The organism is Grimontia celer (assembly GCF_900055185.1).
Taxonomy (GTDB): domain Bacteria; phylum Pseudomonadota; class Gammaproteobacteria; order Enterobacterales; family Vibrionaceae; genus Enterovibrio; species Enterovibrio celer.
Window position 1 is genome coordinate 1,211,101 of the sequence record NZ_FIZX01000001.1, and the last position, 230,686, is coordinate 1,441,786.

At 47.1% G+C, this 230,686-nt stretch carries 194 protein-coding genes, 4 tRNA genes, 3 pseudogenes and 1 riboswitch (2 of these 202 running past the window's edge); of the genes and pseudogenes, 102 read left to right on the forward strand and 99 right to left on the reverse strand.

Features of this window, described 5'->3' with window-relative positions:
• The 20 genes from GCE9029_RS05380 to tkt form a co-directional block, all read right to left on the reverse strand.
• Nucleotides 1–941, reverse strand: partial view of an NADH-quinone oxidoreductase subunit B family protein gene (locus GCE9029_RS05380; protein ID WP_062661487.1) — the 5' portion only. 13 nt of this gene lie to the left of the window's left edge; the window shows 941 of its 954 coding nt (coding positions 1–941); its start codon is at nt 939–941; the stop codon falls past the left edge of the window.
• A gap of 37 nt (nt 942–978) precedes the next feature.
• Nucleotides 979–3,354, reverse strand: coding sequence for a carbamoyltransferase HypF (hypF, locus tag GCE9029_RS05385; protein WP_062661489.1), 2,376 nt, complete (start codon nt 3,352–3,354; stop codon nt 979–981).
• 6 nt (nt 3,355–3,360) lie between these two features.
• Complete coding sequence (locus GCE9029_RS05390; RefSeq protein WP_062661492.1) at nt 3,361–3,972, reverse strand: HupE/UreJ family protein; 612 nt, start codon at nt 3,970–3,972, stop codon at nt 3,361–3,363.
• Nucleotides 3,973–4,010: 38 nt separating this feature from the next.
• Nucleotides 4,011–5,078 (reverse strand): hydrogenase expression/formation protein HypE, encoded by a 1,068-nt coding sequence (hypE, locus tag GCE9029_RS05395; protein WP_062661493.1) that lies wholly within the window; start codon nt 5,076–5,078, stop codon nt 4,011–4,013.
• A gap of 22 nt (nt 5,079–5,100) precedes the next feature.
• Nucleotides 5,101–6,273, reverse strand: coding sequence for a hydrogenase formation protein HypD (hypD, locus tag GCE9029_RS05400; RefSeq protein ID WP_062663135.1), 1,173 nt, complete (start codon nt 6,271–6,273; stop codon nt 5,101–5,103).
• The gene (locus tag GCE9029_RS05405) at nt 6,260–6,571 is read right to left on the reverse strand and encodes a HypC/HybG/HupF family hydrogenase formation chaperone (RefSeq protein WP_062661495.1); all 312 of its coding nucleotides are present in this window, start codon (nt 6,569–6,571) and stop codon (nt 6,260–6,262) included. The genes hypD and GCE9029_RS05405 overlap by 14 nt, the downstream gene beginning before the upstream one ends.
• Nucleotides 6,572–6,602: 31 nt before the next feature.
• The gene (locus tag GCE9029_RS05410; RefSeq protein ID WP_062661497.1) at nt 6,603–8,075 is read right to left on the reverse strand and encodes a sigma-54-dependent transcriptional regulator; all 1,473 of its coding nucleotides are present in this window, start codon (nt 8,073–8,075) and stop codon (nt 6,603–6,605) included.
• Nucleotides 8,076–8,093: 18 nt separating this feature from the next.
• A complete protein-coding gene (gene hypB, locus GCE9029_RS05415) occupies nt 8,094–8,951 on the reverse strand; it encodes a hydrogenase nickel incorporation protein HypB (protein WP_062661499.1) in 858 nt (285 codons plus the stop codon).
• The gene (hypA, locus tag GCE9029_RS05420; RefSeq protein WP_062661502.1) at nt 8,951–9,292 is read right to left on the reverse strand and encodes a hydrogenase maturation nickel metallochaperone HypA; all 342 of its coding nucleotides are present in this window, start codon (nt 9,290–9,292) and stop codon (nt 8,951–8,953) included. The genes hypB and hypA overlap by 1 nt, the downstream gene beginning before the upstream one ends.
• 354 nt (nt 9,293–9,646) lie before the next feature.
• Nucleotides 9,647–10,150, reverse strand: coding sequence for a Crp/Fnr family transcriptional regulator (locus tag GCE9029_RS05425; RefSeq protein ID WP_062661504.1), 504 nt, complete (start codon nt 10,148–10,150; stop codon nt 9,647–9,649).
• On the reverse strand, nt 10,147–10,716 hold the full coding sequence (locus tag GCE9029_RS05430) for a hydrogenase maturation protease (protein WP_062661506.1): 570 nt from the start codon (nt 10,714–10,716) through the stop codon (nt 10,147–10,149). Before GCE9029_RS05430 ends, GCE9029_RS05425 begins: the two co-directional genes overlap by 4 nt.
• Nucleotides 10,700–12,166 carry a Ni/Fe hydrogenase subunit alpha gene (locus tag GCE9029_RS05435; protein ID WP_062661508.1) on the reverse strand — a complete coding sequence of 489 codons (1,467 nt, stop codon included), beginning with the start codon at nt 12,164–12,166 and terminating at the stop codon, nt 10,700–10,702. The genes GCE9029_RS05430 and GCE9029_RS05435 overlap by 17 nt, the downstream gene beginning before the upstream one ends.
• Nucleotides 12,167–12,179: 13 nt before the next feature.
• Nucleotides 12,180–12,812 carry an NADH-quinone oxidoreductase subunit B family protein gene (locus tag GCE9029_RS05440; protein WP_062661510.1) on the reverse strand — a complete coding sequence of 211 codons (633 nt, stop codon included), beginning with the start codon at nt 12,810–12,812 and terminating at the stop codon, nt 12,180–12,182.
• On the reverse strand, nt 12,809–13,513 hold the full coding sequence (locus GCE9029_RS05445; protein WP_062661512.1) for a 2Fe-2S iron-sulfur cluster-binding protein: 705 nt from the start codon (nt 13,511–13,513) through the stop codon (nt 12,809–12,811). The genes GCE9029_RS05440 and GCE9029_RS05445 overlap by 4 nt, the downstream gene beginning before the upstream one ends.
• Nucleotides 13,510–15,342 carry an NAD(P)H-dependent oxidoreductase subunit E gene (locus GCE9029_RS05450; protein ID WP_062661514.1) on the reverse strand — a complete coding sequence of 611 codons (1,833 nt, stop codon included), beginning with the start codon at nt 15,340–15,342 and terminating at the stop codon, nt 13,510–13,512. The genes GCE9029_RS05445 and GCE9029_RS05450 overlap by 4 nt, the downstream gene beginning before the upstream one ends.
• A gap of 147 nt (nt 15,343–15,489) precedes the next feature.
• Complete coding sequence (locus GCE9029_RS05455; protein ID WP_063856845.1) at nt 15,490–16,419, reverse strand: inositol monophosphatase family protein; 930 nt, start codon at nt 16,417–16,419, stop codon at nt 15,490–15,492.
• Nucleotides 16,420–16,637: 218 nt separating this feature from the next.
• Nucleotides 16,638–17,684 (reverse strand): class 1 fructose-bisphosphatase, encoded by a 1,047-nt coding sequence (locus GCE9029_RS05460; RefSeq protein ID WP_062661516.1) that lies wholly within the window; start codon nt 17,682–17,684, stop codon nt 16,638–16,640.
• A gap of 12 nt (nt 17,685–17,696) precedes the next feature.
• Nucleotides 17,697–18,623, reverse strand: a complete 927-nt coding sequence (locus GCE9029_RS05465) for a phosphoribulokinase (RefSeq protein WP_062661518.1) — start codon at nt 18,621–18,623, stop codon at nt 17,697–17,699.
• 45 nt (nt 18,624–18,668) lie between these two features.
• Complete coding sequence (gene fba / locus GCE9029_RS05470; protein WP_062661520.1) at nt 18,669–19,733, reverse strand: class II fructose-bisphosphate aldolase; 1,065 nt, start codon at nt 19,731–19,733, stop codon at nt 18,669–18,671.
• 42 nt (nt 19,734–19,775) lie between these two features.
• Nucleotides 19,776–21,878 (reverse strand): transketolase, encoded by a 2,103-nt coding sequence (gene tkt, locus GCE9029_RS05475; protein WP_082804284.1) that lies wholly within the window; start codon nt 21,876–21,878, stop codon nt 19,776–19,778.
• 497 nt (nt 21,879–22,375) lie between these two features.
• Here tkt and GCE9029_RS05480 point away from each other — a divergent pair, with 497 nt between their 5' ends.
• From GCE9029_RS05480 to GCE9029_RS05500, 5 genes are all read left to right on the forward strand, one after another.
• Nucleotides 22,376–23,794: a form I ribulose bisphosphate carboxylase large subunit gene (locus GCE9029_RS05480; RefSeq protein ID WP_046302652.1), complete on the forward strand. Its 1,419-nt coding sequence runs from the start codon at nt 22,376–22,378 to the stop codon at nt 23,792–23,794.
• 29 nt (nt 23,795–23,823) lie between these two features.
• The gene (locus GCE9029_RS05485; RefSeq protein WP_046302651.1) at nt 23,824–24,183 is read left to right on the forward strand and encodes a ribulose bisphosphate carboxylase small subunit; all 360 of its coding nucleotides are present in this window, start codon (nt 23,824–23,826) and stop codon (nt 24,181–24,183) included.
• A gap of 132 nt (nt 24,184–24,315) precedes the next feature.
• Nucleotides 24,316–25,137 carry a CbbQ/NirQ/NorQ/GpvN family protein gene (locus GCE9029_RS05490; protein ID WP_082804285.1) on the forward strand — a complete coding sequence of 274 codons (822 nt, stop codon included), beginning with the start codon at nt 24,316–24,318 and terminating at the stop codon, nt 25,135–25,137.
• Nucleotides 25,138–25,157: 20 nt separating this feature from the next.
• The gene (locus GCE9029_RS05495) at nt 25,158–27,518 is read left to right on the forward strand and encodes a nitric oxide reductase activation protein NorD (protein WP_062661522.1); all 2,361 of its coding nucleotides are present in this window, start codon (nt 25,158–25,160) and stop codon (nt 27,516–27,518) included.
• Nucleotides 27,519–27,573: 55 nt separating this feature from the next.
• Nucleotides 27,574–28,491, forward strand: a complete 918-nt coding sequence (locus GCE9029_RS05500) for a LysR family transcriptional regulator (RefSeq protein ID WP_062661524.1) — start codon at nt 27,574–27,576, stop codon at nt 28,489–28,491.
• Nucleotides 28,492–28,546: 55 nt separating this feature from the next.
• On the opposite strand, the gene GCE9029_RS05505 is transcribed toward GCE9029_RS05500, so the two are convergent.
• Together GCE9029_RS05505 and GCE9029_RS05510 are read right to left on the reverse strand one after the other, a co-directional pair.
• A complete protein-coding gene (locus tag GCE9029_RS05505; RefSeq protein WP_062661526.1) occupies nt 28,547–30,628 on the reverse strand; it encodes an ATP-binding protein in 2,082 nt (693 codons plus the stop codon).
• Nucleotides 30,625–31,818 carry an FIST signal transduction protein gene (locus tag GCE9029_RS05510; protein ID WP_062661533.1) on the reverse strand — a complete coding sequence of 398 codons (1,194 nt, stop codon included), beginning with the start codon at nt 31,816–31,818 and terminating at the stop codon, nt 30,625–30,627. Before GCE9029_RS05510 ends, GCE9029_RS05505 begins: the two co-directional genes overlap by 4 nt.
• 155 nt (nt 31,819–31,973) lie before the next feature.
• Here GCE9029_RS05510 and GCE9029_RS05515 point away from each other — a divergent pair, with 155 nt between their 5' ends.
• Nucleotides 31,974–32,594, forward strand: coding sequence for a hypothetical protein (locus tag GCE9029_RS05515; RefSeq protein WP_062661535.1), 621 nt, complete (start codon nt 31,974–31,976; stop codon nt 32,592–32,594).
• Nucleotides 32,595–32,709: 115 nt separating this feature from the next.
• Here the strand turns inward: GCE9029_RS05515 and GCE9029_RS05520 are convergent, their stop codons facing one another.
• Complete coding sequence (locus tag GCE9029_RS05520) at nt 32,710–33,120, reverse strand: hypothetical protein (protein WP_062661536.1); 411 nt, start codon at nt 33,118–33,120, stop codon at nt 32,710–32,712.
• A 276-nt stretch (nt 33,121–33,396) separates the two neighbouring features.
• On the opposite strand from GCE9029_RS05520, the gene ccoN reads away from it, so the two are divergent.
• From ccoN to ttcA, 11 genes are all read left to right on the forward strand, one after another.
• On the forward strand, nt 33,397–34,824 hold the full coding sequence (gene ccoN / locus GCE9029_RS05525) for a cytochrome-c oxidase, cbb3-type subunit I (protein ID WP_062661538.1): 1,428 nt from the start codon (nt 33,397–33,399) through the stop codon (nt 34,822–34,824).
• Between the two features lie 12 nt (nt 34,825–34,836).
• Nucleotides 34,837–35,448 (forward strand): cytochrome-c oxidase, cbb3-type subunit II, encoded by a 612-nt coding sequence (gene ccoO, locus GCE9029_RS05530; protein WP_002537146.1) that lies wholly within the window; start codon nt 34,837–34,839, stop codon nt 35,446–35,448.
• A gap of 9 nt (nt 35,449–35,457) precedes the next feature.
• A complete protein-coding gene (locus tag GCE9029_RS05535) occupies nt 35,458–35,625 on the forward strand; it encodes a CcoQ/FixQ family Cbb3-type cytochrome c oxidase assembly chaperone (RefSeq protein ID WP_002537147.1) in 168 nt (55 codons plus the stop codon).
• A complete protein-coding gene (gene ccoP, locus GCE9029_RS05540; RefSeq protein ID WP_062661540.1) occupies nt 35,622–36,593 on the forward strand; it encodes a cytochrome-c oxidase, cbb3-type subunit III in 972 nt (323 codons plus the stop codon). Before GCE9029_RS05535 ends, ccoP begins: the two co-directional genes overlap by 4 nt.
• Before the next feature lie 77 nt (nt 36,594–36,670).
• Nucleotides 36,671–37,162 carry a FixH family protein gene (locus GCE9029_RS05545; protein ID WP_062661542.1) on the forward strand — a complete coding sequence of 164 codons (492 nt, stop codon included), beginning with the start codon at nt 36,671–36,673 and terminating at the stop codon, nt 37,160–37,162.
• The gene (locus GCE9029_RS05550; protein ID WP_062661544.1) at nt 37,159–39,552 is read left to right on the forward strand and encodes a heavy metal translocating P-type ATPase; all 2,394 of its coding nucleotides are present in this window, start codon (nt 37,159–37,161) and stop codon (nt 39,550–39,552) included. Before GCE9029_RS05545 ends, GCE9029_RS05550 begins: the two co-directional genes overlap by 4 nt.
• A 4-nt stretch (nt 39,553–39,556) precedes the next feature.
• Complete coding sequence (ccoS, locus tag GCE9029_RS05555; protein ID WP_062661546.1) at nt 39,557–39,748, forward strand: cbb3-type cytochrome oxidase assembly protein CcoS; 192 nt, start codon at nt 39,557–39,559, stop codon at nt 39,746–39,748.
• The gene (locus GCE9029_RS05560) at nt 39,748–40,419 is read left to right on the forward strand and encodes a sulfite exporter TauE/SafE family protein (RefSeq protein WP_062661548.1); all 672 of its coding nucleotides are present in this window, start codon (nt 39,748–39,750) and stop codon (nt 40,417–40,419) included. Before ccoS ends, GCE9029_RS05560 begins: the two co-directional genes overlap by 1 nt.
• A gap of 66 nt (nt 40,420–40,485) precedes the next feature.
• Entirely contained in the window at nt 40,486–41,229 is a 744-nt protein-coding gene (gene fnr, locus GCE9029_RS05565) for a fumarate/nitrate reduction transcriptional regulator Fnr (protein WP_062661551.1), read from the forward strand.
• Between the two features lie 141 nt (nt 41,230–41,370).
• Complete coding sequence (gene uspE / locus GCE9029_RS05570) at nt 41,371–42,321, forward strand: universal stress protein UspE (RefSeq protein ID WP_062661553.1); 951 nt, start codon at nt 41,371–41,373, stop codon at nt 42,319–42,321.
• Nucleotides 42,322–42,511: 190 nt separating this feature from the next.
• Complete coding sequence (gene ttcA / locus GCE9029_RS05575; RefSeq protein WP_062661555.1) at nt 42,512–43,438, forward strand: tRNA 2-thiocytidine(32) synthetase TtcA; 927 nt, start codon at nt 42,512–42,514, stop codon at nt 43,436–43,438.
• 62 nt (nt 43,439–43,500) lie between these two features.
• On the opposite strand, the gene GCE9029_RS05580 is transcribed toward ttcA, so the two are convergent.
• From GCE9029_RS05580 to GCE9029_RS05590, 3 genes are read right to left on the reverse strand one after another with little or no spacing between them, the layout of a single operon-like run.
• Complete coding sequence (locus tag GCE9029_RS05580) at nt 43,501–44,145, reverse strand: DUF2987 domain-containing protein (RefSeq protein WP_062661557.1); 645 nt, start codon at nt 44,143–44,145, stop codon at nt 43,501–43,503.
• Nucleotides 44,142–44,915 (reverse strand): glucosaminidase domain-containing protein, encoded by a 774-nt coding sequence (locus GCE9029_RS05585; protein WP_062661559.1) that lies wholly within the window; start codon nt 44,913–44,915, stop codon nt 44,142–44,144. Before GCE9029_RS05585 ends, GCE9029_RS05580 begins: the two co-directional genes overlap by 4 nt.
• Nucleotides 44,916–45,725: a DUF2189 domain-containing protein gene (locus tag GCE9029_RS05590; RefSeq protein WP_062661561.1), complete on the reverse strand. Its 810-nt coding sequence runs from the start codon at nt 45,723–45,725 to the stop codon at nt 44,916–44,918.
• Between the two features lie 342 nt (nt 45,726–46,067).
• Between GCE9029_RS05590 and potA the strand changes: the two genes are divergently transcribed.
• The 4 genes from potA to GCE9029_RS05610 all read left to right on the forward strand — a co-directional run bounded on the left by potA (nt 46,068) and on the right by GCE9029_RS05610 (nt 49,954).
• On the forward strand, nt 46,068–47,183 hold the full coding sequence (potA, locus tag GCE9029_RS05595; RefSeq protein WP_062661563.1) for a spermidine/putrescine ABC transporter ATP-binding protein PotA: 1,116 nt from the start codon (nt 46,068–46,070) through the stop codon (nt 47,181–47,183).
• Nucleotides 47,167–48,024, forward strand: coding sequence for a spermidine/putrescine ABC transporter permease PotB (gene potB, locus GCE9029_RS05600; RefSeq protein WP_192815496.1), 858 nt, complete (start codon nt 47,167–47,169; stop codon nt 48,022–48,024). The genes potA and potB overlap by 17 nt, the downstream gene beginning before the upstream one ends.
• On the forward strand, nt 48,021–48,791 hold the full coding sequence (gene potC / locus GCE9029_RS05605; protein WP_002537168.1) for a spermidine/putrescine ABC transporter permease PotC: 771 nt from the start codon (nt 48,021–48,023) through the stop codon (nt 48,789–48,791). Before potB ends, potC begins: the two co-directional genes overlap by 4 nt.
• A gap of 122 nt (nt 48,792–48,913) precedes the next feature.
• Nucleotides 48,914–49,954 (forward strand): extracellular solute-binding protein, encoded by a 1,041-nt coding sequence (locus tag GCE9029_RS05610; protein ID WP_062661566.1) that lies wholly within the window; start codon nt 48,914–48,916, stop codon nt 49,952–49,954.
• A 50-nt stretch (nt 49,955–50,004) separates the two neighbouring features.
• Here GCE9029_RS05610 and cobB read toward each other — a convergent pair whose 3' ends face one another.
• The gene (gene cobB / locus GCE9029_RS05615; RefSeq protein ID WP_062661568.1) at nt 50,005–50,721 is read right to left on the reverse strand and encodes a Sir2 family NAD+-dependent deacetylase; all 717 of its coding nucleotides are present in this window, start codon (nt 50,719–50,721) and stop codon (nt 50,005–50,007) included.
• Between the two features lie 212 nt (nt 50,722–50,933).
• Here cobB and GCE9029_RS05620 point away from each other — a divergent pair, with 212 nt between their 5' ends.
• From GCE9029_RS05620 to GCE9029_RS05670, 11 genes are all read left to right on the forward strand, one after another.
• Complete coding sequence (locus GCE9029_RS05620) at nt 50,934–52,187, forward strand: hypothetical protein (protein WP_197475324.1); 1,254 nt, start codon at nt 50,934–50,936, stop codon at nt 52,185–52,187.
• Between the two features lies 1 nt (nt 52,188).
• Nucleotides 52,189–52,623: a type 2 periplasmic-binding domain-containing protein gene (locus GCE9029_RS05625; protein ID WP_082804286.1), complete on the forward strand. Its 435-nt coding sequence runs from the start codon at nt 52,189–52,191 to the stop codon at nt 52,621–52,623.
• On the forward strand, nt 52,607–54,235 hold the full coding sequence (locus GCE9029_RS05630; protein ID WP_062661570.1) for a sensor domain-containing diguanylate cyclase: 1,629 nt from the start codon (nt 52,607–52,609) through the stop codon (nt 54,233–54,235). Before GCE9029_RS05625 ends, GCE9029_RS05630 begins: the two co-directional genes overlap by 17 nt.
• Before the next feature lie 81 nt (nt 54,236–54,316).
• On the forward strand, nt 54,317–54,766 hold the full coding sequence (locus tag GCE9029_RS05635) for an NUDIX domain-containing protein (protein ID WP_062661572.1): 450 nt from the start codon (nt 54,317–54,319) through the stop codon (nt 54,764–54,766).
• A gap of 78 nt (nt 54,767–54,844) precedes the next feature.
• On the forward strand, nt 54,845–55,564 hold the full coding sequence (locus GCE9029_RS05640; RefSeq protein WP_062661574.1) for a DUF3581 family protein: 720 nt from the start codon (nt 54,845–54,847) through the stop codon (nt 55,562–55,564).
• A gap of 135 nt (nt 55,565–55,699) precedes the next feature.
• Nucleotides 55,700–56,524, forward strand: a complete 825-nt coding sequence (locus GCE9029_RS05645; protein WP_062661576.1) for an HDOD domain-containing protein — start codon at nt 55,700–55,702, stop codon at nt 56,522–56,524.
• Between the two features lie 264 nt (nt 56,525–56,788).
• On the forward strand, nt 56,789–57,562 hold the full coding sequence (locus GCE9029_RS05650) for a (Fe-S)-binding protein (protein WP_062661578.1): 774 nt from the start codon (nt 56,789–56,791) through the stop codon (nt 57,560–57,562).
• Nucleotides 57,559–58,989 (forward strand): LutB/LldF family L-lactate oxidation iron-sulfur protein, encoded by a 1,431-nt coding sequence (locus GCE9029_RS05655; RefSeq protein WP_062661580.1) that lies wholly within the window; start codon nt 57,559–57,561, stop codon nt 58,987–58,989. The genes GCE9029_RS05650 and GCE9029_RS05655 overlap by 4 nt, the downstream gene beginning before the upstream one ends.
• Entirely contained in the window at nt 58,986–59,660 is a 675-nt protein-coding gene (locus GCE9029_RS05660) for a LutC/YkgG family protein (protein WP_062661582.1), read from the forward strand. The genes GCE9029_RS05655 and GCE9029_RS05660 overlap by 4 nt, the downstream gene beginning before the upstream one ends.
• Nucleotides 59,661–59,662: 2 nt before the next feature.
• Nucleotides 59,663–62,494 (forward strand): FAD-binding and (Fe-S)-binding domain-containing protein, encoded by a 2,832-nt coding sequence (locus GCE9029_RS05665; protein WP_062661585.1) that lies wholly within the window; start codon nt 59,663–59,665, stop codon nt 62,492–62,494.
• A gap of 282 nt (nt 62,495–62,776) precedes the next feature.
• A complete protein-coding gene (locus GCE9029_RS05670; protein WP_231870043.1) occupies nt 62,777–63,841 on the forward strand; it encodes a hypothetical protein in 1,065 nt (354 codons plus the stop codon).
• A 76-nt stretch (nt 63,842–63,917) separates the two neighbouring features.
• Here GCE9029_RS05670 and GCE9029_RS05675 read toward each other — a convergent pair whose 3' ends face one another.
• From GCE9029_RS05675 to hrpA, 4 genes are all read right to left on the reverse strand, one after another.
• A complete protein-coding gene (locus tag GCE9029_RS05675; RefSeq protein ID WP_062661588.1) occupies nt 63,918–64,934 on the reverse strand; it encodes a substrate-binding domain-containing protein in 1,017 nt (338 codons plus the stop codon).
• A 114-nt stretch (nt 64,935–65,048) separates the two neighbouring features.
• Nucleotides 65,049–65,906 (reverse strand): DNA ligase, encoded by an 858-nt coding sequence (locus tag GCE9029_RS05680; RefSeq protein WP_062661590.1) that lies wholly within the window; start codon nt 65,904–65,906, stop codon nt 65,049–65,051.
• 176 nt (nt 65,907–66,082) lie between these two features.
• Nucleotides 66,083–66,694 carry a murein L,D-transpeptidase catalytic domain family protein gene (locus tag GCE9029_RS05685; protein ID WP_062661592.1) on the reverse strand — a complete coding sequence of 204 codons (612 nt, stop codon included), beginning with the start codon at nt 66,692–66,694 and terminating at the stop codon, nt 66,083–66,085.
• A gap of 339 nt (nt 66,695–67,033) precedes the next feature.
• Nucleotides 67,034–70,936, reverse strand: a complete 3,903-nt coding sequence (gene hrpA, locus GCE9029_RS05690) for an ATP-dependent RNA helicase HrpA (RefSeq protein WP_062663140.1) — start codon at nt 70,934–70,936, stop codon at nt 67,034–67,036.
• A gap of 442 nt (nt 70,937–71,378) precedes the next feature.
• Here hrpA and GCE9029_RS05695 point away from each other — a divergent pair, with 442 nt between their 5' ends.
• Nucleotides 71,379–73,055: a GMC oxidoreductase gene (locus GCE9029_RS05695; RefSeq protein ID WP_062661594.1), complete on the forward strand. Its 1,677-nt coding sequence runs from the start codon at nt 71,379–71,381 to the stop codon at nt 73,053–73,055.
• Between the two features lie 142 nt (nt 73,056–73,197).
• Nucleotides 73,198–73,554, forward strand: a complete 357-nt coding sequence (locus tag GCE9029_RS05700; RefSeq protein WP_002537231.1) for a YibL family ribosome-associated protein — start codon at nt 73,198–73,200, stop codon at nt 73,552–73,554.
• A gap of 75 nt (nt 73,555–73,629) precedes the next feature.
• Here GCE9029_RS05700 and GCE9029_RS05705 read toward each other — a convergent pair whose 3' ends face one another.
• On the reverse strand, nt 73,630–74,973 hold the full coding sequence (locus tag GCE9029_RS05705) for an endonuclease/exonuclease/phosphatase family protein (protein ID WP_062661596.1): 1,344 nt from the start codon (nt 74,971–74,973) through the stop codon (nt 73,630–73,632).
• 443 nt (nt 74,974–75,416) lie between these two features.
• On the opposite strand from GCE9029_RS05705, the gene GCE9029_RS05710 reads away from it, so the two are divergent.
• Nucleotides 75,417–76,253, forward strand: a complete 837-nt coding sequence (locus GCE9029_RS05710; protein ID WP_062661598.1) for a calcium-binding protein — start codon at nt 75,417–75,419, stop codon at nt 76,251–76,253.
• Nucleotides 76,254–76,657: 404 nt separating this feature from the next.
• A complete protein-coding gene (locus tag GCE9029_RS05715; protein WP_062661601.1) occupies nt 76,658–77,110 on the forward strand; it encodes a tellurite resistance TerB family protein in 453 nt (150 codons plus the stop codon).
• A gap of 13 nt (nt 77,111–77,123) precedes the next feature.
• Here GCE9029_RS05715 and GCE9029_RS05720 read toward each other — a convergent pair whose 3' ends face one another.
• From GCE9029_RS05720 to pheS, 7 genes are all read right to left on the reverse strand, one after another.
• On the reverse strand, nt 77,124–77,996 hold the full coding sequence (locus tag GCE9029_RS05720) for an adhesion domain-containing protein (RefSeq protein ID WP_062661603.1): 873 nt from the start codon (nt 77,994–77,996) through the stop codon (nt 77,124–77,126).
• An 84-nt stretch (nt 77,997–78,080) separates the two neighbouring features.
• The gene (btuD, locus tag GCE9029_RS05725) at nt 78,081–78,836 is read right to left on the reverse strand and encodes a vitamin B12 ABC transporter ATP-binding protein BtuD (protein WP_062661605.1); all 756 of its coding nucleotides are present in this window, start codon (nt 78,834–78,836) and stop codon (nt 78,081–78,083) included.
• Nucleotides 78,833–79,819 (reverse strand): vitamin B12 ABC transporter permease BtuC, encoded by a 987-nt coding sequence (gene btuC / locus GCE9029_RS05730; RefSeq protein WP_062661607.1) that lies wholly within the window; start codon nt 79,817–79,819, stop codon nt 78,833–78,835. Before btuC ends, btuD begins: the two co-directional genes overlap by 4 nt.
• Before the next feature lie 63 nt (nt 79,820–79,882).
• Nucleotides 79,883–80,932, reverse strand: a complete 1,050-nt coding sequence (locus GCE9029_RS05735; RefSeq protein WP_062661609.1) for a succinylglutamate desuccinylase — start codon at nt 80,930–80,932, stop codon at nt 79,883–79,885.
• 188 nt (nt 80,933–81,120) lie between these two features.
• A complete protein-coding gene (locus GCE9029_RS05740; RefSeq protein WP_062661611.1) occupies nt 81,121–81,417 on the reverse strand; it encodes an integration host factor subunit alpha in 297 nt (98 codons plus the stop codon).
• A 410-nt stretch (nt 81,418–81,827) separates the two neighbouring features.
• On the reverse strand, nt 81,828–84,218 hold the full coding sequence (gene pheT, locus GCE9029_RS05745) for a phenylalanine--tRNA ligase subunit beta (RefSeq protein WP_062661613.1): 2,391 nt from the start codon (nt 84,216–84,218) through the stop codon (nt 81,828–81,830).
• A 19-nt stretch (nt 84,219–84,237) separates the two neighbouring features.
• Nucleotides 84,238–85,221 (reverse strand): phenylalanine--tRNA ligase subunit alpha, encoded by a 984-nt coding sequence (gene pheS / locus GCE9029_RS05750; RefSeq protein ID WP_062661615.1) that lies wholly within the window; start codon nt 85,219–85,221, stop codon nt 84,238–84,240.
• A 496-nt stretch (nt 85,222–85,717) separates the two neighbouring features.
• Between pheS and GCE9029_RS05755 the strand changes: the two genes are divergently transcribed.
• Nucleotides 85,718–87,058 carry a polysaccharide deacetylase family protein gene (locus GCE9029_RS05755; RefSeq protein WP_062661617.1) on the forward strand — a complete coding sequence of 447 codons (1,341 nt, stop codon included), beginning with the start codon at nt 85,718–85,720 and terminating at the stop codon, nt 87,056–87,058.
• A 69-nt stretch (nt 87,059–87,127) separates the two neighbouring features.
• On the opposite strand, the gene rplT is transcribed toward GCE9029_RS05755, so the two are convergent.
• The 4 genes from rplT to thrS form a co-directional block, all read right to left on the reverse strand.
• A complete protein-coding gene (gene rplT / locus GCE9029_RS05760; protein WP_002540099.1) occupies nt 87,128–87,481 on the reverse strand; it encodes a 50S ribosomal protein L20 in 354 nt (117 codons plus the stop codon).
• Between the two features lie 42 nt (nt 87,482–87,523).
• Nucleotides 87,524–87,718, reverse strand: coding sequence for a 50S ribosomal protein L35 (gene rpmI, locus GCE9029_RS05765; RefSeq protein ID WP_062661619.1), 195 nt, complete (start codon nt 87,716–87,718; stop codon nt 87,524–87,526).
• 99 nt (nt 87,719–87,817) lie between these two features.
• Nucleotides 87,818–88,363: a translation initiation factor IF-3 gene (gene infC, locus GCE9029_RS05770; RefSeq protein WP_082804287.1), complete on the reverse strand. Its 546-nt coding sequence runs from the start codon at nt 88,361–88,363 to the stop codon at nt 87,818–87,820.
• 3 nt (nt 88,364–88,366) lie between these two features.
• A complete protein-coding gene (gene thrS, locus GCE9029_RS05775; protein ID WP_062661623.1) occupies nt 88,367–90,295 on the reverse strand; it encodes a threonine--tRNA ligase in 1,929 nt (642 codons plus the stop codon).
• A 350-nt stretch (nt 90,296–90,645) separates the two neighbouring features.
• Here thrS and GCE9029_RS05780 point away from each other — a divergent pair, with 350 nt between their 5' ends.
• The 3 genes from GCE9029_RS05780 to GCE9029_RS05790 all read left to right on the forward strand — a co-directional run bounded on the left by GCE9029_RS05780 (nt 90,646) and on the right by GCE9029_RS05790 (nt 93,551).
• Complete coding sequence (locus GCE9029_RS05780) at nt 90,646–91,911, forward strand: peptidoglycan DD-metalloendopeptidase family protein (protein WP_062661625.1); 1,266 nt, start codon at nt 90,646–90,648, stop codon at nt 91,909–91,911.
• A 235-nt stretch (nt 91,912–92,146) separates the two neighbouring features.
• Entirely contained in the window at nt 92,147–92,917 is a 771-nt protein-coding gene (locus GCE9029_RS05785; protein WP_062661627.1) for a nuclear transport factor 2 family protein, read from the forward strand.
• Nucleotides 92,918–93,113: 196 nt separating this feature from the next.
• On the forward strand, nt 93,114–93,551 hold the full coding sequence (locus tag GCE9029_RS05790; protein WP_062661629.1) for a hypothetical protein: 438 nt from the start codon (nt 93,114–93,116) through the stop codon (nt 93,549–93,551).
• Between the two features lie 86 nt (nt 93,552–93,637).
• On the opposite strand, the gene GCE9029_RS05795 is transcribed toward GCE9029_RS05790, so the two are convergent.
• Nucleotides 93,638–94,846: a glycerophosphodiester phosphodiesterase family protein gene (locus GCE9029_RS05795; RefSeq protein WP_062661631.1), complete on the reverse strand. Its 1,209-nt coding sequence runs from the start codon at nt 94,844–94,846 to the stop codon at nt 93,638–93,640.
• Nucleotides 94,847–95,248: 402 nt separating this feature from the next.
• Here GCE9029_RS05795 and hutC point away from each other — a divergent pair, with 402 nt between their 5' ends.
• The 5 genes and pseudogenes from hutC (at nt 95,249) to GCE9029_RS05820 (ending at nt 100,394) form a co-directional block, all read left to right on the forward strand.
• Nucleotides 95,249–95,953, forward strand: a complete 705-nt coding sequence (gene hutC, locus GCE9029_RS05800) for a histidine utilization transcriptional repressor HutC (protein ID WP_062661633.1) — start codon at nt 95,249–95,251, stop codon at nt 95,951–95,953.
• A 148-nt stretch (nt 95,954–96,101) separates the two neighbouring features.
• On the forward strand, nt 96,102–97,313 hold the full coding sequence (hutI, locus tag GCE9029_RS05805) for an imidazolonepropionase (protein ID WP_062661635.1): 1,212 nt from the start codon (nt 96,102–96,104) through the stop codon (nt 97,311–97,313).
• Complete coding sequence (gene hutG, locus GCE9029_RS05810; protein ID WP_062661637.1) at nt 97,303–98,304, forward strand: formimidoylglutamase; 1,002 nt, start codon at nt 97,303–97,305, stop codon at nt 98,302–98,304. The genes hutI and hutG overlap by 11 nt, the downstream gene beginning before the upstream one ends.
• Nucleotides 98,301–98,699, forward strand: a pseudogene (locus GCE9029_RS05815) (urocanate hydratase); the annotation flags it as partial. The gene hutG and the pseudogene GCE9029_RS05815, both read left to right, overlap by 4 nt.
• A 66-nt stretch (nt 98,700–98,765) precedes the next feature.
• Entirely contained in the window at nt 98,766–100,394 is a 1,629-nt protein-coding gene (locus GCE9029_RS05820) for a recombinase family protein (protein WP_062661641.1), read from the forward strand.
• 101 nt (nt 100,395–100,495) lie between these two features.
• Here the strand turns inward: GCE9029_RS05820 and GCE9029_RS05825 are convergent, their stop codons facing one another.
• The 7 genes from GCE9029_RS05825 to GCE9029_RS05850 all read right to left on the reverse strand — a co-directional run bounded on the left by GCE9029_RS05825 (nt 100,496) and on the right by GCE9029_RS05850 (nt 106,916).
• Nucleotides 100,496–102,319, reverse strand: a complete 1,824-nt coding sequence (locus GCE9029_RS05825) for a coiled-coil domain-containing protein (protein WP_062661643.1) — start codon at nt 102,317–102,319, stop codon at nt 100,496–100,498.
• 108 nt (nt 102,320–102,427) lie between these two features.
• The gene (locus tag GCE9029_RS05830) at nt 102,428–103,297 is read right to left on the reverse strand and encodes a phage major capsid protein (protein WP_062661645.1); all 870 of its coding nucleotides are present in this window, start codon (nt 103,295–103,297) and stop codon (nt 102,428–102,430) included.
• Between the two features lie 11 nt (nt 103,298–103,308).
• Complete coding sequence (locus tag GCE9029_RS05835) at nt 103,309–104,481, reverse strand: phage major capsid protein (RefSeq protein ID WP_062661647.1); 1,173 nt, start codon at nt 104,479–104,481, stop codon at nt 103,309–103,311.
• A gap of 943 nt (nt 104,482–105,424) precedes the next feature.
• Nucleotides 105,425–105,586, reverse strand: a complete 162-nt coding sequence (locus tag GCE9029_RS26295; protein ID WP_157487774.1) for a hypothetical protein — start codon at nt 105,584–105,586, stop codon at nt 105,425–105,427.
• Nucleotides 105,586–105,918, reverse strand: a complete 333-nt coding sequence (locus GCE9029_RS05840; RefSeq protein ID WP_062661649.1) for a hypothetical protein — start codon at nt 105,916–105,918, stop codon at nt 105,586–105,588. The genes GCE9029_RS26295 and GCE9029_RS05840 overlap by 1 nt, the downstream gene beginning before the upstream one ends.
• Before the next feature lie 398 nt (nt 105,919–106,316).
• Entirely contained in the window at nt 106,317–106,628 is a 312-nt protein-coding gene (locus GCE9029_RS05845) for a hypothetical protein (RefSeq protein WP_062661651.1), read from the reverse strand.
• A 51-nt stretch (nt 106,629–106,679) separates the two neighbouring features.
• The gene (locus GCE9029_RS05850) at nt 106,680–106,916 is read right to left on the reverse strand and encodes a hypothetical protein (RefSeq protein ID WP_062661653.1); all 237 of its coding nucleotides are present in this window, start codon (nt 106,914–106,916) and stop codon (nt 106,680–106,682) included.
• An 853-nt stretch (nt 106,917–107,769) separates the two neighbouring features.
• Between GCE9029_RS05850 and GCE9029_RS05860 the strand changes: the two genes are divergently transcribed.
• Nucleotides 107,770–108,423, forward strand: a complete 654-nt coding sequence (locus tag GCE9029_RS05860; RefSeq protein ID WP_062661657.1) for a hypothetical protein — start codon at nt 107,770–107,772, stop codon at nt 108,421–108,423.
• 310 nt (nt 108,424–108,733) lie between these two features.
• Here GCE9029_RS05860 and GCE9029_RS05870 read toward each other — a convergent pair whose 3' ends face one another.
• From GCE9029_RS05870 to GCE9029_RS05885, 4 genes are all read right to left on the reverse strand, one after another.
• Complete coding sequence (locus tag GCE9029_RS05870; protein WP_062661661.1) at nt 108,734–109,105, reverse strand: hypothetical protein; 372 nt, start codon at nt 109,103–109,105, stop codon at nt 108,734–108,736.
• 77 nt (nt 109,106–109,182) lie between these two features.
• Nucleotides 109,183–109,557: a superinfection immunity protein gene (locus GCE9029_RS05875; protein ID WP_062661663.1), complete on the reverse strand. Its 375-nt coding sequence runs from the start codon at nt 109,555–109,557 to the stop codon at nt 109,183–109,185.
• 306 nt (nt 109,558–109,863) lie between these two features.
• Complete coding sequence (locus GCE9029_RS05880; protein WP_062661665.1) at nt 109,864–110,115, reverse strand: hypothetical protein; 252 nt, start codon at nt 110,113–110,115, stop codon at nt 109,864–109,866.
• A 9-nt stretch (nt 110,116–110,124) separates the two neighbouring features.
• A complete protein-coding gene (locus GCE9029_RS05885) occupies nt 110,125–110,658 on the reverse strand; it encodes a hypothetical protein (protein WP_062661667.1) in 534 nt (177 codons plus the stop codon).
• Between the two features lie 38 nt (nt 110,659–110,696).
• Between GCE9029_RS05885 and hutU the strand changes: the two are divergent.
• The 5 genes and pseudogenes from hutU to GCE9029_RS05910 form a co-directional block, all read left to right on the forward strand.
• Nucleotides 110,697–111,995, forward strand: a pseudogene (gene hutU / locus GCE9029_RS05890) (urocanate hydratase); the annotation flags it as partial.
• A gap of 13 nt (nt 111,996–112,008) precedes the next feature.
• Nucleotides 112,009–113,541, forward strand: coding sequence for a histidine ammonia-lyase (hutH, locus tag GCE9029_RS05895; protein ID WP_062661669.1), 1,533 nt, complete (start codon nt 112,009–112,011; stop codon nt 113,539–113,541).
• A gap of 167 nt (nt 113,542–113,708) precedes the next feature.
• Nucleotides 113,709–114,572 (forward strand): fructosamine kinase family protein, encoded by an 864-nt coding sequence (locus GCE9029_RS05900; protein ID WP_062661671.1) that lies wholly within the window; start codon nt 113,709–113,711, stop codon nt 114,570–114,572.
• A 69-nt stretch (nt 114,573–114,641) separates the two neighbouring features.
• Entirely contained in the window at nt 114,642–115,292 is a 651-nt protein-coding gene (gene hxpB, locus GCE9029_RS05905) for a hexitol phosphatase HxpB (RefSeq protein WP_062661673.1), read from the forward strand.
• 318 nt (nt 115,293–115,610) lie between these two features.
• Entirely contained in the window at nt 115,611–115,814 is a 204-nt protein-coding gene (locus GCE9029_RS05910; protein ID WP_062661675.1) for a CPXCG motif-containing cysteine-rich protein, read from the forward strand.
• 75 nt (nt 115,815–115,889) lie between these two features.
• On the opposite strand, the gene GCE9029_RS05915 is transcribed toward GCE9029_RS05910, so the two are convergent.
• Nucleotides 115,890–116,501 (reverse strand): riboflavin synthase, encoded by a 612-nt coding sequence (locus GCE9029_RS05915; RefSeq protein WP_062661678.1) that lies wholly within the window; start codon nt 116,499–116,501, stop codon nt 115,890–115,892.
• A 154-nt stretch (nt 116,502–116,655) separates the two neighbouring features.
• On the opposite strand from GCE9029_RS05915, the gene GCE9029_RS05920 reads away from it, so the two are divergent.
• Nucleotides 116,656–118,026: an MATE family efflux transporter gene (locus GCE9029_RS05920; RefSeq protein WP_062661680.1), complete on the forward strand. Its 1,371-nt coding sequence runs from the start codon at nt 116,656–116,658 to the stop codon at nt 118,024–118,026.
• 110 nt (nt 118,027–118,136) lie between these two features.
• Nucleotides 118,137–119,129 (forward strand): DUF3080 family protein, encoded by a 993-nt coding sequence (locus GCE9029_RS05925; protein WP_062661682.1) that lies wholly within the window; start codon nt 118,137–118,139, stop codon nt 119,127–119,129.
• Here the strand turns inward: GCE9029_RS05925 and GCE9029_RS05930 are convergent.
• The 5 genes from GCE9029_RS05930 to GCE9029_RS05950 all read right to left on the reverse strand — a co-directional run bounded on the left by GCE9029_RS05930 (nt 119,124) and on the right by GCE9029_RS05950 (nt 124,806).
• Nucleotides 119,124–121,229, reverse strand: a complete 2,106-nt coding sequence (locus tag GCE9029_RS05930) for a peptidase domain-containing ABC transporter (RefSeq protein ID WP_082804288.1) — start codon at nt 121,227–121,229, stop codon at nt 119,124–119,126. The genes GCE9029_RS05925 and GCE9029_RS05930 overlap by 6 nt on opposite strands.
• A 1-nt stretch (nt 121,230) precedes the next feature.
• Nucleotides 121,231–122,469, reverse strand: a complete 1,239-nt coding sequence (locus tag GCE9029_RS05935; RefSeq protein WP_062661684.1) for a beta-barrel domain-containing protein — start codon at nt 122,467–122,469, stop codon at nt 121,231–121,233.
• A gap of 4 nt (nt 122,470–122,473) precedes the next feature.
• Nucleotides 122,474–123,469 carry an MvdC/MvdD family ATP grasp protein gene (locus GCE9029_RS05940; protein WP_062661686.1) on the reverse strand — a complete coding sequence of 332 codons (996 nt, stop codon included), beginning with the start codon at nt 123,467–123,469 and terminating at the stop codon, nt 122,474–122,476.
• A 21-nt stretch (nt 123,470–123,490) separates the two neighbouring features.
• Nucleotides 123,491–124,468: an MvdC/MvdD family ATP grasp protein gene (locus GCE9029_RS05945; protein ID WP_157487775.1), complete on the reverse strand. Its 978-nt coding sequence runs from the start codon at nt 124,466–124,468 to the stop codon at nt 123,491–123,493.
• A 128-nt stretch (nt 124,469–124,596) separates the two neighbouring features.
• Nucleotides 124,597–124,806 (reverse strand): microviridin/marinostatin family tricyclic proteinase inhibitor, encoded by a 210-nt coding sequence (locus tag GCE9029_RS05950; protein WP_062661690.1) that lies wholly within the window; start codon nt 124,804–124,806, stop codon nt 124,597–124,599.
• 697 nt (nt 124,807–125,503) lie between these two features.
• Here GCE9029_RS05950 and GCE9029_RS05955 point away from each other — a divergent pair.
• The 6 genes from GCE9029_RS05955 (at nt 125,504) to GCE9029_RS26990 (ending at nt 127,475) form a co-directional block, all read left to right on the forward strand.
• A tRNA-Val gene (locus GCE9029_RS05955) sits at nt 125,504–125,580 on the forward strand.
• A gap of 26 nt (nt 125,581–125,606) precedes the next feature.
• Nucleotides 125,607–125,683, forward strand: a tRNA-Val gene (locus tag GCE9029_RS05960).
• A gap of 31 nt (nt 125,684–125,714) precedes the next feature.
• Nucleotides 125,715–125,791 (forward strand) — tRNA-Val (locus GCE9029_RS05965).
• Nucleotides 125,792–125,840: 49 nt separating this feature from the next.
• Nucleotides 125,841–125,916: transfer RNA gene (locus GCE9029_RS05970), tRNA-Val, on the forward strand.
• A gap of 381 nt (nt 125,917–126,297) precedes the next feature.
• Complete coding sequence (locus tag GCE9029_RS05975; RefSeq protein WP_062661692.1) at nt 126,298–126,861, forward strand: hypothetical protein; 564 nt, start codon at nt 126,298–126,300, stop codon at nt 126,859–126,861.
• A gap of 257 nt (nt 126,862–127,118) precedes the next feature.
• Nucleotides 127,119–127,475 carry a DUF2750 domain-containing protein gene (locus tag GCE9029_RS26990; protein WP_062661694.1) on the forward strand — a complete coding sequence of 119 codons (357 nt, stop codon included), beginning with the start codon at nt 127,119–127,121 and terminating at the stop codon, nt 127,473–127,475.
• A gap of 1,010 nt (nt 127,476–128,485) precedes the next feature.
• Here the strand turns inward: GCE9029_RS26990 and GCE9029_RS05990 are convergent.
• Nucleotides 128,486–128,674 (reverse strand): hypothetical protein, encoded by a 189-nt coding sequence (locus tag GCE9029_RS05990; protein ID WP_062661698.1) that lies wholly within the window; start codon nt 128,672–128,674, stop codon nt 128,486–128,488.
• A 549-nt stretch (nt 128,675–129,223) separates the two neighbouring features.
• Between GCE9029_RS05990 and GCE9029_RS05995 the strand changes: the two genes are divergently transcribed.
• The gene (locus tag GCE9029_RS05995) at nt 129,224–130,591 is read left to right on the forward strand and encodes an MATE family efflux transporter (protein ID WP_062661700.1); all 1,368 of its coding nucleotides are present in this window, start codon (nt 129,224–129,226) and stop codon (nt 130,589–130,591) included.
• Nucleotides 130,592–130,694: 103 nt separating this feature from the next.
• Here GCE9029_RS05995 and GCE9029_RS06000 read toward each other — a convergent pair whose 3' ends face one another.
• Complete coding sequence (locus tag GCE9029_RS06000) at nt 130,695–132,230, reverse strand: phospholipase D family protein (RefSeq protein ID WP_197475325.1); 1,536 nt, start codon at nt 132,228–132,230, stop codon at nt 130,695–130,697.
• Nucleotides 132,231–132,494: 264 nt separating this feature from the next.
• On the opposite strand from GCE9029_RS06000, the gene GCE9029_RS06005 reads away from it, so the two are divergent.
• The gene (locus tag GCE9029_RS06005) at nt 132,495–134,375 is read left to right on the forward strand and encodes a methyl-accepting chemotaxis protein (protein ID WP_062661701.1); all 1,881 of its coding nucleotides are present in this window, start codon (nt 132,495–132,497) and stop codon (nt 134,373–134,375) included.
• Here the strand turns inward: GCE9029_RS06005 and GCE9029_RS06010 are convergent.
• Complete coding sequence (locus GCE9029_RS06010) at nt 134,372–134,935, reverse strand: dioxygenase family protein (RefSeq protein ID WP_062661703.1); 564 nt, start codon at nt 134,933–134,935, stop codon at nt 134,372–134,374. The two genes, GCE9029_RS06005 and GCE9029_RS06010, sit on opposite strands and share 4 nt — an antisense overlap.
• A 300-nt stretch (nt 134,936–135,235) precedes the next feature.
• On the opposite strand from GCE9029_RS06010, the gene GCE9029_RS06015 reads away from it, so the two are divergent.
• Nucleotides 135,236–136,198 (forward strand): TerC/Alx family metal homeostasis membrane protein, encoded by a 963-nt coding sequence (locus GCE9029_RS06015; RefSeq protein ID WP_062661705.1) that lies wholly within the window; start codon nt 135,236–135,238, stop codon nt 136,196–136,198.
• 63 nt (nt 136,199–136,261) lie between these two features.
• Here the strand turns inward: GCE9029_RS06015 and GCE9029_RS06020 are convergent, their stop codons facing one another.
• The 4 genes from GCE9029_RS06020 to GCE9029_RS06035 all read right to left on the reverse strand — a co-directional run bounded on the left by GCE9029_RS06020 (nt 136,262) and on the right by GCE9029_RS06035 (nt 139,182).
• Nucleotides 136,262–136,987, reverse strand: coding sequence for a DUF3307 domain-containing protein (locus tag GCE9029_RS06020; RefSeq protein WP_082804290.1), 726 nt, complete (start codon nt 136,985–136,987; stop codon nt 136,262–136,264).
• A 5-nt stretch (nt 136,988–136,992) separates the two neighbouring features.
• Nucleotides 136,993–137,622, reverse strand: a complete 630-nt coding sequence (locus tag GCE9029_RS06025; protein WP_062661709.1) for a hypothetical protein — start codon at nt 137,620–137,622, stop codon at nt 136,993–136,995.
• A 68-nt stretch (nt 137,623–137,690) separates the two neighbouring features.
• Entirely contained in the window at nt 137,691–138,491 is an 801-nt protein-coding gene (locus GCE9029_RS06030) for a ParA family protein (protein ID WP_062661711.1), read from the reverse strand.
• Between the two features lie 157 nt (nt 138,492–138,648).
• Entirely contained in the window at nt 138,649–139,182 is a 534-nt protein-coding gene (locus GCE9029_RS06035; RefSeq protein WP_062661713.1) for a cytochrome b, read from the reverse strand.
• A gap of 371 nt (nt 139,183–139,553) precedes the next feature.
• On the opposite strand from GCE9029_RS06035, the gene GCE9029_RS06040 reads away from it, so the two are divergent.
• The 3 genes from GCE9029_RS06040 (at nt 139,554) to GCE9029_RS06050 (ending at nt 143,586) form a co-directional block, all read left to right on the forward strand.
• Nucleotides 139,554–141,254: a mechanosensitive ion channel family protein gene (locus GCE9029_RS06040; RefSeq protein WP_062661715.1), complete on the forward strand. Its 1,701-nt coding sequence runs from the start codon at nt 139,554–139,556 to the stop codon at nt 141,252–141,254.
• Between the two features lie 296 nt (nt 141,255–141,550).
• A complete protein-coding gene (locus tag GCE9029_RS06045; RefSeq protein WP_062661717.1) occupies nt 141,551–142,780 on the forward strand; it encodes a hypothetical protein in 1,230 nt (409 codons plus the stop codon).
• Between the two features lie 2 nt (nt 142,781–142,782).
• Nucleotides 142,783–143,586: a hypothetical protein gene (locus GCE9029_RS06050; RefSeq protein WP_062661719.1), complete on the forward strand. Its 804-nt coding sequence runs from the start codon at nt 142,783–142,785 to the stop codon at nt 143,584–143,586.
• Nucleotides 143,587–143,635: 49 nt separating this feature from the next.
• On the opposite strand, the gene GCE9029_RS06055 is transcribed toward GCE9029_RS06050, so the two are convergent.
• From GCE9029_RS06055 to GCE9029_RS06075, 5 genes are all read right to left on the reverse strand, one after another.
• Nucleotides 143,636–143,923 carry a hypothetical protein gene (locus tag GCE9029_RS06055; protein WP_062661721.1) on the reverse strand — a complete coding sequence of 96 codons (288 nt, stop codon included), beginning with the start codon at nt 143,921–143,923 and terminating at the stop codon, nt 143,636–143,638.
• Between the two features lie 43 nt (nt 143,924–143,966).
• The gene (locus GCE9029_RS06060; protein ID WP_062661723.1) at nt 143,967–144,713 is read right to left on the reverse strand and encodes a metallophosphoesterase family protein; all 747 of its coding nucleotides are present in this window, start codon (nt 144,711–144,713) and stop codon (nt 143,967–143,969) included.
• A 16-nt stretch (nt 144,714–144,729) separates the two neighbouring features.
• Nucleotides 144,730–145,125, reverse strand: coding sequence for a GFA family protein (locus GCE9029_RS06065; protein ID WP_062661725.1), 396 nt, complete (start codon nt 145,123–145,125; stop codon nt 144,730–144,732).
• Nucleotides 145,126–145,258: 133 nt separating this feature from the next.
• Nucleotides 145,259–145,810 (reverse strand): RNA polymerase sigma factor SigZ, encoded by a 552-nt coding sequence (gene sigZ, locus GCE9029_RS06070; protein ID WP_062661726.1) that lies wholly within the window; start codon nt 145,808–145,810, stop codon nt 145,259–145,261.
• 82 nt (nt 145,811–145,892) lie between these two features.
• Nucleotides 145,893–146,588: a glutathione S-transferase family protein gene (locus GCE9029_RS06075; protein WP_062661728.1), complete on the reverse strand. Its 696-nt coding sequence runs from the start codon at nt 146,586–146,588 to the stop codon at nt 145,893–145,895.
• A gap of 196 nt (nt 146,589–146,784) precedes the next feature.
• On the opposite strand from GCE9029_RS06075, the gene GCE9029_RS06080 reads away from it, so the two are divergent.
• Nucleotides 146,785–146,976: a hypothetical protein gene (locus GCE9029_RS06080; protein ID WP_062661730.1), complete on the forward strand. Its 192-nt coding sequence runs from the start codon at nt 146,785–146,787 to the stop codon at nt 146,974–146,976.
• Between the two features lie 41 nt (nt 146,977–147,017).
• Here the strand turns inward: GCE9029_RS06080 and GCE9029_RS06085 are convergent, their stop codons facing one another.
• The 6 genes from GCE9029_RS06085 to GCE9029_RS06110 all read right to left on the reverse strand — a co-directional run bounded on the left by GCE9029_RS06085 (nt 147,018) and on the right by GCE9029_RS06110 (nt 152,853).
• On the reverse strand, nt 147,018–147,410 hold the full coding sequence (locus GCE9029_RS06085) for a hypothetical protein (protein WP_231870044.1): 393 nt from the start codon (nt 147,408–147,410) through the stop codon (nt 147,018–147,020).
• 240 nt (nt 147,411–147,650) lie between these two features.
• Nucleotides 147,651–148,496, reverse strand: a complete 846-nt coding sequence (locus tag GCE9029_RS06090) for a citryl-CoA lyase (RefSeq protein WP_062661733.1) — start codon at nt 148,494–148,496, stop codon at nt 147,651–147,653.
• Nucleotides 148,493–149,695: a CaiB/BaiF CoA transferase family protein gene (locus GCE9029_RS06095; RefSeq protein WP_062661735.1), complete on the reverse strand. Its 1,203-nt coding sequence runs from the start codon at nt 149,693–149,695 to the stop codon at nt 148,493–148,495. Before GCE9029_RS06095 ends, GCE9029_RS06090 begins: the two co-directional genes overlap by 4 nt.
• 11 nt (nt 149,696–149,706) lie before the next feature.
• Nucleotides 149,707–151,260 (reverse strand): tripartite tricarboxylate transporter permease, encoded by a 1,554-nt coding sequence (locus GCE9029_RS06100; RefSeq protein ID WP_062661737.1) that lies wholly within the window; start codon nt 151,258–151,260, stop codon nt 149,707–149,709.
• A 4-nt stretch (nt 151,261–151,264) separates the two neighbouring features.
• Nucleotides 151,265–151,738 carry a tripartite tricarboxylate transporter TctB family protein gene (locus GCE9029_RS06105; RefSeq protein WP_062661739.1) on the reverse strand — a complete coding sequence of 158 codons (474 nt, stop codon included), beginning with the start codon at nt 151,736–151,738 and terminating at the stop codon, nt 151,265–151,267.
• A gap of 131 nt (nt 151,739–151,869) precedes the next feature.
• Nucleotides 151,870–152,853 carry a tripartite tricarboxylate transporter substrate binding protein gene (locus tag GCE9029_RS06110; protein WP_062661741.1) on the reverse strand — a complete coding sequence of 328 codons (984 nt, stop codon included), beginning with the start codon at nt 152,851–152,853 and terminating at the stop codon, nt 151,870–151,872.
• 598 nt (nt 152,854–153,451) lie between these two features.
• On the opposite strand from GCE9029_RS06110, the gene GCE9029_RS06115 reads away from it, so the two are divergent.
• The 4 genes from GCE9029_RS06115 (at nt 153,452) to GCE9029_RS06130 (ending at nt 158,040) form a co-directional block, all read left to right on the forward strand.
• Entirely contained in the window at nt 153,452–155,065 is a 1,614-nt protein-coding gene (locus GCE9029_RS06115) for an ATP-binding protein (protein WP_197475346.1), read from the forward strand.
• 38 nt (nt 155,066–155,103) lie between these two features.
• Complete coding sequence (locus GCE9029_RS06120; RefSeq protein ID WP_062661745.1) at nt 155,104–155,811, forward strand: response regulator; 708 nt, start codon at nt 155,104–155,106, stop codon at nt 155,809–155,811.
• A gap of 184 nt (nt 155,812–155,995) precedes the next feature.
• Nucleotides 155,996–156,892, forward strand: coding sequence for a DNA-3-methyladenine glycosylase family protein (locus GCE9029_RS06125; protein WP_062661747.1), 897 nt, complete (start codon nt 155,996–155,998; stop codon nt 156,890–156,892).
• 128 nt (nt 156,893–157,020) lie between these two features.
• Nucleotides 157,021–158,040: a hypothetical protein gene (locus GCE9029_RS06130; RefSeq protein WP_062661749.1), complete on the forward strand. Its 1,020-nt coding sequence runs from the start codon at nt 157,021–157,023 to the stop codon at nt 158,038–158,040.
• Between the two features lie 62 nt (nt 158,041–158,102).
• On the opposite strand, the gene GCE9029_RS06135 is transcribed toward GCE9029_RS06130, so the two are convergent.
• Nucleotides 158,103–159,350 (reverse strand): hypothetical protein, encoded by a 1,248-nt coding sequence (locus tag GCE9029_RS06135; RefSeq protein ID WP_062661752.1) that lies wholly within the window; start codon nt 159,348–159,350, stop codon nt 158,103–158,105.
• 624 nt (nt 159,351–159,974) lie between these two features.
• Between GCE9029_RS06135 and GCE9029_RS06140 the strand changes: the two genes are divergently transcribed.
• The 4 genes from GCE9029_RS06140 (at nt 159,975) to GCE9029_RS06155 (ending at nt 165,264) form a co-directional block, all read left to right on the forward strand.
• The gene (locus GCE9029_RS06140; RefSeq protein ID WP_062661755.1) at nt 159,975–161,375 is read left to right on the forward strand and encodes an L-cystine transporter; all 1,401 of its coding nucleotides are present in this window, start codon (nt 159,975–159,977) and stop codon (nt 161,373–161,375) included.
• 66 nt (nt 161,376–161,441) lie between these two features.
• Complete coding sequence (locus tag GCE9029_RS06145) at nt 161,442–162,779, forward strand: CoA-disulfide reductase (protein WP_062661757.1); 1,338 nt, start codon at nt 161,442–161,444, stop codon at nt 162,777–162,779.
• A 254-nt stretch (nt 162,780–163,033) separates the two neighbouring features.
• On the forward strand, nt 163,034–164,461 hold the full coding sequence (locus GCE9029_RS06150; protein ID WP_062661759.1) for an NAD-dependent succinate-semialdehyde dehydrogenase: 1,428 nt from the start codon (nt 163,034–163,036) through the stop codon (nt 164,459–164,461).
• A gap of 314 nt (nt 164,462–164,775) precedes the next feature.
• The gene (locus GCE9029_RS06155; RefSeq protein ID WP_062661761.1) at nt 164,776–165,264 is read left to right on the forward strand and encodes a hypothetical protein; all 489 of its coding nucleotides are present in this window, start codon (nt 164,776–164,778) and stop codon (nt 165,262–165,264) included.
• Nucleotides 165,265–165,328: 64 nt separating this feature from the next.
• Here the strand turns inward: GCE9029_RS06155 and GCE9029_RS06160 are convergent, their stop codons facing one another.
• Nucleotides 165,329–165,580: a hypothetical protein gene (locus GCE9029_RS06160; RefSeq protein WP_062661764.1), complete on the reverse strand. Its 252-nt coding sequence runs from the start codon at nt 165,578–165,580 to the stop codon at nt 165,329–165,331.
• A gap of 189 nt (nt 165,581–165,769) precedes the next feature.
• Between GCE9029_RS06160 and GCE9029_RS06165 the strand changes: the two genes are divergently transcribed.
• Together GCE9029_RS06165 and GCE9029_RS06170 are read left to right on the forward strand one after the other, a co-directional pair.
• Nucleotides 165,770–166,783, forward strand: a complete 1,014-nt coding sequence (locus GCE9029_RS06165) for a TAXI family TRAP transporter solute-binding subunit (protein ID WP_062661766.1) — start codon at nt 165,770–165,772, stop codon at nt 166,781–166,783.
• A 92-nt stretch (nt 166,784–166,875) separates the two neighbouring features.
• Nucleotides 166,876–169,011, forward strand: a complete 2,136-nt coding sequence (locus GCE9029_RS06170; RefSeq protein WP_062661768.1) for a TRAP transporter permease — start codon at nt 166,876–166,878, stop codon at nt 169,009–169,011.
• Nucleotides 169,012–169,072: 61 nt separating this feature from the next.
• Here GCE9029_RS06170 and GCE9029_RS06175 read toward each other — a convergent pair whose 3' ends face one another.
• Together GCE9029_RS06175 and GCE9029_RS06180 are read right to left on the reverse strand one after the other, a co-directional pair.
• Nucleotides 169,073–170,059 (reverse strand): chemotaxis protein CheV, encoded by a 987-nt coding sequence (locus GCE9029_RS06175; protein ID WP_062661770.1) that lies wholly within the window; start codon nt 170,057–170,059, stop codon nt 169,073–169,075.
• Nucleotides 170,060–170,212: 153 nt separating this feature from the next.
• Nucleotides 170,213–183,385 carry a retention module-containing protein gene (locus GCE9029_RS06180; RefSeq protein ID WP_062661772.1) on the reverse strand — a complete coding sequence of 4,391 codons (13,173 nt, stop codon included), beginning with the start codon at nt 183,383–183,385 and terminating at the stop codon, nt 170,213–170,215.
• A 456-nt stretch (nt 183,386–183,841) separates the two neighbouring features.
• Between GCE9029_RS06180 and GCE9029_RS06185 the strand changes: the two genes are divergently transcribed.
• Together GCE9029_RS06185 and GCE9029_RS06190 are read left to right on the forward strand one after the other, a co-directional pair.
• Entirely contained in the window at nt 183,842–185,248 is a 1,407-nt protein-coding gene (locus GCE9029_RS06185; RefSeq protein WP_082804291.1) for a TolC family outer membrane protein, read from the forward strand.
• Nucleotides 185,245–185,886 carry an OmpA family protein gene (locus tag GCE9029_RS06190; RefSeq protein ID WP_062661774.1) on the forward strand — a complete coding sequence of 214 codons (642 nt, stop codon included), beginning with the start codon at nt 185,245–185,247 and terminating at the stop codon, nt 185,884–185,886. The genes GCE9029_RS06185 and GCE9029_RS06190 overlap by 4 nt, the downstream gene beginning before the upstream one ends.
• 98 nt (nt 185,887–185,984) lie before the next feature.
• On the opposite strand, the gene GCE9029_RS06195 is transcribed toward GCE9029_RS06190, so the two are convergent.
• The gene (locus GCE9029_RS06195) at nt 185,985–186,326 is read right to left on the reverse strand and encodes a hypothetical protein (protein WP_157487776.1); all 342 of its coding nucleotides are present in this window, start codon (nt 186,324–186,326) and stop codon (nt 185,985–185,987) included.
• A gap of 459 nt (nt 186,327–186,785) precedes the next feature.
• On the opposite strand from GCE9029_RS06195, the gene GCE9029_RS06200 reads away from it, so the two are divergent.
• On the forward strand, nt 186,786–188,069 hold the full coding sequence (locus tag GCE9029_RS06200) for a DASH family cryptochrome (RefSeq protein WP_062661777.1): 1,284 nt from the start codon (nt 186,786–186,788) through the stop codon (nt 188,067–188,069).
• A 167-nt stretch (nt 188,070–188,236) separates the two neighbouring features.
• On the opposite strand, the pseudogene GCE9029_RS06205 reads toward GCE9029_RS06200, so the two are convergent.
• Nucleotides 188,237–188,902 (reverse strand): annotated as a pseudogene (locus tag GCE9029_RS06205) (esterase/lipase family protein); the annotation flags it as partial.
• A 214-nt stretch (nt 188,903–189,116) separates the two neighbouring features.
• On the opposite strand from GCE9029_RS06205, the gene GCE9029_RS06215 reads away from it, so the two are divergent.
• Nucleotides 189,117–189,380: a hypothetical protein gene (locus GCE9029_RS06215; RefSeq protein ID WP_062661782.1), complete on the forward strand. Its 264-nt coding sequence runs from the start codon at nt 189,117–189,119 to the stop codon at nt 189,378–189,380.
• 199 nt (nt 189,381–189,579) lie between these two features.
• On the opposite strand, the gene GCE9029_RS06220 is transcribed toward GCE9029_RS06215, so the two are convergent.
• Entirely contained in the window at nt 189,580–190,896 is a 1,317-nt protein-coding gene (locus GCE9029_RS06220) for a YjiH family protein (protein ID WP_062663145.1), read from the reverse strand.
• A gap of 339 nt (nt 190,897–191,235) precedes the next feature.
• Complete coding sequence (locus tag GCE9029_RS06225; RefSeq protein ID WP_062663146.1) at nt 191,236–192,027, reverse strand: hypothetical protein; 792 nt, start codon at nt 192,025–192,027, stop codon at nt 191,236–191,238.
• Between the two features lie 292 nt (nt 192,028–192,319).
• On the opposite strand from GCE9029_RS06225, the gene GCE9029_RS06230 reads away from it, so the two are divergent.
• A complete protein-coding gene (locus tag GCE9029_RS06230) occupies nt 192,320–192,640 on the forward strand; it encodes an HI1450 family dsDNA-mimic protein (protein ID WP_062661784.1) in 321 nt (106 codons plus the stop codon).
• Between the two features lie 312 nt (nt 192,641–192,952).
• Here GCE9029_RS06230 and napC read toward each other — a convergent pair whose 3' ends face one another.
• The 5 genes from napC to napF form a co-directional block, all read right to left on the reverse strand.
• Entirely contained in the window at nt 192,953–193,549 is a 597-nt protein-coding gene (gene napC, locus GCE9029_RS06235; protein ID WP_062661786.1) for a cytochrome c-type protein NapC, read from the reverse strand.
• Between the two features lie 9 nt (nt 193,550–193,558).
• On the reverse strand, nt 193,559–193,993 hold the full coding sequence (locus GCE9029_RS06240; RefSeq protein WP_062661787.1) for a nitrate reductase cytochrome c-type subunit: 435 nt from the start codon (nt 193,991–193,993) through the stop codon (nt 193,559–193,561).
• Nucleotides 193,994–194,070: 77 nt separating this feature from the next.
• Nucleotides 194,071–196,557, reverse strand: coding sequence for a nitrate reductase catalytic subunit NapA (gene napA / locus GCE9029_RS06245; protein ID WP_062661789.1), 2,487 nt, complete (start codon nt 196,555–196,557; stop codon nt 194,071–194,073).
• Complete coding sequence (locus tag GCE9029_RS06250) at nt 196,554–196,829, reverse strand: chaperone NapD (RefSeq protein WP_062661791.1); 276 nt, start codon at nt 196,827–196,829, stop codon at nt 196,554–196,556. The genes napA and GCE9029_RS06250 overlap by 4 nt, the downstream gene beginning before the upstream one ends.
• Nucleotides 196,822–197,307, reverse strand: a complete 486-nt coding sequence (gene napF, locus GCE9029_RS06255; RefSeq protein ID WP_062661793.1) for a ferredoxin-type protein NapF — start codon at nt 197,305–197,307, stop codon at nt 196,822–196,824. Before napF ends, GCE9029_RS06250 begins: the two co-directional genes overlap by 8 nt.
• Before the next feature lie 186 nt (nt 197,308–197,493).
• Between napF and narQ the strand changes: the two genes are divergently transcribed.
• Nucleotides 197,494–199,197, forward strand: coding sequence for a nitrate/nitrite two-component system sensor histidine kinase NarQ (narQ, locus tag GCE9029_RS06260; protein WP_062661795.1), 1,704 nt, complete (start codon nt 197,494–197,496; stop codon nt 199,195–199,197).
• 17 nt (nt 199,198–199,214) lie between these two features.
• Nucleotides 199,215–199,844 (forward strand): response regulator, encoded by a 630-nt coding sequence (locus GCE9029_RS06265; RefSeq protein WP_062661796.1) that lies wholly within the window; start codon nt 199,215–199,217, stop codon nt 199,842–199,844.
• 90 nt (nt 199,845–199,934) lie between these two features.
• Here GCE9029_RS06265 and GCE9029_RS06270 read toward each other — a convergent pair whose 3' ends face one another.
• From GCE9029_RS06270 to cydH, 7 genes are all read right to left on the reverse strand, one after another.
• Entirely contained in the window at nt 199,935–202,610 is a 2,676-nt protein-coding gene (locus GCE9029_RS06270; protein WP_062661798.1) for a calcium-binding protein, read from the reverse strand.
• 30 nt (nt 202,611–202,640) lie between these two features.
• Nucleotides 202,641–202,730: riboswitch (cyclic di-GMP riboswitch) on the reverse strand.
• A gap of 347 nt (nt 202,731–203,077) precedes the next feature.
• A complete protein-coding gene (locus GCE9029_RS06275; protein ID WP_062661800.1) occupies nt 203,078–204,475 on the reverse strand; it encodes a peptide MFS transporter in 1,398 nt (465 codons plus the stop codon).
• A 247-nt stretch (nt 204,476–204,722) separates the two neighbouring features.
• A complete protein-coding gene (gene emrD / locus GCE9029_RS06280) occupies nt 204,723–205,925 on the reverse strand; it encodes a multidrug efflux MFS transporter EmrD (protein WP_062661802.1) in 1,203 nt (400 codons plus the stop codon).
• Nucleotides 205,926–206,240: 315 nt separating this feature from the next.
• Complete coding sequence (locus GCE9029_RS06285) at nt 206,241–206,840, reverse strand: GTP cyclohydrolase II (protein WP_062661804.1); 600 nt, start codon at nt 206,838–206,840, stop codon at nt 206,241–206,243.
• Between the two features lie 184 nt (nt 206,841–207,024).
• Complete coding sequence (locus GCE9029_RS06290) at nt 207,025–207,582, reverse strand: sugar O-acetyltransferase (RefSeq protein ID WP_062661806.1); 558 nt, start codon at nt 207,580–207,582, stop codon at nt 207,025–207,027.
• A 35-nt stretch (nt 207,583–207,617) separates the two neighbouring features.
• Nucleotides 207,618–208,832, reverse strand: a complete 1,215-nt coding sequence (locus GCE9029_RS06295; protein WP_062661808.1) for a patatin-like phospholipase family protein — start codon at nt 208,830–208,832, stop codon at nt 207,618–207,620.
• 85 nt (nt 208,833–208,917) lie between these two features.
• A complete protein-coding gene (cydH, locus tag GCE9029_RS26300; RefSeq protein ID WP_157487777.1) occupies nt 208,918–209,010 on the reverse strand; it encodes a cytochrome bd-I oxidase subunit CydH in 93 nt (30 codons plus the stop codon).
• A gap of 926 nt (nt 209,011–209,936) precedes the next feature.
• Here cydH and GCE9029_RS06300 point away from each other — a divergent pair.
• From GCE9029_RS06300 to GCE9029_RS06385, 19 genes are all read left to right on the forward strand, one after another.
• Nucleotides 209,937–211,442: a sodium-dependent transporter gene (locus tag GCE9029_RS06300; RefSeq protein ID WP_062661811.1), complete on the forward strand. Its 1,506-nt coding sequence runs from the start codon at nt 209,937–209,939 to the stop codon at nt 211,440–211,442.
• Nucleotides 211,439–211,537: a MetS family NSS transporter small subunit gene (locus tag GCE9029_RS26305; RefSeq protein WP_152442386.1), complete on the forward strand. Its 99-nt coding sequence runs from the start codon at nt 211,439–211,441 to the stop codon at nt 211,535–211,537. The genes GCE9029_RS06300 and GCE9029_RS26305 overlap by 4 nt, the downstream gene beginning before the upstream one ends.
• A 177-nt stretch (nt 211,538–211,714) precedes the next feature.
• On the forward strand, nt 211,715–212,437 hold the full coding sequence (locus tag GCE9029_RS06305; protein WP_062661813.1) for a response regulator: 723 nt from the start codon (nt 211,715–211,717) through the stop codon (nt 212,435–212,437).
• Nucleotides 212,427–213,869 (forward strand): ATP-binding protein, encoded by a 1,443-nt coding sequence (locus tag GCE9029_RS06310; RefSeq protein ID WP_062661815.1) that lies wholly within the window; start codon nt 212,427–212,429, stop codon nt 213,867–213,869. The genes GCE9029_RS06305 and GCE9029_RS06310 overlap by 11 nt, the downstream gene beginning before the upstream one ends.
• A gap of 3 nt (nt 213,870–213,872) precedes the next feature.
• Entirely contained in the window at nt 213,873–215,126 is a 1,254-nt protein-coding gene (locus GCE9029_RS06315; RefSeq protein ID WP_062661823.1) for an ABC transporter substrate-binding protein, read from the forward strand.
• A 336-nt stretch (nt 215,127–215,462) separates the two neighbouring features.
• The gene (gene ugpB / locus GCE9029_RS06320; protein ID WP_062661825.1) at nt 215,463–216,767 is read left to right on the forward strand and encodes a sn-glycerol-3-phosphate ABC transporter substrate-binding protein UgpB; all 1,305 of its coding nucleotides are present in this window, start codon (nt 215,463–215,465) and stop codon (nt 216,765–216,767) included.
• A 69-nt stretch (nt 216,768–216,836) separates the two neighbouring features.
• Entirely contained in the window at nt 216,837–217,718 is an 882-nt protein-coding gene (ugpA, locus tag GCE9029_RS06325; protein ID WP_062661827.1) for a sn-glycerol-3-phosphate ABC transporter permease UgpA, read from the forward strand.
• On the forward strand, nt 217,718–218,566 hold the full coding sequence (gene ugpE, locus GCE9029_RS06330; RefSeq protein ID WP_062661829.1) for a sn-glycerol-3-phosphate ABC transporter permease UgpE: 849 nt from the start codon (nt 217,718–217,720) through the stop codon (nt 218,564–218,566). Before ugpA ends, ugpE begins: the two co-directional genes overlap by 1 nt.
• 33 nt (nt 218,567–218,599) lie before the next feature.
• Nucleotides 218,600–219,667 carry a sn-glycerol-3-phosphate ABC transporter ATP-binding protein UgpC gene (gene ugpC, locus GCE9029_RS06335; protein WP_062661831.1) on the forward strand — a complete coding sequence of 356 codons (1,068 nt, stop codon included), beginning with the start codon at nt 218,600–218,602 and terminating at the stop codon, nt 219,665–219,667.
• A gap of 197 nt (nt 219,668–219,864) precedes the next feature.
• Nucleotides 219,865–220,398 carry a hypothetical protein gene (locus tag GCE9029_RS06340; protein WP_062661833.1) on the forward strand — a complete coding sequence of 178 codons (534 nt, stop codon included), beginning with the start codon at nt 219,865–219,867 and terminating at the stop codon, nt 220,396–220,398.
• 163 nt (nt 220,399–220,561) lie between these two features.
• Nucleotides 220,562–222,205, forward strand: a complete 1,644-nt coding sequence (gene panP, locus GCE9029_RS06345) for a pyridoxal-dependent aspartate 1-decarboxylase PanP (protein WP_062661835.1) — start codon at nt 220,562–220,564, stop codon at nt 222,203–222,205.
• A 126-nt stretch (nt 222,206–222,331) separates the two neighbouring features.
• Nucleotides 222,332–223,309: a LysR family transcriptional regulator gene (locus GCE9029_RS06350; RefSeq protein WP_062661837.1), complete on the forward strand. Its 978-nt coding sequence runs from the start codon at nt 222,332–222,334 to the stop codon at nt 223,307–223,309.
• 260 nt (nt 223,310–223,569) lie between these two features.
• Complete coding sequence (locus GCE9029_RS06355; protein WP_062661845.1) at nt 223,570–224,940, forward strand: glutamine synthetase family protein; 1,371 nt, start codon at nt 223,570–223,572, stop codon at nt 224,938–224,940.
• An 8-nt stretch (nt 224,941–224,948) separates the two neighbouring features.
• The gene (locus tag GCE9029_RS06360) at nt 224,949–226,334 is read left to right on the forward strand and encodes an aldehyde dehydrogenase family protein (RefSeq protein ID WP_062661847.1); all 1,386 of its coding nucleotides are present in this window, start codon (nt 224,949–224,951) and stop codon (nt 226,332–226,334) included.
• A 9-nt stretch (nt 226,335–226,343) separates the two neighbouring features.
• Nucleotides 226,344–227,504, forward strand: a complete 1,161-nt coding sequence (locus GCE9029_RS06365) for an iron-containing alcohol dehydrogenase (RefSeq protein WP_062661849.1) — start codon at nt 226,344–226,346, stop codon at nt 227,502–227,504.
• Nucleotides 227,505–227,512: 8 nt separating this feature from the next.
• Nucleotides 227,513–228,259, forward strand: a complete 747-nt coding sequence (locus GCE9029_RS06370; RefSeq protein WP_062661851.1) for a glutamine amidotransferase-related protein — start codon at nt 227,513–227,515, stop codon at nt 228,257–228,259.
• 28 nt (nt 228,260–228,287) lie between these two features.
• Nucleotides 228,288–228,866: a TRAP transporter small permease subunit gene (locus tag GCE9029_RS06375; RefSeq protein WP_062661853.1), complete on the forward strand. Its 579-nt coding sequence runs from the start codon at nt 228,288–228,290 to the stop codon at nt 228,864–228,866.
• Nucleotides 228,863–230,185 carry a TRAP transporter large permease gene (locus GCE9029_RS06380; RefSeq protein ID WP_062661855.1) on the forward strand — a complete coding sequence of 441 codons (1,323 nt, stop codon included), beginning with the start codon at nt 228,863–228,865 and terminating at the stop codon, nt 230,183–230,185. The genes GCE9029_RS06375 and GCE9029_RS06380 overlap by 4 nt, the downstream gene beginning before the upstream one ends.
• A gap of 98 nt (nt 230,186–230,283) precedes the next feature.
• Nucleotides 230,284–230,686: the start of a TRAP transporter substrate-binding protein gene (locus GCE9029_RS06385; RefSeq protein WP_062661857.1), read on the forward strand. Its footprint extends 653 nt past the window's final position; only the first 403 of its 1,056 coding nucleotides appear in the window; it begins with the start codon at nt 230,284–230,286; its stop codon lies beyond the right edge, outside the window.

The window sequence follows — 230,686 nt, forward strand, 5'->3', positions numbered from 1 at the left end:
TTGCGCTTTTTCACACGCTCAGGCGCTGCCGCTTTGGCGAGATTTTTGTAGGCAATGTAGTTAGCCCGCTCAACGCCAACAGGTAGTTTGGATGGAATTGGCCCCAGCTTTTCAGTATTGAACAGGCTTTCATCTTCGGGAAAGCTCGGCGAGGTACAGCCAAAACAGGGAACACCAACACGGGTTTTACTGCTTCTACCGTTCCAAAGATCGGTGTTACAGGTCGCTTGGGTAAATGGCCCTTTGCAGCCCAGGTTGAAGAACATGCAGCCATTGGTGCCGAATTCGGATTCTTCGACATCGTATTCGTGGTACTCGTTTCTGGTACAACCTTGGTGTACTAACGAGCTGAAAAACTCCTTCGGACGATTCAATTCGTCTAATTGCAAAATGAATCCACTGGCGATCATTGCCAGCGTTTTTGTCATGGTATTGGGATGAACTGGACATCCGCCAAGGTTGATAACCGGGTAACCCGCCCCGCTTCGCCATTCTTGCGGTAACAACCCTCCCGGCGTGTCTTTTTCCATTTGCAATCCGAGGCAATCTGAAGGGTTCGGAGGCGCAGCATGCACGCCTCCGTAAGCTGCACAGGTTCCTATCGCCACCACATACCGCGCTTTGTCCGCCAGTTTTAATACCCAATCTTTCTTGGCCGTTTTACGGAACACATCAAACATGCCCGTACCATTGGGTGCCGTGATTATGCTGCCTTCAATACAGAGGATGTCGAGCTTCAAGGAACCTTCGATGATTTGATTCATCATATCGAGAAGATTGCCCGAGCTCTCAACAGATAATGATGGCTGCCAGAGTAGCTCGATGGGATAGTCGTTGAGGAGGTCTGAAAACGAAGGACGATCTGCGCTTAGCAGCGCCATGGTGTCACCACCGCAACTGCCCGTTTGAAACCACAACAATTTCATCTTGTCTTTTGCCATGACTGCTTCCTTGCAAAAAACCTTTAATGATTATGGTCTAAGCTCTCTGCTCAACGGTGTTTCCAGAAAGAGACACTGCCGCTGCTATTAAAGCCTGACCGAATGCCAGTCCACCATCATTCGCGGGAACCTGTTGGTGAATCAATACCTCGACGCCTTGCTGTTTGAGGCGAATAACGGTTTGTTCAAGCAACAATTTGTTTTGGAAAACACCCCCACTGAGCGCCACTTTTGCGGGGAAGTCGAGTGATTGACTCAAACGGACAACCATCTTAGAAATTGCCTCTGCAAGGCCGAGGTGAAACTTCATTGCAATCGTGCTTAGCGCGGCACCTGATAATAGATCCTCAAGTAAAATCGCCCACATCGGTGACGGGTCCATTTGCGTTGATGAGCCACATAGGATGTTGAATGGGTACCCAGCCTGTTCACTCAATGTGCTTTGATTCGCCAGAGCTTCAAGCTCTATCGCTGCTTGTCCTTCATAGCTTTGCTGATGAATACAAACTGACAGCGCAGCAGATACTGCATCGAACAAGCGCCCAGTTGAAGTTGAACGTGGCGAATTTAGCCCATTGTCGATCATGGCCGTGAGGGTGTTTATGTCTTTGCCATCGATGTTTAGCTGAGCGAACAAGGCGCTTTTCTGTTCCTCATCGACGTTTGATTTGTTTAACCAGGCAACCAGATTTCTCCAGGGCTGGATAATCGCTTGGTTGCCGCCGGGAAGTGAGACTGGGAGAAGATGGCCAATGCGCTCGAAACCAAGGTAGTCAGCAAGAAGAAACTCACCACCCCAGAACGTCCCGTCGCTGCCAAAGCCCAACCCATCTAACACCACCCCAAGCACCTTTTCATGATCTATTGGTAGATTGTTCTCTCCCATGCAGGCGGCGATATGGGCATGGTGATGCTGAACCTCGACAAGTGCTTTTGTATCAAAGGTGGATTTGGCGAATTTCGTGGCAATGTATTCGGGGTGGCAATCGACCGCGATACGTTCAGGTTTAAATCGATACAATGACTGGTAATGAGCTAACGTATATTGAAAGTCATCCCACACCTTCAGACTTTCTAAATCCCCGATGTATTGGCTGAGAATGGCGCCATGCCCTGATAGCAGGCAAAAGGCGTTTTTCACTTCACCGCCAAGGGCAAGCACTTGGGGCGCTTGATCAAACCCCTTTGGTAAAGGAATGGGACTGGGTGCCAACCCTCTTGCACGGCGAATTACCTGAAGTCCTAATTCGGTTTGCCTTAACACAGAATCATCAGCGCGGATGACGATATCTCGATTGTGGACCAACCAGAAATCGGCAATACCTTCGAGCTCCGAAAACGCTTCATCATTACCTGTGCACTGCGGATTACCGCTCAAGTTAGCAGACGTCATGACCAATGGGATATCAGCATCCCGGCAGAGCAAAAGATGCAAAGGCGTTGATGGCAACATGACGCCCAATTCCGCCAAATCAGGGGCAACATAAGGTGATATTTCAGGGCCAATACTTTCATGGTGTGACGTTGTCACATTACGTAAGGGCATGATAACTACTGGGCTGGCGGCACTCCTCAGCGATTGCGCTCCCTCTTCCGATGCAAGGCAATGCGTCATGACTTGTTCCATGTCCCTCATCATCACCGCAAAGGGTTTTGCCGGTCTTTTCTTACGGCGTCTAAGCTCAGACACGGCATCATTGTTTGTGGCATCACACGCCAAATGAAAACCGCCCAACCCTTTTACCGCAATAATCTTTCCTTGCTTGAGCAAACTGGCTGCCACTTCAATGGCATCGGTAGCCCCAATTGAATCCGGTTCTATCTTTCGTTGGTTTTCATCAAATAACCGAAGCGTAGGACCGCAATCGGCACAGGCAACAGGCTGGGCATGAAAACGTCGATTGGCTGGGTTTTGATATTCCTGCTCACAAGCATCACAAAGTGGGAATGTCGCCATGCTTGTTTTTGGGCGATCGTAAGGCAGTGCTTTGGTAATGGTCAGTCTGGGGCCGCAATGAGTGCAATTAGTAAAGGGGTAACGGTATCGACGGCTGCTTGGATCCAGTGTCTCTTCGATACATTGCGGACAAACTGCAGCATCAACCGGAATGCCGGCGCTTATCTGAGCAGATTCATGGCTTTCGACAATTTCAAAGCTATCTGGAGGCGGGGATGTTAGCGAGGCTGAATCAATATCTACTGACGTGATGGTCGCAAGCGGTGGGCACTCAAGCTCTAAGGCGCGAACAAACTTTATGGCGAGCGTTTCGTCACACCATAGTTCGACAATCACGCCTTCGCCATCATTGAGTACATGCCCCTGTAGCGATAAACCGCGTGCTACCCGCCAGACGGTAGGCCTGAAGCCTACCCCCTGAACAACGCCGCGGATCCTGATCCGAAACCCAGTCATAAATTCCTATGACATAAGTAACTGATACACGCCGCTAAGCGTAACCAAACCGCCTGAAACCGGCATCACAAGCTTATTCGCGAATGATCGACTCTCCGCTCCAGCAATCAGCAGGTTTGCAACTGTATATCCGACAAAAATCAGTGAAGCGGACGCAAACAGGAAGCCGGCAAAGTAAGATGCTACATCCGCTGAATATGGCATTTCAACACCGTGCGCAGCACCATGAAAGAGAGCAAAACTCGCTGTCATTGGCAGCGTGATACCCAAAGGCAGACGTTTTCCAGCCACCAGCAGAATGCCGAGAAGAATGACGGAAATGGCGATCCCCATTTCCACCAGCGGTAAAGCAAAATTAGAAAAAGCCAGTGCAGCGCCAAAGGCCATCATGGCGAGAAAAACGGAAGGGATCATTGAACCGCTGTGTTTTATTCCTTCGCTTTTAAGCATAAAAGCCCAAATACCAATAGCAGCCATGGCAATAACATGGTCAGCGCCCATCAGCGGATGGCCGAAGCCAGCAAGAAAACCACTAACGTCATGGCCGGTATGGGCAAACGTGGTTAGCGGTGCAGATCCAATCAGAATTGTGGCGAGTTTGAGTCCATTACGTTTCATCTTCATCCTTCCTATTTCGTTTGAAATGATTTTCACAGTCAGCAAATACGTGGCAGTTGGTCTCCTGTCAGCATGTCTATCATTCGCTCACTGCCAAAAGAGGTTCTCATTGATACGCCAGCGCGTGGCCTGATATCCGTCAGTGGTGCAACGCGACCAATGATCGCCGAACGCTCGGCACCGGGAAGTTTCCTCAGTGCTTCAACGGCTTGCTCTGCGTGGTTATCAGGAACAATGGCCAGAAACTTACCTTCATTGGCGAGATAAAGCGGATCGAGCCCCAACAATTCACAGACACCACGAACTTCATCTCTTACAGGTATGGCGGATTGATCCAGTATGATCCTGACACCACTGCTTTCGGCGAATTCATTCAATACCGTCGCTATACCGCCTCTAGTTGCATCACGCAGGCAGTGAACCTCATTGGCTTCCATCAAGGTGCAAACCTCTTTGTAAAGGGAGCGACAATCTGATTGAACGCGGGCTTCCAATCCCAAATCACCGCGGCTTGCCATCACAGTCGCACCATGGTCACCAACCCACCCATTTACGATAACCACGTCACCAGGTTGAGCCTGTGAAACACGAAAATCTGTCCCTTGGGGAATCACTCCGACACCTGCCGTGTTGATAAACAGTTTGTCAGCTGCGCCTTTGTGAACCACTTTGGTGTCACCGGAAACAATCGCAATACCCGCCTCGTCCGCCGCTTTTTTCATGCTGGCGAGAATGCGCCGTAAAGTGTCGAGCGGAAGTCCTTCTTCAATAATTAAACCGCAGGTTAGATACAGAGGTTTTGCGCCACTCATGGCGAGATCATTGACTGTGCCATTCACCGCCAAAGAGCCAATATCTCCGCCCGGAAATTCCAGCGGGTCAACGACGAAGGAGTCAGTCGTCATGGCCAACCGGTCTCCCAATTGGGTTAGCACATTAAGGTCTAGGCGCGCCTGATCTTCCAGCGGCGCAAGATGAAGGTTCGAAAAAGCCGCAACGATTTCTTTTTCAACCAATTCCCGCATCGCTATCCCGCCGCTACCGTGAGCAAGCGTGATGCGTTCAATATGTTCTTGTTGTTGGCTTTGCTGCTGTTGTAAGGCCATCACTTCTCTCCTTATAAGACAATCAAGCCATAGGCGTGGTATCAACAACAGCGATACGTCCCTGACCTTTATCAGGCGCGCGGAAACCGTGGTTGTAATACGCTGAGCAAGCACCTTCTGTCGATACCATCAGAGCTCCGAGCGGCGATTGCGGCGTACAGGACTTGCCATACATTTGGCACTGCCAAGGACGAATCAAACCTTTAAGCACTTCGCCACATTGGCATGTGTCGGGGTCGTTAGAAGATTGACGTGATACCACAAACTTTTGCTCGGCATCCCATGCTGCGTATTCGGGACGGAGACGTACACCTGCATCACCAATTTCTCCAAAACCACGTAGTTCGGTAACAGGATGCGTGTCGTAGACCCTTTGAATGGCAGCCAAACCGGGATCGTTGCCTTTGTTTTCCACAACGCGACGATATTGGTTTTCTACTTCGCAGCGTTGTTCGGCAATTTGGGTTACCAACATCAGGATGGACTGAAGAATATCAAGTGGCTCAAAGCCAGTTATCACAATAGGCTTCTGATATTGGTCGACGACAAAGTCAAAAGGATCTTTCCCGATCACCATGCTCACGTGACCCGGCGCGAGGAAACCATCCAGATTCAGATCCGGCTCATTTAAAATCGCATCTATCGTAGGTGCGGTCGTAATGTGATTGCAGAACAGGGAGAAATTCGTCAGCCCTTCTTTTTCCGCCTGAAGGACGGTCAAGGCCGTGCTAGGCATAGTGGTTTCAAAACCTAGCGCAAAGAAAACCACTTCCTTGTCGGGATATTGTCTGGCCAGTTCCAGAGCGTCCAAAGGCGAATACACCATTCGGATATCACTGCCACAGGCTTTGGCATCTAGTAGACTGCCATTGAGTCCAGGCACACGCATTGCGTCACCAAAGGTGGTGAATATGACATCTGGATTAGCTGCAATCTCTATACAGTCATCGACACGTCCCATAGGAAGAACACACACCGGACAACCCGGTCCATGAACCATTTCAATGCGATCTGACAGCAGGTTCTCAATGCCGTACTTAAACAGTGTGTGAGTGTGTCCGCCACAGAACTCCATTAATTGAAGTGGACGCATTGGTTTACCGCGTTGTTGCTCAATCACGTCCAATTGCACATTGATCGTATCAACGATGCCTTTAACCACATCAGGGTTACGAAACTCATCAACGTACTTCATGACCATTTTCCCCCTGTTCTTCCTGAGCCGTTGATTGCGCTATGGCATCCAACTCTTCCTGAAGTTCTCCAATCTCTGCGAGCAGCGTGAGGGTTTTCTCTGCTTCTTCACTGTCGATTTTGCTCATGGCAAAACCCACGTGAACCAAGACCCACTCGCCAATCGTTTCGTGTGGATTTTCGCCGCTCAGCACGCAGGCAATGTTCACAGGCCTTCGTACGCCGGAAATTTCTACAGTCGCAATACAATTGGCTTCATCTTGAATACCAATAATTTGTCCAGGAATTCCAAGGCACATCTGCCCTCTCCTTGTGGTTGGGTCAAGTCAGCTATGAATGGTTAAGCTTGTCTTGGTCGAGCCCATAACGTTCTAGCTTGGCGCGAAGTCCGACCCGGGAAAGCCCAAGCTCCAGTGCCGCTTTACTTTTGTTCCAACGGTGTCTTATGAGGGTCTCTTTTAGGATCCGCGCTTCGAGTATCTCTACTCTCTGTTTCAGACTGCCGTCATCCAGTTCATCGAACATCTCAGGCAATGTGTCATCAAAATTTTCCATACAAGCGCCTTTCAGCACCTTGGGAGACAGCAAATCAGCACCGAGCTGGGCGGAATCTGCCATCACCAACATTCGTCTCACTTCGTTTTCGAGCTCTCTGACATTCCCTGGCCAGTGATAAGCTGACATGCAATTCAGCGCTTCCTGAGTAAAACCTTCGACGGTCTTGCCATAGGCAACCATATGGCTTTGCAGAATGCTTTTGGCGATAACAGCAATATCCATACTCCGGTCACGAAGTGGAGGAATGTGCAAAGGCACTGCGGCAAGCCGATAGAAAAGATCTTCACGAAAGCGTCCTTCCCGGACTTCTTCTTCAAGATTGCGGTTGGTTGCTGAAATAACACGGACATTCACTTTGCGGCTCCGGTTACTGCCAAGCGGCCTCATCTCGCCTTCTTGTAAGAACCTGAGTAACTTGACTTGAAACTCCAGCGAAGTATCTCCAATTTCATCGAGAAATACGGTGCCACCGTCTGCTTGCTCTAAAAGGCCAATCCGCTCTGACGTTGCGCCGGTAAACGCGCCCCGTGTATGCCCGAACAGTTCGCTCTCCAAAAGCTGAACAGGCATCGCGCCACAATTTTCGGTCACAAAAGGCTTATCCGCCCGATGGCTTGAATAGTGGATCGCGCGTGTGATTAATTCTTTACCCGTTCCGGACTCACCCGTCACTAACACAGGAATATCAAAAGGCGCAATACGGGCGACATGCTCACAAATTCCTTTCATTGGGCTTTGTTCAGCACACACAATATTGTCGAAATGATGACGGTTTTTCAGTTCTGCGCGTTTACGTTTGAGTTGGTCATCCACTTGGGGAGCTGTCACTTTAAGCTCTACATTCAGAAGCTCATTTTCTCGTTGCAGTGCATGAAGCCTGACCGCGTTTTGTAGTGTGAGAATCAGGTGCTCGGGCTGCCACGGCTTGGGAATGAAGTTATATATGCCTGCTTCATTAATGCCTTTGATAAGGTCTTGTGGGTCGGTATAGGCAGAAATAATGATGCGGATTACATCAGGCCATTGCTGGCGGACTTTGGTAAGAAACTCTGTACCCGTGATGTCCGGCATCCGTTGATCGGAAACCACGACTTGTACCGGGATCTCCGAAAGGACTCTCTCTGCATCCGCGACATTCTCTGCGGTCAGAACAGTGAAGTCTTCTTCAAGTATCCTTCGCATGGCCTGCAATGACATTGGCTCATCATCGACCACTAGAACGATGGGTAATCTGGAACTTTGCATGACGACTACACCAAACCCTTAGTTACCGCTAGCCGAACCAAGCTGCTTTTCCAGCGCTTCAATTTGGTGTAGAAGCTTTGTTTTCTGCTTATTTAATACTTCTGCTTTTTGTTCTTTCAGCCAATCAAACCAAAGCTCAATGCCTTCGTTTGACGTCGCAGAGAGTTCGATGATTGTGGCATTAGGGTTGACTTGAAGAATGTATTCCCGGCAACGGTCCAGATTAAATTGCACGTAAGGCAATAAGTCGATTTTGTTTAAGATAACCAGTTCCGCTGCGGCGAACATATCGGGATACTTAAGGGGTTTATCTTCCCCTTCGGTTACGGAAAGAATCGCGACCTTACAATGCTCACCGAGATCAAACGCTGCCGGACAAACTAAGTTGCCGACATTTTCAATAAACAGAAGGGTTTGCGGTTCCAGTTTTAAGTCATGAGCGGCGTGTCCCACCATGTGTGCGTCAAGATGACATCCCTTACCAGTATTCACCTGAATCGCTGGGACGGAGGTTTCACGAATACGCTCTGCATCATTGGTGGTTTGCTGGTCGCCTTCAATCACGGCTAACGGCATTAACGCTTTCAATTGATTGAGTGTGTTGACCAATAATGTCGTTTTACCAGAGCCAGGACTGGACACTAAATTCAGTACTAACTGTCCGTTTGCGAAAAATTGAGCGCGATTTTCGTCAGCATAGTGATCGTTTTGGGCCAGAACATTTTGTTCAATGCTCACCAAACGAGTCTGACTCATGCCCGGTACGTGTGCACCGGCTGGCCCATCTCCATAGTGATGATCATGCTGTGCCACGTGATCGTGTTCATGGTGATGATTTTCAATACTGCTGTCTCCACAGCCACAGACCGTACACATTACTCGACCTCCACATTGGCTATACGCATTTCATCACCTGCAGACAGTGTGAGACCATGACGTCCACATTGCTGACAAGGGGAATAGCGCTCCTGCATTTCTGATGCGCTTTGGCATGATTCACACCATCCTTGTCCTGAGACCAAGGTGACTTCCATATCGGCGTCTTCCGCTAACGTTCCAAGCGCGACAATTGGAAAACAAAAACGAAGTGCTTCAACTTCCACTCCCGAAAACAGACCTATTTCTAAACGCAAGATTTTCACGCGTGAAAAGTCATGAAGCTCAGCTTGGGATTTCAACGTCGTGACGATGCTTTCGCAGATGGATAGTTCGTGCATGTCGCGGTTCCTTCGCTAAATTCGTTATAGGGTGTGGGTATATGAGGTAACAGAGCACGGACCGTGCCAAACAACGGGAGTATGAGGAAATCTACCTCTGAGGCCAGTGCTGGCGCGCCTCAAAATTAACCACAATGAAACTAGGTATAAACGAAGATTTAACCAAATGCGTAATCAGTGAAAGGTTACTTTCCGTTATTCTCAATAGCTGGAAACTTTCTAATCAGTACGCGGTTCTGTTAAATGGACAGTCCAAAAGAAAGTGATAAGCAAAAAAATCCCCTCTTCGACAAAGCTTGGAGGGGAAAATAGACCGTAAAAGTAAAAGTAAAAGTAAAATAAGCCTATCGTTGTTTAGAAACGACCTTTTCCTCCTGTTGCAATGTAATCTGCTAATTCAGCCTGCTGCTGACCAATCGCTGTTACGGTATGATGAACACGCTTCACCACCGCTCGCATAAAATCAAACACCAACTTGGGATGCGTCGTAATAAGCGGATCAATATCTTCACGGTTGAAGCAGAGCACACTGGCTGCGCCTAACGCCTGGACTGAGATACTTCTTGGCTCGCCATCAATAAAACTCAGCTCTCCAATCAAATCGCCTTGATGCAGTGTATGGAGCAAGCTCGTCTTTCCCGTGCTTTTATTCTCACGACAGAATGCCAATCGCCCTGACGTCACAATGTAAAAGCTATTTGCGACATCTCCGGTGCGATAGAGAAAATCACCATCATCCAGCGTTATTTCCGTGGCAGCTTGTTGGGCAAGAATGCCAGCGCCAGATTCACCGATGTATTGCCCAATCGGCGCCTCCAGTATCAAGCGAGCGACGTTTTCTTCTTTGGGTATGTTCATGTTGGTATCCTTGTGCATTCGACAGTTGGGGTGATCGTCGATTCGAAAGATTTTTGCGGTACGGCGTTATCATCCGCGCTTACAACACCATCAAGGCACTCAAAAATGCCTTGAGAAACGACAGCGGCGAATGCACTCTTTAGATTGTCACTAGCCTCAGGGGTTAACCCTAACGAAAGCTCCCAACGGCTACCTTTGACTGTTAGCAACCAGACATCAGGAAAGACCTGATAACACTGATGGCACATAGCCACGATGGATTGCACAGAGATGGCGTGGGAAGTGAAAGTATCATCCAACTGAGGCTTCACACGCTTCATCTCATAGTGTGACGTTGTCACCTCTTTAGTGGCATCCACAAATAAAATGCGCTTATGGCGACGCAATAAATCCACATCTTCAAAGAAGAGTTGATAGTGGCGAACCAACTTGGCACTGGTCTCCCCCAAGGACTCGATTGCGTCGATGAATGCCCAGCCTAGGCCGTCGTCTTGCCTGCCCACATTGCCAATACCGTAGATCAGATCAAAATCGCTCAAGTGAATCGGGTTATCTGAATTTTTCATCGATCAGTCGTCCTTTCGCATCTAGCAAAGAGATTTGTAGCGGCATCTGTCCCATCGCATGCGTGGCACAACTCAGGCATGGGTCATACGCGCGGATCCCGACTTCTATGGCGTTCATCATCCCTTCAGTGATTTCTGCCTTACCTGAAATCCAGTCCTGTGCCACAGACTGCACTGTGCGGTTAATCACTTTGTTGTTCTGGGTGGTAGAAACAATCAGGTTGGCGAAGGTCATGTTGCCTGCTTCATCTGCCCGATAATGGTGGAGTAATGTTCCACGTGGTGCTTCGACAACGCCCACTCCCTCTCCGGTCCACGCACCTTTAGTTGGTGTAATGATGAGGCTTTCACCTTGAAGATCTGGATCATTCAGTAGCTCTTTAATCAGTTCTGCAGAATGCAGAATCTCAATTGCACGCGCCCAGTTGGTATGAAGTGTCATGTTGTTCGCTTTGCCTTTGGTGTAGTCATGGAAGCGTTCCAAGGCTTCCTGGGCCAGTGGCGTGTTATAGCGTCGCGTGACATTAAGACGAGCCAATGGCCCAACGCGGACAGAGCCCGCTTCCCTACCCAGCGCTTTAAGGTAAGGAAACTTCATATAACTCCAGGACTCAGTCGCTTCGGAAAAGTGGTCGAGGTAGTCGTGGTAATCAGTTTCTAACACTACTTCCTTATTTTCGTTAACGACGCGCATCTTACCGTGGTAGTAATCAACATCGCCGTTTTCATCGACCAGACACATGTCCAGTGCGTTAACGACACCGAAGTTATCTATCTCATCGCGGTGCTTTTCGTGGTAGCCGTAGAACAATCTGAGGGCATCCTGCGCGTAGTCGATCACCTCATCTATCGACAGAAGATCTTCATTACCTTTCAGGAATTTGTCTCGCTCAGCAATGCTTAAGTTATTGTTAACACCACCCGGAATGGAGCTGATACCGTGCATGCGTTTGCCGAGGACAGAAACAATCAGTTCTTGCCCCCATTTACGCAGTTGGATCACGCGCTTTACCAGCTCGGGATTCGCTTCAGCGAGGCCAATCGCGTTACGTTTTTCCGGTGCAGACTCGATACCAAACACCATTTCCGGGGCGATCAGATAAAAATAGGCAGTGACGTGAGACTGAAGCTGTTGTGCATAGTGACCTAGGCGGCGGATTTTCTCAGGCGTAGGCAGCATCTGTATGCCGTCTTTCAGTCCAACGCCAACCATGTCATCCAACGCTTTTGCGCCACATAGATGATGGCTGACAAAGCAAATCCCGCAGATACGTTGCAACAGCATTGGCGCTTCCCAGTATGGGTGCCCTTGGATAAAGCGCTCAAAACCGCGGAACTCGATAACTTGTAATCTGGCGTCGGTGACCTTGTTGTTATCATCTAACTGCAAGGTGACTTTGCCGTGACCTTCTATCCGTGTAACCGGATCAATGACCAGTGTCTTGCTCATTATCCTTTCTCCCTTAATCGTATCGGTTAACCGAGGTTGGCAAATCCACCTCGCGCCCATTCACCAAATCGTCCAGCACTTTGAAGATCGCGTCGCCATCCGGCGGACAACCTGGAATGAAGTAGTCCATCTTGACCACCTCATGGGCGGGGTACACTTTGGTGGTGATTTTGGGGACATCAACATGGGGAATGACGTTGTCAGAATCAGCAGGTCGTGTCGTTGAAGAGATGTAGGCTTCATCAAGACACTCTGTGAGAGACACCTGATTACGCATAGCGGGCACACCGCCCCAAACGGCACAAGCACCCACTGAAATCAGGATGTCGCAGTTTTCGCGAAAGTGTTCAAGGGTTTCAATGTTTTCTTCATTGGCAACACCACCTTCGATAAAACCAATGGTGCAACGCTCAGTAATGCGCTTCACATCTGTAATAGATGAGCGCGTAATAGCGACTTTATCCAGCAGGCCTAGGAGTCGCTCATCCATGTCCAGAAACGACAAGGTGCACCCCCAACATCCACATAGTCCAATCATCGCGACTTTGATTTTCCCTTCACGCAATGTTTCGGTTTCTTTATCCAAAGGCGTGCAAGGCAATTCATGAGAAAAGATAAGCTTGCAGTCTGTTGAACTCGTACTCATTTGTTTTCACTCCCTGTTGCACGCTCACGTACCGAGGCAATGTCGAATTTGCGCCGACCGATTGGGTCATCGAATCCTACTGCTTTTTTCAAAATGCAGCCCACAGGGCAAAGCTCCATTGCTCGTGTGACCTGCTCATCACTCATTTTGTCGGCCAGTAGCACGTCAATTTCGATGCGGGCTTCGGCACCGCGTCCATTGATGTTGAAGATCTTTTTACCGGTTTCTTCATCTCTGACAAACTCAACGCATCGTTGGCAGAAAATGCATCTGTCGCGCTCTAACCAGATTTTTTCTGAGCGAAAGTCGGTTTCAGTAACAGGGAATCGATAAGGAAAGCGGGAAACCATCATGCCTGTTTCATAACCCACCGCCTGCAGGTCACAACGTCCACTTTTCTCGCAACTTGGGCAGTTATGTTTACCTTCGACAAACAGCATTTCAATCAAGGCTTTGCGGATATCTTTGGTTTCCGGTTCGTTAACTTCCACTACCATGCCGTCCGAAACGGGCACTGTGCATGAGGCGGCGTTATTACCATTGACCTTACAGGTACAAACCCGGCAGGTACCCAGGCAAGGCTTTCCCCTCTGGTAACACAGGGTCGGGATGTAAACACCATTATCTGAGGCGACATCCACTAGCATCTGGTTTTCTTCTGCGGTGACTTCCTTTCCATCGATTGTCAATGTAATGCTCATTTCGATACCTCCGCGGTCTGAATACCGTCTGAACCCTGAAGTGATTCGGTCGCTACCGTGAACTCATGCAGTGCAGCATTCAGGTCAAATGAAGCCAACAGTGGACCGTTTTGTTCCACCAGTTTCTGTTTGTATTCCTCAGGAAATGCCTGCAAAGACGTGATGATGGGTTTTGGAGATGTTGTGCCTAGTCCGCAGCGGCTGGAACCCCGAATAATCTTGGCCCATTCAAAGATCTCATCAAGATCCTGTTCGACCGCCCGCCCTTCGATGATCAGTGAAACTTTGTTGTAGAGCTCTACATTACCTGCACGACAAGGCGTACAGATACCGCATGACTCTTCGACAAAAAAGTGCATAAAGTGTCTGACGATTTCGAGAAGGTTCCGCTCATAACTAAACACCATCAAGGAGCCGTTACAGGAAAGGTCTTTGTAAGAAAATGTCCTGTTGCCATCACGAGCGGCTGATACACATTCACCGGAAGGACCGCTGATTTGTGCAACACGGGGATTTTGTGCCCCGACGAGATCCATAACATCCTGGAGCGAAATTCCCCATTCAATCTCGTAGATACCCGGCTTTCCGACATCACCGGACACGCTTATCAGTCTGGTACCTGCGGACTCTGAAGTCCCCATGGCTTCATACCAACGCGCACCCTGTTCAAAAATGCGGGATACATTAGCCAGCGTTTCCACATTATTGACCGCGGTTGGACATCCCAAAAATCCCTGATGTACTGGGAATGGAGGTTTCACGCGTGGCGTTCCGCGCTTGCCTTCACATGACTCAATCAATGCGGATTCGTCACCACAGATGTAAGCGCCAGCGCCTAACTGGATACGAATATCAAAGTGGAAATTCGGATTACCCCCAATACCCGTTCCCAACAAGCCTCGTTGTCTCAGGGAGCTGAGCGTCGCCTCTAGGTAGTCGACCATATAGCGGTATTCATAACGCAGATAGAGAATTCCTTCATGGGCGCCAATAGCATGGCCTGCGATGATCATTCCCGCAAAAACCTGCTCTGGGGACTCAGTCAAGATGACTCTGTCTTTGAAAGTACCGGGCTCACCTTCATCAGCGTTACAGATTACATATTTAGTCTCACCCGGCGCGTCGTGACATAAACGCCATTTGAGACCCGCAGAGAACCCGGCGCCACCGCGGCCCCGCAGCTTAGACGTGCTGGTTGCATCAATCACTTCCAGTGGTACCATTGTGACAGCGTCACGTATAACGCTGTCGATATCTATCGGGTCACCAAAGAAAATGGGGCCTGGCTGTCGGATGTTAGAGTCAATCAATGCGTGTATATACGCTTTTGAATTTGTCGCGTGACCATCGGGATTACCCAATACTGATGGAGAAACTCCCGCTTTAAGTGCTGCAATCACCATCCGAACTTTGTCGGGTGTTAGGTGAGTAAAGGGAATTCCATTAACCAACATCGCTGGTTCTTGGTCTGAAAGGCCGATACATTGAGTATCAAACAGTCCAAAAGCACCATCTTCAGTGACTTCTCCAAAATCACACCCCACTGCGTTTTGCAATGAGGCTTTCACTTCCTCGTAGCCATTTAATCGTGAGATAACGGTGTCGGACAGGTATATGGTGTGCCGGCCTGACGGATTGTCATGCAGGAAGTGATAAAACGAGAGTGTTTCTCGGACATCTAACGGGGACAGATTGAGCCCCGATGCCAGGATGTTGACGGATGAATCAGAGATATAGCCCTCTGATTCCTGCAGCGCTATCAACATATCTAACAGTCGCTCCCGGCGATGAAGATACCGCGATAGTATCGCCTCTACATTATTGCTCATTGCTTACTCCTTTATGCTTCTTTCTGATGTTGCGTATGGTTTGCAACATCAGCGCGAGCGGATTTTGGGCAAAGTGGTCCTATCCCCTTTCATTAGGGGTCTTCCAGTGGTTGCTTTATTGTGATGATTTATAGAGAGTTTCCGGCATTAGCCGGGGTCAAAATAGCGTACAGCGCTGTCATGCTCGTTGACGGTGAAATTAGGAAGAAATGGGTCCAGGCATTCACACCATTTCTTAAACAAAGCGGGATGCGTGGCTGCGATAACAGTTTTTGAATTCATGGTGTTATCGAAGATATCTAAACCATGAAAAGTGGAAGACATACCCCCTGCTTCCTGGAGGATCAGGCTGCCTGCCGTGTAGTCCCAGAGTTTCTGGTCTCCATGAAGATAGAGCTGACAGCGATTGGCTGCAATCCAGCACCAATCCAAAGCACTGGCGCCGAAACTTCGCTGCGAGCGATAAGGCGGTTCTGCCGCCAGGTTAGAGGCCATGTCATTGGGTAAACGCTTAAAATCGACTAATGCCATAGAGCTTTTTAAGTTAGCCGGAGCTTTTAATTCCGTGCAGTCCAAAGCAACGCCATTCAGCGTTGCGCCGCTACCTGATGCGGCATAAAAGCACTCGTCCCTCACAGGATCGTACACAAGGCCCAGCCATACTTTTCCTTCGTAAATCAGCGCCAGAGAGGTGCAAAAGTAAGGGATGCCAAAAGCAAAGTTACTGGTTCCATCTATAGGATCTAAAACCCAAAAAGGCTGATTGCTGGCGTTAAATATCGATAACTGCATGCCTCGGGATTGCTCTTCGCCCAAAACTGGGACATTCGGCCAGTAAGTCTGTAGTGCTTCAATGATGCGCTGCTGCATGTCGGTGTCAGCGGCGGTGACTATGTCGCTGTTGGGTTTGTAGTTGATGTCGCTATCTCCCATTCCACCCTTGAATCTGGGCAGAACGGCTTTTATTGCTGTGCTTCTGACAATGTCGAAAAGCAAAGACTTGAGGTCTTCATCTGGCATTTTTAGCAAGGTGTACAACTCCAACTTTGCAGCCATGTCTGAGGATACTCCATTCATCTTTCTCTCCCTCTCCCTCTATTGCTGTATAGCAATCGCGATGCCAATTGTTGATATCTTGTTAAAACGCATTAATTCAATAAGTTATAACTTGCATGCTAATCGTCTGTTGTTTGGTTAATACAATCACTAACCAGTTTGTTGACGAAGTGGACAGAAGGTTTCCAGTAAAGAAATGGCCCACATTTGCGGGCCATCTGGTGATAGTGTTTTTGGGTTTATTGCACCACAGTCTTAGGTGAACCGCTTTGTTCCTTGTCCATAGTCAGGTGGTAACGTTCCACCCGCTCAACCTCTTCCCGTGCACCGATAATGACCGGGATGCGTTGGTGTAAACGGTGAGGTTTTACAGACAGGATTCGTTCTCTTCCCGTTGATGCTGCTCCGCCTGCTTGTTCAATAATGAAGCTCATCGGATTTGCTTCGTAGAGAAGGCGTAAGCGCCCTTCTTTGACGTTTTCGCGCTCATCTTTGGGATACAGAAAAATCCCCCCACGCATTAATATGCGATGAACTTCTGCCACCATGGATGCTACCCAACGGGTATTGAAGTCACGCCCCCTCGGGCCGTCTTTTCCGGCCACCACTTCGTCGATGTAACGCTTCACTGCAGGCTCCCAGTGACGCTGATTCGACATATTGATGGCAAACTCGTGGGTTTTTTCCGGGATGGTGAGTTTTGGATGTGTCAGGATAAATTCGCCGATGTCTCTATCCAGGGTAAATCCATTCACACCCTGACCCGTCGTCAGCACTAGATTGGTAGCAGGGCCATAAAGAACATATCCCGCACAGACTTGTTTTGCCCCGGGTTGAAGGAAGTCTTCTTCCGTGGGTTCACTGACACCGGGCGGGCAGCGAAGAATGGAAAAAATTGTCCCTATCGATACGTTCACTTCGGTATTGGATGAGCCGTCGAGCGGGTCAAAAACCAGCAGGTATTTTCCTTTCGGGAACTTGGCAGGAATTGGGTAAGCCTCTTCTAACTCTTCCGATGCCATTCCACCCAAATGTCCTGACCATTCGAGAGCACGGATCAAAATATCATTGGAAATCACATCCAACTTCTTTTGGGTTTCCCCCTGAATATTTTCGGTTTCCGCAGAACCCAGCACGTTAATAAGTTGACCTCGGCTGACATCATCAGCAATTTCCTTACAGGCTGTGACGATGGCACTAAGCAGCAAGGTAAAATCGCCCGTGGCTTCAGGCAGCTTCCGAAGATCTTCAATAATAAATCGTGTAAATGTCGTTCCTTTTCTCATGATTTTCTCTCCTTAAAGCGCAGGTACACGCTTCGAAAAGCGATCATGAGTGGTTTCAACACTCACACGGTTTGAGCCATGCAACACCAGCTCTTCAATCAAAGGCTGCATGATGAGTTCCATGGCGAAACCCATTTTTCCGCCCGGCACGACAATATTATTGCGGCGTGACATGAACGAGCCATCAATCATGTTAAGTAGATACTGGAAATCGACACCGGTTTTCTTTGGATCGCGGAAACGGATAACCACCATGCTTTCATCTAACGTGGGAATATCCCTTGAGATAAACGGGTTAGAGGTATCTACCATGGGAACTCGCTGGAAGTTGATATCTGTCAGCGAGAACTGCGGTGTAATGTAATGAACGTAATCGTGCATACGGCGTAATATGGTGTCAGTCACTGCTTCACGGCTATAGCCACGCACATTGGTATCGCGGTGGATTTTCTGAATCCATTCGAGATTAACAATCGGCACAACACCAATTAGCAAATCAACGTATTGCGCGACATTGTTATTGGACGTTACAACGCCGCCGTGCAGTCCTTCGTAGAACAGTAGATCCGAGCCCTCAGGAATTGACGACCATTGAGTGAAGGTGCCAGGTTTCGAATTATGAAGCATCGCTTCTTCTTCGTTGTGTATGTAATAACGTCGTAGACCAGAACCCGTTTCTGCATACGCACGGAATGTCTTTTCCAGCTCGCTGAAATCATTCCCCTCAGGACCAAAGTGACTCAGGTTCTTACCCTTCTCCTGTGCACGTTTAAGACGCTCACGCATGTCGACACGATCGTATTTGTGGTAACTGTCTCCTTCTATCACAGCGGCTTGGAACTGGTTGCGACGGAAAATTTGCTCCATCGCATTTTTTACTGTGGACGTCCCTGCTCCAGATGAGCCAGTTACCGCCACAATGGGATGTTTTACAGACATAGTTTTTCTCCTTCAGATGGAATGCGGTTAACAGTCAGGTAGTGCTCATCTGACGGAGGGGTCTAACTCGCCTGAGGCATATCGTACCGACATGTCTTCAAGGTTTATTGGTTTGATACGCGATGCCATTCCCGCACAGCCAAAGGCTTCGTAGCGCTCTTTACAGAGTGCCTCCATGGCTTTCGTTGCGGCTTGAAGGAACTTGCGTGGATCAAAGTTACTTGGATTCTGAGCGAGGAAACGCCGTACTGCTCCGGTACTCGCCATACGGAGGTCTGTATCGATATTCACTTTTCGTACCCCGTGGCGTATGCCTTCAACAATTTCGTCTACTGGCACACCGTAGGTCTCCCCCATATCGCCGCCAAACTCATTAATGACTTGCAGCCAGTCCTGAGGGACAGACGATGAGCCGTGCATCACAAGGTGGGTATCCGGGATCCGTTCATGAATCGCTTTCACACGCTCAATGGCCAGAATGTCGCCGGTAGGTGGTCGGGTAAATTTGTAAGCCCCATGGCTGGTACCGATGGCAATAGCCAGTGCATCTACCCCGGTTTGTCTAACAAACATCGCGGCTTCTTCAGGGTCGGTCAGCAGTTGATCATGGCTCAACACACCTTCAGCGCCTGAGCCATCTTCTTCTCCCGCCGTACCGGTCTCTAATGACCCAAGACATCCAAGCTCACCTTCTACCGACACGCCGCATGCGTGGGACATTTCCACAACACGTGCGGTGACATCGCAGTTGTATTCGTAGCTTGCTGGCGTTTTCATGTCTTCATGTAGCGAACCATCCATCATGACTGAGGTAAAACCTTGTTGGATGGATTGCAAACATACGGCAGGTGAAGCCCCGTGATCCTGATGAACCACAACAGGAATTGAAGGCCACTGCTCCACTGAAGCCTGCATTAAATGGCGCAGAAAACTGGCACCGGCATAAGTACGAGCCCCTGCCGAAGCCTGTAAGATAACGGGAGCGTCACAGGAAGCCGCTGCTCCCATAATTGCATGAACCTGCTCCATGTTGTTTACGTTAAATGCAGGAACGCCGTATCCGTGCTCTGCTGCGTGATCTAGCATTTGTCTCAAACTGACGAGTGCCATAACTTTCTCCTTGCATATCAATGATTCAGATGTCGGCCAGCGCTATGATTTAGACGGGCGTGATTGCTTGACCACGCGTTCTGCTTGTCGGACGATTCTTTCTACCGTCAGGCCAAAGTGTTCAAAGAGCGCAGCGGCAGGTGCGGATTCCCCAAAGGTATCGATACCTAAAGCCAGCCCGTCACTTCCCACGTATTTGTGCCAGCCCAAGGTAGAACCCGCTTCGATGGATACCCGGCATTTGAGGGATGGTGGAAGCACGCTTTTTCGATAGTGTTCTGGCTGCTGGTCAAACACGTCAGGGCAAGGCATTGAAACGACTCGGGCATGAATCGACTTTCGATTCAGTAAAATGGCTGCTTCAACAGCGAGTTCGATTTCTGACCCTGTTGCAATCAGGATGAGATCAGGGTCGTCACCCAAGTGCCCTTCATGTTCCTTGAGGATGTAACCGCCCCGCTCAATTAGAGGAAGTTGGTCAGCGCGGCGTAGCTGGTATGGCAGGCTTTGGCGTGAAAACACCAAAATATGAGGTCCAGATTGATCTTCAATCGCTTTCTTCCACGCCACCGCCGTTTCAACCGCATCACAGGGCCTCCAGACGTTGACGTTTGGCATTGCCCTGAAGCTGGTAAGGTGTTCAATCGGTTGGTGTGTTGGACCATCTTCACCCAGTCCAATGGAATCATGGGTGAAGACATAAATGGCGTGTACTTTGGAGAGCGCCGCTACGCGAATGGCATTTCTTGCATAGTCAGAAAATACTAAAAACGTTGCACAGTAAGGAATGAATCCTCCATGCAAGGCTAGGCCGTTTGCTATTGCGCTCATCCCAAACTCACGCACGCCAAAGCGTATGTAGTTTCCATCTGGCGATTCAGGATTATTGTCTAAAGCACCTTTCCAAAAGGTGTTGTTTGAAGGGCTTAGATCTGCAGAGCCACCAATCAGTTCTGGAAGCAATGGACCAAATGCATTCAGGGATTGTTGAGACGCTTGTCTACTTGCAATACTTTGCGCCTGCAAAGCGGCTTTCTTCACGAATTGTTCAGATTCCTCTCCCCAGTTTTTAGGCAGTTGCCCTTCCATCCGACGGAAATATTCCGCTGCTAGCTCAGGGTATTCATCTGCGTAAGCTGAAAAGGTTGCATCCCACAGGTTCTCCCTTAAGGCACCTTGTGTTTTGTCGTTCCAATACGTCTGGATTTTGGTTGGGATCTCGAAAGGATCATGGATCCAGGACATAGATTTTCGGGTGTTGGCAACCTCATCACTTCCCAGTGGCGCACCATGTACATCATGTGATCCGGCTTTGTTTGGGGAACCTTTTCCGATGACAGTTTTACAGCAAATCAAAACCGGTTTGTCTTCAACTGCGCGGGCATCCATGATGGCTTCACGAATCGAGTAATGGTCATGCCCATCTATATCTTCGATTACATGCCACCCATAGGCGCGAAACCTTTGCGGAGTATCGTCGGTTAGCCAGCCATCTACATCACCATCAATGGAAATGCCATTGTCGTCATAAAAAGCAATGAGCTTTGACAGCTTCATTGTGCCTGCCAAGGAGCACACTTCGTGGGAAATGCCTTCCATCAAACAGCCGTCACCGAAAAAGACATAGGTGTAGTGATCAACGATATCGAAACCTGGCCTATTGAATTGCGCCGCGAGGGTTTTCTCTGCGAGCGCCATCCCCACTGCATTTGCCAGTCCTTGCCCAAGTGGACCCGTTGTCGTCTCTACGCCTGGCGTGACACCAATCTCTGGATGTCCCGGTGTTATACTTCCTAATTGTCTGAACTGCTTTAGATCTTCAGTTGTGACGTTATATCCCGTGAGGTGTAGCAGGCTATAAATCAAACATGAAGCATGACCATTGGAAAGCACAAAGCGGTCCCTGTTAGACCAGTTTGGATTTTTAGGATTGTGCTTAAGAAACTCGCGCCAAAGGACGGTAGCGATATCCGCCATCCCCATGGGAGCGCCTGGATGTCCAGAATTGGCGTTTTGAACCATGTCTACAGCTAAAACACGTAACGCGCTTGCACAATCTTCATGAATTTCGTTAGAAGTGGGAGAAAAATGTATCTCGGCTTCAGCCGTTTTATACTCCTCAGAGAACTGACTTACCTTGCTCATTGAAATATTCCCTATCTTTATTTCCTGAAAATGAGTGCCAATCCAAATGGATTGATACTTTTATTCCGTCTCTTTCCAATGTGTTAGCGTGATAAGTCAATCTTGTGTTTTAAATTAACCACGCAAAACCTTACATATAAAAGGTGAATGATTTTGAAATTAAACAGATTGGGTTAAAGTCTCCAATCAGGAATATTTTTGAAAAAGATAAGAAAAACTTATTTCTTTTTATTTCATGAAACTCAGGGAGTCACACCAAGATAAGGATCGTTCTATTTCTTTGTTTTAATTGAATTATCCAATGAGCTCTCAGAGTTGAATATTTTTCTTAGCATGCTAAATACCTTTCAAAAACAGCATGCTAAGTAATAGTTATCTTTGTCATAAAAACTTCCAATTTCACTTTGAATTAAAAATAACAACACTAAGTACAAGGCAAACGCAATTCACATTGCGGATAGCAATTAATTCAACGGCAATAAATAAGGAAATTGGTTATGGCAAAAAGTTATCAGGCAGGAGTAAAGGAATACCGGGAAACCTATTGGATGCCCGAATATGTCCCTGCCGACACCGACCTTCTGGCTTGCTTTAAAATAGAACCTCAAGCTGGGGTTCCAAGAGAAGAAGCGGCAGCTGCAGTGGCGGCGGAATCCTCTACCGGAACCTGGACAACAGTATGGACAGATTTACTGACCGACTTGGATTACTACAAGGGTCGCGCCTATGCGATTGAGGATGTACCAGGTGACGATACCTCCTTCTATGCGTTTGTCGCTTATCCTATCGATCTGTTTGAAGAAGGCTCTGTGGTAAACGTATTGACCTCACTGGTGGGTAACGTATTCGGCTTTAAAGCGATCCGCGCTTTACGCCTTGAAGATGTCCGTTTTCCGATTGCCTATGTGAAAACCTGCGGTGGTCCGCCAAATGGTATTCAGGTTGAACGCGATAAGCTCAATAAATATGGCCGTGCCCTCTTGGGCTGTACTATCAAACCGAAATTGGGTTTGTCTGCAAAGAACTACGGCCGAGCCTGTTATGAAGGTCTTCGTGGTGGACTCGACTTCACTAAAGATGATGAAAACGTTAACTCTCAACCTTTTATGCGATGGCGTGATCGATTTGAGTATGTAGCTGAAGCCGTTCATCGTGCTGAACGAGAAACCGGTGAGCGTAAGGGTCATTATCTGAATGTGACTGCACCAACCCCTGAAGAGATGTATCGCCGCGCAGAGTTCGCGAAGGAACTCGACATGCCAATCATCATGCATGATTACCTCACTGCAGGCTTTACCGCCAATACCGGTCTCGCCAATTGGTGTCGTGAGAATGGAATGTTGCTACACATTCACCGAGCGATGCATGCCGTTCTTGATAGAAATCCCCGCCACGGTATTCACTTCCGAGTGCTGTCGAAATGCCTGCGCCTTTCAGGTGGTGACCATCTTCATTCTGGTACCGTTGTGGGCAAACTCGAGGGCGACCGCGAAGCGACGTTGGGTTGGATCGATATCATGCGTGATCGCTTCATTAAAGAAGATCGTTCACGCGGGATCTTCTTTGACCAAGACTTTGGCTCTATGCCAGGCGTACTTCCCGTTGCATCTGGTGGTATCCACGTATGGCACATGCCTGCTTTGGTCTCTATTTTCGGTGATGACGCAGTCTTCCAATTTGGCGGCGGTACTTTAGGTCACCCGTGGGGTAATGCAGCTGGTGCAGCAGCTAACCGCGTGGCGTTGGAAGCGTGTACACAAGCTCGTAACGAAGGTCGTTCACTTGAGCGAGAAGGCAAAGACATTCTCACCGCTGCCGCGAAACACAGTCCAGAGCTTAAAGCGGCGATGGAGACCTGGAAGGAAATTAAGTTTGAATTCGACACTGTAGACAAGCTGGATGTGGTTCACGCTTAGTCACTTGCGACAACCCAAAGGAGATTCTTATGAGTGAAGTTATGGATTATTCGTCGCGACTGACGGACCCGCACAGCCGCAAGTTCGAAACCTTTTCGTACTTGCCAAGAATGACTGCTGATCAAATTCGGCGCCAGGTTGAGTTTATCGTGAGTAAAGGCTGGAACCCAGCAATTGAACATACCGAGCCGGAAGAGGCGACGGGTTCATTTTGGTACATGTGGAAACTGCCCATGTTTGGTGAAACCAATGTCGATCAGATCCTGAATGAGGCGCAGCTTTGTCATAACCTGAACCCGAACCACCATGTTCGTTTGATTGGTTATGACAATTATCGCCAAAGTCAGGGAGCGTCGATGGTTATCTACCGTGCCCCAGGATTTGAGTAACCCCGAAACTACCCAAGCTCTCTATCCGGTGTAGCTTGGGTACCCCTCTCGATAGGGCCTTGGCTGGGAACGTTTAGTCCTGTGCATCCCAGCCCTTTTTCCTCTCTGCTTTGCAAAAACATGGAGTTAGTTATGAGTCAGGCAATTCCAACCATGCCCCGGGATAACCAATATTTGATTATCTCTGAGCCGTATTATCAAGAATCCGGTGATGAGATGTCCCTTTATCAGGCGGCATATGATTCGCGGATCCCCATGATGTTAAAAGGACCAACAGGCTGCGGTAAAACCCGTTTTATTGAACACATGGCGTGGCGTTTAGGTAAACCGCTTATCACTATTTCCTGTCACGAAGACATGACAGCGTCTGATTTGATTGGTCGCTATCTCCTCAATGCTGATGGCACATATTGGCAAGATGGTCCTCTTACAACCGCGGCAAGAATTGGTGCAATCTGCTATCTCGATGAAGTGGTAGAAGCGCGCCAAGATACGACTGTCGCTATACATTCTCTAACAGACTATCGCCGAACACTCTCGCTGGAAAAGAAAGGTGAACTGCTGCAGGCGCATGAGGATTTTCAATTAGTGATCTCTTATAACCCGGGATACCAGACACTGATGAAAGACCTTAAGACGTCAACTAAACAGCGCTTTGCTGCACTGGAGTTTGAATATCCGGATGAAGAAACCGAAATTTCTATCGTTTGCCATGAAACCGGGATTGATGAAGGAACGGCAGGCCGACTTATTCAAATAGCAAAACATGCCAGAAATCTGGTTGGCCATGGACTCAACGAAGGCATTTCAACCCGACTACTGGTTTATACCGCACAGCTCATCAAAAAAGGAATCCCTCCTGTCGCTGCTTGTCACATGGCTTTAGTTCGCCCTTTGAGTGATGACGCTGATATTCGGGAAACGCTGGAAGCGACGGTTCAAGGTTGTTTTTGACCGATATTTGAGGGCTGATTATGGACGATAAAATGCGTGCGAATAAACGAAGAGTTGAAGCGCAGCTACTAAAAAAAACGGATGGATTAAAGCTCGCTTTTGAGACTGGTTTTCACGAAGCCGAAGCACTGATGAGTACCATTGATTTGAATGAGTACCTGACAGCAGCTTTGTCTTTATTCGATAAAAATCAGTCAGATGAATCAATATCTGCGTTTCTGCTATCCGTTCCAAATACCCATAAATTCGTGAGTGACAGTGTCACTAAAGATATCAAAAATACTATTGTGACTCTGTCTGAATGGTTAGGTTCGGAGCGCCTTTGCCAATATCTGAATACTTTACCTCCAGTTGCAGAAAGGCTCTGTTCAAAGGAAGGCTTGAACATTTACCAAAAGCTGGTTGAGGAATTGGCTCGTACTGCGCCAAGGTGCCTTAAAGTATTTTTGACGCGATCCCCTAGTTTTCTTACATCGTTACCCATTTTAGGCTTGCGTCACTGGGCACTCATTGGCGCTAAATCACATGCAAACCAGATAGACTCCCTAAATAGTTACTTCACACTGACGTCGCCGGAAAGTCAGAATATTTTTCAAAGGCAGCGCCGCGGTACACTTTTTATAGATGCCCAGCGCCAACTTAATTTTTACCTTCGCGCAATCTGGGGCCGCGATTTTTTTCTTCGTCCCAGAATCATCGAGGTCAATAACGCCGAGAATGAACAAAATTCTTCGCCACTATGTGCTATTCAAAGCGGCACCATTTTGTTGCCGGATGCCATGGAAGCTCGGGATCCCAGCAACCCAACACTTTCGGCGAAAAATCTATACCGATCGTCGGTTACTCATGCTGCAGCGCACTTGATGTTTTCTCGACCAGTACAACACGGCGATTACTCTGACATTCAACGCTACTGTTACGGACTCATAGAAGATGCCCGCGTCGAAGCGTTAGCAATCAAAGATTTTCCTGGATTGCGCCAACTATGGATGCCCTTCCATCTTGATCAAGTCAAAAAAAGCAACGGCGAACCCTACCAACTATCACTGGCGTTGCTATCAGGTAATGCTGAAGATGCTCCAGCTCATCTCACTTACGTAGTCAATGCGTTCAATACATTGTTGAGCATGGAAAACTCTTATGAACAGGAAGTCCATAAAGACACGTTAGCCAGACGTTTAGCTTCTGATATAGAGATCAGTGATGGAGACAATTTGCATAATCAGCTTTGTTATCGTGACGATAATACTTACCTCTGGTTTGAAAACGGTGATGAGTTTTACCAATGGTCGCTTCTTTCCGAACCTCAGGTTAAGAGAACCGTCAATGTGATGGAAATGGTCAATGAAATAGACAACGAACTGGCTGATGATAACGCGCAGGAAGTATGGATTCTGGAGTCTGAATTTTTTCGGGATGGCGATCCTGAAAACGTCAGCATGAATGAGCTGGAAGGCAAACAACAAATATCCTCACCCTTTTACTATCCCGAATGGGATTACACCGCAAACCAAAACCGTCCAGCTTGGGTGACGCTTACTGAGCGTTCTGTAAAGAAAGGTGCATCAACAGACATTGATAAACTCATCGAAAACCGACAATCCCAACTCAGGAAAATTAAAGCCATTGTTGAAGCCCTTCAACCAAAAGGACTGCAGCGGTTAAGGAAACAGTTTGAAGGTGATGAGTTGGATCTGGATGCTGCAATCGATGCCATGAAAGAAATTCGTCGTGGCGCGCTGCCGGATATGAACATTGACCAAAGACTCATTCGGCGAGAGCGTGATTTGGCCGTGTTGGTTTTACTGGATCTCTCTCAATCAACTATGGATTCACTACCTGGCAGTCATAGTGATATCAGAGTGCTGGATGTTGCCCAAGAAGCGACAGTGATGTTAGCAAATGCGATTGATGGCATTGGGGATCCGTTTGCCATTCATGGTTTTAACTCTAACGGCAGAAGTGATGTTCGCTATCAACGCTTTAAAGATTTTGACGAAGCCTACGATGACACAACAAAGTCACGGCTAGCTGTTATGGAAGGCGGATTATCAACGCGAATGGGTGCAGCATTGCGACATGCCAAAACATATTTGGCACAGCAACCTCAGCGAAAAAAACTACTGTTAATGATCAGCGATGGCGAACCTGCTGACATAGACAGTCGTGACCCGCTTTATCTTCAGGCTGATACCAAACATGCTATCGATGATGTGTTGATGCAAGGTATCACCCCTTTCTGTCTGACGATAGATCCTGACGCGGACAGTTATGTCGCTCAAATTTTCGGTGAAGGCCATTATTCAATTTTGGATAACGCTAGCCGACTCCCGGATGTATTGCCGAATTTGTTCGCGAGCATTACACGCACGTCTTCATAGGATCTCTAGTAAATCGCTGAAAACACTCTCTGCATAAGAAACAAGGAAAGTTGTTATGCATTTGACGTTAAGACAGCTCAATATTTTTCAGGCGGTGGCAATGCACTTAAGTTTCACACGTGCTGCCGCTGAACTGCACCTCACCCAACCTGCCGTTTCAATGCAGATCAAACAGCTCGAAGACAATATTGGATTGCCGTTGTTTGAGCATTTAGGGAAGTCCCTATTTCTCACTCACGCTGGTGAAGAGCTTCTGGGTTACTGTGAACGCATTTCCGAGCAGTTACGCGATGCCGAAGATGCGTTCGAGAAAATGAAATCACTAACTTGCGGCAAACTTAAAGTGACTGTGGCCAGCACGGCAAACTATTTTGCAGCCAAACTTCTGGCTGAGTTTTCTCAGCAACACCCAGAGATAAAAATCAGCTTGAAAGTCACGAACCGCGAACAATTACTGAAAGACATTAAAAGTAATGATTGTGACTTGGTGATCATGGGTAAACCGCCGGCGGAGTTTGATGTAGAGGCGACAGTATTTATGGAGAACCCATTGGTTGTCATTGCCCCTGTTAATCATCCACTCTGCCAACAAAGGCAAATTCCATTATCTGTGATAGCCAAAGAGCCAATGGTTGTGAGAGAGAAAGGTTCTGGCACGCGGTTTTCTATTGAACGCTTTTTTCTTCAACACGGATACGAACTGAATGTCTCGGCGGAAATGAGTGCCAGTGAAGCAATTAAACAGGCGGTGTCTGCCGGTTTAAGTTTGGGAATAGTCTCCAGTCACACTATTTCTCTTGAACTGGAAGCAGAAAAACTGAAAGTATTGGATGTGGTAGATATGCCAATAATACGGCATTGGTATTTGGTTCGTCGAAGCGATAAAGCGCTATCACCTATCGCACAAGCGTTTAGTAACTATTTGTTAAGTGAAAATAATTTTGAGAGAAAGTCCGTTGAACATCATTTTTAAAAAGTGTGACAGTGTCACCCACCAGATAAAAATGAACAAATCCCAACCGCTTTGTTTAAGCGTCAATCTTTGCGTGACGCTGTAACGCTTGTTTTAGAACCACTGCACGTATTGGCTTTGTCACGAAGTCATCCATGCCTGCTTCCATACAACGCTCTTTGTCTTCATTCATCGCGTTTGCTGTTAAAGCGATAATTGGCAAGATACACCCTTCAGCACGTAGCTGTTTGGTTGCTTCTACGCCACATAACACTGGCATCGACATGTCCATTAAAATCATATCGAATTGAACACGAGCATCGTGAACCAAGTCGACAGCTTCTTTGCCGTTATTAGCGACAACAACGTGGTGCCCTGCTTTTTCCAGCATCAGCTTCACAACCATCTGGTTAGCTTTGCTGTCTTCCGCCACCAAAATATTCAACGAATGCAGGTCATTGTCGTCTGTGTTGTCTTTCTTTACGTGTTCAGTTGGCGAAGGCTCTATCAATGGAATATCAATGTAGAACGTAGTACCAACGCCCAGTTCGCTTTCAAAATCAATACTGCCATTCATCATAGAGACGAGTTTTTTACAGATAGAAAGGCCGAGTCCTGTACCACCGTACTGTCGGGTAATACTGCCATCTGCTTGAGTAAATGGTTGGAACACATCTTTCTTGCGCTCGGCATTGATACCAATTCCTGTATCTTGCACCGAGAGTTTCAATCTCCCGTTCAGCACGCGCATCGATACTTTCACTTTACCGTGTTCAGTAAACTTCACGGCATTACCGACGAGATTCAATAAAATCTGCGTGAAACGGTTTCCATCCTGATAGATGTTGTCTGGCACGTCATCAGCGATATCCATTTCCATTTGAATGTCTTTTCTGGATGACACTTCATGCAACTGGGAGAATACAACAGTGACACTGTCACGCGGATTCATGCTTTCTGGGTGTAGAGAGAATCTTTCTGACTCAATTCTTGATAAATCAAGGACATCATTGATGATGGTCAGCAGCAACTGCGCAGATTTATCCATTTGGGAAACCCAGACGCCTTGCTCATTATCAAGTGGTGATTGCTGCAGTGTGTCTAACAAGCCCATAACCGCATTTAGTGGCGTGCGTATTTCGTGACTCATCATCGCCAAAAATTGGGATTTCGCAGCGTTAGCAGATTCAGCCTGTTGCCTCGCCTGTTGCAGCTCATGTACGCGTTGCTTACGAACAGTAATGTCTTTCGCAGTGCCGCGGAAACCCATGCAATTTCCGCGCTTATCATAATAAGGACGGCCAGAAAGGCTGATCCACTGTTCCTTCCCTTCGTGATAAACCTTCCACTCTACTTCAGAAAAAGGCTGCTCGAGTTGGATGAGGTCTAACAGTTTATGCTTCACATCGGGCTGGCGATTGAGTTGGTTCATAATCGCCTGAGGTTCAGCAGAAAACGATTCATTGGAAGGTGAAGACAGATACGTAAACTGCAGGTTGTTATTTATTTCCCAGAACCAGTCGCCAGCCGTTTTTGCAAAATCACGGAATCGCTGTCGACTAGCTGTGAGCTCCTGAGTTTTTACCGATACCAGGCACTGAAGGCGTTCCCGGTAATCGATATCAATAATGGTTCGTTCAATAAGTGGTCTGAAGCGTTCAATAACTTGCTGGGCTTTAGTATCAAAACGCCCTTTTTCCGATGCGAACAGGATCAAAATGGATTCGCTGGCATTGACTGTCATACCAGTGATGATGGCAGAACGGCATGAATCAAAATCCTCGTTATGTAGCAGCGAAAATTCTTTTACACGATCAGGTGCGTAAAGCACGACAGTTTGGCCATTTACACAACGGGAAAATGTCCCCCCGTCCTTCCAAAGGAAATTTTCGACGTTATGTGATGTTGAAACTAAACAGGAATAGGAATCTTCGGTTTCTTTATTGCGGGTAAGTACCAGCGCATTATCGAAAGAAACATAGCGCTCTATCACTTTGAGTAGAGTGTTAAAAACCTCGATTTTGTTGCTGGCGCCAGACATGGCAGATATTGCCGACAGGATCGCTCGGTTTTCTTCCTTGAATTTCTGCTCTCTCTCCTCAACACGGTTCAGTTCGAACAGTGTCTCCTGCAACTTCTCTGAGACTGCGCCTGTCATAGCTCTTCCTTGTGGAACAATACGGCGGATATCATCAAATTACCATGGGCAATTTCCCCGCCGAGAAATTGTCCTTGCTCGCCAAATGTGAACGGGCAAATAAAAGGAGCATGATGCATAGAAAGACGCATGTTCGCTGCGACGCTGTGCAGAGAATCGCCAACATGTAACATACATCCTGCGCAATAGATCGCTAATCCACCGATGGGATCACGAGTGTTCTTGTCATGGTCGTTGGCAGAGTCCACTACGCGCCCTGCTCGCGACACCAACATTTCTGTCGTACCTGACATGAAATGAACAGTCTCGCCTTCCTGTATATTACAGAACATTTGTATACCGTCTTCTGACGACACTGTTGCAGGGTGGGAAAGCGTGTAATAAGGCATGCCGTGTATTTCACCGGTTTGCCGACCAAGAGGAAAGAGTGTGGACTTTGCAAACAAAGCATCAGGGTCAATTTCACTGCCAGTGGCTTCGAAATACCATTTGGAATAGACGTTGAAAGCTGGCTTACCATCCAACTCAACCAGCGTCCTTCCATCGACTTTGGTGGCAACCGCACTTAACCCCATTGCCGCATAGCCATTGTGAAAAGAGTAACTAACACGCGCTGATGGAAAGAAGACAGCCATGGAAATGCCATTCGACGTAACGCGTTCGTTATCTAACAGTGACCATTTCCCACTGACACCATCATCGGCGGCTGACCCCCCAATAATTGGTATATTTACACCAAGTTCGTCACGTATTGCACTTAAGATAGTTTCTTCGTGACCCGGTGTTGCATGAAGCGTGATAAGTGCAGGTAACTCTCCAGGTCGGCCGCTGCTTTCTATCGCTCTGCTAAGCACAGTTTTAGCTGATTCCGCGATGTCATCACCCTGCCTTAATTCGCACAGCGCTGAGCCATATGCGCCTTCAGGATCTTCAACTGCCCAAACAGCAAGCGTGTGCCCGCCCACATAGCCTTTATCAGTCATAGTGCCTTGGCAAGATGAACAGCCAACAACATAAGTGTTGGGAAAACGGCGATTGAGTTCGCGCTTGATACCTTCGGCATCTTGCGTCTCGGTGTAATAAACAAGCATCAAAGAAGGTGTCGAGATTTTCCTCGATATCTCCTCTGCAATCGCTTGGATGGCCTCACTGGCATTGGGGGCGGTCGATGATGATGTCGCAATTCTCATTTAGATCTACACAGCTGTTTGCGGCAATACTTTAATAATAGCTCTCTCACTTCTGCAAACACCAGTTTTTACCGTGATTCTTTTCGCTTAATCACTGAATTCTCTATTAATAGACGATAGAATCGTCAACATCGACTCAAAAAACTGCGCGCGCAATGGACAGCCAGCTTTATATCGTAATTAATGCGAATCTTCCGTTAGGACAAATAATTAGCAAACGTCTTGCCCAAAAAGGCAATACCGTTGTTTATTTGGCGGATAATGAGCAAGACGGCTATGCCATTGCCGCTGATGAACCTCGTGTCCGTTACCGGCATTGTTTGACCTATGACCATGGAATGATTGCTGGTGAATTTGACTGGGCGACACGTTATGTTGGCCCCGTTAATGGTGTCGTTGTGGTTGTTACCGAAGGCTCGATTCGTCAATTGTCTATACCAATCGAAGAAAGCTTCTTCGCGTCGTTACATGAAGGGCTCTCTCAGGAAACTGATGAACTCTCTCTCACCTACGTTATTGTCCCAGATGATGATAAAACATGTGGCCAGTCGCTGAAGGACCTTCACCTTAAGCTTTGCGAACTTTCCCATCAGAGCAACTCCTCAAAGACAGGCATAAAGGTCAACCACGTTGTTATTGGAGCCCATCAATACACCCAAGGGCCTAAGTGTGCCGTTGTTGCAACGGATGCTTCAGATCTCATCCATTACCTATCCTCAAAAAACGCAAAAGCGGTGCGTCATCAAGCTTTTTATTTTGGTAATTCACCAGACTAATATGCAGTAAAAAAGCAGCATATAGCTGCTTTAATATGAAATTTGAGGCGTTCAGTTGATTTGAACAATCAAACGGAAAATTGTTAATCCAATTCGCATAAATATTAATTCGATGTTAAAAGTTAATTTCTAATTGATCTTGATCAATGAACAACATCCATTTTTGCGCTGACCCATAATTAACATCAGTAGGTAAAGCATAAATATAGGCACGTTTTTCTCCTTCATTTGCCAAAACTTTGTGAGAAGTTATGACAATTACAGGTTCTGCTAACAGACGTAGTTCACCAGGCTCAAACACCGATCTCACCCGCATAATCTGCGATTTATCGTCTTGATTTTCAAAATTAATTTCAACCGTTTCGCCGCGCAGTGAAACACTGCAACTTCCCGCCACAACTGAACATTTCTGCAAAGAAGTAGATTCAGAATGTTCTAGCGTTCGCCAAATAAAAGCCGCTATAAGCACGGTCATAACGACTAATATTTGTACTAAACGACCTGTGGTTAATTTTTCTGCTGCCATGTGATTTATGCTTTTCCCGTGTTACAGAGCTCAAAGTTTTAGTAGAAATGTTACCCGAGCGTAAACCGAGTGTGGGTTCGACCCTGTATTTAACTGAATAACTGAAGTATTATTATCGATGAAAATGCCACTTTTACAATGAAATAGCAATGGAATGCATCAAGTGGGTATAAATCAATCACTATTCGCATTGCATTGCTTCTGGGGTGGCATTGTGACGTTTAAGTCACTTTGTAATACGTGAGTGTAGTAATTAAAAAAGTGGAAGCATGCAATATGAGCCAAGAAAAGCAGCTTGAACTGGAATACAACTACCGCGTTGTCCGTCAATTCACCCTGGTAACTATCCTGTGGGGAATCGTGGGCATGGGTGTTGGTGTTCTAATAGCCGCTCAGCTGGTATGGCCTGCGCTGAACTTCGACATTCCTTATCTGACTTATAGCCGTTTACGCCCACTGCATACTAATGCGGTGATTTTTGCGTTCGGTACCAGCGCCCTGTTTGCGACGTCTTATTACGTCGTGCAGCGCACCTGTCAGACAAGGCTGTTCGGAGGTAAGCTGGCTGAATTTACCTTCTGGGGATGGCAAGCAATCATTCTGTCTGCAGCAATAACATTACCTATGGGTTTCACCAGTGGTAAAGAATATGCTGAGCTGGAGTGGCCAATCGATATCGCTATTGCGGTTGTATGGGTGTCATACGCCGTCGTGTTCTTCGGAACCATGATCAAACGAAAGACCTCGCACATTTATGTTGCTAACTGGTTTTTCGGTGGGTTCATCATCACCGTCGCTGTTCTGCACATCGTAAATAGCATGGCTATTCCAGTGTCTGGAATGAAGTCATATTCGATATATGCAGGCGCAATCGATGCCATGATCCAATGGTGGTACGGTCACAATGCTGTAGGCTTCCTTTTGACTGCAGGTTTCTTGGGTATGATGTACTACTTCGTCCCGAAACAAGCAGGTCGTCCGGTTTACTCCTATCGCCTTTCTATCGTTCATTTCTGGGCACTGGTATCTCTGTACATCTGGGCGGGTCCTCACCACCTGCATTACACTGCCCTGCCTGACTGGACTCAGTCATTGGGTATGGTGATGTCTGTTATCCTGTTTGCTCCATCTTGGGGTGGCATGATCAACGGTATCATGACGCTGTCAGGTGCTTGGCACAAACTGCGTTATGACCCAATCCTCCGATTCCTGATTGTTTCTCTGTCTTTCTACGGTATGTCTACCTTCGAAGGTCCGATGATGGCAATCAAGACAGTTAACGCACTGTCACACTACACCGACTGGACAATCGGCCACGTTCACTCCGGCGCCTTGGGCTGGGTAGCGATGGTATCTATCGGTGCGGTTTACCACCTAATTCCAAAATTGTTCGGGCAAGAGCGTATGTACTCTATCAACCTGATCAATGTCCATTTCTGGCTAGCAACTGTAGGTACCGTGCTGTACATCGTTGCAATGTGGATTTCCGGCGTAATGCAGGGTCTGATGTGGCGTGCAGTTAACACTGACGGCACACTGACTTACAGCTTTGTAGAATCTTTGGAAGCATCTTATCCGTTCTACTTTGTACGTTTCGTTGGTGGCGCAATCTTCTGGTCAGGCATGCTCTTGATGGCTTACAACACCTACAAGACTATTGCCGCACCAAAAGCAAGCCTCAAATCCATTGAGCAAGCAGCATAAGGAGACCAACGAATGAGTTCTAGTCGTCATGAAATTGTAGAAAAGAACGTTGGTCTTTTCGCTATCCTCACGGTCATTGCTATCAGCTTAGGTGCGCTTGTTGAAATCACGCCGCTGCTGTTCCAAAAGCAAACGACCGAACCTGTCGATAACCTGCGCCCTTACACTGCGCTAGAGATGGAAGGCCGAGACATTTACATCCGTGAAGGCTGTAATGTTTGTCACAGCCAAATGATCCGTCCATTCCGTGCAGAAACTGAGCGCTATGGCCACTACTCTGTGGCGGGTGAAAGTGTTTGGGAACACCCATTCCTATGGGGCTCCAAGCGTACAGGTCCAGATTTGGCGCGCGTTGGTGACCGTTACTCTGATGAGTGGCACCGCGTTCACCTTATCGACCCTCGTGCGGTTGTGCCTGAGTCAAACATGCCTGGCTTCCCTTGGTTGGAAGAGAATGTTCTGACTGGCGATAACACAGCTAAAAAACTGACTGTTTTCCGCGATATGTTCGGTGTTCCTTACACTGATGAGCAAATCGCAAATGCGAAAACAGACGTTGAAGGTAAGACGGAGATGGATGCCATCATCGCTTACCTACAGTCACTCGGCCACGCGATGAAGTAAGGAGCTCTTATGGCATCTTTTCATGCCCTATGGACGCTAGCGATTTTCGTATGCTTCATTGTAATTGTGCTTTGGGCCTACAGCAGTCGCCGTAAAAAGGAATTCGACGAAGCTGCTAACCTTGTCTTCGCTGACGAGGAAAAAGGCGATAAAAAGACAGGAGAAGATAACAAATGACTACATTTTGGAGTCTATTTATCACTGTCATTACCCTTGGTACGTTGGTAGGTTGTGCCGCACTGATCATTTGGTGTAGCAAAGACCTTGATGGCGTGGCTGATGGTGAAGATATGGGCCACGAATACGATGGTATTCGTGAGCTGAACAACCCACTGCCTAAGTGGTGGTCGTACATGTTTTGGGCGACCATCGTATTCGGTGCGGTTTACTTCGTACTGTATCCTGGTTTGGGTAACTGGAAAGGCGTTTTCAATTGGCAGAGCTCTGCTCAGGACGTTGCAAATATTGAAGAGTCACGTCAGTTACTGGCTAACAGCGACGGTATCGATCAGTATGCGCGTGAGCTAGCATCTGCGAATGCGATTTTCGGCGAAACCTTCCGTAAACTCGCATACAAGCCGGGTTCGGATGAACTGCAAGACATCAATGAAATTGCTAAGAACCCTGAAGCAATTAAAGTGGGTCAGCGCCTGTTCATTCAAAACTGTGCTCAGTGCCATGGTTCTGATGCTCGTGGTCAGTCAGGCTTCCCTAACCTAACCGACGACGCTTGGTTGTATGGTGGTGAGCCAGAAACCATTAAAGCGACTCTGGTCAATGGCCGAGTAGGTAACATGCCAGCATGGCTTGATGCTCTTGGCGATGATGGTGTTCGCGAAGTGGCCTCTTACACACTGAGTCTATCTGGTCGTAAAGTTAATGCTCAGGAAGCAGCGAAAGGTAAAACACGTTTCGTTGTTTGTGCAGCTTGTCACGGCACGGATGGTAAAGGTAACCCAGCATTTGGTGCACCCGACCTGACTGACAACGTGTGGCTGTTTGGTGGCTCTCGTAAAGCGGTTGAAGACACTATCCGCTACGGTCGTCAGGGCGTAATGCCTGCGTGGAAAGATATACTGGACGAAGACAAGATCCAGCTCCTTTCTGCTTATGTTTGGCAGCTCAGCACACCACAAAATCAATAAAATCAATTATTAGTTAGTTAAGCCCCTGCTTGCAGGGGCTTTTTTCCCCAAGAATTCAGTTCACACAGGAAAGCGATATGATTAAGCCATGGTATAAGCAGTTCTGGCCCTGGTTCCTGATAGCCCTCCCAGGTAGCGTTGTCGTTGCAAGCCTCTTTACTTTTGCTCTTTTCAGTAAAAATCAGGTGTCCCTCGTCGCGGAAGACTACTACAAAGAAGGTAAAGGAATTAACGTCGATATATCCCGCTTGAAAAAAGCCGATGAGCTAGCCATCTCCGCTTTCCTGTCTGCACAGAATGACACTGCAATTTTTACTTTGGATAAAGGTGAACTTGCGCAATACCCTACTTTAAAGATCACATTCCAACACCGTACGCTTGCTGATAGAGATATCGAACAAATGGTCAATGCTGACGCTTCAGGCCGTTATCGACTGGCTTTGAACGAACCGCTCACTGGCCCTTGGTATGTTGAAGTAAACGCATTTGATGGAACGTGGGCATTAAACGGCCGCGCGAATTTCCCATCTGAAGACCCAGTAGAGTTGTATGGTCAGAGCAAGGAATGACGAAAGATTGTTATCACTGTGGAGAGCCGGTTCTCACCGGTGACTCTTATAAAGTCGAAATCCAGGGCGTTTACCGTATTATGTGTTGCCCTGGATGCGAAGCAGTTGCCACCACTATCGTGGCAAGCGGCCTCACCTCTTATTACGAATATCGTACCGCTCCGGCAGAAAAAGCTAACCTCGTCCCCGAAGAGCTCCAGTCGCTATCTCTATACGACAATGAAGATGTCCAACAAGAATTTGTACGTCATGAAAATGGTATCGATGAGGTTGTGCTCTCGGTAGATGGTGTGTCTTGTGCCGCATGTGCTTGGTTGATTGAGAAGCAGCTTAACAACCAAGAAGGTGTTTCACGTATTCGCGTGAATACCACAACTAACCGAGCGACACTTCGTTGGGATCCATCTAAAACTAAGCTGAGTACGCTGCTCAACAAGATCCATGCATTGGGTTACAAGGCTGCGCCTTTTGAGGCAGACAATCAGGAGGCTCAATATCACCATACCATGAAGCAATACCTATACAAATTGGGTATTGCTGGTTTGGCAACCATGCAGGTCATGATGTTGGCTGTGGCGATGTACTTCGAAGTGTTTGGAGACATGGATGAATCTTTCCGGGATTACTTCCGCTGGGTCAGCCTGATTTTCGCCACTCCAGTGCTTCTTTATTCAGCGATGCCGTTTTATATCAACGCTTGGCGGAACTTAAAGGCAAAAACGCTTGGGATGGACGTTCCCGTTTCTATCGCGCTTTTGTTTGCGTACTTCGCCAGCTTGTATGCCACCGTCACTGGGAAAGGCGAAGTATTCTTTGAATCTATCGCCATGTTTACCTTCTTCTTGTTGGTAGGCAGGTTCCTTGAAATGCGAGCCCGAAGAACGGCTGCTGCAGCCAGTGCAAACCTCCTCAAACTAATACCGCGTTTGGCGACGCTTTCATCGGGCGAGCAGATCCCCGCAAAATCGTTGTCGATTGGCCATGTAGTGCGAGTTCTCCCCGGTGAGCCCTTCCCTGCTGATGGTATGGTTGTTGAGGGAGTGACCACTGTCGACGAGTCGATGCTTACGGGTGAGTCTATGCCCGAATCACGCAAGACCGGTGACAATGTCTATGCAGGCACCATGAATATCGATGGAAATGTTGATATTGAAGTCTCTGCTGAGAAAAAGGACTCGCTCATCGCGCATATCGTTCAACTTCAGGATGCCGCCCAGCTTGCCAAGCCGAGAGTCGCCGAGATAGCAGATATCGTTGCGCGATACTTTGTCGCGGCAATCCTTATCATCTCAGCATGTACTTGGTGGTATTGGCAGAGCCATCGTCCAGAGGATGCTTTCTGGATCATGCTTTCCGTTCTTGTTGCTACCTGCCCTTGCGCATTATCTTTGGCAACACCCACCGCGCTTACCTGTTCAACATCTACGTTCGGCAAGTTAGGAATTTTGCTCCGCCGCGGTCACGTCTTTGAAACGCTCACACAAATCAATCGTGTGGTTATAGATAAAACGGGCACGCTCACAGAAGGTAACATCTCTATCTCGGACACTCAGCTATACGCTGATCTCGATATAGAGCAAGCAAAAGCGATCGCCGCTTCTCTTGAGTCCTATGCGAACCATCCAATTGCTGAGGCTTTTAGTAATTTTTCAAAGCAAGACGGCGTCGAAAACGTAGAAAACGTCATTGGCGAAGGTTTGAAAGGTCAGTTCGGGAACAGTGAGTGGAAAATCGGTAAACCTGAGTTTTCACTGAACAATACTGATATTGCAGAGAATAGCGCTCATCAAATCTGGTTATCACGAGATGGCGAAGCAATTGCATCTTTCCTCTTGGTCGACCCTATCCGTGAATCCAGTCAAACGCTTATCGACAAATTCCACGAAGCTGGTATCAAAGTCACCATGCTGACAGGAGACAACTCTGCGACGGCACAAACAGTTGCTGACAAACTTGGTATCGATGAATTGGTAGCGGGTGTTTCGCCTCAAGGTAAGCTCGAATACTTAAATTCCTTACCTAGTGATCAAATCACCATGATGATTGGTGACGGTGTGAATGATGCACCAGTATTGGCCGGCGCTCATCTATCTGTTGCGATGGGGGGCGGTACAGATGTCGCTAAAGCTTCTGCTGATATGGTCTTGCTTGGCGATGATCTAACCAAACTGTTAGATGCACGAAAACTGGCAAGTTTTACGCAAAAAATCATTCGTCAGAATCTAGCATGGGCATTAGGATACAACCTTGTGATCTTGCCATTGGCTGTGATGGGATTTGTCGCGCCTTATGTGGCCGTAGCAGGTATGTCCGGCAGTTCGGTAATCGTCGTTACAAACTCGCTTCGTTTGTTTAAGAAAGATTTGGTCGAAACGCTGAAGGGAGTGTAACGATTTGGAAAGTCTCTATATTCTCATCCCCATCGCTATTGTTCTTGTCTGTGTCGCCGTTGGTATTTTTATCTGGGCGGTAAAATCTGAGCAATTTGAAGATTTGGAAAGACAAGGTATGAATATTCTTCTTGATGAGGATGAGTCAACACCCCCATCAAAGAAGCCGAGCGACACCTCGTCGGAACAAAAATAATGCCCTTCAGTGATCTCATTGCTGCTTTTACGGTTGGCCTGCTTGGTGCAGGCCATTGTTTAGGTATGTGTGGCGGTGTCGCTGCTGCTGTTTCCATGGGTACTCCCCAGAATCAACATAAGCTCCCTTTCCTTCTTTTCTACAATGGTGGCCGCCTGCTTTCTTATGGCTTGATTGGTGCGATTGCCGGTGGATTGGTAGCAGGTGTTGTTGGTGTAACTCAAATCACTCAACAACTGCTTTGGCTAAGGTTAGCTGCAGCTATCATGATGATTTTGCTCGCTTTGTATATTGGTCGGTTCTGGAATGGCCTTGCTTATGTGGAGAAAGTGGGCCAACTGCTTTGGAAGCGCCTTTCACCACTTTCCACTAAGTTACTTCCATTGCGCTCCCCCTTCGCGGCCCTGCCGTTTGGTATGTTGTGGGGCTGGTTGCCGTGCGGGCTGGTTTATTCTGCTCTGAGCTGGGCAGCAGTGGCCGGAAATGCACTAGATGGATTGTTGATAATGGTCGCATTTGGTTTAGGAACCCTTCCTGCAATGCTTTTGGTCGGTACTGCTGCAGAGGCAACAAAGAATCTTCTTAACAATCTGATATTTCGGAGGTTCTCATCTTTGATACTTCTAATGTACGGAATTATTACCGCTTATTCTGTATACAATCAGTTGTAGTAAGTCTCGCTTTCTCTTCCGGAAATGGTAAAATATTGACTCAAATCAATTTGGCTAAGCAGGCTCATGATTCAAGACAAAATTCCTACTAAACGTGTTCAATCTGGTGGTTGCGCAATCCATTGTCAGGACTGCAGCATCAGTCAGCTTTGTATTCCATTTACGTTAAGCGAGAGTGAGCTGAATCAGCTTGACCAAATTATCGAGCGTAAAAAGCCGATTCAAAAAGGTCAGCCATTGTTCCAAGCAGGTGATCAACTTCGTTCTCTGTATGCTATTCGCTCTGGCACTATCAAGAGCTACACCATTACAGAGCAAGGTGACGAACAAATTACGGCTTTCCACCTAGCCGGTGACCTTGTTGGTTTTGATGCCATTAACCATATGTCCCACCCTAGCTTTGCTCAGGCGTTGGAAACATCAATGGTTTGTGAAATCCCATTCGAAATTCTGGATGACCTTTCTGGCAAAATGCCTAAACTGCGTCAGCAAATCATGCGTTTGATGAGTAGTGAAATTAAAGGCGACCAGGAAATGATCCTGCTTCTTTCCAAGAAGAATGCCGAAGAGCGCCTCGCTGCATTCCTTCACAGCCTGTCTACCCGCTTCTCAGCACGTGGTTTCTCAGCTAAAGAGTTCCGCCTGACCATGACACGCGGTGATATCGGTAACTACCTTGGTTTGACCGTTGAAACTATCAGCCGTCTGTTGGGCCGTTTCCAGAAAAGCGGCATGCTGAGCGTAAAAGGCAAGTACATCACGATTCTTGATCACGAAGAACTGAGCCGTTTAGCAGGCGTATCCAAGTAATTACCTGCCCTAAACCTAAATATCGAAATGGCGCTATACGCGCCATTTCTCTTTTTTTGGTTTTATCTATCTGAATTTATCGCAACATCCTGCCACAATAGGTTAAATTAAAGTATCGGCATCACTAAGCTGGAGGTTGTTATGAACAGATATACCAACTTGCTCGTCGCTATCGATCCCGACCACGAAGAACAACCTGCTCTCTCCCGTGCGATGGACATCGCTAGGAAATCCTCTGCGCCTGTAAAAATCACTCTGTTCCTTGCTATCTATGACTTTTCGTATGAGATGACTTCAATGTTGTCAGCAGAAGAACGTCAGGCAATGCGTGCAGGTGTGCTTAAACAGCGTGAAGAGTGGATAGATTCAGTTGTTGAGCAAAATGCGTCTGAAGGACTCGACATCGTTAAACACGTTGTCTGGCATAATCGCCCTTATGAAAGCATGATCGCCAAGGTGTTTGATGGCGACCATGACCTATTGATCAAAGCGACCCACCAACACGATAAACTAGGCTCATTAATCTTTACCCCAACCGACTGGCATTTGCTGCGTAAGTGTCCTTGTCCGGTGCTTTTAGTCAAAGAGCATAGCTGGCCTGAAAACGGCAAAATACTTACAGCAGTGAATGTTTCGTCTGAGAATGAAACCCATGAACCGCTCAACGACAAACTCATCGATGAAGCGAAAGCCATGAGCAAACTTCTCACTGCAGAAGTCAATCTGGTCAATGCTTATCCCGCTACACCGGTGAATGTCACTATAGAACTTCCAGAGTTTGATCCAGCATCCTACACCGATGCAGTCAGAGGCCATCACCTTCTCCAAATGAAAGCGCTGCGCCAAAAACACAGCATTGATGAAGAACAAACCTTCTGTATGGAAGGCTTGCCGGAGGATGTTATTCCGGCCGTTGCCAAAGAATTGGACGCCGAACTCGTGATTCTAGGGACAACAGGTCGTGTTGGTTTGTCAGCGATCTTTATTGGTAATACTGCCGAGCACACTATCGATCAGCTCAATTGCGATGTATTAGCGATAAAACCTGATGGCTATGTCAGCCCGCTGGCACCCAATGTTGGCTTGGGCTAAGAGGATAATTTTGAAAAGCGCCGAAAGGCGCTTTTTCTTTGTCCATGACTTTAAGTCTATTTCCCTTCGACACTGGCATCCTGCCACGAAATCCGTATCATACGCGCCTAACCTTCGCATCGAGGAGCGATGTGCCATCACCATATGCCATTGGCTGGCTTGATCGCGTAGAGAAAATTTAGAGGCACAAATGTCGAATCAAGAAATCACGAAAGCACAAAAGTACAACCAGAATAAGTTGCAAAAGCGTATTCGCCGTAACGTCGGCCAAGCCATTGCTGACTTCAACATGATTGAAGATGGCGACCGTATCATGGTTTGTCTGAGTGGCGGTAAAGACAGCTACACCATGCTTGAAATCCTGCAAAGCCTGCAGAAAAGCGCACCGATTTCTTTTGAACTTATTGCAGTAAACCTGGATCAAAAGCAACCAGGTTTCCCTGAGCACGTGCTGCCTGAGTATCTTGACGATCTTGGCGTTGAGTACAAGATTGTAGAAGAAGACACCTACTCGATTGTTAAAGACAAAGTACCAGAGGGTAAAACCACCTGTTCGCTATGTTCTCGCCTGCGTCGCGGTATTCTTTACCGCACGGCTAAAGAACTGGGCGCAACCAAGATTGCACTCGGTCACCACCGTGACGACATACTGGAAACGCTATTCCTGAACATGTTCTACGGCGGCAAGATGAAAGGCATGCCACCTAAACTGGTTTCTGACAACGGTGAACACGTGGTTATTCGTCCGCTGGCATATTGCCGTGAGAAAGATATCGAGCGATATGCCGAAGCAGCCGAGTTCCCGATTATTCCTTGTAACCTTTGTGGTTCGCAGCCAAACCTGCAACGTCAGGTGATCAAAGAAATGCTTCGCGACTGGGACCGCCGTTTCCCTGGCCGCATCGAAACCATGTTCCGTGCCATGCAAAATGTGGTGCCATCACATTTGGCAGACTTCGAACTGTTTGACTTTAAGAGCATCGACAAAGACTCTGGCGTGATCAACGGTGGTGATACTGCTTTCGATAAAGAGCAGTTCAGTGATACACAGCCCTCAGAAGATGACGTGGTTGAATTTGACCCATCAATGAAGCTGGACGTTGTTCAGGTCAACTAAGCGTAGCAATAGATACAAAAAAGCCCGCGATTGCGGGCTTTTTGATTTTTGGTATTCCGCCATTAACTTTGCGGAATCCATGGTGTGACTTTCAATGGAGCTTCAGGAAAGAAGACACGCTCTCCACTTTTCAATTCATCAGCGCGGATAACAGCAACTTTACCTTCCACGTTGATTATACGACCCTCAGACGTTTTCAGCTCAGGTAGGGTATCAGCAAAATGAACAGTTACCCCTTCCACTTCGGGCATAAACCATGAAGCAAACATGCCGCCTAAATCCTGCATCATAGTCGTCATTTGAGGAACAAGATTACTGACCTCTTCTTCTGTCACCTCAGTACCAAAACTGTTCTTTGCCAGGACCTGGAATGAAATATCACAAGCCTGATCACCCGCCGTTTCAATAAACACATCCGGATTCACTTTACGCAGGTGGTTATCAATGGGTAGAGGCAGTTCTTGCGAAGCCGGGATATCAAACTCTTCGTAATGCTCTTTCTTGGTCATCCAGGCTTTGGTGATTTGGCAAGTCGCTCCTGTTGAGGGAGAGACCATAAAATATCCAATCTTCACGTCTGGATGGTTTTCACCATAGTTATGTTTTAGCTGGGTATACAGCTTGCTATAACTGAACTTCACCTGCGCCGCAGCAACCGGTGATGAAATTACAGCTGCCAGCAAGACAGCCGTAAGTCCTTTAATCATCCTTGGCTCCAATACTTTTCGTTGTATCGAATCATGCTTTGCACTTCATCGACATAAGCTTGACCGCGCTCAGAATAGCTTTTCAATCCGTTAGCCAAAGCAACGCCGGAAATCGGTTCACCTGATTTTCTCAGGTCAGCACGGATATTACGTAACTCAGCATATGCTTTGTTGCGGTTGACGTTCAGAAAATACGCGCGGATTGAATGATAAGTGTCTTTGAACACGGCGACTTCGTGGGTTTTACCCTGCGAGCGTGCACTTGGCACCATGCCGCAGCCAGAAGTGTAACACCACTGTCCAAAGTAGTTATTTCCTTCGCGGGCAAAGCGTGATGTGCCCCACCCAGATTCTTTAGCTGCCTGAGTTAAAACAAGATCTGCAGGTATCACATCCACACGCTTGAGGGCTTCTTGATACCATTTTTTGTCCGCGCCTGCTTCTGGAAGTGGCAGATTAAACAACTCGGCTACACGGGCAAGGAATGCCTCGTCTTCATCCGTTAGCGTTTTGCCATTTTCCAGTCCAATGAGCCGCGTGCGTGCGTTCTCGATCAGTCCGTTGATATAGCTGATGCCAGGTTTCATAAAAGCCACAAACGCTTTCTTTTTCTCATCAACAATTTTGTAGGAAGCAAAATCAGGCTTCTCGACCATTGAAGGTGGTGGAGAAGCCGGTTGTAGTTTGTCTACAGTGAGAGGAGTTTGTGGTGCGTCGCTACACGCTGAAAGAAATAGAGCCGAAGCCAATACAGCATAGGAAAGCTTCATTTAAGCGTTGAACACCTCTTTATTGCCATCATCAGAAGAAGAGTCATCATCCCCTTCTTGTGACACGGTCACTTCAATACCAACACCGAACATTTCGCGGTAAAGCACGCCCTTCACATTGAACATAAATGGCAACGCCCAAACCAACGCCAAACCTGCCGTTGCATAAGAAAAGACGAACAGGATAGCAATGACGATGTAAACCAGCGTCAATGGTATCAGTTTTTTGATAATCGCCCTAAATGAAACGATCATCGCCTCTACCGGCCGAAGGCGCTTTTCACAGATCAACAAAATGGTCATAGAAAAGGTGATACCGAGGAAAATACCCAACAGCGGTATCAACTGACTGCTGAAGCTTTGCAGAGCATTGATAAAGCTCATGGCCAGCGTTACAGCGAGTGCATAAGCCAGACCTTTGATGATATGCCTTGGCTTGGTTCTAAACCCAATAGCATGACTCAGCCCCATCAAGCTTGCCCCTGCATAAAGGGGCGCTGACAGAACTGTCGCTGCAAAAACAGCAATCCGCGCTGATGCCATAAGATCAGGCGTCATCTGCTGTTTACCTATGAAGGCTTCCATCACCGAATAAGGCGTGCCATTCATAATGGTCAGCGCCACCAGAAAAATCAGAATGTGCGCAATGGTCAAAACGACGGTAGCTGGCAAGAACTGCCAAAAATGCTTCTGTGTCAGCTTCACGGCTTCCTGAACCACACTGGAAGCACTTAAGTTGTAGTTACCGCTCAGCGCATTTTCTAAGGTGCCGCCAACGTGAAGTGCGTTGCTCAACTGTTGTTTATTCATAGCAAAGTAACTTTTGTCTTTAGCCTAAGAAATTTCCCCACTCTTAAAGTTATAGGTGATATTTTTTGAACACGTCTCAAGGTGTCGCATTTTTAGGCCTCACATTAACGGTCTATACTACCGAACGCCTCCGTCTCCAATTTATCGACGCAGGTCACAAGAATCGTATTTGCTCGCGGTTTCTACAATTTCCGATACCGCGTCAATTTCTGGGCGAAAAATTGCCGATAAAACATAAAAAAACGCTTTAACTTCATGGTTCGCACGTCTATCATGCGCCGTCTATTTTTAGGGGAATTTTTACTTAGCTAATCGCCCGCGGTGTAAGGAGTGAGAGTAGAATTGAACGCAACACAACCAATTAAAAAACCCGTTGTCCAGCTGAAAGGACTGCGTAAGAGCTTCGATGGCAAAGAGATCATCTCAAACTTCGATCTTGAAATTAACAACGGTGAGTTTTTAACCATTCTAGGTCCGTCAGGTTGTGGCAAGACCACAGTACTTCGTTTGATTGCTGGTCTTGAAGATGCAGACGATGGCCAAATTATCATCGATGAGCAGGACGTTACTGCTATCCCCGCAGAACAACGTCATGTAAATACCGTATTCCAGAGCTATGCGCTGTTCCCACACATGACTGTGTTCGACAACGTTGCTTTCGGCCTGCGCATGCAGAAAGTCGCTGAAAGTGAAATCGAACCTCGTGTGATGGAAGCACTTCGCATGGTTCAACTCGAGCAATTCGCCCCTCGCAAACCTCACCAGCTTTCTGGTGGCCAGCAACAGCGTGTTGCTATCGCGCGTGCTGTGGTGAACAAACCTAAAGTATTGCTGTTGGACGAATCGCTCTCTGCGCTGGATTACAAACTGCGTAAACAAATGCAGATGGAACTGAAACAGCTCCAGCGTAAACTTGGTATTACTTTCATCTTCGTTACTCACGATCAGGAAGAAGCCCTGTCGATGTCTGACCGCATCATCGTGATGAAGTCAGGTGAAGTGGTCCAAGATGGCACCCCTCGTGAAATCTACGAAGAGCCTGCAAACCTGTTCGTTGCGCGCTTCATTGGCGAAATCAACGTGTTCGATGCAGATGTCATCTCGCGCATCGATGAGCTGCGTATTACCGCGACCATCGAAGGCCGTGAGTGTCAGGTTTACTGTAAGTTAGACGTCAAAGCGGGTGACCGCGTGAAAGTTCTGCTTCGCCCTGAAGATCTGCGCATCGAAGAAATCGAAGCTGCAGACACAGGCAACGGTATCGTTGGTTATGTTCGCGAACGCAACTACAAGGGCATGACGCTGGATTCAGTGCTTGAGCTGGAATCTGGCATGTCAGTCATGGTCAGCGAGTTCTTCAATGAAGACGATCCAGATGTAGACCACTCATTGGATCAGAAAGTCGCGATTACCTGGGTTGAAAGCTGGGAAGTGGTACTGCCTGATGAAGAAGCTTAATCTCCAAAACGCCATCATTGGCGTGATTGTAGGTTGGTTGCTGCTGTTCGTGTTTATCCCGAACCTGATGATTATTGTCACCAGCTTCCTGACCCGCGATGACGCAAACCTGATTGAGATGACCTTCACCTTGAGCAACTACGCCAAGTTGATGGACCCGCTCTACGCAAAGGTGGTTTGGCATTCATTCTATATGGCAGCCATTGCTACCCTGCTCTGTTTGCTGATTGGTTACCCGTTTGCGTACATTATTGCGCGCATGCCAGTGAAATGGCGTCCTGTGATGCTGTTTATGGTGATTATTCCTTTCTGGACTAACTCGCTGATCCGTACGTACGGCCTGAAAATTTTCCTGGGTACCCGTGGTTTGCTTAACGAAGGCCTGCTGACGCTGGGCATTATCGACAAGCCATTACGCATTATGTACACCGAGTATGCGGTGATGATTGGCCTGGTTTATATCCTGCTGCCATTTATGATTCTGCCGCTTTACTCAAGCATCGAGAAGCTGGACAACAGCTACCTCGAGGCCGCGAAAGACTTAGGCGCAAGTAAGCTTCAGGCATTTATCAAAGTTATTTTGCCTTTGACCATGCCGGGCATCATTGCTGGCTGTCTTCTAGTTCTGCTTCCAGCACTGGGTATGTTCTACGTATCTGACCTGTTGGGCGGCGCGAAGAACCTGTTGATTGGTAACGTCATCAAGAGTCAGATCCTCAATGTTCGTGACTGGCCGTTTGGTTCAGCAGCGAGTATTTCCCTGACTGTATTGATGGGTCTCATGCTGTTCGCCTACTGGCGTGTTGGCAAACTGATTAACAAGAAGGTAGAGCTGGAATGAGTAAGTTTTTCCGTACCAGCTTTATGTCGCTGGTCTATGCGTTCTTATACATCCCTATCGTCATTCTTATCGTTAACTCGTTTAACGAAAGTAAATTCGGTATGGAGTGGAAAGGTTTTACCACTAAGTGGTACACCCTGCTTTTGAATAACGACAGCCTGGTGCAGGCGGCGTGGAACTCACTGACCATTGCCGTGTTTTCTGCAACCGCAGCGGCGGTTATCGGCAGTCTGACTGCCGTTGCTCTGTTCCGCTATCGCTTCCGCGGTAAAGGCTTCGTGAATGGCATGCTGTTCGTGGTAATGATGTCTCCTGACATCGTGATGGCAATCTCTCTGTTAGCGCTGTTCGTGCTGATGGGCGCACAACTGGGTTTCCTGACCCTGTTGCTGTCACACATCACTTTCTGTCTGCCGTTTGTTGTTGTGACGGTTTACAGCCGACTGAATGGTTTTGATGCACGTATGCTTGAAGCAGCGAAAGACTTAGCTGCGAGTGAGTGGACGATTCTGACGAAAATCATTCTGCCTCTGGCTGCACCTGCCGTTGCTGCAGGCTGGTTGTTAAGCTTTACCCTGTCTTTGGACGACGTCATTGTTAGTTCGTTCGTGACGGGTCCAAGCTATGAAATCTTGCCACTGAAAATCTACTCAATGGTTAAGGTTGGCGTTTCTCCGGAAGTGAATGCTCTGGCGACGCTGATGCTTATCGTCTCTCTCGTGCTGGTCATTTGCTCTCAAATGCTGGCACGCGACAAAGTGCGATAATGATACGAAGGGAGCAATCTTGAAGGTTGCTCCCCTCTGTTGTTTTCGCATTTTTCAGTCACGGATGGCTTGAACCACCCGTTATTCTCAATAATACCAATGAAAAACTACAGGAGTTGTCGATGAAACCCTGGTCTAAGTTTGTGCTGGGAAGCGCGTTGTCCTTCTCTCTTTTCTCTCACGCTGCGATTGCAGAAGAAGAGCTCTACTTCTACAACTGGTCTGAATACATTCCTACCGAAGTGCTTGAGCAGTTCACAGAGGAAACTGGCATCAAAGTCATTTACTCAACCTACGAGTCAAATGAAAGCATGTACGCCAAATTGAAAACACACCCTGAAGGTTACGACTTGGTTGTGCCATCGACTTACTATGTGAAGAAGATGCGCGACGAAGGCATGCTGCAAAAAATCGATAAAAGCAAACTCAGCCACTTCGACGGCCTTGATCCAAACAACCTGAACAAGCCGTTTGACCCAGATAACCAATACTCTATCCCGTATATCTGGGGTGCAACCGGTATCGGTGTAAACACGGACTTCGTTGAAAAAGACTCAGTACATGCTTGGGCAGACCTTTGGAACCCAGAGTATGAAGGCCAATTGCTGATGATGGATGATGCCCGTGAGTTCTTCCACATCGCGCTGACCAAACTCGGCTACTCGGCTAACACCACCAACCCGGAAGAAATCAAAGCGGCTTACGAAGAGCTGAAGAAGATTATGCCAAACGTGCTGGTGTTCAACTCAGACTTCCCAGCAAACCCTTACATGGCTGGCGAAGTGGCACTGGGTATGCTTTGGAACGGTTCTGCTTACATCGCTCGTAGCGAAGGCGCACCCGTCGACATCGTATGGCCAGAAGAAGGCGCGATTTTCTGGATGGATAGCCTTGCGATCCCAGCGACAGCGAAAAACGTGGACGCTGCACACAAGATGATCGACTTCCTGCTACTTCCTGAGAATGCAGCGAAACTGGCTATCGAAATCGGTTACCCAACACCGGTTAAAGCAGCGTACCCTCTCCTGCCGAAAGCATTCAAAGATGATCCAAGCATCTACCCACCACAAGATGTGATGGAGAAAGGTGAGTGGCAAAGCTCAGTTGGCGAAGCGAATGTGCTTTATGAAGAATACTTCCAGAAGCTGAAAGCGGGTCAATAACACACAAAAAGCGGCCACTGGCCGCTTTTTGTCACTCATTTGAAACCAGCTCAATCTTGCAGTGCAAGAATCTCTTCAACCAGCTCCGGAACCAAAACGCTCGCCTTTCCATAGCGCTTTTCATCAAATTCACTTTCTACCGCACTCGGTTCCAGGTTGACTTCAATCGTTCTCGCGCCATTAATCGCCGCTTCGTGTACAAACCCGGCAGCAGGATAAACAGAGCCCGACGTTCCAATCGAAATAAACAGGTCTGCTTCTACCAAGGCGGTATGGATCTTGTCCATATCAAGTGGCATTTCACCAAACCAGACGACATGTGGCCTCATGGACGATGGCATTTGGCAGCAATGGCATAAATCATCGACCATAATGTCGTCCTTCCAATCCAATACTTGGTTTGAGCCACTGCAACGGGCTTTCAGCAGTTCCCCGTGCATATGAATGATATTTTGACTGCCAGCTCTCTCGTGCAGGTTGTCGATGTTTTGCGTAACCACAGTGACTGAGCCTTCCAAATCCTGCTCTAGCTTTGCCAGCGCTTCGTGAGCTGCGTTCGGCGCAACGCCTGACTGCAATTGTCTTCTGCGTTGGTTGTAGAAGGTTTGAACTAATGCTGGGTTTCTTGCGAAACCTTCAGGCGTCGCAACATCCTCGATGTGATGCTCTTCCCATAACCCGTCTTGAGCCCTGAAGGTCCGGATCCCCGACTCTGCCGAGATACCTGCCCCCGTTAGTATGACGATGTTTTTATAGGGGAATTGCATATTGAGCTTCCTTTCTGGCAGTGATTCCTACGCGCTTTTACTGTGTTGGATTTATATGCGCTTTAAACCTTTATATCACTGTTGGTATTGGCAAAACAGCTCAGCGGGACTAGACCATGGTCGAAATCCTACATAAAACAGCATTTAACGAGAGAAATCCGAAATATGTCTTATATTTAATAAGTGTCCCAAACATGAATCGGAACTGACACTTGCAACGACTCAAACTCTCTTTACTTGCTGCCTCGATCACGGCGCTGGTTTCAGTAAACACTGAAGCTGGGGAGCTCGTGCAGCTTAGCGGGTTTGGTAATATTTCTGCTATTCATTCGGGAACCGAAAAGTTTGGTTTCGTTTATGACCTAACCAAAGAAGGCGTTTTTGATGAATGGAGCCTAGAAGCAGGCTCATCTGTAGGTTTACAGCTCAACGCCAGCCTCTCCGACGATTGGGACTTTGTGATTCAAGGAGTCGTTCAGGATCGTATCGAAAACGATCTTAACAAGAGCATCACCTGGGCCTTTCTTCGCTACAAAGTATCTCCTGATGTGACCGTCAGAGTTGGACGCATCGCTACTCCGATTTACATGCTGTCAGAATACCGCGATGTGGGTTTTGCTTATCTGTGGACAAAGCCCATCACAGACTTTTACGCCAACATCCCTGTTACTAGCCTTAATGGTGGCGATATTGCTTACACCACACCACTCGGGAATGGTGTGATTGAAGCAAAAGTCTTCGGCGGTCAGTCAGATGTATCGATAAATACGATTTATGAATCCTATGAGGTGACACTGTCACCACTCATAGGAACAAAGCTGAGTTACTTTACCGACCAATGGATACTTTCGGGTTCTGCAGCGACCGCAAAGGTCGATGAGGGCAACCCAGCGACAACACTGATCACTAATTCATCATCAAATCCATCCATTTTCCAGGCTTGGCCATCTCTTCAAAGCTCGCTACAAGACTTTGAATTCGAAAACACCCGGTTCTATTACTATTCGCTGGGTGCTCAATACGAAACTGGAGATTGGAACATCCAGACTGAATTGAGTTATACCGATGCAGATTGGCCATTCTTCCCCGACCTTGCTGCTGGCTATACCAGCGTGGGAAGAACAATTAACGACCTCACTGTTTATGGGTTTGCGTCAAAGGCTAAATCCGTTGGCGAAATCTATGAGTTAGAGGCGCCACCAACAGCCTTACTCTCCAATCCGCAAATAGGCGGCGCATATGCACTGATTAAAGGAAACCTCGATGCAAGGGTTATCGATCAAGAAACCATCGGTATCGGGGCGCGTTATGACATCAATTCACAACTGTCACTGAAAGGACAATTTGAAAGAACCTGGTTGAACAACAACCGAATCGGCGGTTGGTCAGTTGACGAACAGGGCCTCACAGCGCCTGTTCCTGACCATATCGATACCATCTCCATTAGCCTGAGTTTCGTGTTCTGATATGAAAAGATTTGTATTAGCACTACTCACATTAACATGGCTAGCATGGTCTTCCGGAGCCCGTGCAGAATTGGTAGTGGTTGTAAATGCAGAAAACCCACTCAGTGCCCTCTCTTCACGCCAGTTGGTGGACTTATACATGGGCCGCTACAACTCCTATCCAAACGGAGAATCAGCGGACACGACAGATTTACCTGAGCGCAGCCAAGAGCGAGAGCTGTTCTATCGTATGTTGGTGGGCAAGTCAGCAGCACAGGTCAATGCCTATTGGGCAAGATTACTCTTCACTGGAAAGTCTGAGCCTCCACAAACTGTACGTTCGCCTGATGACGTCATTGCCTTGGTGAAAGACAACAAGAATGCAATTGCGTATATCAACGAAGCCGACTTGGTTGATGGTTTAAAAGTGGTATATAGATTTGAAGATTCTCAATAAACGCATTCACATTCGGGTTGCAACGGGTGTTGCCACCGGCGCATTCCTTTTCTCGATCTTCGCTTCTATCACTTGGTTCTACATTTCTTACCATCAGGAAGTCGACCGCTCACGTAGTCAAATCAAGCAAGTCATCACAACTATTGAACAAACCGCTTCTATTGCTATGTATTTGGGCAATAAAGAACTGGCGGAAGAAGTGCTACGAGGGCTAGAAGCGAATGATATTATCTCGGCTGCGCGCCTGACGAGTCAGGACGGCCTTTCTGCTTCTTTTTCGGGTAACAGCGATTTAGACCAAGCCGACACTGCCATTATCTTCCCTATTGTCTCGCCTTTCGATGAGAATGAATTTGTCGGCGATCTGCTGGTTTACCCAAATCAAAGGTACATCGAAAATAATGCGATATCATTGGCGAAAATTCAGGTCATTGTATTGGTTTTCTATTCCGTGATTATCGCGTTGCTGACACTCATTATCGTCAACCGAATCCTGACGGAACCGATGAAAAACATCGCTAACCGCTTCCACATCATCACGCCTGGTGACACTACCCGAATCGAAGTTCCTGTCGGTCATAAAGAAAATGAAATCGGAGCTTTAGTCAGCGACATTAATGGCTTGCTCGATGCAGTAAACAACCAAATAGATAACGAGCGGGATCTGCGTTCTGAAACCGAAAATCTATCCAAAAAGTTCCGTTTTATCTTTGAGAGAGCGAGCGCAGGTATTGGTCTGATTGACTCTGGAAACCAACTTATTGTTGCGAACCCCGCGCTGCTGAGATTGCTCGGCCAGACTTTTATTGTCGATACCGACCGATTCTCAAAAACAGACTTCACGGGTTACTTCAATGATCCTGCCGAAATCAAAGAATTCATTGAAGAGTTCTGGCTTAAGCCTGGCAACCAGTTCAGCGCCATGGATATTCAGCTCAAACATAAGGTCCGTGCTGCAGACCGTTGGGTACACTGCCTGTTCTCGAAAGTCGAAGACATTAACAATCCAGATGACAGCTTGCTTGAAGTTGTTCTCTATGACATCACAGAACGTGCCGAGCGTGAGCAGAACATTATTTATGAGGCGGAACACGACCCTATCACTCAGCTTCTGAACCGTCGTGCTGGTATGGCTAAGTTGGAAGTATCGCTTCAAGAAGCTGATAAGAAACAACGTAAGTTTGCTGTGCTTATGATCGATCTTGATGGCTTCAAGCACGTAAACGACACTTACGGCCATGATGCCGGAGACAAGGTGATCATTGAGGTCGCCAATCGAATCAAGCAATTCTTCCGCGGTTCTGATGTGGTAGCTCGCTGGGGCGGTGATGAGTTCTTGATTGGCTTCTCATATAACCCAAATTACGAAACAGCGGTGTCAGATATTGCCTCAGATCTTCAATTCCAAATCGCCCTACCCGTTGAAATCGGCCACGAGCAAACTGCATGCGTGGGTTCAAGTATCGGTATCAGCGTATACCCTGACAACGACGAAGCCATCAGTGCGCTTATCGAGCAGGCTGATGAAGCGATGTATTACGTGAAAAACAATGGCAAAAACTTCTTCCGCTTTTATCAGGCAGAAGAAGCGACAGCATCAGCAAATCGATAGTCTCGCATTATCAAACATTGAATCCGTCCGTAGCCTCTCTGTATGCTGTGTTTTCACTTCGTAAGCAAAGGACTTCCATTGATGCACCCTCTCAGAGTTTCAGTCCGTGCTGTTTGTTACCGAGACAATACCATTCTGCTCGCTGAACATCGCGACGATCGTGGCCTTTGGTACATTATTCCTGGTGGTGGCATACAGCACAATGAAACGCTCGACCTTGCGTTTAAACGAGAGCTTCTTGAAGAAACGGGCGGTGAAGCAGATATGGGCGACATTCTTTTTGTCCGTGAAGTGATTGCGGATGAATTGGAAACCACTTATCTACCCAAACACCTCCATCAAATAGAACTCTTTGTTGAAGCAACTAATTTCCGACAGATCACCGAAGCATCAGAACCGGATAAAGACCAAATAGGTATGGTTTGGATGCCACTCGATAAACTGCCGGATTTGCTTTTCTTTCCAAAAGCCATGGTGGGAGCGCTTCAAACCAAATCCTTCGACAAGATCTATCAAGGTCACATTATGTAACTGGCTAGACCATTTGTTGTTAGTCACTCAGTTACAATGCCCAACAAGATTAACAGTGGACATCCACCAAAAGAGATCATGCAGTTAGATAACTACTTCAGTCAGAAAGACGGTCAATTCGTTTTCACTCGCCAACAGGCAAGTCACTTCGCCAAACTCGTTGCCGGCGATTTCAACCCGATTCACGACGAGGATTCCAAACGATTCTGCGTACCAGGTGATCTTCTTTTCTCTGTTCTTCTTGCGAAGGCTGGTATTAGCCAGAATATGCGAGTCAGCTTTTCAGGCATGATTTCTGATAATCTTGGCCTCGCGATTCGCGAGGATGAAAACGGTCACCTGGATGTGATCGATGCAAACGACAAATGTTATCTAACCATGCACCGCGAAGGCGATAATTTGGTCAATGAGAAGCTTGCGGCTAATGTTGCCGAAAACTACGTGAAATTCTCTGGCATGAACTTCCCCCACATCATGGTTCCTTTGATGGAAGAAAGCGGCATGATGATCAATCCAGATCGCCCGCTGGTGATGTACGAGAGCATGGAGCTCAACTTCAAACACCTTAACTTTTCAAACCCGACAGTTGAGCTAACTAACTCCACCATGGAAGTATCCGGTAAGCGTGGCGCTGTTATTCTTGCCTTTGCGTTCAGAGAAAACGGCGAAGTTATTGGTGAAGGAAAGAAAAAAATGGTGTGTAGCGGCCTTCGCGAATACGAAACCTCAGCGGTAGATGCTTTGGTTGATAGGTTCAACAGCCGAAAATCAGAATTCTTATCTGCACAGCCTGCATAACCTGTACGACATACCATATGAACCCCGATTCATTCGGGGTTTTTTATTTGCGTCAATGTCTTATGTTCAATATTTAGTCACACTTTTCACACACTGTTCTATATTTAACTTATCAATAGCGCGCTGGAGTTAAATATGGCAACTGCGAATCTACTCTCTCATATCGATAAGCTCCCAAAGATTCCAAAGGTCGTTCAGGAACTGATGGATTTGGTGAACAGTGAAGGTTCAGACATGAACCAAATCTCGGAAAAAATCGCGATGGATCAAGTGATCAGTGCTCGCGTTTTGCGTCTGTCAAACTCAGCCCACTTTGGTCGAGGCAGAAGCGTCTCTTCTGTTGATGAAGCGGTTATTCGACTGGGTCTGGGTCCTATCCGTACGCTCGTAACGGCTTCGGCGCTGATGAGTACTTTTCCAAAGATTGAAGGATTGGATCTCAACGAGTTTTGGGGAACCACCTTCGAAGTAGCAACCTTATGTAAAAGTGTTGCGAAGGAGCTCAAAGCAGATCAAAACGAAGCTTTTACCGCGGGCATGCTGCACAACATCGGTGACTTGTTGATTTATACCGTTTACCCGGACAAGGCTCAAAAAGTCGAACTCCACATGGAAGCTGGCAAAACCAAGCCTGAAGCACAGCAAATTGTTTTAAACACAGACAATGCACAACTGGGCGGTGAGCTAGCCAAGAGCTGGAAGTTTGCAGATACACTGGTCGACGCCATCGCTCACCAATATGGTGCCGTTCAAGGCGATAACTTCTCTCAACTTGCCGCTATCATCAATTTTTGTGCAAAAGTTGACGGAAACTGGGACAGCCTTGTCGATGGAGAAGCCAAAATCACCTGGCTTAACCATCAACTCGAATACAGCATGCTTGGACTCAATGAAAATGTTGTTGAGTCGATTGACGATATTCGTGGTGCTGGTCGCGAGATGGCTAAGTCTCTGCTCTAAGCACAACCAATGTCCTTTCGAAAAGCGCCGAAAAGGCGCTTTTCTTTTGTTCAAAGCAAGTCAAGCCCCTTCCTATTGCGTCGTTTTTGGAAACAATAAATTCATTTAATGCTATTTATCGCAAGATAACAGAGGCATAAGCTGGCTTTCTAATAAAAATACAAAACCCAATACATGGGTTAATTACACTGTATCCAGCAACAGTATGTTTCAGAATTTCAACGTTGTTTGGGTATTCAGAAAGCAATGTCGCGAGGACAGCACATGCAACAACCTCGAATCTACCCTGCTAAGCCGCAGAAGGTTTATCTCTACGCTACCTGCCTGGTCGACGCCTTTGACCCGGAGACAGGCCTAGACGCCATTTCCCTGTTAGAACAACAAGGCATTGATGTCGAGTTTATTCCTAAACAAACCTGCTGTGGACAGCCCGCTTACAGCTCTGGCTATACAGAAGAAGCAAGAACCGTCGCTGAGCATCAAATGGCTCTGTTTCCTGAAAATATCCCTGTCGTCATTCTTTCTGGTTCTTGCGGCGGCATGATGGTTCACCACTACCCCAGATTGTTTGAAGGTCATGCGCTGGCTGACGCCGCCAAGTCTTTTTCGGCGCGCGTATTCGAGCTCACTGAGTTTCTCACCAATGTATGTCGCGCCAAGTTCGAAGACCAAGGCGAAGAAACCACGGTCGCCGTTCACACTTCTTGCGCAGCAAGACGCGAAATGAACGTTCACATCTACACCGCTCACTTACTCAGCCAACTCGATAATGTCGAAGTCAAACATCCCGACTACGAGGAAGAATGCTGCGGCTTCGGCGGTACTTTCTCTGTCCGCCATCCAAACATCAGTGAAGCCATGGTAGACGACAAGTCCAATAACCTGAAAAACACCGGCGGCGTGCAGTTCGTCAGTGCGGATTGGGGATGCATGTTGAATATCAATGGCGCACTGGAATACAAAGGCGAGACATTCAGAGGCAAACATATTGCCCGATTTTTGGCGGAACGAGTTGCTGTGGCCGGAGGTGATCAATGAATCGCAATACGCCTGAGCATTTTCACCCTCAAGCAAAAGACGCGCTGGGAGATAAAAAGTTACGTCAGAATTTTCGAGGGGCTATGGATTACCTTCGCGGTAAACGCCGTGATGCCTTTCCTGAAGCGGCCGAAGAAAAAGCTGTACGTGATCTCGCAGAAGCGATCCGCCAACGCTGCTTAAGTAAACTGCCAGAACTTCTCGAAAAACTTGAAAAACAGCTCACCCGAAATGGTATCCACGTTCATTGGGCACTGAATGCAGATGAAGCGAATGCCATCTTCAGTGATATTGCGAAGAAACATCAAGCCACCTTGATGGTGAAAGGAAAATCCATGGTTAGCGAGGAAATCGGCCTCAATCATCACATGGAAAAGCAAGGGGTGCGCTGCCTGGAAAGTGATATGGGCGAATACATTGTACAGTTGGATGGAGACACGCCATCGCACATCATCATGCCCGCTATTCACAAGAACAAACAGCAAGTCTCAGATACCTTCGAACACAATCTGGATGACTTCAAACCGACAATAGACGTCGACATTCTTATCCGAACTGGACGTAATGCTTTACGCCAAGCCTATCAGGAAGCAGAGATAGGTGTTTCGGGCGTGAATTTCGCCGTTGCTGAAACAGGCACCCTTTGCCTGGTTGAAAATGAAGGCAACGGGCGTATGTGTACCACCATTCCGAAAGTACACATTGCGATAACCGGTATAGAAAAAGTGGTCGAGTACCTGTCAGATGTGCCTCCGCTCTATAGTGCACTGACCCGCTCAGCCACCGGACAAAACATCACTACCTACTTCAATATGATCAGCAGTCCGCGCAAAGAAGACGAGCTAGATGGTCCCGAAGAAGTACACCTAATCTTGTTGGACAACGGGCGCACTCAGGCTTATCACGACGAAGAACTGCGTAAAACACTCCAATGTATTCGCTGTGGAGCTTGCATGAACCACTGTCCGGTTTATACCCGCATTGGTGGCCACGCGTACGGCACAGTTTATCCGGGGCCAATTGGGAAGATTATCTCCCCACACCTGATGGGCATCGACAGTACGAAAGAATTGATCACAGCATCCAGTTTGTGCGGTGCCTGTGAGGAAGTCTGCCCAGTTCGTATTCCCATTCCTTCATTGCTTCAGCGCTTGCGTCAGGAATCCAAGAACAAATCCGAGCCAAACCACGAGGTACTTGATGGCCAGAATACGGCGAGTAATGCCTTGGAGAAAGCGGCGATGAAAGGCTTCGCTTATGCCGCCACGCATCCATCGCTCTACCACACAGGCTTAAATGCAGCGAGAAAGATGAATGGGCTTATTCCGAATCATCTCGGCAACTGGACGCAATGCCGCGTTAAACCCAAACTCGCCAAAACATCTCTCAAAGCCAAAATCGCGCAGCGCAATGGAGATAAGAAATGAAAACACAAAGCCAAAACGCGCGCGCTGTGATCTTCGGCAAATTGAACGCAGCACCACGCACACAAAAAAATGATGAATTGCCAGAATGGTATGCCTGGAGTTCAGACGATGCACAAATGCGTGTCGATCGATTGGCTAAATGCATGAATGCAAGCCATACGGAAATTATCCGTACAGATAAAGGGAGCATTGAGACTGCGTTAGCGGAATGTATTCAAAGCAATGGTTTCGAAAAAGTACTGTTCTCGAAAAACAGCCCGTTGGCGGAAGTTATCGCAAACCAATGTCCTGAGACAACGGCGCTCAAATATAACCAAACCATGGAATCTTTAAAATCCACGTTGTTTCAGGAAGTAGATGCCAGCGTTAATGTGATTAAAGCCGCCATTGCGGATACTGGTACATTGGCTATCGTAACAGGCGAAGACGAACCGCGAGCCCTGTCACTGGTTCCTCCTGTACACATTGCTATCCTTCGTGAATCTGACATTGTGTCTAATTTCAGCGAGTTAATGACATCGCCGTTCTGGAAAGATGCAGGATGGGATACTGAGCCTCCGACAAATCTTGTGTTGATTTCCGGCCCATCAAAGACCGCAGATATCCAACAGACTCTTGCATATGGCGCGCACGGACCGAAGCGCCTCGTCCTGATTTTGGTTAAGGAGTGACCATGAGCCAGACATTGGCCGATTCAATCTATCAAACTTTGCAGGAAGCGCTGTTGCAAAGGATACCTGAGCAGCGTCTAATCACAGATGAAACCAGACGTTTAGCTTATGGCACCGATGCCAGCTTTTACCGGCTTATTCCAAAAATCGTCGTTCAGGCGGATAACTTAGATGATGTGGTGTTCATCATTCAAACCTGCGGCGAGTTAAACGTCCCTTTCACCTTCCGCGCTGCAGGCACCAGTCTGTCCGGTCAAGCAGTATCAGATTCAGTCTTGATTACACTGACAGACAACTGGCGTAACCACACCATTCTAGAAGACGGTGAAAAAATCCGACTTCAACCAGGTGTGATTGGTGCTGATGCCAATCGCTACCTTGCCCCTTTTGAACGTAAGATTGGGCCGGATCCTGCTTCGATCAATAGTTGTAAGATCGGTGGTATCGCGGCGAACAACGCTAGTGGCATGTGCTGCGGTACCGCGCAGAACACCTATAAAACCGTTGAGTCAATGAAGATTGTTTTCCATGACGGTACGCTACTCGACACCAGTGACTCCCAATCAGTCAATCAATTCAAACAAAGCCACCAGCATCTTATCGAAGGGATTCAATCGCTTTGTAATGAGGTGAATGAGAATAAAGAACTAAAGTCGCGCATTGCCCATAAATATCGCTTAAAGAACACCACTGGTTACGCGCTTAATGCACTGATTGATTTCACTGATCCCATCGATGTGCTGACACACCTCATGGTTGGCTCTGAAGGTACATTGGGCTTTATTGCCGAGATCACTTACCACACCGTAGTCGAGCACCCAAACAAAGCCTCATCACTGTTGGTATTTAGCGATATCGAAACTGCATCGAATGCCGTCACCGCGCTTTCTAAAACACCGGTGTCATCAGTAGAAATGATGGATGGTCGCGCATTAAGATCAGTCGCCGACAAGCCCGGCATGCCCGATTTCCTGCCACAACTCACACTCGAACATTGTGCCCTGCTGGTGGAGTCCCGAGCTGCGGATCAAGACACACTCGACCAACAGTGCAAAACCATTCTTTCTTCCATCGCAGAATATGACGTTCCACATCAAGTCGCTTTTACGTCTAACGCAAACACAGTCGCAACATTATGGGGGATTCGTAAAGGCATGTTCCCTGCCGTTGGCGCTGTTCGAGAAGCGGGTACAACAGTGATTATCGAAGATGTCGCCTTCCCCGTTGAGCGTCTGGCATCAGGCGTACGTGAACTTCAGGCACTGTTTACCCAATACGATTACAACGAGGCCATTATCTTCGGACATGCGTTAGAAGGTAACTTGCACTTCGTCTTCACTCAAGGGTTTGATAGCTCAGAAGAAGTTGAACGCTATGGCAAATTTATGGATGACGTCGCGCAGCTCGTTGCCGTGAAATATGGCGGCTCTTTAAAAGCAGAGCATGGTACCGGTCGTAACATGGCGCCCTACGTTGAGTTGGAATGGGGAACTGATGCCTACTCACTGATGCAACGCATCAAAACCTTGTTTGACCCGAGAGGACTACTCAATCCGGGCGTGATTATCAATGACGACCCGCATGCGCACGTTAAGAACCTGAAACCGATGCCAAAAGCAGATGATCTCGTCGATCGCTGTATCGAATGTGGTTTCTGTGAGGCTGTGTGCCCATCAAGAACACTTTCACTGTCACCAAGACAGCGGATCGTCATGTATCGTGAACTTAGCCGTTTAGAGCGAGACGGTTCTACTGAGCGATATGCAGAGCTTCAGAAGGCTTTTGATTACCTTGGTGTAGATACCTGTGCCGCAACTGGACTATGTGCTGACCGCTGTCCTGTGGGTATCAATACCGGTGATCTCATCAAGAAGGTACGTACAGAGAAATACAAACGCTTTACGCCGATTGCGACCTGGACGGCAGATCATTTCTCAACTGTCACTGCTATGACGCGATTCGGTCTGACCACCAATAAAGTGATGCAGACAACGCTAGGCCAAAAAGCGCTCAGCTCGACCTTCAATGGACTTCGTAAACTGACCAAGGGTAGAACCCCAAGCTGGCATGAGAACTTTCCTGTTTCGAATAGCACTCAGGTCGAGCCATCTGCTGTCGCTAAAGAGAAAAAAGTCGTTTACTTCCCTTCTTGTGCCTCTCGCAATATGGGCAATGCAGTGACCAGTGATGACAAACACTCACTGACCGAGGTGACATTGTCACTTCTTGAGCGGGCGGGATATCAAGTTATTACACCAAACTCACTCAAATCACTCTGTTGCGGTATGCCTTACGACAGTAAAGGCATGAATTCTATTGCCAAGAACAAAAGCGAGGAACTTCAGGCCGCGCTTTGGCATGCAAGCCAACACGGAAAAATCCCGGTGCTGATGGATACCAGCCCTTGCACCAAACTCAGTAAGGAACAATTTTCCCAGACCATGAATATCATGGAGCCTGCAGGCTTTATCATGGAACACCTCATTGATGCGCTGGATATCAAGCCACTGGATGAAACCGTGATGCTTCATATCACCTGCAGTTCGAGACGTATGGGATTAGCAGATACATTGCTGAAAGCCACTAAAGCGTGTGCAAAGGAAGTGATTGTACCGGAACATATTGAGTGTTGTGGTTTTGCAGGGGATAAAGGCTTTTTCACGCCAGAACTCAATGAGTCTGCCCTTTCTCCGCTAAAAACTCAGATTCCAGATGGATGTACGCGGGGATTCAGTAACAGTAGGACTTGTGAGATTGGATTAACCCATCACAGCGGCATTCCTTACCGAAGCATTCTTTACCTGTTGGATGAAGCTTCACGACCTCGCGGTTAACGCTAATTGCTTCACCCTGTCCATTCTCATGCCCTTTACGTTGCCACGTTAAAGGGCTTTTTATTTCTCAAACGCTCGCCCGATCATGAACCCTACGAGACTCAGCAAACAAAAATTCCCAATAATGACTAGCCTGGTCACTTGACCCTCACGCTTGAGATTTCTCAGCAATTCATCGTCGCGTTTCGACTTTATGGAGTTATTAGGGTATTGGGGATTTTCCCTCTCAAGTAACATAGAACCCCATATTCAAAAGCAATTTAAGGGCTGTTAATCGTGCATATGAAAATTGTTTTGTTTTTAATTGGGCTTTCAACATGGGGAAGCCAAAGTATGGCTATGGATACAAGTATTGAATCTCAAATTGAGTTAGGACAGCGCAGTCTAACCCTAGTGCGTCATTGTGCAGGCCGTTTTGAACTTGAGTTACCCAAAGATATGACATTGCTTGAGGCAGGATATGGCCAACCTGAGTTTTCAATCGATATGTATGCGGAGGGCGATAAGACGGAGGGAGGCTTATACCGAGGGGAGCAAAGACTGGAACAGTGGTTAAGTTATATAGATAAAAAACGGCAAAAAGATTCAGAGTTTTCTCCTACAGAATATGTCATACAGGAATTGAAACCTCATTTGAAAACGGTCAGCTTCCATGCGGATATTCGAGGCCTAATGGACGATGATAACGCCCCTTACTCATTCACCACTTATTTTTTCCAGGACTTTCCAGAGCAACAGATGGGCCTTTCAATTCAAGGGTTGGCCATCGGCCATATTCCCCGTAATGTTGAAAATGTGCAGGAAACGTTTAACAGCCGAGTCACTTGGATGAAAGAAGCCATATCGGAAACGGTGATTCACCAGCCATGGCCTCATAATCAGTTTGGCATCTGCATGCCAAACGGTATTTTGATAAACAACAGCAGCCCTGTGCAAACCCAGCAAGGATACTTCCAGGAAAATTATGCCTTTGAGTTTTTCAATGGTAAAAAATCAATTTTTAGACTGTTAGTGGTAGTTTACAGTGATGAAACAGCACTTAAACAAGAAATTAGTCAAGTATCAGGCCTCTTATCCTTTATAGCGAGCAGTAAAACTAAGGTTGCAGGCCGCAACGGACGTTTGTTTATAAATGATGGTAAATACTCAGATACTGAGCGAGAGTTCAAATGGGTGAGTACGGATTCAAAGGTAAACAGTGTGCGATTTGCTCATATTGAAATTGAAGGCAAAATTGAAATTGACGATTACCCTGAGTTAAAGCCCCTCAATGCAACAGACATGGTCGTGGCCTTGATAAACGGTGTTCGAGTAAGAGAAAACGGTATGGAAGGCGTAAAACGCTAATTGTTTTTAGAACAGTCCGCTCAAAAGATGCTGAGTTGACTGAATTTATGAATTAACGAGGGCAGAAAATGTGTTATCAGTAATTAGACTCACCTTCTCTGACCAAACTGTCCCCTTCATCAATCTCAAACTCTAAAGGCTCTGACTGCCATTCTGTGCCGTTAATCATACTAAGTAAGGTCAGTGCCGCCCTTTCCCCCGTTTCTCTATCAGGCGTCACGACACTGGCCAGTTTCGGCATCATAGATTGCCCTATGTCCAGCGCATGAATTCCGGCGATGCCAATCTGCTCAGGAACTGACAGCCCTTGATTTTGGCACTCAATCAACACGCCAGCCGCAAGCTCATCATCTGTGCAGAAGAAAGCATCGGTATCCGGGTAGCGATCTAATACCTTGGTCGTCATTTTGCGAGCCAGTGACACGGACGATTCCGCCTTTGCGGTAATACTTCTTGGCGTGATTCCCGCATCTTCCATGGCATCGACGTAACCTTGAAGCTTGCTTGAGGTTCGGATCCCCTTTTTCACATTCAGGCATACAATGTGCTCGAAACCGCGCTCAATCATCAGTGTCACCATGGAAAAGGCGGCAAGCTCGTTATCAATACCAACACCTTGAGTGGTTTCTGTGGCGGTTGAATCCATGACTTCTACGTAAGGAATACCGGCTGTCTGGATCATTTTCAGCGATTTTGCTGTATGTTCATTGTCAGCAAGGATAAGCCCATCAACATTAAAAGAGAGCAATGATTCAATACGCTGTTGTTCGATCTCTGCCTCATAGCCGCCATGAGCCAGCATGACTTGGTAGCCATTTTCTTCAGTGACAGCTTCTATTCCCGCAATTACTTGTTGGAACACGGGATGGCGCAAAGAAGGAAGGATAACACCGAGCGTTTTGCTACTGCGGTTGGAAAGAATGTCGGGAACCCGATTAGGAATATACCCTAGCTCATCCAGTGCTATTTGGATTTTCTCTCCTGTTTGTTTAGCGACTTTATGAGGATGTTTGAGGTAGCGACTGACAGTCATTTTGGTGACACCAACACGTTCAGCCACATCATTCATAGTGGGACGGCGACTTTTTTCCATATCACTCTCCTCAAAAGACCCTTGATATAAGTTTTTGAGCAGATTCAGTTATTCGCCAATAGGAATATGCAAAGTGTGACCCATAACATTAACTCTCAGATCGCACAGCTATGATTATTGTTTGCTGGCATCCACCCGCATAAAACGCGCGAACTTCGGAATACCATTTTTAGTAAATCCGTTGTGACGGTATGTCACCAGCTCACCAAGCTCTGGTGGGTTTTCCCTTTGAAAGTCTGAAAAGCCTGTACCGATTTTAAATTCCTTTCCATCAGGCATTCTTACCACCAATGCCCCCATCCGGCCTTCATGTTTTCCTTTGCCGTCTACATACCCAATCACCTCGGCTTCGGCATCATCAGCCACTTTCATCTTTATGACGTTTGCCGAGCGCCCTGCCTGATAAATGCCGCTTAGCTTTCTAAGCATCAAACCCTCGCCGCCAGCCTCATTGATCGCCTCAAGTAAAGCCAACAGTGATACTTTGTTTTCTACGGGTTTGTGTTCAACAAAGCCAAGATGAGGAATATTCAGCCCTTGCGCCATGCTCCTAAACTGCTTGTAGCGAATATCAAAGCTATCAAGGCTTGCTGGTAGGTCGAAGACCATAAACTTCACCTTCCCCCACTCTTTGTCATCAGGTTTGCCATCCATCACCGCCGCCATGGTTTCCTCGAAACGGTTACGACCAATCCAAAGCTCACCTTCCAGTGGTATTTCCGGTAACGCATCAATAAACCATTTTGGCGCATAGATCAGTTTGCCTTGGCGGGTAAAAAGGTACTGTCCGCTCCAGTAAGCTCGAATACCATCGAGTTTTTCACTGAACACATAATTTTCCCAGTGACTGATTTCAGACTCTTCAAATGGGATCGCGAGCTGAGGCTTATAGTGCAAGCAAGTGGTGGCATAGACATGCTGACTGGTTGCCAGACCTAAACTGATGGCTAAAAGCAATGGAGCAGGTTTCATGGCATCGACACAATAATTTCAAGAGGTTGAATCCATTTTTCCTCCCGCTCTCTCGAATACCAGTTCGAATAAGCGATTTGAGATGTCTCGTCAAAATCTCATTCTGTTGTTGCAGGCACAAACAAAAAAACGGCGCATTCGTCTGAATGCGCCGTTCTTAAATTCGTATTTAAACATCAAGCAAAGGCGTAAATATAAGTGCCGTTCTTGATGGTATTAATCACTTTCTTCGACAAGTAATTCGGCAGCGCCGGGCAACCCCAACTGCGACCCAGCTGACCTGTTTTCGCAATCACGTTCGGATGAGCATACGCCGCGCCATGGATCACAATAGCTCTGCGACGCGCGTTATCATTCACGCCTTTAGACAAACCATCGAGGCGCAATGAGTAACCGTGTTTCCCATAGTAGGTCTCAGCAGCGCGGAACACGCCAATAGAAGTCTGGCGAGAGTTCACCACGTTGGAAAATTTCTTCGCATAAAGTGAGCCGCTGTTTTTGCCATGGGAGACATAAGAAGCAAACAGTACTTTACGCTTCGCCGCATCAATGACCCAAAAACGTTTTTCTGAAGAGGGTTTGCCGTAGTCAATGAGGGTGAAAACAGATTTTCCTGTTCTGTGTGTGCGGAAGTGGTTGTAGGCTTTCTGGAATTTGTCGAAAGATACCTCATCAGAGAGGCTAAGTTGCCGATACATAGACTGCGCATCTGGCAGAATGGCTGCGAACACGTTCGCAGAAAACAGTAATAAAATGAGCGCAAAAGTCGCTTTCAACGCCTTAAACATAACATTCCCCGTAAATGGTATGTGATTAAAAAATGCGTGCCGAGCAATGCAAATCGGCTAATCCCATTTATGTCATACCAAAATTCGTGCCAGAGCCTTATCTGAAACGATTAATTATTATTTTTCAGTAAGTTAGCTTTTAGTTAAACAAGTTAAGTTCTCTTCCCAACCCACATCACTTGCTCGTTTACGCGGATAAAGGCATATGATTGCCGTTTGTTATCCTTGTCTTTAGGGAATGTTGCCATAGCGGCAAAAGGTGAGAAAGCCAGCGACAACGCTGGCTTTCTATTTTTATAGATAAGTGCTTCTAAGATGAAGCATGACTGTAAAGCAGAACTAGATTGCGTCGATGGCGTTCTTGATGCGCTTATCTGAAATCGGATAAGGCGTGCCAAGTTGCTGGGCGAAATAGCTGACACGAAGCTCTTCAATCATCCAGCGGATTTCCTTCACCGCCGCAGGAACACGCTGCCCTTTCGGGATTTTATTCAGCAGCTCTTTATAGTCGTTAGTGACAGATTCAATCTTGAGGATGTGCAGACGATCCTTGTTAGGATCAATCGGCAGTTTCTCCAAACGACGCTCTACCGCATTCAGATAACGTTGAATGTCCGGCAGACGTTTCCATCCGCATTCTGTCGCAAACCCTTTGAAGATCAAGCTTTCTACCTGAGCTTTAATATCCGACAGGGCGAACGCCATGGTGAAATCGATTTTACCTTTCAGCTTCTTATTAATGCTGAATGCCGTCGTCAGGATCTGCTCTACCTGTTTGGCGATTTCCACCACTGTGTCACCCAGTTCTGCACGAACATACTCCTTCAGCGCTTCAAACTCTTCAGGTTGCCACTTCAAACCGCCCTGCGACTCAATCAACTTATCGACACCACAGGCAATGCAGTCATCAATTAAATCCAGCACGCGGCCGTAAGGGTTGAAGTACAAACCGAGTTTGGACTTGTTCGGCAAGTTGTCGTGCAGGTACTTGATTGGCGATGGTACGTTAAGAAGGATCAGTCGACGCTGACCCTGTTGCATGGCCTGTCGCTGCTCTTCTTCAGTTTCGTAAAGCTTAATACCCACCGAATCTTTGTTATCAACAATCGCAGGGAAAGCTTTTACTTCAAAGCCACCGCGTTTTTGCTGATACATTTTCGGCAGCGTACCAAAGCTCCAAGTGGTCAGCCCTTGTTGCTCGATATCGTCATCCGCAACCTGAGACAAGGTTTCCTGAACCTTCTCTTTCAAGCCATCTTTCAGCTCATACAAATCGTAGCTTTCGTTCAGCTTGCGATTCTTATGGTCCACCGCGCGATAAGTAATCTTCAAATGCTCAGGCAACTGATCTAGCTGCCAGCTTTCACGAAGCACAGTCACGCCTGTCATACGTTTGAGCTCTTTCTCCAACGCATCTAACAACGGCATTTCCATTGGCGTAACACGCTGCAGGAATGCAGACGCATAGTTTGGTGCCGGCACAAAGTTACGTCGTAACGTTTTAGGTAGCGATTTAATAAGTGCAACAATCAGCTCGTGGCGTAATCCCGGGATTTGCCAATCAAACCCTTCAGGTTCAATCTGGTTCAACACTGGCAACGGAATGTGAACCGTCACACCATCGTGATCTTCACCTGGCTCAAACTGATAGCTTAACTTGAGCTTCAGATTGCCTTGATGCCAAAAGTTCGGGTAATCAAGTTCAGTGACATGGCTGGCGTCACCTGCCAGCAGCATGGCTTTCTCGAAGTTCAGCTTTTCCGGTTCATCACGGCTGACTTTCTTCCACCAGCTGTCGAAATGACGACCGGAAACTACGGTATGTTCGATACGCTGATCGTAGAACTCGTAGAGCGTGTCATCATCAACCAGAATATCGCGGCGACGTGATTTCTTCTCAAGCTCTTCGACTTCCGCCAGCATTTTACGGTTCTGATGGAAGAACTTGTGTTTGGTATCCCAATCCCCTTCCACCAGCGCAGACCGGATAAAGATTTCTCGGCTGATAACCGAATCGATGCTGCCGTAATTGACCTTACGCTTCGGAACGATAGGAATGCCATAAAGCATGACTTTCTCGAACGCGAATACCGCAGCCTGCTTTTTCTCCCAGTGCGGCTCGGAGTAGCTGCGCTTGATAAGATGTTTTGCCAGCGGCTCTACCCATTCAGGCTGGATCTTGGCGGCAACACGCCCCCAAAGCTTCGAGGTTTCGACCAGCTCTGCCACCATCACCCACTTCGGCTGCTTCTTGAGGATCCCTGATCCTGGGAAGATATTGAAACGGGCATTACGCGCGCCCTGATATTCGTTCTTCTCCTGATCTTTCAGGCCAATATGAGAGAGCAAACCCGCCAGCAGCGACATATGAATGGACTGATAATCAGACGGTTCCTGATTAATCTTGAAGCCCAACTCATTCACCACCTGACGAATTTGGTAATGGACATCCTGCCACTCACGAACACGAAGGTAGTTCAGATAGTCTTTCTTACACTGCTTGCGGAATTGGTTACCTGAAAGCTCTTTTTGCTGCTCTTTGATGTATTCCCAAAGATTCACATAAACGAGGAAATCTGACTCTTTGTCGTTAAAACGGCGATGCTTCTCATCAGACTGCTGCTGTTTGTCGGATGGACGCTCACGCGGATCCTGAATTGACAGCGCAGACGCAATTACCATGACTTCATGCAATGAGCCATGACGGGCTGATTCCAGCACCATACGTGCCAAACGTGGGTCGATTGGCAAGCGCGCCAGATTGCGACCAGTTTCGGTCAAGCGCTTATGATCGTCATCTTTCTTGCCCTCTTTCAGCGCGCCAAGCTCTTCAAGCAGGCGTACACCGTCTGAAATGTTGCGGCTATCAGGCGGCTGAACAAATGGGAAGGCTGAAATGTCGCCAAGACCAATCGCCGTCATTTGAAGAATAACGGACGCTAAATTGGTACGCAGAATTTCCGGGTCGGTAAACTCAGGACGCGACAGGAAATCTTCTTCTGAGTACAGGCGAATACAGATACCGTCAGACACACGACCACAGCGACCTTTACGCTGGTTCGCGCTCGCCTGAGAAACGGGTTCGATTGGCAGGCGCTGAACCTTGGTACGGTAGCTGTAACGCGAAATACGCGCCGTACCTGGGTCAATCACATACTTGATGCCAGGAACCGTCAGCGAGGTTTCCGCTACGTTAGTTGCCAGAACAATGCGTCGACCAGAGTGGGACTGGAACACACGATTTTGCTCTGCCGATGACAGACGTGCATAGAGCGGTAAAATCTCGCAATCACGCAAATTGCGTTTATTCAGCGCATCGGCCGTATCACGAATTTCACGCTCACCGTTCATGAAGATCAGAATATCGCCCGGCCCTTCGTCATGCAGTTCATCGACTGCATCGAAAATAGCCTGAAGCTGGTCACGATCCGTATCTTCGCTATCTTCGACTAGAGGGCGATAGCGCACTTCCACAGGATAGGTACGGCCAGAGACTTCGATAATCGGCGCGCCACGGAAGTGGTTAGAAAAGCGCTCAGGGTCGATGGTTGCCGATGTGATGATCAGTTTGAGATCTGGGCGCTTTGGTAGAAGCTGCTTCAGGTAACCGAGGATGAAGTCGATATTAAGGCTGCGTTCGTGCGCTTCATCGATGATGATGCAGTCATACTGATTCAGGAAACGGTCATGCTGGATTTCCGCCAGCAGAATACCGTCCGTCATGAGTTTCACACGTGACTCTTCAGATACCTGATCGTTGAATCGAACTTTGTAACCGACAGTTTTACCCAGTTCGGTTTCCAGTTCTTCTGCAATACGGGTAGCGACTGAGCGCGCAGCCAGGCGGCGGGGTTGGGTGTGGCCAATGACGCCTGATACACCAAGTCCCAGCTCCATACAGATTTTAGGCAACTGCGTGGTTTTACCTGAACCGGTTTCACCGGCAACAATGACTACCTGATTGTTGGCAATCGCCTCTGCAATGTCGTCTTTTTTCTGACTGACTGGCAGTTGCTCGGGGAAAGTAATGTTTGGCTTATTGGCCAAGCGTTGCATACGCACTTGCATCGACTTAGCGATGTCCAGCGCGATCTCATCGAAGACAGCCTGACGGGCTTCGTCTTTCTTAATGCGTTGTGCTCCCTTGATGCGTTTGCTGAGACGAAACTTGTCTTTCAGCATGCAATCATCAAGCGCAGCGAAAAGCGTTTTAGCGTTGTTTTGATGGATTGAAGCGGTCAAATCGATATCCAAAGAAATGCTGTTTTGAAGAAAATCCACTCACGATACGAGCGTAAGACTCAATAAAGCTCAGTACCGTTTGAAAAATTGCGAAGATTCTACCACATCACGCTGCAAGCTCGATCTTCAATCTTACTTCCAGATTCTAAAGAACATTGAGCCGTTCGTTATTGACTTTTTGTGGTCAAAGAAAAACTACTTGCATATTCGAGCCGGCATTCGCTGGCTCTTTCTATTTATCCCGGACCTTCTTTCTTAAACATGAAAAACCACAATATAAATGTGCATGTTATTTTGGACATGAAATATATCGTGAGCTTCTTAGACAACGTCATTATTTCATTTAGTTAACAGGACGCTTCTCATTTGTGCATCGTCCAATCACCAACAAGTTGCACAAGCAATCAGGCAGTCGCCAGATTGTGCATTAAGGAGACACCAAATGAATAACCCTGCAAGAAGAAAGTTCGTCAAATCTGCATTGGGTGTATCTGTAGCCGCGGCCGTTGCGCCATACGCCAGTGAATCTCAAGCATCAATCGTTCCCCTGCTATTTAGTTACGAAACTTTATTGCCAGAGCTGTTCAATTCACCACCCCGCCTTTCTTATCACTACCCTGTTATCATCATCGGCAGTGGCTTTGGTGGTGCAGTGAGCGCACTCCGCCTTGGGCAAGCAGGCATTAAAACCGCCGTTCTGGAGCGTGGAAACCGTTGGCCTCTCAGTGACTCCCGAAAAATCTTTGCTCACGATATGATTGCCGATGGAAGAATGTTCTGGCATCGCACATCAACTACCTTCCCTGCGTTGACCTACCGCCTGCCATTTTTCAATGCCATCGATTCAAAAACCATTGATAACTTCTGTGGCGTGTTGGATATCATCGACAGACCGGGAGAGAATTATACTGGCGGTTCTGACCTTCTGCTTGGCACTGCAGTCGGTGGCGGTTCTGTCATATACACTGGCGTGAAAGCGGTTCCAAAGCAATCATACTTTGAGCAACTTTTCCCTTCCGATATTTCTTACAGCGAAATGGTAAATACCTATTACCCGCGCGTGAAGTCTGTACTCAACTTCTCACAAATGCCGGACGACATATACAACAGCATCCCATTCAAGCACTGTCGGGACTGGGACCGTGAAGCCGCCAAGGCGGGATACGACTCCTATAAGATTGACGGTAACTGGAATTGGGGAACGGTGAGAGAAGAGTTAACAGGTCAATCACTTCCATCCTGCACCATTGGCTTAACCAATTTCGGTAACAGCAATGGTTGTAAAAACAGCCTCGACCAAAACTACATTCCAATGGCAGAAGCAACAGGCAACGTCACTGTTCACCATAACCACGAGGTAAGGGATATAAGGCCGAATGGCGATATCTATGAACTGGATGTGGTTGAGCTAAACCCATACGGTGAGGAGATCAGCGCTAAGACCGTCACCTGTGACAAACTCATTATGGCGGCTGGCGCTTATCACACGCCAAGAATGTTGGTTCGCGCAAAAGCCAAAGGCACCTTATCTGGGCTTAATGATTTCGTTGGCAAGAACTGGGGAGACAACGGTAACAGAATGGCATTCCGTCAATCATGGTTCGGCATTCCACAAGGCGGGCCGCAAGCATCTCCTTCCCCTTCCGCTATCTATGTTACTGGTTCAGGTCAAAGCCCGGTGATCGCCGAAAATTGGGCAAACGCCGCCATTGCCGAAGTCGGTGTGTCGATGACGCTTGCGGTTACCGCTGACTTCAACAACCGAGGTTACTTCTACTTTGATGCAGCAAAAGATGATGCCGTTCTTCATTATCCTAAATCCCATGAAGCAGACGCCACAAATGCCGTTCGTGCTGTGAACAACAAGATGGCTTGGGCGAATTGGCAGAAACTGGGAGCCCCTGGATTTGATGACGTTATCTTTACCGGCGCGCACCCTGTTGGCGGCATGGAAATAGGTAAAGCTACAGATATGTTTGGCCGCGTCAAAAATCATCCAGGGCTCTACGTCATGGATGGTTCACTGATTCCCGGAAACACAGGCGGTGCAAACCCATCACTTACCATTGCCGCGCTGGCTGAGCGCAATATTGAAAAAGTGATTCAGGAAGATTTTTAAATGTCCGCTTAAGCAAAAAAACGGCATCAATCGATGCCGTTTTTTGTTTCCGCAAAGACGGGCGCATTAGAAGCTTGGCTATACCATCTTTCTTTGCGTGTGATACACTCCGCGCCCAAGTCAATCTGAGTGGTCGATTACCATGAGCATTAAACAAGAACTACAACAACTGAAAAACCGTCTGAACAAAAGCCAAGTAAAACTTGATGCCGCTAAGTCTCGTGGTGACGACGTGATGGTGACCAAATTCACTAACGACATCGAAGATTTGAACAAAAAAATCAGCCAATTGACTCATAAGCAAAGCTTCACGTTGAATAAAGAACGTAAGGCGCTGCTTGATATGCCTTTTTCTCGCGAAATTACTAAGCAAGAGCAAGCTGACATGGGCAAACTGAAGAAATCTGTGCGTGGCCTGGTTGTCGTTCACCCACTGACAAAGCTGGGTAAAGAATTGAAATTGGAAGTCGTTACAGGTTTTGCACCTAAGCAATTCTGATTTAGATACCCAGAAAAATCATACCGTTTTCTTGAAAAGCCGGGCTCTTGCCCGGCTTTTCAATATCAATTGCCGTTAGTATAAATCCAGCGTATACCAAACCATTCGATGGTCTGAGGAAACGTCTTTTCCGTTACCAAACCGGCCAATGCGCTCATCATTCATCAGCAACCTTCCTGGTTCACCTGTCGCGGGCCAGTAAACCCCAGAGTCTTCAACTTTCAAACTGGACGATGGGAAGGCATAGTCTACCCGAAGACCGAATGTACTGGTAACGCGCTCCGGATACAGAACATCATTAGCTTCTTCGGCAGCACCCGTGCTTGTTGGCACGAACTCTCCCACTGTTGCGTCTTGGTTTACTCTAGGGTGTTCAATCAGGCCTGCTATCGTTTCACGAAACCCATCGCCCGCTTTCGGGTCTGCATTCAAATCACCCATCACAACGAAGTGAGCATTCTTCTTCAGGCCGCCCTTTTTTCCTCTATCGTCATAAATAAACTTCTCGCCGTTGATGTAATCAATCCAGAACTGGATTTCATCTCGATTACGCAGTTTGTTATTTTGCGTCACTGTGTCGAACACTGGTGGTGTTGGGTGCGACAGTAATAGGTGCACGACCTCTTTGCCATAAGGTGTTGGGATGACAATAGGCAGATCAACGTGATTCTTAGAAGACAATCTAACTTGCTCCCACTCTTCGTCGCTATACCAGTTATCGCCACATGCAAATCCGTCGGGAATTGGGTTGTTCTCATCATCACAATTAGTAATAACCGGATTTGACGCTGTAGGGAGATGGCTCCATTTAAACGTTTGGAAGGTTCTGACCTTGTTCTTTTTGATTTCAAACTTAGACATCACTGCGAATGCATACTGGCCATGATAAAAACCGAAGCCCCAAGCATCACCAGGGAGTCGTCCAACTGTCCCGTTGTTATCTAGATCTAACCCACTGTTCAGACCCGTGTTCGTCGAAAAACTCTTAACAACAGGAAAGTAGATCGGCTTGAGCTCATCACCGCCATCAATGCTATTCAAGCTTTGACTATACGATAGATAGTTTTCCTGAAACCCATGTAGAGCACTCAGATCATCACCAGTGCCATGGTTATTGAACTCTCCTGTCATCAGTACATCTGGGCGATTTTGCTGGATAATGGCAGCGACATTGCGGATCTGGATGATTTTCTCTGCCTTTGTTTTGTCTTCATCATTCATTGCGTCCTTGTCTTCCAAATAAGCCTCAACCAGTACATCCTGATCACTGCGGCTCGTCGCCATCTCATTCTGCAGTTGTTTAAATGTCGCTCTATCAAATGAGAGGTTAAACGCCGCTACTGTGATTTTCTCATTCAAACACCCCGTGAGTCCGACACTGCTTAACATGAACAACAGCACTATTTGTAGTTCCTTCATCACTTTTCCTCCACTCTTCTGATCCTGGCAAGGTTATTATTCAACTGGTTTCCACTTTGGATACTGATCGTTAACCAATAAAATGCCTAAGTTCTTCTCTTTAATGAGAAGAATTCAAGACAGTGACATCCGGATGCTAATCGAAAGTGTTGAAAAGAGGATTAATGATTCGTGAATTATTCAAGAATCAAATCAGATGTTATTAATTTGATTGTTACCTATTGATATTCGGCAATTAAATATCTTTGAAATTACAAATATTTTATACTAAGAGAATCTCACAAATGAAAAATATCGTCTTATATTTAACCCACTCGCTTCAAGCTCATATTTACAGGGCGAAATAAACCAATTGAAACCAATTAATCTTTAATGACGCATAGAATTAATTTCGTACCTGCCCGTTCATCTAATAAAGAACATGGAATATTCAGGAGATAAAGATGACAACCGTATATGGAATTGAGTTCGACTATGTGAAGTTTGGTACAGAAGATGATGACACCCTAAACGGTGACAATGGCAATGGATTTATTAATGGCTTCGATGGCGCCGATACCATCATTGGCTTTGGTGGTGGCGATCTGATCTTGGGTGATGATATCCCTCTTGAAGACTATGTTGATATCGACAGCCAGGCATTTGAAGACACTGTGTCGATGCTTTATCAGTCTATTCAGGAAGAAGACTTTTCTTGGACCGCGCCTTCAGACGTAAAGTACGCATTAGCAGGAATTCAAGATTTTCTTGTTGAGAATCAAGACTTCCTTACCCTGCTTGCAACGCAGGGAGACGACGACACTCTTATTGGTGGTGCTGGTAACGACATTCTCTATGGCGGTGCTGGCGATGATGTCGTTCGGGGTGGAACAGGCCAAGATATTTTAATTGGTTTAGCTGGGGATAATGCGCTTCTTGGCGGTGATGGTGATGATGTTATTGTAGGTGGTATTGGAAATGACCGTTTGTTTGGTAATACCGGCAATGACTACTTGATTGGTACCAGTGGTTCAGATTTTTATTTTGGCGGAGATGGTGCGGATTACTTTGTCTTCACTACTTTACTCGACGGGGAGGTCAGTGAAGACCGTATCGTAGACTTCGAGCAAGGTATTGATAAAGTGGTGCTGTTTAATGTCGCCAGTAGTTTTGAAGATTTGACGATAACTCAACGCGGCCCAACTGTTGAGCTTCAAATCGGTGAAGATCACTCCATAGTTTTCAACAACTCTCGTCTAGATGAGTTTTCAAGTGATGATTTTATGTTCTACAACGTTTAAATAACGTTAAACAGGCAAACTCCTGCGTCTACGACTTTAGGATAATGTCTTTATAGTGAGAACATAAGTCCCTAGGAATTATGGCGAAATAGATCGCACTGAGTCCGAAATCAGTTTTGTAGTGCGGTCGTCTGCCAATACTACCTTGCGCGCCCGATGGCGCGCTTTTTTTATTCTATCTACACACTCATTCTTTCTGCGAAGATCCTTTTATTTAGAGCGCAACATAAAATACGGTTACGTAACAGTACGTTCCGGTTGCTAGGACAAATTTTTTCCCGTTGTTTGTTTTTTGAATGTCTGCTTGAAGTACCTTTTCCTTCAGCTTTTGTAAATACGGTTTACATCACGTTTCTTTGTCGCGTACTCTTTGATAAGACAAGAGATCAGAGGATATGACATCTATGTTTTCAAAACTGTCTTCGATTCTAAAAGAAGTTTTTTCCGAAGAAGGTGGCAGTGCCACATCAAATGAAATGCGCTACCAGCGCGCAATGGCAGGCTTGCTCTGTGAAGTTGCGGGCGCTGATCATCAACTCGATCCCCGAGAAGAAACAGCCAAAATCAGCCTACTCTGCTCATTGCTGGATGTTGATGAAAAGGAAGCCAGTCTCTTGGTAGAGGAAGCCCGAGGAGATAGCGAACACTCAGTTTCTCTTTATGACTACACGGACAAGTTGCGTCAATTAGAACAAAGCCAACGCTACGACTTGGTCAAGGCGATGTGGGAAGTGGCGTATGCAGATGGTGAACTGGATCCACTGGAGGACTCAGTGATCCGCAAAACCGCTGAACTGCTATATCTGGACCATGCATTGTTTATTAAAGCAAAGTTAGAAGCGTCAGGGCAAAGTTAATCTGCCCCTGTCATTATGTGCTCGTAGAAATACATGATGAATATGATGTTGCAACAGGACCGTTTGGAGCCGAAGAGCCGTCCAGCAATGATATTGAATCGTAATTCGAACCACTTGCAGTGGCGCTCCAATATGAGTAATTCCCTACTGGCCAACCATACCCTGTGTACATGTTGCCGAGGGCTGTAAACAGGCCGCTCAATTGAGTGTTGGTTGCTACAGCCCAATCCGTTCGGCCAGCAAAAGAAATGGATGCAAGCTTCTCACACCATTCTCTCGAGTCGAACCAGTTGAAAAGCATAAATCGCCCTCCACTTGGGCCGCTAACACCATCCCCAATTTCGCTTTCACTTAGGAAAGTAATATCAAGTGCATCCACTGCGGCCAAACTGGGTGCTGAAGTAAACCAGTTATTGCTGCTGTCTTGGGCAATTTTCAAACAGGCCCCACTAGCTATCGTGTTATCCGAGTTATTGACCGATGAAGAATAAGCCGAGCCAAAAGTATGCCCACAAACTACTGAAGCAACGACAGTCAATGAAGACGCAGAGCTAGTGACACCAGATAGTGACGCGGTAATGTTAACAGTCCCTGCGTTTGAAAACGTTGCCAAACCATTGCTATCCAAATCGGCAACAGCGCTGTTCGATGACGACCAGCTAACATCATTGGTAATATCCGCCTCTGTACCGTCGCTATAGCGACCGACAGCCTTAAAGCTCTGATTTGTGAAAGCTGTAACTGAAGAAGGCGTGACATCGATATGTGCGAGCGTTGAACTGGATGATGTCCCAGTCCCTGAGCCTGATGTATAAGTGATATTGTCGTCTTTGCATGCAGTGAAGAGAGGTAATAGAACTGCTGGTACAACAAGGTTAAAACGCATAACAACCCCATCCAATAATACTGTTCGTCTCCATAATGAGACTAATAAAAGTATTAGTAGAAGCAATAATATGCGTCAACGTGCTTATTCGGACACAATTAATATTCGACCATCAACCTCTACACGACGAAGTTGAGCGCCGAATGTTTCCTCGAGCGTTTCCACATTCATTACGTCACTGGGTTTGCCTTGTGTAACGATATGGCCGTTTTTTAGCAATACGACTCGGTCAGCATCGGATAAGGTTCGGTTGATATCATGATTAGACATCACCACCGCAATCCCCTTATCTGCAATCTTTCGGACGATTTTGTACATTACGCTTTGCTGCGCAATGTCCAATGCCGTGGCGGGCTCATCAAGTATCAGTAGTTTTCCTTCGGGGTTGATATTCGGCCAAATCTGCAAACACACACCAGCTAGACGGACACGCTGCCATTCACCACCGGAGAGCTGCTCCGTACTGCGGTTTAGTTTGTCTGATATCCCCAGTAATTCGCAAACCTCAATCACTGCGCGCTCCGCTGATGATGGAGCGAGCTGTGGGATGGCTGACAAACTCAGGTTTAGGTATTGATAAACACCAATAGCAAAAGCGGGTTTCTGTTGCTGGCTGAGGTATGCACGCTGACGGGCAAGAGACATGCTGTCGATTTCGGATAAATCTTCTCTATCCAACTCAATACTTCCCTGCCCTTCAATCAGGCCCGAAAGGAGCTCTAGCAGAGTACTTTTTCCACTCCCATTGGGCCCCAACAGATGAACGATCTCACCTTTATCGACGTTGAAATTCAGTGGTAAAAGGCGCGTGCCTAGCGCAATGTTTTTTGCATTGATCATACGCGTCTCATCAACATCCAAATAAACAGAGGTGCACCTATAGAGGTCGTCACAGCGCCGACTGGTAACTCAGCCTCTGCAATTGCCATACGTCCAATCGTATCTGCAACCAGCATCAAAGCTGCCCCAGAAACTGCTGACAGGGGTAAAAGAAACTTGTTTTCAGTTCCCAACCATAGGCGAAGAAAATGAGGCACGACCAAACCGACAAAACCAATGACGCCAGCCATCGCGACAGAAGCACCAACTAATAAGCTGACGAGTAGAATCAAGCGCCATCTTAATGAATCTGTATCCAACCCAAGTTGTTTGGCTTGCATTTCTCCAAGCATCATCAGATCGAGCTTCTTGCCTTGAAAGCAAAGCCAAGCAAGAGCAGGAACGACGATAATGGTCAGCGTTAACTGAGCCCAATGCACACCAGACAAGCTTCCCATCAACCAATACATCAGTTGACGCAAATTCAGGTCAGAACTGAAATAGAACGCCCAGGTGACAATAGCACCAGAGAGAATCCCCAGTGCAACACCAATCAATAATAGCCTTGCTGTAGACATGGCCCGTCTTCTTGCCAACATGACAAGAATCGCGGTAAACACCAGCGCACCGGCCATCGCTGCGCTCATTAGTCCATAAGGCGTGGCAAGTGCCGGGAACAGAAACATGACAACAACCAGGGCAAGGCTCGCACCGCCAGAGATACCCAGTACGCCAGGCTCCGCCAAGGGGTTACCCAGTAAAACCTGTAATACACCGCCAGATACTGCCAATGATGCGCCAATCACAATTGCAGCGATGACGCGAGGCACACGTAGCTCGATCAACAATTGTTGCTCCAAAGGAGAACTTAAAGAGAATGGTGATATCCAGATTTCGCCAGCAGACAATGAAAGCAGCACACTAACAGTGAGAAGACATAGTGAGATGATAAGTGCAGCATGCCAGCGCCTTTCCCGACGCTGGACAAGTTGAAGTAAATGCATGGTTTTCGGGTTTTAATCGCGATTGCCGCCAACCATACATAGAACAGATGGAAATGAAAAGCGCTAACTGAAGGCGACAGGCCCCGGATCGCGTTCTACGTTGACGTAGAGCGGTTCTGATAGATTTGGCTCGAACGGCTGAACCAACAACGCAGCGCGTTGCCCTATCGCGACTTTTGAATTTGGAAACACTACTGCTTCACCGCCCGCGATAGCTGAATATACGGTCCCGTTTTCCTCCGCTAACTGTTCACCTTCAGCAAAGTATGTAAAGTTTGCCGCATCATCACTAAAAGCAAGATTAAAGGCATCACTTGTTTTGGTGATGGTTCGCGTCACTTTATAGTTGGAGAACCCTTTTTCTGTAGGAGGTGCCGGAAGGGTCTCTCCGCACAGCAACGCAACCAATGCATCACGCAATGGTTTAAACTCTTCCATATTATTCTCATACAAACGGGCAACACGGCCCATTTCAAAGGTCGCTGCCAACGCGCCGAACTTTTCGGCACTGTACCAACTGAACGTTGATGAAGGCGTTCGGCTCAGCATAACAGCATCCATGTGCGACGCTTTCAGAAAGCTTACAAGCGGCCTGATATCCGTAGCTTGGGTTGATGCAGGTACAACACCAAACATATAGTGCTCAGACGCCCTGATGGCACTGTGCAAATCAAAGTGCCATGGCTCTTCGGTACCCTTCTTAAAGAAAACCTGCACTTGTTCCTGTAGATTGTTTGCAAGCTCGCACTCTTTGTTTCTCAAAGGATTTGTGTCAGCAAACAAACGGTTCAGATTTTCCTCAATAAAGCGTGTGTGAGCGTGAATGGCATCTGGATGGGCAATGATAAGAAGTAAACGAGATGTAGGCTGAAATGCTTCATCGAGAATACTGGAAACCAAGTCGTCTACAAGCTCGATAGGTGCTGTTTCGTCACCGTGAATACCCGACGATATCACAATGGCTTTATCAGACTCTGGTGGTGTTATTTCAACAACGCCAATCGCGTTGTGACTGACAATGACACCGTTAGAAAGCGTTATGCTGTTGGGAGTAAATATTTTGGGTGGAAATAGCGTGTGCTTTAGAAAGCCCCCGGAGAGTTGACTATCCATTTCAAGCTGTCCTTTTTGTTTTATATATTCTTCGTATCTCACCTCCAATATACAAATTAAACACACTGATAACAAACGCAATTGGACGCCCATACCGCAATCCGACGAGGTCGACAGACCCTATCCTACAGACAATAAAAAACCGCGGTTAAATAACCACGGTTCTTTGGAAAACTCTCGTACGACGATTAGTTATCTACTTTGGCTTTTTCGACACGTGCCTTCAGTTTTTGGCCCGGACGGAAAGTAACAACGCGACGCGCCGTGATAGGAATATCTTCGCCCGTCTTTGGGTTACGGCCAGGACGTTCGTTCTTTTCACGAAGATCAAAATTTCCGAAGCCAGACAACTTGACTTGTTCGCCACTTTCTAACGCCTTACGAACTTCTTCGAAAAACGCTTCGACAGTTTCCTTGGCGTCCCGCTTGCTCATCCCGACGTTCTCAAACAGGTTCTCAGCCAAATCGGCCTTGGTGAGCGCCATAGGTCATTCCCTCAAGAAATGTTGAACACAAATGTGATACGTCGTATCTACACCACGATTGCACTGCAAAAGAATTATTCACTTGCTCCTTCGTCGGGCAGCATAATCTCTAGCAGCAACTTACGAACAGTGTAAGCCAACTGGCTGATTTGCGCCAACTTTTTTCCATATCATTATTTGGAACAGTGCTCTGTTTATGAGCTTTTCATTCTTAAGGCATGCATAAAAACTGAGACACGTTATTGTGAATATAGTCATTAAGTGATGTTTTTACAGAGGTTTTAATCGTTTGCTTGGTGCAACTTGTTAAGATTCTGATAAAACATAGATTTATCAAAACGATACGTGTTAGAACTTTTAGACATAAAAAAAGCAGCCATCAGGCTGCTTTTTTATTAACATTTTTGTAATTAGTCGCGAAGATGCGCGCCAAATTTGTCGCCGAGCAATGCAACAACCGATGCAACCGCCTCAGAAATATCACTTTCTTCAAGTGTGCGTTCGGTTGATTGAAGGCTCAATGCAATCGCCAAACTCTTCTTACCGTCTTCAACACCCTTACCTTTGTAAAGGTCAAACAGCTTAGAACCCGTGATCAATGCATTATCGGTCTCCAGACATGCGCGTACGACAGCTTCAGACTCAACGTCGTCAGCAACAATAACTGCGATGTCACGACGGTTCGCTGGGAACTTGGAGATAACAACTGCTTCTGGAATCACACGCTTATTGATCGCAGACCATTCGATTTCGAAAACGATGGTACGGCCGTTCAAGCCAAACTTTCGCTCAAGTTCCGGGTGAACAGTACCGATGTAACCCACCACTTCGCCACCAACTTCAATCGCTGCAGATTGACCCGGGTGCAGCGCAGGGTGTTTCGCCGCTTTGAAGCTGTAGTTCAGCTCGTTTGCGGTCAACTCCAGAATCGCTTCCAGATCACCTTTCAGGTCAAAGAAATCAACAGTGTTGGTAGCAATATCCCAATGCTCTTCAGAACGAGGACCTGCAATAACACCTGCCAGCATCATTTCTTGCAGCATGCCGTTCTCAGCACCTTCTGCAGGAATAAAACGCAGACCTGCTTCAAACAGACGAACGCGTGGCTGCTGACGTTTTTGGTTGTAAGCAACCGTGTTCAACAAGCCAGTCCAAAGGCTCAGGCGCATTGCTGACATATCTGCAGAAATTGGGTTCGGCAGAACCAAAGGCTCTACGTCTGGCACAATCAGTTTTTGTTGGTTTGGCTCTACGAAGCTATAAGTGATCGCTTCATGATAACCACGGTCAACCAGCAGATCACGAACGCGCTTCAGAGGCTGATTAGCTTCTTTGTGTTCGTTCATGTTCAGAGATGCAACTGGCGCTTGGTTTGGAATGTTGTCGTAACCGTAGATACGGCCAACTTCTTCAATCAAGTCTTGCTCAATCGCCATGTCGAAACGCCAAGATGGTGCTTTCGCTGACCAACCTTGCTCAGTGGTTTCAACTACGCAGCCCAGACGGCTCAGGATTTCCACTACATCTTCAGAAGAAATGTGGTGGCCCAGCAGGTTGTCCAGTTTGGTTCGACGCAGTGCAATGGTGTTCGCTTTAGGCAGGTGTTCTTCAGACTCCTGACCAACGATCTCTCCTGCTTTACCGCCACAGATGTCGATAAGCAGTTGCGTCGCACGCTCCATTGCGTAGTTTTGCAGTGTTGAATCAACACCACGCTCAAAGCGGTGTGAAGAATCAGTGTGCAGCCCATAGCTGCGCGCGCGGCCGCGGATCGCGTCTGGTGCAAAGAATGCTGCTTCCAGAAGAACGTCAGTCGTGGTTTCAGCGTCTACGCCTGAATCCTGACCACCAAAGATACCGGCAATTGCCAGCGCTTTATTGTGGTCTGCGATAACCAGCGTATTTTCGTTAAGCTCCGCTTCATTACCATCTAGCAGAACCAGTTTCTCGCCTGGTTTAGCCATACGCGCAACGATACCGCCTTCGATCTTTGCCAGATCGAATGCGTGCATTGGCTGACCTTGCTCCAACATTACATAGTTAGTGATGTCGACGATTGGGTCGATAGAACGGATACCGCTACGACGCAGTTTTTCCTGCATCCATAGTGGCGAAGCCGCTTTAACATTTACGTTGCGAACGACACGGCCAAGGTAACGTGGACATGCTGATGGTGCTTCGATAGCAACCGAAACTTTGTCGTCGATTGCCGGAGCCACTTTCTCAAACGCTGGCTGGCAAACTTCAGCACGGTTCAGAACGCCTACTTCACGTGCCAGACCTTTGATGCTCAGACAGTCTGCACGGTTCGCAGTCAGGTCAACATCAATAGTCACATCGTTCAGTTTCAGGAATTCACGGAAGTCGGTACCAATCACTGCATCCGCTGGCAGCTCCATGATGCCGTTAGACTCGACATCGATACCCAGCTCTGAGAACGAACACAGCATGCCGTGGGATGGCTGACCGCGTAATTTCGCCTTCTTAATTTTAAAGTCGCCAGGCAGCACAGCACCAACAGTCGCTACTGCTACTTTCAGGCCTAAACGACAGTTAGGTGCACCACAAACGATGTCCAGCAGTTCTTCACCGCCAACGTTGACTTTGGTAACACGCAGTTTGTCTGCATCAGGGTGCTGGCCACACTCAACCACTTCACCAACAACAACGCCGGTAAATTCACCAGCGACGGCTTCGATGTCGTCTACTTCCAGACCTGCCATGGTGATTTGGTGTGCCAGTTCTTCGCTGTTAACTGCAGGGTTAACCCACTCGCGAAGCCAGGATTCACTGAATTTCATTTATCAATTACCCCAATGCTTACTTGAATTGTTTCAGGAAACGCAGATCGTTCTCGAAGAACGCACGCAGGTCGTTTACGCCGTAGCGCAGCATGGTCAGACGTTCTACGCCCATACCGAATGCAAAACCTGAGTATTTTTCTGGGTCAATACCAACCGCACGCAGTACATTCGGGTGAACCATACCGCAACCCAGTACTTCCAGCCATTTGCCGTTTTTGCCTTTAACGTCAACTTCTGCTGAAGGCTCTGTGAATGGGAAGTATGAAGGACGGAAACGTACTTCCAGATCTTCTTCGAAGAAGTTACACAGGAAGTCGTGCAAAATGCCTTTCAGCTGCGCAAAGTTCACGTTCTCGTCAACCAGCATGCCTTCTACCTGATGGAACATTGGTGTATGGGTCTGATCGTAGTCGTTACGGTAAACACGGCCTGGTGCGATGAAGCGCAACGGTGGCTGATTGTTTTCCATCGTACGGATTTGGACACCTGAGGTGTGCGTACGCAGCATCAGATCAGGATTAAAGAAGAAAGTGTCGTGGTCAGTACGCGCTGGGTGATCTTCTGCAATGTTCAATGCATCGAAGTTGTGGAATGCGTCTTCGATTTCTGGACCAGTTTGAACACTAAAGCCAAGCTCGCCAAAGAAGCTTTCGATACGTTCGATAGTGCGGGTCACTGGGTGAATACCACCGTTCTCGATACGACGACCAGGCAGAGTCACGTCAATGGTCTCAGCTGCCAGCTTCGCTTCAAGCTCTGCACTCTCCAGTGCAACTTTACGCTCGGTCAGCGCTTGTTGAACAGCTTGCTTTGCTTTGTTGATGCTTGCACCCGCTTCACGGCGCTCTTCCGGCGGAAGTTTACCCAACTGCTGAAGCTGTAGGGTCAGCTCACCTTTTTTACCCAGGTACTTAACACGTACCTCATCCAGAGCCGCAACTGAATCAACCGCTTCGATAGCAGCCGTTGCGTTGGATAGAATCTCTTCTAGTTGTTGCATCGTTTCCTCATCTGCCTGTCCAGGCAGTGTCCTACGGGGGAGTAAAAGATATACCAATTCTCGTAGCAGAATCCGTCTTCCCAGTGCGAATTCGCATTGGCAGATCACGCTCTGAGAATTGGTATAAGACGTAACGGTACATAGTAAATAAACCGCGCCTCAAATCCAATCTGAAATAGCCGTTTAATAGCGGTCATGACTAAATCGTCGGCGATTTTATCACCTGAAATTTTCCAACGACGTGAAATTATCCAGATTCCAATCAATAGCGACGCAATTAACTCAGAAAATTGCTTATTGATTCATCACTTAGTGCGATCAATTACCAATATCTGTTCAGTACTGAATGCAACTTACAGCCTCCGCTATCGTCACAGTCAAATTTTGATAACAGCACGTACAAGATGTCGTAGAAATCAGGCCCGAGTATGTATTTTCTAGTTGATGAGCTCTTGCTCACATCCAATAACGTCGAAGCTAAAAATAGGACAATACAATGGCAAAATTCAGTTGGCACATTACGGGTAAAAAAACCAGTTACTCGCTTTTTCTTCCAATAGTCATGTCAGCACAAGTAATCGCAATGGAAAATACTTACCCACCATCTCAATCATCACCGATTGATACTGCAAAAACGCCTATGTTTGTCTCGCTAGGCTTTGATGATAACAACGACTTAGAAGGTCTTAAGTGGGTTCTCGATACCCTTGCCTCTCATAAAAATCCAAATGGTATGGACAAACATGCTAATCGTAATCTTACCGCGTCATTTTTTATGCTTTGCGGCCAATCAAAGGAAAACGAAGACGTTTTGAACTTGTGGCGACGCGCTCATCAAGCGGGTCATGATATTGGAAATCACACCGAAACACACCCGGATGACAAGGTGAACTGGAATCCCTTGGACAGTTGGATGGCTCCAGAAGCCTGGCAGCAAGAAGTGACGCTCTGTAATCAATTTCTCACCTCCGCTGTCGAAGAAGGCGGTATAGGTATTGAAAAAGCACATGGCTTTCGAGCGCCTTTTCTTACGTACAATGACAATACGTTAAAGGCGGTTATTCAAAACGGCATAGCTTACGACGTCAGTTTTCCCGCGGGCATAACACCCTCTCATGACGGAACCAACAATTACTGGCCATACACTCTTGAGAACGGAAGCCCAGAACATGATCTTGCCGTTAATGGTGGTTGGAAACCGCAGATAGCCAACTATCCAGGTTTGTGGGAAGTTCCTGCACATACTCTGATCGTGCCACCCGATAATCTGACGTCGGAATATGGCATTGATTATTCTTTGAGGGACAAGATCGCCAAGCGCGTACCCTGGTTTGACCCTGAATCGGGAAAAGGTGATAACTTCGACTGGAATCTATACTCCGAGCCAGCCTGGGGCGCCGCTGGACTCTCCGGAGACGAGGTATTTGCAATTTATGCCTATAACCTGGATTTACGTTTAAAAGGAAACAGAGCACCTTTGGTTTTGGGGTTACATTCTGGTTTCTATGGGCTGGTGAATGGACAAGAACAGTTTGGAATGCCGGGTTCAGATACCCAAAGTCGCCAAGCTGCCCTCTCCAAATTCATCAAGTACGCATTATCAAAATCTGAAGTGCGTTTTGTCAGCCATATTGAAATCATTGATTGGATGAACAAACCTGAGCCACTGACCTTATGCCCTAAAGAAGATTGGAATGTATATACAACATATGCCGAAGGCAGTGTTGTTGCGTATCGGGGAGATAACTACATAGCTAAATGGTGGACTACCCAGCAAATACCGGGGCTCTACGAAAACTCGCCTTGGGAGCTGATTCTTTCTTGCACAGCGAATTGATTGTTGAATTTAGAATAGAAAAAGGGGAGCCGAGGCTCCCCTTTCTCACAAAGTCTATTCTGTAATAAATTACAGAGCAGCTTTCGCTTTCTCTACCAGAACAGAGAATGCAGCTTTGTCGAATACAGCGATATCAGCCAGGATCTTACGATCGATTTCGATAGACGCTTTCTTCAGACCGTTGATGAAACGGCTGTAAGACATACCGTTTTGACGAGCCGCAGCGTTGATACGTGCAATCCACAGTTGACGGAATTGACGTTTCTTCTGACGACGGTCACGGTAAGCGTATTGACCAGCTTTGGTTACTGCTTGGAAAGCTACGCGGTAAACACGTGAACGTGCACCGTAGTAACCTTTAGCTTGTTTCAGAACTTTCTTATGACGTGCACGAGCTTGTACACCACGTTTTACGCGAGGCATTATGTCTCTCCTAAACTAAATCGTTAAAAATACTAAGAAAAATTATGCGTATGGAAGCATACGAGCAACTACACCCATTTCGCACTTAGGCAAAATTGAGTTAGGACGCAGTTGACGTTTGTTCTTAGTAGTACGCTTAGTCAGGATGTGACGCTTAGTTGCGTGCTTGAACTTGAAACCGCCACCAGTTTTCTTGAAACGCTTAGCAGCACCTTTGTTTGCTTTCATCTTAGGCATGATGAATAACTCCGCATTGTATGCATTAATAACAGTGTAATTTGGCGAACAAAGAGGCTATGCCCGAAGGCATAGCCTCTCGTTACTTGTATGCCGAAATTACTTCTTCTTAGGGGCAAGAACCATGATCATTTGACGACCTTCAATCTTAGAAGGGAAGCTTTCTACTGAAGCGATTTCAGCAGTGTCTTCCTTCAGACGATTCAGAACGTCAACACCGATATCCTGGTGCGCCATTTCGCGACCGCGGAAACGGATTGTAACCTTGACCTTGTTACCCTCTTCAATAAAGCGAACCAGGTTGCGTAGTTTTACCTGATAGTCGCCAATATCGGTACCAGGACGGAATTTAACTTCCTTGACCTGAATAACCTTTTGCTTTTTCTTCTGCTCTTTTTGAGCCTTACTCTTCTCGTAGAGGAATTTGCCGTAGTCCATCACTCGACAAACTGGCGGCTCGGCATTAGGGCTGATTTCTACCAGATCGACTCCCGCTTCTTCAGCGACTTTAAGAGCTTCGTCGTAAGAAACGATACCTAGTTGTTCACCGTCGAGGCCTGTTAGGCGTACTTCGCGCAGACCACGAAGTTCTTCGTTCATACGGTGAGCATTTTGTTTAGCCGGGGCTTTTCTTGCGCCTTTAATACCTTATTCCTCCAAAATATTAAGAGTTCGGGCACGAACTTCGTTCTCGAGCAGAGAAATGAATTCGTCAATTTTGTATTTACCCAAGTCTTTACCTTTGCGTGTACGTACCGCGATTTCACCAGCTTCCATCTCTTGGTCGCCGCAAACCAGCATATAAGGTACGCGCTTCAAAGTGTGTTCGCGGATTTTAAAGCCAATCTTCTCGTTTCTCAAGTCTGCAGACGCTCTAAATCCTGCTTTTTGCAGTTTTTTCGCTACTTCCTGAACATATTCCGCTTGGTTATCGGTAATGTTCATCACTACAGCTTGCTGAGGAGCCAACCAGCTTGGGAAATGACCCGCATATTCTTCAATCAGAATACCAATGAAACGTTCCAGTGAGCCCAGAATCGCGCGGTGAATCATAACTGGGGTGTGACGTTCGTTGTCTTCGCCAACGTACGTAGCGCCCAAACGCTCGGGCAGAGCGAAATCGAGCTGCACAGTACCACACTGCCACGCACGATCCAAACAGTCATGCAAAGTAAATTCAATCTTAGGACCATAGAACGCACCCTCGCCTTCCAGAATCTCGAACTTAATGTCCATAGATTCCAGCGCTTCAGCCAGTGCTTTTTCAGCGCGATCCCACATTTCATCAGAACCTACGCGCATTTCAGGACGAGTAGACAGCTTCACCACGATTTCGTCAAAGCCGAAAGTCTGGTAAGTGTCGTAAACCATCTTGATACAAGAAGTCACTTCTTGTTGAACTTGTTCTGGGGTACAGAAGATGTGTGCATCATCTTGGGTGAAGCCACGAACACGCATCAGACCGTGCAACGCGCCTGATGGCTCGTTACGGTGACAGCTGCCAAACTCTGCCATACGCAGCGGCAAGTCACGGTAAGATTTCAGACCCTGATTAAAGATCTGCACGTGGCCAGGACAGTTCATCGGCTTCAGTGCGTAATCACGGCTCTCAGATTGTGTGGTGAACATGTACTCAGAGTACTTATCCCAGTGACCTGAACGTTCCCAAAGAACACGGTCCATGATCAATGGGCCTTTCACTTCCTGGTAATCATATTCGTTCAGTTTTGCACGAACGAAGGTTTCCAGCTCACGGAAGATAACCCAACCATTGTGATGCCAGAACACCATACCCGGCGCTTCTTGCTGCATGTGGTACAGGTCAAGTTGTTTACCCAGTTTACGGTGGTCACGCTTCGCTGCTTCTTCCAAACGCTGCAGGTGCGCTTTCAGCTCTTTCTTGTCGTTGAAAGCCGTACCATAGATACGTTGCAGCATCTTGTTATCGCTGTTACCACGCCAGTAAGCACCAGCGACGTTCAAGATTTTGAAGTTTTGGCAGAAGCCCATGTGCGGGACGTGAGGGCCACGACACATGTCGATATATTCTTCGTGATGGTAAAGACCAGGGCGATCATCGCGAGATACGTTCTCGTCCAGAATCTCCATCTTGTAAGATTCGCCACGTGACTCAAAAGTGTCACGCGCTTCCTGCCAGCTCACGTTCTTCTTGATGACCTGGTATTTGGTTTTCGCCAAATCCTTCATGCGCTTTTCAATCGCGTCCAGGTCTTCTTGAGTCAGAGAACGGTCAAGGTCAATGTCATAATAGAAACCGCTGTCGATGGTTGGACCGATCGCCATTTTCACATCAGGGAATAGCTGCTTAATCGCATGACCCAGCAAGTGAGCACAAGAGTGGCGAATGATCTCAAGACCGTCTTCGTCTTTTGCAGTGATGATTTCCAGGTTTGCGTCGTTTTCAATCAGGTCGCAAGCGTCTACACGTTGACCATTAACACGACCCGCGATACAGGCTTTCGCAAGACCAGGACCGATGTCAGCTGCGACGTCGTAAGTGGAAACTGGGTTATCAAATGAACGTTGACTACCGTCAGGAAGAGTAATTACAGGCATTATATTGTCCTATTTACAGTGGTGTTACACACGAAGTAACACTTGTTTGGATTTTTTGCATTCAGCTGAGAGAGCGATAAATGCAAGAGAATGAAAGATTCTTGTGAGTCCAATTTTGTTACAAATCAAAATGTCTGAACCCGAATCGAAAGAGGATTGTAACGATGTGGTGGAATAACGCAACCAATGAAGTGCCCTGCGATTGCTACTTCCCTTTCACCATTCAATGGTGACAGTGTAACAGAATATCAAATATACAACTGATCAAAGGGCGCTCTATTTACTCTCGAATCAGATAACTAGAAATGTTATGTTATAACATCACAACAAATAGACCTTTAGCTTTGATAATGAAACACTTTAAACCTATCGCCCTTCTCACAGCAGTTTTTGCCTTCACGCTTGCCTTTTTCATCCCAGATGCTGACAAAAAATCTATAGAGGCGACAGAACCAACACCAGATAAAATAGAGCTACCACTAACCGTTCAAACAGACGGTGTCGAAAGTAAAGCTGGATCAACTGAGACTCCTAAAGCACAAAAGATCGATTACATCGTTAAAGTTGGCGATACGCTCAGCGAGATATTCTCATCCCTACAATTACCTTACAGCGCATTGCTTGAAATCCTGGCGGCGGATGAGCCGCACCTTCAACTCGACACTATTAAACCGGGCGACCACCTAAGTTTCACTGTGCTAAGAGAAACGATGACTCTCCAGAAACTGAGCTATCACATTAGCCTTGTAGAACAAGCTACCTTTACCCTGGAGGATGAAGGAGGGTTTATCTATGAATTTGTCGAGATGCCAAGCGAGTGGAGAGAAGTTCTTTATTCAGGGACAGTAGAAGGTAGTTTTTCGCTATCCGCACACAAAGTAGGCCTTAGTTCAAACCAAATAGCGAACATCACGAATGTGTTGAAGGATAAACTGGATTTCACCCGCTCACTCCGTGCCGGAGACCGTTTTAATATTCTCGTCAATAAGCAGTTCCTTGGCGATCATCCTACGGGAAACAATCAAATCCAAGCCATCTCATTCAACCTCAGCAACCGAGAAGTAGCAGCATTCCTCGCTGATGATGGCCGATTTTACGATAGAAGTGGAAACAGCCTTGAACGCGCTTTCAATCGCTATCCTATCGACAAAAAGTATCGCCGGATTACCTCTGCCTTTAATCCGAAACGGAAACACCCAGTGACCGGACGGGTTACACCACACAACGGTACTGACTTTGCTACACCAGTTGGTGCACCTGTTTACTCAACAGGTGATGGCAAGGTAGTTAGTGTGCGTAATCACCCTTATGCCGGGAAGTATTTGGTTATTGAGCACAACAGCGTATACAAAACTCGCTATCTACATTTGCATAAAATATTGGTGAAACGAGGACAGCGCATAGAACGCGGCCAGAAAATTGCCCTTTCAGGGGCAACAGGCCGACTGACGGGCCCTCACCTTCACTATGAAGTGTTGGTAAGAAACCGGGCAGTCGATCCTATGAAGGCGAATCTTCCAATCGCAAGTTCAATCTCTCAAGAAAACCTGGCTTCCTTTCAAGCAAGAATATCTGAGTTCGATTTAGCGACAGGAAACCAAAACCTGAGTTCCTAAGCATTGATGCCAACTGATACTGGCCAGTCCCTTTACCATCATGTGAAAAAGGTTTTTGCCCTTGTCGCAAAGGCGGACAACTCGCTGATTCTAAGTTCGTTTACAGTCACTCTTACACAATATTAGAAATGTGTGTTGTACGCAGTCAGACGATATAGCGCTCTCGGTGGGAAACAAAATGCCCACTGCTATGCTGACAAAGAGATCGATTAAGCCAAAACGAAGGATACGAACAATGAGCCAAAAGCTTCAAAACGCTCAAAACCTATACCTGGAAGGTATTCGAGACGGCAATATTGAAGTCGTTAAGAAATATACAGGTGAAAGATACACGCAGCACAGTACAGGTGTTGAAGATGGTCCAGAAGGCTTTATGGCGTTTTTCAAAGGCTTCTTGGAGCGTACTAACTCCCGTGACATTCAGGTTATTCGCGCTATCGAGGACGGTCGCTACGTTTTTGTTCATGTCTACCAAGATATCGACAATGGAACAGCTAAATGGGTAACAACTGATCTTTTTGACACAGATTCTGATGATAAAATTGTTGAACACTGGGATGTCATTGCTGCCTATCAAGAGCCTGAAGACACTGCTTCAGGTAATGATATGATTCTGGGTAATTTCGAATTAAAAGACCTCGACAAGACCGAAGAAAACAAAGCGCTTATTCGGAACCTTCTCGTAGAAGTTTTCCAAAACGGTCACTTAGATGCGTTGGATAAGTATGTGTCTTCCGAAAAGTATATCCAGCACAACCCTCACCTTCCTGACGGTATAGAAGCTCTGCGCGAATTCTTGAGCTCCCATGATTTGAGCTATGACTTTGTTTTCAACGTTATCGGTCAGGGTGATCATGTCGTGAGCTATTCAAAAGCCACCTACGAGGGTCAGGAGATGGCAGTGTTCGATATTTTCAGGATAGAAAACGGTAAGATTGTCGAGCAATGGGACAATATGGAGCCTATTCCACCTAGAACTGAATGGGCAAACACCGGTAAATTCTAGTTATTTCATTGCTGTATAATGCGACAGAATTCGCGTTGTATGGCAATGACTTTTCTTAAGTGAAGAGATCTTCAGTCCAAAGTTCATTCCTTCAAACAATTTGAAACTAAATTCCCTCCCAAAGTGATGGTCATTCGCTCTCAAAACAGGATGATGAACACACCAATGCAATCCAATAAAGAAAAAATCACTTCGCATGCCAATCGTTTTATTTTTTGCTGCCTCCTTTGCCCTGTTGACCACCCAGATCGTTCACGCCGACATTCCTGAACAAGTGTCAGATAACCACAAACAATATTATGGGCAATTGCTCGAAGAACATTGCAAGCCTGCCGTCACAGACATTGAGAACCAGAGTTTGGATAAAGTGGCAGCTGCTCTCACGCACGCTGAGAAAATGGACCAAACCATTGATCTCGAACCAGGGCTTTTAAGTCAGATGCAAAAGCTGCTGCCAAGATACCTGGAATGCGACGCAAACGCTCAAGACCCTTTGGAGCCCATCATCGACAGTTTCATTGCTTTTCTCGCTGTCAACAGGCACCTCACGCAAGAAGAACGAAGGGCTTATGTACAATTCGCTATGAAGTTGGCAGAACTCTCAAAAGAAAATGAAAAACTGGAAGTGAACTGAACAGAAAAACATCACGTAATGAGTTAGTGATGTTGCAATGCTGTAGCTTAGGCCTCAGAGACTCCCGTCTTTGAGGCCTCTTTTTATCATAGGCCCACGCAGTTTGCGTAGAAAGTAGTTGTAGCCGGCCAGTCAGAGAAGACACCAACAACACCAACATCCTGCGCGAGAACGTCCAGCAGATTAAAGATATCACCGTCATTATTGGTCGCGTCTTTGACGGATTGATAATACCAACCTCCACCATTACCCAGAGGACCAGAACGTTCTAGCGTCCATGCAATCATGTCTAAATCTGCCTCTTTGGCCATTTTCGCATATTCAGAAGGAACAATTTCACCTTCACTGCTCAACGTTACCAAAGCAAACAATGGTGGTGCGATAAACTCAACACCCGCTCTCTTCAGCGCTTTCATGTCTGCTAGAGTCGGCTCCCACAACTTGTTTTTATACATACGGGCGTCTAAGAAAACTGCTTGCTCACCGAACTTTGGCTCAGCGGAAATCCAGTACTTCACGTCATCAAGATTGAAAGATTGGACAAAAACGTGTGAAGGTTTAACTCCCGCCTCTTTGTACTCTTCTATCATCTTTTGAGCATAGTCTTGCTGTGTTAATCCATCATATGGCATCTCGACAGCCGCGCTTTTCAACTCAGGTGTCATTTTCACATCAAGTGCTTTAAATAGTTCAATACTTTCAGCGTGCGTCATCAATGTACCGCGACTCGCGTAGAGATCGGTACGCCAACCTGGCGTACCAGCCATGTACGCTTCCGGTGTGGTCGCCATCGGGTTTGCGCCATCCATTTTGCCTTTGAGGCGTTTAAATTCCGCGAGTGTGAAGTCCGTGGTGCGACATTCAACTCTCGCCTTTTCGCCCTTTTCAGGATTTGCTGGTGTAAACGGCACGCTGCATTTCGCGGCGAGATCTGGATGCGATAACACATCAGTCGTGGTGTGCAGATCGTTCTGGGAATGCCGACAAACTAGCTCCTTGTCCTTAGTGAAAGTTACATCACATTCCAATACACCTGCGCCCATTTTGGCCGCAGCCATATAGGACTCTTTTGTGTGCTCTGGGAACATCAAGGCTGCACCGCGGTGGCCAATTGAGAAATCACTTTTCTTTGGCTTGTCATCCAGACATTTTTCTAGTTTTGATTTCAGTTCACCTTCATCCATGTCCGCAACGAGAAATAATGGGCGTGGACCCAATGTATAGTCATTCGAAGCGACAGCGGAACCTGCTGCCAACACAGAAAAAACCAAACCCAACTTAACGATGTTCTTCATGTACCACTTCCTTCAGGTTGTTTGGGTATAAAATTAGGGTTGTTGACCTTAGGGGCTGTTGACCTTTGGTGATGGTTTTTGCAGCAGTTTGTCGGGAATTTCTGCCGCGTTATCGGCTTCTCATGTAGGCTCGCTACATGTCAAAGCCTCTGCCTTGCATAAAATTCCCACAAACGTTGCCAGAAGGGTTCTGCCCCTAGTAACCGAGCCGCATTCTGTATTAACCAGATGAATGAATTGAGACAGAAATCTTACCGTTCAGTGTTAAATCAAAGCCATAACAAAAGATAAGACAAATAGCCTGATTTATGCGCACCATCCGACTCCCAAACTACCATCCTTGATTTTCAGTCAGACTTCATTAATGATTAATTGTATATACTAATATAAGTCTGAGTACCTATGCCGAAATCTCCCCGCTTCCAGCAGATTAAAGACTTCCTGATTGAGAAAATTGAATCACAGGAATGGCCAGTTGGCGCAAAAGTGCCAACAGAAGCAGAGCTTTGTGAGCAGTTTTCGGTCAGTAGAATGACGGTAAACAAAGCGGTAAGAGATTTAGTCAATGAGGGTTGGCTGGAACGGACCCCTCGTTTAGGCACGTTTGTATGCCAGCGCAAAGCGGAAAGTCCGCTGATGGATATCCGCAATATCGCAGAAGAAATATCAGGGCGCGGTCAAGCACATCACAGTGAAATCATATCCTTAAGAAGGATACGCGCTCCGGAAGATGTGGCAATGCGCCTCGGTATCATGCTAGGTAGCGATGTTTTCAAAAGTGAAATCGTGCATTTCGCCGATGAAGTTCCGATTCAAGTTGAACTGAGATGGGTAAATCCCGCATTTGCCCCTGACTATTTAAAACAGGACTTTTCGGCTATCACACCCAACCAATATCTCGTATCAAACTGCCCATTGGGAACTATTGAACATACCGTAGAGGCCATTCTTCCCCCCGCACATATCGCAAAGCTTCTTCAAATAGAAACGACCCAGCCGTGCCTTTTACTTCATCGCCGCACCTGGAGCGAGAACCAATTGGTCAGCGCAGCCCTTCTCTACCACCCTGGTAACCGCTACAAACTCAGCGCTCGCGCAGAACTTTAACCGAAGAATACCCTCTTACTTTCAGCGGCTTCCACCAAGCTGGCCGCTGAGCTTTACACCCGCCATCACAATTTCATAACAACAGATCTTGTCATCGTCTTTTTAATTGTCTATACATTTATATATACAAATAATGAGCGCAGTAAAAATGAAGAAGATGTTCACGGATTGTCGTCTTGTTTCAATGGATACAGACGTCAGCCACAGTGAAGGGTACCAAGTACGCGATAACCAAATGATTGCGGTAGAAAATGGCCGCATCGTCGCTATTGGTGAAAACCTGTCAACAGATGGATATGACAAGGTTTCAGTAGAAAACCGTCTGATTACACCAGGTTTTATCGACGCGCATACCCACATCATTTTTGCCGGCGACCGCTCTGGTGAATTTGAACAACGCTTGCAAGGTGTTCCCTACGAACAAATCGCTAAAAACGGTGGTGGCATTCTCTCAAGTGTCAAAGCCACCCGCGAAGCTTCCATGGAAGAACTGGTATCTTTGGCGCTTCCACGAGCTAAGGCTTTGATGCGTGACGGCGTAACAACTATTGAAGTAAAAAGTGGATACGGCCTGACGGTTGAGCATGAGCTCAAGATGCTGAAAGCGGCGAAAACCCTTGAGCAAGACATCGATGTGAACATCTCAACCACTCTGCTCGGTGCACACGCTCTGCCACCAGAGTTTAAAGACAACAGCGACGGTTATATCTCATTGGTGTGCGAGGAAATGATACCAGCAGCAGCAGAGTTAAAACTTGCTGACGCGGTCGATGTGTTCTGCGAAGGCATTGGCTTCTCCCCCGCGCAAATGGCAAAAGTTTTCGACGCCGCACGAACTCATGGGTTGGAAGTTAAAGGCCATACCGAGCAGCTCACTGATCTCGGGGGCAGTGCGCTAGCTGCCGAGATGGGCGCACTCTCTGTCGACCACATCGAGTACTTAAACGAAGAAGGGGTTAAAACTCTGGCGGAGAATGGCACCGTCGCAACTCTCCTTCCTGGCGCTTTCTATTTTCTGCGTGAAACTCAGAAACCACCGATCGAGTGGCTCCGCCAGCACAAGGTTCCCATGGCGATTGCCACCGATTTCAACCCCGGCACATCACCGTTCGCCAGCCTAACACTGATGATGAACATGGCCTCTACCCTGTTTGGGCTGACACCAAAAGAAAATCTTTATGGTGTAACCCGTCATGCTGCACAAGCATTAGGACTGCGTGCCAAAGGTCAAATAGCTGCTGGGTTTGATGCTGACTTTGCAGTTTGGGATTTAACGTCTCCAGCACAGCTCAGTTACCAAATAGGTCTTGCACCGCTGTATGCACGTTACCTGAAAGGAGTCGAAGCCAATGACGATTGATATGAGCGTCTGGGATGGCCGGACAGATTCTGAAGACGGCGAGAGCGGATATCGCTTTCACCAGAAAGTGCAAAGCGCTGATAAAGCGAAAGAGCCCGGCTGCATGATAATAGGTTTTGCCAGCGACGAAGGTGTGTCCCGCAATAAAGGACGCGTTGGCGCGTACTCTGCGCCGACCGAAATCCGAAAAATGTTGGCTAACTTACCTTGGCACCATGAATCTCTCTGTTTCTTCGATAACGGCGATGTGTGTTGCGACGACCACGACTTGTCCAAAGCGCAAAAACAACTGGCAGACAATATCAGTGAGGCCATGCGACAAAAACACTTCCCCTTGATTTTGGGCGGCGGACATGAAGTTGCTTGGGGCACGTTTCAGGGCTTAGCGAACCACTTCATACAGAAAAATCCTGCTGAGGCACCCAAGATCGGCATCATTAATTTTGATGCACATTTCGATCTCCGAACGCCTGTAGGCAATGCACAGAACGGCAGTTCTGGCACCCCATTTTCACAAATCGCCGACTTCTGCCACAACCGCAATTGGCCATTCCACTATGCCTGTCTTGGCGTAAGCCGTGCCAGTAACACTCAGGCATTGTTTAACAAGGCCCGAGAGCTCAACGTATTGGTGGTTGAAGATTCAGACTTCACCACATCCTCTTATGCATACATCGAAGACCAATTAAACACCTTTATCGCAGGAATGGATGCCGTCTACCTGACTATCGACTTAGATGTTTTCCCAGCAGCGACAGCGCCGGGTGTTAGCGCACCTGCCGTCCATGGCGTTGAATTTCCGCTGGTGGAGCGTCTCATTCGAACCATTGCTGAAGCAATGAATAAAGATGGCCACCCCAAGCTCAAGATTGCTGATATCGCAGAGCTAAATCCGCGTTATGACATTGATAACCATACATCTCGACTTGCTGCCCGTCTGGTTTGGACGATTTCCCGCAGCCTTGCTAATACACAAGGAGTGAAACAATGAGCGACCCACGTCTCGATCTGTCACGCACGATCAAAGCGCCGACAGGAACCAAACTAACTGCAAAGTCTTGGCTGACTGAAGCGCCGCTTCGAATGCTGATGAACAACCTGCATCCTGACGTGGCCGAACACCCTCACGCCCTCGTGGTTTATGGCGGTATTGGGCGCGCAGCGAGAAACTGGCAGTGCTATGACAAAATCGTAGAGGTACTCAGCCGCCTGGAGGACGATCAAACCCTTTTGGTGCAATCCGGCAAACCTGTTGGTGTCTTCCCCACTCATAAAGATGCGCCACGAGTATTGATTGCCAACTCCAATCTGGTACCCCACTGGGCAAACTGGGAACATTTCAATGAGCTCGATAAACAAGGTCTAGCCATGTACGGTCAAATGACTACCTGATTTACTAAACACCTACTTTACAGTATAGTCGCTCCAAGTCAACACTTTGAGGCGATTAAAATGGATTTGAAAGGACGTAAGGCACTTGGTTTTATTCGATGGTCTAGTGATAAGCAAACTGATAGAGACTCACTACCACGACAAACGAAAAGTATCGAAAGCGCGGTAAAAGATACGGGTGCTGAACTAGTAAAGACATTCATTGCGCAAGGTGAATCGGCTTTCGATGGTTCACACATTAAGGTTATTGACGAACTGATTGCTTACGCGAGAAAGAATCCAACGCAACGCTATGTTGTGTTCATTGAGAAGGTGAACCGCCTATCGCGTGAACAGATTAACGACGCTGAAAACCTCTGGAAACGTCTACTAGTTGACTGTGATATCTATTTCACTGAAACAAAGGACTATCACGACGCCTCAACACTGAATGACATTATCACGCGTATTACGATGCTTATTCGTGCAGAAGAGGCGAACAAGCATAGTGAACAGATATCAAAGCAAGTACAGCAACACCACCGTAGAAAGATTAAGAACGCCATTGAAACGGGTAAAGCCTGCAATCTGGGTAGCAAACCTCACTGGTTAGATGTTGTTAAGGATGAATACGTCGAGAACCAATACGCGCAAGTAGTCAGGTTAATCTATAAACTGTATTTGGAGGGCAAGGGTTCAACGCAAATCAGTAACTATCTGAACATTAATGAATACAAACGTTGGGACGGCAAGCCATACCACGAAACAACCATTCTAGACGTATTGAAGAATGAAGCCGTTAACGGATGGATAACGAGCAAAAAGATAGATGATGATTTCAACTCGCTACCAAAGGGAAACACCAAGCGCATAGGATTACGCCGCCGTAGTTACCCCGTTATTATCAGTGATGAAGACTACGAACGCGCCGCCGTGCTACGTGCTGCTAACAACAGGAACGCGAAAGGAAAGAATAGTAATTTCGGTCGTCGTACTGGTTCATTCGTATTATCAGGTAAAACCAAGTGCGGTGCGTGTGGTGCTGCTTATTGCGTATCAGGCAAGCAAGTAAGATGTAGTAACGCAACGGGCGCTAGTTCACAGTGCAACGCTAGAAGTGTATCTAAGTTCCTATTTGAACAAGTGATAGTTAATGCCCTATTCAGCCAGATAAGCGAATCTGAACTATTCAGAAACAAGGAAGGCGAAGACGAAAAGATAGAAGTGCTTAAAGGACGTATGGCAACGCTAGAAGCTGAATACTTGATGTATCAAGAGCGATACAATCAAATGAAGGATAAAGGAAGAAAGCCGCCCGTTGAATTCGTATTCGAAATGACTGACAAGAATGACGAACTAGCAGAAGTTAAGGAACAGCTATCAAAGGAACAAGCAACGGAAAAACCTATAGACTTTGATGAAGTGAAATTACAGATTAGTGAGATATTCAAACCTGAGAATGTAGACCTAAGATTAAAAGTTCAGATGGTCGTATCAGTTATAGTCGATAGTATCAAAGTAAAGAGAAGCGATAAGGTAATCTTTCTTGAACTGGTATTAAAGAACGGTGAAAAGTATCTAGTAACACCAACAACACGAAAGAAAGAAGGTGATAGGTTCGTTTACTATTCTAACGTAAACAACTTAACTCACCGAATGCCACTGATAAGCAAGGGTGACGGCAAGCAATCTATTATCAGTTACGAATAGACGCAACTGGCGTTAGCGAATGCTACGCACGCAAAAAAGCCCTGATTCATAGAGTCAGGGCTTTGCGTTAGCTACAAAACAGATAAAAGCCAACGATATATTTAGCGCGTTCTTCCGCCGCTGCTGCGTGTTGGTCTGAACTGCTGACCTTTCGATACAATCGCTGCTGTTTGCTTTGGTTGCTCTGATAGCGTTTTCATGACCATTCCGGCAAAGTCCTTTCCGCCGTTGTTAAAGGTGTTATTCGTAACGACCTGAACAGATTCACCCGCTTTACCTGATTTCTGTTTCTCTAGGAATTCAGATAGGTCTTTGTTTGCTTCTGGTTGAATGACTCGCTCACCCGCTTTCAATAGGAAAGATTGGTTATTCATTGAATCAGGTACATAGTCAGTACCGCCATGATATTGACCAGTTGCAACGCTCGCAATAGTAGTACCAGCAATAACACCAGCCGATATATAACCAGCCGTTCGAGCCGCTGCTGCAACCGCAACGTTATATGGTGCTGGAACGTTCGCTAGTGCGTTCGTGCTTGCCAATTCAGCGTTAATAATAGCATTACCAAACGCAGCCGCTTGTTGTGCTAAAAATGCCACTGTTGCAAAAGCTGAACTCTCTTCACTTAGTTGTGAAAAGGTTGAACCGATAGAGCTAGCTAAATCAGAATATACTTTTAATTCAGCCGCTTTTACTTGTTCAGTTAGTTGTATTTGCTTCTGTGCGTATTTCTTCTGTATCTCTTCTTTCGCCAGTTGGAAATCTTCTTCTGAAATAAGCAATTGCTCTTTCTGATTTCTATAGCTCTCTATTTCAGCTTCCTGTTGCGCTGCTAGCTTATCATTAGCATTTGATATGTTATTGATTTGAAGTTGTTCAATTTGCTTATCAAATGCTGCCTGTGCTTTGATTTGGTCTTGTCTGAATTTCTCTTCGTTAGCTAGTTGCTGTTCAAAATACTGTAACTGTGCATCAGCTTTCTTATCTGCTTCTGCTAGTTCGTATTTCTTATCAATAAGTGAATCAATCGCGTCTATCTGTTCTTGCGTTGCTCCCGCGCCTAGCTTCAATCGTGCGTTGAATTTCTCAACCGCTATATCAGTTAGCCCGTAAGTATCAATAGAGTTAGTTAGAGACAGTGTTAATGACTCATAAGCTGTTACGCTATCAGCTATTAACATAGCCTGTTCTTTTTGCTTGGGGTCTAGATTATCAAGTAGTTTAGCTGTATCAGATAAAGCCTTGTTACTTTCGTCTATTTCAGCACGTAACTTAATTTCTGTTTCTGTGTGTTTTTGTTGCAGTGCATCATATTTCGCCAATCCATTCTCAGTAAACGTATAAGCCTTTGCTACGTTCTTATATGTTTGGAGTGTTTCATTCTGTGATGCTAGTTCTTTTTCCAACGCTTCAACGTTCTTTGCGTGTGCGTCCGATTGTTCAATTAGTCTCTTAGTTAGTTCTATTTTAACTAGTTCGCGTTGTGCTGTTGTTAGGTTCTCTGTGTCTTTCGCCATTTGGTCTATTTGTTCAGCCGTCTTTTCAACAGTACCGCCCAAATCGAAAAACTGAATAGCTAACGTTGCCGCTGTAGTACCCAACACGACGAATAAACCCGCCAATGGATGAAGAACACTAGCTAACTGTGAACCCTGTTGACCGATAGCTAACAGTGCGTTTTGACCGCCTTGTATCTGAACTATCAAATCCTGTGCTTGATAACCGAACTGACCAGCGAACCCGTTAAAGTTCTTATTTGCTTTGTTAAGTGATGCGCCTGTTTTCTTCTCGAATAAATCAAAGTCTTTCTGTGCTTGTTGTAGCTTCTGCTTGGTAATCTTTTCAATACCAACCATACCTTTAATATACTCGTAATCACTTACTGCCATCGTAACGTATACATTCGCGAGATTTTGAGTCGCCATAATATTTCCTTATATAAAAAAAGCCGCGCTATTTCTAGCACGGCTTTAATAGCTATTTCCTGTAATACCAAGCGCGTCTGTTACGCTTGGCTATTTTGCTTTTACGCATTAAACAATAATCACTTCTGCTTTCATTGCGATTAATGCGCCTGTGTCTTTAGCTACGTTTGCGAACTTATTAGTTTCGGTAATCTTCAAAACGTCAGGTTTGGTAATAGGGTCGACGGTTTGGTTGCCTTCCATAGCTACCAAATCAAAAGCAGCACCAAGAGAACCAAACAACATAGTGTCATCGTCCAATTGGTCACAGATAACGCATTCATAACGACCTAGTAATAGACCGCCCTGAATAAGCCATACCTGTTCACCCTCCGCTGTAACTGTACTAGCGAAATCAACAAAGTTATTCTTATTAAGGAATAGCTTAGAATCTCGGTCATATACGTCAGGAATAGATTTCAATGCGTCAGATAGGAACTGAAACACGCCTTGAATATCACCACCCCACTCACCAGCAATACCACTTTTTAATAGTCGCACTTGTTCTTGCGCTTCCGCTGGTGGATTAACTCCGTCAGGTGTACGCTCTAGAATATCCGCGATAACAATCTCAGATACTTTACTAGCAAGTACGTTACCAACTAGCATTGCAGTATTTGATTCAATATCAAATTTACTCATATCTAATACTTCGTTCGTTAGTTCGATAGACGAACTAGTTTTAGAGAAGTCTGCGCCAGTTGTAGTATATGTCTGTACTGTAGATGGTGGAATAACCGCCCCCTCCATTGCATCTTCAATAGTTGGATGCGTAACGTATACATTTCGATAGGTAGGGTTATTCGTGTACTCTTTACCAATCTCTTGAAGCAACGAGCTAGTATTATAAGCCGCTTCTGTAATAGCGCGGCTTAGTTCTGGCTTAGATAAAGTAGGCGTATAACTGTACGCCTTAATTAAATGTGTTTGGAGGTTCATATATTACCCCCTTACGCTTGACATACTAGAACGGCGACAGCTTCATGGTCTGCAACTGTACTTCCGAAAATAGCGTCTTGATAGAAGCCGACAGTATCTGGAATTGTGTACGGGTCTTGAATCATATTAGTTGCGCCTTGATTTGGCATTAGCAATTCATAACCCGCTTTCAAATCACCAAAGATAATAGGAGCGTTACCCGTTCCAATTTCATCCATAGTTTCATTAAGGATTACGTTTGCGCCAAATAGCGAAATACGACGAACCCATACGCCATTCTGTAGAATAGTTTCAATATCAAATAATGAACGGCCTTGCGTGTCTTTAAGCGTCTGCATCAAATACGATAGAGTTGATTGGTGCATAACAAAACTTGCTGTTGCTTGGCTGCGTTCTGGAACTGTAAGCATCAGTGCGTATAGATTCGCCTGAATAGCTTCTGAATCAGCACCAATATCATTAGCTGAACCGCTGGCAAGTGCTGCGAAGGTTTCACGGTCGCGTGTAGCTGCTGGCATTAGAGCCGCTGCGTAGCTGTTAGCGCGGTCAATACATGCGTTAACAATACCGCGTAGCTGATTTGGGTCTGCCTTAGTGCCTGCGCCTGTGCCGTCGCCGTGTAATACTTGGTCTTGCATAGTGATACTGAATTGTTCGCTCAATAGCTTTAGCAAGTTCGCTTGAACTGCTACGTCAGCTTGTGCCAATACTTCGTTAGTTAGGCGTGGGAATGCGAACATCTTGGTGAAGCGTCCCGCAATCGTTGCGTAGTCAGCCGCGTCTGTTTCAGCGATAGGTGTAAAGCTAACGTTCTCAGCCGTTAATAGGGCTTCTGGGCGTTGGGTTAGAGTAGTACGGCGATAATCTAGGTTATCTGTACCACGTGAGCCAATAGCAGAAAGTACCGCGTTGTTTACGATAGATTGCTCTAGAACGGTTACGTTTAATTCAGCTTCAAATAGTGCCGCGTTGCCGTCTAGTGGTAGACCTTTAACGAATGAACCGTAATCTTTCTGACCTGATTCAATCCAATCTTTAATTTTGAATTCTGTTGGTTTCTCTGCTTTGCCGCCTTCAATATTAGCTAGCTTGCTTGCACCAGTATCTTTTGCTTGCGCTTGTACTTGACTTTCTAGGTCTGTAATTTTTGCATCCATTGCAATAATAAGTTGTTCTGTGTTCATTTGATTAATCCTTTTATATTTGAACGTTTTTGTTAGTCGTTCTTATTTCGTCTCGAAATATAAAACTAGAATGAGATTAACTAGCAACATCACGTTGATAGTGTTCTTTTCATACTTTTATTTATTGATTTACTACAGGCGTAAAAAAGCCCTCGAATTCATTCTAGAAAATTCAAGGGCTTCTTATTTTTACTAGTTATCCCATTAATGGGGTGATGTATAACCAGTCGTGAGCTACTTCAATAAGGAATAATCAGTAGCTCTAATGTACTAATAAAGACAAATCTAGATAGTATTGCATCCCGCAATTGCTTACTCAAAAGCGTTACTATTCTTAATTTTTGTTAACTATTATCTTTTACATGCCAAAGCATTATATGCTTTCTGTAAGTGGTTCTAACTATGGGGTTCAAGTCCATAAGTTAAAGTACAACTATTCTTACGAATTAGTTGTTAGCGCGTATAAAACGCAATCAAGGTTTGTATTCAAGCAACTGACACACCTGCCTAATCACCCTACAGGTAAATTAATTTACCTGTTAGGCTAGTAGCTCTGCCTAATACCACAAGGAGGTAAGAAAGGTTCATAGTACCCGAAGGTACTAGGAAACGATGTTCGACTTATTAGGTGTGCGGATACCTTTTTTAGTCTTGTCAGTTTTCATAAGTTTTTAACCTTATAAATTGAATCACGCTTGCGCGTGCGTTTCACAGTATTGTGAATCGGTCACACCGCATTGATTTAACAATAACGATGTGATGGTATTAACACCTAAAGTTCCGCACTTGGCAATAATACCTCAAAGTCATCTCTACCCTTAAATACTGACATCTAAATCAGTTCATAAAGGGTATCTCTACCCTAGACAATCTAATCTGTTCAGTTGAAAAGTTAAAATAAAACTACCGTAAGGAACACTAGTGAACCTTACATAGTTATTTATCATTTCAATAGTGGCATGAATTTATCAATAGTGTCTTGGTCACAGAATTTATTCATGTAATCAATCACCTTCTGTCTGTCAGCTTTATTATCTGCTTCATGCTTGCGTTTACTTGAGCCGTGGGCTTTTGCTAGTTTGTCCATCTCTTCTTTAGTAAACATTAATCAAGTCCCAGTTCTGCGCGTTTCATTGCCATTTTTAGATATGTAGTTCGTTTATTATCTTGGCGTGTCGCTAGGTTAACCATTACGGCGCGTAGCGTTGCGTTGTTCTGTGCCAGTGTTTTAATAAGTGGGTTAGCAATAGTTCGCTGTTGTCCCTTATCACCAATAACTGAAAGCATTACGCCTTGAGTTGCGATAGTTGATTCGAATTCTTCATTCATTGCCATAATCTTAGCGGCTTGTTCGCATAGTGCTTTATCGAAAGCATCAGTATTAAACGTGTCTTTGATTAGCTTGTTATATATTTTACGTTCTTCTTTCGTTAACATTTGATTTCCTATTATTTCTTATTATATTCACCTTTTAGTCACTTAGTGCATATCTGGGGAATGTTTGTTTGGGCTGAATACTAAATGCCCTTTTTCACGAGTAACACGGGGCACTGACCAGTAGCACACGTTATGCCCTACTCTCCCCCGCTGCGTCCGTAAGTGATTGATTCATAACGACATTAATCATCATAGGCATAGGTAGCATAGGTGGCATACTCACTATCATATAAGCATGTTCTATTCAGTTATCAGTTCGAAAGTGCATAACTAATCAGAACATACTATGTAGTATAGGTGTTATATAGTTGTTATAGTGCTCTATAGGTGGGTATAGGTAAGGGCGTACTGATAGGCAAGAAAAGGAAGAGGCCATATCAGCAACCCTGTATTAGATACTAACGCCCTTTCAATACGAAATATAAAGCGTCCCATTGCTTACCACTAATCAACGTTTCATAGTTCATCAATCGTTGGTCATTAATAGCATTAAGCTCTAGTGCATCCTTTAGTTGTTGGTCTCTATTCTCTATATACTCAGCCTGTGTATCAATAACACTATGTGCATGGTCTAATAGGTCTTTATATGCCTGATTGCACTCTAATACCTGTGCTAGTTTAGATACCAACATTTCAGGATCTAACTCATCAATATTTTCAAGTGGTGGTTTTGGGGCTTTTTCGTACTTAATTCGGTTAAAATGCTTCATATTTTGCTCTGTTTTGCGTTATTTCGGTCTAATATTTAGCGTATTGGATTTTCATCGAATAATGCCCATATTTCTCAATTCGTCTAGATTCTCAGCGAATACCTTTTCTAGCTCTGGTATTTCTTCCTGAATGTGTTTGTGCTTTGAATACGTCTTTCGTTGTCCAGCGTCCTTGTGTGAGTCCTTGTAATACTCCGCTTTTGAATGCCAGTAATCACGAATAATATCTAGTGCTTCTTCTTCCGTTAGTGCTTCATCTGGGTTAAATGCGTTGTTTCTTTCGTTCATACTGTATCGCTTTCCTTACTTACTCGTTCGAATTCATAGCAGAATCTATTAAACTGTGAATTATTCATGTTTTTGACTGCTAGCTCTAAATCTTGGTAATTACCCAATAATCTAAGCCGTTTCATTATTTCATCTTCTGAATAAAAGCTAGTTGGTGCATTATCCAGAAAAAACATTATCTTCTTATACATAGTTGTTAGTTAGTTAGTTGATTATAGGAATATTTAGGCGGGCTTATTACACTTTGAATTCAGGCGTGTTATTACACTTTGGTTATCACCTTTCCTAATACGAATAATAGCAATAATAGTGAGCCGTAAGCGAACGCCCTAGCTCTTAGCGCGACAAGGCGCAACCGGAGGGATTCAGCAAAGGGAGCGATAGCGATTTATCAAGAGGTAATAGAAACACCAGTTCTATTGCTTTTCATTTGTATTGATTCATTTCAATGAAAGGGATTAGTGAGCCGATAGGCGCAATAATAGACGCTGATAGCGCCTGTTTTGTCGAAGACGAAAGAGGTGCTGTGAGTTGTCTCGTTAGAGCAAGGAACACCGTGATATTTTGCAAGCGAGAGACGAAAGGAACGAGCGCAGCGAAATACTATTATTAGTGTCGGTTTTGGGCGATGTAGGGCTAAAAACCACTACATATAGTGCCTATATCCCTATATATAGTGCCTATTTCGCTTGAAAAATAGCCCTTCATATCTCATTGATTTATAAGGGATTTTTACCAGTAAATTTATTTTGAAATATTTCACCTAATCGCTCAAATTCGGGCTATTTTTTAGGGCTAAAATGTTATAATAAAGAGTAGATAAGTACATTTTTAGACTTAAAAAGGATAGCGTATGAAAGCAAAAGTATACGTTAACGAATCAGTACGTGGCAAAGACCATGTGAACGGATACGTTAATATGACACCCCAGTATGAAATTGATATTAGTGTAGTTCAAGACCTTAAACTAACGTTCAAAAGCACAATTCAAAGTAAACTATCAGTTGATAAGCTAGGCAAGTGGAAGCAACGCTATCTAGTATCGATTGACGCGTGGAAACTACACGTTGTAGAGAACTTCGAAGGGTGTACAGTTACGTGCGGTAATATCGTACATAAGAACCCATTAGCTGAATCACTGGATTTTACTATTGGTTGCTTTATTGCTGTACATGATGAAAAACTAGTTCGATTTGAAGCGCATTTCGATAGCCCTGATATATTCACCGCAAAGGGCGCAGCCATCCAGCAAGCGCAAACCAAGCAAACTGACATGATGAACATGGACAAACAAAAGGGTGCTGTATTAGGCGCTATGAGCAAGCCTAAGACCATTCACGGGCATAGCAAGCTAACAGCACCCCAACGTGACCAGATTGTGAAGCAATTGAATACAGGGCTTAAAATGGCGCAGGTAGCGCGTAACATGCAACAGCAAGGATTCGAGCACGTAACCTATAAGGTTGTACAGGGCATCAATAACAAGATTAAGAAAGGTGAACTGTGATAGGAAAGATGAAACTACGGCGTGAACTAGTAGCGCAGGCTAAGGTTATTGAGGAAATGCGCAAAGAGTCAGTATGGAACAATAAGGACGATGACCGAGAGCGAACAAGAAAGGACTATCTAAGAGCTAAAGCTGATTGGTTAGTATACGAACTGATTGACTCTGTAGAAGCTCATTGCGATAAGGGTGATGATTTGGCTAAGTGCTGGAACTATATTCATCGACGCGTTGATATTTGATACTAAAAAGCCCAGATTCGATAAGAGTCTGGGCTTTTTAGTATCTCATACTTCATTATAACATTTTATTACTAGAAGAATCGTAACCTATGCTTTTTATCTAAATCCCTAGCGCAATGAATACATAAGTCATGCCAGTTGTCATCCTCTTGATACTTTATAATCATTCGCTTGTGTCTCGCTGTCTTATCTTTCCCACAACAAGTACAAGCAAACTCAGAACGCCAGTGTCCTTCCGTCAGATACGGGTATCTGTATTCAACCTTCCTTGGTTCTGCTCTTTCAATAACAACGTGTGCGAATCTATCTGGGTTCACTGGTTCTTTGAAATCAAAGTGATTGTAAGACAATGGAATATCATTATTTCCATCAGTTGTTTTTGCTGCCTTTACCCAAGCATATAAGCCAATAGCAACAAGGATAATAATAATGATAGTTTCCATTTAACTCACTCCAAATAAGGGCTGAATCTATTATCTCAAATACAGCCCGTTAGTTATAGACTACGAAAAGTATGGTATTACTTCATTACTTGAACGGCGGTTTTAAGTTTCTCTAAATCAACCTTCTTACCCGCTGTGATGTTTAAGAACATCTGTTTTAATAGCTCGTTGTTGTCGTGCTTCTCTTCGTTCTGTAGATATAGCTCGATGAACTGTTCATTATATAAAGTGCGTTCAAATGAATTCTGGCTTACTTTCGCGCTTTGCTTTGCTGTCTGGTTGCCCTCAGTTGCACAAGCCATTACCAGTGCAACAACCCAACCAACTAATGACCATCCTAGAAATAGGTTCACCACGAACACCATGAACGTTTTACCACTGTCACGCATTGAAGCAGTAAGTGTAGGAATGAAGTAAATGAATAGAGCTAGAATAATTATAATAAATTCCATTAGTTGAACCCCTTTAAGTTATTAATATTACCTGAACGTTTTGGACGACCTACATTAATAGGCTTGTATAACCTTAAAAATACTTCTATCTTGAAGGTCATCAATTGACCTTATGAATAATTGTTGCGCCTAAACCTAGAATGTATGAGATACAAACCAATATTGAATGAGGTACTACAGCGAATGCGACAATACCTGCTAGTTGTTCCCATGAATACACGTTCTCATACATAGAGAACCATATAGAGAAAGCAGGACACGCCAATAAAAGAACAGCCATTACATTAAGAAAGCGTTTTGCAATATTCATCCTTTCACCTCACAAAGTTGGTTGAATACGATTTCAAAGTTATGTGTTCTTAAATCCTTAATACCCCTTCTTACAGCAACTAAAACACCCTTTGCGCTATTCATTTGCGCGAAATAGGTAATAGAACCGATTTGAGCCTTTACGCCTATAACGCGCTTAGTTTTGCTTCCTACTGTTACCTGTTCGGTTTTCAGTTCTACGCCACTTGCCTTTTGTATTGCTTGCTCTAGAGTTTCAATAATCAACATACCAGCCCCCTATAAGCACACGGTTTCAAGTTCTAACTGATACAAGCAACTTGCTTTAGCTAGGTTCTGTTCGTTCAATGGCTGCTCGTATACTTTGCGTGAGTGCTGACCAATGCCAACCGATACATATACGCGCTTCTCTTCGCCCTTGAATTGGGTGATAGCAATCTGGCACTTTCGGTTATCAATACGTGTTGATAGGTACAGATAGATAGAAGCCGTTCCAGCTTGGCAAGCTCCGCCAACTTTTACCGCGTTCTTGCTGCTGTTGCGTGATAGGTCGTTGTGTAGGGCTGATTCGTGCAATACGTCTATCAATAGGTCGTGTTCTACTACGCCCGTTTTATCTGTTTGAACTGACTTGTTGAGACGCGCAAGCAATACGCCTTCAATCATATTTCTTTCGAGAATACAGCTTTTAGCAGTGCGGCAATTCTTCAACATGTTTTGGAGTTGACGCTCTGTTGTTGTCTTGTCCTGAATCTTTAGCAATAGCTTATCTAGTTGCGTTTGTGGTTTCTGTTCGTTAGTTAATGCTTTCATTCTGTGTTTCTCCAACTGGGTGTTAACTAATTTCTGACACGGCTGGAAGCTGGATCTACATTGGCTCACAAGGCATCGTTCAAGGTACCTATGAAACCTTTGTGGCCGTTGCCAAGAAACACTTTGGTGGTGAAGCGAAAGGTCGTTGGGTACTGACCGGTGGTCTTGGTGGCATGGGTGGTGCGCAGCCTTTGGCTGCAACCATGGCAGGTTTCTCTATGATTGCGGTTGAATGTGATGAAAGCCGAATCGATTACCGACTTCGTACCGGATACGTTGACAGAAAAGCCACAGATTTGGATGAAGCGCTCTCCATCCTTCAACAATCAATCGATGACAACAAGCCACTCTCCATTGGTCTGCTTGGTAATGCGGCTGATATCTTCGCGCAACTCGTCGAGCGCGGTATTACACCCGATGTAGTGACCGACCAAACTTCAGCGCACGATCCGCTAAATGGTTACTTACCGTTAGGCTGGACCATGGAAGATGCGGCAGAAAAGCGCAAAGCCGACGAGGCTGCGGTGATTGATGCCGCCAAAGCGTCTATGGCAGAACAGGTCAAAGCTATGCTCACTCTGCAATCACGCGGTGCAGCGACGTTGGATTACGGCAACAACATCCGCCAAATGGCTCTCGAAAAAGGCGTCGAAAACGCATTCGATTTTCCGGGTTTTGTTCCGGCGTACATACGTCCTCTTTTCTGTCAGGGCATCGGTCCTTTCCGCTGGGCTGCCTTGTCTGGCGATCCGGAAGATATCTATAAAACAGACCAGAAAGTCAAAGAACTGATCCCAGATAACCCTCACCTTCATAACTGGCTGGATATGGCGCGCGAACGCATCCAATTCCAAGGCTTACCTGCACGTATTTGTTGGGTTGGCTTAAAGGATCGCGCTCGCCTTGGCCTAGCCTTTAACGAAATGGTGAAAAATGGCGAACTGAAAGCGCCGGTCGTCATCGGCCGAGACCACTTGGACTCTGGTTCAGTCGCAAGTCCAAATAGAGAAACAGAAGGCATGATGGACGGCTCTGATGCTGTATCAGATTGGCCCCTGCTCAATGCGCTGCTTAATACTGCTTCGGGAGCAACTTGGGTGTCACTGCACCATGGCGGTGGCGTTGGCATGGGCTTCTCGCAACACTCTGGCGTGGTGATCGTGTGTGACGGTACCGACGATGCAGCAAAACGTGTTGGGCGCGTCTTGCACAACGACCCTGCCACCGGTGTGATGCGCCATGCAGATGCCGGATACGGTATCGCGATAAACTGCGCGAAAGAACAACAACTTGACTTACCTTTGCTAGACCTTCCAAACGTTCCGGTTAAGCAGTAAGGGGCCAATAAAAATGAATAAACTAACGCTCATTCCGGGTGCGCTAACACTCAAAGATCTTCGCCTTATCAGTCGTGAACCTACGCAGGTTCAGTTTGCCGAAGGTGTAGCTGAAACCATGCAAGAAAGCGTCGATACCGTTGCCAGCGTACTCGATAAAGGCCGTGTCGTTTATGGCATCAACACGGGTTTTGGCCTTCTTGCCAATACTCGTATTGAATTGGAAGACCTTGAAACTCTGCAACGTTCGATAGTGCTTTCTCATGCCGCAGGTATTGGCGATTTCATGGATGATGCCACTGTTCGCTTGATGATGGTTTTGAAAATCTCAAGCCTCGCCCGTGGTTATTCCGGTATTCGCTATTCGGTTGTTGAAGCTCTGGCAAAGCTCATTAATGCGGAAGTTTTCCCCTGCATTCCCAAGAAAGGCTCTGTCGGCGCATCAGGTGATTTGGCTCCCCTCGCCCACATGAGTACGGTTCTGTTGGGCGAAGGCCAAGCAAGACACAAAGGCGAAGTCATCTCCGGCGCGATGGCACTGAAAATTGCCGGTTTAGAGCCGATCACACTCGGTCCCAAAGAAGGTTTGGCACTGTTGAATGGCACACAAGCCTCAACCGCGTTTGCTTTGGAAGGACTCTTTGCCGCAGAGGATCTGTTTGCCTCGGCAACGGCTTGTGGCGCCCTTTCCGTTGAAGCGGCATTAGGCAGCCGCCGTCCGTTTGATCCTCGCATTCACCGCGTACGCGGTCACCGAGCTCAAATGGATGCAGCAGATGCTTACCGTCACCTGTTGGACACCAGCAGTGAAGTTGGCGACAGCCACCAAGGCTGTGAAAAAGTGCAGGATCCCTACTCTCTGCGCTGCCAACCTCAGGTGATGGGCGCATGCCTTCAGCAAATCCGACATGCCGCAGATGTCCTCGAAATTGAAGCAAACTCAGTGTCAGACAACCCACTGGTGTTCTGCGATGACGGTGACATCATTTCAGGTGGTAACTTCCACGCCGAGCCCGTTGCCATGGCAGCCGACAATCTTGCATTGGCAATTGCTGAAATCGGCAGTTTGTCTGAAAGACGTATGGCATTACTTATCGATAGCGGCTTAAGCAAGCTTCCTCCGTTTCTTGTCGATAATGGCGGTGTCAACAGCGGTTTTATGATCGCACAGGTGACCTCTGCGGCGTTAGCCAGTGAAAACAAAACACTGGCACACCCTGCTTCTGTAGATAGCCTGCCAACATCAGCCAATCAGGAAGACCACGTGTCGATGGCAACATTCGCAGGACGTCGTCTTGCAGAGATGGCAGATAACACTCGCGGCATTCTGGCGGTAGAGTTGCTCGCCGCATGTCAGGGCTTGGATTTCCGAGCACCGCTGAAAACCTCTCAACGCCTAGAACAAATCAAGGCAGAACTAAGAAGTCACGTCATCTTCTACGACAAAGACAGATACTTCGCGCCAGATATAGAGAAAGCAAACGCCCATCTTCTGGAAGCCAGCCACAACAAATACATGCCGAACAAGTTGTTGCCCAGCTTCTAAGGCCGTATTTCGTTCTCTAACGCCCCGTTTTTACGGGGCTTTGTCTTATTTCCACCAAAATTCAAAAAACCGACACAGATTGTGGGATTAGACACATATCACTCTCACTGAATTGCGCTACTATTTTGTTATCACACCAAATTTCATCGTCATGAAGAGGTGCACTTATGTGGCATTCGCTCTCAGTTCAGCTTTCGCTCGCTCTGGGTCAGCAATTTGAAGTCGAAGAAAAGACCCCTATCGATGGTGGTGACATCAACGAGTGCTACGCCATTGCCAGCGGGAATATGCGCTTCTTTGTGAAAGTGAATTCACGAGACAACTTGCCCGTTTTCGAAGCCGAAGCAGAAAGCCTTCGCCATCTTGCCAACAGTAGCGAAGTATCTATTCCTCAAGTGATTTACCTTGGCATCATCAAAGAGAAATCAGTGTTAGTGCTTGATTACATTCCCATGAAACAACTCGACGCTGAAAACGCCTACCTTTTGGGTAAAGATCTCGCCCGTCTTCACCAATGGGGCGAGCAGTTGGAATATGGCTTTGATATAGATAACTTTATTGGCACCACAGAGCAACGAAATAGCTGGCACCGCAAATGGGCAAACTTTTTTGCTGACCACCGTATCGGCTTGCAACTTCAATTAGCAGAAGAAAAAGGCATGTCATTTGGGGATGTGGAAAGTATTGTTGAAGCAGTGAAAGAACGCCTCAATGGCCATCAGCCAAAGGCAAGCTTAGTGCACGGCGATCTATGGAAAGGAAATGCCTCATCAACCATGAATGGTCCAATCGTATACGACCCTGCCTGTTATTGGGGAGATCGTGAAGTAGACATTGCCATGACCCATCTCTTTGGCGGATTCCCTGAAGAGTTTTACAAGGGATATGAAGAAGTTTGGCCTCTTGATGGAGGATTTGAAGAACGTAAAGACCTCTACAATCTCTACCACATGCTCAATCATTGCTTACTGTTTGGTGGTCCTTATTTGGCAGAAACCGAGGCACTGATCAACAAACTCGAGCTGAATTGATTTTCCTGTAACGAAATCATCAGTCAAAATAAGGCGCTTTGGCGCCTTTTTTCGTTTTAGGGAACCTTTATGATCCAAGCAGCTATTTTCGATATGGACGGCCTTTTGGTCGATTCAGAACCCTTTTGGCAAGATGCAGAGCTTGCTGTTTTTCAAAGTCTGGGGGTAAAAATCACCCGCCAGGACACCATCGATACCACGGGCATTCGCATTGATCAGATTGTTAAGCACTATTACAACACTCAAGGCTGGAAAGGCCCTTCTTGTGATGAAGTGTGCGATATGATCCTCGACAAAGTGATTGAGCTGGTTTCGATTCATAAACCCATGAAACCTGGTGTGATGCACGCACTAACGCTCTGTAGAGAGGCGAATCTACGCATTGCATTGGCATCCTCTTCCCCCATGAAACTCATCAATGCCTCTTTGGAAGCGTTGGGTATCGCTTCGTGGTTTGAGCAATGCCACTCTGCTGAACACCTTAAATATGGCAAGCCGCACCCAGAAGTGTATTTAAATGCTGCGGAAAGCTTAGGGATCGACCCTCAAAACTGTATTGCATTAGAAGATTCTTTCACTGGCCTATTGGCAGCAAAAGCAGCTCAGATGCGTACAGTTGTCGTGCCAGAACATGAGGTTGCTGCACAGGAGCGTTGGGTGATCAGCGACGTAAAACTTAACTCGCTAGACGAATTAAGCACGGAAATGCTAGGGGCTTAATCTCTAATATAAGGGCAAAATGTCGAGTTTTGCCCTGTCGTTTCATTCCCTTCTTGAACGTTATTCACAGTTCGCAACCCACACTCACACTCTGTAATACTTTCTTACGTATCCCATTCAGAACACCGGATACATCTGTTACAAATCATTTCTTAACCTAATAATTAAAAGCGATTTTCGGTGCTCGGTCATACTTTGTTCTTATTTCACTGAGCAAACATTCTTGGGTTCTTAGAATGGAAACACATGGACGGTTCAAGAAACAGCTATCTTTGCATCGTCATGTAATAGGCTCGCAGTTCAGATAGGGAGTTGAACATGCAAAACTTTACTGAAAGAGGGATCGATTGTCCGCACTGTGGACACAGGATTCGCATTACTTTGGATACCAGCGGCGGTGATCAGGAATTTTATGACGATTGCCCGGCATGCTGTAACGCTATTCATTTGAATCTCATCATCGATTCTCAGCACAAAACCATCAACTTATTCGTAGATGCTGACGACGAGCAGATTTTCTAAAATTTTCAGGCAGTCGATATAAGAAAAGCCAGCTGTAGCTGGCTTTTTCATTTTTAGGCAATCACTGAACAAGACTTAGGCTTGTTTCGCAGCAAGTACCCTTTCAACGGTATCAACCACCGCCTGTGTTTGTGGGTCGACCTCAATGTTCACCCAGTCACCCTTCTCTCGCCAGCCCATATTGGTTCGCTGCAGTGTTTCTGGGATTAGATTGACGCAGAATCGGTTACCTTCAACAGCGCCAATAGTCAGGCTGATACCGTCAATACCAATATAGCCTTTATCAAAAACATACTTGGAGATGTTTGCAGGCACCTCGAACCATACCTGGCGATTGTTCTCTGACTCAATAACATCAACCACTTCGGCGGTACACATAATGTGTCCAGACATAGAGTGACCACCAATTTCATCACCGAATTTAGCTGCACGTTCAAGATTCACTTTATCGCCTTCTTGAACCTTTCCAAGATTGGTCAGTGCCAATGTTGCCTGCATCAAATCAAACCACACCAGATCACCGTCGATTTTGGTCACGGTCAAACAACAGCCGTTATGCGCTACTGACGCGCCAATTTCCAACCCTTTACGCATCTCTTCATCAAATCTGAGTGCATGGCTCTGAAAATCTTTCTTTTTTTCTACCTGAATGATTTCTGAGGTGGTTTGAACAATACCTGTAAACATAACAATTCCTGATAACAGCATCTGGCTGTATTAACTATGATGCAAACAAAACACTAAATCTTAGCGAATTCCCAAAAGTATCCATTGTCGCTTTACAATGCAAACGTATAATACAACTCCTTTTTCAGCCTCACTTTTCTTTCCGGAGTCATAGGTGCAAAACTACCGCCTGGAAGCCAAATCCATCATTAAACTGGGGATCCCTGTCTTCATTGCGCAGCTCGCGCAAACTTCCATGGGCTTTGTCGATACCGTTATGGCCGGTGGCGTCAGCGCAACCGACATGGCAGCTGTTGCCGTGGCAACCAGTGTTTGGCTACCTTCTATCCTCTTTGGTATTGGTATCCTCTTAGCAATGGTTCCGATCATTGCCCAGTTAAACGGTTCTGGCCGTCAGGCAAAAATACCTTTCCAGGTGCAGCAAGGCGTTTACATGGCATTGATGCTATCCGTGCCTATCGCTCTGGTGCTTTACAATGCGGGTCACATCGTTAACTACATGGAAGTTGAAGCAGCACTTGCAGAGAAAACGATCGGTTATCTTTATGCTGTGATTCTGGCTGTGCCTGCTTTTCTACTGTTTCAGGTACTTCGCAACCTTGCTGAAGGTATGTCACTGACCGTACCGGCAATGGTCATTGGCTTTATCGGTTTGGCTGCCAACGTACCACTGAACTGGATTTTCGTTTACGGCAAATTCGGGGCACCTGAACTCGGCGCCGTTGGCTGTGGTGTTGCAACCACCATTGTTTATTGGCTGATGCTGATTTCCATGTTTATCTACATCAAGCTGAACAAACGTCTTCAGCGCGTAAACGCTTTTGCAGACTTTTCAAAACCTGATTTTCCAGCACTATGGCGAATTTTCAAAATGGGGCTGCCAGTCGCTGCCGCTATATTCTTTGAAGTAACGCTGTTTGCTGTGATTGCCCTATTAATTGCGCCATTGGGTTCGACTGTTGTCGCCGCGCACCAAATCGCGATTAACTTCTCGTCGATGATTTTCATGCTGCCAATGAGCCTTGGTACGGCGGTCAGTATTCGAGTGAGCCATCAGTTGGGTGAAAAATCAACCGAGGGTGCCGCCCGCGCGGCCAAACTGGGTATTTTGATCGGCTTGAGCACAGCTGTTGTGACCGCAACACTGACGGTTATTTTCCGAGAGCCAATCATCCACCTCTACAACAGCAATCCTGAAGTGGTTGCTATTGCTGCTAATCTGATGCTTTTGGCAGCGGTCTATCAATGTACCGATTCCATTCAGGTAGTCGCAGCAGGTGCGTTGCGTGGCTACAAAGACATGCGCGCCATCTTCGAGCGTACTTTTGTTGCTTACTGGATTCTGGGCGTGCCAATTGGCTACATCCTGGGTATGACGGATTGGATAGTAGAACCTATGGGCGCATACGGTTTCTGGGTAGGTATTATTATTGGCCTCACTTCCGCCGCAATTCTGCTGGGTATTCGCCTACGCTGGATTCGCAAACAATCGGATGAATTCCAACTGGCAATGGCAGAGAAATAATCCTCTCTAACTTTCTTCAAAATCCCGGTACTGATGCCGGGATTTTCTTTTTGGATCCCGCATCTTTTATACTTCGTACCATGACTATGATTTCTTCTAAATGCTAGAAAATGGTTATACGAATTGTTGTCTTCATCACTGCCCTGTTCATGCTTTCAGGTTGTCTGGAATCAGACAAGGCACGTGCGCAATTTGAAAACTATCAAAGCCGTCTCGCCAATGTTGTAAATACCGAACCTCTGCCTCTGGAAAAAAGCGCCTACATTGAACTCCCGAGAAAACGCGACTTAAAACTGCCCGTTGATGATGTCCGTATGGGTTTGCTGGATGCCTACGAACTAAGAGAATGCGGACTGTTTCAGTTAATCGCTGACAGAAACTCTATTCTCGGCAAGGTTCAGGACGCCTTCAGGCAGCTTAACTACGAAGTATCGCTATTAAACACACTTGAACTTTGTCTAGCAGACGTCGAAAGCGATGCCCTTCGCGAACAATTACTCAACGCACAAAAACAGAAGCAACGGCAACTTAGTACCGTTTACTGGAACACACTGGTCAGCAGTGACGCATGGCGTCAGCAACTCACACCTGCAAGTGTTAGCCTGATTGCGCCTGATAAACCCTTCCCTCACAGTGAAGCGCTTCTGGCCATCAACGCATACGCCAATCTTTCCGAGCGGGACGCCGACATTGTTTCGCTACAGGAGCCTATTGAGAAGCAGCGTTATCTTGGCTCTGTTTTTCACTCAATGGATGAAAGTACCCGCTGGCTTAACACCATCACCAAACAGCTTTATCGCGATGACCTCTTGGTCATCTGCGGCGCAAACCGCGACCCAACCCGCCTAAATTATCTGAGAAACGTGTTCGACAAGTTTTTCATAGGCGAAGTACAACCGTACCTATCGAAGATTAACGGGCTTTACCTCGATGCTCAGCCTGCGCTGGAAACCCTTCACAGGCAATTACCAGAAAATGAAATTTTCTTGAGCTATAACGACGCCTATTTTGCCGGTAACCACTATCAGAATTTCCAACAAGCAGTAAAAGATCATGTTGGGTACTGGCAACAGTTGTTTAAACGCTGCAATGTGAAGCTATAGCGCAGCCATATCAATAATTCTATCAGCGCTTTGAATCGTCTCTGGACGGTGGGCAATCATGACCCTGGTGAGAGGCAAAGAAGTAATATTCCGTGTTACATTCCGCTCTCGTTCAACATCCAAACTACTGGTTGCTTCATCAAGGTAAAGTATCGCGGGTTGTCTATACAAAGCCCTAGCCAACAAAAGGCGCTGCATCTGCCCACCAGAAAGGTTGGATCCCATGTCAGCAATTAAGCTTTGGTAACCCATGGGTAGGCGAGTGATGTCCTGATGAATATCAGCAAAATAAGCACACTGGTAAATCAATTCTTGATTGGGTTCGGGTGAAAAGAAAGCAATGTTATCTTCAATGCTCCCGCTAAGGAGAACATCATCCTGCATAACAGAAGCAATCAATTTCCGGTAGTTCACCAAACCAATGTCCTTGATATCCTCACCACCCACTCGTACCTGGCCGGATGTAGGCTGCAGCAGGCCCAGCATAATTTTTATCAAGGTCGACTTACCGCAACCCGAAGGACCGACAATAGCCACACACTCGCCCGGTGCTATGCGTAGGTTAATATTTTTGAAGAGATAATCTGACTGTTCAGAATAGCGGAAGGAAACGTTCACCAACTCAATTTCCCCGCCTAACCGTTCGATTTCCCGACCATTGTCTCTGTGCGCTTCCTGTTCGTGCATAGCGATATCAGCAATACGGTCAAGGTGTAGGCGCATCATCTTGAACAAGATCAATTGCTCGATTAAGGCGGTAAAACGCGTGGTTAATTGCGCTTTATAAGCCAAAAACGCGAATACCATACCCACAGTCAGAGAGCCGTTCATCACGCCCGTCGCCGCCAGATAGATCACGATGATATGTTCCAATCCGAAAAGGAACTGCCTGGCCGCCTCAAAACCAATATTCAGTCTGCCAAGACGGATATCCGAATTGATCACTGACCCATACAGATTCTGCCAGTGACTCTGACGCGTGGATTCTGCGTTAAAGAGCCTGACAGTTTGCATTCCCCGAACGGTTTCAAGAAACTGACTTTGCTCTTTGGCTTTGGCTTCGATTGAGGCTTCAGTGACCTGTTTCAGCCTTCTGAACATCATCAAACGCAAAGCTAGATATATGAGCACAACCGAGATGACAACCGCAGTTAATGTGGGGCTGTAAATCAGCATTACAATCAAAACCGTCGTCGACATCACGCCATCAACAACAGTTTCGACCAGGCCCGTCGTCATTCTCTCGCGAATATCAGAAAGAGAACCAAAGCGGGAAACGATATCACCCACATGGCGCGTTTCGAAAAAGCTCATCGGTAAACGCAGTAAATGGCGAAGTAGATTTGCCCCCATTTGCAGGTTCAGTTGACTCGATAATCGTAAGATCAGCCAGCTCCGAATCGCGGTCGTGATCGTGCTGAACAGAAGCACCAAACTGAAACCCAGAGCGAGCACAATGAGCAAAACATCGTCGTAGCGAACGATGACCTCATCAAGCACAAGCTGGATATAATAGGGATTCGCCAACACAAAGATTTGAAGCAAGATAGACAATACAATCAGACTAGTTAGCGCACCGGTAAAGCCCGAAATCTTTGTCCACAGTTGCGTTAAAGACATCTTCTGCCGTTCATCGGCTTTCTTGAAGTCGGATGTTGGCATAAGCTCCACAGCAATGCCTGTGTACTTCTCGCTAAATGATGCAACGGATAGCACCTTCGGCCCTGTTGCAGGATCATTGATGAAGATCTGGTTTTTCTTTACTCCGGTTAATACCACAAAGTGGTTTAAATCCCAGTGGAGAATACAGGGCAAGCTTAGCTTCCCCACACTTTCGAGCGGGCATTTGATGGCTCTGGCAGCAAGATTCAGTTTGTCGGCCGCCTGAATAAGATGATGAACGGTCATCCCACTTAGGCCTGCAGAAAAACGTTTCCGCACTGAAGGCATATCCAGCTTGTGACCATGATAGCTTGAGACCATAGCAAGACAGGCAAGGCCGCACTCTGCTGCTTCAGTTTGCAAGATAGGCTTGACCGACTTCTTACCGGAGTACTCGATCAATGAAGTGATATGAGGATCCTGGTCGACGACCTGCATACTAAATTTTCCCTAATAAGCCGTAGAGTGGCTCAAGAATCCAACCCAAAATACTGCGGCTTTCCAGCACAATGTCAGCTTCCAGCCTGAGGCCATTTTTTAAAGGGTATTCATGGCTGCCCTGCTCTATCACAGCTTGTTTCAGGGTCACCCGAATCCGATAAGAAGGTTCCGAAATCGGAAAAACAGCATTCTCTTGTTGAATCAGTACGCTATCAATCAAAGACACTGTGCCTTCTACGTAACCAAAACGCTGATAAGGAAATGCATCGAGACGGATCTTTACCAAGTCTCCCGTTTGAACAAATCCCGCCGAACGCGTTGGTAGCATGAGCTCAGCGACCAAGGTCGCCTCCTCCGGGATGATGCTGATTAACCGCTCACCTTCCCTGACAGCTTCACCATTTGTGGCAAAAATACCGGAGACATAACCATCCTGATTCGCCGTCAGAACATGACGATGGTTAGCCAGCGCCATACTGTACCGTTGTCTGAGTGAAGACTGCTCTTTCTGGCGTTCAAGTAAATTCAATTGATACTCTTCCGGCAGCATAGCGAGATCTGAAATAGCAGTATTACGGTTTTTCCTCAGGGCAAGCTCCTCTGCCAGAATCCGCTGTTGCTGAGTTTGAAGGTCAAGCAACTCGCCCAGTTCAACCCGCATCGTTTGTGCGGAGATGTGACCATCATCGAACAGACGTTGATGCAGCGAATGTTCCTCTTTCGCCAATATCATCTTTCGCTCTATCAGATTTTTTCGCCCTTCGATGGCCGTAAGTTCTGCATTCAAATCTGAAAGCCACTGCCGTTGTTTATGCATGACTTTTTCGTGAAGCGCCTGTTGGTGGGCTATTTCCTGAGAGATCGCTGCAATCTGGGTTTGAAGTTCTTCTAACGTGCTCGCGTTGACATCGACACCACTTTCAAGCTCGCTTTTCGAGCGAATGGTCACCAATGGCTTTCCATGTTTTACATGCTCGCCATCCGTCACATGGACACGCTCGATGATGCCTTCATTCAGAGAAACAGACTGGATAACGCCGAGGTCAGGGACGAGATATCCCTGAACCGTCTCTTTACGGCTGTACTCAGCAAAAGCAAGAAAGAGTGCAATCAGGGTCGTGGCGCCAACCAAGAGGAAAATAGTGAGGGTCAAAGACATGGGTTGCAGCAGCAACACTTCACCCTGAAGGCGTTGCTTTCGGGCATCTAAGACGGCTTGACGATATAACTGGCTCAAACAATCAGACCTTACGGCGACCGCCAGCAAGCAGGTTTTCGGCAATCGCTTCGCAGATACCCAGTTGCTGGAAAGCATCCATCCAATAGAATTCACCACAAGGGTTAATTTCCAGGAATTTGTACTCACCTTTTGGCGTCACAATGATGTCCGCCGCCCCGTAGTTAAGACCGAGAGCCACAGTTAATTGAACCAGCTTGTCACTGATGTCTTGCGGCAACTCATAAGGCATCCACTTATCTAGAGTATGTTGCCCTCGCTTACGCCAATCCAACTCCATGCCTGAGATTTCATTGGGATTGATCGCCGCGCAAAAGACATTATTACCAACGATGGTCGCACGCAGTTCGACTTCTTTTTCAATGTGCGCCTGAAACACCATAGGGCACAGATTGAGACTCTCTAATTGCTCCAGGTGTGGCTCTTCAATCTTGTTGGTAAACACCACTTGCTCTTGCCCGTCTTCCCAAACAGAAAAAGACGTCTGCATCTTGGTGATAATGTTCCCTTGGTTCGCGTGATAAAACTCTCGCACCGCTTTTGGGGAGTTGGTTGTCAGCGTGTTGGGAAGATCGAGACCGACTTTACGCGCCAACATCAATTGAAATTCTTTGTTTGAAGCGTGGCGAATAGACCAGTAGTCATCCAACTTGAAACAATCAAGGCTGTCCATGTAGCCGAGCAGAGTCCTTTTACTCTCCTCAGCGGAAGGTCCTTTAAATGACGCTTCCATGTCCTTGGGTAATCCTTTGGCAGGCTGAAAACGGCGATACCACAGCGCGAATACATCACCGCTTTCTACTTCAATACCCTCTTCGGTAATAAGACGATTATTGGAGCCTTCGTTAGTTTGGTGGTTCTCTATCGTTACTTGGGTCGGGAATAAGTCGGAATTAAGCCGAACGGCTTGTACGCCCCTTTCTTTGAGGTATTCAGAGACAACATCAATGGATGGGTTATCGTTTGAATGTGTCACGATAACGACTTTATTCTTTTTCACACTACTTCCTTAAACCTCAGTTCACGCACTATGTCTCAACAGGCACTTAGCAATACTTTCCGAAATCGGCATCCCTGTGTCTTTCTCCAACATTCCCCATTCTCCTGCTGGGTTCACTTCCAGAAACTGGTAGTTGCCTTCAGTGTCCAAAATGAAGTCAATCGCACCAAACTTCAGGTTCATGCTGCCCATAAAGCGGGAGATATTTTCTTTTACATCACAGGGCAAGCTGACTTGCTCCCACTGCCTTATCGGGTCAGCTTTTCTCCAATCCAATTGCGCTTTACTCTGTTCACTCACATCGATGCTGGCTGCAAAACAATCTCCATCGACATACGCCACTCGTATTTCAGTTTCTTTATGCACTTCAACCTGGAAAATCATCGGCGAGTACTTCAGGCCATCGAGTTGGCTTAAATGCGCTTCAGTGATTTTGGATGTATAAACAAAGGCCTCAGGCCGTCCCATAGACACACTGAATGGTGTGTGCATCTTGGCGACCACCTGACGATTTTGGGCAAAATAGAATTGGGTCACCTTCTCAGGATCATTTGAAAACAGAGATGGAGGAACTGATAACCCCGCACGCTTTGCCGTCATCAATTGGCGCCATTTATTTTCCGCATGGAATTGAATGTCAGGATGATCCAGCCAAAACGCATCAAGACTATGAAGCAGCCCCACCTTTATGGTTTCTGATTCGCGGATAGACTGTTCTAATAACGCTTCGTCAACATGGTCCTTCAAATCACAATGGCGGTTCTTCCGATGCCATATTGCGGACACACGGCTCGCTTCTATGTTTCCGATACTGGTTTCGATATGTACTTCAGTATTTTCTTGATCAAGACATCCGCTCATTTTGAACCCGAGAGGATAAGCATCAGAATTAATCCTTAGACTAATCGCACCTTGACTATTTAAATGCTCAATTACCCAGTCAACAGGATAAGAATCATCAGAATGCGTGACACATAATACGATTTTTTTATTTTTCATTGTGTATCTCGCAAAACCAAATTGATGTGCAAACAGACAGCTTGTTCATCGAAAGAATTAAACATTAGAGAGAATGAATTATATTCACTTAAAAATAGTGGCTCTTCCGAGCCACTATTCAATCGCTTTTAGCGCAGGAATGCTGGCGCGTCGAAGCCTTCATCATCATCTGATGGGTGTTTCATTGTGACGTAAATTGGCTCTTTAGATGGGTCAAAACCACCTGGAAGATCACCTGGCTTAACAAAATCAAGACCGCCAGTCGCTTGCTTAGTCTCTTCTTTAGTCAGAGTTTGCGCTTCCATAAAGTTACTGAAAAATGGTGTATTTTTGCTCATGGTAAGAGTCCTTTTACTTTTACAATCATTTGTATGAAAGACTGCCAATCAGGCCAGCCTACATTTCGTCGTTCTGTGTTAGCACTCTGAATTACCCCTATAAAACAAAAGGTAACGCCTCAGGCGTGCCACATTAGACAATACAAACTTACAATATCTGAATAATCATTCTCTCAATTGTAAAATCTGATTTAGAACCAAACCTTATTTGCCATAAAAAAACCAACCTGAATTTCATTTTTTTTGCGTAGCAATCAATAAGTTTCAACATAGTTAATACACTTGAATAAATATTAACCGCCCATAAAGTGGTTAATATCAAACCAATTGAATTCAACTAAACCTGAAAGAAAAAATTACCCCTTAACGTTGTTATTTGTATTTAGCGTGTTTGTTTATATTTTTATTATTATCCTTACAAAGATATAAGGAATGACCTAAATGAAGCAATTGGCAATATATTATTTTGAATTTTTCTCGCATTCACATCTTCTTACTATGCAAGAGCCCTCATATCACCCCGAGTCACACTCTTTTGTTCCTTCTCTACCGCATGTAAATCAGCCAAGTTGTGCAGCAAACCACCAAACAGACGCCAAACCGAAAAAAAGTCAGGTTTTACGCTTGCGCGCAAAGTCCCTACTCGCTAATATTCATCCCGCTTTCAGGGAAAGCAGGCTGATTATCAGTAAGATATGCGTCTGTAGCTCAGTTGGTTAGAGTACTACCTTGACATGGTAGGGGTCGGCAGTTCGAGTCTGCCCAGACGCACCACGCTCTCTCTGGAAAGAAAATACTTTGCGTCCGTAGCTCAGTTGGTTAGAGTACTACCTTGACATGGTAGGGGTCGGCAGTTCGAGTCTGCCCGGACGCACCATTCCTCCCTGACCAGGATGGAATCAGAATTTGGGTCTATAGCTCAGTTGGTTAGAGTACTACCTTGACATGGTAGGGGTCGGCAGTTCGAGTCTGCCTAGACCCACCAAATTCCAATAAACGCACTACCCTTTCGAGGGCATCCCAAGCGTTTATTCGGGCGATTAGCTCAGTTGGGAGAGCACCTCCCTTACAAGGAGGGGGTCACTGGTTCGAGCCCGGTATCGCCCACCACTTCAAAAAGCCTGCTTTCGAGCAGGCTTTTTTCGTTTTTATGCGTTCCGCTTTAAAGCGACTGTCTCAACATCTCTGCACACTGACACAAGCGCACTGAGTCATCATCTTTGTATGTTTTCAAGTCACAGAGAATTGAATGCTCAGCGTAAATGCACAAATCGAATCTATCAGCCCGCTCCTGTCTAATTGCTTCTAAGAGCCCTTCCCCCATTTCCTGTGTTGAGAAAACGTTTCGTGAATGGGTTCTTTATCTTATCCTCCGGCCCAGCGCACGTTATCTTTTTTCCTCACTTTGCCCACGCTCTCCTGTCGCTTAAGCTATCTAGCCAGGAAGGTAAGGAAGTGCCTATTTTCACCATGTGGTCTAACAGAGGATGTATGAAGCTAATTTTAAGCATTCTGGGAAAGTTGTGGGGCGCTGCAGTTTTCGCGTTTATTGCTCTGCAGTTCTATAAATCATCAGGCAATGAAATTCCTGATATTATCAGAGGCTACGTCGAATCCATCGAACAACTGTTATTTTCTTTCGTCAATTCAGAGTGGTTCTTTGCTGTATTTGTCGTGGGTTGGTTCGTTGCCGGCTACTACCTTTCAAGAACAAGTGGCTGGAGTGTGCTTGCTGATAGATATCACTTGGTTTCCAAATCCGAACCAGACTTGAGTTTTACGACCCATAGCGGCGTTATCGGAGGAATACGTCATAAGGGAACGTTGAGGATATCGACAAGCCCAAAAGGGTTATACGCAAAGATGTTACTCCCTTTTAAATTTGGCCATAAAAATTTATTTATACCTTGGTCTGACATCGAATCAGCTCACTTGGACCAAAAATCAAATCTGCTCAAGTTCAACTTCCGACACTTCAAAGACCTGAACTTTGAAATATACAACTCGAACAGCTTAAACGAGAAGTTACCCAACCGCTTATTCAAAGGCATGTAATATATTTGGCTGCCCCTAGCAGCCAATTCCCCCTTCCCCACTTTCTTTTTTTGAACAAAACCTTCGCAGTTGACTCCATGCGATCGGGTTCAAGCGTCGTTTTAAGCAATATATGTTAATTTTTCGGGTCACTGAGACAGTAGTGACCATCGGCTGGGGCTGCCACTTAGCTACTTATCACAGTTTTGTGAATACACAGGATCAAAGCTGTTTTGGTTAGGTCGATAAGCGCCCGTTATTCAAACGTTAGGAGTGTCATGAGTATCTCATCAGTACATGCTGCAGCTTTCTACCGCGAGGTTGCAGCCTCAGGTGTCGTTTGGGGTATAGAAGATACTGGTGGCTTTCCTGCCCCGCGAGGTAGTGGAGGCTCGCGAGCAATGCCGTTTTGGTCTTCTCAGTCTAGGGCGCTATCCGTTGTAAGTAATGTACCGGCATATTATGGTTTTGAACCTGTTGCAATCGAATGGGAGGTCTTCTGTGAAAGGTGGATTCCTGGCCTATCTCGTGATGGTCTATTGGTCGGAGTGAATTGGTCTGGTAAGACTGCAAAAGGCTTTGACATTACCCCTGCTCAAGTGAAGCTTAATATTGAGGCTTTATCCCGAACCTAACAAGATAGACTATGACCGTTTGTAATATCCATTCTTCGTATTTCATGGTCCACCTAGCGTTAGCTTAAAGGGCGTTCACCTGCTAAAACTGATTGAACGGCCAAATCACCGTCTTTTAAAAAATGTACCACGAGTAAACGTCCGTTAATGCTCTTGTTATAATTGGCTAATCCACATACCGAAGAAACTTGTACTCCAGCCCACCAGTGTCGTCATAAACGATCTTTTGCAACATTGCTTCTGAGCCAACTTTAATAGGATACCCTTTTGGTAGTCTGACCTTTATCAGTTCTAGTTGTGGAGGAACCGATACTACTAACCAGTGTTTATTACCTACCTCAGTCAGCATTGTGACGCGATTTTTCACCACCCCTCGAATCAATTCTACACTCTGTTGATTCGTTCGATCTGTATAGATCGCATATGCTATCGAAATGAACACTGTTAGCAATAACGCGACCAAGAGCCGCCTTTTCGCTTGAAGTATTGCGATATTTCTGGCTAATTTATCCTTCGATTTCATCCTTTAAACCCGAGCCAAATATAAACGTTGCAATAACGGGCGCTTACCAAACCACCCAAAACTGCTTTAATCCTTTGTATTCAGGCCACTTTGAAAAGCTGCCGCATTGACAAAGCGTCCCGTTCATAGCCTTGTTATACAAATGGTTAATTGGATTCTACCATCTCTTTAAAAACCAGATTTAGCGACTTGGCTAGAGAGTAAATCCACAAACCAAAAGCAACGATGCACCAAATAAATAATGCTAGGGAAAAACTAAATACTGGCCACATTGCCAAGGCTGTTAGCAGACCTGATATGCCCGTCACTGGTGTTTCTTCCCAATTTACAGCCTCCGCGCCAAAAAAAGATGCGATGCCACACATTAAAAGAACACAAACATGCTCAGGCTAAAGCCGATAAAGAGAATTTTGAAAAGAGACATTTTCGAGATTTTCTTAACTGTAATTTCTATTTCCATCCATGTTTTTGGCCAACGAGTTAGAATTTAAACAGCTTCAATAACCAGCTCTGCGTTAGTTTTACTTGAAGGAGAGGATATGATCACTTTAGTGTTCGGGCTCGGAGCTTCAATTGTAAACTCAGCACCAGCAGCAACATTGAATCCAACTTTAACACCATCAATATCTAAGATGATGTCACCTGCATGTTCACTTTTGTTTCTGAAGGTTTTCATAAAATCTCCACTGTGTGGCTGATGTTGTATAACAACTTATTAGCGGGCATAAAGCCCGTTTAGTCAAAAACCGAGACGCACGTTTAGTCCGCATAGATTTGTGAAACATTACCATATAGCTTCTTAGAATGAGTGGGTTAAATTTTTTGCTTTTCGCCTAAAAAAGAGAAATCGGGCACCCCGTTTAAAAACGTGCACATTTTTGCTATGTACATACCGCTGTGTTTTTATACATAGGAAAAGCATAAGAAAAATTGGGTCATTTTGCGGCGATTCAAGTTCTCAATTGTTCGAAAAGCTGACTCACTTTGGGGCAAAGCTAAGCTAGGATCTCATGTTCTTACCAATCACAGTCTCCCAAGCGTTGAGGCCCGTCCAAAAACATCGAAACAAGCTCTCCTCCTCCAGACTTTGCGTTTTATTCCAGAATACTTTCAGATCCCCAAATCGACCGAAATCTACATCAGGTTGACTGATATGTATCAATATCATCATGAATTTAAAGTAAAAATATCCATCCCTGAAAGATAAGAAAAACCAAGGATGGTTATGAAACCCTATAAGGATATTTTGTTCCTTGCCGTTCCCATTGCTTTGCACAGTGTGTTGTTTGCAAGTCTCGGCTTTATTGACACTTTTATGCTCTCTGCGTTGGGTGGTGATACTGTTGCGGCGGCTGGTATTGGCTCGCGGGTGCTGTGGTTTGTGTCTAACGTGATTGTCGGCATTGCTGGTGCTACTACCATTTTTTGTGCACAGCATTGGGGAGCAAAAGATAACAAAAGTCTTAGCGTTACTGTTCATATCGGAATGATTCACGCGGCGATCGCTTCTGTGCTGTTAGTCAGCGCTGCGCTTGTTTTCAAAGATCAGATTGCGGGTTTGATGACAAATGATGTTGCGATTGCAGCGATGGCCAGCAGTTACATTGAAATCTCTATTCTCTGTGTTTTGGTCACGAGCTTTTCCGCGATTTGGGGGGCTGGCCTAAGAGCGATTCAAAAACCAAAGATTATTCTGTATCTGTTTGTCTTTGAGCTCATCCTTAATGTTGCTCTCAACTACCTGCTTATTTTTGGTCACTTTGGTTTCCCTGCACTTGGTCTTGAAGGCGCTGCTTGGGGAACGTTAGTAGCGAGAACAGCTTCCACATTGATCCTGTTTTTCTATGTTAACGCCTTCGAGAAAATACTTAGCTTTACGGCATCTTCCTTTGTTGCAGCGAAAGAGAGAACCAAGAATGTAGCCTTCGTTAACATTGCGCTACCGATTATTGGCGGTGAAATCATCTGGAGTGGTGGCATGACGGCCTATCACACCATTTACGGCAATATTGATGGCACCGCTCTGGCGGCTATGTCGATCCTCGCGCCTCTGGAAATACTACTGGGTTCATTTAGCTGGGGTTGTGCTGCAGCGGTTGGTGTGCTGGTCGGTCAGAAGATAGGTTCCAACAATCATCAAGAGCTCAATGCCTATATTCGTGCGGGTTTGGTTGCTTCTGTCACGGTAGGGGGAACGATTGTTGCCCTACTTTGGATAGGGCGCGATTTGCTCATTGGGTTGTTCCATGGCATTGAACCCGAAGTGCTGGATGCCGTGTATTTGCTCTTCCCTTTCATTCTGGCTTCGATATTCCTACGTTCAGTCACCATGACATCTATGTCGGGCATCCTGAAAAGTGGCGGCGACACCAAGTTCACTATGTATCTGGATATGGTGGCGCAATGGTTTGGGGCCATTCCTTTGATGCTGGTTCTGGCGTTTTGGTTTGAGCTGCCCGTGCAATATGTCTATGCCGCTGTCTTACTGGAGGAAACACTCAAACTAATCCCAGTAATGCTGCGAATCAAAAACAAAAAGTGGATTAAAACGCTCTCCCAGAAAAGCACGTCGGCGGAGCCTGTTCCAGGCTAAACAATTTTGTTCGTCTCATTCGTTGACTTAACAAAAAAGCACCTCATTTTCTGAGGTGCTTTTTTGTGTTGAGTGTAATTCTTACCCCATAAGGGAAACTGAATTAAAGAATGTTTTTGGGCACAATTCTTCGCAGTTTCACCTTCAGCTGTTTGGAGGTAGACACGGTATCGTCTGGGTTGAAATCTTCAGTGATTCGCCATGCATTCTCTGGCTCTAACTCTACTTCCATTGCACGGCGAACATCTTTGGTTATCGACTCAGACCTTACAAAGGTAATGCTTTCGGTATTTAGGTTCGCACTTCTTGGGTCGAGGTTGTAGGTGCCAATCACTGTCGTGTGGTTATCAATGGTCATGGTTTTGGCGTGAAGTCCAAAGATCGGCTGGGTCGGCAAACGCTTAACCATGTGCTCTGTCATCACCCGCTGTCTTACCTTGGCGTCAGGTTTAAATTCATATATCTCAACACCAGTATCAAGCAGTGCTTTGCGGTCTCTTTGATAACCGCTGAATGCTTCAAGGTTGTCATTAGAAGCAAGGCTGTTGGTGAGGATTTTTATCGATATGCCGCGATCGACAAGTTCTTTTAAAAATACCCTATCACGCGCTGTTGTCACCAGGTAAGGGGTTTGAATCAAAATGCTTTCTTTTGCACTGTCGGCAAGCTCAACCAGCTTATCTTGCGTGATACTGCCTCCACCCAAGAATTCACTCTTATCGTTTTTGCCTGGCTTATCATAGATGTACTCGACATCTTCAATGAACCTGAACTTACCCTGCTCTTCCAAATGGCGAAATGTTTCAGGCACTTTCTCAATTTCAGCGCGAATTTCTGGGTGAAAGTTTTCCGGGTTACATGCATAAGCGTGTAAGCGAGAGAAGTCAGGATCTTCTTGGAAGGTATCTTCAGGGAAAAGCTTTTCAACACTGATACTTAAATCATGCTGCCAATATTCTTCAAAAGAGGTTGTCAGCACCTCAACTTCTTTACCCGCTAAGAATACATCTCTGTCCCTGAAGTTATAATCGTGATCGAACCCGAAATACTCGTCAGCAATATTACGCCCGCCAGTAATAGCCACCTGATTATCAACCACAAAGATTTTGTTGTGCATCCTTTGATTAAGGCCATGGAAATCGGTGACCAGCACTTTAATTTTCTGGGCAAGATTCTTCCCAATATTCACATTGGGATTGTAGATTTTGATTTCGATGTTTTCATGACCGGCCAACATCAACAGTTCGTCGCCGCGGGCTTCTATCATCAGGTCGTCAACAAGGACGCGGACTTTGACACCTCTTTCAGCCGCCTGTACCAGCATGTCACTGGCAATTAACCCGATGTTGTCCACAGAGAAAATGAAGTATTGGATATCGATGGATTTCTCTGCGCTTTCAGTCAACCATGCCCGGGACATCATGGCCTCTGCGCCCTGTTCTAGCACATAAACGCCAGTTTTAGCGCTCAGTTGGTCTTTGTAAGGGGCTAAGTAGGATGAAAGAGATTGGCGCTCTATCGCGGGTTTTCCATCACAGTGATTTTGTTGAGAGAGCGGCACGCTGTCTGGCGGGGAATCACAGCCAAACAGCAGGAAAGATAACGAAAGCACACTGATTTTAATCGAGGGAATAGCCAACTGATTCTATATCCATATAGTCTGATTCTTAACCAGTTGTTGAACATACACAAAGGGCCGGATGTTGTCACTTTTTGCTGCACCAATAGCGCGCTGGCCCTTAACCGCTTTTGCAAAGCATTCTGGCGTTCGCTTTTTTGGATGCCAAGTGATGACTTCATATATCGTTAACTAATTGAGTTTCCAGTTAGGTATGATCTCCTGCCCTGTCCTATGCTGACTGTTAAGCCTTATTAACACCAATCACAAAAAAGAGACAGCGCTATGCCACGTTCTATCAAGAGCAAGCTCTCCCTCGCGATTGCCTTCATCATCATCATTGTTGCAGCGGTGCAGTTTACACGCCAAGACCAACAGCTGATGAACTATACCCAGAACTCAGTCGCCCAATATATCGACTCTGTAAACATTGCCACTGCAAAAGGAATTCAAAATTGGATTCAACCGCGCATCGGTATTATCCAAAGCGCTCAGAGGAGCGACCTTAACGCTGGAGGCCAGCCCATCTACGCGTATTTGGATCAAGCCCGCGCATCCGGTAACTTTCAGTCTGTTTATGTGGGCACCGCAAGCGGAGAGATGATTCGTTATAACGCGAAGCCATCTAAAGCAGGATACGACCCAAGACAGCGCCCTTGGTATATTCAGGCATCGGGTGCGGAAGGTCCTATCATCACCAAACCTTATAAAGACTCTTCAAGTGGCCAACCTGTTGTCACTATTGCTGAGAAATATACACGTGCTTCCGGTGAACAAGGCGTCGTTGCAGGTGATATCAACATTACCCAGCTTATTGAGTACATCAAAAGCATCAGTAGCGAGAGCACTCAGGCAATCTTGTTTGATAACAACGCTACTATTATTGCCAGTGTGGATGACGGCATGACACTGCAACCAGCAAGCGAGCTTACACAGCAGATAAGCGCTGAAACCTTGCCAACTATCGCTCAGTCTTTCGAAGTGAGCGAAATGTCCATCGGTAACACCCCATACCTTTTCAACATTCAGGCGGTTGAAGGAACACCTTGGTACGTCGCTGTCGCCGTTGATAAAGACTTTGCTTTTCAGACGGTGACTGCAGCAAGAACAGACTCACTTGTCTTTGCAGCAGTTCAAGTACTGCTGGTTTCAGCACTGGTGATATTTCTGGTTAACAAGCTCCTCAAACCACTGTCTCCGATCATGCGAGCCATGAAAAAGCTCGCACAGGGCGATTTAACGGCCCAGGTTCCAGTCACCACCAGAGACGAAATTAGTGTAATTGCGCGCGGTATCAATGAGGTCTCCCAAAACCTTCGCGATATCGTTGGCGGTATCTCCCAGGCAACAACCAACATATCGAGTGAAGTAGGCCAGGTGAAAAGCCAAACCGACAGCAATCATCATACTCTCACCCATCACAGCGAAGTGACTGAACAGGTTGTTGGCCGCATAGAAAATATGAATTCCACGGTGGATTCTGTGGCTGAAAGTGCGTCAGAAGCACTGGCCTGCACTCAACGGACCAATCAACAGACGTCCGATTCGAAGCATCAGGTTAAAGAGTCTGTAAACAGCGTAAATTCCCTGCTTCAGGAAATTTCAGATATGGAAGCAGATATTCAGGCCATGAGCGCGAATTCGGAGAAAATAGCCTCAGTACTGGGTGTGATTGGTGATATAGCGGAACAAACCAACCTACTCGCATTGAATGCAGCCATTGAGGCAGCACGCGCCGGTGAACAAGGACGCGGGTTTGCAGTGGTTGCTGATGAAGTCCGTGCTCTGGCGAGTCGCACGCAGGAAAGCACCTCTGAAATTAATGACATGCTTTCAAAGCTTAATGAAGGCACGGAAAACGCGGTTCGTGCGATAGAAAACACCAAGAAGAGCTGCATGCTTGCCGTTGAGAAAGCCGACGTTGTAGATTCGAACCTCGACGTAATGGCAGCCTCAGTCAATGAAATCAACACGCTCAACAGCACCATTACTGATATCACCAAGTCTCAAAGCCAATCTTCGAACGAGATAAGCCAGAGCATTGCCAGCATCAGAGATATGGTGGAGAAACTTAATCAAAGCGGTGAAGCAACGCTGTCGAACGTTCAGCAATTGGCAGCTTCTAACCAACAGTTATCGACTGCCATCGCCAAGTTCAATATTTAAACCACAAAGTTGAAGCTGGCGAGCTTTGTGTCACCGGAAGGCTGCGGAGAAATCTGCAGCCTTTCTCTTTCGCGACTGAACCAGCCACCACCTGTTTGACCTTCCAAGTAGAGCTGTGTTGTCAGTAGCTCCTTGTTTCCATTCCAAAGTTTGACATGTATGTGTGGTGGCCTTCCCGTATAAGGCACGGGATAAAGTGTTTGAAACTGGTAGTTACCTTCCGCATCTGTGATTGCTGCGCCAAAACCGCCAAATGCCGGGTCAAATTTCTCAGTATCATTTTGACGGGGATGATCATAGAGCCCCACACCATCACATTGCCAAATTTCCACTTTGATACCTGCAAGTGCCTTACCATTGGTGTCGAATACTTTTCCTTGCAAATTCATTGATTCGCCTACTAACGAATCTGCGTTCAGAATCAGCGACTCCCGTACCGGTATTTCTTTAACTGGGTAGAAAGGCCCCTCTTGTTGGCTAGGTGTTTTTCTATTTTCGGCCCAGGCAGGAAAGGTGATGGCAGCAATTCCTATCCCTTGTATGAAAGTGCGTCTTTTCATTTATCTTCCCTTTTATTGTTTGGTCACTGCAAACTGTTATGACTACTAAACACACAAAGAAAGTTCCCAAAAATTTTTGTTTTTTATTTGGAGGAAAAGCACTACTATGGCGGCGTTTTGGGGAGTAGTCACTTTGTCGCGCTGTCGTCATCCCGTAGCTTAACGCTTCCGGCACGCGAGAACATTCACACAGAGTGTTTTGACAAGACCAACGCACACACTTGCTTTAACTTTCGTTTTTAGCTGTGCGGTTGGTCAGGCGATCCCCCTCTCCTGAGACCTCCGCATGCTGGAGGTATCATGTTCCTAAGCGAACTTTTCTCAGGTTATGAAGGCCTGTTAGTTCTCACACTTCTGATGCTTGGCATCGACTTGTTGCTCACCCGCGGAAAAATCAGTTTCCGTAGTGCTGCTGTCTGGAGTGTTTTCTGGTTTGCGCTGGCATTTGCCTTTGCTGCCGCGATCTATTTCTTCTGGCCACACATGGCACCTAATAGCGGCTTAACCAATGGTGAAGCGGCAACGTCATTTGTTACTGGTTATCTGCTAGAGAAATCGCTCAGTGTCGACAACCTGTTCGTTTTCGCACTGATTTTTGCCCAATTCAAAGTACCTGAAAGAAATGTTCCCCGCATTCTAATGCTGGGTATTGTGGGGGCGCTGATCCTTCGCGGCATTATGATTTCTCTTGGCGCACCGTTGATTGCCAAGTTCCACGTCATTCTGTATCTGTTCGGTTTCTTCCTGATTTGGACCGGCGTACAAATGTGGCGTCAACATGGCGAAGAAAACGAGTCGTTCTCAGACAGCTTTGCTGTGCGTTTGGTAAAACGCTTCTTGCGTGTGAGCCCGGATTACCACGGTAATAAGATGTTCATCCGCGATGCGGTAGGCATTCTTGCTACCCCAATGCTGGTGGTGGTGATGGTCATTGCCATGACAGACGTCATGTTCGCACTGGACTCAATCCCTGCGATTTTCGCGGTCACTCAAGAACCGTATCTGGTTCTGGCGGCTAACGTCTTCGCGCTGCTCGGCCTCCGATCCCTGTATTTTGTGCTGGGCGGTATGTTGAACAAGTTCGCTTACCTACACCATACACTGGCTTTCATGCTGTGCTTTATTGGTGTGAAGATGCTGCTTATCGACACACCATTTGCTATCGCGACGCCTGTGTCGCTGGGTGTCATCGTGAGTTCGCTGGCGATAGGTATCGGCGCTTCCATTTGGAAACAACGTCAGGTAGAAAAACTGGCGCATTAATAGCGACAACTAAAACTGAAAAAGGCACCTTCGCGGTGCCTTTTTTACATCAATATCGGATTCTCACAGTTTTCCGAGATAATCTCCGAGCAAACCACAGCCTATACCAAACATGGCGCTTGCAAAGGTTCCCAGCATCACGTACTCCGTGAACATTCTGCTGCCGTGATCTTTAAGATCCCCAAATCTGAAAACGGATTTGGCTGCCAAGACCAGAGCGACGCCAGGCAATTGCCCCCAAAGAACAAAGGTCACAATCAGTGTGCGCTCAAAGTAGCCAATGAAGGTTCCAGCCTCTTTTAAGGGGCGATTGGTTGCGGCATCTTCAGTCGCAGTTAACTCCTGCGTCCAATTCTGCAAAATAAGCGCAATCGCTGAAGAGGAGGGTTTGAGCGCAAGCAGATAAGCCAGCCCCCAACAGAGCAAGGTTTGCCATTTGGCAGATACAACCGCTTCCCATGCAGCATGGCGCTGATCAATTGTCACTGCAAAAGCCGTAATAAGTGCGATGAGAACAATGTGCAAAGTGAGCTTGAGTAGCATACCGCGAAGCCTCTCGGAAGGCATGGTCATACAGTGGCTCAACACAGCATATTGTGCAGATAGTGCCAGTGTCGCGATAAATGCAGTTAGCAGAGGCGTTCCAACAATAGTGAAAGCGATAAACGCTAAGCCTGCTTGCAAAGCCGCTACCAGAATCAATCCCTGCCGTTTACTGCTCATCAGCGGGAAAAGATAAAATTCAGAGAATATGTGGATGACCACCAGCACCAGTAACAAGGTCAGCAAAACACTCAATTCCTTTGATATCTAACCAGCCTGTCAGCATACCATCTGAGTGTTTCTTCAATGCGTCCATAATTGGCACGGTTGATGATTCTTGTGAACGCGCTTCGACTTATCCCGAATTTATCTGCTAATTCAGCATGCTGCCTTGATGGGTTATCAAGCCAAAGTAACAGAGCTTGCGCCATCTTAGACGTCAATTGGCTTAAGTGATCATCAAGAAATGAGACGACGATTCTCACATCACTACTGAAAGGTTCACTGTCCGAAGAAAAGGCTAATCTGGCACTTTTCATCGCATCCAGGTTTCTACCGGATAACGTAAAGGCTTCAGAATTGTTCGCCATGCGCACTGGCAGTTGCCGCTCCGTCGCCCCTGCCACAGACAGTGATAATCTGGCATCTTGTCCCAAGGCGATGAGAGAAAGTCTAAGCCTGATTGCTATCTCCATCAGCGAAGCGGGTTCGACGGTATATATCTGAAACGCATCGCCCCGGTAGATTTCACCTTGAGCGGTTTCTCCAAAGTGGGAAAAGCACTGCTCTATCGCCTCAATGCATTGGCGACGCAGTGCTTCTTCCATTTCTGTAGAGCCAACCAAATCCCCAGTGATCACACCGGCTGTGCTGATGCTCATGCAACCTCCAAGTTACGCAAATAAGTAACATGGTTAAATGTTACGCCTTTATGTAACTTTGTCAAAGGTTACGCTGTTTTGTCACGCACTGGTTCTTCAACTGGACTCTCAAGTTGTTCGTAAAGCGCCTGAAAACTCTCGGAGAGTTTGTGTTTTGGCGCAAAGTGAACAAGCGGCTTTTGGTGGTAATGCGACTCTTTCATTTTCACCGACTGCGGAATGAAGGGTTCCAAGAGTGGCAAACCCAGCTCTCTGACATTTTCGATAATCTGCCCCGGGAACTTCGCCTGCGCGTTGAACATATTGACCACGACCCCTTCCAACATCAGTTTACGGTTGTGGTCGTCACGGAGCTCGGCCAAGTTATCCATCAGGGTCAACAATGCCTGATGAGAAAAACTGTCGCAATCAAATGGGATCAACAGTTTGTGTGCCGCAATCAGACCGGCTTTGCTGTAGAAGTTAAGATTAGGAGGCGTGTCGATGTAAATGCGCTCATATTCATTTTCCAGCTCATCTAATGCATCACGTAACTTGTATATCTTGTAGCGTCGCTCTAGCTCAGGCTCCAATGCTGCAAGCCTTGGACTTGAAGGAATGATGTCGAGGTTTTCATAAGCGGTCGCTTGGGGGAAGTTTTTGATTGGGGTAGAAACAGAGAACCAAGAAACGGTTTGATCCAGAAGGTCGGCAACCGTTCTATCGTTCTTGGCATTAATATCCACACCCAGATAATGACTGCTATTCCCTTGAATATCGAGGTCAATAAGCAGTGTTTTCTTGCCACTTGCCGCACTCAGCGCCGCAAGGTTAACCGTTATACTGGATTTACCTACACCACCCTTTTGGTTGAAGATGATTCTTCGCATCGTTTTCCCTTCCAATGTTTTGAAAAAGCACGACTGCGAACTGTGCATACTCAATCAGTAGCTTACCAACACCAGAGAAAGAAAAAGTGAAGATGTGTCTCGATTATCAGTAGAAATACTCAGCGCCAGCCATACAAATGACTGGCGCGTGAAACAGTTAGGATTTACCCAGCATGCGTTTCAGGGTCTCATCCTTATCGATGATGTGGTGTTTGAGCGCACCAGCGATATGCAGAACCAGCGTGGCAATCACAATGTTCGCCAGCACTTCATGGGTAACATGACCAACCTGACCAAGCCATTCGACTTTGTCGCCCGCAGGAATTACCGGGATACCAAACACAGCTAAACCACGACCACCACCTACTGACATCGCAATACCAGAGATTGGCATCAAGAGTGTCGCAAGTAGCAAAATGTGATGAACCGCTTTGGCGGCTTTTTCTTGCCAACTTGGTGAGCCAGGAATGACGGGAATTGGCCCTTCCTTAAAACGCCAGACAATACGTGCAGAAGCCAGCAGTAAAACGATAAAACCAAAAGATTTATGCAGGCCAATCATCTGTCCTTTGTCTGGGCCGTTAGGTAGGTCTTCAACATACAAACCAAACGCCAGAACCGCGATGAACAATACTGCGACGCCCCAATGAAACATTCTGGTCGGCTTAGACAAAGACGACGAAGTACTCATTTTACAACTCTCCATATCCATAATTAATTTGGGTATATATTGCGCTCAACCTGAGCACTAAACAATCAGCCCAGTGTAAAGTTAGGTAAAATTAGTACTTTATATTCAACGTATTTCAGCGAAGTCTTAACCTCAAAATAGCTCCTAGCTTCCAGCCAAAATTTAATCATTCAAATTCCGGATATTCGGACCTCCTTTCATCAGATTTGTCTCTTTCTAAACAGAGCGATGACAAAGAAAGGTTCTAATTTCCATAAGGTTTTTGGATATCTAGGAAAATCTTCAAATGTGAGATCGACATACAGTGCTTGCAGCAATGCTAAGTGCCATACTAGGTTCTGTTAACTAATTATTATGCTGGAGAGACGTTCATGATCCCCCGTTGGTGTGCCGGATTTACTCTGCCTTTTATACTCCTTCTTTCTTCCGTTTTCTTTGTCAGCTTTGCAAACGCCGAAACGGCGTCACCGCAGGCAGAAATACCGAACGCTTCAAGCCAGTGGCAAACCCAAGTCGGCAACCTGAATAGAGAGCTTGGTGAGCTCGTCGCTCTTCAAAACAAGGCCAGCGGTGAAGATAAACTGGCTTTGCAACTGCAAATGTTCCAGAAAAACGAAGAGTTGCGGGCATTAGTTGCCAGCGGTGTGAAAAACGATAGCTTCGATCGGGCTTTTCTGATCAAGCAAATCAAACAGCAACAGAAATATGCAGACCAAGGTATTAAGTATCTGGCTGAACGCTCTTCCAAGCTTTCTGAACAGTTGAGCGAAGCAAAAAGTGAAGACAAATTCGCGATACTTTCTGATTACGAAGAATCCCGTAAATACCTCGACAGCATGTATGAAGAGCAATCTCAGAACATCGATTGGCTGAAAAGACTTAACGCTATTGACGAGAAAGCGGAAGAAGCATTCAAACTTGAAATCAATCGCCGGACAGAACAGATAGCTGCCAATGTAGAGTATATACGCCAACAACTGAGTGCTGATGACGCACAACTTAAAGTCGCACCGGAATCTGAAAAAGCGACGATTCAGCTGAGGCAGCTTATTACCCAACGTCGCATGGCTATTACCACACGCAGTCTTTCTGTGATGATTGAACTCTCTGATAAGGTTGGGATTGAAACAGCTGAGTACAAACGCCTTTACTTCGAAGCAACTGGGAGTGTGACGCAAGATTTGTTGAGTGGTGATGTCCTGCTTTCCATCATCAAAACCTGGTCGAGCAAGTTCTGGAACTGGTTCGTTGAAAACGCACCACAACATATCTTCCAGCTTATTGTCTTTTTGATAATCCTACTGATTGCCCGACAAATCGCTAACCTAACACGTAAGGTCGTCAAAAAAGCGGTGGCTGCGAAGAATCTTAAGTTCTCGGTGCTGATGCAAGACTTCTTTATTTCCATGTCCGGTAAAGCGGTTTGGTTTATCGGTATTCTAATTGCCCTTTCCCAGATTGGTCTTAATCTGACCCCCATCCTCACAGGTTTCGGTATTGCCGGTGTTATCGTCGGTTTCGCGTTACAGGATACGCTCTCTAACTTCGCAGCAGGCATGATGCTTTTGATATACCGTCCATTTGATGTGGGAGATTTTGTTCAGGCAGGTGGCGTTGAAGGTAAGGTAAGCCATATGAGCTTGGTGAACACCACCATCAAAACCTTCGATAACCAAATCATCATCGTTCCAAACAGCAAGATCTGGGGCGATGTGATTAAAAATGTCACTCATGAGCGGGTTCGACGTGTCGATATGGTCTTTGGTGTTAGTTATAGCGACGATATTGAGTTTGTAGAAAAAGTACTGACTGACATTATCACCAGCCACCCTGCCGTGTTGCGCGCGCCAGAACCCATGATCAAAGTGCATGTGTTGAACAGCTCTTCGGTTGATTTCATTGTTCGCCCTTGGGTGAAAACCGATGACTATTGGGATGTTTACTGGGATGTGACAAGAGAAGTGAAAATCCGATTCGACAAAGAAGGCATTTCTATCCCGTTCCCACAACAGGATGTGCACCTCCACATGGCGTCAGGACAACTTCCTCCTTCATCTGACAAACCAGCCTGATCTAAAAATCTTAATAATTTTCAGAGAGCTCCCATTTTGGGGGCTTTCTTATTTTCTAAGGGTATCTCTCTCCCCAAAGCACGACTCTTTTGGCAAGGCCACAAGTTGTTGACTAGGGTTATTTTGTCATATGCATGATTATTAATAACTGAATAATAAACCGTATCGCATATGGCTAGTTAACTGATCTTGTTGAAATTAAAAACTCTTAGTCCCGTTTTCGAGAAGAAAGCATTTCATTATTTTCGGTTAAGCTAATACACCTTGCTCTCATATAAAAACTAAGGGATATAGTGATGCTCAATAACAAAATCAAAGCTTTTGCTTTGGTTGGGGGAATGGCAATTAGTCTCTCTCAACCTGCACTGGCAAAAGATAAAGTCATGCAATCAGCGGGCGCATTGGCGTTCGACAGCAAAAATGTTCTTTTCGTTGGTGACAGTAAAGCGGGCGTTGTCCATGCCTTTGACCTGCCAGAAAAGTCTTTTGAAGACCATAGTGGCTACCAATGGGGTCGAGCTCAGAGCTTTGAAGGTAGAACTGTCGTCGAAAACATAGACCAGAAGATCGCAAAACTACTTGGCGCGTCACCAGAAGATATTTCTATTAACGACATGGTTGTGCACCAACCATCTGGTGAAATCTATCTTTCTGTCCACAAAGGACACGGTCCTAAACCAAAGCCTGTCATTCTGAAAGTAGATAACGGCAAGTTAGAGAAGGTGAACCTGAAATCAGCTAAACACACTTCTATCAGTGTCGGTCCAGTACCTACCAAGGAAACGCTGGAATTCGGTCAACCACTGAACTCACTGGCTATTACGGACATTGACTATTACGACGGTGAAATCTTCGTAGCTGGTGTTTCTAATGAAGTGTTTTCTTCGAAACTGCGTCGTATTCCTTTCCCATTCAAGGGTGAAGTCAACACAACATCGATCGAAATCTGGCACGCTGTTCATGCTCAGTATGAGACCCGTGCGCCGATTATCACACAGACTATTCGTGAACTGGATGGCAAGCCTACCCTCATCGCTATTTATGCCTGTACGCCAATCGTGAAGATCCCTCTGGATGAGCTGAAAGACGGCGCGCAAGTGCGTGGAACCATGATTGGTGAAATGGGCTACGGCAACACCCCTATTGATATCGTCTCGTTCACTAGTGGCATGGACAACAACGACTATGTGGTTGTGACGAACACAAACCGCAGTGCTGCGCAAATTCCGTTGCAAGCGATTGCGACAGCGGAAGCGATGCCATCCGGTGAAGGCGTAAAACCTGTTTTCCAGGTTGCAGGTGTCTATCAGTTCCCACTGCCAATGAGTGGAACACTGCATCTTGATCTCATCAACGATCAGTGGGCTGCTACCATCCGTCGTAACCCTGAAGAAGTTGGCCGCATTGATTTGCACACCCTGCCACTGCCGTTCTTCTTCGACCGCGCTGACCACGTTGTTGAAATGAACTGGGCTGATGGCCCTGATCCATTTGGCTATAAGTCATTGCCACCTGTTAAATACTAAGCATGACTTTCCTAAACGCAGCAGCACGACAAATATTTTTTGTCGTGCTCTTTTTCTCTTTGGCAGTAAGCACTGCTCAAGCAGCTTTGCTTAGCTATACCCCCTCTCAATCCACTATTCCTGCCAACACCCTTCGCTTCTATCTTTATTTCTCGGAGCCTATGGCTCGGGGACAAGTCAAAAGTCATATTCGGCTAGAGCGCGAGGACGGAAGTGAAGTTATCAACCCTTTTCTCAATCTCTATACCGAGCTTTGGGATAGCGAACAACGCAGAGTCACGCTTTTGTTTGACCCTGGCCGGGTTAAACAGTCGGTAGGACCAAACGTCCAAGCTGGTGCTCCATTAGTAGAGGGTAACCAATATAGACTGGTTGTATCTGGCTCTATGAAAAACGCGGTAGGAAAAGCAATCGGGGAAGACAAAACCATCGAGTTTGATGTGATCGCACCTGAGCGACGCGCCATCGTACCCGCCGATTGGGAATTGACCACGCCACCAGTAAACGGATTGCAACCACTTGTGGTGACATTCGACAGAATCATGGACAGGTACGCGGCACAGCGGCTCATTCGATTGAAAGGTCCTGATGGAGAAACCCTTCGAGGAAAGCTGGTCAGCGAAGATCGCATGTGGACACTGACCCCGGAAACGGAGTGGCAGAGTGGGAACTATAAACTTATCGTCAGTCCCGAATTGGAAGATATATCCGGCAACACGATTCGCTCTCCGTTTGATGCCAAATCAGGGACAATGGGCGAAGCCACTAACATCATCGAGCGTGAATTCGTAATAGGTACGCCATGATCAGAAAAGGAGGCAATATGCCTCCTTGCTGCTTTACTTTCTTTCGTTCTTATTTGGCTTTTACAAACAGACCTTTAAGCCATTTGTATATAAGAATCAAGCTATAGAACGGGTTGCTTGACGTGTTGTATTCCTCTAGCGCATAGATGTAATTCGATTTGTACTTCTCTACCGCTTCTTGTGCTGAATCTGCATATATCGAGTCATCTTCTACTTCATAACCCTGTGCCAGCAGAGCATCCTTTTCTTCCAGGAAGGTGTTTGAAGCCATGTCCAAATAAGTAAATTTCTGTCTCTTCGAATTTGGAATGGTGAAGAACTGATATTTGTTAGCCATTAACGTCCCCTAATTTGTTTAATAGGCGGCGAAATCGCGTTGCTTAGTTAACTGCACGTCCTGTGCTTAGGAACGAAACCCAGTCATCACGATTTCTGCTTTTTGCAGCTTCAACGGCTTTGCGAACATCGTAATCGATTCGCTTGTGGTTCACGCTCCAACTTTTACCCTCACCTTCTACAATTGCGTATGAGGCATGATGGCTAAAGCTTTCCATCGCATGAACCCAAGGTTCGTCGTCCTTGTAGGCGGGAAGCCCCACACTACCAGGGTTAACGATGAGTTGATTGCTGCGCGTCGAAACTGATCTTGCTAAATGGGTATGACCGCAACAAATTAGGTGGCTTGGGTTGCCCGCCAATAACGCAACAATGTCATCGTTACCTCTCAATACAGGGCTTCCGCTTGACGCATCTTCCAGCAGGTAAACCAAATCGTTATCCGGTGTACCGTGACAGAAAAATACATCCTCATTGAATTGCATGGTAGGTGGCAGTGACTTCATCCAGTCGAGGGGCGCTGCGCCAAGATTATCCAGAATAAACTGCATCGTCGGGTTTGAAGCAATTTCCGCTTCCTGCGCCTCATAAATCTGCCTGTCCTGATTGCCACGAATAGTAACAATCTCATGCTGCATCAATAGATTAAACGTATCACGTGGAGCGATAGGTCCGTACAAAATATCGCCGAGATTAACGATAACATCGACATTTTCTCGACGAATGTCACTCAGCACTGCTTCCAATGCAAAAACGTTACTGTGAATGTCTGAAATCAGGGCTAAACGCATTGGAAAGTCCTTGTATTTAGCGGTCAGCGGGATGGTTTATGCCGTCATTAGTGACAACGTCACCCAAATCAAAAGGATTAACACCTTCCAGGCAACCCACGTTGTAACCATATTCTGAAGGATCTGAGCGACGCTGGTGGTGTGTGTAAATACCGCACTCTGAACAAAAATAGTGTTTTGCAGTGTGTGTGTTGAAAGTATATAGCTTAAGGAGCTCTTTCCCTTTGACGATCTTGATGCCATCCAATTTAACAGAAGCCACCACGGCCCCTTTTCTGCGGCAAATTGAACAGTCGCAACGACGGGGTTTATCAATACCATTTGGCAAGGAGAGTTCTAACTCCACCCCACCACAATGACAGGTAAACTTATGTTTCTCTTTTATTTCTGTAGCGCCAACTATACGAATCATACACGCCTCATCATCCATGATATTAAGGTTTATTGACTTGACGTATTTTATTGAACTGCATTAAACGCAAAAACAACAGGAGGTTAAACGTTAAACGCCACTCAACTCCCAAATCAGTTATTTCTCCGAGGCGCTAACACTTTGAACAATTACCATCCCGACGTTCGTACTCCAGCAGATTGCCTTGGCTGTCCAACGAGAACTTGCAGCACTGATTAAATAGACCCATCAAATTTTGTCTACTTTTCTTCAGCCGCGACTTTAAAGTCGAGTAATTAACATCGTGAGTTTCTGCGTAATCTTTCTGGCTGATACCGTCTATCTCAATCGCCTTTACCAGTTCGGCCTCGCTCTCAGACAGGCCACGTAAAAATGGGAGAATACATTTGGAAAGCTCTTGGACAACAGAAGGCGATTCTTCGTCCAACCAGAGCTCATTAACAACATCACCGTTATCATTTCTATCGAATTTTTTCCTCCGGTAGAAATCGATGATTGCATTGTTGGCTACCTGAAACAGCCAAGGTTTTAACTTACTGCGCTCATGCAATGAAGGCAGACTGGTATATGTCTTCACCAGTATGTCCTGCAGCAAATCTTCCGCATCATCCGGGTTGCTGACTTTGCTACGAATAAAGTTTTTAAGACTTGTCTGATACTCAGACCAAATGGCTTCTATTGTCATTGTCCACTCTTGCATAAACCGAAAATTGGTTGATGGGATTCCTCCCACCAGCCAAGTGTGTTTCTTTTTAAAGTTAAATCGCTTAACCGCAGCAGCTTGACGAACCGCACTGACTAGTTGCCACATCTTTACCTTCACCAAGATAGGTGTTTTTAAGGTAGAAATCGCTAAATCGTTCAACAAAGTCCGATGACACTGATTTCAATGCATAACCTGTCTCTAAAACAGCGTGCTGCCAAGCCTGCAGCTTTGGCAGACCACATAGGAAGTCAAACCCGCTCTTTTCTTTAATAATCGCAGCGCGATGCAAGAGCGGTAACCAAGCAACATCAACTTTACCTAACTCGTTTGAATCAAAGAATCGCGTGTCTCCCGTCAGTTGTTTCTCTGCTTTCTGGAACACCAATTGTAACTTACCTGCCCTTTCATCAAAGGTGGCTTTATCTTTGCTGCTCATCGTACCGCACTGCATCAAATAGTGTTTGGTACCCAGATAGCTCCAAGCGCGCTGTACTGCTTTTTCTTCATTACTCAACTTGTCTTGCAAAGGTCCAAATTCATCTTCGATGTATTCGACAATGGCATCAGACTCGAACAAAGCCACACCACTATCGGTGATAAGCAAAGGAACCTGTCCATTTGGGGAGATTTCTAAAAACCAGCCAGGTTTATCCTTTAGACTGATATATTCAATCTCATAGGGGATTTCCTTAGCTTCCAGCAACGCAGTGACACGTTGAACGAAAGGACAAATTTTAAAACTAACAACTTTAATCATGAGAATGCTTCTTCTATTAGGGACTTTACTTATAAGACGAAGTAACAAAGAAAAAGACGAAGGATTGGTGACAATTTTTTCTAACTTTTTAAATTCCCCAATAACCAGCATTATCACGAAGCAGCTTATGCTCCTCTCTTTTAGTAAACTTTGCTAAAATGCTCTTATTACAAAACCAAAATATGAACGGAGTTTCATGTCTCAAACCTTGCCTAAAAACCGTACCGAATGGCTGATTTTCTTTCGTCGTGCAAAATCTATCGACACATTGGATTTGATGCTGGATGGTGCGTTAAAAAAACTAAAAACGCCTGCAGAACAGGCTGATGCGATCCTTGGCCATGAGGCCAGACTGGATGAACTAGAAGGGATTCGTAAAGCGATTTAAGAAAGAAGGCACAATGGTTTTCATTATGCCTTTTAATTTATTCAGGCTGATTGATTAAATTTCTCAGACTCTTCTGGCTCTAAAGGTTTGACTGGCGCAGGTTCAGTTTGTTCAGGTTCAAGCATTTCTTCGGCTTTCTTTTCTGCTTCCTCGACCAGTTCGCTGCCTTTCTCTTTGCCTTTATTCCACAGCTCAGAGCTTTTTTCTTTCGCGCTGTCCCAGAGGTCACTGCTTCCTTCTTCAGCACCGTTCAGTAATTCTTCGCTTTTTTCCTTGGTGGCGTCCCAAGCGCTTTTACCTGCTTCTTTGGCTGAGCCCCAAGCTTCACTTGCCGATTCTTTTGCTTTATCCCAGCTGCTTTCTTCTTCAGCACTTGCCGCGAAAGGCAATACAAGCAATAACGACAGCACCAGCGTTTTTAATGGATTCATCATGATCTCCCTTGATGATTGCTTAGCATTTCAGTCTATACCCGCTGCTAAGCCAGTATATTAAAGACAACCTGAATCGAGTTACAAGTCACCCTAACAAAAATATAAAACAGTGTTCAATATTTAGAGAAAGAAAAACCGCCTTTAAATGTGCGTAAAGGCGGTGAAGGTTTGACAAGGAGAATGTCAAATTATCAGATTCTGTTGACCTTTGGTGGTTGAAATTTGTTCTTGCCATTAGGGTTAGTCTTTATTCTTCATGTCCCGTTTGGGGTGGCCATCATATGTCCAAAGAAGATCACGTGGAATCGGGCCTTTGTTGCGGCCACCTTGCTGAGTTTGTTCCCAGGCATGTGCCAAAATTCCAACTGATCGGGAAAGACAAAATAACCCTCTGGCCAACTCGGCGGGTATACCTAATTCGCCATAGATAACCGCTGTCGCACCATCTATGTTCATTGGTATCGCTTTGCCTTTTTCGTTCAGAAGTTGTTTTTCCACCTGTAAAGCGATGGAATGAAAACGCCCTTCAACGATGCCATCAGCTTTAGCTTCAGCAATCAGCTCCATCAATCTCGGCGCTCTGGGGTCGACAGGATGGAAGCGATGCCCAAAGCCGGGAATGAACTTGCCATGCAATTCACGTTGTTTGGCCAAGCCTTCGATCACGGCTTCTTCTATCGACGAATTTTTAGACGCAGCAATTTCATTCACCATCTGGTAGAAGGTCACAGCTTGTTCACCCGCTCCGCCATGAACATCACCCAGTACATTTACCGCAGATGCCATTGCATTATTCAGCCCAACACCACAGGTTGAAGCCATGCGGGCAATAGCGATACTTGGCGCTTGAGGTCCATGATCTACCGCTGACATCAAGGCTGCATCCAACAACTTGGCCTTTTCCGGTGAAGGTAGTTCACCTTGCGTCATCAACCAGATCATTTGTGTGAAGCTGACGTTACCAATCAAGGATTCAATCGGATAACCGTAGTAGCTGATTTCACCCGGTTTCATGTCAATGATGTCTGTTCGCCACCAGTCTGCCACCGCTTTCTCTGGCCCGGATTCAGGGCGTCGAATACTCATACCACGCCCTTCTCTTTCAGTTGTTCAATATCACTGGCTTTATAACCAAGTTCAGAAAGGATCATGTCGCTATGTTCACTCAGAACAGGTGGTGGCATACTGACTTCGGGTCGCTTTCCATCAACAAGGAAACCTGGGCGAGCGATATGAACATCGCCTTTTGTTCCTTCAACATCCTCAAATACTGCTTCAAATTCGCGTAACTTCACTTGCGGAAGATCCAGCGCTTCAGGCACCGTCATCACCCGGCCGGCAGGCACTCCCAATTTGTTCAGCGTATCTTCCCAAAACTCGGCGGGATGCGCCGAAAACGCAGCTTCTAGAATCTCGGTGAGTGCCGCACGGTTCTGTAACCTAGCCTGACGTTCGGAGAATCTCGGGTCAGTTTTAAGTTCGGGTTGATTAACCGCATCGCAGACAGACTCAAACTGCTCCTGTTTGTTGGCCGCAATATTGATAAGGCCCGTGGCTGTTTTAAATGCACCTGAAGGACTGGCGGTAAAATTGTCGTTCCCCATAGGTTTGGGGTCTTTGTTAGCAACTAAGTAATTCGAGACAACCCAGCCCATGGTCGCCATGGTAGATTCCAGCATGGAGACATCGATGAAACAGCCTTCGCCACTTTGTGCACGTCCTGCCAAGGCAGAAGAAATCGCAAAAGCAGCGGTCAGGCCACCAATGGTGTCGGCAATCGGGTAACCGACTCGGTAAGGTGCATTTTCCGGCGCGCCGGTAATCGACATCACGCCCGACATCCCCTGTATGATTTGGTCATAAGCGGGAAGGTGCCTCATGGGACCTTCTGCACCGTAGCCTGATATTGCACAGTAGATAAGGTTTGGGTTGACCCCTTTCAGCACTTCATAATCCAAACCCAAGCGTTTCATGACTCCGGGGCGAAAGTTTTCCACCAACACATCTGCGGTTTCTACCAGCGATTTCAAAATCGTTTTTCCTTCAGGGTCTTTGAGGTTAAGCGTAATGGAGCGTTTACCCGTATTCTGCGCCAGAAACGACACACCCATTTTATTGGCATTGAGGTCAGGGTCTGCACCCAATTGTCGGGCGAGATCCCCACTCCCGGGGACCTCGACCTTGATAACATCTGCGCCCATATGTGCCAACTGGTGACAGGCAAAAGGGCCTGCCAACACGTTGGTCAAATCAAGCACACGGAAGCTGGATAAGGTTGTACTCATTTGCTTGTTCCTTATCCGTCACCACGATCAACCTGTACATTCGGGCGTTGGTTTTTCGACGCGCCTATCCCTGCCTTTTCCAGTCCTGTGCGGATCACTGGGAGTAAGAGCACAAATACTGAAATACACATAATGGTGAGTGTCAGCGGACGTTCCCATAAGAAGCTCAGGCTGCCATCAGAGATGATCAGTGAGCGACTAAGGTTGTTTTCCATGATGCCACCCAGAATAAAACCGAGAAGCATCGGTGCCATCGGGAAGTCCAACAGGCGTAGGAATATCGCCGTAATAGTGATAACGACCATCATATTGATATCGAAGGTGTTAAAGCTGACCAGATACACACCTGTGATCGAGAAGAACAGAATGAGTGGGATCAGTATTGGCCTTGGGATCACCAACAAACGTGAGATATATGGGATCAGCGGCAAGTTCAGGATAAGCAGTACAATGTTGCCAAAGTACATCGAAATGATAACCGACCAGAACACGTCTGGATTATCGACGAACAGACGCGGTCCTGGCTGAATGCCGTAAGCAATCAAAGCGCCGAGCATGATTGCCGTGGTACCTGAACCCGGAATACCCAAGGTAAGCAGCGGAACAAATGAACCCGTCGATGCAGCATTGTTTGCTGATTCTGGTGCTGCAAGGCCACGCAATGCACCTTTACCAAACTTCTCTTTCAGGCGTTTCGGTGCCAGGTTGCGCTCCAGACCATAAGAGAGGAACGAAGCGATAGTCGCTCCAGCGCCCGGAAGCACACCAACGATGAAGCCGAAGATAGAAGAACGGGCAACCGTTGGCGCGACCTCTTTAACTTCTTCTTTTGACAGCTTCATGCTGCCTAGCGCAGCCATATCCATGTCTGGCTCTTCTTCTTTGTGCTGGCCTTTCAACACCGTCATCACCACTTCCGCAAGCGCAAAAGTTGCCATAGCCAGCAGCAAGAAGCTGATACCATCAATCAGGTCGATATTGTTGAACGTAAAGCGCGGCGCACCGGTGATAACATCCGTACCCACGGTCGCAATCATCAGACCGAATACCGTCATTGCCATAGCCTTCAACACCTGACCTTTACCGGCAAATGCGGCGACTGCGGTCAAGCCTAAGATCATCAGCGCAAAATAGTCGGCAGACTGGAAACTCAGCGAGACCTTGGCGAGTGCGGGCGCGGCAAACAGCAGAATAATTGCGCCAATCGTACCACCAGTGAAAGAAGAGTAAGCCGCCAACGCCAGCGCTTTACCAGCCTGACGTTGTTGCGCCAGCGGATAACCATCGAATGCTGTCACCACTGTACTTGCACAACCTGGTGCATTAATCAGAATTGAAGATGTAGAGCCGCCAAATACAGCACCATAATAAACGCCAGCCATCAGGATGATGCCAGACGCTGGATCCAGACCATACGTAATCGGGATCATGAGTGCTACTGCCGAAATAGGCCCAAGTCCCGGCAGCATGCCGATGAAGGTACCGGCAAAACAACCGACAACCACCATCATAATGTTAAAAGGCATTGTTGCGGTGCTTAAGCCCGTCGCGATTCCTTCCCACATAGCCTTAACCTCCGAACAACTGGGTAAACGCGCGTCCAGGCGCGAGATAGATATCTAGTAGCTTTGCCAGCACAAACCAGATACCGACGGCAAAAGGTACCGACGCAATGAACAATGTTTTCGGTCGGCGCTCTCCGAGAATCCAGTAACCGACAACCAAAAAGAAAATGGTAGAAAGCAGGAATCCAACCCACTCAAGCGCAAAAGCAAACGCCACAATCAACGCTAACAGCTTTGCCACCAGCACGAAGTCCAACCCTGCCAATTGCACTTTGCTGCCAGCATCACGACGACCTGTTACCAACATTAAAATGCCGAGAATGCCACCCATATAGGAAAGTGCGATAGGTAAGGTTTGTGCGTGAAAAGGTTCGTATTCATCGCCTGGGAACATGGGGATTTGGCGGGCGTAGTACCCGTATGCCACTGAAAGACAGAGAAATACGAGACCACCGATATGGTCTTTAGTGACAACCATCTGACACTCCTTGAACTGCAAAGTAAGACGGTAATGTCCGTCTTGAAAAGCGATAAGGCCTCATCCGTAGGCCTTAGGTCATTCGACCAATTGAATCAGGGCTCGGAGAACCGAGCCCTTTTCGTTGAGGCTTAGCGAAGGAAGCCAAGCTCTTTCATCAGTGCACCCACTTCTTGCTCCTGACCCTCAAGGAAAGTCACGAACTCAGCGCGAGGTTTGAAGATTTCAGTCCAGCCATTGCGGTCGCGAACTTCTACCCAAGCATCTGTGGTGTACATTTTTTCCAGTGTTGCTGCATACTCGTCAGCTTGTGCGTCAGACAAGCCTGGCGCACCAAAGAATCCACGCCAGTTAGTGAATTCCGCGTCATAACCCAACTCTTTCAGAGTTGGTACATCATTCGCTGCTGGTGAACGCTCTGGACCAGTCATCGCCAGAATACGAACTTCACCTGCATTCTTCAGAGCCAGTGCTTCAGAGAAACCGGTGGACAGTACTTGAGTTTCACCTGACAGCATGCCCGCCATCGCTTTACCACCGGCATCATAAGCCACATATTTCACACGTTTTGGATCACCACCAGCGGCCTTGAATGCCATAGCTGCAACTAAGTGGTCCATACCGCCACGTGAAGAACCGCCCGCAACGGAAACTGAACGCGGGTTCTCTTTGTAGTCTTTCATCAATTGCTCAAAACTCTGATATTTAGAGCTTGTTGGAACAACAAACGCCGCATAGTCACCAATGGTTGCAGCGATTGGGGTCAGGTCGCGGAAAGACTGAGGGAAAACTTTAGAAAGAGAACGGATAACGATAGGTGTCGAGTTAACCATCAAGGTGTTGTCTGCTTGCGCGGCGGTTTCAATCAGGTGTGCGATTGCTTTACCACCACCACCGCCGGACATGTTTTCATAAGAAACAGTTTCAACCAGTCCTGCTTTTGACAATGCTTCACCGGTACCACGCGCAGTGCCATCCCAGCCACCACCTGCACCACCAGGGATCAGGAAGTGAACTTCATCTACGGCAGCGCTTGCCATACCTGCACTGAGTGCAGACGTGAGCGCCAATGCTGCAACGAATGAACGTTTTTTGGCGAACAGTTTTGAAATCATAGGTTTTTCCTCGTGTCGTTCCGTCCTTTGGACGAGATAGATTTTTACCGAAACTCCGCTTAAGAATAGCGTCTAATGCACAATGCGCCGTTTCGGGATCTTTGCCCTACTCTTTCAACCTATTTCCCTGCCTGAAATCTGAAAAGCTTATGGTTTTAATGTTTTTTTAAACTTTAAAAAACATTTTGTTCATATTGTTCACTTGCGTGATAAGGGACAAAGAATCATCATTTCAAGTAGATATACCCAAACAACCTGAAGATGCTCGCATTCAGAGGTCATCAATGCGTTCAATTCGAGGCAAATTTTACGAGGAATAGTCATTCTATTTCCGTGGAATTTAACGAAGAAGTGGGCGCATTGAGGGCCTCCCTTCGGGCGAGTTGACTGACGCCGTGCTCTTTGTTGTTCCTTTTTGATGGAGGTGACTGCACCTACAAAGGAACGCCGCGATCACAACGCCAGTCAATCTCGCTGAATCCTGCATCTTCAGGTTGTTTGGGTATACATAATAAGAACTATGTTTAATGCAGTTGCATCTGCATAATTTCGAACACGAGCCGTTACTGAGTTGTAAACATAAGGCGTGCATCCATTGATAGTTTCCCTTCGTTCCTTCAAGCTCAAAACCCGCATGATGCTGATCCTCGGCATGATGGCGCTGCTACAAACCGGATTTATCGGTTTCTTTGCCTTAACCTATCTCACTCATTCTTTGGATGAACAAATAGGCCAACGCGCGCTGCATGTAGCCAAAACTATCGCTGGAATCCCGGAAGTGATTGAAGCCGTAGAAAGCCGCGACAGCGAACTGTTACAGCCTTTGACTCTGGATTTAGCTTCTATTAACGATGCACGGTTTGTAGTGATTGGCGACAGAAACGGCATTCGCCTTGCGCACCCTTCATGGGAGCGCGTTGGCAAGCCAATGTATGATGATGATGGCGATTACAACGAGCCCGCATTGCTATACGGCAAGCCATACATTCAAAAAGCAGTGGGAAGTTTGGGCGCTTCCGTTCGTGGTAAAGCCCCCATCTTTGACAGAAACAACGAGAATGTAGTCGGGATTGTTTCTGTTGGCTTTATGCTCACTTCCGTAGAAGACATCATTAACCGATACCGCACCACCCTCTACATCGTTATTGTGCTCAGTTTCGGCTTGAGTGTTCTGACGGGTCTTTGGTTTGCCAACCATTTTAAAAAAGCCATTTTCGGTTTGGAGCCAGAGCAAATCGGTCGACTTTTCCAGGAAAGGAATGCAACACTAGAGTCAGTCAGGGAAGGAATTATTGCAGTTAACAGTGAAGGCAGGATCACCACCTTCAACCGTGCCGCCGTTGAAACACTGGGATTGGATGCCAATACCAAACTCACCGATCGTCCTATTGAAGATGTGTTACCAGACAGCCGCTTAATGGACGTACTCAAATCCGGTAAACCCCATTTCGATAAAGAGATTTGGCTACAGGATAGAAACCTCATAGTGAACCGTCTTCCCCTGCTTCAAGACAATGAAATCACTGGCGTGGTGTCCAGTTTTAGGCGTAAAGACGAACTGGATGCAGTGAGCAAGCAGCTTACCCAAATCCAACAATATGCAGACACACTTCGCAGTCAATCTCACGAGTATTCAAATAAACTCCATACGATCGCTGGGCTCATTCAAATCGGCGCTACCGATGAAGCATTGGCACTTATTGGACAGGAAACCCAAAGCCATCAAGCATTGATCCACTTAATGGTGGAAGCAGTGCCAGACCCAATTCTGGCCGGCTGCTTGTTAGGGAAATACAACCGCGCCAAAGAACTGGGGCTGCGCCTTGAGATTGACCCAGAGAGTTCAATGAAAGAGATCCCAGATCATATACCCCGTGAAGAGTTGGTGAGTATCATCGGTAACTTGATCGACAATGCCCTAGAAGCCACGCTGAGCAACAAACGATTGGAAGTCAGACTCTCCATGACTGATCTCGGCAATGACCTCATATTCGAAATTGAGGACGAAGGACAAGGCATTCACGAAAAAGACCATTCGCGTATCTTCCTTAAAGGTGTCACCAGCAAGAAAGGCGAAGGTCACGGCTATGGTCTTCATTTGGTGCAAAAGCTTCTCCAAAAGCTTGGAGGCACAATTTTGCTCGAACCTGGCGATACCATGGGCAGCCGTTTTACCGTGTATATCCCGAAATCCTTTGAAAATCAGAACTAAACTATAAAAAGAGACTAAGCAAGGAGTCAGCAGTACCTATGGCACAAAACATCCGCGTCGTTATCGCAGAAGATGACGTTCAAATCGCAGAGATTCAAAAACGCTTTCTTGAACGTATCGAGGGCGTCGAACTTGTCGGCATCGCGCATACGCTTGAAGATGCGGAAGACTTGGTGGATGTATTCAAACCCGAACTCTTGCTTCTCGATAACCATTTCCCTAATGGAACAGGCCTGGAACTTCTCCGTAAATTACGCGCAAACAATAGCGAAACTGATGTGATTCTTATCACCGCCGCTAAAGAAGTAGATACATTGCGTGAAGCCTTACGCAGCGGCGTGTTCCACTACATACTAAAACCCTTGGTATTTGAACGCCTGCAGGATGCCATTCACCAATATGCCGCACATTTGGAAAAGCTCCATGCAATGGAAGATCTGGTACAAACGGACGTGGATACCCTATTGCCACAACGTGCAGTCGCCAGCACTTCAGTACCGCAAGAAACTACCACCATCAATCAACGTCTACCAAAAGGTATCGATGGCATTACGCTAGATAAAATCCGCACTGTATTTTCTGATTCGGAAGAATCTCTCAATGCAGAAGAAGTCGGCGCGATGATCGGCGCCAGCCGGACCACAGCGAGACGCTATCTTGAATACATGGTAAGCACTCAAGAGCTTGAGGCACAGGTTAACTACGGCAGCGTCGGCCGACCTGAGCGCAGATACATTTCCGCATAACCCTATTGCAGACTAAGAGAACAGTCACGCGGCTGTGATCCGAATTGAATAAATGGAAGTGAACATATTCAGTTATAGTGCATTAAGGCGTTATTTGTCGCGTTCCATCGAATGAACGCTTAGTCTTGATTGTCAGCGCTTTTCGTCGGTTTCCAGGCCCTTCTTCAACGTGGAGTTAGAAAACATGAGCCACCCCCCTACCTCAGTGACAACGTCACTTCCTGAGAATTTTCGTCATCACGACTTTCTGACTTTCCATAGAAGAGACAAAACTGAGCTTGCCGAAAGAGTCGAAGGCAATGAAGTGATAAAAGGCATCATCTTAGAAGGCGTTCCTACCCTACTTCATCTTTCTCTCTCTGAAGATTCAGCCAGACTGGATATTCAATCGGACGCCGAAAAGTGCCTAATGACAGAGGACGAGCTAAGTCGACTTCTTCAACATATGCTCGGACTAAAGCAAGCCACTGAAGATTTTGAATCAGAATACAGAGCTCACTGTGATATTTCCCGCCTGTTGAATCACTCGTCAGGTCTCAGAATTCCTCAAACCGTCACACCCTTCGAAGCCATTACATGGGCAATCACGGGGCAGCTCATCAGCGTTGAAGCCGCAGTTTCCATTCGACGCAGACTGATTCAGGCAACCGGAAAACAGCACAGCAGCGGCATGTGGTGTTTACCCGACGAGACGATTCTCGCTGGAACAGCCATTGAAACCTACCGAAGCTGTGGGTACTCCAACAGTAAGGCCGCAACCATTCAGCGCATCGCCAAAGCGCTAATTAATGGTTCATTATCTCTTTCATTGAAGGAACAACCTGAGCTCATTGGTAGAGAGCTTCTTGCTGTAAAAGGTGTGGGGCCTTGGACAGTAAGCTACACCTTACTTCGGGGATTCGGTTGGCTGGACGGTTCACTTCATGGAGACGTCGCTGTACGCAGAAGTCTGCAGCAACTATTAGGTTTGGATGAAAAGCCCACCGAGAAAGAAACACAGCAGTGGCTTGCCGCATTTTCACCTTATCGCGCTTTGGTGGCAGCGCATTTATGGGCGATGGATTCAGCCAAGAGTTACTAAGTCGCTCACTTCTCTACCAATTTGATGCAATAGCAGGCACTTGAACGTCTTGACGTGCCACAGTTGCGGAACCCTCATGATCATTGCGGTATGCTCCCCGCCCTCGTACCGTGATCAATGACACATTTATGCATTACAAAAACATGTTGGGGTATCGCTACCCTAAAGGGCCTTTCGCCATGTTCAGCGTGTATACCTTTACTGGTGCCGCCGTGGTGACTTCTACGGTCTTTTCGCTGCTGCTATTCCTCTCCATTGATGACAACACCATGATGAAAGTGTTGTTTGGTACTTTGGCTATCATTTTTGAAGCCGGTAAGTTCTACGCTTGGTATGAGTTTGGTGAGCGCCGTGCACACAAAAACTACACAGGCGCAATGACAGCACTGGTCTTCTATCTTGTGCTTGCGGCTATCTCTATCGGCGGCAGTATTGGCGGCATCAACAGCGCCACCAACAAAGCACAGGGTGTTATCTCGATTCAGGAAGCTAAAGTTGCTGCTTATGACAGACAAATCGCCGCCATCGAAAAACAAATTGAGCTCAATAACCTCGCCGCAGAGAAGTACATCGAAATGGAACGCATCGCAACCGGCGTGACGCGAATCCAACAGCAAAACAACAAGCTTCGCGAAGAACAAATCAAGCTGGCAACTGAACGCGACTCACTACCCCCTGTCACGCAAGGCTCCGCCATTGGGTTAATCGATAGCCTGGCAGATGCATTTAGTGTTTCACAGCAGGCCGCACAATTTGGTCTTGTAGTTTTCCTTTCTATTCTGCTTGATCTGTTTGCCGCTTTCTTTGTTGGCGTGATTGGCGAAGAACTGCGCTTCCGCCGCTTTTACCAGCATCATGCGGAAATTGATATTACGCCGGACGAAGTCAGCAAGCCGATTGGCTACCTGGAGCATAAGCCGGACTTAGGTGAACCACTCACTTCAACGACTGGAGCAGTTGAAGAGGAACTATCTCTTGAAGATAAAGTGAAAAAGGCAGTTCAAGACGGTGTGATAACTTGCTCTAAGAAGGCCGTTGGCAAACACTTCCTGCTATCAAATGATGATGTGGATTCTCTGTTTGAAGCAATGATGCAAGGTGGCCTCGTTGCCAAGAAAGCGAACAACCATTACTACTTGGTAGCATGAGCCAGTACAAAATTAAAAAGAGCGCGTTAAGCGCTCTTTTCTTTTAGACGATTGTTTAATGACTAAAGTCCGCCAAGGGACTCGGCACCGACTTTAGCCGCACTGTTATCTTCCTTTGGCTTGATGGTATCTATCACCATCTTGAGATCATCAATCAACCCTTCGTTCTTGCTGTTTTGCGCTTCCAATGTGGTGACCTGAGCGGTCAGTGATTCTTTCTCTTGTTGCGATACCGACAAATCCGATTGAACTTTGTCTAACTCACTCATTAACTTGGCAAGCTGAGGATCTACATCTGGTTTCTCCGTTAACGCAGTACTACGCATCTGGGCTCTTTCCTCCAGCACCAAGGCTTGTTGCTGCATAGTTTGATTACGAAGATCTAACCCATCCATAGCTTGAGCTATGGCGTGGAGTCGGTTTTCCAGTTCAAGAATTAGTGGCTCAAATTTCCCGTCATCAACGTTTCGGAAGCGCTTTACCTCCTGACCAATATGTTTCACATGGTCAATTTCGAACTGCACGGCAGCCAATTCGATATTTATTGATTCTATGTCCCGCGGGTTTGCATTTACCGCCGCAACCGCTTGTTCAAGTGAAGCCTCAGATTTAGTAAAGCTGATAGGTGCCACTGACTTGAATCCTTCCCTGCGAAGTAAAGTGATTTGGTCTTTGAGTGGCGCAACATGGGTTTTCAACACCACTGCTATCTCAAGCTTTTTTGCATTCTCCAGAAATACAGCCTGTTTTACCTGAGCATCGTCGATATCGTTGTCTGCCACATAAGCAAACAGTTTTCTGTAATCAGAAGACAAACGCTTATAACGGGAAGCATACAGCTCATCGGCTCCGATTTCGTTGAGATAAGCCATTTCGACCATGGCCTCAGCCAATAATGAATCTGCCGTTGCCTTGAGTGTTTGCAACTCCTCATAGAGCTCTGCAACTTTAGTCAGGCGCTTATCAAACGTCTCGGCATATGTTCCATCAGAAAACATAGAGTAGTCTTTCGTCGCTTTTTCTGGATTTGATGCAAAGTCTTCGTAAACATCGACGGCTTCATCCCATGCATCAAACAAATCATCGACCAGATCATCATCGTAGATGCGCTGCGATTTACTCTCATCCATCTTTGCCAACCAGTCTTCATAGCTAGCTTTGGATGCTTCGAAGATCTCTAATGTGTTCTGGTTTTCTTGAGCTGGTACATTGGTCTCAGAGGCGACTTGTCTTGGTTCACTGGTTGATTGACAGGCGCTGAGTAAAGATGCAAAGGCGACGGCACAAAAGACCGCATTAAGCTTGTTCATCGGCTAATCCCCTAGGTCACTGAATCCGATCTGACGAATACTCAGATCATCATTGTTTTATTTTTCTGAAAGTTAGCTGCCACTTTTAGCTTTGAGTGATCTCGGTCACTTCCCCTTAAAGTTAGACTAGCGGTTGAGGAGAGGATGTCAGATTTACGTGATCTAAATCACGCTAAAATTTGTAAGTTTTACACGACGAGATCCCGTATTTTGAAAAAGATAACGTTGCTTTAAAAGAAGCAAAGCTAGGTTCACATTTAATTAATAACCTCTAAATTAAAATCCTTAATTAAATAGTATTAGAGAGATAATATATTCGAATAAATTGTTCTTCTTTGGTTAATGAAATTAGCTTAAATATAAATTTTATTGTGAATTTCGACTCTTATTCATCCAATAACTGTTGAACTTATATCTTATAATTATTGGCAATATAGATCTCGTTTATATGCTCAAGCGTTTAGCTATATGATTCGCCAAAACCACGCTTACTTGCAGAAACAGGTATTGTCGGGGAGAATCTTCACGCCTGAATGATCCCACCCCAGTTGTTAATAATATTTATCTTTTTATTTTGTTATTTGTTTCAATTTGGCCCGTTAATTATTCAAGGATTATTATAAAATGACAATTAGCGTTATATTTAATCTCGCGATATTCATCGCGCTTATTTATTTCCTTTATCGACTCCAAGCCAAATATGTTCCTTTTACTAAACGTGTTTTTGCTGGCTTGGGTTTAGGTGTTGTGTTTGGTGGATTGCTGCAACTGTTTTACGGTGCGGGATCAGACATCATTGCCACCAGCATCGACTACTTCGACATCGTCGGCAAAGGCTATGTAAAGTTGCTGCAGATGATCATCATCCCTCTGGTGATGGTGTCTATCATCTCAGCGATTCTTAAGCTGAACGGCGGCACCTCAGTGGGCAAAATCAGTGCGATGAGCATTGGCGTGTTGGTAATTACCACTATGATTGCAGCACTGGTTGGTATTGCATGGTCGCTGCTGTTCGGTTTGAGTGCTGAAGGCCTGACAGCGGGTGCAGCTGAAGTAGCCCGTGGTCAGTCATTAGAAGCAAATCTGGGCCGGGTGGAAAGCCTCTCTTTCGCCAACATGATTCTGGAATTCATCCCTGCCAACCCATTTCTAGACATGACGGGTTCACGCAAAACATCGACCATCGCTGTTGTCATCTTCTCAATCTTTATTGGCCTTGCCGCAACAGGCATTTCCGCCAAGAAGCCTGAAATCTACGCGTCATTTGAACACTTCATCACTGTGGCACAAGCCATTGTCATGCGCATAGTGACCATGGTGCTGCGTCTGACGCCTTACGGTGTTTTGGCGCTGATGACCAAAGTCATTTCGGGTTCAAACTACGCCGACATCGTTAATCTGGCTAACTTCGTCTTTGCTTCATACGGTGCTCTCATCACCATGTTCATTATCCATCTGATGATCATTGCACTGGTTGGTTTGAATCCTATTCGCCACCTGAAGAAAGTCATCCCAGTACTGACCTTTGCATTTACATCCCGTTCAAGCGCAGCAACCATTCCTTTGAATGTGCAAACACAGGAACAGGCGCTTGGCGTACCAAGTGGCATCGCCAACTTTGCAGCATCATTTGGTGCGACGATTGGCCAGAACGGCTGCGCAGGTATCTACCCTGCCATGCTGGCCGTAATGATTGCGCCGACACTGGGTATTAATCCACTGGATATCGGCTTCCTGGTTCCACTGATTGCCATCATTACTATCAGCTCCTTTGGTGTTGCAGGTATTGGTGGTGGCGCAACGTTCGCTGCCTTGATCGTACTGTCTGCAATGGATTTCCCGGTTGCGTTGGCTGGCCTTTTGATTTCTATCGAACCACTGATCGACATGGGGCGTACCGCGCTGAATGTTTCTGGCTCTATCACAGCAGGTTCAGTCACCAGTAAGTTGATGGGTCAGACTGATATGACTGTTTTCAACGACGACAAACCGCTTAATCTTGATGGCGAAGACGCCACGGTATAAGCACTCATCTAATTGCAATCGGGGGCATCACGCCCCCTTTTCCTGTTCTACTTAAAGGTTCAAACCATGAACATCGTTATTATCGGCGGCGAAGCAGCAGGCATGAGTGCTGCGGCCAAAGCTCGTCGCGTTAATCAAAACGCTAGCATCACAGTCTATGAAGCGTCCGAAGTTATCTCTTTTGGCGCCTGTGGCCTTCCCTACTATGTCGCTGATGAATTCCAGGATGCAGGCTATATGTCAGAGTTCACGCCAGCCCAGTTTGCTGAACGTGGTATTAGCGTGAAAATCGGCCATCGCGTCACCAAGTTGGATGCTGAACGAAAGAAACTGGAAATCGTCCATCAGGGCGAAACATTTATCGCTGAGTATGACCGCCTGATGATTGCCACGGGCGCGAAAGAGGTATTGCCGCCAGTTTCTGGTCTCGACAAGCAAGGCGTTCATACGCTTCGCGTCATGCAAGATGGTCTTTCGCTAAAAGAAGCAGTTCAAGACGAATCATGTCAGCATGTCACTGTGATTGGTTCTGGTTTCATTGGCCTTGAGGTCGCCGAAGCCATGATTCACCAAGGCAAGAAGGTTCGTCTGATTGAGCGCGCTGAGCGACTAATCCCTGATGCATTTGATGCCGAAATCAGCGTTCATTTCTCTTATGAGCTGAAAAAAGCGGGCGTTGAAATTCACACTGGCGAATCTCTGAAAAACATTCTGGGCGAAGAGAAAGTTTCTGGTATTGAAACAGACAAAGGCCAATACGCAACAGATTTGGTCGTCGTGTGTACGGGCGTTAAACCAAACACCGAATTCCTGAAAGAGACTGGCATCAACATCTTAGATAACGGTGCTATTGTAGTAGATCGTCAAGGTAAAACGTCTCTGACCGATGTTTGGGCCGCAGGCGACTGCGCAACAATCTGGCATTCAGTATCCGGCGAGAATGTTTATATCCCGCTTGCTACTGGCGCTAATAAGCTCGGCCGGATGATTGGTGACAACATCGCACAAGTTGAAGGTGATCCATTGGAATTCCCGGGTTCTTTGGGTACCAGCTGCGTTCGCGTTCTTGGTCTGGAAGCAGGTCGCACTGGTCTTTCTGAACAAGAAGCCCTTCGCGCAGGCTTTAAGGTGAAAACCGTCACAATCAAAGACAAATGCCACACCAACTACTGTGAAGGTCAGTCTGATTTGCACATGAAGCTTGTGTATGAAGAAAGCTCAAGGCGTATTTTGGGTGCGCAAATCATTGGCTATAAAGGTGCGGTTCACCGAATCGATGCCATGGCCATTGCAGTCAGTACAGGATTGACCACCAGCCAATTGGGAATGATGGACTTTGCGTATGCCCCACCATTCGCGCGCACGTGGGATATTATGAACGTGGCAGGAAATGTCGCGAAGTAATATTCGCGATGAGACTCCTATACCCAAATGACCTCTGAATCCTGCACCTTCAGGTTGTTTGGGTACATAGTAGCCAGCACTCATGCTGGCTATTTAACGCCCTTTCAAAAATCACCGTTCAATATATTGCACGAATCACAATCTTACTATCTTATTCCCTCGGTTTTACCGCATACCCTGTGTATTCCTTGCGCGCCCTTATTCCTAAAGTTAGGCTAGTGATAAATCACTCGGTTTACTGAATGGAAGCCATCATGGAACAGATTAAGAACCGCTCGCTACTCTCTGCTATGTGCGAAAACACGAACAGTGCTATCGCAGTCGATAACCCAGCCACCGGAGACATACTGGGTTATGTCCCCAATCACAGTAAACAAGAAATAGAAAGTGCAGTCAGCAAAGCTGCTGAAGCGCAAAAGGTTTGGGCTAAGCAAACGGCGAAACAGCGAAGTGAGATTCTGCTCCGATGGTTTAACCTTTTGATGGAAAATCAGGAGGATTTAGCCCGAATCATGACATTGGAACAAGGCAAACCACTTGCCGAATCACGCGGTGAAGTAGCCTATGGCGCTTCATTCATCCAATGGTTTGCAGAGGAAGGTAAACGTACTTACGGGGAGACAATTCCTACCCCAATGGCCGATCGCAGGATCATGACTATCCGCCAGCCTGTTGGCGTTGCTGCTGCTATCACGCCCTGGAACTTCCCTATCGCGATGATCACCCGTAAAGCTGCGCCAGCTCTTGCGGCAGGATGCAGTTTTGTCGCGAAGCCCGCAGCACAAACACCGCTGAGCGCTTACGCCGCCGTAGAGCTTGCTTACCAAGCAGGCCTACCCCGAGATTTGTTAACGATTGTCACCACCACAGATGCAGCAATGGCGGGCGAACTCTTCTGCGGCAGTGAGCAAATTCAAAAGATCTCCTTTACCGGTTCCACCAATGTTGGCCGCATCCTGATGAAACAAAGCGCTGAAAGCGTGAAGCGAGTTTCTATGGAACTTGGCGGCAATGCTCCGTTTATCGTTTTTGATGACGCGGACATCGATGCTGCAGTCAAAGGGGCAATTGCCTCAAAATTCCGCAATGCGGGCCAAACCTGTGTCTGTGCGAACCGTTTCTATGTGCAGAACTCTGTCTACGATGAATTCGTAGATAAATTCTCTAAAGCCGTATCTGAGTTAAAAATCGGCCATGGCCTTGAAGAAGGCGTATCGATAGGGCCTTTGATTGACGACAACGCCAAAAACAAAGTCCAACGTCTGATTGCAAGTGCCACTGAACAGGGTGCGAAAGTTGCCGTTGGAGGAAAAGATCATGGTGGTCGATTCTTTGAGCCGACTGTTCTCACGGATGTCACTCACGACATGGCTATTGTGCAGGAAGAAATCTTTGGCCCAATCGCACCCGTAATCCGGTTCAATGATGATGAATCACTGATTCAAATGGCTAACGACACCATCTATGGCCTCGCCAGCTACTTCTACAGCAAAAACATCAACCGTATTTTCGCCATTGCTGAAGCTCTGGATTACGGCATGGTCGGCGTCAACGAAGGCGTTATCTCTACTGAAGTAGCCCCATTTGGTGGCGTTAAACAGTCTGGTATTGGCCGGGAAGGCGCGAAACAAGGCATCGATGAATACCTGAATACTAAGTATATCTGCCTCGGCGGCATGTAATCTTCAGTGATATCTAACAGAACAGAAAAAAGCAGGAGCAAAACTTCTGCTTTTTCTTTTTTTAAGTCGTACAAAACATAAACAAAATTCGTTTAACGCCAAGAAACCCCTTTCATTCACTTTTATGCTTTTAACATTCACTAATTATTAACGAATTTCCTTTATGTAAGTAAGTAACTGTTAAAAATCTGCATAAAAATTCTGCAATCAAACTTCACAAAGGTGGGTCTTTTCCTTTAATGTGAAGCAAACCAGCGTTTTTTCGTGCCACAGTGCGAAACTACGCCCAATTCAAAAAGAACAAAGGTAAAAAGATGTCTGACGTACCTTCAGCTGTTGTAGAAGTCGCAGCTAATGCACAAACCGTTGCTGAATCTTCCGGTTCTGTTTGGCCATACGTGGTCGGCGGTATCGCTCTTGTCGTCGCAGCGGGTTTTTGGGGTTACAAACTGGTAAGCCGCCCTACTTTCATCATTAAGCAGATTCGTCGCCGCAACCTGAAAGCGATGAAGAAAGAAGGCATTGAGAGCTCAGAAGCCACTAACGATTTGGATAGACTGCTGACAGCGATTGAAGAGCATGCGGTAGCAAATAAAATGTCAGGTGCTGACATGATTAAGCTTTTGGCACCTCTCAATGACCAGAACCGTATGAAATCAGCAAAAGACATGTACCTCACCATGCAGCACATTGCTCGTGAGGTCGGCAACACACGACTGGCTGGCGAGTTCAAAGGTAAGTCTACTGGCGTGAAGTCTGGCTCTAAGTTGATGGCTGGTCTGTTTAAACGCGCAGGCATTTAAACGTAAACACAGAATCGCAAAAGGCACCTTCGGGTGCCTTTTTAATTTCTACTTTATCGGCTTCTCACTTCATTGCCACTTTACCACCAATGATTTTGTAGGCGGGCGTTCCCCTTACCAACGTTTCCCTCGCAAACACGTTGCCGCAAGAAGGACATTCACAGGGCGTTTCGGTGTAATCAATGACGATACGCTCTTTGAAACACTTCACCAAAGACCCTTTCCCGCCTTTCTTGTATTTGAACAACATCGCCTTGCATTTAGTGCAGATGATATCGACTGATCGCTCCGGCAATTTCTTGTTGGGTTTCGCCACGTTACCTCCAATGATCCTTTGGCGATTCTAACCTAAGACTAAAGTCTTAAACCAACAGAAAAACTGAGAGAAGGCTTATGTTTATCAGAGCCAATTAACATAATCTTTACAAGCTCAGCTATTCTTTGCGGGATATCTTTGGCATGAAAAGCACCGACTCTACGGATACCTCTAACATTGGAGTGTTGTATGAAAATCAAATCCTTAGTGAAGACCCTCTCACTGGCAACAGCGATTGTTACCGCTGGCATGGGCAGCGCAACCGCTCAAGACCGTGACTACATCCTCGCAACGGCATCGACTGGTGGTACCTATTATCCAGTTGGTGTGGCACTGGCAACATTGAGCAAAGTAAAACTGGAACCTAAGCATAAGTTTTCCCTTTCAGCGATCAGCTCTGCCGGCTCCGGTGAAAACGTAAAACTGCTGCGTGAAAACGAAGCTCAGTTCGCTATTTTGCAAGGTCTTTACGGCGCGTGGGCATGGAATGGTGAAGGCAAAGTGAAACAAGCGGGTCCTCAGAAAGAGCTGCGTTCTGTCTCCATGCTATGGCAAAACGTAGAGCACTTTATTGTAATGAGTGAGCTGGCAAAAACCGGCACCATGACAGACATGAACGCAATGGATGGCAAAAAGTTCTCCATTGGTAAAAAGAACTCTGGCACAGAAGGTTCTGGCCTACAAATTCTGTCTGGACTGAATGTTAACACCGACAAATTCAACATGGCCCACTTGGGTTACGGTGCCAGTGCAGACGCACTGCAAAATGGCAATATTGAGGGCATGAACACGCCTGCTGGTGTGCCTGTCAGTGCAGTCACCCGTGCTTATGCAGCAATGGGCGATAAAATCAAAATTCTCAACTTCACTGACGAGCAAGTGAAAGAAGCGAATGGCAGCTACAACCTGTGGACCCGATATGTGATTGAGCCAAACACTTATCCTGGCCAGACCGAAGCGGTTGAAACTATCGCACAACCAAACTTCCTTGCCGTGCGCAGCGATATCAGCGATGAAGATGTTTACCTGCTGACGAAGACTATCTATGAAAACCTCGCTTTCCTGAATGGCATACATAAAGCGACAAAGGCAATGTCTCTGCAAAAAGCAATCGATGGTTTGCCGGTACCACTTCACCCTGGTGCGGCACGATTCTACAAAGAGCAAGGTCTGACGATTCCAGACCACCTTGTTAGTCAATAAATCTTAAGCAATAAGGCGCTGATAGTTTCAGCGCCTCTTCTTCGTTTCCAGCCCAACAGGACGTCGTGCCTTCTCTGCACGCTATAGGGAATATGACCGATAAATCTTCCAGCGCTGATTCGCCTCAGGAACTCGAAACCGAACTATCCCAGTTTGAACTCACGCAGCGGACCGACTTCCCGCTGATCACCCGCATTGTCACTGTGTTCGGAATTGCGCTTTCACTTGTTCACATTTGGTTCAACACATTCGCCACCCTCCCAGAGCTCTGGGTCTCTGCTGCGCATTTCGCAGGCTTTTCGGTGATGTGTGCATTGACCTATCCCGCGGCGGCAAACTGGCGAAATAGCCGTTTTGCGCTGGCGATCGATATTGGTATTGCAGTCGCTGCGATTGCCTGTTTGGTTTACGTTATTTTTGCGGAAGACGCACTCTACGAACGAGGAGTCACTTTCGTGACCAGTGATTGGATATTTTCTGTAATTGCCATATTGATTGCGCTGGAACTTATCCGACGCACCATGGGCTGGTTTATCCCTTGCCTGATTATTGTCGCACTGACTTATGTGGTTTGGTGGGGAAGCTGGCTGGACGGTATTTTCGCATTCCCGGGGCTTTCCGCAGAGACTATGCTGTATCGCGCCTTTTACAGTTCAGAAGGCATGTTTGGCCCGATTTCCCGCATTTCATGGAGCTATGTCTTCATGTTTATTTTGTTTGGGGCGTTTTTGGTCAAATCCGGGGCTGGTGATTACATCATCAATGTTTCTCGTGCAGCCGCAGGTAAAATCATCGGCGGCCCAGGTTTTGTCGCCGTATTGGGTTCGGGCTTGATGGGCTCCGTGTCCGGATCCAGTGTCGCCAATACGGTGTCTACCGGTGTTATTACCATTCCCTTGATGAAGAAAGCGGGCTTCCCACCAAAGTTTGCAGCAGGCGTCGAGGCCGCAGCATCGACAGGCGGCCAGCTCATGCCACCGGTTATGGGGGCTGGCGCTTTCATCATGGCGTCATACACCCAAATTCCGTACGTCGAGATCATCGCGGTATCATTTGCTCCAGCACTGATTTACTTCTTGTCAGTGGCGTTTTTCGTTCGCATTGAAGCAAAACGTTCCGGTGTACATCAACTGGAAACCGACACGCCTTCGATGTTCTCAGTATTGGCGTCAGGCTGGCATTATCTTATCCCTCTCGCTGTACTCGTCGCCTTACTGGTTATGGACTTTACCCCAACGTATGCAGCCGGTATTTCGATTATTTCCGTCGTCGTCGCTTCTTGGTTATCTCCGAATCGAATGGGCGTGGCGGACATCTTCGATGCGCTAGCCCAAGGTGCGCGCAACATGGCGACCACTGCTGTATTGCTTACAGGTATTGGCTTAGTGGTCAACGTCATCAGTACAACTGGTATCGGCAATACCTTCTCCCTGATGATCAATGATTGGGCGGGTGGCAGCCTGTTTATCATGATTGTGCTGGTCGCACTGGCTTCTCTGATTTTGGGTATGGGTTTGCCAGTCACCGCTTCCTATATCGTTCTGGGTACCCTTTCGGCGCCCGCACTTTATGGCTTGATCGCTGAGCAACAGTTGCTGGAACTTCTCACGACAGGTCAGCTCCCAGAAGAGGCCAAAACGATATTTATGCTGATAGCGCCCGAGCAGCTTGCCGCTTTGGGCTCGCCCATGTCATTTGAAATGGCAGTCGATTTGGTGGGCAAAGTGCCGGACGACTTTAAAGCGACCTTACTTGAGCAATCTCTTGGGCCTGTCACTGTAGGCTTGGCACTGCTGGCCGCGCACCTCATCATATTCTGGCTATCGCAGGACAGTAATGTTACGCCTCCTGTGTGTTTAACTGCCTTTGCTGCAGCAACCATTGCGCGTACTCCACCAATGGCTACCGGGTTTAAGGCATGGAAAATCGCGAAAGGACTTTATCTGGTACCACTACTCATGGCGTATACGCCATTGGTCGCGGGAGATTTTCAGCAGGTTGTCATTGTCACCCTATTTGCCATTCTGGGTACCTGGGCGCTGGTTGCGGGCCTTGAGGGATATCTTGAAGGGCCAATTAATCCGCTATTCCGGATAGCAACATTCGGTATGGCAGCCTTGATGATGTGGCCAGGATTAGATATATGGCTTCGTTTACTGGGTGCGGGGCTCTTTATCGCGCTGGTTGTATATTCATATAAAAAAGCTCCACCGTTGGTGACTGCCTAAATTCATGTTTACGTAAAACAAGAAAAGCGCCTTTGTGGCGCTTTTCTATTTTGCTGGGAGATTACTTACCCTCTTTCAACACCAAGCTATCCATCAAACCGACCATTCGGCCAATTTCCGGTTTGGTAATGGTGTCGTTAGCACCAAGATCCAGCGCTTTGCGGCGGTTATCTTCACTCATCAAGGAAGAGAACATCACAATTGGGATGTCTTTGTATTCACCAATTTCCCGCAGTCTTTTCACTAAATGTAAGCCATCCATTTTCGGCATTTCTACGTCAGATACCACGCCATCAACAAACTCTGTGATGGGTAGTTGTTCTTCAGTACAAAGGCGGACAAACTCAATCATGTTATCGAGCCCTTCCTGCCCATCTTTCGCCGTGATCACGTTATAACCCGCCGAGCGCAGAGTGTTCTCTATCAAACGCCTTATAAATGCGGAATCATCAACAACAAGAATGGTTTTCGCCTCACGCCTCGCCACCATGGCATCGTCGATGACCACGGATTTATCTTTCGTGACATCATATTTTTCCATACTGAGTTCTGGATTGATGTCAGCAATAATCTTCTCAAAGTCCAGGATCATAATGAGATTGGTTTCCTGACGGACTACCGCCACCACACAATCTTGATCTGAAGCTTCGAGGAATTGACTGGGAGATTCTACCTCTTCCCAGGAAATGCGGTGTATCCGGCTGACGCTATCGACCAAGAAGCCATTCGACATCTTGTTAAAATCGGTGACGATCACCACTTTCTCATCAATATTGCTCGTCGTTGGAACGCCAAGCCAACTGGCTAGATCCACCAAAGGAATAAGTTTGCCCCGGAGGGAGAACACGCCTAACACATTAGGTTGTGCGTTCGGGTAGTCGGTTGTCTCCGGCACGCGAATGACCTCGCGTACCTTGGCAACATTAATTCCGTAATAGCAAACTTTCGTAGACCCATCAGGTAATAACTTTTCTAATCGAAACTCTATAATCTCGAGCTCATTGGTACCACTTTCTGTCAAGATTGATGTTTTAAGTTCTGTGCTCATACCAAATCTCAATGCATGTCGGGGCAAAAAACAATTATGTCCTCTAACAGCATAGTCTTAATCTATCGACAGACGACTCAATTAGCGAAATTAGTTACCTCCAATTCAACACCTTGGGCTAGAACACCCCGTTTGTTTGGCACAGCTCACTATTCAGTCAACCTTAAACGCCTGCTGCTCGTAGAGCGCGGTAATGATGGCGGAAGTGCTGGAGCCCGCCGCCAAATCAAGTCCTGAGCTGGATATGTCCATGCTTTGCAACACAATGTTTTGAGTTTGACCATTGGATGCCAGCGTTAATGAGATAGTGCCATCACTTGCCACAGACGCGTCATCAAAAAACGGCAACAGGTCTGACGCTTCTGGGTTTGTGCCAATACCCGTCAGCAAATCAGAAATATCGAGCTTGTCCTGACCCAATGTAAGATCCGTTACTCTGTCCGTGTTTGCTGGTGTGCTTAGCGAAGACTCCAGCCAGACAAAAAGGTCGTCCCCTTCGCCACCCGTGAGGATGTCATCACCTTTACCCGCTTGAAGCGTGTCGTTGCCATTCATACCAAATAAGCTTTCTCCTGCATCATCAGCCACCAGCGTATTGGCAGATGCATTGCCGAAATTGGTACCGAGATAAAGCTGACCACTGTCGATGACAGACGTGAGAATTTCTTCCTGAGTCATTCCTGACGCCGTGCCATTGACCATTTCATCAAGACTCACGTCTTTAAAAACGATGTCTTGAACTTTATCGCCACCCACCGAAATACTCAGCGTCGCGGTACCATCGCTCTCGGTAAACTCAAGACTTTCTGTTAATGCAGAGAAACTTGTCAGGTTTTTGAAATCCAATGCGCTGCTCAGGTCCACCATGTCTGTTGCTGTATCAAAGTCTTCGATAGTGTCTGTAGCAGGGCTTCCCGAAGAACCGAAATCCGCCGCCGCCCAGACAAACCTGTCTGTACTGCTATCGGTCTCACCTTCTTTCCCTCCCCAAAGGCTATCATCTCCGGCACCACCACTGAGGATGTCGGCACCCAACCCGCCAATCAGTATGTCATCACCACCTCCACCAACCAGAGTGGCATCTTCAGAGCCAGATACCACGACATTGTCGACAGAAGGTTCTGATGCCGTTATTGAACTGTCATCGACGTTGGTGACATTGATGGAAAGCTCGATGGAGTCTGATTCGGCAGACTCCCCAGTTGTCGTCGTCGAAATGGCGACCACTTCGACAGTGCTCGACAGGACAGAGGACCCCGTCACATACAGGTCATTTAGTTCGGTTGGCGTCAACGTTAAAACCCCACCACTTGGACCTGTGCCAATTGCCGTTCCGTCGGCATCAACAAACGTCAACCCTGCGGGTACGTTTCGAATCTCAATCGATAGGGTTTCTGAAGGATCGGTCAATGCAGCCGCCAACCCCAGCAGAGGAATTAAGGATGAAATGCTACCAGCAACCGCCGCAGTTTGCGGTGTGTTTAGCGTTAGCGTTGGAACATCAGGTTTAGGCAGCACATTGATACTGACTGAATCTGTGTCCGTTTTTGTCCCGCCATCCCCCGTGTTTCCGTTGTCATTGACGGTGACAGTCAGGGTATCTTCACCACTAAAGTTAATATCACCTGTGTACGTCACACCATTGGACAGTGCTTCATTAATCGCATCCAACGGCCCTTCAAATGTCATGTTATTGGTGCCCTGTCCGCTCACAGTCACGCCTGCCGGCAACGGCGGCGAATCTGGCAGGCCAATCACACCATCTATCGCACTTAAACGAATAGAAATCGTGCTACCCGCTGTCTCATTGGCATCAACATCTTTGACTTGAATAGACTCAATCAGCAGCTCGATTTCTTCTTCTGCCTCAAGAGAAGTCGGCAAGGTGAGTTCTGGTTCATCGTTTACTGGCGTGACCGTCACATCAATGATCTGGTTCACCCAAAGTGAACTCTCTGCCTCCACACCGTTGTCAACGGCGCGAATCGATACCTCGAGTTGGCCATTCCAGTTATTTTCATTGGCATCACCCGGCGTGAATATCAACGAAGACAGAGTGGTTTGGTTAGCAATAACGACCCAACTACCGTCAGGCTGCTTCTCAGCAGTGCTGCCGCTTGCAACACCCGGAGGTAAACTGATCGTGGCACTGTCCGGTACATTAGTGAGTACAACTTTGACCACTTCTGGCCCGTTTTCCGTAACCGATAAACCCGTTCCGTCATATGACGGCACTTTATCAATAACCGTGATATCCAGTGGTAATTCGATGTTTTCGTCTTCCGTGCCAGAAACTGATGTGGTGATTTCTGTGTCTATACCATCACCAATTGGATTTACGACGACGTCTACGGTGGTGCTGAACTCTTTCGGCGTACTGAGAAGATCTTCTTTGGCGTAAACCACCATCACTACCGTCATCGAACCACTGAAGTTCTTCGGTGGAATGAAGGCAATATCATCAAGGCTGAAACTTTGACTGCCTGCAGGCACGCTGATTGTCCACTCACCACCACCGCTGTTCTGCACCAGCTGGCTGCCATTAGATACCAATTGGAAGTCATCAGGCACACCAGTGAGTTTCACAGACACGATTTGCTCCGAGCCGTCAGTGTCCTGCAACGTTGCAGTCACGCCCGTCAGTGCGATTTGCTCGTCTTCATTTCCCGAAACCGGAGTTGTATTGCCACTGAATGAAACGGGATCATTCACGGGAAGTACTTCGAACGAAACGTTGGTCGTGATGGTTTGGACAGTGACAGAATCGGGTAGCCCAGTTTGGTCGTTTTCAGCACGGTCGGACACCGTAGTATCCACTTTGATACTGACATCACCACTGAAATCATCAGCTGGCCGGAAATAAACCTTAGCGAGATCCGCGCCAGAGACAGTGATTGAGCTTTGCCGATTATTGCCATTTTCATCAACAAAGTAGCCCATAGCGCTATCGACGGTCAGAACCGCCTGGGTGACCGTTTCCACACCCGACGTCGCTGCCGTGTCCGGGTCAATCAACTTCGATGTAAAGTCCAGTTCAATGATGCCGTCTTCCAACGCTTTATCTGGCACAGGCACCCATTCGGATTCGTCAACAACGGGTTGCTCTTCACCATTCAGCCCATCGGTTTGAATCACTTTCACTTCTGTCGTCACGCCATCTACGACTGGTGTCACTACGATTGAAATGGAGGTATCAAGCTCTTTAACATTGCCGCTTAATTGGTCTGTAGTGACAAGTTTAATGGGAAGAACGGTATCACCTGCAAAGTGCTTAGGAAGAAGCAAAGAGATGGAAGAAAGATCGACTGAGCCATCTGCGCCGACAGGGACTTTGGCAACATACTCTCCAGTTTCATAGTTAAACTCCATGCCCGAGGCCGCTGCACCAATTGCCCCAAGCGCGGACGCATCAATCACCAGCGTCAGTTCGTCATTTGGCGCATCCGTTGGATTGACCTTTATCAAGTCGTCGAGTTGATCACCGAAATTGATAGACCTGTCTTCTGTACCCAACACATTTTGTAGATCGACCGTGATGTCTCCGGCCAATTGCGTTTGATCCGTTTCCCCTTGGAAATCGAGAGTCAAAACAATGGGCTTTTGCTCCACCTCAGAGCTTGCATCGCCTTCTGTACCATCGCCCTGATCCTGCACTAATGCCGTTATTTGCACGTAAACTGGTGCATCAGTTCTCGCCGAAGCCGTGATGGCGAGGTTGCCCAGAGCGCTTTCAGGCACGGTCCAACTGCCATCACCGTTATTGATGCCGCCAGCGACGTAGAAATGCTCAAACAAATTCAGTTGATCTTGCGTTAATGGCGTTCCGCTGGCATCAGCGACAAAGGTAATAACCACTTGTGAAATGACCTCTTCACTACTTCCATCGGTGTTCACACCTTCTGGCGTGATAAAGGCGAGATGCCTATCAGCGCCGGAAAGCGAAATCGTGCCAGACCCGTCACCCACAATCGTGGTGGAAATAACATCGTCAGCGCCATTCACCAGTTCGATATTGCCATCATCTTCAACGGTAGCAATGATACGAACATTGAGGTCTCCAGTGATTTCTTTGGTGTCTACGACAGAAGAATCCGTGTCAGTCTGCTGAACCGTCAGTTTGACGCTGATGTCGAGATTCCTGTCGATATCGACATTTTCTGGCGCGCTCAAGAGCAAGTTATTTCCCGCCAACAACTTGCTCACTTGGTCAGCCGTAAGCATGGCTTCTCCACCCGAGAAAGTAATGGGTGAAGATTCGCCAGCAATCGTAAGCGTGTAGCCAGCGTCAATCGCGGCCTGCGCCATGGAGAAGGTAATAGCGGTGATAGCTTCGTTATTGTCGGTAAATCCCTCATCGGTATCAGGACGCCAGTTCACCACCACATTCTGATCTTCAAAACCACGACTGTTCAGTGTGTAGTCTTGCGCATCAATTGCAGGTTCGATATGAACAACCACATCTTTGTCGATAGTCAGTGAATCGCCATCATCTTCAGTCACTATGATGGTGACCGTGAGAGTAATATCGTCTGTGCTGCCGGGAGGCGGTACTAACTTAACGTCAGAAAGTCCGTCTACCTTAGCTTGGTATTGAGGTTCACCATTGGAGCCCAATCCGGCGTAAACCAGATTGATTTCATCATCATTGGTATCCAGTAAGGTGACACCTTTGGGGATATTGGTGACCAGTGTCGATAGGGTTTCTGATTCATCACCAGGTAGCGCTGTCCCTTTTTCACCGGAAGCAATAGTGAATGAAAGTGACACTTCGCCATCCTCAGGAATTGTCGTTTCAATCCCCGTTTCGACGCCGCCTTGGATAATGGGTTGCCAAACATTTCCCAAATCCGCTTCGATGTCCGGCTCATCAGCCACACCTTTCAGCGCGATATTGAGAGTTTTCGCTCCGGTTTCGTAGATATCAGTGACAGTTTCGGCCACGCCGCTGGAATTGGTGACTGTAATGGTATCTTTCACCACACCGCGCACATTGAGCGCGAAATCGACATTACTCTCCGGCGGTGGCTGAAGTTTCAAACCGCCAATGTCTGTGTAGGCAATTTCGTAGACGCCACCGCTCTCAGACACCTCCGTACCATCACCCAGCAGCAGCTTTGCGCCCGTTGGCATACCTGTAATCCAGACGTAAAGCGCCTCTGAGGCGTCGGTATCAGCAGAGTCAGTGAGAGAGATGTGTGGCGCTAAGTCGATAAGCTCATCTTCCAACCCACTGGCACGGGTCACTTTGAGCGTTGTGGTATCCGCAACCGGATCAACAGCAATCGTGATGGTTTGAGATTCCGAATCAGCGGTCTGCTGACCCGATGCAAAATTGGATTTCTCTTTACTCTGCGCGATGGCAGTCAGAGTAATGTCACCGGAAAAGTTCTCATCAGGTTTCACCACTACATTGTTAATATCAGCCGCGGCGACAGTGTATTTTCCATCGGTTGGCGTCAGCTCCGTGCCATTGAGTAATAGCGTTGCGCTTCCGCTGTCGAGCGTCAGGATATAGTTCAACTCTTCCGAGTCATCCCTGTCTTCAAGCTCCGCGTTCAAATTAAGCATTGCGCCTTCACTGTCTTCATCAATACGATAATGAAGATCCGTTGAAGCATCATCCCAGATAGGGACATCGGCTATGCCTTCGACAGTAATCGTGAAGGTTTGATTTTCTAACTGACGTTCAGAGCCATCTGTATTCTTAACAAATCCGGTTACCGTAAAGGTCGGCACACCATTCGCCGCGGAATAATCCTGATCCGGCACGAAGGTCACACCCTGCAACGTCCACAGTTCGTTCGCAGAATCGGGCGCAAACAAATTACCGGGTAACTCAATTTGATTGCCACTGATCGCCAGCTCAGTGCCGTTTGCGTAAAACGTTCCGTGAGCATTAGATGGCAACGTAATCAGAACTCGGTCAACCGTTTCACCTTGGTCGTTGTCTCCAACATCGACAGTCACGTTGATGGCGATACCATCGGCAGGATTTGCAACCAAGTCATCATTCGGGTCAGGCTCCCTGCCCTGATCTTCAATGCCGTTCGCATTGTTAACAATAAGCTGTGGTTCAGCATCGACGATCACGATTTCTGTGGTACCGACAACTATGTCCCCGTCACCATCAAGAATTTCATAGCTAAATGATTCTATGATGCGGTTACTGCTTGAGCCCGTGTGTGTGATGTCATCGTTAGCAATGAACTCCACCGTACCGCGGCTGTGAATGACCAGTGTGCCAAGCTCTTGACCCCCTGTTCCTTCTGTCACGGTAAAACGGTTGTTCAGCCCCTGATTCAGCTCATGTTGCTCGCCGTTTATGGTGACAGACTTGATGGCTGCATCATCAGCGCCACGATTGCGCGCAGGTAAAATGGTAATGCGCGACGATGAATCCCCTTCTTCTGTCACCAAACTGCCGCCGCCTGTTCCGACGCCGTCGGTTTCCAGCGAAAATGGCACATCATCAAGGACATTCACCACGATATTGGCTGTCGCTTTGTCGCCATCAGCATCTGTCACTTCGACAGGGAAGTTAATCGCGAGAGAATTTTTCTCTTCACCTCGTGGGTGGTCGAGTGCACCGAGCAGTGCAAAGGTATAAGTGCCATTCGGGAAAACGGTTAGCGTAAAGACTTCTCGTGCGCCTGCCATACCGGTGTAAACCTTAGTGGCAGACGTATCACTCGTCAGCTCCAGCGTGACTGCAGTGCCTTTTGAACTTAGCGGAATTGCAGTACCAGCCGCATCTTCACTGTTGTCGCTATTTACAGAGGCAAAACCGCTTACGTTTATCGCCACATCAGCAATTTCATCACTGCCACTGTTAATTTCCAGTTGCCCGGTCGCGGTATCCTGATCGGTTCCCACGCCACCGGGCGTGGTACCAGGGCGGTTTTGATTAGGGCTGGAACCATTAGAATTAATGTCGCTTTCTTCGACGCTCAACGCAGGCGCGTTGGTAATCACTGGCGCTTCACCATCTTGAATATCAACGTTAATCGCTGCAATGCCACTAACCACATCGCCATCAGAATCCTTGGTGTCCAAAGAGACGGAAATAGCAATTCGATCGCCATTAATTGTTACCCGCGTGTTTGATGTTGCATCTGCATTGTGGTCAACAGGTTTGTGAAGCGTGATAGAAGGTTCGATCACCAAACCATAACCATCGACGCCTTGAGTAGCTGGAAAGCTCAGCGTCATGACCAACTCACCATCAACCCGTCCAGTCAGAACACCTGTCGTCTGGTCGTATTCGAAGTCGATGGGCTCACCGTTACTGGTGAGTACCTCCTCCATATCTTTTATAAGGTCATCCAACTGAGAACTGCTGATTCTGACTTCGTCCGGAATCAATCGGTCTGTTACCGCATTGACCGCCAAACTCACGGTTGAGGTATCGGGATACCCGACTTGAGTGCCTTCAGGCGTGAGATCTGGCTCAGTGATCGACAAGGTTTTGTCCGTCGAAGGAATGACCGCTGAATCATCATCCTGAATCGTGACGGTAAACTCGCCTGTCACTTCATCGCCATCGATATCCGTCACTTTTACGCCAATCGGCAGTTCAAGGTCGCTACTAGCCTGATCAACCGCCAAATCCAAAACAACGGAGTATTCACCTGTTGGCTTACCCGAAGCATCAGTATCAAGCTTGATCGACATCACCCTGTCACCATTCGCAGGTGAAGATGAGGCTGACAGGCTTGGATCATCTATTACGATGATGATTTCGTGAGTGAGAGAAGAGAATGGCTGTGGCTGAATGCTGGTTTGATAACCACTACTGGTGATAGCTTCAAGCGCCGCTTCTAACCCTGAAGGCGCATAGAGCGAAATGGACTGAATCGCGTCTGTGCCTTGGGTAATACCGAGGCTGATATTCTCTTGCGAGCGCGTACTGCCAATTATGGGGTCAATGAGGGTCGAGTCGACCGGCTCCACAGAAGGTGGCGTGCCGTCTTTAATCGATAGGATAAAGTCAGAAGTGGTTGTATCACCATCATCATCAGTGACTTTCAATGAAAGTGGAAGTTCGACTAATTCGCTATCCGGCTGTTCAATCGGACGGTTTACGGTTGCAGTGTATTGATTGTTCGCTTGATCGATAGCTACCGTCAGCACAGTTATAGTGGCGCCAGCCCCGTCGACATACCCCACTTCGATTGTTTGGTTTGAACCATTAAGTTCACTTAAAGGTTTGAGCAGTGTCAGTGCGTTACCTTCACTGGTCAACCCTTCTATTTGGGTAGCCAATGCAGCATCTAAATCCCAGACCAGTGAGCTGATGTCATCACTTCCCACCTGTAAACCCAAAGATTCTGCAGTCGAAACCGGGGGGTCGCCATTGGCAGGTTCAGTGAGCTCCGCATCAACGACTTCCATAATCGCATTATTGCCATCTTCCACTGAGTAAGTGACTTCAATAGGTGTATCAAGCGGATCGTTATCTGTATCACGCGCTTGAAGCTGGACTTTAATATCAAATATTTCATCATCACTGCCAGTCGCTGACTTAATCGTCACCCACTGGTTATCAGCAAATTGACTTTCTTCAACATGATCAAGTGGCTCGCTCAACGTAAAGACAGAAGCAATAGATAGACCTTGTGCACCCGCGCCTGTTGATTGTGTGGTGGTCAGCGTTAAGCTGAGAACTTCAGTACCATCGCCTTTTTCGCCCACCAGCGTGATGACGTTATCCGCCGTGCCAGGTTCAATGCGGAAAGTCAGTGCATCTCCACCAGAGGTGAGTTCATTCAGCTCACCAATCAGCAGGGTCAGATTGGCGATAGAGACAGAGTTTGGCAGCAGCCTATCCGCAGCGGCGCCTAGTGTGATCGTACCGTTGACCGTTTGAGCTGGCTCATTGAGCTTATCTTCCGTAATTTCATAGTTACCGCTCAGTGTCGCTGATTCACCCGATGCATTGTTGCCATCATTGACAGTGACGGTGAAATCAGACGTATCAGTATCACCGTCATGATCAGTGACTTTTACGGACAGCGGCAGCTCAACTTTCTCGTCAGTTTGCTGATCAATTGAGTGTGACAACGTCACAGAATACTGATTGTTGTCCGGTTCAAGAGCAATTGTCATCACGGTGACTGTCACGCCGGCACCATCTGTATAACCAATCTCAATTGAATTTTCAGAATCGTTTAAATCAGTGAGCGGACTCAGCAATGACAGAGCATTGCCGTTGCTCGTCAGCCCTTCAACTGTGGTTTGGAATGTGCTATCCAGCTGCCACACCAGTGACTCAATATCGTCACTGCCAATATCCAGCCCCAATGATTGCGTTTCTGTCGCCGTCGAGCCTGAATTTGGATCGGTAATGCTGGCATCCTGAACATCTATTTCAGGCTTGATCCCATCTTCGACCGAGTAGGTCACCTCAACCGGTGCATCCAGCAAGTCTTCGTCGGTATCTTTCGCCTGCAGCTGAAGCTTGATATCGAAAATCTCTTCATTACTTCCTGAAGACGGTTTGATCGTCACCCACTGGTTATCAGTAAACTTGTCCGGGTCGGCATGGTCGATTGGAACATTCAGCGTAAAGGCAGAGTCAATCGAAATACCCTGCGCGCCACTACCTGCAATTTGAGTGGTAGTGAGCGTAATGCTCATCACTTCAGTGCCGTCAGCTTTTTTACCCACTAACTCAACTACGTTACCAGCAGTGCCTGACTCAACGGTAAACGTCAGAGCATCGCCACCAGAGGTCAGTTCGTTCAGTTCAGTTTTGAGCGCGGCAAGATTGACGATGTAGACGGAATCCGGCTGTAATCTGTCGGTTGTTGCATCCAATGTAATGGTGCCGCTGGCTGTTTGCGCGGGCTCATCAAGCTGGTCTTCTATCAGCGCGTAGTTGCCTGTGGCACTGGCGTTTACTCCATCTGCGTTATCATTGTCTTCAATGGTGATGGTGAAATCAGTGTCAGCCGTGTCCCCATCCTTATCTGTGACTTTGACGGAAAGTGGAATCTCGATTTTGTCGTTAGCAGTGGTTTGATCTAATGGCTGCAGTAATGCCACGTCGTAATCGTTGTTTGCCAGATCGAGCGTCACCGTCATAACCGTAATGGTCGCACCTGTTCCGTCGACATAACCAATGTTGATTGGGTTGTCCGAATCATTGAGATCACTGAGCGGCGTTAACAATGAAAGCGCGTTTCCGTTACTGGTGAACCCTTCGATAGTTGTCTGGAACGTGCCATCCAATTGCCAAACCAAGGACTCAATATCGTCACTGCCGATAGTTAGCCCAAGTGAGCCAGACCCTGTCGATGAACTTCCTCCCTTCAATGGGTCTTCAAGCTCAATGTCTGCTGCATCGATCGCCGGTTTAATGCCATCCTCGACTGAATACGTCACTTCTATCGGCGCATCCAACTCATCACTATCTGTATCGAGCGCCTGTAGTTGTAGCTTGATATCGAAGATGTCTTCACTGCTACCTGATGCGGGGGTTATCGTTACCCACTTGTTGTCAGCAAATTTGCTCTCTTCAACATGATCTAAGGGTTCATTGAGCGTAAATGCGGAGGCAATGGAAATGCCTCGCGCGCCAGTGCCAGTTTGTTGGGTCGTCGTCAGCGTGATACTGACCACTTCCGTCCCATCCGCTTTCTTACCGACCAATTCGATGACATTCGCATCTGTTCCTGACTCAATGGCGAAGGTCAACGCATCACCACCGGAAGTCAGTTCATTGAGCTCTTCCTGCAATTCAGAAAGATTCGCGATTGAAACAGAATCCGGTTGCAGCCGATCAGTTTTCGCATCCAACGCAATGGTGCCATTAACCGTTTGAGCGGGCTCGTTTAACTGGTCTTCAATGATTTCAAAGATGCCACTATCAGTGGCTGATTCGCCAGAAGCATTGTCGGCATCATTTAATGTCAGGGTAAATTCAGAGGTTGCGGAATCACCGTCATCATCAGTGACTTTCACTGCTAATGGCAATTCAACCTGATCCCCGGTTGGCTCATCAACCGGTTCAGCCAAGGTGACTTTGTATTCGTTGTTGGTCTGATCGAGTTCTATCGTCAACACAGTAATTGTGGTACCAGATTCGGCATACCCGATCTGAATTGGTACTCCATCAGTATTGAGCTCACTCAATGGAGTGAGTAGTGATAATGCGTTGCCGTTACTGGTTAGACTTTCAATCAGGGTCTCGAAAGAACTATCGAGATCCCATGTGAGTGAAGTTATGTCATCACTGCCTACCTCCAAACCCAAAGATTCAGATGTGGTGGAAGCTGGCTCGCCAACCATTGGATCGGTAAGAGTTGAATCCGTTGCATCAATAAGCGGCTTAATCCCATCTTCCACCTGATATTTCACGCTGATAGGCGCATCAAGTGGGTCGCCATCGGTATCTTGTACCTGGAGATCGATGTTTATATCGAAGATTTCTTCCTCGGAGCCAGAAGCAGATGAGATGGTCACCCACTGGTTGTCCGCAAACTGTCCTGGGTCTAAATGATCAAGCGGCCCATCCAGAGTAAATTCAGACGCAATGGAAATGCCTTGAGCACCGGAGCCAGAGTTTTGGCTTGCCGTTAAAGTGATATTGACGATGTCAGTACCGTCTGGCTTTGTTCCCGTAATTTCAACAACATTACCTGTTTTGCTGAAAGTAAAAGTGAGTGCATCACCACCAGAAGTCAGTTCATTCAGTTCAGCTTGAAGACCTGCAAGGTTTGACACCTCAATGGTATCCGGGACCAATCTGTCTGCCGCAGCATCCAAAGTAATGGTGCCATTTGCTACCAAGGCAGGTTCTTCGAGTTGGTCCTCTGTTAGATCGTACTGACCTTCAATCGTGGCATTGTTGCCAGAAGCATTGTCGCCATCTTCTAAAGTGACATTAAAAGTTCCCGACCCGATATCGCCGTCGTTATCCTGCGCTTGAACCGTTACCGGGATAACAATATTGTCGCTGTCGTCTTGTTCATCAATCGTGGCATTCTGAGTGACAACATAAGCGTATTCATTTGCTGCATCAGAAATAGGCTGGAGCGAAATACTCATCACGACGACCGAAGGGTCGCTCTCCAGACTGACGCGGATTTCACTGCCCTCAACAAAAAATGTCGTAGATTGCCCATTACTGGTAATGGCACTGAGCACATCAGTCAGGGCAGTGGTTGAAACGAATCCGATGCTTTCCAGCGCGTCACTGTTTACATCAAGATTGATAGGGATCGGCTCAGAAACATACTCGACATTGTTTTCATTGACCGTCAGGCTATCAGGGCTGAGTGTCGGATCAGCGCCATCTAATACAGACACATTTGCTGTGATAGGCGTATCCAGAGCGTTCCCGGCGATATCCTGGCCTTGGATATCCATCTCTATATTGATGGCATCACCAGCGACAGATACCAATCCTGTGCCGTCGCCATCTGCGTTGTGATCTAAAGGCGCATTCACAGTGATAGAAACCGTCACTTCGACGTCCAGGCCAAGCTGTGAACCTGCAACAGAAATGGTGACAATGTCTTCACCGTTCAGGCTACCGATAATGGTTTTGCCGTCGGTTGACAATATGTAGGTCAGTGACTCACCACCACTTTGTGTATCAGCCGTGATCTCTGCAATTAAAGCAACTGCTGCGGTGGGCTCAATTACAAAACTGTCCGCATCCAACGGTAAAGAGCTGGAAGCGACCAATACAGTAGAGCTCGTTGTGACTGGATATTCGTCTGGCTGCAAATCAGTTTCGGTGATCAGGATTGCCAGAGACTCACCGCCTGATGGCGGCAAAATGGGTAAATCATCGTCGTCTGCAGGTGCGGCTGCATTTGGCGAGAACGCAGTATCAAAACCAGCCTGAGCCAAAACACTCACATTGTTATATTGGATAACCGCGAAGTCACCGATGGAAGAGCTGGTCGCGCCTCCGCCTGCCCCCGCTGCAGCGGCTTCAAAATCCTGCGTCGGGTCCACACCGGCGAGAATCGCTTCTTGCAATGCCGCGATGTCGCCATCCAGCAAAGCGATAGCCTCTTCACTTTCAGCAAGTGTGACGTCTTCGCCAAGGCCGATGATTTCTATATCCTCATCGCTGATTTGGATACATGTGGCGCAAGGCTCTGAGACCAGAACCGGCACGCCATCTTTTATCACCACATATCGGGCGTTTGGGGAGGCAACGACAATATCGTCTATTTGCGCTTCTGAACTGCCGTTGATTGGATTAGCCGTGTGGTTTTGAACGAGGTATACCACTCCCTCTTCCACGGTAATTGACGCTGACACGTTTTCCGTATTCACCGACGCCAGCGTGTCGGTTCCTGCTGCCTTCATCGCGTTACCTATTGCTTGTACGAGTCACTCAGCTGATGCGATATTGTCCAGTTTTACTAACAAAATTGCAGTGAGACGAGTTTTTGAATTGAAGCCGCCGTTTGGAGCGTTCGAAAGTATTAAGCAATCAATTTGGTAAAAAATTAATGCCTCTCAGACAGTTTGGCTCTTAGGACTTTGTATTGACCTGTCTCATTTCCGATAGAAAAGCGATAAACCCCAGTTTGGGGGGTCAAATCTTTTTAAACATGCCCTACTTTTTACGTTGATACGTCAAATATGTGATTTAACGCAATTTCCAGTGACACACCTGTCTATTTATCTGAGCATCCAAGCAGTTTCAGGAAAATTAAAACGGGTAGATCAGAGGGTGTCTCCCAGTGTTAACCACTACATTTTGACGCTTTGACTTTTTATTTTTTACGCACGGTCTAATTTCGCTTTGAGGGAGCATTCATGAAGCAACGTAACACCCACTCTAGACTGCGGTTTTTGGCAAAGGCACCGGGGTTTCCTAAGGCTTGGAAACCTACGTTAAGTGTCATCGCGTTTGCACTCGCTTCAGTTGGTATTACATCTGTGGCTCAGGCGCAATCGTTAGAACAAGCTGTGGCAACGACACTTTCACAAAACCCGACAATCAGAGAAGCCTATAACGAGTTCAAAAGTCGTGAAGCGGATATCGATGCATCTCAGGGTGGCTACTTGCCTTCTGTGGATCTTGATGCCGGGATTGGTTATTCCGAATACGACAGTGACAACAATGATGGTACCTACCACCCTAAAGATGTGAGTATCAGCCTTCGCCAGTTAATCTGGGATGGTTCAATCACCTACAACGACATCAAACGCACTAAAGCCGAAGCAGAAGCGCAACGCTTTCAGTTATTGGCCGATGCTCAGGACACGGCGCTCAGCGTCACTGAAGCGTATATAGAGGTTCTTCGTACTCAGGCTATCCGAGACCTTTCTCAAAAAAACCTCGAAACCCACGAACGCATTGTTGGAGACATCCAGAGACGTGCCGATTCAGGGATCAGCTCAACAGCCGATTTATCTCAGGCCGAAGGCCGTCTTGCTCAGGCGCAAACTAACCTCCTTTCTGCAATGAGTAATGTCGATGATGCTGTCATCGAGTTCGAACGCATTGTTGGCACTTCTCCGCTCGATTTGGTGACGCCGGAAGTCGATGCTTTGTTTGTTCCACCAACACTTGTTGAAGCCCTTAGCACCGCAAAGGAAAACAACCCTGTGATCCAAGTGGCAACCAACGATGTGGAAGCCGCTCACCGCCAATATAAGCAGGCGAAAGGCGACTTCTTGCCAACCTTCACTATTGAAGCATCACAGGAATGGGGCGAAGAGCTGGATGGCCAGCCGGGTGATACCGATGAGTTCCAGGCCATGCTGCGCATGCGCTACAACCTGTTTAACGGCGGTACAGACGCAGCAGAAGCGCGCAGTGCCGCATATCAGATAAATAAAGCGAAAAACATTCGCCACAACGCACATCGTCTGTTGGATGAAAGTACGCGCCTGGCATGGACAGCGAAAGAATTGGCAGAGAAACAAACCCAGTTCCTGCAACAACACGTTGACTCTGCCTCAAAAACACTTGAAGCATACGAAAAACAATACCTGATCGGCCGTCGCACCCTTCTCGACCTTCTCAATACAGAGAACGAATTATTCGACGCGCGCCGTTCTTACATTGACTCTCACTACACCGGTATTTACTCAAAATACCGCGTGTTAAACGCCACTGGCCTGTTACTTGATGAACTGCGTGTAGATACACCTGAAGAGTGGCAAACCTCGGTCTATGGCAAGAACAATGAAAACAAACAAGGAGACACCGAATGATGAACGCTTTTCAGCGATACGCTGGCCTGTTTCGGCAAGCTCTCAGCAGTGTATTTCTGATCATCGCGGCTCTCGTGCTGGCAGGATGTTCTATAAGTGCACCTCAAGCCCCTGTTGCCAACCAGCAAGCTGATTTGCTGGATGATGACAGCGATGGAGTGATCAATGCCCGGGATGCCTGTGAAGGCACCCCACTTGGCGCTGTTATCAATAATGATGGCTGCTCAGAGGAATTGGAAATCAGTGCCCGTGATGACCTGCATATTCTATTTTCCAACGATTCTGCAGAAATCCCGGCGAGCTTTGTTGGTGAAGTGAATGACCTCGCCCGCTTTATGAAATCTTTCTCTTACATCGTTGTAGAGCTTAACGGTTACGCGAGCATTGTGGGTGACCAAGATTACAACCTTGCCTTATCAGAGCGTCGTGCCAAAGCGGTGAAAAGTGCGCTGATTCAACAAGGGATCACACCAGATCGCGTCAGAATTATCGGTTACGGTGAATCTGATCCAGTTGAGGCACAATCTCAGGAGCAGTCTGACATCCTGAGTCGCCGTGTAACGGCAAGTGTGAAAGTATCTGAAACCGAGATTGTAGAGAAGTGGACAATTTACACCACTTCTCCTGAAGACCAGTAATCGTCAGAAGAAAACAGAAATCCAGAAACACAAAAAGGGCCATTTAGGCCCTTTTCTTTTATCGTTGCTTTTCGCTTTACGCTTTAACAAGCAAAAGCTCAATGAAGAACAATAGGATCAATCGTTCCCTGATTGGTTGGCAACGCCAATAATAGCCAGAAATCCAAATCGGTTTCTGTGCATTTGTCTGGCGTTACACGAATGACGCCTTTGCAACGCTTACCACTTGGCTGTTCCAGGAATGCTCCCGGGCGTCGCAACGCTTCTTTCATACATTCGTCACCAACAACGAATTGCAAACCTTCGTCATCAACAATGCTGAACAAACGGTCGTGCTGATAGAAATACACGCGCTCGTTGTCGATTTCTTCACGAATCCCCGATACGCCCAGCAGCGCTTGGCGAACAAAACCTGATAGCTCTAGCCCAGTCACACTCATTGATCTTATCCGTATTAACTTCAACGATAATCATTCCCAATATAGTGATATGAACCGTTCTGTTAATCCCGGCATGACTACATTCGGAAGAAAACCGTTAAAAAGTCTGACAGACTTATAATCACCTTCGTAAAACTCAACTCATTATTATTCAGTGTTTCGGGAAAAAGTATCAATTTAGGGTACTAAACTCAGCTAAACCGTAAAAATTGCTGTCACTTGTCTAGCCGGGAAAAAATAGCCGTTTTGCATCAAGTTGATCTCGCACACATTTCACTCCCGCCACTTCTTGATTTTATTCATGCTGCGCTAAGCTTTAACAGTGAGACATGCATCTCATCTGTATAATCGTCTGCACTCCGTTGACGTTTTATTGCGTACTACATAGTGAGGAGGTGACACCGCCAACAAGAAAACCACCCTTCTATTCGCAATGTTTAATGACTAAGGAGAGACGGTATGAAAGGGCTTATATGGTTTAGACACGATTTACGATTGGCAGACAATCCCGCACTCGTCGCCCTCTCCCGCCGCTGCAACGAAGCCCTCATGGTATACGTGATTGACCCAGAATGGTTTAGACCCGCACATTATCAATCGCGACATCTGGGAAGATTCAGGGAAGAGTTCCTATACCAATCTCTGCGCGCACTTGAGCGCGAACTAAAAAAGCGCAAACAACGACTGGTGGTGAAAGTCGGGAACCCTCTTCAGGTCATCCCTGATCTTTGCAAGAAACACCGAATCGATTTAGTGGCTGTCACTGATCATCCAGGCGTGTATGAGCGCCAACAGGTCGCTTATCTGTCTCGAACGCTAAGCTGTGAAGTCAGCGTAAGCGAAAGCTTCTCACTCTTCCTCCGTAGCCAACTCACTTTTGACAAAGCCTCTTACCCACAAACGTTCAGCCAATTCAGGAAGCATGTAGAAAAGCAAAACATCCTGCCCTGCATTCCTATTAGCGCTCCGGATTCTCTACCCAAACATATTGATGAACGACGCGATATCTGGGGTGGTCAAGAGTTTGTGTATGACTTAACGCCATACCATGGCGGTGAAGATTCAGGCATGGTGCAACTTAATCAGTTTTTCTGGAAAACCCAAGGCCTGAAAAATTACAAAGAAACCCGTAATGGTCTGGATGGATGGCAATTTTCCTCCCGGTTATCCGCATGGCTGGCAAACGGTTCCATTTCCCCCCGCATTGTTGCGGCAGAATTAGATAACTACGAATACCGCCATGGCCGCTCTGATTCAACGCAGTCAATGTATTCTGAGCTACTTTGGCGCGAGTACTTCCAGTGGATGATGCACTACCACGGAGCCAGCATGTTTGCGTTTGAAGGAATTAAGAACAAACGCCCGCTGACGACTTACTATTGTCAGAATTACAAAGCGTGGGAACAAGGCACCACCGAGTACCCAATCGTGAATGCCTGCATGCGCCAACTCAATCAAACCGGCTACATGTCTAACCGCGGTCGTCAGATTGTCGCTTCCTGTCTGGTTAATGAACTGGGGGTAGATTGGCGTTTTGGCGCTGCTTACTTCGAACAACAACTCATCGATTTTGATGTCGCCACCAACTATGGCAATTGGCAGTATCTGGCGGGTGTCGGTGCAGACCCTCGCGGTCAACGTCGCTTCAATCTTGAAAAGCAAACCGAAGTCTACGACCCAGATGGCGCGTTCGTTGATAAATGGGCAAATGCTAAGTCTTCAGAAAGCTTACTGAAATACTAGATTCTTATACGACCTAAAAAGGCGACCTCATGTCGCCTTTTTCTTTGCCAACTGCAATCAATGGAATCCCCTACGCCATTCCAATGATTGCAATGACACAATAGCAGCAAAGAGATTCAGAAACCGTCCCTTTATTGATTGTGCGTGTTAGCCCTTTAAAAAGTGCTTTATGCCAAGATCTCGATGATTCTATCAGCCACCCTTTTCGCAAAAATTAACGCAGTATGCGTTAACGGAAAAACTTCGTGACTAGCCATACCGTCAATCTTGGTCTCATCGATGAGCACGGTACCGTCCGATTCCTCACTTCTAACCAGCACTGCAGCCGGGCCAATACGCATATCACCTGCAATGCTGTATAAGGTCGAACCTTCAGGCCATGTAGGTTCATAATCGGGCAACAAGAATCGACTGGATTCCTGAAACATAAAATCGCTGATACCAATCTCTTGGAAAAATGCCGCCACTTTAGAGCCTTTGTGAGGCGTGCCCAGTGTAATCACGGTTTTCACGTACTTGGACATCTCGCTCTCGTTCTCCAGATAAGCGCGGGTGATTACGCCTCCCATCGAGTGCCCCACAATGGCTGTCCCCTCACCATCAATGAAAGTATCCATCTCACCAAACAAAGCTTTGAGGTTTGGCATAACGGTGTTGTAAGAGATATTCAGCACGGTGTGGCCCGCATCTGTTAAACGCTTTTCCAAAGGGATCATGGCTACGCCATGCATATACAATCCATGTAATAGAATGATTTTCATTATTTTTTTCCATTCTCCTGAACGATACCTCGATTGCCCAAACAAACTGAAAGTGCTGAATTCAATGAACTTGAGTCCGCGCGCTTGTCTTTATTTGAACCTTGAAGCAGGGACGAATCAGAATAACCTTAAATTCAATATTAAAATTGAGACGCAGCGTACACTCTTCGAATAGGTATTTTATGTGTGGCTAATAAACCTTGTACTCAATCCGTCAAGAGAAGGCCACAAGATGTTCCCAGGCAATGTTTAGCTGTCCGGGCTTAAAATATTTAGGAGAAATACGATGAACTTACGAAACCTTGTCCTTATATCATCACTTCTCGTTGTCTTCCCATATTCAGCTAATGCAGATGCCCCAGCGACACAAGCAGAGAAAGTTGAGCAGGAACGTGTACGCGAATTGAAAAAACTAGAACAAGAAGCAAAACGTGACATGGACAAAATGGAACACGAAGCGGCCAAAGAGGCGGCTGAAATGGAACGTCAGCAGATGAAGAAGAAAGCAGCCTGCATAGGTAAAGACAAAACTTGCGAAGGCACGAGCTGAACTCCCTCAATGTTTGATCATAAGCGACCCAATCTGTGGTCGCTTTTTTGCTTTTAGGCCATCGGTGGACGCTGGGAAAAATATGATGCCACCTGATAGTGTGGAGCAAGAATCGACGGAGCCCGTTAGCGAAGAGAACATAGAACACATCAAATAAAAAAGGCGGTCACTTAGACCGCCTTTTCTTTCTTGATTTCACTTAGAAGATGATGTGGGCAACACCCGCTATCACTGGCAGAGTTACCAGAGTACGCAGAATAAAAATCATCACCAGTTCCCAAACCTTCACCGGGATCTTACTGCCCAGCAGCAGTGCACCCACTTCAGACATGTAAATCAACTGGGTAACTGACAGTGTTGCCACAACGAAACGCGTCATTTCGTTATCAATATTCGCTGCAAGAACAGCCGGAATGAACATATCCGCAATACCAATCAGCATGGTTTCTGACGCTGCGACAGCTTCAGGGATCTGCAGCATTTCCAGCAGAGGAACAAAAGGCATACCCAGAATCGTGAATACTGGCGTGTATTCCGCGATGATCAGCGCAGACGTGCCAATTGCCATTACCACTGGCAGTACCCCGAACACCATGTCTGCGGCGTTTTGGAAGCCTTCTTTCAGAACATCACCCAAAGAGCGGATGTGAGAAGCGCGGTTCACTGCGCTTTTCACGCCGTACGAGAACAGGTTTTCACCTTCTGGCAGCGTCTCGTGCTCGAACGTTTTCTCTTCGCCGTTGACCAAGGTATTCTTTTTCCAGCAAAGAGGAGGAAGACGAGGCACAACAATAGCCGCTACGAAACCCGCCAGACAAACTGTCAGGTAGAAAGGTACAAACATATGCTCAAGACCAACCTGAGCGATCACCACCAAGCTGAAGCTGATAGAAACAACTGAGAACGTGGTACCAACAATTGCCGCTTCACGTTCGGTGTAGTAGCCCTGCTCATATTGCTTGCTCGACATCAGGATAGCTACGCTGCCGTCACCTAACCAAGAGCTTGCACAGTCAACCGCTGAACGACCTGGTAATCCGAACAAAGGACGCATGATTTTAGTCATGAAAGTACCAATCAGCTCCAACAGACCAAAATTAGTCAGCAGTGGCAGGAAAAGGCCCGCGAAAACGAACACTGAAAGCAGTGTCGGTAGAAGATCTGCCAGCACAAAGCCGCCAGTCGCACCACCAATCACATGCTCTGGACCGAAGCCGAAAAAGGCCATCAGTACAAACGCCGCACCCAACAAACGCACTGTCAACCAGACTGGAGTCGCTAAAAAGAGGCCTGACAGGAATTTTGATTCAATAATAAAACGAGGCTTTGTTGCAAGCGCCAGGACCGAGCCAATGGCACTAACCAGAATAATGCTGGTGACAACGATAGTGGCACTTTGGCCTAGTAAACCAAGGAATGATTTAGCTAAAACAGCGATTGGAATAGTGAAACCGCCATCAATCATTACAGGTGTCATAAACAGCAAGACGCCCAGCAGAGATGGGATCAGGAACATCAACAGATTCCGTGTTGATGAAGACGACGTTTGTAGTTCTTCTGTTTTTTGCATGGCGAAACTTCCTGAGCAATGCGTTGAGCGAAATAGATATTCACTAAAAGTGACTAATTGAGCGCAAGGTTAATGCAACCTGTTTTGCATGTAAACAATAAATAGTCATTTATATTGAATAAATTCACCAACAAGGTTTGATTGACCATTTTAGAGTCATTTATTGTATATATTTAACGCATTAATTGTTAATGACCTGTAAAATACACTAAGTTTAAGAACAAAAAAACCGACCTTTATCAGGTCGGTTTTTTTATCATTTAGCGCATTCACATAAATGAATATTTATCCAATCTTGCGGTTAATTTTTGCATATTCCGATTCCACCCATGCACTAAAGCCATCCATCAAAGCAACAACGGCACGTTTCTTCACAGGTTTACGCTCAATCAAATAGAAAAGGCGTTCTATTTCCAATAACTTATCGGGGTAATGACTAAGAAACGCCTCTGATGCGGGCTTCAAGTCAAACTCCCATTTCCGCTCTTTATGTGCCACCAGCCCAAAGCTTGCTCTGATAAGTCGCTCTGCGGCTTCCTGTGCCGCATCCAGTTGTGGTCCCCACTTGGTTGCAATAGCAATCTTATGGCGCAGGTCCTTCAGTCTGACTGCTAAATCATCATTCATGGCCTTCGACACTTCCCAGCTTACTTCAAAGTGTCCGAAGCTCTTGCTGAGATTATCTCCGCTAAGGCAAACAGCGCAGTGTTTGAGAAAAAAGCCCCAACGGAAAATATTGGCCAAATTAGTCACTTCTTTCAGTGGTACGACATCAATAAGCACACGTTTTATCGCGTCGCTGGATTGTTCAATACGCCAGCGAACAGTGTTTAACGCCGCATATTCCTGCACATTTAAAGCACGCGTGCAGACAAACAGTAGTGAGAGATCAGCGGTCTCCCCCGCCTCCCTCCTTGCCACATCGCCAGAAAGATAAAGGCTGTGAAAAAGCTCAGCGCCCATAGCAGATTGAATTTGGCGCACGGCGGCGGCAATGGGTTCAACATAAACAGGTTGAAACGGTCTCTCGTTATCCAACTCAGGTAACAGGCCACCACGCGGCTTGTTCTTGTACAAAGGCATGTCCTCGTTCGGGCAGCTTTAGTTTTCTATATTCTATACCCAAACGACCTGAAGATGCTCGCATTCAGAGGTCATCAATGCGTTCAATTCGAGGCAAATTTTACGAGGAATGGTGGTTCTATTTCCGTGGAATTTAGTATATACCCAAAGAAGCCCAAGGTGCTGGTTCCAATATGAAATCGAGTGATTTATCGCTGCCTTTCTGAGCAATCACGTGTTGTGATGATTGGGAATTCGCTAACACCGTGGTGTAATGACACAAATTCAGAAATCCTGAGAGACCTCCATGGAAACGCCTTTACTGTCAATTGACGAAACACTCGACACTGCCTTTGAGATCTTCTACGAAATGGCAGAGGACAATCTCGAATACGATGACATGCTGGCTTATCAAGAACGCTTCGATGAAGAAGGCGCCGGCGTTGCCGTAGAAGCAGAAAGCGATTGGGAAGGCCACGTGGCGTTTGAAGTAGACCGCGAAGTGTTTGTTGAAATCCGCATTGGCCTGACTTCTGGCGATACACTGGACGATGTGTTGGTGCGTATGCTAATAAGCCGCGACCCGGAACAGAAGTTCTGTCATATGCTGTGGAAGCGTGCAGCATAAGGGGCTGATGACCTTTGGTGATGATTTTTGCAGCAGTTTGTGGGGATTTTATGCAAGGCAGAAGCTTCGATGTGTAGCTAGCCTACATGAGAAGCTGATAACGCAGCAGAAATTTCCCACAAACGCTGCCCGAAGGGTTCTGCTCTAAGCGTTTTATGCTTTGTTGAGGTGTATTTGCTTAGAATGACTAGGCAGCACACACCTCGCCGCGCCTAAAACGCTTATAGCGAGAACAAAATTTAACCACCAAAGGTCAACAGCCCCTATGAAAAAATGGGGGCCAGCAAAAACGTCCGCTGGCCCGTTGGCAAGTTAAAACTGAAAATCTTTAGACGCGTCGTGGTTTCGTGGCAGTTTATGCGCAATACCTTTGTGACAGTCGATACAGGTTTGTCCCGCTTCTTCTGCTTTGTCATGCACGTTAGCTGCAACTGATTTCTGTGCGCTGAAATCCATAAATTCGAAGTTATGACAGTTCCTACATTCTTGAGAGTCGTTTGCCTTCATTCGGTTCCACTCTCGGGTAGCCATTTCTAGTCGGTGATCTTCAAATTTTTGAGGTGTATCAACAATACCAAACGCTTTTGCATAGAGTTCCTTACTTGCCTGGATTTTACGTATCATTTTCGGGCCCCACTCTTTTGGCACGTGGCAGTCTGGACACGTTGCCCTGACACCGCTTCGGTTGCTGTAGTGAATGGTTCCTACGTACTCCTGATAAACGTTATCTTGCATCTCGTGACAGCCGATACAAAACTCCTCGCGGTTCGTCATTTCCATCCCGGTGTTAAAGCCACCCCAGAAAATGATCCCCGCAATGAAGCCCAGTGTCAGCACCGTACCGATAGCCAAGCCACTCGGTGTTCTGAACCAGGTCCAGAATTTGGTGATGAATCCCGGTAGTTTCATCGTCACCCCCTACTGGCCAAACTTACCGGCTGGAACAAACTCGTTCTCAACCAGCTCTTCAGCCTGCACCTGAGGTACATGGCACTGAAGACAGAAATAACGGCGCGGCGATACATCAGTCAGCACCTTGTTGTCACGATCCATAAAGTGGGTAGGGCTGACTCGCGGTGCTCCCGTTTTACGGTAAACATCCACGTCATGGCACTGCAGACAAGCATTGTTAGATTGGTTGACCTGATAGCCTTCCACTGAATGAGGCACCATTGGTGGCTGGTTTACGTAGTTCAGCGCAAAGCGTTCCTGATGTTTGGGTACCGCTTTGATTTTTGGCACTTCATTGTTCGCGCCAATCTCCTGATCACCACGCAATGAAGTGACTTCAGCAATGGCGACAGAACTCAAGAGCGCTGCAACAATAAGGGAAATAGAGATTTTCTTTTTCATTGTCGGATCCTTTCGAATCAAATTCTTTCAGTGTGCTGCGGGTAACCTCCCCACAGCACAGCCCGGATAAGTTGTCGTTACGCCTTCACAACCTTCACGGCCGCTTTCTTGAAGTCTGTTTCTTTAGAAAGTGGGTCGGTCGCATCCAGCGTCAGCTTGTTAACCAGCTGTCCGGCATCAAAGAACGGCATAAACACTAACCCTTCCGGTACGCGGTTACGCCCACGGGTTTCAACATGTGTTGCTACCTCACCCCGGCGCGAAATCACTCTCACCGCATCTCCACGGCGCAGACCACGGCGTTTTGCATCCAGTGGGTGCATGTAGACCACTGCATCCGGATACGCTTTGTAAAGCTCTGGAACGCGGCGGGTCATCGTGCCGGTATGCCAATGTTCCAACACACGTCCCGTTGACAGCCACAGGTCGTATTCTTCATCCGGCTCTTCCGCAGCCGGTTCGAAAGGCAATGCGAAAATCACCGCTTTCTTGTCAGGCTTACCGTAGAACGCAAAACCTTCTCCGGCATTCACGTATGGGTCGTGACCTTCTGCGTAACGCCATAGGGTTTCTTTGCCGTCTACGACTGGCCAGCGAAGACCACGAGCCTGGTGGTAGGTTTCGAAAGGTGCAAGGTCGTGTGCTTTGCCACGGCCAAATGCCGCGTACTCTTCAAACAGACCTTTCTGGATGTAGAAGCCAGCATCACGCGCGTCGTCGTTCAGGCGGTCAGCCGGGATTTCATCCAGCTTGTACTCGTTGACTTGCCCATTGGCGAATAAAATGTCGAACAGGGTTTTGTCTTTGTACTCTGGCATTTTCGCAACCAGATCCGCAGGCCATACTTCACCGACTTTGATACGTTTAGACAGCTCAACAATTTGCCAAAGGTCAGACTTGGCCTCACCCGGCGCCTTGATTTGCTGATACCAGAACTGGGTACGGCGCTCGGCATTACCATAGGCGCCCTCTTTCTCTACCCACATTGCCGTTGGCAGAATAAGGTCAGATGCCATCGCTGTTACCGTTGGATACGGGTCAGACGTAATGATGAAGTTTCGGGGGTCACGATAGCCTGGCAGACGCTCTTCGTTAATGTTCGGACCTGCCTGCATGTTGTTGTTACACATCACCCAATAGACGTTCAGCTTACCGTCTTTGAGCATGCGGTCTTGCAGAACAGCGTGATAACCCGGCTTCGGTGGAATCGTTCCTTCAGGCAGTTTCCAGATTTTTTCCGCCATGGCGCGGTGTTTAGGGTTTGCTACTACCATGTCCGCAGGAAGACGGTGGGCAAAGGTACCCACTTCACGCGCTGTACCACAGGCTGATGGTTGACCGGTCAGAGAGAACGGACCACAACCCGGCTTGGAGATTTTGCCCGTCAGCAGGTGAATGTTGTAGCAAAGGTTATTTGCCCATACACCACGTGTGTGTTGGTTGAAGCCCATAGTCCAATAAGAAACCACTTTGGTTTCCGGGTTGGCGTATAGCTCTGCCAGTGCAATCAGTTGATCTTCTGGTACGCCAGACAACTCAGAAACCGACTTCACGTCGTAATCAGCAACAAATTTAGCGAAGGTGTCAAAGTCGATCGCTTCCGAAGCGCCACTGCCTGCGTTCTCTGCAGATTTTTCCAATGGATGAGTAGGACGCAGGCCATAACCGATATCGGTCGCGCCTTTGCGGAAGTTCACGTGTTTTTCGATGAAAGATTTATCGACTTTATCGTTTTGAATAATGTAGTTGGCGATAAAGTTCAGGATCGCGAGGTCTGTCTGCGGCGTGAAGATAATGCCGTTGTCAGCCAGCTCAAAACTGCGGTGTTCATAGGTAGAAAGCACAGCGACTTTAACGTGATCTGCAGACAAACGGCGATCTGCCAAACGTGTCCACAAAATCGGGTGCATCTCAGCCATGTTAGAGCCCCAAAGCACGAACGCATCTGCTTGCTCCAGGTCATCATAACAACCCATTGGCTCATCCATACCAAAGGTACGCATAAAACCCACTACCGCTGAAGCCATGCAGTGACGTGCATTCGGGTCAATGTTGTTAGAAAGGAAACCTGCTTTCATCAGCTTGGCTGCAGCATAACCTTCCCATACTGTCCACTGGCCTGAGCCAAACATGCCCACTGTGGTTGGGCCGTTTTGTTGAATGGCTGTTTTGAACTTATCTGCCATGATATCCAGCGCTTCATCCCAGCTAACTGGAGTGAATTCGCCATCTTTGTCGTAAACGCCATCTTTCTTGCGCAGCAAAGGCTGCGTAAGACGATCGCTTCCGTACATGATTTTTGGCAGAAAATAGCCTTTCACACAGCTGAGGCCACGGTTTACCGGTGCTTCCGGGTCACCTTGAGACGCCACCACGCGGCCGTTCTGTGTACCCACCAGAATGCCACAGCCCGTGCCACAAAAACGGCATGGTGCTTTATCCCATTTCACTTGCCCATCTGCCCCAGCAGCCTGAGCAATAGAAACCGGCAGCGTTACTCCTGCTGCACTCGCCGCAGCTGCCGCGGCATTTGCCTTTAAAAATTTACGTCGTGTCAGGTTCATCGTTCCACTCCTTCCAATGCATTTTCAGGCTCTTCTTCCTCGACCTGATGAAATACAAGCGTCGCTGCCAGCACACCTGGCAACGCCTTAATTTGTTCAAACTTGTCCAATAAGCCACCGCGGCTTGAGCCTTCAATCACCACCACCAGCTTTCCGGCTTCGCTGGAAGCAGGCACTTCTGTACCCGGGATTTTCTCAATCTCTGTGGTGACGTTTTTGATTTGGTCTGCAGCGGCATGAACCACCAGACTGCTTACGTGATATTCATTCATTGCCCGTCATCTCCATGGCGATGGCATTTGCAGGACAAGGCGCAATGCAAGCACCACAGCCGGTACAGTCCTGAAGATTTAAATGAGGTTGGGCGACTTGCCCTTGTGTGAGGCGGAAACGGATGGCGCGCGTATCACAAACATCGCTGCAACTGCGGCATTCCACCCCTTTGAAAGTGAGGCAGGAATCCTTAATGGTAATGACCTGTTCCCAGGGTTTTTCGGTTTCAGGGGCGAAAAGTTTCTCCGGACACTGTTCTGCGCAGGCATAGCAGAAGGTGCATTCGCCTTTGGAAAAATCGATAGAAGGGAAACCGCCGTCGCCATTCACGATCACTTGCTCCTCACACACGAGGTGACATTCACCACAGCGGGTACATTGATCAGTGAAGTTGTCGCGGTCAGCAATCCATGGCAAAGGCTGAACCTTTGCTTTTGCTGCACTTCTCAGAAAGAATCGGCGACGAGTATCGACCATCTTGGACCTTAATCCTTAAAGCTCACATTTCATGAGCTACTTCTTAATTAAGGCCACGTTATGAAGAATTGAGAGGTGTATATATACCTCTTAGGGGGTATATAGGGGGTGGTATTGCGCTAGATCAATTTATCGAATTGATTTGGCTCACATTATGAAATCAAAATCGTAAGCTTGAATCTTAAGATGAGTGCTCAAAAGAAAGATATAGCTGTAAAACAATCTGTTACCACCATCGTCGCCCGTTCTCTTATTGGCATACTCTTTCTCGCGGTGATTATCACGGGTTTTGCAATCTTTACCTTTGCTTCCAGCCTGAATGACGCTGCGGCGATCAATACCTCTGGCTCACTGCGAATGCAAAGCTACAGAATTGCTTACGACATCGTACTCGACTCTCCTCGCCTGCCTGAGCATATCGAAAGCTTCGAAACGTCACTGCTTTCTCCGGAACTCGTTATTCTGGATAACTTCGCCGTACCCATGGAAATACGGGACCGTTATAACTCGCTCATCTCTCGCTGGATCTTGCTACGCCCAGAGTTGGAGAGCCAAGATCGTGGTTTTTACGTTGAGCAAGTCGGTTTATTCGTAAATGATATCGACCGTTTTGTGTATGCCCTTCAGCAGCATTCTGAAAACAAACTGCAGGTGCTCGCCTTGGTGGGCAGCGTCGGTCTTGGGCTGATCTTGGCGTTGGTGCTGTTTCTTATTCACTACACTCAACGCCACATTGTGAATCCTCTCAACATGCTGGTGAAAGCCAGCCAGAAGATTCAAAACCGCGAATTTGATGCCGAATTACCGCCTGTTAAGAACAATGAATTGGGTGTGCTGTCCAACAGCTTCGCCTTGATGGCCAATGAACTAAAAGGCCTCTACAGCAACCTAGAGCAGAAAATTGAGAATAAAACGCAAAAGCTCACCAAGGCCAACCAGTCACTCAATGTGCTTTATGATTGTTCAACCCAGCTTTCTTCTACCTTCCTTACGCGGGAGAGCTTCGAGAAAATCTTAGCCATCACTTTGAAAGCAGATGGTGTAGAAGCGCTGGCATTGCAAGCCCACAATGAAAACCAGACAGACTGGGAAATTTCTGCGGGTGAGCCAACAGAAGACGAATGGCGTTCTCTCCCATTAGAGCTTGATGGAGAAACACTTGGAACGCTCAAATGGCAAGGGAACATAGATATCGTTGACCATGTGCTTCTCTCGAATCTGGCCGCAATTTTTGCCCGTGGGGTTTACTATAATCATGCGCAAAAACAGGCCATGCACCTCGCCGTGATGGAAGAGCGGGCAACATTGGCGCGTGAGCTACATGATTCAATCGCACAATCGCTCTCCTACCTGAAGATTCAAACGAGTTTGTTGAAACGCCATCTAAAAGTGATTGATGCGCCTGACTGCAAAGAGATTGCTGACGATATCAGCGAGCAATTGCGCATTGCTTACGATCAGCTGCGGGAACTGCTAAACGCATTCAGACTGTCTTTGACTCATGCTGATTTTGGCCTTGCGCTTCGCGAAATGATTGATGCTTTACAATCGCAGACCGATGCAAATCTGTCTGTTTCTGCAGAAATGGATACCCTTTCTATGGATGCACAGCGCCAGATGCACATTCTGCAAATCATCCGTGAAGCCTGTGCCAATGCCATCAAACACGCGAAGGCGACTAACATCAGGGTTCGCTGTTTCCAGCACAATCATCAGGCTTGTGTAGAAATCGTCGACGATGGTGTTGGCTTCTCACTACGTGAAGAAAAGCCGGATCACTATGGGCTAAACATCATGCAGGAACGCTCTGTCATGCTTGGTGGCGAGCTGAAAATCACCACAGCGCCCTCTCAAGGCTGTCAGGTGACACTAACCTTTGACCTTAACTAACCCGGAGTAACTTTCACATGGAAACATGGAGTGTCTTGCTGGTCGATGACCACCCGCTGATGAGAAAAGGTCTTTCGCAGTTACTGAAGTTTGAGCCTGAGTTTTCTTCCATTTCAGAAGCCAGTAATGGTGCTGATGCTATTGCTGAAGTGCTACGTAATGAACCAGACCTGATTATTCTGGACCTCAACATGAAAGGCCTCTCTGGTCTCGACACGCTCAAAGCACTGAGAAATGATGGCTGTACGTCCATCATTGTTATTCTGACAGTATCAGACAGTCCAAGCGATATTCACGCCATTGTGCAAGCGGGTGCTGACGGTTATTTGCTTAAAGACGGTGAGCCGGAAGAGCTAGTGGATCAACTGAAATTCGCCATGACAGGAGAAAAAGCTTATAGCGAACAGGTCCGCCATTTTCTGGAACAGAACCGTGACCAAACCTCGCCGCTTAGTGTGCTGACAGAACGTGAGCGCCAAATTCTCCATCAAGTCGCCAAGGGGCTCAGAAACAAACAAATTGCTGAAGCGCTATATATCTCTGAAGCGACCGTGAAAGTCCACCTTAAGAACCTCTTAAAAAAACTGGGGGTCGAATCGCGGGTTGCTGCCACCGTACTCTATTTGGAAAACGAGCCGGGCGCTTGATTGAAGACTTAAAGACCAAGACCTAAAAACCAAGCTTAAAAAAAAGGGCGACCAAATGGTCGCCCTTTTTTTTTAAGCTTAGACATCGACTTAGAACAGGTCTTCACCATTCAGGGTGACTGTCTCTGCATCAGTCCAAATGGTGATGGTGCGATCCAGCGTTTCGTGCTCAAACACGTAAGCATTCAGTTCGCCAACCTGAGTATTGTTCAGGCCCATCAAGCTGATCATTTCTGCTGAGATTGGTGCGTTAACAGTACCGCCGTCAACAAACTCCCAAGGCACGCCAGATACATCAAGTGCATCATCACCTTCGCCCAGGTAAGCAATGAAACCATCCCAGTCATCCGGAGTACCCGCATCTTCACCAGCTGGTACGTCTGACTGTGCCTCGATAGCATTCGGGTTGATAATAACCGTCTGGTCACCTTCATCCCCAACCACTGCCTCGATTTGCGCCATAACATTGCCTGTTACGGTAGAATCTGTCTGGTAAGAAACACCTGTAAAATCGACAACAGCGTCACCTTTTACCAACATGGTATCGAAACCAGTGTCACCGTAATACATGTGCTGATTGATCACTTCACCGCTGCTGTTCGTTGTGGTGAGACCAACAAAGTCGTCCTGACCGAATATGAGTATGTCATCACCCTTACTACCACGGTAGCTGTCCACACCTTCGCCACCGTCGATGGTCACATCGCTGCCTGGACCACCATTCAGGACGTCATCACCAGCACCGCCCAGCAAGGTGTCTTTACCAGTACCACCGAATAGGGTGTCGTTACCTTCACCACCTTCAATGATGTCATCGCCTTCACCACCATAGATGATGTCATCGCCAACACCACCCATGATGTGGTCAACATCGTCACCACCATAAATCGTGTCGTTACCTTCACCACCGTAGATAGTATCTGCGTCGCTCTCTTCAACAACCTGAGTCGCGTTCACTTTCATCACAACGTCATTGAAGTCTTTGTCACCCAGACACCACAGGTCTTCCCAGCAAGAGTTCTCGCCAGAGTTGATTTCGTGATCCTGACGGTCGCCGTTTTTGCCTTGCTCAGATACATAGCCGCCAGCAGACAAACTACCCTGACCAAATACTGGGCTACCGTTAGCAAAACTTAGGGTAACTTCACCTTCGTCAAAGCCTTTGGTATCACCGTCTGGAATGATGAACAAGCCAAGACGATCTGCACCTTCAACATCGATAATCGCTTGTGCTTCGTTATCCAGTTTCGCGTTGTCAGCCATGATGACAGCTTTCAAAACGTTACCGTTCTCATCCAGCACGTAGTAACCCACGCTGTTGTTGTATGAAGCACTTGAGGTGATGTGTGACAGATCCAACGTGACAGCGTCACCGTTGCTGATATCCCAGTAACCGTCATGGCCACGGTCCAGATCCAGTGTTTGTTGACCATAGTTACCACCGTAAATGACGTCGTCGCCTTCGCCGCCGTAAATCACATCGTCGCCCCATTGACCGTAAATGGTGTCGTTACCTTTACCACCGTCAATGTAGTCTTCATCGTTAGAGACTTGAGTTTGCTCTTCAGCAATTTGGTCGTACTCGATGTAGCTGATGTTGCTGTATGAGTTTGGCACTAGCGACAGATCAGTAGAATCTGTGATTTCAGGTCCGCTCAGTTGAAGCAGCAGGTTACCGTTCTCATTTAGGTTGTTGTAGTGGTGGCCATTACCATCCAGATCCACATCAATCACGGCAAATTCGTAGATGTTGCCGTCTGAATCACAGTACTTCAGGGTGTAATCCAGGTTCACAGAATAAGTATTGCCATCGATGGTCACTGTTTGTGATTTGTCATCTGAATACTCGTTGCAGTAGTCGTCACCATTCAGCTTTCCATCGTCATCCTGGAAAGTCACATTGGTAGAGCCGCCATCGAAAGACAGTTTGTTCGGGAAGCAGAAAGTGTGGAACTCACCGCCTGAAGGCATGGTGAAATCACTGCCCATTTGGAAAACGTTTACACTCGGGTCGTCGCTAAAGTTAGGAGACGCAGTGTTGCCGTAGATGGTGTCATCACCGTCACCACCAAAAAGCTGGTCCTGACCATTGTTACCTTCAATGTAATCATCACCGCCCTGGCCATACACAGTATCGTCACCGTCACCTGCGTAAATCTCGTCGTCACCACCAACACTTGGATCAACTTCTTCAGGAGAAGTGAAAGAAGAGTAGTCCAGGCTGCTGATGTTTTCGTAAGAGCCCTGAACGTAAGACATGCTGGTTGAAGAAGTGATTTCTGGGCCATCCAGTTGGATAAGGATTTTGCCGTTTTCACCAACGTTATTGTAGTGGCTGCCATTGTTGTCAGCGTCGATGTCTACAACAGCAAATGTGTAGATGTTGCCGTCTGAATCACAGTATTTCAGCTGGTAGTCAACGTTTACATCGTACTCGTTGCCATTCAGTTCAACTGTCTGCGTTTTATCGTCTGAATACTCGTTACAACGATCATCGCCATCGAGCTTAGCGTCGTCATCATTAAACGTTACGCTGGTCGTAGAACCTGAGAAATTAAGCGTTGGTGGGAAATTGAAAGTGTGGAATTCGCCACTTGAAGCAGTGAAGTCATCGCCAAGTACAAAAACAGCGCCAGTGTTGCCATTGCCCGATGAGCTACCTACATCACCATAGATAGTATCGTCACCACCACGACCTTCGATATAGTCATCTCCCAAAGTGCCGTTAAGTGTCTCGCCGTTTGAAGTACCGATAATATTAGACATTTGTTGTCCCTCTTTTAGCTAACCAAAGCAAGAGGCAGTCCGGCCGTCTCAGTACCACCAACAACCCTGAGACCCGAAACTTTCCGTCCCTGTTTCACAACAGGTATGGCTTTAACTCCGAATAGTTGTCCTATTGATGAATCTCGAATGATGGGCACCTTTCGTTCGCAAAGCATTGGTGCCGCTGTTTCAAAGCGATATCAGGTTGGCTGAATGAGGGCACCACAGCAAGCGTCTGAAGTGCAATTAGTACTTAATATAAGGCTGAGGGTGGAAGTGGTCTTAACTGTTTTTTAGAAAATGACGAACAGGCATTAGAAAAGCACTACGTGAAAAGCAGTACTCTTGAGTGATTATGGTATGAAACCGTACGCCGTATGTGACGTTTTCACAGGGCTGTACGGCGATATCAACAGAAAAGCCATCGACCGATGGCTTTTCCAGACATGCTATTGGCTTAGTTAATATTAGGCCGCGACAACAGGCTTTTCTGTCAGGCTTTCGTCAGAATCCTGTTTGTTTCCTTCTGCACCATGCATCCAATCAACCAACTTGGTTGAACATAGGATTAGAAGCAGGCCAGCAATCGCTGAAGTGACGGCAATACCACCGAAGATAGCCAGTGGGCCAGCATCGCCAACATGGCTGCCAATAAAGCCTGCCACATAGTTTGCTACTGCGTTGGCACAGAACCAGGTACCCATCATCACAGACATCAGACGCAGAGGTGCCAGCTTAGTAATCAGAGAAAGTCCGATAGGCGATAAACACAGCTCACCCAATGTGTGGAAGAAATAGGCCCCAACCAACCACCACATAGAAGCCTTTACAGCCATATCCCCACCCTGCTGCATTGCTGCACCTACCATGCAGACAAAGCCCAGGGACAAGAAGCCCATTGCCATTGCAAACTTAATCGGAGAACTTGGCTCGTTCGCACCAAGGCGACGCCAGAACACCGCCAGCAATGGCGCAAGAATGATGATGAACATCGGATTCAATGACTGGAACCAGGCTGCTGGCACCTCAAAGCTACCCAGCATACGATTGGTGTATTCCTGCGAATAGATGTTCATCAGACCACCCGCTTGCTCAAAGCCCGCCCAGAAAATGATCACAAACAGGCTCATCACCACGATCACCTTCAAACGGTCGCGTTCCACCTTGGTTAATGGTTGTTTCCCGTTCGTGCCGGTTTTATTCATGTGTGCTTTTGCCGCTGGTTCAATGCCGATGCTGCCAAGAACACGGTTCGCAAACACCAGTTGAATCACCAGCGACATCAGCATGCCGACACCCGCACACAGGAAACCTGCTTTCCAGCCGTAATGCATGGAAGCCGTACCGGCAATAATGCCTGCCAGCAATGAACCCAGGTTGATGCCCATGTAGAAAATGGTAAACGCACCGTCACGGCGGTTGTCACCTTCGTTGTAAAGGTGTCCTACCATGGTGGAAATGTTTGGCTTAAACAGACCGTTACCGATAATCAGAAACGCCAGACCGACGTAGAATGCCTGAAGTTCAAACGGGTCGATAAAGCTATTTGGCAATGCCAGTGTAAACTGACCAATTGCCATGAGCGCACCACCCACTATGATTGAGCGTCGTTGGCCAAGGAAATTATCAGCAATCCAGCCGCCAAGAACAGGCGTCAGGTAAACAAGTCCGGTATAAATACCGTAGAGGTTCAGCGCGTCTTGTGTCGTCCATCCGAGACCGCCGTTAATGGTTTTATCTGTGAGGTAAAGCACCAGGATGGCGCGCATTGCATAGAAGGAGAAGCGTTCCCACAGCTCTGTGCCACAGAGGAGGAACAGACCGCGAGGATGACCCAGCCATTCGGACTGTCTGCTTGCATTCATTGTGTGTTTACCGCCTTTATCATTATTAAAGCGGGAGTTTCTAGGTCCTCCTTTTCCTTTCCGACTCCGCTACAGGCGGTACACATTGCACCAATTTGAACCCTGTCGCAAATAATTAATGCACAAAATTTTCAATTTCAAACTTACCTTGATCTCTATCAGGCACAACCAAAATAGAAAAAGGCAGGAGATACTGTTGGATTTCCTGCCTTTATTTGTTGAATCACCTGTATTTTGAGATTTACAGTTAGGCTGTAACTGGCGCGTCTGGTGCCATTTTGTGGCGACGACACAGGAGCAGACCAAGACCTGAAACCACAGCCATTGCCAATAAAATTGCACCGAGTGAGAATTGGTCGTTCACGTTCATTTGAGCAGCCAGCAAGGTAAACAGACCCGCAGCCATATTCTGAACGCCACCCATTACTGCACCGGCTGTCCCTGCATGACGGGGAAACGGAGAAATCGCACCGGTTGTCGCTGCGGGGAACAGAACACCAGCCCCCATAAAGTAAATGAATGCACCACCAATCAGTGTTTCAATGGTCACAGTGACAAAGTAGCCAGGAATCACCACGGTCAACGCACCTGCCAGTAGGATCACCGACCCAACAAAGAGCGATTTACCCGAAGACAAACGTTGTTCAATCGCACTGGAGAGCCATGATCCAACCATAAACCCTGGCAATGGAAGCACAAACAACAGGCTGACCATGGTTGCGCTCAGACCTAGCGTGCTTCCAAGCAAGACGCCAGCTGCCGCTTCAAATACTGAGATACCAGAGAATACGGCAATCAGGCAGATCAGGTAGCCCTGAAACTGTCGATTACTCATCACATGGTGATAACTTTTGATCACTGAGTCGTTGCGACGCGATTCAGGCGGCAGTGTTTCCTGAAAGTACAACGACATGACTAAGCACACCACCGCTGCCAAGACAAGCAAAAATCCGTAACTCGCCTGCCAGCCAAAATAGGTGCTCAGCAAACCACCAATCACAGGTGCCATCAGCGGCGAGAAAATCAGACCAATGCTGACCAGACTGTTCGCTTTGTGAAGGCGGCTACCATCAAAGCAGTCACGCGTCAGCGTACGTGCCATTGCACCGCCACAACCAATACCTGCCCCCTGAATCACGCTGCCTAGCAGGAAAACGCTAAAACTCGGAGCCATGAGTGTCACGATGGTACCCACAAGATAAATCGCCAAACCAATAAGAATGATGGGTTTACGCCCAAAGCGATCAGACAGTGGACCATAGATAAACTGGGAAAGACCGTATGGAATAAGGTAACACGCCATCACAGCCTGCAGCCAAGCTGGCGGTACAGCAAAACTTTCAGCCATCATGGCCATTGAAGGCACATACATGGTCTGCGTCATCTGACCTACGGCAGCCAGAATGATAATCATGAGTAAAATTTTGGATAAAGGCGTTGCCGAAGACATCACCAGCACTCCCGGAAGCAAGTAATTACTGAGAATCTTTTATGCGAGGAAGTGGACGATAAAAGGGAAATTTAACGCTTTCGTTGAATAGTACGCCACCACCTCTAATTTTTCGCAGAGTTTAGTGTCGTAAGGGGCTTCAAACAACTAATTAAACGTCATTCAAGCACGATAAGAAATCATAGAAAGGATTAGTTAATCTAATGCGAAGTTGCAACCATTGATTTGCCTGATTATTCGCCAACTAAGAATAGATCTTCAAGATCAAAAAAGCAGCGACAATGCGCTGCTTTTACCCCATCACCTGCCAGGGAATCAATCAATGGTCAGCTTATGCTTACCATGTGAAACTTTGGCTTTCAGGTACATTTCATTGCCATCTTTAATATGGGCTTGTGTACCAACGACATCTTCTAACTCGATGCCGTGCTCCTGAATCTCACGGATTTTCTTCGGGTTGTTGGTGATGAGGCGAATGGTATTCACTTCCAGTGCTTTCAGCATGTCAGCAGCGTCTTCAAACGTACGCAAATCATCTGGGAATCCGAGGTGGTTATTCGCCTCGTAAGTGTTCATGCCTTCGCTCTGGAGTTTGTACGCATCCAACTTGTTGTAAAGACCAATGCCGCGGCCTTCCTGGCGAAGATAGAGAATGATCCCGCCTTCTTCGCCCATTTTCTGGATGGTTTCTTCCAGCTGTTCGCCGCAATCACAGCGAGAGGAGTGGAATACATCGCCTGTTAGGCATTCTGAATGCATTCGAACCAGTGGAGCTCCCTGCTGCTGGTCTGCACATTTGAAGATAATAGCGACGTGCTCTTTATCTGAGCCCAAACCTTCGAACGAAAGTATTTCTGCAGGAATCTTGCTACCTACACCCACGTTCAATGGGACTCTTGCTCTAATTTTTGCCATCGACTGCAATTCTCTTTTTCATTCGACAATGCCGAATTGTACTGCCCTGTATACCCGGATTGAGCCGCTAAGTGTCTGAGCGCCGGATACATATCAACATCGTCGTAGTGAAATTGTTATAATATAACAATTCTAACGCTGTGGCGGGCAATCGTAACAGAACTCTGATAACACTGCCAACCCATCAACGGAGGCGTCGAACCACGGCTGCTGGGTTTCCGGACACAACGGAGAACGGTTCTATGTCACCCTCCACCACGGACCCTGCTTCGATAACAACACCTTCGCCTATCGATACGCCCGCTTTGATGACACTGTTGCCACCAATGACGACGTTGTTGCCAATAATTATAGGCAAAGAAATTTCCAATTCGCCATCAAGCACTTCCAGCGGTAGAAGACTCTGGGTAATGGTGTAGATCCCTACCCCGGGTCCAATAAGCACGTTATTTCCTATCTCTACGTGTCCGCTATCGATGATGGTGCAATTGGGTCCAAACGCAACATTGTTGCCCACATTGACGTTCATTCCGTATGAGCAGGTAAAAGGCGCTTCAACCACCACCCCCTTTCCGCGAATCGCAAAAAGCTTGGTAATGACCATTTCATGGGCATCGACATCGGCAGGATCGATGCTATTAAATTGCTGGCACAGTCGGCGAGAGGCATAACGGAATTGGGTAAGCTCGGGATCAGCAGGACTGTATGGCATTCCCTGCTGCATTTTCTCGAATTCAGTCAATCTTTCTTCCTTGAAATCATTGTGATTTTTTAAAGTTAGCTCTTTACGGTCGATACGTCACTCAGCATTGTCGCATACTCATCAACGAAACGGCGTCCTGCCACAAGACCACCCTGATAGTCATGCTCAAGCTGGAAGGGTTTGCTGAGTAAAGCGCTGCTTGATAATGGTTGGTGGGGCGCAAGTTGGATTAGATCCGTTCTCACTGGCGGATGCGACATAAACTCAATGGCATCCTGATACGTTTGAAAATGTCGTGTCAGCATTTCCAACATATCCGCATTCAGTTTGTGTCCAGACAGGGCATGAAGGCGGTATATTGAATCGCCACCAAACAACCAGCGTCCTCCGTTCTGATTCTTCTGCTGCATCATCCCTCTAAGCTTATGCCAAAGCGGCTCAGGGGTTTTCTCGCGGTAACGCTCCCTAATTTCTTCTAAACGATGGGAGAGCTGATGATGAAACTCTGAGAGCTTCTCCATGCGGTCATCAATATTGAGTCTTGCCAGGTAATCCGGGAGACGCTTTTCCATGCGCCCACGAAAATTTTCCACCAAGACCGAACTCATTGGCGCTTTGTCTTCGGTTACCGGCTCAGTGCGAATCACGACAATGATATCTGCCCCCCGATTAAAAGCTTCTCGGGCAGGAATCGCTCCTGTAACACCGCCATCTACATAAAACTGCTCCCCAATGCCAATAGCAGAAGGATAAAGCATAGGAATGGCGCAAGTCGCTTTCATCACATTCAACCAATCATCTTGAAACATGCGAAAGAAGTGTGGCTCCAAGGTGTGGCTATTGGTCGCACAGGCGAAAGCAGCCCTATTGGTCAATGTCTCCCGTGCTTTCTCAACACGCAGCCCTTCTGGATGATCTGGCCCTGCCATATCAAGCGCCCAGTCCAAATCCATAAATTGCTGACGACGCACGTATCTCATTAAGTTAAAGAAACGATCATGAGTGGTGTACTCAGTGATGAAATGATGCCCGAAGCCCCGCTGACGGGTGATATAAGAAGCAAGGTTAAGCGCGCCGGCTGAAGTGCCAATGTAGAGTTCAAATGGATCGAATCCAGCGTCAAGGAAGCTATCTAGTACACCTGATGTGAAAACACCACGTTGCCCTCCGCCTTGGGCAACGAGAGCGATGCGTTTTTTGCGTCCTTTAGCTTGGAAACGCGCAGAAACTGTTGAAACGCTTTCTGATGGGAAAGACGCTGTAGAGTCAGTGTCTTTTGGGCTCTGCACAAGCACCTCTTGGTGTAATCAATGAATTAGCGTTATTTTACGCTTGCTCACTTACACAGAGCCAATGTTTTTATACAACTGAGCGCTATGAAAAGACGATAGCTACAGTCGCGAAAGTAATGATGCCACTCAGTGCGCAGAAAGCAGTGATTAAAGCGAATTTTAAGTTAGTGTCCATTTTACGGCTCCTTGCGATAACACTCACGTTACATATTCATAATGTAGAGACGTTACCACCGCAAGCCTGAATATTCAGTTTCCAATCTAAGATCGTTTAGCTGACGATCCAAATGTTTCATTTTGTGACACAAAGCAAAACCCCTACTCATCGGCGGTCAGCAGAATCTTATACTGATAAGAAAGCGATTTCTCGAAAAGCTTCCTTTCAAGTTCCATACACAATAATTCATGAATAAACATGCGATATCTTGATAGTATTTGCCATATTTATGGTTAGTTAATGAACTTTAGCTGGACTTAAGCAGCTAACAATTCATTAACCACCATTTTCGATCAAGACGTAGATTAACCTGATGTTTTTGAGCAATATTTAGACTTCTTGAAATGACTAACAATCTGTATCTCCAAGCCTATTTAAAACTAGAACACCAAAATCAGTGATCTTAATAGATACTTTTTCTTCCATTTATCGTGCTTATTCGAACTTGTACGCACTTTTGTTTATTTTTCACTCAAACGAACAAAAATAACACTTCACAACTTTCTGCTAACAGATCAAATATCAATAGACCAATCCACTGGTAATGGTTTATTAACAATTAGAAACACACCACTAACAGCAGTTAATTTGGGATCATCACAATGAATACAGTACAAACGTAAGAGATTTTCGCTATTGATTTAGGTATTACCAACGCTTAATCTGCCATTAACCTCACAGGCAGAAGATTGTTTTGCTTAAGTGACGGGAAAAATTCCAAACACAACATGGTTGACTTAGCACCCGCAACCACGCGCTTCCAGAACAGCAACAAAAACACTCAAATCTGTTCAATTAGATAGCTGCTGATAACACAGTGCAGACTACAAGCTGTTGTCTGATCACATAAAAAGGACGGGTGCTATCAACAACAAGGAGAAGTTATGACTAGAGAAGTCTGGGGCTCTCGCGCAGGATTTATCCTGGCGGCAGTGGGCTCCGCAATCGGCTTGGGGAACATCTGGCGTTTCCCATATATGGCTTACGAAAACGGCGGCGGCGCATTTTTTGTTCCTTACCTCTTCGCAATGCTGACCGCAGGTATCCCTTTCATGATCATGGAGTTTGGCCTTGGCCATAAACTTCGTGGTTCTGCGCCGGTTGTCTTTTCAAAACTGAACACCAAGTTCGAATGGCTGGGTTGGTTCCAGGTAGGTATCGCAGCTGTTATCGCGGTTTACTACGTGGCTGTTATCGGTTGGGCAATGTCTTACGTTGGTTTTGCATTTGATCAAAGCTGGGGTACAGACACCAACGCATTCTTCTTCAGCGAATACCTGAAACTGGGTGAGAATTCACCAAGTAATCTGGGTAGCTGGCAGCTTCACATCGCAATCCCTATGACAATCGCATGGGCGATCACCTTTGCAGCCGTATTTACTGGCATCAAAGGCGGTATCGAGCGCGCGAACAAGATCTTGATGCCAGTACTTTTCATCATGGTTCTGTTGCTGATTGCACGTGTTGCGTTCCTGCCAGGTGCTGTTGAAGGTCTGAACTACCTGTTCACCCCTGATTTCAGCAAACTGACTGACGCGAAAGTTTGGTCTGCAGCTTACGGCCAGATCTTCTTCACCTTGTCTGTTGGTTTCGCCATCATGCTGGCTTACTCGAGCTACCTGCCGAAGAAGTCTGACGTCACGAACAATGCGTTTATGACCGTTCTTATCAACTGTGGTTTCTCGATTCTGGCGGGTGTACTTATCTTCTCTATCTTGGGCTACATGGCACAAGAGCAAGGTAAAGCAGTAACGGAAGTGGTTAGCGGTGGTGTTGGCCTAGCCTTCATTACACTGCCACAGGCCATCAACCTGCTGCCAGCACCATACATCATTGGTCCACTGTTGTTCCTTGCACTGGTTGTTGCAGGTCTGAGCTCACACATCTCTATCATTGAAGCCGTGACATCAGCCATCATCGACAAGCTGAACATCAGCCGTAAAGTCGCCGCTTCTGTAGTTTGTGGTACTGGTTTCGCGGTTTCTATGGCGTTCGCAACCAACGGCGGTCTGTTGCTGCTGGATCTGGTTGACTACTTCATGAACAACGTCGCTCTGCTGGCAAGCTGTCTGATTGAGCTGGTTATCTTGGGCTGGTTGATCAAAGTATCTGATATCCGTGACCACGTGAACAAAGTCTCTGAGTTCTCTGTAGGCGCTTGGCTGGAAGTGTGCGTGCGTTTCGTAAGCCCACTGATGCTGGCTTGGATCGTCGGTACCAACCTGGTTAACACGTTCAAAGAAGGTTACGGCGGCTACGAGCAAAGCGACCTGCTGATGCTGGGCTGGGGCCTGACTGCAGCACTGGTTATCGTCGGTATTATCGTCAACATCGTATCTCGTCCTGCTAAGGATTCAGCAGAAGATGACGCACAGGAGGCAAACGCATGACAACAGGCGCAATCATTATGATGCTGATTGGTTTCGGCATTACCTGGGGCGGCGCAGCATACTGCATCAGCCGCGCAATGAACTCGGATAAATAATCCGAACTCAGAAAAATGAAGAACCCCGGCCATTGCCGGGGTTCTTTTTTGTTCATTTAGCCATTTGTTTGATCCCATGCACCCTATTTGAACAACATGCGCTAGAAAGAGGACTTATTCTCTAAGATAATAACAAGTTGTTTAAGTAGTCGTAGAAGTATAAGGGGAAGGCCTTTCATGGTTAATCAGAAGCGGATCCTGGTGGTGGATGACGATTTAGAAATCCGAGAACTGCTTCAAGAGTATCTGTCTAAAGCCGGATATGATGTGACGACCGCTCAAAACGGGCAGGAAATGAAAGCCAAGCTGGCTGTTCAGTATCCCGATCTGATCCTCCTCGATATCATGTTACCCGGAGATGATGGCTTTACCCTGTGTAAATATGTCCGTCAGGATTCGAGTGTACCCATCATTATGCTGACCGCAGTATCAGACGAAACAGACCAAATTATCGGCCTGGAACTTGGCGCAGACGACTATATTGCGAAGCCATTCAGCCCTCGCCAATTGGTTGCCCGTATCCGTGCCCTGCTCCGCCGCACACAGCAATTACAGGAAACCACCATGTCGAAGCCGAAAGGCATTCGCTTTGCGCAGTGGCGTTTGGATCCTGTCACCCAACGGTTAAACCATCAGGTAACAGGTCAGGAAGTAGAAATGACTTCCGCTGACTTTGCCCTTTTAATGCTGTTTATTGAAAATCCAAATTCTCTGATGGACAGAAATGCGATTTCTAACGCGACCCGCGGCCGTGATGCACAACCTCAAGAACGTGGCATTGATGTTCAGGTCAGTCGCTTGCGCCAACGTTTGAAGGACAATGGCCGCCAGTCCACCATCATCAAAACCGTTCGTGGCAACGGCTATATGTTCGTCGCAGACATCACCTATGAGTCTTAATTTAAAATCCTATTTCTGGCCGCGTTCTCTGCTTTCGCGGACGCTGCTACTCACCGTTTTATCGGTAATCCTTGCACAAAGTGTTGCCAGTTTCTTCTGGTATACTCAGTCTAAGGAACGTGAAGTAGAAGGTTTGAAGTCTGCATCAGAAAGTATGGCGCAGATGTTTGCCTCCACCACGACCTTTTTCCAGTCATTGCCGCTTGAATACCGTCATATTGCCCTCGACCAACTTCGCAATATGGGTGGTGCGCGATTCTTTGTCTCATTCAACACCGAAGAAATACGGATTACGCCAATACCGGAAACCCGTTCGAAACTGGAAGCCATTAGCACCATCGAAAGCGTACTCAAAAAAGAGCTACCTAACGTTGACCAAATCAAAGTGGACTTCTCGCGCCCTGAGACTTTACGGGTGTTGAACAACAGTTTGTTGCTGTCTGACCTTCCGAAGTCCTGGGCGCATCACACGCTGAGCTTGGAACCCCTAAATCCGCCGATTCTGGTTGTGCAAATAGAACTCACTGAAGAGCAATGGGTATACATAGCTGCGATCCTGCCCGCTCCGTATGTGACTTTGGAAAATGATTTGATTAACGCGGATCAAGTCGTCTTCCTGTTTGCTATTACCACGCTGCTTCTGGTCTTTACCTTTACGCTGATCCGCAATCAAACCCGTCCATTGAAGCGGCTGGCAAGGGCAGCAAACCGACTGAGCACCGATATCGAACAGCCAGAATTGGTCGAAGAAGGTGCCAGTGAAATTACAACGGTAACCCGAGCTTTTAACCTGATGCAGAAACGCCTTCAGCGTTACATGCATGACAGGGAAAAACTGTTTGGTTCTATCTCCCACGATTTGAAGACGCCAATCACCCGTTTACGTCTTCGTGCTGAGTTGATTGACGATGAAATTCAGGCCACCAAGATCAACAAAGACCTTGATGAACTTGAGATCATGGTAAAAGGCGCTCTCCAGACGGTGAAAGACACTGACATTCATGAGAACGTAACGGCGCTTGATGTCGTGCAAATTCTGAACACTATCGCCGAGGTACATAACCAGCAACGGTTGAGGGTAAACATTACCGGCGAACAGCTGCGTCCATTTTACTGTAAGCCTTTGGCCTTCAAGCGCTGCCTGACTAACCTCATCGACAACGGTGTAAAATACGGCGATGAGGTTATGGTTTATGTTCATGATGGCGAGAAGTCTCTCGATATCACTCTCATGGACAATGGCCCGGGCGTTCCTGACGAGTTCCTCAAAAAGGTTTTTGACCCTTATTTTCGACTCCATACAGATTTGCACGGTACCGGCCTCGGCTTAGGTATCGCAAAAAATATCATTCGCGCACATGGTGGTGAAATCATTCTTTCCAACCGCAAGGAAGGCGGTCTGCAAATCGACATTGCTTTCCCCAGGACCTGAATTATGAAGAGATTTTCGCCCCTGATTTTGGCATTCGGCCTCGCTTTTTCTGCTCAGGCAAGTGACGGCAATGATGTAGAAGTTCTCCACTGGTGGACAAGTGGCGGCGAAGCCCGCTCCGTCGACACACTTAAAGAGATGATGAAACGAGAAGGTCATGTGTGGCGTGACTTTGCTGTCGCAGGCCGTGCTGGCGAAAGTGCTATCAACACCCTTCGCATTCGTGCTCTATCAGGCAATCCTCCCGATGCTGCGCAAATCAAGGGCCCTGAAATTCAGGAGTGGGGAAAGCTGGGTTTTCTTGCCAGCGTCGATGATGTCGCCAAGGAACAACGTTGGAACGAACTGGTTCCCCGCCGCGTCAGCGATTACCTGAAGGTAGATGGCCACTATGTCGCAGTGCCTTTTAACATTCACCGCGTCAACTGGTTGTGGGCCAATGCTGATGTTCTGAATAAAGTTGGAGTGCAGCCACCGCAAACACTCGACGAGTTCTTTTCTGTTGCTGAGAAAATTAAAGCTGCAGGCTATATCCCACTGGCACTTGGCAATGAGCCGTGGCAGGAAACCACACTTTTTGAGCTGATCGCACTCGCTGTGATGGGCACAGATGAATTCCACAAAGCCTTTATTGAACAGGACAGCGACGCGCTGACCAGTAACAAAATGCGCGAGACCCTTGAGGTTTTTCGCCGCATGAAGCAATACACAGACATTGATTCGCCGGGGCGCAACTGGAGCGACACCACGTCTTTAGTGATCGATGGAAAAGCGGCGATGCAAATGATGGGTGACTGGGCAAAAGGCGAATTTCTGGCCGCAGGAAAGCAGGCTGGTAAGGATTTCCTTTGTATTCCCGCTCCGGGCACTGCTAATCAGTTTTCTTTCAACATCGACAGCTTTGTTTTCTTCAAAAATGGCGCAACGCAGACCACAGAATCCCAGAAGATGCTGGCAAAATTAATTCTCGACCCAAACTTCCAGCGAGAATTTAATCTCAGTAAGGGCTCCATCCCAGTGCGTGTCGATATCGATATGGCAGGTTTTGACGCCTGTGCACAAGACTCCATGCAAGCATTTTTGCGCGCCGCGGCCACCGACAATCTGGTTGCCAGCCTGTCACACAACATGGCGATTGGCCGTGCGTCCCAAATTGCGCTGTTTGATGTGATCAGCCGCTTCTTCAACGACGACAATGTCGACATTGACGAAACCATGCGACACATTCGCGCAGCCGTTTTGGCTGATCGACTGTAACAACGCCTCCTTCATACTCCACTTTTCTATTCGTGCCCCTTATCAAAGGGGCACCATTCAAAAGCTGTTGATATAACTAACCTGCTCACACTACACACTTTCGACACCGAAACTTAATCTCTTTGTCAAATCAGACATCTACTCTTTGCGACGCGTTCTAAGTTGGCGGGAACTCACACATTTTATTTGCGAGTAAAGACACGCAAACTAGGCGATGCTATAACAAAACCGTAACATAACGCTCATATGCTCTAACCTCCCGCTCGAACGAGCAAACACACTTTCGAAATGGAAAGCCGATACGGCAATAGAAGTTCGTCAGACAAGGAGTAAACCATGAAGCTAGGTCAATTAGCAGCACTAACCTCTGTATCACTGCTGCTGGCATCCCCATCTTACGCGGCAACAGAAATCGAGTGGTGGCACGCGATGGGTGGCAATCTCGGTGAGAAAGTGAACGAGATTGCAGATAAGTTTAATGCAAGCCAAAGCGATTACGTTGTTAAGCCTGTTTACAAAGGCAATTACACGGAAACAATGACAGGTGCTGTTGCTGCATTCCGCGCAAAGCAGCAACCGGAAATCGTGCAGGTTTTTGAAGTTGGTACTGCCACCATGATGGGCGCAAAAGGCGCTATCTATCCGGTTTACCAACTCATGGAAGACACCAAAACAGAATTCGACCCAGCAGCCTACCTGGCATCTGTTACCGGTTACTACACAGATAGTGACGGCAACATGCTGTCTATGCCATTTAACAGTTCCACTCCGGTGCTTTACTACAACAAAGACCTGTTTGCTAAAGCAGGTGTAGAGCCACCTAAAACGTGGGAAGAAATGGACGCCGTAGCGGACAAGCTTCTGGCTAACGGTGCAAAATGTGGTTTCACTACAGGCTGGCAGTCCTGGACACAAATCGAGAACTTCGGTGCGCGCCACAATGCACCTATCGCTACTGCTAATAATGGTTTCGACAGCACTGATGCCAAGCTGCTGATCAACGATAAAATCTTCGTTGATCACATCGCTCAACTGGCAGAATGGCAAAAAGACGGCACCTTTAAATACGGCGGTCGCCGTTCAGACAGTGCGCCACTGTTCTATAGCGGTGAGTGTGCAATGTACATTAACTCTTCAGCGTCTTACGCGGGCATTAAAGGCAACGTGAAAGACTTTGAGTTTGGTGTGTCACCATTGCCTTACTACTCCTCGAAGATCAAAACTCCACAGAACTCTATCATCGGCGGTGCAACCCTGTGGGTTCTGCAAGGTCATGACAAGAAAGACTACGACGGTGTCGCTAAGTTCTTCAAATTCATGTCCAGCGCAGAAAACCAAGCTGACTGGCACCAGTTCACTGGATACCTGCCAATTACTCACGCAGCGTACGATCTGAGTAAGAAACAAGGTTTCTACAACGAAAACCCAGGGACTGACGTGGCGATTGTTCAGATGACTTCTGTTGAGCCAACGCCAGCTTCCAAAGGTATCCGTCTCGGCAACTTTGTTCAGATCCGTGACGTGATCAACGAAGAGCTGGAAAACGTTTGGTCTGGCGAATCCTCTGCACAAGATGCAATGGATAAAGTCGTTAAGCGTGGTAACGCGCTGTTGGCGAAGTTCGCAAAAGCAAACAAGTAATACGTTCATCGTAATAACGGGGGGAGACATCCCCCCGCTGATCCACATAATTACAATAAGCAGGTTGTTATGGATAACAAACCCGTCTTTCACAACGTCTGGTTACCTGTTGCGCTGCTCGCCCCTCAATTGGTCATCACTTTTATCTTTTTCCTGTGGCCAGCGGGACAAGCAGTTTGGCAGTCAACGTTATTGGAAGATCCCTTTGGGTTAAGTACAGAATTCGTGGGCCTAGATAACTTCTTAGAGCTCCTTGAAGACAGTGCTTACTTCTCGTCATTTGGCACCACCCTATTCTTCAGCTTTGCCGTTGCAGCACTAGCGCTCGTCGTTTCCTTGCTGCTGGCGGTCATGGCCGACCACATTATCAAAGGCGCCACTGCCTATAAGACCTTGCTCATCTGGCCATATGCGGTTGCTCCCGCTGTTGCCGGTGTGCTTTGGTTGTTTATGTTCAACCCAACAGTGGGTGTATTGGCACACGCAATGGCTGCGGTTGGCATTGATTGGAACCCCTTTATCAACGGAGGGGATGGCATGTTTATGGTGATTGTTGCGGCAACCTGGAAGCAGATAAGTTACAACTTCCTGTTCTTCCTCGCTGGTCTTCAATCCATTCCACGTTCTTTGATTGAAGCGGCAGCCATTGATGGCGCAGGTCCAGCGAAACGATTCTTTACCATTGTGTTCCCACTGCTTTCCCCAACGTCATTCTTCCTTCTTGTCGTGAACTTGGTTTATGCCTTCTTTGACACCTTCGGCGTTATCCATGCGATGACACAGGGTGGCCCAGGCGACTCGACCACAACGCTGGTTTACAAGGTTTACGCCGATGGCTTTGTGGGGCTGAACTTAGGTTCATCTTCCGCGCAGTCTGTCCTGCTGATGATTCTGGTTGGTGTACTAACCGTCATTCAGTTCAAATACGTTGAGAAGAAGGTGGCTTACTGATGGTAGAAAGAAGACCGTTACTGACATTTTTCAGCCACTTCATTCTCATTCTAGGTGTGTTGGCTGTCGCCTTGCCTGTTTGGCTCGCCTTGACGGCAGCCACACATGACAGTAAAGAGTTTGTGAGTGGCATGACACCGCTTTGGTTCGGCGATCGTGGCTTCGAGGTTTTCCATGAAATCCTCACAGAAGGTACCTCACGTGAGCTGAATATCAGCGTGGCAGGTATGCTATGGAACTCCACTCTGATGGCGCTTGGTATTGCCTTCGGCAAGCTATCAATCTCCATTTTGTCTGCCTATGCCGTGGTGTATTTCCGTTTCCCTGGCCGTATGCTGGCTTTCTGGGTGATTTTCATGACTCTGATGTTACCTGTAGAAGTTCGTATTATGCCGACTTTTCAAGTCATCGCTGATCTCAGCATGCTGAACACCATGTCAGGTCTGACTATCCCGTTGATCGCCAGTGCTACCGCCACCTTCCTGTTCCGCCAGTTCTTCATGACGGTACCGGGTGAGCTTTTAGAAGCGGCCCGAATCGATGGCGCAGGCCCGATCAAATTCTTCTTTGATATTCTCCTGCCGCTTTCGAGAACCAATATCGCAGCACTGTTTGTGATTACGTTCATCTACGGCTGGAACCAATATCTATGGCCTCTGCTGATCACCACCGAAGATAACTACTACACCATCGTGATGAGTATCCAACGCATGTTGGCTGTTGGCGATGGCGAAGTGGAATGGAACAAGGTGATGGCGACGACACTGCTTGCCATGATCCCACCTGTACTCGTGGTGCTTGGCATGCAAAGGCTGTTCGTGAAAGGCCTGGTAGAAACTGAAAAATAATAAAGAATTAAGCTTCACACAGAGGATGCGTGAATGGCGACAATGACACTCGACCAAATCAAAAAAGTTTATCCCAACGGCTTCAAAGCAATCCACGGGGTAGATTTGAATATCGCTGATGGCGAAATGATAGTGCTGGTTGGCCCAAGTGGCTGCGGCAAGTCTACCCTGCTTCGCATGATTGCTGGGCTGGAAACGATATCAGATGGCACACTGTCTATCGGCGGTGATCGCGTAAACGAAAAAGAACCCGGCGAGCGCGACATCGCCATGGTGTTCCAGAACTACGCACTATATCCGCACATGACAGTGTTCAATAACATGGCGTATGGCCTGAGAAACCGTGGCGTTCCAAAAGATCAGATAGAAACATCGGTCAACGAAGTGGCAAAGATGCTGGAGCTTGACCATCTCCTGACCCGCAGACCGTCTCAGCTTTCCGGTGGTCAGCGTCAACGTGTGGCGATGGGGCGTGCCATTGTGCGTCGTCCAAAAGCGTTTTTGTTTGATGAACCACTTTCTAACCTCGACGCCAAACTTCGCGTTCAAATGCGTTTGGAAATCAAAAAGCTACAGCGTTCACTGAATACGACTTCTATCTACGTGACTCACGATCAGGTCGAGGCGATGACGCTGGCAGATCGTTTGGTTGTGTTAAGTGCCGGAGATGTTGAGCAGGTGGGTACACCACTGGAAGTCTATGACACCCCTGCTTCACTGTTTGTAGCGACGTTTATCGGCAGCCCGTCTATGAACATTCTTGAAGGCTCTGCGAGTGGCGGAAAGTTGGCCCTAGCCAATGGTGAATTGATTTCGGATACCAATCTTGAAGACCGAGATTTATACATTGGCTTGCGACCAGAGCACCTGCAGATTACCGAGAACCCCGAGGAAAAGCAGCTCACCATGAAGGTGACGTTAACCGAATCGTTAGGCGCGGATCTGTTGGTTTACGGAACGCTTGCCGATTCCGACCAGCAAATGACACTCCGTGTTGAGGGGCATGTCGTGGTTGAAGACGGCGCCTCATTGCCACTCACTATCGACACGAAAAACATTCACCTATTCGATAGAGAAACTGAAAAACGTATCGAAAGCTAACCCACCTCTTTGTCACAATCTGAGCAATTGAGAAATCTCTCGCTTGGATTGTGACAATCCACTAATTCCAGAGAAAATTTTCGTTTTTATTCTTCGGTCGCTAACATTACCATTACACCTATAAAAACAATCCGACGTTGATATTGGGTCGAGAACCCTGTGACTCGGAAACAACCTTCGACCAAAAGGATTTAATAATGCGTCGTTCAGCCCTGATCCTCATCGCCACTTTGGTGCCTGGTATTTCGTTTGCGAAAGACATCGAAGAACTGGACAAGCTTTGCGTTAGTCAGAAATATCACAACTATGTGGATGCTTCGATCACCTGGTATGAAAACCTGGTAGACCTCACCATCAAGAAAGATCCTAAGCTGGAAGGTGTTGCTGGTTGGTTCCTGGAAGGCCGCCGTAACCACTTCATGTTGAATGAAGAAGCATTTGATTATTATCTGGAAAATGACCCAGCCAAACTAAACTTCGACGCGCCTGTTGAATCTTGGTTGAGCCTTTCCCAAGAAGACGTGAAATCACTGAGCACATCGCAAGGTGAACTCGCGGATGCGGCAAAGAAAGTCTTCGAGTTCCGTCAGGGTAAAGCGCACGAAGGTAACTACGACCTTCGCTCGGCTTTGGCTTCCCTGCTCAGCCACCCTAAAGAAATCGACGTCCCGCTAACTCAGTACAACGATGCGATGATGAAGCTGGCTGATACCAGTTGCGACAAGCAATAACAGCCACGCCGCAAGCTTTACAAAGGCCACCTAAATGGTGGCCTTTGTCTCAATCCCCAAGATTTCTGCCCTTTGATATCGGCCAAGCCCACGTCTTTCCTGTGTTGTAACTTCGGCGAACATCGTGTAGAAAAGCCCATTATTAGAAAATAAAGAACCTCGGATGGTTAAAGAAAACAAGACAGCGGAAGCGTCACTCGAGAGCCTCCATCGTATTTTTACCGTGCCCGAAGCGCCCGATTCCACTCTGGGTAAGATCGAGCAGGAAATTTCCCAAAACCTGAATCGTTTTTTGCAGAATCATATTGCTGCAACTGATTCATCTCTCACTGATATTGAAAAAGATTTCAGCAATCCGTTGATCCCAGAGCAACCTACGTTCGTTTCCGAGCATACCGAGTTTCTTCTGGATAAGCTGGTTGCCCAATCCGTTCACACGTCATCACCTCGTTTTATTGGCCACATGACCTCAGCGCTTCCCTATTTCCTGATGCCGCTGTCAAAAATCATGATTGGTTTGAACCAGAACACGGTCAAAATCGAAACGTCAAAAGCATTCACACCACTTGAACGTCAGGTGTTGGGCATGCTCCACAACCTGATTTATGACCGTGACGAGCGCTTTTATGAAAGCTGGATGCACAGCGCTGAACATTCCTTAGGGGCGTTTTGCTCTGGTGGTACCATTGCCAATATCACGGCTTTGTGGGTTGCCCGTAATGCTGCACTGAAAGCGGATGGTGATTTCAAAGGCGTCGCTGAGGAAGGTCTGTTCCGCGCCATGCGCCATTACGGGTACGACGATATCGCCATTTTGGTCTCAGAACGTGGCCACTACTCACTGAAGAAATCCGCAGACGTGCTTGGCATTGGCCGACAGTCTTTGATTGCCATTCCGACCGACGAAAACAACCGTATCCGCATTGATAAGCTCGAAGAGAAAATCTCTGATCTGAAAGCGAACAACATCAAAGTATTCGCACTGGTAGGTGTAGCCGGCACGACTGAAACTGGCAATATCGACCCGCTTGATGCCATGGCAGAAATTGCTGAGCGCGAAGACATTCATTTTCATGTGGATGCCGCTTGGGGCGGTGCGAGTTTGATGTCGAACACCCAGCGTCAAAAACTCAAAGGCATTGAACGAGCAGACTCGGTGACAATTGATGCCCATAAGCAGCTATACGTGCCAATGGGTGCAGGTATGGTGATATTCAAAGACCCTTCCATGGTGTCTGCCATTGAGCATCACGCCAACTACATACTGCGCAAAGGCTCTAAAGACCTCGGCAGCCACACACTCGAAGGGTCCCGCAGTGGCATGGCGATGTTGCTTTACGCCAGCCTGAATATCATTGGACGCGAAGGCTATGAACTGCTGATTGATCAAAGCGTCGACAAGGCCGAATACTTCGCGTCATTAATTGCTGAGCAGCCAGACTTCGAAATTGTCAGCAAGCCTGAGCTTTGCCTACTTACCTATCGCTTTGTGCCTGAATCGGTCAAGAAAGCGTTCGAGATCGCCAATGATGCGCAACGTGAAGTGCTCCACCAGCACTTGAATGACCTGACTGTTTTCATTCAAAAGCACCAACGCGAAGCCGGAAACACTTTCGTCTCCCGAACCACGTTAACGCCTGTTCACTTAGATAGCCGCGAAACAATTGTCTTCCGTGTCGTGCTGGCAAATCCACTCACTACCAAAGATATCCTAAAGGAAGTCTTGGAAGAGCAAAGAACACTGGCGCTAAAAAGCACCATTGCTTACCCCAAACTTTTGGAATTTGCAGACCAAGTTATCAAGTGATATCTCAGAGAAAAAAGCCACCAAAGCGGCTTTTTTCATTTTCAGCTTCTCACGACTCATTGCTGCAACATGCTGATTTCAAATCGCTTGGCTAAGCTGAATTTAGGATGTGAAAAGGATTTGGTAATGGGAACATTAGGGTTTGAGCTGAAATCGCTGGAAGTGTTTGTGGCAACCGCCAAAACCGGCAACATGACCGCTGCCTCGCAACATTTGGATATCTCCCAATCTTCGGTTTCACAAATCCTCGCCAATCTGGAAAGTAACCTTGGCGTAAAACTACTAGATCGTAGTGTGCGTCCCGTCGAGCTTACCGTGGCTGGACGCTATTTCTATGACCAATCCGTTCACCTGCTCGAACAGGCTTACAAAACTCAGCATGTCATCACCAAAGGGAGTTTCAATAGTTTGCACCTGGTGCGAATTGCCATGGTAGATTCGCTAGCCGCGACGGTCGGGCAGCCCCTGATTGAAGTCATTAAAGCGCACACGGAAAACTGGAGCATGATGACGGGCTACTCCCACCTTCATCAGCAGGGTCTTCTCAGTCGTAGCATTGATATTATTATTTCTGATGATGTACTCGAAAAGCAGGATGACCTTAGACGTCTGCAAATCCTCAAAGAGCCGTTTGTCCTGGTTGTACCAAAACAGTTCCAGCAAAAGTACCCTGATACCTGCCACTCACTTGTCGCATTGAGTAAACATCTGGACATGATTCGCTACAGCGAACAAAGCCTTATCAGCCAATCCATCGAAACCTATCTGCATCATCAAGGTCTCGATGTGCCCGACCGTATGCAACTGGATAACACATTCGCCGTACTTTCCGCAGTAGCTCAAGGACTTGGCTGGACATTAACCACCCCATTATGCCTTCTTCAGGGGGAAGTTTTTCGCAATCAAATCAGTGTTATTCCGCTACCAGAAAAGGATTCGTTTTTCAGGTACTTAACTTTGATTGCCCGCCGTAACGAACTGGGTGATTTACCGGAAAAACTGGCAGAAGGTAGCTGTAAAATTCTTCGCCAACATTTCCTCGCTAAAATTCGTCAACATTACCCCTGGTTGGACGGAAAAATTCGCATCGGGAAATACACCTGACAGGCCGTTCAAAATCACACTATTAGGATTCCTAATAGTCTTGTCCCACACCGTGTGATTGTGGTGGTAAAAGTTTTTCTCTGTCTCCTACCTTAAATTTACAGTCTGTTACTAACCGTAAGTGACTGATAGATCACCTACTGCTTATCCGTGCTTCAACTATCGTTGATAGAGGTTCATGGGTTTCTGAAACATCACCAGAAGCAAGTGAAGCATGCAGTTTTTCTTTCGGTCCAGTAACGAAATTAACAGGAGCGGGTATGGAAGCGCGTGAAGTAAAAACGGCGGCTGACGCCAAGAAGATTGTAGAAGAAAGGAAACTCTCCCACGTCAAAGTTGGCTTGTTTGATAACGACGGCGTGATGCGCGGAAAGTATATGTCGAAAGAGAAGTTCTTCTCTTCATTAGACAATGGATTTGCCTTCTGCGACGTGGTCTTGGGCTGGGATGTCAAAGACCAACTTTATGACAACGCCAAGTACACTGGCTGGCACACTGGTTACCCTGACGCCCCAGTTCGTATTCTTCCAGACACTTGCCGCGACGTGCTCGATGAAGACGGCATGTTGCTTTTTATTGCGGAGTTTTCCGGTGACGCTGAAGCAGTTTGCCCACGCGCCACACTACGTCGTGTATTAGAAAGAGCAGCTGACATGGGGTTTGACGCCTACGCCGCGCTTGAGTACGAATTCTTCATTTTCGATGAAACGCCCCACTCTGCCCGGGAAAAAGGCTTCCGCAACCTGAAAACGATCACGCCTGATTGGTTCGGTTACTCGATGATTCGTAACTCTACTTATTCAGGCTTGTATAAAGCGATTCTCGCCATGGGTGAATCCATGGACTTCCCTATCGAAGGTATTCACTCTGAAACTGGCCCAGGTGTCATTGAGGCTGCGCTCACTGTCGACAACGCGAAAGACGCCGCAGACAAAGCCGCCCTGTTCAAAACCTACATGAAAGTGCTGGCACAGAAGAACGACATGATGGCGACCTTCATGGCCAAGTGGACCAATGATTACCCCGGCCAAAGCGGACATATTCACATTTCGTTGCGTGACCGCGCATCAGGTAAAAGTGCTTTTTATGCTCCGGACGCAGAGCTCAACATGAGCGATGTTCAACGCCACTTCCTCGCAGGCCAACAGCTTCTTATGCCGCAATTTCTTTGCATGATAGCTCCAACCGTTAACAGCTACACGCGAATGATACCCGGCTATTGGGCTCCAACTGATGCAACATGGGGTGTCGAAAACCGGACGACGTCACTTCGCGTGATTCCGGGGTCTGATAAATCACAGCGCATCGAATATCGCTTGGGGGCAGCTGATGCCAACCCTTACCTTGCTCTCGCTGCTGCGCTTGCCTCTGGACTGTATGGCGTTGAGCACAAGATGGAACCAACAGACCGTATTGTCGGAAACGCTTACGACATCGAACATCCAAAAGAGCTCCAACTCCCTCGGACACTCTGGGAGGCCGCACAATCTTTCAAGCAATCCGAAGCAGCCAAAGCCATGTTAGGCGAAGCCTTTGTAGAACACTTCGCCGCCTCACGTGAATGGGAAGACAGAGAATTCCGTAAGCATGTCACTGATTGGGAACTCGACCGTTACTTTGAAATTATCTAGGTGAAGACATGGAACGTTTTCAAACAATTACGCCAGTAGATGGCTCAGTTTATGTTGAGCGCCCTTTTGCTACCGCATCAGAAATTAACACGGCGTTGGAAAGCGCAGCTAAAGCCTATCCATTGTGGAAAAATACATCACTTGAAGTGCGCCAAGCGCTTTGCAGGAAAGCCGTTGAGTGTTTTGTCGACAAAGCCGAAGACATTGCAGAAGAAATCACTTGGATGATGGGTCGCCCTATATCCTACACAAAAGGAGAAGTTGCAGGCTTCGAAGAGCGCGCGCTGTACATGATAGACATCGCCCCTGAAGCACTTTCACCCATGCCTTTACCAGATAAAGCCGGTTTTCGTCGCTACATTAAGCGGGTTCCACTCGGTACGGTATTCGTGGTTGCACCGTGGAATTACCCATATCTGACAGCTGTTAATGCGATTGTTCCTGCCTTGTTGGCAGGTAACACGGTACTGCTCAAGCACTCTGCACAGACGCCTCTTTGCGCAGAAAGAATGTCGGAAGCGTTCGCTGAGGCGGGATTGCCCAAAGGCGTATTTCAATACCTTCATCTTTCCCATGCTGATACTGAGTCTGTAATGCAGCATGACACCATACGTCATGTCGCATTCACGGGTTCAGTGCCCGGCGGCAGAGTCGTTGAAAAAGCCATTGCAGGGCGATTTATCAGTGCAGGTTTGGAGCTTGGCGGTAAAGATCCCGCCTATATTCGCCACGACGCCAACGTTCCCAATGCGGTAGACACCGTCATCGATGGCGCCTTTTTTAATTCAGGTCAATCTTGCTGTGGCATGGAGCGCCTTTATGTACACGAGTCGGTTTTTGATGACGTTGTCGATGCAGCGATAAAACTCGTGAACCAATACCAACTCGGCAGACCCGATGAAGCAAGCACAACACTTGGGCCTTTGGTTCGAACTGCTTCCGCTGATTTTGTGAGGGGCCAAACGGAAGAAGCGATACTTCAAGGCGCAAAGCCCTTGATTGACGCCTCCAACTTCCCAGCAAATCAGGTGAGTAGCCCATACCTTACCCCTCAGCTTCTCGTGAATGTTGACCACAGTATGCGGGTGATGACGGAAGAAACATTCGGCCCCGTTTTGGGTATTCAACGTATCAGCAGTGACGAAGAAGCCTTGCGCTTGATGAACGAGAGCGAATTCGGACTGACTGCCGCCATCTTCACCGAAGATGAGGCTCGTGGAGAACAGTTAGCAGATAACGTTGAGTCCGGCACTGTATTCCTCAACCGCTGTGACTACCTGGACCCCGGCCTTGCCTGGGTAGGCGTTAAAAACAGTGGTCGCGGATGCACCCTTTCCAAAATAGGGTTCGAGCATTTGACGCGCCCTAAGTCTTATCACTTCAAACGCGTGTAGGAGCCGGAGATGTCATTTTCAAACTGGAATTATCCCACCGCAATGACTGCCGGGATCGGTGCGTTATCTGCATTACCTGATGCTTGTAAAAGTCTGGGAATAGAGCGGCCATTATTAGTCACAGACCCCGGTATTGCCGAGCTTTCCATGACCCAACAGGCAAGAGATCTCTGCGAACAGCAAGGGTTATCTGTCGCGCTATTTTGCGATGTGCAAGGCAACCCAACAGGTCAGAATGTAGAAGCAGGTAACACTGCCTACAATGAGGGGCTCCACGATGGTGTGATTGCTCTAGGTGGTGGTTCTGCATTGGACTGTGCGAAAGCCATCGCCCTTTCTGCAGAACAATCACTGCCGCTTTGGGCATTTGAAGATGTTGGCGACAACTGGACGCAAGCGGATTCAGATCTCATTGCGCCGATCGTCGCAATTCCCACAACAGCAGGGACGGGTTCAGAAGTTGGTCGCGCCTCTGTGATCACCAAAGAAGATGAGAAACGCAAGCTCATCATCTTCCACCCAAAAATGCTGCCTGAAAAAGTCATTCTCGACCCAGAGCTGACGGTCGGCCTTCCCAAACACATCACCGCGGCAACAGGTATGGATGCACTTTCCCACTCATTGGAAGCCCTATGCGCGCCCGGCTACCATCCAATGGCGGAAGGTATCGCCATTGAAGGTATTCGTCTGGTGCAGCAAAACCTACCAATCGTGTTTGAAAACGGTGCAGATAAACAAGCCAGAATGCAGATGTTGGTCGCTTCCAGTATGGGCGCAACGGCGTTCCAAAAAGGTTTAGGTGCCATGCACGCCATCGCCCACACACTAGGCGCACTGTACAACGCACACCATGGTCTGCTAAATGCCATCCTGATGCCATATGTGCTTGAAGCCAACCGAAGTGAAATCGACGAGAAAATGGACCGGCTTTCGCGCTATCTGTCATTAGAAGCTTCAGGCACTGATGCGGTGTTGAGCTGGGTATTAGCGCTACGTAAATCTCTAGGGATTCCCCACACCCTCGCTGAAATTGGCATCAATGATGCGGAAGCGGAGAAGGTTGGCTTGATGTCAATTAATGACCCCTCAGCTGGCGGTAACCCTATCCCGTTTTCTGCGGATGAATACAGCCAACTCTTCGTCAATGCAGTTCATGGAAAAGGACTCTGAGGGGCATTATGCGTATCGGTCTCTTACTCTGTGACGACGTGAAGCCTGAGCTTCAAACCGCCCACAGAAACTACCCTGATATGTTCGAAACCACGCTGAGAAAAGTGGATCCTTCGCTGTCCCTTCGGTGCTACCGCGTTATTGATGGCGAATATCCAAAAGATATTGACGAATGTGATGGTTACGTTATCTCAGGTAGCCGATACAGCGTTTACGACGACCTCGCTTGGATTAAGCAGTTTGAAAGCTTTGTAAAAACGCTTTATGAAAAGGGAAAACCTGTCGTCGGTATCTGCTTTGGTCATCAGATGATGGCGCAAGCTTTAGGCGGCAAGGTTGAGCGCTCAGAAAAAGGCTGGGGAGTGGGTATTGCCACCAGCCATTTATCGACCGAAGAAAAGGCCAAACAGCCATGGCTTCAAAGCCTTAAGCCTGATTTTTCTCTCGTCGTTAGTCATCAAGACCAAGTGAGTCAACTCCCGCCAGATAGCACCACGTTGGCCAGTAGTGATTTCTGCCCTGTCGGCATGTTTACGGTAGGCAATCACTTCCTTGCGATTCAAGGACATCCAGAATTCAGTCGTGCCTACTCATTTGATTTGATGGAAGCAAGAAGGGATCGCATTCCAGAGGATGTGATATCCCGGGGACAGGCTTCTTTGCAACAAATGCCTGATGCTGAACTCGTCACCCGCTGGTTGCTCGCGTTTTTAAAGCAACCCTCTACATCATCCCGAGCGCCTTCGTCGCCTTAATCGACCCCATTCAAGGAAGGAAGTAGTTATGGAGTCATCACGTCTGCCCGAGGATAAAAACCTGGCCTATCTGCCCTCACCGTTGGCGGCTTATGTCAGGTTTGTCGAATCGGTCAATTTTTACATCGGCCGCTTCGCCATGTATCTGATTTTTCTGATGCTAGGCATTCTCGTTTATTCGTCTATTACCAAAACCTTCTTTCTGCCTTCGCTGTGGACACTCGAAATGGCACAGTTTGCGATGGTGGCGTACTACATGCTCGGTGGCCCTTATTCAATGCAGCTTAACAGCCATGTACGCATGGACTTGGCCTATGGTAACTGGTCGCCAAGAACCAAGGCGATGGTCGATAGCTTTACCGTCGTTTTCCTCATTATCTATCTTGGTGTTCTGCTGTATGGCGGCATTTCCAGTACCTCCTATGCGTTGGAGTATGGCGAGCGCAGCTATTCCGCTTGGCGGCCGTATATGGCACCAATCAAACTCATCATGTGTCTCAGTATTTTCCTGATGCTGCTTCAAGCCACGGCTGTCATGCTCAAAGACATCGCCAAATTGCGCGCGCCAAAAGGTATGGAAGATGAATCAGAAGGAGGCATGCAATGAGCTATGAATTGATCGCCTTACTGATGTTTTCCTCCATGATGCTCATGCTTCTGACTGGGCAACGGGTATTCGCTGCCATTGGCTCTGTCGCTGTTATCGCATCGCTTTTGCTATGGGGGGACGGCGGTTCAGAAATCGCCTTTGGCGCAGCCATGAAGTTGATGAAGTGGTATCCACTACTGACATTGCCGCTGTTTATCTACATGGGCTACATGCTGTCAGAGTCTGGTATTGCGGAAGATCTCTACAAAATGTTCCATGTCTGGATGGGACCGATTCACGGCGGCTTGGCTATCGGGACAATTCTTCTGATGGTCGCAATTTCAGCCATGAATGGCCTTAGTGTGGCAGGTATGGCCATCGGTGCAAGTATCGCTCTCCCCGAACTATTGCGTAGGGGGTATGACAAGATCATGGTGACTGGGGTGATACAGGCAGGAAGTTCGCTCGGGATACTGGTACCGCCAAGCGTGGTATTGGTTCTCTACGGCATGATTGCTCGCCAGCCAGTAGGACAGCTATGGCTCGCTGGTGTATTGCCTGGCCTGCTGATGGCTACCATGTTCATTGTCTATATCGTCGTTCGCTGCAAAATGCAGCCGCATTTGGGACCAGCGCTATCTGAAGAAGAACGCAACGTACCCATGAGTGAAAAGCTCAAACTGCTGCGCGCGGGCATTCTTCCGCTCGCGATTTTCTTCTCGATGACGGGTTTGTTCCTAATGGGTGTCACCAGCTTGGTGGAAAGCTCTGCGGTAGGCGCGCTGGCTGCGACCATTGCTGCGATCGTTAAGCGTCGTATGACCAAGGGCGTGATGGAAAATACGCTACGTAAAACCCTCGCTATCAGCTGTATGTTTATGTGGATCATTCTCGCCGCCCTTTGCTTCGGCGCGGTGTTCGATGGTTTGGGTGCTGTGAAGGCCATAGAAGCGCTGTTCATTGACAGGCTTGGCCTAACGCCTTGGGAAGTGCTGATCCTTATGCAGCTGTCCTACCTCATCATGGGCACCTTCCTCGACGATACTGCCATGTTGGTTATCGTTGCCCCTCTCTACGTGCCATTGGTGAAACTGCTCGGCTTCGACCTTATTTGGTATGGCGTGCTCTACACCATTACCTGTCAGATCGCCTATATGACACCGCCATTTGGCTACAACCTTTTCCTGATGCGCGCGATGGCACCTCCCGAGGTGTCACTGACCGACATTTATCGTTCTATCGTGCCATTTGTTCTGATCATGATCTGTGCGCTTGCCATTGTGATGGCATTCCCTCAGATCGCGCTCTGGCTGCCGGAATGGCACTACAGCCGATAGGAGGAAGCTATTACAAAAATCACTCTCAAATATGCAACTACACTCAAACCAATGGAAATGTGTGTTTATCGAATTAATGACATAATAAGGACACCACTATGAGTAACAACAGACGTGATTTTCTGAAAAAGGCAGGTATTGTTGGCGCTGCAGGTTCAACCGCCATTTTAGGTGCACCAGCCGTTGTATCAGCCAAAGAAACCATTCGCTGGCGACTACAAACTTATGCAGGCCCGGCGCTCGCTGAACATGTCATCAAACCTGCTGTAGATGCGTTCAACGCCGCAGCCAATGGTGAAATGGTCATTGAGCTGTATTTCGCCGACCAGCTTGTCCCAACGGGCGAGTTGTTCCGCGCAATGCAAAAAGGCACGATTGATGCGGTGCAAAGTGATGACGACTCTATCGCCGCTCCTGTCGATATCTCGGTGTTTGGCGGCTATTTCCCCTTCGCAACCCGGTATAGTCTTGACGTTCCAGTGCTGTTTGAAGAATACGGCT

What these genes read in the sequence shown, in the direction of transcription:
- hypF (WP_062661489.1), bottom strand. Translation starts at nt 3,354, where the DNA reads ATGACTGGGTTTCGGATCAGGATCCGCGGCGTTGTTCAGGGGGTAGGC.
- GCE9029_RS05390 (WP_062661492.1), bottom strand. Translation starts at nt 3,972, where the DNA reads ATGAAACGTAATGGACTCAAACTCGCCACAATTCTGATTGGATCTGCA.
- hypE (WP_062661493.1), bottom strand. Translation starts at nt 5,078, where the DNA reads ATGGCCTTACAACAGCAGCAAAGCCAACAACAAGAACATATTGAACGC.
- hypD (WP_062663135.1), bottom strand. Translation starts at nt 6,273, where the DNA reads ATGAAGTACGTTGATGAGTTTCGTAACCCTGATGTGGTTAAAGGCATC.
- GCE9029_RS05405 (WP_062661495.1), bottom strand. Translation starts at nt 6,571, where the DNA reads ATGTGCCTTGGAATTCCTGGACAAATTATTGGTATTCAAGATGAAGCC.
- GCE9029_RS05410 (WP_062661497.1), bottom strand. Translation starts at nt 8,075, where the DNA reads ATGCAAAGTTCCAGATTACCCATCGTTCTAGTGGTCGATGATGAGCCA.
- hypB (WP_062661499.1), bottom strand. Translation starts at nt 8,951, where the DNA reads ATGTGTACGGTCTGTGGCTGTGGAGACAGCAGTATTGAAAATCATCAC.
- hypA (WP_062661502.1), bottom strand. Translation starts at nt 9,292, where the DNA reads ATGCACGAACTATCCATCTGCGAAAGCATCGTCACGACGTTGAAATCC.
- GCE9029_RS05425 (WP_062661504.1), bottom strand. Translation starts at nt 10,150, where the DNA reads ATGAACATACCCAAAGAAGAAAACGTCGCTCGCTTGATACTGGAGGCG.
- GCE9029_RS05430 (WP_062661506.1), bottom strand. Translation starts at nt 10,716, where the DNA reads ATGAAAAATTCAGATAACCCGATTCACTTGAGCGATTTTGATCTGATC.
- GCE9029_RS05435 (WP_062661508.1), bottom strand. Translation starts at nt 12,166, where the DNA reads ATGAGCAAGACACTGGTCATTGATCCGGTTACACGGATAGAAGGTCAC.
- GCE9029_RS05440 (WP_062661510.1), bottom strand. Translation starts at nt 12,812, where the DNA reads ATGAGTACGAGTTCAACAGACTGCAAGCTTATCTTTTCTCATGAATTG.
- GCE9029_RS05445 (WP_062661512.1), bottom strand. Translation starts at nt 13,513, where the DNA reads ATGAGCATTACATTGACAATCGATGGAAAGGAAGTCACCGCAGAAGAA.
- GCE9029_RS05450 (WP_062661514.1), bottom strand. Translation starts at nt 15,342, where the DNA reads ATGAGCAATAATGTAGAGGCGATACTATCGCGGTATCTTCATCGCCGG.
- GCE9029_RS05455 (WP_063856845.1), bottom strand. Translation starts at nt 16,419, where the DNA reads ATGAATGGAGTATCCTCAGACATGGCTGCAAAGTTGGAGTTGTACACC.
- GCE9029_RS05460 (WP_062661516.1), bottom strand. Translation starts at nt 17,684, where the DNA reads ATGAGAAAAGGAACGACATTTACACGATTTATTATTGAAGATCTTCGG.
- GCE9029_RS05465 (WP_062661518.1), bottom strand. Translation starts at nt 18,623, where the DNA reads ATGTCTGTAAAACATCCCATTGTGGCGGTAACTGGCTCATCTGGAGCA.
- fba (WP_062661520.1), bottom strand. Translation starts at nt 19,733, where the DNA reads ATGGCACTCGTCAGTTTGAGACAAATGCTAGATCACGCAGCAGAGCAC.
- tkt (WP_082804284.1), bottom strand. Translation starts at nt 21,878, where the DNA reads ATGAGCAAGGTAAGTCAGTTCTCTGAGGAGTATAAAACGGCTGAAGCC.
- GCE9029_RS05480 (WP_046302652.1), top strand. Translation starts at nt 22,376, where the DNA reads ATGGCAAAAAGTTATCAGGCAGGAGTAAAGGAATACCGGGAAACCTAT.
- GCE9029_RS05485 (WP_046302651.1), top strand. Translation starts at nt 23,824, where the DNA reads ATGAGTGAAGTTATGGATTATTCGTCGCGACTGACGGACCCGCACAGC.
- GCE9029_RS05490 (WP_082804285.1), top strand. Translation starts at nt 24,316, where the DNA reads ATGAGTCAGGCAATTCCAACCATGCCCCGGGATAACCAATATTTGATT.
- GCE9029_RS05495 (WP_062661522.1), top strand. Translation starts at nt 25,158, where the DNA reads ATGGACGATAAAATGCGTGCGAATAAACGAAGAGTTGAAGCGCAGCTA.
- GCE9029_RS05500 (WP_062661524.1), top strand. Translation starts at nt 27,574, where the DNA reads ATGCATTTGACGTTAAGACAGCTCAATATTTTTCAGGCGGTGGCAATG.
- GCE9029_RS05505 (WP_062661526.1), bottom strand. Translation starts at nt 30,628, where the DNA reads ATGACAGGCGCAGTCTCAGAGAAGTTGCAGGAGACACTGTTCGAACTG.
- GCE9029_RS05510 (WP_062661533.1), bottom strand. Translation starts at nt 31,818, where the DNA reads ATGAGAATTGCGACATCATCATCGACCGCCCCCAATGCCAGTGAGGCC.
- GCE9029_RS05515 (WP_062661535.1), top strand. Translation starts at nt 31,974, where the DNA reads ATGGACAGCCAGCTTTATATCGTAATTAATGCGAATCTTCCGTTAGGA.
- GCE9029_RS05520 (WP_062661536.1), bottom strand. Translation starts at nt 33,120, where the DNA reads ATGGCAGCAGAAAAATTAACCACAGGTCGTTTAGTACAAATATTAGTC.
- ccoN (WP_062661538.1), top strand. Translation starts at nt 33,397, where the DNA reads ATGAGCCAAGAAAAGCAGCTTGAACTGGAATACAACTACCGCGTTGTC.
- ccoO (WP_002537146.1), top strand. Translation starts at nt 34,837, where the DNA reads ATGAGTTCTAGTCGTCATGAAATTGTAGAAAAGAACGTTGGTCTTTTC.
- GCE9029_RS05535 (WP_002537147.1), top strand. Translation starts at nt 35,458, where the DNA reads ATGGCATCTTTTCATGCCCTATGGACGCTAGCGATTTTCGTATGCTTC.
- ccoP (WP_062661540.1), top strand. Translation starts at nt 35,622, where the DNA reads ATGACTACATTTTGGAGTCTATTTATCACTGTCATTACCCTTGGTACG.
- GCE9029_RS05545 (WP_062661542.1), top strand. Translation starts at nt 36,671, where the DNA reads ATGATTAAGCCATGGTATAAGCAGTTCTGGCCCTGGTTCCTGATAGCC.
- GCE9029_RS05550 (WP_062661544.1), top strand. Translation starts at nt 37,159, where the DNA reads ATGACGAAAGATTGTTATCACTGTGGAGAGCCGGTTCTCACCGGTGAC.
- GCE9029_RS05560 (WP_062661548.1), top strand. Translation starts at nt 39,748, where the DNA reads ATGCCCTTCAGTGATCTCATTGCTGCTTTTACGGTTGGCCTGCTTGGT.
- fnr (WP_062661551.1), top strand. Translation starts at nt 40,486, where the DNA reads ATGATTCAAGACAAAATTCCTACTAAACGTGTTCAATCTGGTGGTTGC.
- uspE (WP_062661553.1), top strand. Translation starts at nt 41,371, where the DNA reads ATGAACAGATATACCAACTTGCTCGTCGCTATCGATCCCGACCACGAA.
- ttcA (WP_062661555.1), top strand. Translation starts at nt 42,512, where the DNA reads ATGTCGAATCAAGAAATCACGAAAGCACAAAAGTACAACCAGAATAAG.
- GCE9029_RS05580 (WP_062661557.1), bottom strand. Translation starts at nt 44,145, where the DNA reads ATGATTAAAGGACTTACGGCTGTCTTGCTGGCAGCTGTAATTTCATCA.
- GCE9029_RS05585 (WP_062661559.1), bottom strand. Translation starts at nt 44,915, where the DNA reads ATGAAGCTTTCCTATGCTGTATTGGCTTCGGCTCTATTTCTTTCAGCG.
- GCE9029_RS05590 (WP_062661561.1), bottom strand. Translation starts at nt 45,725, where the DNA reads ATGAATAAACAACAGTTGAGCAACGCACTTCACGTTGGCGGCACCTTA.
- potC (WP_002537168.1), top strand. Translation starts at nt 48,021, where the DNA reads ATGAGTAAGTTTTTCCGTACCAGCTTTATGTCGCTGGTCTATGCGTTC.
- GCE9029_RS05610 (WP_062661566.1), top strand. Translation starts at nt 48,914, where the DNA reads ATGAAACCCTGGTCTAAGTTTGTGCTGGGAAGCGCGTTGTCCTTCTCT.
- cobB (WP_062661568.1), bottom strand. Translation starts at nt 50,721, where the DNA reads ATGCAATTCCCCTATAAAAACATCGTCATACTAACGGGGGCAGGTATC.
- GCE9029_RS05625 (WP_082804286.1), top strand. Translation starts at nt 52,189, where the DNA reads ATGAAAAGATTTGTATTAGCACTACTCACATTAACATGGCTAGCATGG.
- GCE9029_RS05635 (WP_062661572.1), top strand. Translation starts at nt 54,317, where the DNA reads ATGCACCCTCTCAGAGTTTCAGTCCGTGCTGTTTGTTACCGAGACAAT.
- GCE9029_RS05640 (WP_062661574.1), top strand. Translation starts at nt 54,845, where the DNA reads ATGCAGTTAGATAACTACTTCAGTCAGAAAGACGGTCAATTCGTTTTC.
- GCE9029_RS05645 (WP_062661576.1), top strand. Translation starts at nt 55,700, where the DNA reads ATGGCAACTGCGAATCTACTCTCTCATATCGATAAGCTCCCAAAGATT.
- GCE9029_RS05650 (WP_062661578.1), top strand. Translation starts at nt 56,789, where the DNA reads ATGCAACAACCTCGAATCTACCCTGCTAAGCCGCAGAAGGTTTATCTC.
- GCE9029_RS05655 (WP_062661580.1), top strand. Translation starts at nt 57,559, where the DNA reads ATGAATCGCAATACGCCTGAGCATTTTCACCCTCAAGCAAAAGACGCG.
- GCE9029_RS05660 (WP_062661582.1), top strand. Translation starts at nt 58,986, where the DNA reads ATGAAAACACAAAGCCAAAACGCGCGCGCTGTGATCTTCGGCAAATTG.
- GCE9029_RS05665 (WP_062661585.1), top strand. Translation starts at nt 59,663, where the DNA reads ATGAGCCAGACATTGGCCGATTCAATCTATCAAACTTTGCAGGAAGCG.
- GCE9029_RS05670 (WP_231870043.1), top strand. Translation starts at nt 62,777, where the DNA reads ATGAAAATTGTTTTGTTTTTAATTGGGCTTTCAACATGGGGAAGCCAA.
- GCE9029_RS05675 (WP_062661588.1), bottom strand. Translation starts at nt 64,934, where the DNA reads ATGGAAAAAAGTCGCCGTCCCACTATGAATGATGTGGCTGAACGTGTT.
- GCE9029_RS05680 (WP_062661590.1), bottom strand. Translation starts at nt 65,906, where the DNA reads ATGAAACCTGCTCCATTGCTTTTAGCCATCAGTTTAGGTCTGGCAACC.
- GCE9029_RS05685 (WP_062661592.1), bottom strand. Translation starts at nt 66,694, where the DNA reads ATGTTTAAGGCGTTGAAAGCGACTTTTGCGCTCATTTTATTACTGTTT.
- GCE9029_RS05695 (WP_062661594.1), top strand. Translation starts at nt 71,379, where the DNA reads ATGAATAACCCTGCAAGAAGAAAGTTCGTCAAATCTGCATTGGGTGTA.
- GCE9029_RS05700 (WP_002537231.1), top strand. Translation starts at nt 73,198, where the DNA reads ATGAGCATTAAACAAGAACTACAACAACTGAAAAACCGTCTGAACAAA.
- GCE9029_RS05705 (WP_062661596.1), bottom strand. Translation starts at nt 74,973, where the DNA reads ATGAAGGAACTACAAATAGTGCTGTTGTTCATGTTAAGCAGTGTCGGA.
- GCE9029_RS05710 (WP_062661598.1), top strand. Translation starts at nt 75,417, where the DNA reads ATGACAACCGTATATGGAATTGAGTTCGACTATGTGAAGTTTGGTACA.
- GCE9029_RS05715 (WP_062661601.1), top strand. Translation starts at nt 76,658, where the DNA reads ATGTTTTCAAAACTGTCTTCGATTCTAAAAGAAGTTTTTTCCGAAGAA.
- GCE9029_RS05720 (WP_062661603.1), bottom strand. Translation starts at nt 77,996, where the DNA reads ATGCGTTTTAACCTTGTTGTACCAGCAGTTCTATTACCTCTCTTCACT.
- btuD (WP_062661605.1), bottom strand. Translation starts at nt 78,836, where the DNA reads ATGATCAATGCAAAAAACATTGCGCTAGGCACGCGCCTTTTACCACTG.
- btuC (WP_062661607.1), bottom strand. Translation starts at nt 79,819, where the DNA reads ATGCATTTACTTCAACTTGTCCAGCGTCGGGAAAGGCGCTGGCATGCT.
- GCE9029_RS05735 (WP_062661609.1), bottom strand. Translation starts at nt 80,932, where the DNA reads ATGGATAGTCAACTCTCCGGGGGCTTTCTAAAGCACACGCTATTTCCA.
- GCE9029_RS05740 (WP_062661611.1), bottom strand. Translation starts at nt 81,417, where the DNA reads ATGGCGCTCACCAAGGCCGATTTGGCTGAGAACCTGTTTGAGAACGTC.
- pheT (WP_062661613.1), bottom strand. Translation starts at nt 84,218, where the DNA reads ATGAAATTCAGTGAATCCTGGCTTCGCGAGTGGGTTAACCCTGCAGTT.
- pheS (WP_062661615.1), bottom strand. Translation starts at nt 85,221, where the DNA reads ATGCAACAACTAGAAGAGATTCTATCCAACGCAACGGCTGCTATCGAA.
- GCE9029_RS05755 (WP_062661617.1), top strand. Translation starts at nt 85,718, where the DNA reads ATGGCAAAATTCAGTTGGCACATTACGGGTAAAAAAACCAGTTACTCG.
- rplT (WP_002540099.1), bottom strand. Translation starts at nt 87,481, where the DNA reads ATGCCTCGCGTAAAACGTGGTGTACAAGCTCGTGCACGTCATAAGAAA.
- rpmI (WP_062661619.1), bottom strand. Translation starts at nt 87,718, where the DNA reads ATGCCTAAGATGAAAGCAAACAAAGGTGCTGCTAAGCGTTTCAAGAAA.
- thrS (WP_062661623.1), bottom strand. Translation starts at nt 90,295, where the DNA reads ATGCCTGTAATTACTCTTCCTGACGGTAGTCAACGTTCATTTGATAAC.
- GCE9029_RS05780 (WP_062661625.1), top strand. Translation starts at nt 90,646, where the DNA reads ATGAAACACTTTAAACCTATCGCCCTTCTCACAGCAGTTTTTGCCTTC.
- GCE9029_RS05785 (WP_062661627.1), top strand. Translation starts at nt 92,147, where the DNA reads ATGAGCCAAAAGCTTCAAAACGCTCAAAACCTATACCTGGAAGGTATT.
- GCE9029_RS05790 (WP_062661629.1), top strand. Translation starts at nt 93,114, where the DNA reads ATGCCAATCGTTTTATTTTTTGCTGCCTCCTTTGCCCTGTTGACCACC.
- GCE9029_RS05795 (WP_062661631.1), bottom strand. Translation starts at nt 94,846, where the DNA reads ATGAAGAACATCGTTAAGTTGGGTTTGGTTTTTTCTGTGTTGGCAGCA.
- hutC (WP_062661633.1), top strand. Translation starts at nt 95,249, where the DNA reads ATGCCGAAATCTCCCCGCTTCCAGCAGATTAAAGACTTCCTGATTGAG.
- hutI (WP_062661635.1), top strand. Translation starts at nt 96,102, where the DNA reads ATGAAGAAGATGTTCACGGATTGTCGTCTTGTTTCAATGGATACAGAC.
- hutG (WP_062661637.1), top strand. Translation starts at nt 97,303, where the DNA reads ATGACGATTGATATGAGCGTCTGGGATGGCCGGACAGATTCTGAAGAC.
- GCE9029_RS05820 (WP_062661641.1), top strand. Translation starts at nt 98,766, where the DNA reads ATGGATTTGAAAGGACGTAAGGCACTTGGTTTTATTCGATGGTCTAGT.
- GCE9029_RS05825 (WP_062661643.1), bottom strand. Translation starts at nt 102,319, where the DNA reads ATGGCGACTCAAAATCTCGCGAATGTATACGTTACGATGGCAGTAAGT.
- GCE9029_RS05830 (WP_062661645.1), bottom strand. Translation starts at nt 103,297, where the DNA reads ATGAACCTCCAAACACATTTAATTAAGGCGTACAGTTATACGCCTACT.
- GCE9029_RS05835 (WP_062661647.1), bottom strand. Translation starts at nt 104,481, where the DNA reads ATGAACACAGAACAACTTATTATTGCAATGGATGCAAAAATTACAGAC.
- GCE9029_RS26295 (WP_157487774.1), bottom strand. Translation starts at nt 105,586, where the DNA reads ATGTTTACTAAAGAAGAGATGGACAAACTAGCAAAAGCCCACGGCTCA.
- GCE9029_RS05840 (WP_062661649.1), bottom strand. Translation starts at nt 105,918, where the DNA reads ATGTTAACGAAAGAAGAACGTAAAATATATAACAAGCTAATCAAAGAC.
- GCE9029_RS05845 (WP_062661651.1), bottom strand. Translation starts at nt 106,628, where the DNA reads ATGAAGCATTTTAACCGAATTAAGTACGAAAAAGCCCCAAAACCACCA.
- GCE9029_RS05850 (WP_062661653.1), bottom strand. Translation starts at nt 106,916, where the DNA reads ATGAACGAAAGAAACAACGCATTTAACCCAGATGAAGCACTAACGGAA.
- GCE9029_RS05860 (WP_062661657.1), top strand. Translation starts at nt 107,770, where the DNA reads ATGAAAGCAAAAGTATACGTTAACGAATCAGTACGTGGCAAAGACCAT.
- GCE9029_RS05870 (WP_062661661.1), bottom strand. Translation starts at nt 109,105, where the DNA reads ATGGAAACTATCATTATTATTATCCTTGTTGCTATTGGCTTATATGCT.
- GCE9029_RS05875 (WP_062661663.1), bottom strand. Translation starts at nt 109,557, where the DNA reads ATGGAATTTATTATAATTATTCTAGCTCTATTCATTTACTTCATTCCT.
- GCE9029_RS05880 (WP_062661665.1), bottom strand. Translation starts at nt 110,115, where the DNA reads ATGTTGATTATTGAAACTCTAGAGCAAGCAATACAAAAGGCAAGTGGC.
- GCE9029_RS05885 (WP_062661667.1), bottom strand. Translation starts at nt 110,658, where the DNA reads ATGAAAGCATTAACTAACGAACAGAAACCACAAACGCAACTAGATAAG.
- hutH (WP_062661669.1), top strand. Translation starts at nt 112,009, where the DNA reads ATGAATAAACTAACGCTCATTCCGGGTGCGCTAACACTCAAAGATCTT.
- GCE9029_RS05900 (WP_062661671.1), top strand. Translation starts at nt 113,709, where the DNA reads ATGTGGCATTCGCTCTCAGTTCAGCTTTCGCTCGCTCTGGGTCAGCAA.
- hxpB (WP_062661673.1), top strand. Translation starts at nt 114,642, where the DNA reads ATGATCCAAGCAGCTATTTTCGATATGGACGGCCTTTTGGTCGATTCA.
- GCE9029_RS05910 (WP_062661675.1), top strand. Translation starts at nt 115,611, where the DNA reads ATGCAAAACTTTACTGAAAGAGGGATCGATTGTCCGCACTGTGGACAC.
- GCE9029_RS05915 (WP_062661678.1), bottom strand. Translation starts at nt 116,501, where the DNA reads ATGTTTACAGGTATTGTTCAAACCACCTCAGAAATCATTCAGGTAGAA.
- GCE9029_RS05925 (WP_062661682.1), top strand. Translation starts at nt 118,137, where the DNA reads ATGGTTATACGAATTGTTGTCTTCATCACTGCCCTGTTCATGCTTTCA.
- GCE9029_RS05930 (WP_082804288.1), bottom strand. Translation starts at nt 121,229, where the DNA reads ATGCAGGTCGTCGACCAGGATCCTCATATCACTTCATTGATCGAGTAC.
- GCE9029_RS05945 (WP_157487775.1), bottom strand. Translation starts at nt 124,468, where the DNA reads ATGAAAAATAAAAAAATCGTATTATGTGTCACGCATTCTGATGATTCT.
- GCE9029_RS05950 (WP_062661690.1), bottom strand. Translation starts at nt 124,806, where the DNA reads ATGAGCAAAAATACACCATTTTTCAGTAACTTTATGGAAGCGCAAACT.
- GCE9029_RS05975 (WP_062661692.1), top strand. Translation starts at nt 126,298, where the DNA reads ATGAAGCTAATTTTAAGCATTCTGGGAAAGTTGTGGGGCGCTGCAGTT.
- GCE9029_RS26990 (WP_062661694.1), top strand. Translation starts at nt 127,119, where the DNA reads ATGAGTATCTCATCAGTACATGCTGCAGCTTTCTACCGCGAGGTTGCA.
- GCE9029_RS05990 (WP_062661698.1), bottom strand. Translation starts at nt 128,674, where the DNA reads ATGAAAACCTTCAGAAACAAAAGTGAACATGCAGGTGACATCATCTTA.
- GCE9029_RS05995 (WP_062661700.1), top strand. Translation starts at nt 129,224, where the DNA reads ATGAAACCCTATAAGGATATTTTGTTCCTTGCCGTTCCCATTGCTTTG.
- GCE9029_RS06005 (WP_062661701.1), top strand. Translation starts at nt 132,495, where the DNA reads ATGCCACGTTCTATCAAGAGCAAGCTCTCCCTCGCGATTGCCTTCATC.
- GCE9029_RS06010 (WP_062661703.1), bottom strand. Translation starts at nt 134,935, where the DNA reads ATGAAAAGACGCACTTTCATACAAGGGATAGGAATTGCTGCCATCACC.
- GCE9029_RS06015 (WP_062661705.1), top strand. Translation starts at nt 135,236, where the DNA reads ATGTTCCTAAGCGAACTTTTCTCAGGTTATGAAGGCCTGTTAGTTCTC.
- GCE9029_RS06025 (WP_062661709.1), bottom strand. Translation starts at nt 137,622, where the DNA reads ATGAGCATCAGCACAGCCGGTGTGATCACTGGGGATTTGGTTGGCTCT.
- GCE9029_RS06030 (WP_062661711.1), bottom strand. Translation starts at nt 138,491, where the DNA reads ATGCGAAGAATCATCTTCAACCAAAAGGGTGGTGTAGGTAAATCCAGT.
- GCE9029_RS06035 (WP_062661713.1), bottom strand. Translation starts at nt 139,182, where the DNA reads ATGAGTACTTCGTCGTCTTTGTCTAAGCCGACCAGAATGTTTCATTGG.
- GCE9029_RS06040 (WP_062661715.1), top strand. Translation starts at nt 139,554, where the DNA reads ATGATCCCCCGTTGGTGTGCCGGATTTACTCTGCCTTTTATACTCCTT.
- GCE9029_RS06045 (WP_062661717.1), top strand. Translation starts at nt 141,551, where the DNA reads ATGCTCAATAACAAAATCAAAGCTTTTGCTTTGGTTGGGGGAATGGCA.
- GCE9029_RS06050 (WP_062661719.1), top strand. Translation starts at nt 142,783, where the DNA reads ATGACTTTCCTAAACGCAGCAGCACGACAAATATTTTTTGTCGTGCTC.
- GCE9029_RS06055 (WP_062661721.1), bottom strand. Translation starts at nt 143,923, where the DNA reads ATGGCTAACAAATATCAGTTCTTCACCATTCCAAATTCGAAGAGACAG.
- GCE9029_RS06060 (WP_062661723.1), bottom strand. Translation starts at nt 144,713, where the DNA reads ATGCGTTTAGCCCTGATTTCAGACATTCACAGTAACGTTTTTGCATTG.
- GCE9029_RS06065 (WP_062661725.1), bottom strand. Translation starts at nt 145,125, where the DNA reads ATGATTCGTATAGTTGGCGCTACAGAAATAAAAGAGAAACATAAGTTT.
- sigZ (WP_062661726.1), bottom strand. Translation starts at nt 145,810, where the DNA reads ATGACAATAGAAGCCATTTGGTCTGAGTATCAGACAAGTCTTAAAAAC.
- GCE9029_RS06075 (WP_062661728.1), bottom strand. Translation starts at nt 146,588, where the DNA reads ATGATTAAAGTTGTTAGTTTTAAAATTTGTCCTTTCGTTCAACGTGTC.
- GCE9029_RS06080 (WP_062661730.1), top strand. Translation starts at nt 146,785, where the DNA reads ATGTCTCAAACCTTGCCTAAAAACCGTACCGAATGGCTGATTTTCTTT.
- GCE9029_RS06085 (WP_231870044.1), bottom strand. Translation starts at nt 147,410, where the DNA reads ATGATGAATCCATTAAAAACGCTGGTGCTGTCGTTATTGCTTGTATTG.
- GCE9029_RS06090 (WP_062661733.1), bottom strand. Translation starts at nt 148,496, where the DNA reads ATGAGTATTCGACGCCCTGAATCCGGGCCAGAGAAAGCGGTGGCAGAC.
- GCE9029_RS06095 (WP_062661735.1), bottom strand. Translation starts at nt 149,695, where the DNA reads ATGAGTACAACCTTATCCAGCTTCCGTGTGCTTGATTTGACCAACGTG.
- GCE9029_RS06100 (WP_062661737.1), bottom strand. Translation starts at nt 151,260, where the DNA reads ATGTGGGAAGGAATCGCGACGGGCTTAAGCACCGCAACAATGCCTTTT.
- GCE9029_RS06105 (WP_062661739.1), bottom strand. Translation starts at nt 151,738, where the DNA reads ATGGTTGTCACTAAAGACCATATCGGTGGTCTCGTATTTCTCTGTCTT.
- GCE9029_RS06110 (WP_062661741.1), bottom strand. Translation starts at nt 152,853, where the DNA reads ATGATTTCAAAACTGTTCGCCAAAAAACGTTCATTCGTTGCAGCATTG.
- GCE9029_RS06120 (WP_062661745.1), top strand. Translation starts at nt 155,104, where the DNA reads ATGGCACAAAACATCCGCGTCGTTATCGCAGAAGATGACGTTCAAATC.
- GCE9029_RS06125 (WP_062661747.1), top strand. Translation starts at nt 155,996, where the DNA reads ATGAGCCACCCCCCTACCTCAGTGACAACGTCACTTCCTGAGAATTTT.
- GCE9029_RS06130 (WP_062661749.1), top strand. Translation starts at nt 157,021, where the DNA reads ATGCATTACAAAAACATGTTGGGGTATCGCTACCCTAAAGGGCCTTTC.
- GCE9029_RS06135 (WP_062661752.1), bottom strand. Translation starts at nt 159,350, where the DNA reads ATGAACAAGCTTAATGCGGTCTTTTGTGCCGTCGCCTTTGCATCTTTA.
- GCE9029_RS06140 (WP_062661755.1), top strand. Translation starts at nt 159,975, where the DNA reads ATGACAATTAGCGTTATATTTAATCTCGCGATATTCATCGCGCTTATT.
- GCE9029_RS06145 (WP_062661757.1), top strand. Translation starts at nt 161,442, where the DNA reads ATGAACATCGTTATTATCGGCGGCGAAGCAGCAGGCATGAGTGCTGCG.
- GCE9029_RS06150 (WP_062661759.1), top strand. Translation starts at nt 163,034, where the DNA reads ATGGAACAGATTAAGAACCGCTCGCTACTCTCTGCTATGTGCGAAAAC.
- GCE9029_RS06155 (WP_062661761.1), top strand. Translation starts at nt 164,776, where the DNA reads ATGTCTGACGTACCTTCAGCTGTTGTAGAAGTCGCAGCTAATGCACAA.
- GCE9029_RS06165 (WP_062661766.1), top strand. Translation starts at nt 165,770, where the DNA reads ATGAAAATCAAATCCTTAGTGAAGACCCTCTCACTGGCAACAGCGATT.
- GCE9029_RS06170 (WP_062661768.1), top strand. Translation starts at nt 166,876, where the DNA reads ATGACCGATAAATCTTCCAGCGCTGATTCGCCTCAGGAACTCGAAACC.
- GCE9029_RS06175 (WP_062661770.1), bottom strand. Translation starts at nt 170,059, where the DNA reads ATGAGCACAGAACTTAAAACATCAATCTTGACAGAAAGTGGTACCAAT.
- GCE9029_RS06180 (WP_062661772.1), bottom strand. Translation starts at nt 183,385, where the DNA reads ATGAAGGCAGCAGGAACCGACACGCTGGCGTCGGTGAATACGGAAAAC.
- GCE9029_RS06185 (WP_082804291.1), top strand. Translation starts at nt 183,842, where the DNA reads ATGAAGCAACGTAACACCCACTCTAGACTGCGGTTTTTGGCAAAGGCA.
- GCE9029_RS06190 (WP_062661774.1), top strand. Translation starts at nt 185,245, where the DNA reads ATGATGAACGCTTTTCAGCGATACGCTGGCCTGTTTCGGCAAGCTCTC.
- GCE9029_RS06195 (WP_157487776.1), bottom strand. Translation starts at nt 186,326, where the DNA reads ATGAGTGTGACTGGGCTAGAGCTATCAGGTTTTGTTCGCCAAGCGCTG.
- GCE9029_RS06200 (WP_062661777.1), top strand. Translation starts at nt 186,786, where the DNA reads ATGAAAGGGCTTATATGGTTTAGACACGATTTACGATTGGCAGACAAT.
- GCE9029_RS06215 (WP_062661782.1), top strand. Translation starts at nt 189,117, where the DNA reads ATGAACTTACGAAACCTTGTCCTTATATCATCACTTCTCGTTGTCTTC.
- GCE9029_RS06220 (WP_062663145.1), bottom strand. Translation starts at nt 190,896, where the DNA reads ATGTTCCTGATCCCATCTCTGCTGGGCGTCTTGCTGTTTATGACACCT.
- GCE9029_RS06230 (WP_062661784.1), top strand. Translation starts at nt 192,320, where the DNA reads ATGGAAACGCCTTTACTGTCAATTGACGAAACACTCGACACTGCCTTT.
- napC (WP_062661786.1), bottom strand. Translation starts at nt 193,549, where the DNA reads ATGAAACTACCGGGATTCATCACCAAATTCTGGACCTGGTTCAGAACA.
- GCE9029_RS06240 (WP_062661787.1), bottom strand. Translation starts at nt 193,993, where the DNA reads ATGAAAAAGAAAATCTCTATTTCCCTTATTGTTGCAGCGCTCTTGAGT.
- napA (WP_062661789.1), bottom strand. Translation starts at nt 196,557, where the DNA reads ATGAACCTGACACGACGTAAATTTTTAAAGGCAAATGCCGCGGCAGCT.
- GCE9029_RS06250 (WP_062661791.1), bottom strand. Translation starts at nt 196,829, where the DNA reads ATGAATGAATATCACGTAAGCAGTCTGGTGGTTCATGCCGCTGCAGAC.
- napF (WP_062661793.1), bottom strand. Translation starts at nt 197,307, where the DNA reads ATGGTCGATACTCGTCGCCGATTCTTTCTGAGAAGTGCAGCAAAAGCA.
- narQ (WP_062661795.1), top strand. Translation starts at nt 197,494, where the DNA reads ATGAGTGCTCAAAAGAAAGATATAGCTGTAAAACAATCTGTTACCACC.
- GCE9029_RS06265 (WP_062661796.1), top strand. Translation starts at nt 199,215, where the DNA reads ATGGAAACATGGAGTGTCTTGCTGGTCGATGACCACCCGCTGATGAGA.
- GCE9029_RS06270 (WP_062661798.1), bottom strand. Translation starts at nt 202,610, where the DNA reads ATGTCTAATATTATCGGTACTTCAAACGGCGAGACACTTAACGGCACT.
- GCE9029_RS06275 (WP_062661800.1), bottom strand. Translation starts at nt 204,475, where the DNA reads ATGAATGCAAGCAGACAGTCCGAATGGCTGGGTCATCCTCGCGGTCTG.
- emrD (WP_062661802.1), bottom strand. Translation starts at nt 205,925, where the DNA reads ATGTCTTCGGCAACGCCTTTATCCAAAATTTTACTCATGATTATCATT.
- GCE9029_RS06285 (WP_062661804.1), bottom strand. Translation starts at nt 206,840, where the DNA reads ATGGCAAAAATTAGAGCAAGAGTCCCATTGAACGTGGGTGTAGGTAGC.
- cydH (WP_157487777.1), bottom strand. Translation starts at nt 209,010, where the DNA reads ATGGACACTAACTTAAAATTCGCTTTAATCACTGCTTTCTGCGCACTG.
- GCE9029_RS06300 (WP_062661811.1), top strand. Translation starts at nt 209,937, where the DNA reads ATGACTAGAGAAGTCTGGGGCTCTCGCGCAGGATTTATCCTGGCGGCA.
- GCE9029_RS26305 (WP_152442386.1), top strand. Translation starts at nt 211,439, where the DNA reads ATGACAACAGGCGCAATCATTATGATGCTGATTGGTTTCGGCATTACC.
- GCE9029_RS06305 (WP_062661813.1), top strand. Translation starts at nt 211,715, where the DNA reads ATGGTTAATCAGAAGCGGATCCTGGTGGTGGATGACGATTTAGAAATC.
- GCE9029_RS06310 (WP_062661815.1), top strand. Translation starts at nt 212,427, where the DNA reads ATGAGTCTTAATTTAAAATCCTATTTCTGGCCGCGTTCTCTGCTTTCG.
- GCE9029_RS06315 (WP_062661823.1), top strand. Translation starts at nt 213,873, where the DNA reads ATGAAGAGATTTTCGCCCCTGATTTTGGCATTCGGCCTCGCTTTTTCT.
- ugpB (WP_062661825.1), top strand. Translation starts at nt 215,463, where the DNA reads ATGAAGCTAGGTCAATTAGCAGCACTAACCTCTGTATCACTGCTGCTG.
- ugpA (WP_062661827.1), top strand. Translation starts at nt 216,837, where the DNA reads ATGGATAACAAACCCGTCTTTCACAACGTCTGGTTACCTGTTGCGCTG.
- ugpE (WP_062661829.1), top strand. Translation starts at nt 217,718, where the DNA reads ATGGTAGAAAGAAGACCGTTACTGACATTTTTCAGCCACTTCATTCTC.
- ugpC (WP_062661831.1), top strand. Translation starts at nt 218,600, where the DNA reads ATGGCGACAATGACACTCGACCAAATCAAAAAAGTTTATCCCAACGGC.
- GCE9029_RS06340 (WP_062661833.1), top strand. Translation starts at nt 219,865, where the DNA reads ATGCGTCGTTCAGCCCTGATCCTCATCGCCACTTTGGTGCCTGGTATT.
- panP (WP_062661835.1), top strand. Translation starts at nt 220,562, where the DNA reads ATGGTTAAAGAAAACAAGACAGCGGAAGCGTCACTCGAGAGCCTCCAT.
- GCE9029_RS06350 (WP_062661837.1), top strand. Translation starts at nt 222,332, where the DNA reads ATGGGAACATTAGGGTTTGAGCTGAAATCGCTGGAAGTGTTTGTGGCA.
- GCE9029_RS06355 (WP_062661845.1), top strand. Translation starts at nt 223,570, where the DNA reads ATGGAAGCGCGTGAAGTAAAAACGGCGGCTGACGCCAAGAAGATTGTA.
- GCE9029_RS06360 (WP_062661847.1), top strand. Translation starts at nt 224,949, where the DNA reads ATGGAACGTTTTCAAACAATTACGCCAGTAGATGGCTCAGTTTATGTT.
- GCE9029_RS06365 (WP_062661849.1), top strand. Translation starts at nt 226,344, where the DNA reads ATGTCATTTTCAAACTGGAATTATCCCACCGCAATGACTGCCGGGATC.
- GCE9029_RS06370 (WP_062661851.1), top strand. Translation starts at nt 227,513, where the DNA reads ATGCGTATCGGTCTCTTACTCTGTGACGACGTGAAGCCTGAGCTTCAA.
- GCE9029_RS06375 (WP_062661853.1), top strand. Translation starts at nt 228,288, where the DNA reads ATGGAGTCATCACGTCTGCCCGAGGATAAAAACCTGGCCTATCTGCCC.
- GCE9029_RS06380 (WP_062661855.1), top strand. Translation starts at nt 228,863, where the DNA reads ATGAGCTATGAATTGATCGCCTTACTGATGTTTTCCTCCATGATGCTC.